The sequence below is a fragment of the Rhizobium sp. BK591 genome (assembly GCF_014195045.1).
Taxonomy (GTDB): Bacteria; Pseudomonadota; Alphaproteobacteria; order Rhizobiales; family Rhizobiaceae; genus Rhizobium; species Rhizobium anhuiense.
This window is the reverse complement of the sequence record NZ_JACIAZ010000002.1, coordinates 55,277-285,962: the sequence shown is the minus strand read 5'-3', so window position 1 is coordinate 285,962 and position 230,686 is coordinate 55,277. Positions and strand designations below refer to the sequence as shown.

General features: G+C 61.0%; 208 protein-coding genes, 3 pseudogenes and 1 riboswitch (2 of these 212 cut by a window edge). Of the genes and pseudogenes, 116 read left to right on the top strand and 95 right to left on the bottom strand.

From position 1 onward, the window contains the following. The 7 genes from FHX10_RS08440 to FHX10_RS08410 form a co-directional block, all read left to right on the top strand. A protein-coding gene (locus FHX10_RS08440) for an ABC transporter substrate-binding protein (protein WP_028759135.1) crosses the window boundary here: on the top strand, positions 1-662 show its 3' end. Its footprint begins 1,243 nt before the window's first position; the window shows 662 of its 1,905 coding nt (coding positions 1,244-1,905); its start codon lies off the left edge, out of view; its stop codon occupies positions 660-662. A gap of 113 nt (positions 663-775) precedes the next feature. Next, a complete protein-coding gene (locus FHX10_RS08435; protein WP_097595657.1) occupies positions 776-1,780 on the top strand; it encodes an ABC transporter permease in 1,005 nt (334 codons plus the stop codon). A gap of 3 nt (positions 1,781-1,783) precedes the next feature. After that, a complete protein-coding gene (locus tag FHX10_RS08430) occupies positions 1,784-2,641 on the top strand; it encodes an ABC transporter permease (protein WP_047612835.1) in 858 nt (285 codons plus the stop codon). Between the two features lies 1 nt (position 2,642). Next, the gene (locus tag FHX10_RS08425; RefSeq protein WP_097543484.1) at positions 2,643-3,632 is read left to right on the top strand and encodes an ABC transporter ATP-binding protein; all 990 of its coding nucleotides are present in this window, start codon (positions 2,643-2,645) and stop codon (positions 3,630-3,632) included. After that, the gene (locus tag FHX10_RS08420; protein ID WP_063476002.1) at positions 3,629-4,441 is read left to right on the top strand and encodes an ABC transporter ATP-binding protein; all 813 of its coding nucleotides are present in this window, start codon (positions 3,629-3,631) and stop codon (positions 4,439-4,441) included. The genes FHX10_RS08425 and FHX10_RS08420 overlap by 4 nt, the downstream gene beginning before the upstream one ends. A 107-nt stretch (positions 4,442-4,548) precedes the next feature. Next, positions 4,549-6,777, top strand: a complete 2,229-nt coding sequence (locus tag FHX10_RS08415) for an EAL domain-containing protein (RefSeq protein ID WP_097595681.1) — start codon at positions 4,549-4,551, stop codon at positions 6,775-6,777. A 235-nt stretch (positions 6,778-7,012) separates the two neighbouring features. Then, positions 7,013-7,291: a hypothetical protein gene (locus tag FHX10_RS08410; RefSeq protein WP_047612826.1), complete on the top strand. Its 279-nt coding sequence runs from the start codon at positions 7,013-7,015 to the stop codon at positions 7,289-7,291. 236 nt (positions 7,292-7,527) lie between these two features. On the opposite strand, the gene FHX10_RS08405 is transcribed toward FHX10_RS08410, so the two are convergent. From FHX10_RS08405 to FHX10_RS08395, 3 genes are all read right to left on the bottom strand, one after another. Next, positions 7,528-9,621 (bottom strand): carboxy terminal-processing peptidase, encoded by a 2,094-nt coding sequence (locus tag FHX10_RS08405; RefSeq protein ID WP_097595656.1) that lies wholly within the window; start codon positions 9,619-9,621, stop codon positions 7,528-7,530. Between the two features lie 256 nt (positions 9,622-9,877). After that, positions 9,878-10,342 (bottom strand): NUDIX domain-containing protein, encoded by a 465-nt coding sequence (locus FHX10_RS08400; RefSeq protein WP_097543546.1) that lies wholly within the window; start codon positions 10,340-10,342, stop codon positions 9,878-9,880. A gap of 101 nt (positions 10,343-10,443) precedes the next feature. Then, entirely contained in the window at positions 10,444-11,661 is a 1,218-nt protein-coding gene (locus tag FHX10_RS08395) for a flavin monoamine oxidase family protein (protein WP_097595680.1), read from the bottom strand. Positions 11,662-11,761: 100 nt separating this feature from the next. On the opposite strand from FHX10_RS08395, the gene FHX10_RS08390 reads away from it, so the two are divergent. Then, on the top strand, positions 11,762-13,303 hold the full coding sequence (locus tag FHX10_RS08390; RefSeq protein ID WP_047612815.1) for a cation:proton antiporter: 1,542 nt from the start codon (positions 11,762-11,764) through the stop codon (positions 13,301-13,303). Between the two features lie 304 nt (positions 13,304-13,607). Beyond that, positions 13,608-13,913, top strand: a complete 306-nt coding sequence (locus FHX10_RS08385; protein ID WP_047612813.1) for a hypothetical protein — start codon at positions 13,608-13,610, stop codon at positions 13,911-13,913. Positions 13,914-14,005: 92 nt separating this feature from the next. On the opposite strand, the gene FHX10_RS08380 is transcribed toward FHX10_RS08385, so the two are convergent. Beyond that, on the bottom strand, positions 14,006-14,902 hold the full coding sequence (locus FHX10_RS08380) for a GGDEF domain-containing protein (RefSeq protein WP_047612810.1): 897 nt from the start codon (positions 14,900-14,902) through the stop codon (positions 14,006-14,008). Positions 14,903-15,106: 204 nt separating this feature from the next. On the opposite strand from FHX10_RS08380, the gene FHX10_RS08375 reads away from it, so the two are divergent. From FHX10_RS08375 to FHX10_RS08345, 7 genes are all read left to right on the top strand, one after another. Beyond that, positions 15,107-15,541 (top strand): hypothetical protein, encoded by a 435-nt coding sequence (locus FHX10_RS08375; protein ID WP_097543488.1) that lies wholly within the window; start codon positions 15,107-15,109, stop codon positions 15,539-15,541. A 511-nt stretch (positions 15,542-16,052) separates the two neighbouring features. Then, positions 16,053-19,043 (top strand): ATP-binding protein, encoded by a 2,991-nt coding sequence (locus tag FHX10_RS08370; protein WP_097595655.1) that lies wholly within the window; start codon positions 16,053-16,055, stop codon positions 19,041-19,043. A gap of 15 nt (positions 19,044-19,058) precedes the next feature. Further along, positions 19,059-20,207, top strand: a complete 1,149-nt coding sequence (locus FHX10_RS08365) for a YcaO-like family protein (protein WP_097543490.1) — start codon at positions 19,059-19,061, stop codon at positions 20,205-20,207. Next, complete coding sequence (locus FHX10_RS08360; protein WP_097595654.1) at positions 20,200-20,964, top strand: TfuA-like protein; 765 nt, start codon at positions 20,200-20,202, stop codon at positions 20,962-20,964. Before FHX10_RS08365 ends, FHX10_RS08360 begins: the two co-directional genes overlap by 8 nt. A gap of 42 nt (positions 20,965-21,006) precedes the next feature. Next, positions 21,007-22,227, top strand: a complete 1,221-nt coding sequence (locus FHX10_RS08355) for a hypothetical protein (RefSeq protein WP_097543492.1) — start codon at positions 21,007-21,009, stop codon at positions 22,225-22,227. 19 nt (positions 22,228-22,246) lie between these two features. Next, the gene (locus tag FHX10_RS08350; RefSeq protein ID WP_097595653.1) at positions 22,247-22,723 is read left to right on the top strand and encodes a hypothetical protein; all 477 of its coding nucleotides are present in this window, start codon (positions 22,247-22,249) and stop codon (positions 22,721-22,723) included. Between the two features lie 23 nt (positions 22,724-22,746). Next, positions 22,747-23,112: a hypothetical protein gene (locus tag FHX10_RS08345; RefSeq protein WP_097595652.1), complete on the top strand. Its 366-nt coding sequence runs from the start codon at positions 22,747-22,749 to the stop codon at positions 23,110-23,112. Positions 23,113-23,209: 97 nt separating this feature from the next. Here FHX10_RS08345 and FHX10_RS08340 read toward each other — a convergent pair whose 3' ends face one another. The 6 genes from FHX10_RS08340 to FHX10_RS08315 form a co-directional block, all read right to left on the bottom strand. Then, entirely contained in the window at positions 23,210-24,580 is a 1,371-nt protein-coding gene (locus FHX10_RS08340) for an alpha-glucosidase/alpha-galactosidase (protein ID WP_047614861.1), read from the bottom strand. A 22-nt stretch (positions 24,581-24,602) separates the two neighbouring features. Next, positions 24,603-26,270 (bottom strand): ABC transporter ATP-binding protein, encoded by a 1,668-nt coding sequence (locus FHX10_RS08335; protein WP_047614859.1) that lies wholly within the window; start codon positions 26,268-26,270, stop codon positions 24,603-24,605. 10 nt (positions 26,271-26,280) lie between these two features. Further along, a complete protein-coding gene (locus FHX10_RS08330) occupies positions 26,281-27,417 on the bottom strand; it encodes an ABC transporter permease (RefSeq protein ID WP_047613456.1) in 1,137 nt (378 codons plus the stop codon). A 1-nt stretch (position 27,418) separates the two neighbouring features. Then, on the bottom strand, positions 27,419-28,426 hold the full coding sequence (locus FHX10_RS08325; RefSeq protein ID WP_047613455.1) for an ABC transporter permease: 1,008 nt from the start codon (positions 28,424-28,426) through the stop codon (positions 27,419-27,421). A gap of 173 nt (positions 28,427-28,599) precedes the next feature. Next, positions 28,600-30,687 carry an ABC transporter substrate-binding protein gene (locus FHX10_RS08320; protein ID WP_047612783.1) on the bottom strand — a complete coding sequence of 696 codons (2,088 nt, stop codon included), beginning with the start codon at positions 30,685-30,687 and terminating at the stop codon, positions 28,600-28,602. 122 nt (positions 30,688-30,809) lie between these two features. Then, the gene (locus FHX10_RS08315) at positions 30,810-32,276 is read right to left on the bottom strand and encodes an alpha-glucosidase/alpha-galactosidase (RefSeq protein ID WP_047612781.1); all 1,467 of its coding nucleotides are present in this window, start codon (positions 32,274-32,276) and stop codon (positions 30,810-30,812) included. A gap of 245 nt (positions 32,277-32,521) precedes the next feature. Between FHX10_RS08315 and FHX10_RS08310 the strand changes: the two genes are divergently transcribed. Continuing rightward, positions 32,522-33,364, top strand: coding sequence for an AraC family transcriptional regulator (locus FHX10_RS08310; protein ID WP_047612778.1), 843 nt, complete (start codon positions 32,522-32,524; stop codon positions 33,362-33,364). A gap of 19 nt (positions 33,365-33,383) precedes the next feature. Here the strand turns inward: FHX10_RS08310 and FHX10_RS08305 are convergent, their stop codons facing one another. Further along, positions 33,384-34,445 carry a class I SAM-dependent methyltransferase gene (locus tag FHX10_RS08305; RefSeq protein ID WP_097630772.1) on the bottom strand — a complete coding sequence of 354 codons (1,062 nt, stop codon included), beginning with the start codon at positions 34,443-34,445 and terminating at the stop codon, positions 33,384-33,386. 329 nt (positions 34,446-34,774) lie between these two features. Here FHX10_RS08305 and FHX10_RS08300 point away from each other — a divergent pair, with 329 nt between their 5' ends. From FHX10_RS08300 to FHX10_RS08275, 6 genes are all read left to right on the top strand, one after another. Further along, on the top strand, positions 34,775-35,095 hold the full coding sequence (locus FHX10_RS08300; RefSeq protein WP_097595650.1) for a helix-turn-helix domain-containing protein: 321 nt from the start codon (positions 34,775-34,777) through the stop codon (positions 35,093-35,095). Between the two features lie 3 nt (positions 35,096-35,098). After that, entirely contained in the window at positions 35,099-35,359 is a 261-nt protein-coding gene (locus FHX10_RS08295; protein ID WP_047613454.1) for a hypothetical protein, read from the top strand. A 9-nt stretch (positions 35,360-35,368) separates the two neighbouring features. Continuing rightward, positions 35,369-35,608 (top strand): hypothetical protein, encoded by a 240-nt coding sequence (locus FHX10_RS08290; RefSeq protein ID WP_047612774.1) that lies wholly within the window; start codon positions 35,369-35,371, stop codon positions 35,606-35,608. Then, complete coding sequence (locus FHX10_RS35555) at positions 35,493-35,837, top strand: hypothetical protein (protein ID WP_080759866.1); 345 nt, start codon at positions 35,493-35,495, stop codon at positions 35,835-35,837. Before FHX10_RS08290 ends, FHX10_RS35555 begins: the two co-directional genes overlap by 116 nt. Positions 35,838-35,962: 125 nt before the next feature. Further along, complete coding sequence (locus FHX10_RS08280; RefSeq protein WP_097595649.1) at positions 35,963-38,524, top strand: FAD-dependent oxidoreductase; 2,562 nt, start codon at positions 35,963-35,965, stop codon at positions 38,522-38,524. A 511-nt stretch (positions 38,525-39,035) separates the two neighbouring features. Then, positions 39,036-40,556 carry a cyclic nucleotide-binding domain-containing protein gene (locus FHX10_RS08275; protein ID WP_097595648.1) on the top strand — a complete coding sequence of 507 codons (1,521 nt, stop codon included), beginning with the start codon at positions 39,036-39,038 and terminating at the stop codon, positions 40,554-40,556. Positions 40,557-40,628: 72 nt separating this feature from the next. Here the strand turns inward: FHX10_RS08275 and FHX10_RS08270 are convergent, their stop codons facing one another. From FHX10_RS08270 to FHX10_RS08260, 3 genes are all read right to left on the bottom strand, one after another. After that, positions 40,629-40,853, bottom strand: a complete 225-nt coding sequence (locus FHX10_RS08270; RefSeq protein WP_063475984.1) for a hypothetical protein — start codon at positions 40,851-40,853, stop codon at positions 40,629-40,631. Next, the gene (locus tag FHX10_RS08265; protein WP_097630774.1) at positions 40,850-41,602 is read right to left on the bottom strand and encodes a COG4280 domain-containing protein; all 753 of its coding nucleotides are present in this window, start codon (positions 41,600-41,602) and stop codon (positions 40,850-40,852) included. Before FHX10_RS08265 ends, FHX10_RS08270 begins: the two co-directional genes overlap by 4 nt. A gap of 159 nt (positions 41,603-41,761) precedes the next feature. After that, entirely contained in the window at positions 41,762-42,499 is a 738-nt protein-coding gene (locus FHX10_RS08260; RefSeq protein WP_097595646.1) for a phosphatase PAP2 family protein, read from the bottom strand. A 191-nt stretch (positions 42,500-42,690) separates the two neighbouring features. Here FHX10_RS08260 and FHX10_RS08255 point away from each other — a divergent pair, with 191 nt between their 5' ends. Then, on the top strand, positions 42,691-43,233 hold the full coding sequence (locus tag FHX10_RS08255; RefSeq protein WP_097595645.1) for a hypothetical protein: 543 nt from the start codon (positions 42,691-42,693) through the stop codon (positions 43,231-43,233). Positions 43,234-43,238: 5 nt separating this feature from the next. Here FHX10_RS08255 and hutH (FHX10_RS08250) read toward each other — a convergent pair whose 3' ends face one another. The 5 genes from hutH (FHX10_RS08250) to FHX10_RS08230 form a co-directional block, all read right to left on the bottom strand. Next, positions 43,239-44,732, bottom strand: coding sequence for a histidine ammonia-lyase (gene hutH / locus FHX10_RS08250; protein ID WP_097595644.1), 1,494 nt, complete (start codon positions 44,730-44,732; stop codon positions 43,239-43,241). Continuing rightward, positions 44,729-45,505, bottom strand: coding sequence for an ABC transporter ATP-binding protein (locus FHX10_RS08245; protein ID WP_047614846.1), 777 nt, complete (start codon positions 45,503-45,505; stop codon positions 44,729-44,731). Before FHX10_RS08245 ends, hutH (FHX10_RS08250) begins: the two co-directional genes overlap by 4 nt. 23 nt (positions 45,506-45,528) lie before the next feature. Further along, entirely contained in the window at positions 45,529-46,233 is a 705-nt protein-coding gene (locus tag FHX10_RS08240; RefSeq protein ID WP_028759049.1) for an ABC transporter permease, read from the bottom strand. 10 nt (positions 46,234-46,243) lie between these two features. Then, positions 46,244-46,969: an ABC transporter permease gene (locus FHX10_RS08235; RefSeq protein WP_028759048.1), complete on the bottom strand. Its 726-nt coding sequence runs from the start codon at positions 46,967-46,969 to the stop codon at positions 46,244-46,246. Positions 46,970-47,075: 106 nt separating this feature from the next. Continuing rightward, a complete protein-coding gene (locus tag FHX10_RS08230; RefSeq protein ID WP_028759047.1) occupies positions 47,076-47,918 on the bottom strand; it encodes a transporter substrate-binding domain-containing protein in 843 nt (280 codons plus the stop codon). A 196-nt stretch (positions 47,919-48,114) separates the two neighbouring features. Between FHX10_RS08230 and hutC (FHX10_RS08225) the strand changes: the two genes are divergently transcribed. Further along, on the top strand, positions 48,115-48,870 hold the full coding sequence (hutC, locus tag FHX10_RS08225; RefSeq protein ID WP_028757215.1) for a histidine utilization repressor: 756 nt from the start codon (positions 48,115-48,117) through the stop codon (positions 48,868-48,870). Positions 48,871-48,904: 34 nt separating this feature from the next. Here the strand turns inward: hutC (FHX10_RS08225) and hutC (FHX10_RS08220) are convergent, their stop codons facing one another. After that, a complete protein-coding gene (hutC, locus tag FHX10_RS08220; RefSeq protein WP_028756042.1) occupies positions 48,905-49,627 on the bottom strand; it encodes a histidine utilization repressor in 723 nt (240 codons plus the stop codon). A 120-nt stretch (positions 49,628-49,747) separates the two neighbouring features. Then, complete coding sequence (locus FHX10_RS08215; RefSeq protein ID WP_184389247.1) at positions 49,748-51,094, bottom strand: formimidoylglutamate deiminase; 1,347 nt, start codon at positions 51,092-51,094, stop codon at positions 49,748-49,750. 122 nt (positions 51,095-51,216) lie between these two features. On the opposite strand from FHX10_RS08215, the gene hutI reads away from it, so the two are divergent. From hutI to FHX10_RS08185, 6 genes are all read left to right on the top strand, one after another. Beyond that, the gene (hutI, locus tag FHX10_RS08210; RefSeq protein WP_028759154.1) at positions 51,217-52,479 is read left to right on the top strand and encodes an imidazolonepropionase; all 1,263 of its coding nucleotides are present in this window, start codon (positions 51,217-51,219) and stop codon (positions 52,477-52,479) included. After that, positions 52,476-54,011: a histidine ammonia-lyase gene (hutH, locus tag FHX10_RS08205; RefSeq protein WP_063475975.1), complete on the top strand. Its 1,536-nt coding sequence runs from the start codon at positions 52,476-52,478 to the stop codon at positions 54,009-54,011. Before hutI ends, hutH (FHX10_RS08205) begins: the two co-directional genes overlap by 4 nt. Before the next feature lie 52 nt (positions 54,012-54,063). Beyond that, positions 54,064-54,867, top strand: a complete 804-nt coding sequence (hutG, locus tag FHX10_RS08200; RefSeq protein WP_097595642.1) for an N-formylglutamate deformylase — start codon at positions 54,064-54,066, stop codon at positions 54,865-54,867. 30 nt (positions 54,868-54,897) lie between these two features. Next, entirely contained in the window at positions 54,898-56,571 is a 1,674-nt protein-coding gene (gene hutU, locus FHX10_RS08195) for a urocanate hydratase (RefSeq protein WP_047612722.1), read from the top strand. 5 nt (positions 56,572-56,576) lie between these two features. Next, positions 56,577-57,152, top strand: coding sequence for a HutD family protein (locus FHX10_RS08190; RefSeq protein ID WP_097595641.1), 576 nt, complete (start codon positions 56,577-56,579; stop codon positions 57,150-57,152). Positions 57,153-57,326: 174 nt separating this feature from the next. Continuing rightward, positions 57,327-57,956, top strand: a complete 630-nt coding sequence (locus FHX10_RS08185; RefSeq protein WP_028756049.1) for a J domain-containing protein — start codon at positions 57,327-57,329, stop codon at positions 57,954-57,956. Positions 57,957-57,974: 18 nt separating this feature from the next. On the opposite strand, the gene FHX10_RS08180 is transcribed toward FHX10_RS08185, so the two are convergent. The 3 genes from FHX10_RS08180 to FHX10_RS08170 all read right to left on the bottom strand — a co-directional run bounded on the left by FHX10_RS08180 (position 57,975) and on the right by FHX10_RS08170 (position 59,228). Further along, positions 57,975-58,676: a DUF899 family protein gene (locus FHX10_RS08180; protein ID WP_097595640.1), complete on the bottom strand. Its 702-nt coding sequence runs from the start codon at positions 58,674-58,676 to the stop codon at positions 57,975-57,977. 80 nt (positions 58,677-58,756) lie between these two features. Beyond that, positions 58,757-58,912: a hypothetical protein gene (locus tag FHX10_RS08175; protein WP_184389244.1), complete on the bottom strand. Its 156-nt coding sequence runs from the start codon at positions 58,910-58,912 to the stop codon at positions 58,757-58,759. 55 nt (positions 58,913-58,967) lie between these two features. Next, positions 58,968-59,228, bottom strand: coding sequence for a DUF982 domain-containing protein (locus tag FHX10_RS08170; protein ID WP_028757206.1), 261 nt, complete (start codon positions 59,226-59,228; stop codon positions 58,968-58,970). A 511-nt stretch (positions 59,229-59,739) separates the two neighbouring features. Between FHX10_RS08170 and FHX10_RS08165 the strand changes: the two genes are divergently transcribed. From FHX10_RS08165 to FHX10_RS08155, 3 genes are read left to right on the top strand one after another with little or no spacing between them, the layout of a single operon-like run. Then, positions 59,740-60,084, top strand: a complete 345-nt coding sequence (locus tag FHX10_RS08165; RefSeq protein ID WP_028756051.1) for an ArsR/SmtB family transcription factor — start codon at positions 59,740-59,742, stop codon at positions 60,082-60,084. Beyond that, the gene (locus tag FHX10_RS08160) at positions 60,065-60,550 is read left to right on the top strand and encodes an SRPBCC domain-containing protein (RefSeq protein WP_080759865.1); all 486 of its coding nucleotides are present in this window, start codon (positions 60,065-60,067) and stop codon (positions 60,548-60,550) included. The genes FHX10_RS08165 and FHX10_RS08160 overlap by 20 nt, the downstream gene beginning before the upstream one ends. After that, positions 60,543-61,163: a glutathione S-transferase family protein gene (locus tag FHX10_RS08155; RefSeq protein ID WP_097595639.1), complete on the top strand. Its 621-nt coding sequence runs from the start codon at positions 60,543-60,545 to the stop codon at positions 61,161-61,163. Before FHX10_RS08160 ends, FHX10_RS08155 begins: the two co-directional genes overlap by 8 nt. Before the next feature lie 317 nt (positions 61,164-61,480). Here the strand turns inward: FHX10_RS08155 and FHX10_RS08150 are convergent, their stop codons facing one another. Further along, positions 61,481-61,663, bottom strand: coding sequence for a hypothetical protein (locus FHX10_RS08150; RefSeq protein WP_047612715.1), 183 nt, complete (start codon positions 61,661-61,663; stop codon positions 61,481-61,483). Positions 61,664-61,733: 70 nt separating this feature from the next. Here FHX10_RS08150 and FHX10_RS08145 point away from each other — a divergent pair, with 70 nt between their 5' ends. Next, the gene (locus tag FHX10_RS08145; RefSeq protein WP_097595638.1) at positions 61,734-62,375 is read left to right on the top strand and encodes an alpha/beta family hydrolase; all 642 of its coding nucleotides are present in this window, start codon (positions 61,734-61,736) and stop codon (positions 62,373-62,375) included. 23 nt (positions 62,376-62,398) lie between these two features. Here FHX10_RS08145 and FHX10_RS08140 read toward each other — a convergent pair whose 3' ends face one another. The 4 genes from FHX10_RS08140 to pcaQ form a co-directional block, all read right to left on the bottom strand. After that, positions 62,399-63,070: an RES family NAD+ phosphorylase gene (locus FHX10_RS08140; RefSeq protein WP_047612710.1), complete on the bottom strand. Its 672-nt coding sequence runs from the start codon at positions 63,068-63,070 to the stop codon at positions 62,399-62,401. Next, the gene (locus FHX10_RS08135) at positions 63,067-63,591 is read right to left on the bottom strand and encodes an MbcA/ParS/Xre antitoxin family protein (protein ID WP_047612708.1); all 525 of its coding nucleotides are present in this window, start codon (positions 63,589-63,591) and stop codon (positions 63,067-63,069) included. Before FHX10_RS08135 ends, FHX10_RS08140 begins: the two co-directional genes overlap by 4 nt. 81 nt (positions 63,592-63,672) lie before the next feature. Beyond that, a complete protein-coding gene (locus FHX10_RS08130) occupies positions 63,673-64,362 on the bottom strand; it encodes a methyltransferase family protein (protein WP_097595637.1) in 690 nt (229 codons plus the stop codon). A 19-nt stretch (positions 64,363-64,381) separates the two neighbouring features. After that, a complete protein-coding gene (pcaQ, locus tag FHX10_RS08125; RefSeq protein ID WP_184389241.1) occupies positions 64,382-65,299 on the bottom strand; it encodes a pca operon transcription factor PcaQ in 918 nt (305 codons plus the stop codon). A 94-nt stretch (positions 65,300-65,393) separates the two neighbouring features. Between pcaQ and pcaD the strand changes: the two genes are divergently transcribed. The 8 genes from pcaD (at position 65,394) to FHX10_RS08085 (ending at position 71,724) form a co-directional block, all read left to right on the top strand. Then, positions 65,394-66,203 carry a 3-oxoadipate enol-lactonase gene (gene pcaD / locus FHX10_RS08120; protein ID WP_047612705.1) on the top strand — a complete coding sequence of 270 codons (810 nt, stop codon included), beginning with the start codon at positions 65,394-65,396 and terminating at the stop codon, positions 66,201-66,203. Next, positions 66,200-66,604, top strand: a complete 405-nt coding sequence (gene pcaC / locus FHX10_RS08115) for a 4-carboxymuconolactone decarboxylase (RefSeq protein WP_047612703.1) — start codon at positions 66,200-66,202, stop codon at positions 66,602-66,604. The genes pcaD and pcaC overlap by 4 nt, the downstream gene beginning before the upstream one ends. A 9-nt stretch (positions 66,605-66,613) precedes the next feature. Continuing rightward, positions 66,614-67,363 (top strand): protocatechuate 3,4-dioxygenase subunit beta, encoded by a 750-nt coding sequence (pcaH, locus tag FHX10_RS08110; protein WP_047612700.1) that lies wholly within the window; start codon positions 66,614-66,616, stop codon positions 67,361-67,363. Between the two features lie 2 nt (positions 67,364-67,365). Continuing rightward, complete coding sequence (gene pcaG, locus FHX10_RS08105; protein WP_028756260.1) at positions 67,366-67,977, top strand: protocatechuate 3,4-dioxygenase subunit alpha; 612 nt, start codon at positions 67,366-67,368, stop codon at positions 67,975-67,977. A 189-nt stretch (positions 67,978-68,166) separates the two neighbouring features. After that, positions 68,167-69,213, top strand: coding sequence for a 3-carboxy-cis,cis-muconate cycloisomerase (locus FHX10_RS08100; protein ID WP_097595679.1), 1,047 nt, complete (start codon positions 68,167-68,169; stop codon positions 69,211-69,213). A gap of 326 nt (positions 69,214-69,539) precedes the next feature. Next, a complete protein-coding gene (locus FHX10_RS08095; RefSeq protein ID WP_028756262.1) occupies positions 69,540-70,370 on the top strand; it encodes an MBL fold metallo-hydrolase in 831 nt (276 codons plus the stop codon). 86 nt (positions 70,371-70,456) lie between these two features. After that, a complete protein-coding gene (locus FHX10_RS08090) occupies positions 70,457-70,831 on the top strand; it encodes a GFA family protein (RefSeq protein ID WP_097595636.1) in 375 nt (124 codons plus the stop codon). A gap of 23 nt (positions 70,832-70,854) precedes the next feature. Further along, the gene (locus tag FHX10_RS08085) at positions 70,855-71,724 is read left to right on the top strand and encodes an alpha/beta fold hydrolase (protein ID WP_097595678.1); all 870 of its coding nucleotides are present in this window, start codon (positions 70,855-70,857) and stop codon (positions 71,722-71,724) included. 41 nt (positions 71,725-71,765) lie between these two features. Here the strand turns inward: FHX10_RS08085 and FHX10_RS08080 are convergent, their stop codons facing one another. Both FHX10_RS08080 and FHX10_RS08075 read right to left on the bottom strand, forming a co-directional pair. Then, a complete protein-coding gene (locus tag FHX10_RS08080) occupies positions 71,766-72,527 on the bottom strand; it encodes a polysaccharide deacetylase family protein (protein ID WP_047614808.1) in 762 nt (253 codons plus the stop codon). Continuing rightward, positions 72,524-73,615: a glycosyltransferase family 4 protein gene (locus tag FHX10_RS08075; RefSeq protein ID WP_047614806.1), complete on the bottom strand. Its 1,092-nt coding sequence runs from the start codon at positions 73,613-73,615 to the stop codon at positions 72,524-72,526. The genes FHX10_RS08080 and FHX10_RS08075 overlap by 4 nt, the downstream gene beginning before the upstream one ends. Before the next feature lie 181 nt (positions 73,616-73,796). Between FHX10_RS08075 and FHX10_RS08070 the strand changes: the two genes are divergently transcribed. The 3 genes from FHX10_RS08070 to FHX10_RS08060 all read left to right on the top strand — a co-directional run bounded on the left by FHX10_RS08070 (position 73,797) and on the right by FHX10_RS08060 (position 77,630). Further along, the gene (locus tag FHX10_RS08070) at positions 73,797-75,515 is read left to right on the top strand and encodes an adenylate/guanylate cyclase domain-containing protein (RefSeq protein ID WP_097595635.1); all 1,719 of its coding nucleotides are present in this window, start codon (positions 73,797-73,799) and stop codon (positions 75,513-75,515) included. Continuing rightward, complete coding sequence (locus FHX10_RS08065) at positions 75,515-76,393, top strand: FkbM family methyltransferase (RefSeq protein ID WP_097595634.1); 879 nt, start codon at positions 75,515-75,517, stop codon at positions 76,391-76,393. Before FHX10_RS08070 ends, FHX10_RS08065 begins: the two co-directional genes overlap by 1 nt. Positions 76,394-76,565: 172 nt before the next feature. Beyond that, complete coding sequence (locus FHX10_RS08060; protein ID WP_165932224.1) at positions 76,566-77,630, top strand: acyltransferase; 1,065 nt, start codon at positions 76,566-76,568, stop codon at positions 77,628-77,630. A gap of 124 nt (positions 77,631-77,754) precedes the next feature. Here FHX10_RS08060 and FHX10_RS08055 read toward each other — a convergent pair whose 3' ends face one another. Next, positions 77,755-78,660: an NAD(P)/FAD-dependent oxidoreductase gene (locus FHX10_RS08055; RefSeq protein WP_097595632.1), complete on the bottom strand. Its 906-nt coding sequence runs from the start codon at positions 78,658-78,660 to the stop codon at positions 77,755-77,757. 132 nt (positions 78,661-78,792) lie between these two features. Here FHX10_RS08055 and FHX10_RS08050 point away from each other — a divergent pair, with 132 nt between their 5' ends. Beyond that, entirely contained in the window at positions 78,793-79,248 is a 456-nt protein-coding gene (locus FHX10_RS08050) for an Rrf2 family transcriptional regulator (RefSeq protein ID WP_097630779.1), read from the top strand. Positions 79,249-79,255: 7 nt separating this feature from the next. Here the strand turns inward: FHX10_RS08050 and FHX10_RS08045 are convergent, their stop codons facing one another. After that, the gene (locus FHX10_RS08045) at positions 79,256-79,735 is read right to left on the bottom strand and encodes a class I SAM-dependent methyltransferase (protein ID WP_028755871.1); all 480 of its coding nucleotides are present in this window, start codon (positions 79,733-79,735) and stop codon (positions 79,256-79,258) included. A gap of 123 nt (positions 79,736-79,858) precedes the next feature. On the opposite strand from FHX10_RS08045, the gene FHX10_RS08040 reads away from it, so the two are divergent. Further along, entirely contained in the window at positions 79,859-81,034 is a 1,176-nt protein-coding gene (locus FHX10_RS08040) for a DUF3095 domain-containing protein (protein ID WP_063475962.1), read from the top strand. Here FHX10_RS08040 and FHX10_RS08035 read toward each other — a convergent pair. Next, on the bottom strand, positions 81,024-82,361 hold the full coding sequence (locus tag FHX10_RS08035; RefSeq protein WP_097595630.1) for a nucleotide sugar dehydrogenase: 1,338 nt from the start codon (positions 82,359-82,361) through the stop codon (positions 81,024-81,026). The genes FHX10_RS08040 and FHX10_RS08035 overlap by 11 nt on opposite strands. Here FHX10_RS08035 and FHX10_RS08030 point away from each other — a divergent pair. The 11 genes from FHX10_RS08030 to FHX10_RS07980 all read left to right on the top strand — a co-directional run bounded on the left by FHX10_RS08030 (position 82,354) and on the right by FHX10_RS07980 (position 97,472). Beyond that, positions 82,354-82,719, top strand: a complete 366-nt coding sequence (locus FHX10_RS08030; RefSeq protein WP_063475960.1) for a hypothetical protein — start codon at positions 82,354-82,356, stop codon at positions 82,717-82,719. The two genes, FHX10_RS08035 and FHX10_RS08030, sit on opposite strands and share 8 nt — an antisense overlap. 114 nt (positions 82,720-82,833) lie before the next feature. Then, positions 82,834-84,177, top strand: coding sequence for an adenylate/guanylate cyclase domain-containing protein (locus FHX10_RS08025; RefSeq protein WP_028755868.1), 1,344 nt, complete (start codon positions 82,834-82,836; stop codon positions 84,175-84,177). A gap of 155 nt (positions 84,178-84,332) precedes the next feature. Continuing rightward, positions 84,333-86,222, top strand: a complete 1,890-nt coding sequence (locus FHX10_RS08020) for an ABC transporter ATP-binding protein (RefSeq protein ID WP_097595629.1) — start codon at positions 84,333-84,335, stop codon at positions 86,220-86,222. Beyond that, positions 86,222-88,129, top strand: coding sequence for an ABC transporter substrate-binding protein (locus FHX10_RS08015; RefSeq protein ID WP_028755866.1), 1,908 nt, complete (start codon positions 86,222-86,224; stop codon positions 88,127-88,129). Before FHX10_RS08020 ends, FHX10_RS08015 begins: the two co-directional genes overlap by 1 nt. A gap of 3 nt (positions 88,130-88,132) precedes the next feature. Further along, positions 88,133-89,131, top strand: a complete 999-nt coding sequence (locus FHX10_RS08010) for an ABC transporter permease (RefSeq protein WP_028755865.1) — start codon at positions 88,133-88,135, stop codon at positions 89,129-89,131. Continuing rightward, on the top strand, positions 89,131-90,303 hold the full coding sequence (locus tag FHX10_RS08005; RefSeq protein ID WP_165932225.1) for an ABC transporter permease: 1,173 nt from the start codon (positions 89,131-89,133) through the stop codon (positions 90,301-90,303). The genes FHX10_RS08010 and FHX10_RS08005 overlap by 1 nt, the downstream gene beginning before the upstream one ends. 96 nt (positions 90,304-90,399) lie before the next feature. Continuing rightward, positions 90,400-91,608, top strand: a complete 1,209-nt coding sequence (locus FHX10_RS08000; RefSeq protein ID WP_097595627.1) for a glycosyltransferase family protein — start codon at positions 90,400-90,402, stop codon at positions 91,606-91,608. Positions 91,609-91,617: 9 nt separating this feature from the next. Next, positions 91,618-92,865 carry a glycosyltransferase gene (locus FHX10_RS07995; protein WP_097595626.1) on the top strand — a complete coding sequence of 416 codons (1,248 nt, stop codon included), beginning with the start codon at positions 91,618-91,620 and terminating at the stop codon, positions 92,863-92,865. Further along, positions 92,862-94,007 (top strand): glycosyltransferase family protein, encoded by a 1,146-nt coding sequence (locus FHX10_RS07990; RefSeq protein WP_097630781.1) that lies wholly within the window; start codon positions 92,862-92,864, stop codon positions 94,005-94,007. The genes FHX10_RS07995 and FHX10_RS07990 overlap by 4 nt, the downstream gene beginning before the upstream one ends. Before the next feature lie 182 nt (positions 94,008-94,189). Then, the gene (locus tag FHX10_RS07985) at positions 94,190-96,904 is read left to right on the top strand and encodes an ABC transporter ATP-binding protein (RefSeq protein ID WP_097630782.1); all 2,715 of its coding nucleotides are present in this window, start codon (positions 94,190-94,192) and stop codon (positions 96,902-96,904) included. 100 nt (positions 96,905-97,004) lie between these two features. Further along, on the top strand, positions 97,005-97,472 hold the full coding sequence (locus FHX10_RS07980; RefSeq protein ID WP_003563501.1) for a cyclic nucleotide-binding domain-containing protein: 468 nt from the start codon (positions 97,005-97,007) through the stop codon (positions 97,470-97,472). Positions 97,473-97,515: 43 nt separating this feature from the next. Here FHX10_RS07980 and FHX10_RS07975 read toward each other — a convergent pair whose 3' ends face one another. From FHX10_RS07975 to FHX10_RS07960, 4 genes are all read right to left on the bottom strand, one after another. Continuing rightward, entirely contained in the window at positions 97,516-98,256 is a 741-nt protein-coding gene (locus FHX10_RS07975) for a metallophosphoesterase (RefSeq protein ID WP_028758801.1), read from the bottom strand. Between the two features lie 142 nt (positions 98,257-98,398). Next, a complete protein-coding gene (locus tag FHX10_RS07970; protein ID WP_028758802.1) occupies positions 98,399-98,689 on the bottom strand; it encodes a type II toxin-antitoxin system RelE/ParE family toxin in 291 nt (96 codons plus the stop codon). Then, positions 98,686-99,144, bottom strand: a complete 459-nt coding sequence (locus FHX10_RS07965; RefSeq protein ID WP_028758803.1) for a hypothetical protein — start codon at positions 99,142-99,144, stop codon at positions 98,686-98,688. The genes FHX10_RS07970 and FHX10_RS07965 overlap by 4 nt, the downstream gene beginning before the upstream one ends. 133 nt (positions 99,145-99,277) lie before the next feature. Further along, positions 99,278-100,609, bottom strand: a complete 1,332-nt coding sequence (locus FHX10_RS07960) for an MFS transporter (RefSeq protein ID WP_028758804.1) — start codon at positions 100,607-100,609, stop codon at positions 99,278-99,280. Positions 100,610-100,988: 379 nt separating this feature from the next. Between FHX10_RS07960 and cyoA the strand changes: the two genes are divergently transcribed. Genes cyoA through FHX10_RS07935 form a run of 5 tightly spaced genes read left to right on the top strand, consistent with a single transcriptional unit; the run spans position 100,989 to position 106,002 of the window. Next, positions 100,989-102,152 (top strand): ubiquinol oxidase subunit II, encoded by a 1,164-nt coding sequence (gene cyoA, locus FHX10_RS07955; RefSeq protein ID WP_028758805.1) that lies wholly within the window; start codon positions 100,989-100,991, stop codon positions 102,150-102,152. 42 nt (positions 102,153-102,194) lie between these two features. Next, positions 102,195-104,198: a cytochrome o ubiquinol oxidase subunit I gene (gene cyoB, locus FHX10_RS07950; RefSeq protein WP_028758834.1), complete on the top strand. Its 2,004-nt coding sequence runs from the start codon at positions 102,195-102,197 to the stop codon at positions 104,196-104,198. A 6-nt stretch (positions 104,199-104,204) separates the two neighbouring features. Then, positions 104,205-104,825 carry a cytochrome o ubiquinol oxidase subunit III gene (cyoC, locus tag FHX10_RS07945; RefSeq protein ID WP_028758835.1) on the top strand — a complete coding sequence of 207 codons (621 nt, stop codon included), beginning with the start codon at positions 104,205-104,207 and terminating at the stop codon, positions 104,823-104,825. After that, positions 104,822-105,223, top strand: coding sequence for a cytochrome o ubiquinol oxidase subunit IV (gene cyoD, locus FHX10_RS07940; RefSeq protein WP_028756182.1), 402 nt, complete (start codon positions 104,822-104,824; stop codon positions 105,221-105,223). Before cyoC ends, cyoD begins: the two co-directional genes overlap by 4 nt. Continuing rightward, entirely contained in the window at positions 105,220-106,002 is a 783-nt protein-coding gene (locus FHX10_RS07935; protein WP_097595623.1) for an SURF1 family protein, read from the top strand. The genes cyoD and FHX10_RS07935 overlap by 4 nt, the downstream gene beginning before the upstream one ends. Here FHX10_RS07935 and FHX10_RS07930 read toward each other — a convergent pair. From FHX10_RS07930 to FHX10_RS07920, 3 genes are all read right to left on the bottom strand, one after another. Next, positions 105,983-107,911, bottom strand: coding sequence for a PAS domain-containing sensor histidine kinase (locus FHX10_RS07930; RefSeq protein WP_028758837.1), 1,929 nt, complete (start codon positions 107,909-107,911; stop codon positions 105,983-105,985). The genes FHX10_RS07935 and FHX10_RS07930 overlap by 20 nt on opposite strands. A gap of 69 nt (positions 107,912-107,980) precedes the next feature. Then, on the bottom strand, positions 107,981-109,387 hold the full coding sequence (locus tag FHX10_RS07925; RefSeq protein ID WP_097595622.1) for an FAD/NAD(P)-binding protein: 1,407 nt from the start codon (positions 109,385-109,387) through the stop codon (positions 107,981-107,983). A 312-nt stretch (positions 109,388-109,699) separates the two neighbouring features. Then, on the bottom strand, positions 109,700-110,317 hold the full coding sequence (locus FHX10_RS07920) for a flavodoxin family protein (RefSeq protein ID WP_097595621.1): 618 nt from the start codon (positions 110,315-110,317) through the stop codon (positions 109,700-109,702). A gap of 124 nt (positions 110,318-110,441) precedes the next feature. On the opposite strand from FHX10_RS07920, the gene FHX10_RS07915 reads away from it, so the two are divergent. From FHX10_RS07915 to FHX10_RS07895, 5 genes are all read left to right on the top strand, one after another. After that, a complete protein-coding gene (locus FHX10_RS07915) occupies positions 110,442-112,403 on the top strand; it encodes an ABC transporter ATP-binding protein (protein WP_179869510.1) in 1,962 nt (653 codons plus the stop codon). Positions 112,404-112,493: 90 nt separating this feature from the next. Then, the gene (locus tag FHX10_RS07910) at positions 112,494-114,392 is read left to right on the top strand and encodes an ABC transporter ATP-binding protein (protein WP_097630783.1); all 1,899 of its coding nucleotides are present in this window, start codon (positions 112,494-112,496) and stop codon (positions 114,390-114,392) included. A gap of 106 nt (positions 114,393-114,498) precedes the next feature. Then, entirely contained in the window at positions 114,499-114,816 is a 318-nt protein-coding gene (locus tag FHX10_RS07905) for a hypothetical protein (RefSeq protein WP_047612619.1), read from the top strand. A 152-nt stretch (positions 114,817-114,968) separates the two neighbouring features. Further along, entirely contained in the window at positions 114,969-116,009 is a 1,041-nt protein-coding gene (locus FHX10_RS07900; RefSeq protein WP_097595619.1) for a LacI family DNA-binding transcriptional regulator, read from the top strand. A gap of 123 nt (positions 116,010-116,132) precedes the next feature. Further along, entirely contained in the window at positions 116,133-117,170 is a 1,038-nt protein-coding gene (locus FHX10_RS07895) for a LacI family DNA-binding transcriptional regulator (protein WP_127430022.1), read from the top strand. 7 nt (positions 117,171-117,177) lie between these two features. On the opposite strand, the gene FHX10_RS07890 is transcribed toward FHX10_RS07895, so the two are convergent. After that, a complete protein-coding gene (locus tag FHX10_RS07890) occupies positions 117,178-118,470 on the bottom strand; it encodes an MFS transporter (protein ID WP_184389238.1) in 1,293 nt (430 codons plus the stop codon). Between the two features lie 141 nt (positions 118,471-118,611). After that, positions 118,612-119,811 (bottom strand): multidrug effflux MFS transporter, encoded by a 1,200-nt coding sequence (locus tag FHX10_RS07885; protein ID WP_184389235.1) that lies wholly within the window; start codon positions 119,809-119,811, stop codon positions 118,612-118,614. A 272-nt stretch (positions 119,812-120,083) separates the two neighbouring features. On the opposite strand from FHX10_RS07885, the gene FHX10_RS07880 reads away from it, so the two are divergent. After that, the gene (locus FHX10_RS07880; protein ID WP_028756284.1) at positions 120,084-120,824 is read left to right on the top strand and encodes a TetR/AcrR family transcriptional regulator; all 741 of its coding nucleotides are present in this window, start codon (positions 120,084-120,086) and stop codon (positions 120,822-120,824) included. A 29-nt stretch (positions 120,825-120,853) separates the two neighbouring features. On the opposite strand, the gene FHX10_RS07875 is transcribed toward FHX10_RS07880, so the two are convergent. Continuing rightward, positions 120,854-121,294, bottom strand: coding sequence for a response regulator (locus FHX10_RS07875; protein ID WP_028756285.1), 441 nt, complete (start codon positions 121,292-121,294; stop codon positions 120,854-120,856). Between the two features lie 280 nt (positions 121,295-121,574). Between FHX10_RS07875 and FHX10_RS07870 the strand changes: the two genes are divergently transcribed. Further along, complete coding sequence (locus tag FHX10_RS07870; RefSeq protein ID WP_028756286.1) at positions 121,575-122,114, top strand: murein L,D-transpeptidase family protein; 540 nt, start codon at positions 121,575-121,577, stop codon at positions 122,112-122,114. A gap of 18 nt (positions 122,115-122,132) precedes the next feature. On the opposite strand, the gene msrA is transcribed toward FHX10_RS07870, so the two are convergent. Further along, the gene (msrA, locus tag FHX10_RS07865; protein WP_184389232.1) at positions 122,133-122,837 is read right to left on the bottom strand and encodes a peptide-methionine (S)-S-oxide reductase MsrA; all 705 of its coding nucleotides are present in this window, start codon (positions 122,835-122,837) and stop codon (positions 122,133-122,135) included. 198 nt (positions 122,838-123,035) lie between these two features. Here msrA and FHX10_RS07860 point away from each other — a divergent pair, with 198 nt between their 5' ends. The 5 genes from FHX10_RS07860 (at position 123,036) to cueR (ending at position 136,331) form a co-directional block, all read left to right on the top strand. Continuing rightward, positions 123,036-128,504: an alpha-2-macroglobulin family protein gene (locus tag FHX10_RS07860; RefSeq protein ID WP_184389229.1), complete on the top strand. Its 5,469-nt coding sequence runs from the start codon at positions 123,036-123,038 to the stop codon at positions 128,502-128,504. Then, positions 128,504-130,585: a penicillin-binding protein 1C gene (gene pbpC / locus FHX10_RS07855; RefSeq protein WP_184389226.1), complete on the top strand. Its 2,082-nt coding sequence runs from the start codon at positions 128,504-128,506 to the stop codon at positions 130,583-130,585. Before FHX10_RS07860 ends, pbpC begins: the two co-directional genes overlap by 1 nt. A 103-nt stretch (positions 130,586-130,688) precedes the next feature. Then, positions 130,689-133,298 carry a malto-oligosyltrehalose synthase gene (gene treY, locus FHX10_RS07850; RefSeq protein ID WP_097630786.1) on the top strand — a complete coding sequence of 870 codons (2,610 nt, stop codon included), beginning with the start codon at positions 130,689-130,691 and terminating at the stop codon, positions 133,296-133,298. Positions 133,299-133,406: 108 nt separating this feature from the next. Further along, complete coding sequence (locus tag FHX10_RS07845; protein ID WP_097595609.1) at positions 133,407-135,932, top strand: heavy metal translocating P-type ATPase; 2,526 nt, start codon at positions 133,407-133,409, stop codon at positions 135,930-135,932. A 9-nt stretch (positions 135,933-135,941) separates the two neighbouring features. Then, on the top strand, positions 135,942-136,331 hold the full coding sequence (cueR, locus tag FHX10_RS07840; protein WP_184389223.1) for a Cu(I)-responsive transcriptional regulator: 390 nt from the start codon (positions 135,942-135,944) through the stop codon (positions 136,329-136,331). 37 nt (positions 136,332-136,368) lie between these two features. Here cueR and FHX10_RS07835 read toward each other — a convergent pair whose 3' ends face one another. Both FHX10_RS07835 and FHX10_RS07830 read right to left on the bottom strand, forming a co-directional pair. Next, positions 136,369-136,677: a hypothetical protein gene (locus FHX10_RS07835; protein WP_097595608.1), complete on the bottom strand. Its 309-nt coding sequence runs from the start codon at positions 136,675-136,677 to the stop codon at positions 136,369-136,371. After that, positions 136,674-136,877 (bottom strand): hypothetical protein, encoded by a 204-nt coding sequence (locus tag FHX10_RS07830; RefSeq protein WP_132573553.1) that lies wholly within the window; start codon positions 136,875-136,877, stop codon positions 136,674-136,676. The genes FHX10_RS07835 and FHX10_RS07830 overlap by 4 nt, the downstream gene beginning before the upstream one ends. Between FHX10_RS07830 and FHX10_RS07825 the strand changes: the two genes are divergently transcribed. From FHX10_RS07825 to FHX10_RS07815, 3 genes are read left to right on the top strand one after another with little or no spacing between them, the layout of a single operon-like run. Beyond that, positions 136,867-137,406, top strand: a complete 540-nt coding sequence (locus FHX10_RS07825; protein ID WP_097595606.1) for a sigma-70 family RNA polymerase sigma factor — start codon at positions 136,867-136,869, stop codon at positions 137,404-137,406. The genes FHX10_RS07830 and FHX10_RS07825 overlap by 11 nt on opposite strands. Then, positions 137,393-138,160: an anti-sigma factor family protein gene (locus FHX10_RS07820; RefSeq protein ID WP_097595605.1), complete on the top strand. Its 768-nt coding sequence runs from the start codon at positions 137,393-137,395 to the stop codon at positions 138,158-138,160. Before FHX10_RS07825 ends, FHX10_RS07820 begins: the two co-directional genes overlap by 14 nt. Before the next feature lie 20 nt (positions 138,161-138,180). After that, positions 138,181-138,891: a Bax inhibitor-1/YccA family protein gene (locus FHX10_RS07815; protein ID WP_063475943.1), complete on the top strand. Its 711-nt coding sequence runs from the start codon at positions 138,181-138,183 to the stop codon at positions 138,889-138,891. A gap of 221 nt (positions 138,892-139,112) precedes the next feature. On the opposite strand, the gene FHX10_RS07810 is transcribed toward FHX10_RS07815, so the two are convergent. The 7 genes from FHX10_RS07810 to FHX10_RS07780 all read right to left on the bottom strand — a co-directional run bounded on the left by FHX10_RS07810 (position 139,113) and on the right by FHX10_RS07780 (position 145,133). Next, the gene (locus FHX10_RS07810; protein ID WP_097595603.1) at positions 139,113-140,243 is read right to left on the bottom strand and encodes an RHE_PE00001 family protein; all 1,131 of its coding nucleotides are present in this window, start codon (positions 140,241-140,243) and stop codon (positions 139,113-139,115) included. Between the two features lie 450 nt (positions 140,244-140,693). Then, entirely contained in the window at positions 140,694-141,365 is a 672-nt protein-coding gene (locus FHX10_RS07805; RefSeq protein ID WP_028758519.1) for a response regulator transcription factor, read from the bottom strand. Between the two features lie 39 nt (positions 141,366-141,404). Continuing rightward, complete coding sequence (fabG, locus tag FHX10_RS07800) at positions 141,405-142,163, bottom strand: 3-oxoacyl-ACP reductase FabG (protein WP_097595601.1); 759 nt, start codon at positions 142,161-142,163, stop codon at positions 141,405-141,407. Then, positions 142,160-143,869 carry an acetolactate synthase catalytic subunit gene (locus tag FHX10_RS07795; protein WP_184389221.1) on the bottom strand — a complete coding sequence of 570 codons (1,710 nt, stop codon included), beginning with the start codon at positions 143,867-143,869 and terminating at the stop codon, positions 142,160-142,162. Before FHX10_RS07795 ends, fabG begins: the two co-directional genes overlap by 4 nt. 2 nt (positions 143,870-143,871) lie before the next feature. Next, a complete protein-coding gene (locus tag FHX10_RS07790) occupies positions 143,872-144,183 on the bottom strand; it encodes a hypothetical protein (RefSeq protein ID WP_028758522.1) in 312 nt (103 codons plus the stop codon). Positions 144,184-144,302: 119 nt separating this feature from the next. After that, positions 144,303-144,470: a hypothetical protein gene (locus tag FHX10_RS07785; protein WP_174824426.1), complete on the bottom strand. Its 168-nt coding sequence runs from the start codon at positions 144,468-144,470 to the stop codon at positions 144,303-144,305. Positions 144,471-144,809: 339 nt separating this feature from the next. Next, the gene (locus FHX10_RS07780; RefSeq protein WP_028758523.1) at positions 144,810-145,133 is read right to left on the bottom strand and encodes a DUF736 domain-containing protein; all 324 of its coding nucleotides are present in this window, start codon (positions 145,131-145,133) and stop codon (positions 144,810-144,812) included. A gap of 625 nt (positions 145,134-145,758) precedes the next feature. On the opposite strand from FHX10_RS07780, the gene FHX10_RS07775 reads away from it, so the two are divergent. After that, complete coding sequence (locus tag FHX10_RS07775) at positions 145,759-146,022, top strand: WGR domain-containing protein (RefSeq protein ID WP_373289065.1); 264 nt, start codon at positions 145,759-145,761, stop codon at positions 146,020-146,022. A 124-nt stretch (positions 146,023-146,146) separates the two neighbouring features. Beyond that, entirely contained in the window at positions 146,147-147,337 is a 1,191-nt protein-coding gene (locus tag FHX10_RS07770; protein WP_097596303.1) for a DUF1173 domain-containing protein, read from the top strand. A gap of 396 nt (positions 147,338-147,733) precedes the next feature. Here the strand turns inward: FHX10_RS07770 and FHX10_RS07765 are convergent, their stop codons facing one another. The 3 genes from FHX10_RS07765 to FHX10_RS07755 form a co-directional block, all read right to left on the bottom strand. Next, positions 147,734-148,759 (bottom strand): ABC transporter permease, encoded by a 1,026-nt coding sequence (locus FHX10_RS07765; RefSeq protein WP_028756398.1) that lies wholly within the window; start codon positions 148,757-148,759, stop codon positions 147,734-147,736. A gap of 36 nt (positions 148,760-148,795) precedes the next feature. Then, a complete protein-coding gene (locus tag FHX10_RS07760) occupies positions 148,796-150,337 on the bottom strand; it encodes a sugar ABC transporter ATP-binding protein (RefSeq protein WP_028756397.1) in 1,542 nt (513 codons plus the stop codon). 78 nt (positions 150,338-150,415) lie between these two features. Beyond that, positions 150,416-151,378, bottom strand: coding sequence for a sugar-binding protein (locus tag FHX10_RS07755; RefSeq protein WP_028756645.1), 963 nt, complete (start codon positions 151,376-151,378; stop codon positions 150,416-150,418). 333 nt (positions 151,379-151,711) lie between these two features. Here FHX10_RS07755 and FHX10_RS07750 point away from each other — a divergent pair, with 333 nt between their 5' ends. Beyond that, a complete protein-coding gene (locus tag FHX10_RS07750; protein ID WP_028756395.1) occupies positions 151,712-152,821 on the top strand; it encodes a LacI family DNA-binding transcriptional regulator in 1,110 nt (369 codons plus the stop codon). A 316-nt stretch (positions 152,822-153,137) separates the two neighbouring features. Here the strand turns inward: FHX10_RS07750 and FHX10_RS07745 are convergent, their stop codons facing one another. The 3 genes from FHX10_RS07745 to FHX10_RS07735 all read right to left on the bottom strand — a co-directional run bounded on the left by FHX10_RS07745 (position 153,138) and on the right by FHX10_RS07735 (position 155,951). Then, positions 153,138-154,055: a sugar ABC transporter substrate-binding protein gene (locus FHX10_RS07745; protein ID WP_184389219.1), complete on the bottom strand. Its 918-nt coding sequence runs from the start codon at positions 154,053-154,055 to the stop codon at positions 153,138-153,140. A 79-nt stretch (positions 154,056-154,134) separates the two neighbouring features. Beyond that, positions 154,135-154,899, bottom strand: a complete 765-nt coding sequence (locus FHX10_RS07740) for an ATP-binding cassette domain-containing protein (protein ID WP_028756648.1) — start codon at positions 154,897-154,899, stop codon at positions 154,135-154,137. Continuing rightward, positions 154,896-155,951: an ABC transporter permease gene (locus FHX10_RS07735; RefSeq protein WP_174824425.1), complete on the bottom strand. Its 1,056-nt coding sequence runs from the start codon at positions 155,949-155,951 to the stop codon at positions 154,896-154,898. The genes FHX10_RS07740 and FHX10_RS07735 overlap by 4 nt, the downstream gene beginning before the upstream one ends. 99 nt (positions 155,952-156,050) lie before the next feature. Here FHX10_RS07735 and FHX10_RS07730 point away from each other — a divergent pair, with 99 nt between their 5' ends. Beyond that, positions 156,051-156,938: a GntR family transcriptional regulator gene (locus tag FHX10_RS07730; RefSeq protein WP_028756358.1), complete on the top strand. Its 888-nt coding sequence runs from the start codon at positions 156,051-156,053 to the stop codon at positions 156,936-156,938. Positions 156,939-157,196: 258 nt separating this feature from the next. Here FHX10_RS07730 and FHX10_RS07725 read toward each other — a convergent pair whose 3' ends face one another. Further along, complete coding sequence (locus FHX10_RS07725) at positions 157,197-157,730, bottom strand: hypothetical protein (RefSeq protein WP_028756359.1); 534 nt, start codon at positions 157,728-157,730, stop codon at positions 157,197-157,199. A 115-nt stretch (positions 157,731-157,845) separates the two neighbouring features. Continuing rightward, a complete protein-coding gene (locus FHX10_RS07720; protein WP_028756649.1) occupies positions 157,846-158,511 on the bottom strand; it encodes a transcriptional regulator in 666 nt (221 codons plus the stop codon). Positions 158,512-159,149: 638 nt separating this feature from the next. Here FHX10_RS07720 and FHX10_RS07715 point away from each other — a divergent pair. Next, complete coding sequence (locus tag FHX10_RS07715) at positions 159,150-159,701, top strand: DUF2087 domain-containing protein (protein ID WP_028756650.1); 552 nt, start codon at positions 159,150-159,152, stop codon at positions 159,699-159,701. Positions 159,702-160,174: 473 nt separating this feature from the next. Here FHX10_RS07715 and FHX10_RS07710 read toward each other — a convergent pair whose 3' ends face one another. From FHX10_RS07710 to FHX10_RS07675, 7 genes are all read right to left on the bottom strand, one after another. Then, positions 160,175-161,095, bottom strand: a complete 921-nt coding sequence (locus FHX10_RS07710; RefSeq protein WP_028756651.1) for an ArdC family protein — start codon at positions 161,093-161,095, stop codon at positions 160,175-160,177. Positions 161,096-161,642: 547 nt separating this feature from the next. After that, complete coding sequence (locus FHX10_RS07700) at positions 161,643-162,437, bottom strand: inositol monophosphatase family protein (RefSeq protein ID WP_028756652.1); 795 nt, start codon at positions 162,435-162,437, stop codon at positions 161,643-161,645. A gap of 163 nt (positions 162,438-162,600) precedes the next feature. Beyond that, positions 162,601-163,242, bottom strand: a complete 642-nt coding sequence (locus tag FHX10_RS07695) for an HAD family hydrolase (protein WP_097545232.1) — start codon at positions 163,240-163,242, stop codon at positions 162,601-162,603. A 112-nt stretch (positions 163,243-163,354) separates the two neighbouring features. After that, positions 163,355-164,416 carry an ABC transporter ATP-binding protein gene (locus FHX10_RS07690; RefSeq protein ID WP_028756654.1) on the bottom strand — a complete coding sequence of 354 codons (1,062 nt, stop codon included), beginning with the start codon at positions 164,414-164,416 and terminating at the stop codon, positions 163,355-163,357. Next, positions 164,413-166,635: an ABC transporter permease gene (locus FHX10_RS07685; RefSeq protein WP_097545233.1), complete on the bottom strand. Its 2,223-nt coding sequence runs from the start codon at positions 166,633-166,635 to the stop codon at positions 164,413-164,415. The genes FHX10_RS07690 and FHX10_RS07685 overlap by 4 nt, the downstream gene beginning before the upstream one ends. A gap of 67 nt (positions 166,636-166,702) precedes the next feature. Next, a complete protein-coding gene (locus FHX10_RS07680; RefSeq protein ID WP_028755971.1) occupies positions 166,703-167,731 on the bottom strand; it encodes an ABC transporter substrate-binding protein in 1,029 nt (342 codons plus the stop codon). A gap of 119 nt (positions 167,732-167,850) precedes the next feature. After that, on the bottom strand, positions 167,851-168,873 hold the full coding sequence (locus tag FHX10_RS07675) for an ABC transporter substrate-binding protein (protein WP_028755972.1): 1,023 nt from the start codon (positions 168,871-168,873) through the stop codon (positions 167,851-167,853). A gap of 216 nt (positions 168,874-169,089) precedes the next feature. Between FHX10_RS07675 and FHX10_RS07670 the strand changes: the two genes are divergently transcribed. From FHX10_RS07670 to ligD (FHX10_RS07660), 4 genes and pseudogenes are all read left to right on the top strand, one after another. After that, complete coding sequence (locus FHX10_RS07670) at positions 169,090-169,830, top strand: response regulator (RefSeq protein ID WP_028755973.1); 741 nt, start codon at positions 169,090-169,092, stop codon at positions 169,828-169,830. Further along, positions 169,827-171,920 (top strand): ATP-binding protein, encoded by a 2,094-nt coding sequence (locus tag FHX10_RS07665; protein WP_028755974.1) that lies wholly within the window; start codon positions 169,827-169,829, stop codon positions 171,918-171,920. The genes FHX10_RS07670 and FHX10_RS07665 overlap by 4 nt, the downstream gene beginning before the upstream one ends. 215 nt (positions 171,921-172,135) lie before the next feature. Beyond that, a pseudogene (locus tag FHX10_RS34970) lies at positions 172,136-172,240 on the top strand (Ku protein); the annotation flags it as partial. A 2-nt stretch (positions 172,241-172,242) separates the two neighbouring features. Beyond that, positions 172,243-173,289 (top strand): non-homologous end-joining DNA ligase, encoded by a 1,047-nt coding sequence (ligD, locus tag FHX10_RS07660; protein ID WP_028755975.1) that lies wholly within the window; start codon positions 172,243-172,245, stop codon positions 173,287-173,289. 109 nt (positions 173,290-173,398) lie between these two features. On the opposite strand, the gene ligD (FHX10_RS07655) is transcribed toward ligD (FHX10_RS07660), so the two are convergent. Then, complete coding sequence (gene ligD, locus FHX10_RS07655) at positions 173,399-176,044, bottom strand: DNA ligase D (protein ID WP_097596306.1); 2,646 nt, start codon at positions 176,042-176,044, stop codon at positions 173,399-173,401. 250 nt (positions 176,045-176,294) lie between these two features. Here ligD (FHX10_RS07655) and FHX10_RS07650 point away from each other — a divergent pair, with 250 nt between their 5' ends. Further along, a complete protein-coding gene (locus FHX10_RS07650) occupies positions 176,295-176,522 on the top strand; it encodes a hypothetical protein (RefSeq protein ID WP_028755977.1) in 228 nt (75 codons plus the stop codon). 89 nt (positions 176,523-176,611) lie between these two features. Here FHX10_RS07650 and FHX10_RS07645 read toward each other — a convergent pair whose 3' ends face one another. Next, positions 176,612-177,016, bottom strand: a complete 405-nt coding sequence (locus FHX10_RS07645; protein ID WP_049810872.1) for a response regulator — start codon at positions 177,014-177,016, stop codon at positions 176,612-176,614. 742 nt (positions 177,017-177,758) lie between these two features. On the opposite strand from FHX10_RS07645, the gene FHX10_RS07640 reads away from it, so the two are divergent. The 3 genes from FHX10_RS07640 (at position 177,759) to FHX10_RS07630 (ending at position 179,374) form a co-directional block, all read left to right on the top strand. Further along, on the top strand, positions 177,759-178,076 hold the full coding sequence (locus FHX10_RS07640) for a PepSY domain-containing protein (protein WP_028755978.1): 318 nt from the start codon (positions 177,759-177,761) through the stop codon (positions 178,074-178,076). Between the two features lie 16 nt (positions 178,077-178,092). Further along, on the top strand, positions 178,093-178,692 hold the full coding sequence (locus tag FHX10_RS07635) for a general stress protein (RefSeq protein ID WP_028755979.1): 600 nt from the start codon (positions 178,093-178,095) through the stop codon (positions 178,690-178,692). 421 nt (positions 178,693-179,113) lie between these two features. Further along, a complete protein-coding gene (locus FHX10_RS07630) occupies positions 179,114-179,374 on the top strand; it encodes a hypothetical protein (protein WP_244604757.1) in 261 nt (86 codons plus the stop codon). A 177-nt stretch (positions 179,375-179,551) separates the two neighbouring features. Here FHX10_RS07630 and FHX10_RS07625 read toward each other — a convergent pair whose 3' ends face one another. Further along, on the bottom strand, positions 179,552-180,169 hold the full coding sequence (locus tag FHX10_RS07625) for a CGNR zinc finger domain-containing protein (RefSeq protein WP_028755980.1): 618 nt from the start codon (positions 180,167-180,169) through the stop codon (positions 179,552-179,554). Between the two features lie 90 nt (positions 180,170-180,259). Here FHX10_RS07625 and FHX10_RS07620 point away from each other — a divergent pair, with 90 nt between their 5' ends. Both FHX10_RS07620 and FHX10_RS07615 read left to right on the top strand, forming a co-directional pair. Further along, positions 180,260-181,198: a DMT family transporter gene (locus FHX10_RS07620; RefSeq protein ID WP_165932226.1), complete on the top strand. Its 939-nt coding sequence runs from the start codon at positions 180,260-180,262 to the stop codon at positions 181,196-181,198. A gap of 170 nt (positions 181,199-181,368) precedes the next feature. Then, positions 181,369-181,567, top strand: a pseudogene (locus FHX10_RS07615) (cold-shock protein). Positions 181,568-181,720: 153 nt separating this feature from the next. Here FHX10_RS07615 and FHX10_RS07610 read toward each other — a convergent pair. Beyond that, a complete protein-coding gene (locus FHX10_RS07610) occupies positions 181,721-182,032 on the bottom strand; it encodes a DUF982 domain-containing protein (RefSeq protein ID WP_028757698.1) in 312 nt (103 codons plus the stop codon). A 191-nt stretch (positions 182,033-182,223) separates the two neighbouring features. Here FHX10_RS07610 and FHX10_RS07605 point away from each other — a divergent pair. From FHX10_RS07605 to FHX10_RS07570, 8 genes and pseudogenes are all read left to right on the top strand, one after another. Continuing rightward, a pseudogene (locus FHX10_RS07605) lies at positions 182,224-183,248 on the top strand (sensor histidine kinase). Between the two features lie 66 nt (positions 183,249-183,314). Then, a complete protein-coding gene (locus tag FHX10_RS07600) occupies positions 183,315-184,526 on the top strand; it encodes an MFS transporter (protein ID WP_132573562.1) in 1,212 nt (403 codons plus the stop codon). Between the two features lie 831 nt (positions 184,527-185,357). Continuing rightward, positions 185,358-185,672 (top strand): co-chaperone GroES, encoded by a 315-nt coding sequence (gene groES, locus FHX10_RS07595; RefSeq protein ID WP_028757336.1) that lies wholly within the window; start codon positions 185,358-185,360, stop codon positions 185,670-185,672. 57 nt (positions 185,673-185,729) lie between these two features. Then, positions 185,730-187,358: a chaperonin GroEL gene (gene groL / locus FHX10_RS07590; protein WP_028756276.1), complete on the top strand. Its 1,629-nt coding sequence runs from the start codon at positions 185,730-185,732 to the stop codon at positions 187,356-187,358. 54 nt (positions 187,359-187,412) lie between these two features. Next, positions 187,413-187,658, top strand: a complete 246-nt coding sequence (locus FHX10_RS07585) for a hypothetical protein (protein WP_028756277.1) — start codon at positions 187,413-187,415, stop codon at positions 187,656-187,658. 50 nt (positions 187,659-187,708) lie between these two features. Next, positions 187,709-188,128 carry a hypothetical protein gene (locus FHX10_RS07580; RefSeq protein ID WP_028756278.1) on the top strand — a complete coding sequence of 140 codons (420 nt, stop codon included), beginning with the start codon at positions 187,709-187,711 and terminating at the stop codon, positions 188,126-188,128. 87 nt (positions 188,129-188,215) lie between these two features. After that, a complete protein-coding gene (locus FHX10_RS07575) occupies positions 188,216-189,310 on the top strand; it encodes a glycosyltransferase family 4 protein (protein ID WP_028756279.1) in 1,095 nt (364 codons plus the stop codon). 16 nt (positions 189,311-189,326) lie between these two features. Further along, on the top strand, positions 189,327-191,531 hold the full coding sequence (locus FHX10_RS07570; RefSeq protein ID WP_028757339.1) for an amylo-alpha-1,6-glucosidase: 2,205 nt from the start codon (positions 189,327-189,329) through the stop codon (positions 191,529-191,531). Positions 191,532-191,571: 40 nt separating this feature from the next. On the opposite strand, the gene FHX10_RS07565 is transcribed toward FHX10_RS07570, so the two are convergent. Next, positions 191,572-191,796: a hypothetical protein gene (locus FHX10_RS07565; protein WP_028756281.1), complete on the bottom strand. Its 225-nt coding sequence runs from the start codon at positions 191,794-191,796 to the stop codon at positions 191,572-191,574. A gap of 217 nt (positions 191,797-192,013) precedes the next feature. Between FHX10_RS07565 and FHX10_RS07560 the strand changes: the two genes are divergently transcribed. Both FHX10_RS07560 and FHX10_RS07555 read left to right on the top strand, forming a co-directional pair. Next, positions 192,014-192,487, top strand: coding sequence for an Hsp20 family protein (locus tag FHX10_RS07560; protein WP_028756366.1), 474 nt, complete (start codon positions 192,014-192,016; stop codon positions 192,485-192,487). Between the two features lie 93 nt (positions 192,488-192,580). After that, positions 192,581-193,090 (top strand): Hsp20/alpha crystallin family protein, encoded by a 510-nt coding sequence (locus tag FHX10_RS07555; RefSeq protein ID WP_028756365.1) that lies wholly within the window; start codon positions 192,581-192,583, stop codon positions 193,088-193,090. A gap of 494 nt (positions 193,091-193,584) precedes the next feature. Here FHX10_RS07555 and FHX10_RS07550 read toward each other — a convergent pair whose 3' ends face one another. Continuing rightward, entirely contained in the window at positions 193,585-195,420 is a 1,836-nt protein-coding gene (locus tag FHX10_RS07550) for a methyl-accepting chemotaxis protein (protein WP_097596435.1), read from the bottom strand. Positions 195,421-196,141: 721 nt separating this feature from the next. After that, positions 196,142-196,336, bottom strand: coding sequence for a hypothetical protein (locus tag FHX10_RS07545; protein ID WP_003577126.1), 195 nt, complete (start codon positions 196,334-196,336; stop codon positions 196,142-196,144). A gap of 1,297 nt (positions 196,337-197,633) precedes the next feature. Here FHX10_RS07545 and FHX10_RS07540 point away from each other — a divergent pair. The 3 genes from FHX10_RS07540 to FHX10_RS07530 all read left to right on the top strand — a co-directional run bounded on the left by FHX10_RS07540 (position 197,634) and on the right by FHX10_RS07530 (position 198,764). Then, the gene (locus FHX10_RS07540) at positions 197,634-197,900 is read left to right on the top strand and encodes a DUF982 domain-containing protein (protein WP_097596434.1); all 267 of its coding nucleotides are present in this window, start codon (positions 197,634-197,636) and stop codon (positions 197,898-197,900) included. Positions 197,901-198,022: 122 nt separating this feature from the next. Next, on the top strand, positions 198,023-198,175 hold the full coding sequence (locus tag FHX10_RS35550) for a diguanylate cyclase domain-containing protein (protein WP_312862844.1): 153 nt from the start codon (positions 198,023-198,025) through the stop codon (positions 198,173-198,175). A gap of 316 nt (positions 198,176-198,491) precedes the next feature. Continuing rightward, positions 198,492-198,764, top strand: a complete 273-nt coding sequence (locus FHX10_RS07530) for a BON domain-containing protein (protein WP_097544234.1) — start codon at positions 198,492-198,494, stop codon at positions 198,762-198,764. 258 nt (positions 198,765-199,022) lie between these two features. Here the strand turns inward: FHX10_RS07530 and FHX10_RS07525 are convergent, their stop codons facing one another. Both FHX10_RS07525 and FHX10_RS07520 read right to left on the bottom strand, forming a co-directional pair. Then, positions 199,023-199,259, bottom strand: coding sequence for a hypothetical protein (locus tag FHX10_RS07525; protein ID WP_097544233.1), 237 nt, complete (start codon positions 199,257-199,259; stop codon positions 199,023-199,025). A gap of 148 nt (positions 199,260-199,407) precedes the next feature. Next, on the bottom strand, positions 199,408-199,590 hold the full coding sequence (locus FHX10_RS07520) for a DUF3606 domain-containing protein (protein ID WP_097596433.1): 183 nt from the start codon (positions 199,588-199,590) through the stop codon (positions 199,408-199,410). Positions 199,591-199,925: 335 nt separating this feature from the next. On the opposite strand from FHX10_RS07520, the gene FHX10_RS07515 reads away from it, so the two are divergent. From FHX10_RS07515 to FHX10_RS07505, 3 genes are read left to right on the top strand one after another with little or no spacing between them, the layout of a single operon-like run. Beyond that, a complete protein-coding gene (locus tag FHX10_RS07515; protein ID WP_097544231.1) occupies positions 199,926-200,834 on the top strand; it encodes a Ku protein in 909 nt (302 codons plus the stop codon). Between the two features lie 12 nt (positions 200,835-200,846). Then, positions 200,847-201,659: a Ku protein gene (locus FHX10_RS07510; RefSeq protein ID WP_097623390.1), complete on the top strand. Its 813-nt coding sequence runs from the start codon at positions 200,847-200,849 to the stop codon at positions 201,657-201,659. Positions 201,660-201,663: 4 nt separating this feature from the next. Beyond that, positions 201,664-201,927, top strand: coding sequence for a hypothetical protein (locus FHX10_RS07505; RefSeq protein WP_097596361.1), 264 nt, complete (start codon positions 201,664-201,666; stop codon positions 201,925-201,927). Between the two features lie 274 nt (positions 201,928-202,201). On the opposite strand, the gene FHX10_RS07500 is transcribed toward FHX10_RS07505, so the two are convergent. Next, positions 202,202-202,402 carry a hypothetical protein gene (locus FHX10_RS07500; protein WP_097623389.1) on the bottom strand — a complete coding sequence of 67 codons (201 nt, stop codon included), beginning with the start codon at positions 202,400-202,402 and terminating at the stop codon, positions 202,202-202,204. A 291-nt stretch (positions 202,403-202,693) separates the two neighbouring features. Here FHX10_RS07500 and FHX10_RS07495 point away from each other — a divergent pair, with 291 nt between their 5' ends. Then, positions 202,694-203,332: a hypothetical protein gene (locus FHX10_RS07495; RefSeq protein WP_097596374.1), complete on the top strand. Its 639-nt coding sequence runs from the start codon at positions 202,694-202,696 to the stop codon at positions 203,330-203,332. A gap of 182 nt (positions 203,333-203,514) precedes the next feature. Here FHX10_RS07495 and FHX10_RS07490 read toward each other — a convergent pair whose 3' ends face one another. From FHX10_RS07490 to FHX10_RS07455, 8 genes are all read right to left on the bottom strand, one after another. Further along, positions 203,515-203,967 (bottom strand): GNAT family N-acetyltransferase, encoded by a 453-nt coding sequence (locus FHX10_RS07490; protein WP_077120320.1) that lies wholly within the window; start codon positions 203,965-203,967, stop codon positions 203,515-203,517. After that, positions 203,964-204,167, bottom strand: a complete 204-nt coding sequence (locus tag FHX10_RS07485; protein WP_184389216.1) for an OB-fold nucleic acid binding domain-containing protein — start codon at positions 204,165-204,167, stop codon at positions 203,964-203,966. The genes FHX10_RS07490 and FHX10_RS07485 overlap by 4 nt, the downstream gene beginning before the upstream one ends. Positions 204,168-204,603: 436 nt before the next feature. Continuing rightward, complete coding sequence (locus FHX10_RS07480) at positions 204,604-205,599, bottom strand: tyrosine-type recombinase/integrase (protein ID WP_184389213.1); 996 nt, start codon at positions 205,597-205,599, stop codon at positions 204,604-204,606. After that, on the bottom strand, positions 205,596-206,516 hold the full coding sequence (locus FHX10_RS07475) for a tyrosine-type recombinase/integrase (RefSeq protein ID WP_184389210.1): 921 nt from the start codon (positions 206,514-206,516) through the stop codon (positions 205,596-205,598). The genes FHX10_RS07480 and FHX10_RS07475 overlap by 4 nt, the downstream gene beginning before the upstream one ends. Continuing rightward, positions 206,513-207,745, bottom strand: a complete 1,233-nt coding sequence (locus tag FHX10_RS07470) for a tyrosine-type recombinase/integrase (RefSeq protein ID WP_184389207.1) — start codon at positions 207,743-207,745, stop codon at positions 206,513-206,515. The genes FHX10_RS07475 and FHX10_RS07470 overlap by 4 nt, the downstream gene beginning before the upstream one ends. A gap of 66 nt (positions 207,746-207,811) precedes the next feature. Beyond that, positions 207,812-211,111, bottom strand: coding sequence for an error-prone DNA polymerase (locus tag FHX10_RS07465; protein ID WP_184389204.1), 3,300 nt, complete (start codon positions 211,109-211,111; stop codon positions 207,812-207,814). Then, positions 211,111-212,622 (bottom strand): Y-family DNA polymerase, encoded by a 1,512-nt coding sequence (locus tag FHX10_RS07460; RefSeq protein ID WP_097596364.1) that lies wholly within the window; start codon positions 212,620-212,622, stop codon positions 211,111-211,113. The genes FHX10_RS07465 and FHX10_RS07460 overlap by 1 nt, the downstream gene beginning before the upstream one ends. Continuing rightward, positions 212,543-213,301 carry an ImuA family protein gene (locus FHX10_RS07455; RefSeq protein WP_097596375.1) on the bottom strand — a complete coding sequence of 253 codons (759 nt, stop codon included), beginning with the start codon at positions 213,299-213,301 and terminating at the stop codon, positions 212,543-212,545. Before FHX10_RS07455 ends, FHX10_RS07460 begins: the two co-directional genes overlap by 80 nt. A 167-nt stretch (positions 213,302-213,468) precedes the next feature. Between FHX10_RS07455 and FHX10_RS34955 the strand changes: the two genes are divergently transcribed. After that, positions 213,469-213,732: a hypothetical protein gene (locus tag FHX10_RS34955; protein WP_097596376.1), complete on the top strand. Its 264-nt coding sequence runs from the start codon at positions 213,469-213,471 to the stop codon at positions 213,730-213,732. A gap of 3 nt (positions 213,733-213,735) precedes the next feature. After that, positions 213,736-214,827 (top strand): DNA polymerase IV, encoded by a 1,092-nt coding sequence (dinB, locus tag FHX10_RS07445; protein ID WP_097544223.1) that lies wholly within the window; start codon positions 213,736-213,738, stop codon positions 214,825-214,827. 181 nt (positions 214,828-215,008) lie between these two features. On the opposite strand, the gene FHX10_RS07440 is transcribed toward dinB, so the two are convergent. After that, on the bottom strand, positions 215,009-215,404 hold the full coding sequence (locus tag FHX10_RS07440) for a response regulator transcription factor (RefSeq protein WP_097544222.1): 396 nt from the start codon (positions 215,402-215,404) through the stop codon (positions 215,009-215,011). A 548-nt stretch (positions 215,405-215,952) separates the two neighbouring features. Between FHX10_RS07440 and FHX10_RS07435 the strand changes: the two genes are divergently transcribed. The 3 genes from FHX10_RS07435 (at position 215,953) to FHX10_RS34950 (ending at position 224,349) form a co-directional block, all read left to right on the top strand. After that, on the top strand, positions 215,953-216,588 hold the full coding sequence (locus FHX10_RS07435) for a response regulator transcription factor (RefSeq protein WP_097596365.1): 636 nt from the start codon (positions 215,953-215,955) through the stop codon (positions 216,586-216,588). Positions 216,589-217,302: 714 nt separating this feature from the next. Beyond that, entirely contained in the window at positions 217,303-222,840 is a 5,538-nt protein-coding gene (locus FHX10_RS07430) for a trifunctional serine/threonine-protein kinase/ATP-binding protein/sensor histidine kinase (RefSeq protein WP_097623387.1), read from the top strand. A 1,293-nt stretch (positions 222,841-224,133) separates the two neighbouring features. After that, a complete protein-coding gene (locus tag FHX10_RS34950; protein WP_097544219.1) occupies positions 224,134-224,349 on the top strand; it encodes a hypothetical protein in 216 nt (71 codons plus the stop codon). 343 nt (positions 224,350-224,692) lie between these two features. Here the strand turns inward: FHX10_RS34950 and FHX10_RS07425 are convergent, their stop codons facing one another. The 7 genes from FHX10_RS07425 to FHX10_RS07395 all read right to left on the bottom strand — a co-directional run. Next, a complete protein-coding gene (locus FHX10_RS07425; RefSeq protein WP_097544218.1) occupies positions 224,693-224,887 on the bottom strand; it encodes a hypothetical protein in 195 nt (64 codons plus the stop codon). 298 nt (positions 224,888-225,185) lie between these two features. After that, positions 225,186-225,791 (bottom strand): thiamine phosphate synthase, encoded by a 606-nt coding sequence (locus tag FHX10_RS07420; protein WP_127430011.1) that lies wholly within the window; start codon positions 225,789-225,791, stop codon positions 225,186-225,188. Next, entirely contained in the window at positions 225,788-226,561 is a 774-nt protein-coding gene (locus FHX10_RS07415; RefSeq protein WP_097544216.1) for a thiazole synthase, read from the bottom strand. Before FHX10_RS07415 ends, FHX10_RS07420 begins: the two co-directional genes overlap by 4 nt. A gap of 3 nt (positions 226,562-226,564) precedes the next feature. Further along, positions 226,565-226,762, bottom strand: coding sequence for a sulfur carrier protein ThiS (gene thiS / locus FHX10_RS07410; RefSeq protein WP_018245349.1), 198 nt, complete (start codon positions 226,760-226,762; stop codon positions 226,565-226,567). A gap of 4 nt (positions 226,763-226,766) precedes the next feature. Next, positions 226,767-227,744: a glycine oxidase ThiO gene (gene thiO, locus FHX10_RS07405; protein ID WP_127430010.1), complete on the bottom strand. Its 978-nt coding sequence runs from the start codon at positions 227,742-227,744 to the stop codon at positions 226,767-226,769. Continuing rightward, on the bottom strand, positions 227,744-229,567 hold the full coding sequence (gene thiC, locus FHX10_RS07400; RefSeq protein WP_097544244.1) for a phosphomethylpyrimidine synthase ThiC: 1,824 nt from the start codon (positions 229,565-229,567) through the stop codon (positions 227,744-227,746). Before thiC ends, thiO begins: the two co-directional genes overlap by 1 nt. Positions 229,568-229,659: 92 nt before the next feature. Beyond that, positions 229,660-229,791, bottom strand: a riboswitch (TPP riboswitch). 262 nt (positions 229,792-230,053) lie between these two features. Next, a protein-coding gene (locus FHX10_RS07395) for a LysR family transcriptional regulator (RefSeq protein ID WP_097544213.1) crosses the window boundary here: on the bottom strand, positions 230,054-230,686 show its 3' portion. Its footprint extends 267 nt past the window's final position; only the last 633 of its 900 coding nucleotides appear in the window; its start codon lies beyond the right edge, outside the window — the gene reads right to left on this strand; its stop codon occupies positions 230,054-230,056.

The window sequence follows — 230,686 nt, the reverse complement described above, 5'->3', positions numbered from 1 at the left end:
TCGGCTATGGCTGGTGGAAGCCGGATCCGAAGGCTGCCGGCGAACTGCTGGAAAAGGCAGGCTTCAAGAAATCCGGCGGCAAATGGCTGACCCCGGATGGACAGCCCTTCAAGATCCGGATGACGGTCGAGGGCGACACCCGCTCCGTCTTCACCCGCGCCGGGACGCTGATTGCGCAGCAATGGGCCGCCTTCGGCATCGACGCCAAAGCCGTGCCGGCCGCGAAACTTTGGCAGACGGCGCTACAGCCCGGCGATTTCCAGGTGGCGATCGCCTGGAGCGTCGAAACCTGGGGCGGCGATCCCGATCTGTCGTTCTTCCTCGACAGCTGGCATTCGCAGTTCGTGGCCAAGAAGGGTGACAATCAGCCGCCGCGCAACTGGCAGCGCTGGAGCAATCCGGATCTCGATAAGATCATCGAAAGCATTCGCGGCATCAGCGCCGATGATCCGAAGGGCGTCGAGCTCGGCAAGGATTATCTGAAGCTGGTGGCCAAGGAAATGCCGACGATCCCGCTGATGTCGTATAACGTCTTCACCTCGATGGATACGACCTATTGGACCGGTTATCCGACGATCGCTGATCCTTATACCGATCCGGTGCCGAATTGGGCCAACTCCAGGCTGATGATGGTCAAGCTGAAGCCGGCACAACCGAAATAATCCTCCCAACGCCGGCGCGAGTGTTGCGCGCCGGCCCCCTAATCGACGGGCATGTGGCATGTCCGTCGATCCTTTCCACTTGATGAAGGGAACCAGAGAGGAACCACCGCCCTATGACGTCCTATCTGATCTTTGTGCTGAAGCGGTTCGGTCAGTTTCTGCTTGTTGTATTTCTTGGCGTGACGATCACATTCTTCGTCACCCACCTGACCCCGATCGACCCGGTCGAAGAAAGCATAGGCGCCATCACCCAGATGGGGCAGTCCGATCCGAATGCGATCGAACTGATGCGCCAGTCGCTTCGCGAGCTTTACGGCATGGAGGGCTCGATCTGGCAGCAATACCTGCATTTCTGGCTGCGGCTTGCGACCGGTGATCTCGGTCCCTCGCTGTCGGCTTTTCCGACGCCCGTTTCCACCATCATAATGCGGTCCCTGCCCTGGACCATCGGGCTGATGTCAGTGTCGACCCTGATCACCTTCGTGCTCGGCAATGCGATCGGCGCGCTCGCCGGTTATTACCGCAAGGACATGGTGCTGAAGGCCGTCAGCCTCGTCTTCATCGCCCTGCTTCCCATTCCCTATTACATCCTGGCCTTCGTGCTTCTGATTGTCTTCGGCTATCTCTGGCCGGTGCTGCCGATCAATGGCGGCTACGAGATGAACGCCAATCTCGACCTCTCCTTTGCCCTCGTCCTCGATATCCTGAAACACTCGATCCTGCCGGCCTTGTCACTGATCATGGTCGGCGCCGGCAGCTGGCTGATCGGCATGCGCGCGCTCGTTTCCAACATCATCACCGAGGATTACGTCGTCTTCGCCGAGCTGGGCGGCGTTCCCAAGCGCAAGATTCTGCGCTCTTATATCGCCCGCAATGCCATGGTGCCGCAGTTCACCGGGCTTGCCATGTCGCTCGGCGCGATCTTCAACGGCACGGTCATTACCGAAATCGTCTTCGGCTATCCGGGCATCGGAAACCTGCTGATCGAAGCGGTGCATGCCGGCGACTACAGTCTGGTGCTCGGCCTCAGCGCATTGTCGATCGTCGGCGTTGCCGCCGCCGTGTTCATCATCGACATTCTGAGCCCGCTGATCGATCCGCGCATCAAGGTGGAATAGAGCATGTTTACGATCGTCCGCGACCTCGCGCGCCAGAATATGGAATTCCTCAGCGGCCTGCTGCTCTTTGCCGTCATCGTCGGGCTGGTCATCATGTCCTACTTCTCGCCGTACGGCGCGACCGACATCTATCTTCTGCCGCCCGATATGCCGCCCGATGGCGAATATTGGCTCGGCACGACATCGCGTGGCCAGGATGTTTTCTGGCAACTGACGACCGCGCTCCGCAACACCCTGTTTTTCGGCATCGGCGTCGCCTTCATTTCACGCATCATTTCGCTGGTCGTCGGCCTCGTCGCCGGCTATGCCGGCGGCGCGGTCGACCGGGTGCTGATGGCCATCAACGACAGCGTCATGGTCATCCCGCAATTTCCGCTGCTGATCCTGTTCTATTTCGTGCTGAAGGACAGCATGACCTGGACGGTGCTGATCGTCATCATGGCCTCGCTCGGCTGGTCCTACGATGCACGCCTCATCCGTTCGGTGGCGATCAGCCTGAAGACGAGATCCTTCACCACCCAGAGCGTCTATTCCGGCATGAGCATGCGCAAGATCCTCGTCGAGGAGCACCTGCCCTATGTTCTGCCGATCGTCTTCGCCACCACGATGAACAACATGATCTGGTCGATCGGCATGGAGATCACCCTGTCGGTGCTGGGCTTCACCGATATCGAGACGCCGACCATGGGCATGATGATCTATTGGGCCAATGCGCATTCGGCGCTGATATCAGGCATATGGTGGTGGGTGGCCGCCCCCGTCGCCGTCATCGTCGTCCTCTTCCTGGCGCTCTTCCTGCTGTCCATGTCGATGAACGAATACAATGATCCGCGCAGCCGGCTCAACCGGATGGGAAGTTAGTATGGATCCTTTGGTCGAAATTGAGAATCTGAAAGCCTATTACCGTGCCTTCCTCTACGGCGTCGATCGCGAGGTGCGCGCCGTCGACGATATCAGCCTGACGATCGCCCGCGGCGAGGTCTATGGCGTTGCCGGCGAATCGAGCAGCGGCAAGACGACCTTGATCAAGACCATCGCCGGCGCGATCCGGCCGCCGCTCCGGGTCGTCTCGGGAAAGGTGACATTCCATTTCGACGGCGGCACCCAGGATATCTACGCGATGAAGCCGGAAGAGCGCCTGGCGCTGCGCTGGCGGCATCTGTCCTATATCATGCAGGGTTCGATGAATGTGCTCAATCCGGTGCGCCGGATCCGTCACTCCTTCACCGATTTCGCCTTTCGCCACATGAAGGTCGGCAGGAATGAGTTTTTCGAAAGGGTCGCCACCCATCTGCAACGGCTGAAGCTGGATCCGCATCTGCTCGACGCCTATCCCCACGAGCTCTCCGGCGGCATGCGCCAGCGCATGACCATTGCGCTGGCCACGATCCTGACGCCGGAATTCATCATCGCCGACGAACCGACGACCGCGCTCGACGTGATCGTTCAGCGCGACGTCCTATCGATGATCCGCGAAATCCAACGCGAGATGGGTTCGTCCTTCCTGTTCGTCACCCATGATATGGGGGTTCATGCGACGGTCTCCGACCGCATCGGCATTGTCTATGCCGGGCGTCTTGTCGAGGAGGCGCCGACCGCCAAACTCTTCAACATGCCGCTCCACCCCTATACGCAGCACCTCGTCGGCAGCCTGCCGCGCATCGGTGATGCGACGGCCCGCCCTTCGCTGGAGGGTCGTCCGCCGAACCTCGCCATGCCGCCGGAAGGCTGCCGGTTTCACCCGCGCTGTCCGAAGCGCATGGAGATCTGCTCGCAGAAGGTTCCGCCGCTGGTCACCGTCGAGCCGCAGCGGCGCGTGGCCTGTTTTGCCGTTACGGGAGATCAGGTTTGAGTGCTCTTCTTCGTCTCTCGCATGTCACGAAAGTCTACCGGCAGGGCGGCATGCTCGGCCGGCGCCTGATCACCGCGGTCAAGGACGTCAGCTTTGAACTTGGAGCGGAGCCGGAGATCCTGTCGATCGTCGGCGAATCCGGCTCGGGAAAATCGACGATCGCGGCAATGATCCTCGGCCAGACCGAACCGACGGAAGGCGAGCTTCAATTCAGCGGCAGGACCGTTGCCATCCATAGCAGATCCGAACGCAAGGCTTTCATGAAAGAGGTCCAGCCGGTTCTGCAAAACCCCTTCGAAGCCTTCAATCCGCTGAAGCGTGTCGACCGTTATCTCTTCGAGACGGCCCTCAATTTTTCATTCTCGGGAAAACGGCCGGACCGGCAGCAGGCGGAGCGGATGGCCGATGCCGCGCTCGTCCATGTCGGCCTGACCCTTGAAGAAGTGAAAGGCCGGTTTCCCCACGAACTATCGGGCGGCCAGCTTCAGCGCGTCGCCATCGCCCGGGCGCTGATCCCGCAACCCCGCCTGCTGGTGGCCGATGAACCGGTCTCCATGGTCGACGCATCACTGCGCATGGCGATCGTCAACCTCTTTGGCCGCCTGAAAAACGAGCTCGGTCTCTCCATCGTCTACATCACCCATGACCTCGCCACCGCCTATTACATCAGCGACAACATCATCATCATGCGCAAAGGCGAAATCGTCGAACGCGGACAGGCCCGCCCCGTCCTGGACAACCCGCAGCATCCCTATTCGCGCGCGCTCAAGGACGCGGTGCTGGCCGCCGATTTTAGCCCAGCGACCTAAGCCTCGCAACGAGCAGGCAGCTTTCCTTCATAGGGCGCCGGCGAGTTTAGCGTTGCCTTAAAGAAACCGTGCAAGGATGAGTGTCTGTCATCCACGCCGGCAACCTGATGAAGTTTCGAAGAAATCTCGCTCGCTCCGCAATAAGCCATACCAGCGCATTCGCTCCCGCAATATTTGCGGCGATTATTGCAGCAACCGTCGTCTGGGTGGCAACGAACTGGCGGCTGGAGCGATCGCTGGCCGAGGAACGTTCGATCGTCGCCGGCGAGCTTGCCACCATATCCTCCCGACTTCAGACGAACCTCAACAGCAATGTGAAACTGTTGCAGGGGTTGGCGGCCGGCATCGCAGTCAATCCGGAGATGGGCCAGAACGGATTTTCCAAACTCGCCGCGCAGATTCTGCAGCCCGATTCACAATTGCGAAGCTTCGCCGCCGCGCCCGACATGGTGGTCCGGTGGGTCTATCCGGAGAAGGGAAACGAAAAGGCCATCGGGCTCGACTACCGCACCAATGAGAAGCAACGGGCTGCCGCGATGCTGGCGCGCAACACCCACAATATCGTTCTCACAGGCCCGGTGGAGCTTGTCCAAGGTGGAACCGCTTTCGTGGTCCGGTACCCAATTTACATCACTGAGGGAAAAAGCCAGATTTTTTGGGGACTGCTTTCCGGCATCATCGACATACCAAGGCTCTACCAGGAAAGCGGTCTTGGTTCGACCGAGCTTGAACTCGCCATCAGCACCGTGCCGGAGCCGAACGAGCCCAAACAGGTCTTTTTCGGTAGCTTGGCAACCTTTTCCAGGAAGCCGGTCCTGGCATCCGTCGATATGACCTACGGCCGTTGGACCCTCGCCGCACTGCCGAAGCGCGGATGGGGCCAAAAGAGCGGGATCGGCATTTTTGAGTTCTACGCGAGCCTGCTGGCACTATGTGTCGTTGCGCCGATCGTCTGGATCGGCTTTCTGACCAGATCGCGCCAAAGAACGATCGAAAAGCTTCGCCTTCACAAGAAGAAGCTCGTTCGGGCCCGGCAGAGGCTGGAGTTCCTGTCCTTGCATGACGCATTGACGGGGCTTCCCAATCGACGATTTGTCGACCGGATGATCGCGCAACCGCCGAGACCCCGTGCACAGGATTGTCTGATCCTCATTCATATCGACCTCGACCGGTTCAAGGAGATCAACGACACGAAAGGCCATGCCGGAGGTGACGCGGTCTTGCAAGGGACGGCTTCGCGCCTTGCCGATTTGGCTGGTCCAGACGACGTTGCGGCTCGGATCGGTGGAGATGAGTTCATCTTCGCCAGCTGGAGCGCCGATCCGGAGCCGAAGGCAAACGCATTGGCCCGGCAGATTGTCGAGACCCTCGAGCAACCTCTCTTCATTGACGGTATGGCCTGCGTTGTCGGGGCAAGCGTCGGCGTCGCCTGGGAGACCGATCTCGGGCGGGACCTCGGCCAATTGCTTCTCGATGCCGATCTGGCCCTGTACGAGGCGAAGAAGGCGGGCCGCGGCCGCGCGGCGGTGTTTACCGAAGAGCTTCGTAGCGCCGCGATCCATTCGAAAGAATTGGTGGACGAATTCAATCACGCGCTCGATCGCGATGAACTCGTTGCATTCTTCCAGCCGCAGTTCGATGCCAACACATTGGCCATTGCCGGCGTCGAGACGCTTGCCCGTTGGGACCACCCGCAAAAGGGCCTGCTCGCCCCGATCAGATTTCTCGACGTCGCGGAAAAGCTGGGGCGCAGCGGCGACATGGACAGGCTGATCCTGCAAAAGGCCCTGTTCGAGCTGACGCGATGGGACAGCCTGGGAATGCAAATCCCCCGTGTCTCGGTCAATATTTCAGCGCGCCGGCTGGCGCAGGCAAATCTGCTTGCCGAGCTGTCCGAGCTTCCCATCGCCAAGGGTCGCCTGTGTTTCGAGCTGCTCGAGACGATCTCCTTCAACGATCTTCAACCTGTTCTCAACGAGATCATTCCAGCGGTTAAAAAGCTCGGCATCGAAATCGAGATCGACGACTTCGGCACCGAACATGCCAGCATCGTCAGTCTGCTTCGATTTGAGCCGCGACGGCTGAAGATCGATCGCGAGATCATCAAGCCGATCATCGCGTCTCCATCGCAGCGCCGTCTGGTCGCCTCGATTATCGAAATCGGCCGATCGCAGAACATCGACATCGTTGCAGAGGGCGTGGAGACGATGGAGCATGCGAAGATCCTGAAAGAGCTCGGTTGCCATATATTGCAAGGTTATGCGCTGGCACGGCCCATGACCTCGGAGCAATTGATTGAATTTTGCCGCGGCTCGCACGCGTTGCAGTCCGGTTGATCAGTTACGGTCGGCCTGCGCGACTATTGCTCTGACGCAGATTCATCAGGTTCCGGAAAGCGTCATCGCGCGGAGATACCGTGGTCGTCGTCGTCCATGAAGGACCATGAGCGTGCCCAACAGAGACATCGTCACCGTCACCGTCACGCAGCCCCGATACGACGGATGGCGACGCTGACGCAGTGGAACCGGCTGTCTCTTGAGGTGTTTCTCCCGATCAACAGGGAGCTTCCAAATGACCTACGTCGCATCGCCAAGCTACGATCGTAACGACGCCAGCCGCGCGTCCAACCTCCGTCAGTGTCTCGAGACTGCCAGACGCCACCTGAATGAGACTTCACACAATTCGGAAACCGAGAAAATCGAGAGGCTCGTGGCTTCGGCCATCGAGGCGGGTTGGGAAGAGGATGAAGTGCGCCAGGCACTGAGCGGCGGCGAGGAGCAAGGAAACAAGACGCCGAAGCAGGAACGACCTGTCCCGACTATGGGCGTGGTTCCATCGTCATCCTTCTAGCGCATCGGCCCGAAAATCCGATTTTCGGAAAGCACGATGCGAGGATTGAAAGTGTTGGAGCGCCGTGCCTCCTTTTGGACGCACGGCGCTCTAACGAGGGGCATCAGCCACAGTTCCAGGCTTGTTCCTGGATTGGGACTGACGCCGTCATCAACAGCAATTGGCTGATGCGGACGTGCTAACCCGGTCCAGGAGGAGGAAGTTCGCAGTGCCTTATGTCTTCCGTCCGCATTCCCTTATTGTTTCGTGGCTGCCTTGAGCACGCCTTGCTGCAAATCCGCCTCGTCGGCAAGAATGGCGGCTGCCTCGTTGAGCAGGACGTCCTTGGCGTTCTTGCGGGCATTCTCGATGGCAATATCGGCGCTCAGGCTGCGCTCGCCTGCCTCCAGGCCATCATCGCCAAGGTCCTCGCCATCCCCTGCTTCGGCTCGATCCTTGAGCCGTTTCTCGCGAGCCGCCGCTTCTTTGCGACGTTCGGCTTCGTTGAGGGAAATGACCCCTTTTTCGCGCTGCGCCTTGAGGTCGGCAATGTCTTTCACCAGGCGCTGGAAGTCCGGATCGGTCTTGACCCGCGCATCATGGCGGTTTTGCAATGCCGGAAGCAATGTCGCGACTGTCTCGGCACGCGGGTATTTCGCGGGCTTGATCTCAGCCCACGGCAGCGCATTGTCATAACTGGTCTCGCCGAAAGCAGTCGGATCGGACAATCCCGGCAGGCTGAGATCAGGCGTCACGCCATGCAACTGCGTCGTGCCACCATTGACCCGGAAGAACTGGGCAATCGTCACTTTCAGCTCGCCGAACTCGGGTTTGCTGTTGTGCACGATCTGGTCGAGATCGACGACCGTCTGAACGGTGCCCTTGCCGAAACTGGGTTCGCCGACGATCACGCCGCGACCATAGTCCTGGATTGCCGCGGCAAAAATCTCCGAAGCCGAGGCCGAGCCGCGATTGATCAGGACACCCATCGGGCCTGTCCAGACAGGCGCTGCAAGATCGGCGCTTTTGACCTCGACCTTGCCGTCGCTGCCGCGTTGCTGAACGACCGGCCCCTTGCCGATGAACAGACCGGTCAAATCGATCGCCTCGTCCAATGAACCGCCGCCATTGTTGCGCAAGTCGATAAGAACGCTGTCGACCTTTTCGTCCTTCAACTCGCCGAGAAGCTTGGCGACATCGCGGCTTGCGCTTTTGTAATCCTTGTCGCCCTTCCGCTTGGCGTCGAAATCCTCATAGAAGACCGGCAGCGTGATAATCCCGATTTTACGCGTGGCGTCGCCCGCCTTGACGGAGAGTACGGTCTTCCTGGCTGCCTGCTTGTCGAGAGTGATTTTATCGCGCACCAGGCTGATGACGCGATGCGTGCCATCGGCTCCGGCATCGGCCGGGAGGATATCCAGCCGCACGACGGAGCCTTTTTTGCCGCGGATCATCTGCACGACTTCATCAAGGCGGGTGCCCACCACTTCCTTGATCGCGCCATCCTTGCCCTGGCCAACGCCGGTAATGCGGTCTCCGACCGCAAGCTTGCCGGAGAGTTGCGCCGGCCCGCCGGGCACGAGTTCACGGATCGTCGTGTAGTCGTCGCGTTCCTGCAGCACGGCGCCGATGCCGAACAGCGAAAGCTTCATCGAGACGTTGAAATCGGCCGAAGCGGCCGCGCCGAAATAATCCGTGTGCGGATCGATCGACGTCGAATAGGCGTCCATGAACGACTGGAACACGTCGTCGCTTTTGAACTTGTAGGCGCGCTCGAGCGTGTTTTCATACCGTTTGTCGAGTGTTTCGCGAATAGCCGCATCGGTTTTGCCGCCGAGCTTCAGCCGCAGCCAATCGCTTTTGACGCGCTTGCGCCAAAGCTCATTGCTCTCGGCATCCGATTGCGGCCACGGCGCTTTATCGCGCAGCACCGAAAAATCTTCCTGCGCACTGAAATCGAAGCCCTGCTTCAGCAGGCCGCGCGCATAGGTCATGCGATCGACGACGCGCTGTTCATAGGCGTTGAAAATCGCAAACGGGATTTTCAGATCCTGCTTTTCTATCGCATCGTCGATCTCGTTGCGATCCGCCATGAACCTGTCGACATCGGCCTGCAGGAACAGCATGCGGTCCGGATCGAGCGACTTGATGAACCCATCCATGACCTTGGCCGACAAAGCATCGTCGAGCGGAACGGGCTTATAGCTATACCGCGAAAGGAATTGCGCGCTCAACTCAGCGGCCTGCGCCTGCCGCTTCAGCGGCTCCAAGACCGGCGGCGACGCGACTTCAGCATAGGCGGCCTGTGCGAGTGCAAGAAATGCACCGAGAAAAACATAGTGTATGCGCATCCAGCGTCGATCCAATTCTTCATGCCTGTGGTCAATGTGTGATCTATGTGAGGCAATCATGGTTTTTTGGCAACCGGGTGGCAAATGGGATGGCTGAAAAGCCGCGGATTGCGGATCGCAGCTCCAATTTTCTCGATCTGATTCAGATGGCGGCGATTGTCGCATGCCGGCGGCCTCCAGAAGCAATTCATGGCTGCCGCGTGATTCACCCATAAGTGCGGCGAGACGGGCCTCTGAAGCTGGAATTTGGGGCCGGTCACTCAAGATGCGTCAGGAGGTCGACGACCATCGGTCGCTGTCCTTTCAACAGTTTAAGCGTTGCGTCGGCTAAGGAAAACCAACCCGCGCGATCAACCTCCGGAAAGCTTCTTACCTGGCCCGACCTTGGCGGCCATTCCATGTGAAATTCGGAACTCCGTATCGCGTTCACATCCAGGACTGGATCAGCTTCGATCGACCACACGACGACAATCTTGCCGCCAGATTGCCGGTATTCGCCAAGCGGTCTGAATATGCCATCGATTGTTACACCAAGCTCTTCGGCAGCTTCCCTTTTCGCAGCCGCGAGTACGTCCTCTCCAGGCTCGACCAATCCTTTAGGGATCGACCAGGCAGCCTCGTCTTTCTTCGCCCAGTAAGGTCCGCCCGGATGGACGAGAAGGACTTCGTAGTTCTCGGAAGCGCGCCGGTATATGAGAAGTCCGGCGCTACGGATTGCCATTGCGTTGTCCTCTCGCGTTGATGGCGCGGCCATTTCGGGTGTAGGGCCGGCTCTCCCATCAATAAAGCGAACGAAGTTCGCCCTTCTATGTCACGAGGGCATTAAACTGCTGCGGCCTGGTCGGCAGCCCGCAATCCGCTTTGCCACGCACCATGGGCTGTCGAGAAGTCGGACTGGTGCGTCGCCTCGCCGGCGAAAAACAGCCGGCCGCCGACGGGACGCGCCAAGACTGCGCGTGCGCCCGCATGGCCGGGCAGCGCATGGCTGTAGGAGCCGCCTATCCAATCGGTATGACACCAGGAAGAGGCTGCCAGGGGCCGCAGGTGGTGACGAATATTGCTCCCGAGCAGCGACGACAGCTGGTCCAGGGCGAAGGCGAATGCTTCCAGTAAACCCGCGCGTTCGATGACGACGGCGCCATTTCCGCCAAAGAAGCCTTCGACGACCGGCCGGCCGAGCGGGCGGATATAATAGCTGCCGGTCTCAGCATTTTGCGGGTCGCCGAGCAGATGGGTTTCCGGCTCCAGACCATGATTGCCATGGAGTTCCAAAAACAGCTTGTCTGCGAGGCCAAGCGGCAGCTGACTTGCGGCGTGGAGGTGATCGTCGGCCTCCGGGTCGAAGATAATGGCTCCGCGGGCTAGAACGTTGGTCGATGACGTGATGATTGCCGCACCGGATGTGACAGGACCGCGGTCGGTCTCCAGTTGGACGCCGTTCGCGGTCAAGGTCACGGCTCGAACAGGCGTCGAAAGGCGCAAGGCCACGTTGGGAACGGCGGCGCTGATCAGACTTCCGTAGCCCTCCAGCACGCGCCAATTGGCATCGGTTGCCGCATTGTCATAGGCAAGAAAGTCAGAGACCGACAGCCGATCGAGTGGTGCGCCGTTCAGATATCCGCTGAGCGACTGGCAGTAGGCGTTCCATTCTCCGCCCGGCTCCAGCGCGTCCGAAGCCCTGTCGCTGGCGGGAGGATTGGCGCGCATCCGCTCCTCAAGCGCGTTCCATGCAGTCGCCGCAGCCGCCCGCTCATCCGGCGTAAAGCCGAGATCGCGCCACTGGCTTTGCCACGCCGTGCGCCCGCGCTCGATAGTGAACCCGGCTGCACGGCCAATGGCGACGAGAGGATTGCGCTCGGCAGAATGCAGCCAGCCGCAACCCATATCCAGCGGCATCCCGGCCAATTCGATTGTCCAGGCGCGTCCACCCACGCGGTTGCTGGCTTCCAGGATGACGACCGAGCGGCCGGCATCGACCAGCCTTTTTGCTGCTGCAATGCCGGCCGCGCCAGCGCCGACAACAGCAACCTCGTAATCCATCATCGCCCTCCGCCGCTGCGTCGCCAGCTTGATACAACACAAGCTTTACATCTAGGGTGCACCCGCTTCAACGGGCCCGAAAGCCTGCTAGTATGCTGACATGACATTCTTCGAAACACTTGTTGCATTGCTGGCGGTTGCCATCCTGCTGCTGCAGGTGACGCGCCGCATGCGGCTGCCCTACCCCGGCATTCTGGCTGCCGCCGGCGTCGCCGTGGCAATGCTGCCTGGCGCGCCGACGATCCCGATTGATCCGCCGACGGCGCTCGCCTTGTTCATCGCCCCCGTCCTTGTCGACTCGGCCTATGACTTCCCGGTGGGTGCGGCGCGGCGCATGCTGCTGCCGCTGTTCTTCTATGCCGTCGTCGCCGTTCTCGTCACGACAGGTGTCGTCGTGTCGATCAGCATGCTGACTGTCGGGCTTCCGATTGCGGTTGCGGTCACGCTGGGCGCAATCGTCGCGCCACCTGATGCGGCAGCCGCCACGGCGGTCCTTTCCAATTTGCCCGTCGCCCGCCGTGTGGATGCCCTGCTCAAGGGAGAAAGCCTGTTCAACGACGCGACCGCGCTGCTGCTTTTCGGGGCCGCGCTCACTGTCCAAGCGCGGGGCGGGCTGGATGCCGGGACGGCGCTTCAGGTGGCTATCGCCGCACCGGGAGGGATCCTATTCGGCATCGCTTTCGGCTTTGTCGTCTCGCGGCTTCGACCGATAACCGAAAACACCGTCGGCGGGACCCTGTTTCAATTCGTCTACGCATTTTCGACCTGGCTGATCGCCGAGCATCTGCACCTGTCGGCCGTCCTTGCCACCGTCGCGAGCGCAATGACCATCGCCACCCTTTCTTCGGTCGAGGATTCGCCACGCATGCGGGTGCATTCCTTCGCGGTCTGGACGACGGTCGTGTTCCTCTTGAACGTGGTGGCTTTCCTGCTGATGGGGCTGCAGGCGCGCCGCATCCTTGAGGCGATGTCGGCTGAAGAGCTTCAGCGGGCGGTGGGATTTGCCGCGATCGTGGTGGTCGGCGTCATCCTGGCGCGCATGGCGATGGCGTTCCTGTTTCACGCCGTCGTCGCGACCCGTCACCGGCGCGGCCGTGAATTGGCGCCTTTCACATCCGGGGAAACCTTGCTGGTGGGTTGGGCCGGTATGCGCGGCCTTGTTACGCTGGCGACGGCATTCGCACTCCCTGCCGACTTTCCCGAGCGAGACCTGGTCGTGCTCACGGCTTTCGCGGTGGTGCTTGCAACCCTGGTCATTCAAGGGGCGACCCTGGCACCGATGATCCATCTCCTGAAACTCGGTCGGCAGGCAGAAGTGCGCGATGAACTCAAGGCGGCCCGCTTGTCGCTCGCCGAGGCCGCCTTTCAGCGGCTTGAGAAGGAAAGCGGTACTGAAGCCGAAGCGATCCGGACGATCTGCAAGGATCATTGGACAGCATCCACCGATGCGGCCAGAACCTCGCCGCTCAATCGGCGCCGTGACCTGACCATCGCAGCCGTTCTCGCCCAGCGCCAGCGCCTCGAGGAATTGCGCGATACAGACCAGATCGGTGCGACGCAATATCTCGAGTTGCAGGAGGACCTTGACTGGAAGCAGCTCTCCATCGGCTCAGATGAGGATCGCCGCATCACAGAAAGCTAGATCTGACCAGGCAGTGGTCGACGCCAGGACAATCAACGGTTCCCTGATAGCGAACGGGGGTCGGATGGTCCCTTGCCGTCCCCTCTATTGGAAAGCGGCGCCATTCTCAAACACAAGCCTCGCAGTCGTTGCTACCGCTGGGCTTCTTGACGGCCTCACCCGGGAGAAGCGCTTGGCTCTTCGTCATCAGCGCCTGCACTGTCAGTTCCTGCAGGCGTCGATGGGGATGGTTCTGCAAAGTTTGAGTTGACCGTTTTCGATCGTGAGGCGACAGTTGCACTTGAGGAAAGCAGGAGGAAAGACGATGGACGAGCCGGATCGCTGGCGCAATATGGCAAACGCTCCGAAAGACGGCAGCCGGATCCTCGTCACGATTCGCTCGTCCGAACAGGGGCCGGCGGAAGTTGACCTTGCCTATTGGACGAATGGCGATCAGTTCGGTGGAGAAGGCTGGCGCGCCTCCGATTCCTCGCCCGGGCACATCATCGAATATGCCGAGCCGGAATTGAAGTGTTGGATGCCGATGCCCTCGGCAAACCTCGCCAGCAGCTCGATGCCCTCACCCTGGGAAGGCGACGATGACCAGGAGCTTTACGGGTCGGGGATCTGAGACATCGCGCCCGATTATATTGGTTCCGGCCGCAGCGAACAGGCCCGGATCGCCGTCCTCCACGGCTGTCGCACACTTCCGGGCGACATGCTTTAGGCTGCGCGCACCCTGTCCCGGCCGCTTAGCTTTGCCGCATAGAGGGCTTGATCGGCGCGTCGATAAAGATCCGACGTGCTATCGGACGGGGCGCAAGCGGCGATACCGGCAGAGCAGGTGTAGCTGAAGTCGGGTGACGCAGGCAGGGGCCGGGAAAACCGGATCACCGTCAGCATGCGCTCGACAATGGCAATGGCGTCTTCCGTCTCGGTTGCCGGCATCACCAGAAGGAATTCTTCTCCGCCGACCCGCCCAAAACAATCGTTGCGGCGAACATTCTGATGAATGCGATGCGCAAAATCACGCAGGACCTCATCCCCGGCGTGGTGGCCAAGGCGATCGTTGATGTATTTGAAATTGTCGATGTCGAATACGGCAAGGCATCCGTTGCTGCCATGCTGGGCGGCCGCCAGCATGTCGTCGACGCGCGCCATCACGAAGCGGCGGTTGGCGACACCCGTGAGTTCGTCGGTGTAAGACGCCTTGATCGCCTGATCGCGATCTTGCCGGACAGTCCTGCCATGCGCGCGCAAACCGGTGATGTCGCTCGCAATGCACAGCATCCAACCGTTCTTCTGCACCGCCTCGGTCATCCAGAACCATCGGCCGTCCCACTGGTCCGTCTCGAAAGCGCGATAGCCGATCTTGCCGCGGCGCGACTGAGTCGAGCGCAGCCACTCTTCGAAATTGCTCGTTCGAATGACCGTGCCCCGCTGCTGTTGGAAATTACGCCGCATGAGATCCGGCCAGAGGGGCGTTTCATCCGGTTCGATGAAATAGGCCGAACGAAAGGCGCTGTTGGCGTATTGCAGCCGGTCATGACCATCATAGACCGCAATCAGCGTTTGCGTGCATGCAGAAAGGTGCAGAAGCTGTTCGAATATCTCGTCCATCCCGAACCCTGTCTGGTTGCCTCGGTATGACATGGCGCAGAGATCCTATGAGAAAAGAGCCTGTCAGCAAGCAAAAGACGCCTCCAGTGATTACGGAAGCGTCAACGAGCTGCCGGTCCCAATCGTGATTGGACATCGGCTGCCACCTGAGCGACGCTATCTTTGGGAGCGGACCATCTATTTTTCCGGAGATAGGAGGCCGAGATGGAACAGTACGCACTCGATCAGTTGAAAACCATTGCCAAGGTCAGCACGACCTGCACGCGCCTTGACATGACGCGGCGCGAACGGCTTGAGCGGTGGGCCGAAAGTCTCGACCGCAGCCCCAGAGCGTTTCTGAACACGCTTCACGAAACAGAATATAAGTCGATGGCAGAACGGCTTGCTCTGCGGGATGACGACACCCCGATCTCCGTTGCATTCGCTGACCCCATTCTGCGGGCGGCAGGAATGGAAAATGACAGCTATGGAGAGGCCAGGCGGTTCTTCGAGCTCAGCGACGAGCAATTGCACGGCCTTGTCTGCTTCTGCCATTTCGGTGAACACGTCAGCGCGGCAGTCATCGCTCGCCGCCTGCGAAAGATGGCGAGTTACAAACCAGGCGGGTTCTTCGCTCAGCTTCGTGCGTTCTTTGCCTGATTGAGGCTGAAGGCCATCTGGCGCTGCAAGGCCGGCAGTCGCCGCGGCGGTGAAAGCGCCGCCACGGCGACCGACAGGCCCCCGTTACTGGCAATCTCCGGTGGCCCGGCGGTGAACGTCGTCGTCGACAAAAACCGGCGCGGTTCTTCGTAACCTGCCTGACGGAATGCCAACGGCTAGGAATAGCGACGCGCGAGCCGTGGCGGCGGGCTTGATTTTGATGTGCCTTCGATCGGGCTGCTGCACGTTCAAGGAAAGGCGATGCAGTGCGGCAGGCCCATCTGGCCATCCCTTGAACGCCAAACGGTCCAATCTCACGCGAAAGGAAAAGATGGCGGGCCCGAAGCGATATGGCCGGGGCACGTGTATGCGTCGCGCTGACAAAAGGGCAGCCCATAATCAAGCCGCAGGCCGCATAACGGATATATTGGCACCGCCGCACGAAAAGCTTGCATGCAAGCTATAAATCGGATGTCCTGAAAAAGGCTTCTGTGGTGTTGGGCGACTCCGAATGAAAACCCTCGACGCGCGAATTCGGTTTACAGGTGAGCGGCGACAGGTCACTGCCCTTTTCTATGACATTGTCGGCTCCACGGAGCTCTTATTGCGGAGCGAGCCGGAGAAATTCTTTCGCTCCGTCTCGGCATTACATCAGAATGCCGAGACGATCATAAAAAAGCATGGAGGTTTTCTTCATCAACGGCTCGGTGATGGGGGATGCTGTTTCTTCGGATATCCCGACCAATCCGAAGATGCGGCTGAAAGTGCGGTGCAGGCTTCTTTGGAATTGTTAGGCATTGCAGCGAGCACCAAGGGCAAGGCGCGCACAGCTTTCAGGCTGCGGATCGGGGTTGCCACCGGTCTTGTCGTCTTCTCCGCGCAAGGAGACGAGATTGTTGGCACAGCACCGGTGCTGGCGGCTCGCTTGCAGGCAGAGGCCGAACCGAATTCCGTTCTGGTCGCAGATTCGACCGTTCAGCTCACCCGACACAATTTCGACTATAGCCTGGTGCGGAAGGCCAAACTCAAAGGCTTCGAAGAGCCGGTTGCGCTCTGGCGTCCGCAGGAACGTGATCGCTCAACGTCTGCGCTGTCGCCATTCAGCGAATGGGATCGGCCGATAAGAGGCAGGGAAAGAGAACTTGCCGCTCTTTCGAGCGCCTGGAATTCAGCTCTCGACGGCAAGGGCAGTTCAATCACCGTGGTCGGAGAGGCGGGCATCGGCAAATCCAGACTGATCGGCGAATTCGCCCGCAGCCTGTCCCATACTTCGCACGAGACCCTGATCTTTCAGTGCGGCAGGCGCTTGGAGAGCCAGCCGCTGCACCCCTTTATGTCGTTTCTCGAGAGGCTTGTGGCCGAACCCTCTGTTCTGAAGAATGGCGACAGCGGGGCTTTCATGCAGGCCCTTCAAACATCCGGCCGAGCCTTAGGGGCAGACATCGTCGACACCATTCTCTCATTTACATCAGACCGATCGCCGGCGACCTCGCGCAATCTTCGCGTGTCGGATCTGTCGGGGCGGGCATTCAGGCGGAAGGTCATCGAAGCCGCTGCCGACATCCTGACCTGCAAGGCGACTGGCGTTCCGACGCTCCTCGTCTTCGAGGATGTCCACTGGGCTGACGGCATGACGTTGGAGCTGATCGATCGGCTTGAATCACTCGCAGGCACGTTGCCGATCCTCGTGGTTCAGACATCGAGGATCAGACGATCCCTGGCACTGGCGACCGAGATAGAATTATCCGGATTAGCCTCTGCGGCGGTTCGCGATCTCGTCGCCTCGGTCTGGCGTGAGCGCCCCCCGCCGGGCCTGTCCGATTTCATTCTGGATCAATGCGATGGCATGCCGCTCTACGCCGAAGAACTGGCCAACTTCTTCCTGGAAAGGCAACCCTTGGGCAAGGCCTTATCCGAATGGAAAGGGCTGCTTCTGGAAGGTGGCGTCAGCTCGCTGAATGATCTGCTTTCCGCCAGACTCGCGGCGACCGGTTCCGCACGACGGGCGGCGCAATTTGCGAGCGTCATCGGCCGCGAATTCAACATCTTACTGCTCGCCTATCTTCTTGAAGGGGTCAGCCGGCAGACGGTGGAGATCGCGGTCGAGCGGCTTGTTTCCCAAGGCATCATCGAGCCTTCTGCCGACACGCCCGGCTCCTTTCAGTTCCGGCACGTACTCACCCAGGAAGCCGCCTATAGCAGCCTTCTCAAAAGCGACAGACGACGCATACACAAGCGGATCGCCGAACTCCTGATCGGAGAAGCAAAGCCCAGTCTGCCGGCTGCCATCGCTGCCTGGCAGTGCGCCGAAGCAGGCTTGCACGACGCCGCGGCCAGGTTTGGCCTGGCGGCGGCGGAGGCGAGCGTTCTGCGCTCCGCCATGCACGAGGCGAACGTATCGCTCGAACTCTGCGCGCAGGAGGTCGACAGGCTTTCCCGGCGCCATCCCGATCGCACCGAACTGGCACTGGGCCTGCTCGAACTTCAGGGGGTCGTTGCGACCGCGCTCGAGGGAGAGGGCTCGGAAAGCGCGCGCCGGGTCTATTCCCGCGCAATGCAGCTTCTGAGGAAACAGGCCTCGGCTGTCCGGTCGAAACATTTCCCGGTCTATTGGGGATGGTGGTTCACGGCACCCAACATTCTGACGCAGCAGTCTCGCGCGCGCATCCTCGTCGGCGACATGCAAACCGTCGAAGATCAGGAGACGCGGCTTCAATCCTATCACTGCGGATGGGCGACGAGCTTTCACGCCGGCGAGCACGAATTCTGCCTCGATTGCGTCGCCAGAGGCCTTGATCTTTACGATCTGGAAAGAGCGGTCAGAAATCGCGCCTTTTTCGGCGGACATGACGCCAAGGTCTGTGGCTTGGGCGAGAGCGCCCTGTCCTACCTGCTTCTCGACAATGCCGATGCCAGTGAACATGCGATCGGACAGTGCCTGGACTGGGCGGCCTCGACCGATCATGCCGGGAGCATGGTTCACGCGCTTTATTACGCCGTCGTCCTGCGCCGCTGCCAAAGCCGATATGACGATGTCCATGACCTCGGCGAACAAATGCTGGCGCTTGCCGAGCGACACGGCCTCGCCGCCAGCCAGGCGCGCGCCAACATGTATTGCGGCTGGGCGGAGCTGATGACGTCGTTTGCCGAACGCGGCGAAGAGCGATTCCAACACGGTCTGCTGCTCCAGCAGCAATTGGGCACCGACGATAATTTTTCCATGCACAGCGACATGCATGCGCAGGTGTTGCAGCGGCTCGGCAAGCCTGCTGAGGCCCTGGCGACCATTCACAATGCGATCAACGTTGGCCGCAACAGCGGTCAACGGTTCTGGCTGGCCGAACTCTACCGCCTCAGCGCAAGACTGAGACGAGATCTAAACGACCCTCCATCCTTGATAAGAAGAGACCTGACGAGGGCGGTGCAGATTGCCGAGGGACAAAAGGCTGCCTGGCTGGCCGAAAGAGCAAAGCGCGCCTTGGACGGACTGCCAAGGTCGTAGGGCCAGGAGGAGGCGATGGAGAACGGGGGGCTCGACAACATCTTTGATGCCCCTACCCTCTCGCCCCCTGATCCCTGGCAGACGGTGCAGCGCATCCTGGCGCGCAAGCACGAATACGGGATCACCAGGCTGGGCTCGGTCACGGAACTCGACCGGATCGGGATCCCCGTCGTCCAGGTTGTCAGGCCGCGCTCCCTTTCCGTCGCCGTCAGCCAAGGCAAGGGCCTGACCTTGCCGCTTGCGGCGATATCGGGCCTGATGGAATCCCTGGAGGGATGGGCCTCGGAGCGGATTTCCCCGGAGCGCGTCTTCGGAGCGGCTTTCCGCGGGATGAACGAGCAGAAATTCTGGTCGCACCTCGGCGTCGGACGAGAGGCGGAGAGGCTTTCCTGGATCGACGGGCTGGATCTCTTTTCAGGCCGGAGAACCCCTGTCCCGCTTGCCCTTGTCGACTCCGCCTACACCCTCCCCTCGCCTCATCCGCATTGGCTGCCCAGAGACACAACGGGTCTGGCAGCCGGCACCAGCCTGCAAAGCGCAACCTTGCATGCCTGCCTGGAGATTCTGGAGCGGCAGGCGCGATGCACGGCGATGAAGACGCCGCATTTCTTCGACCGCTTCCAGATCGACTCCAGGTCGGTCCGCTCAGGCAGCGCCGGGGAGATCATGCAACGGCTGGCCAAGGCGGGGTTTATCGTCGGCATCTGGAAAATCCCGGCGCCGCATGCGCTGCCGATCTACTGGTGCCACGTGATGGAAGATGCCGGCCGCGCGCCCTTTGCGCCCTTGCCGGCCGAAGGCTTCGGCTGCGACTTCAGCCACGATCGGGCGCTGACGAGCGCATTGCTCGAAGCGTGTCAATCGCGGCTGGGAGTGATTTCGGCTGCGCGCGACGATATCAGCAGCGAAGTCTACGCATATGCCGACGCTTCGGAGCTCGCCGCATGGCGCGCGCAACTCGTAAAGGGCGGCAGCTCCTACCGCCCCGATGAAGGTCCTGTCGCCAGCGGCCACTCCATCCTGGCGGTCGTCGAGGCGCTGAGGCTGGCCGGCGCGAAGGCGGCGATCCTTGTGGTTCTTCATTCCGACGATCGCGTCCCTCTTCACGTCGTCCGGGTGGTTGCTCCTCCGCTGGAAACAAATCCGGAGGCGGATCTTGCGTGACGATATCGTGGTCTTTCTCGGCCCCACCCTCTCCGCGACGGCGGCGCGGAAATATTTGGAGGCGATCTATCTGCCCCCCGTCGGCTGCGGCGATGTCGTGCGCGCCGTGGCGGACTACGCGCCATCGGCGGTCGTGCTGATCGACGGCGTCTTCGCGCAGCGTCCCGCCGTTCGCCACCAGGAAATTCTCTGGGCGATGGCCCGAGGGCTCCGCCTCTACGGTGCGGCCAGCATAGGCGCGCTCAGAGCAGCGGAGCTCGCTCCCCAGGGAATGCTCGGGCATGGACTGATCTACCGGTGGTACCGACGGCACTCGCTCGCCGACGATGCCGACGTCACGGTGCCGATGGCTCCCGTCGAACTGGGCTCGCGCGCATTGAGTGATGCTCTCATGAACATCAGGCTCAGCCTGAAAAAAGCGGAACGCGCCGGGGTCATCGAAAGACGACTGAGACATCAGCTTGAGTCACTGGCACGCTCGCTCCACTTCAGCGAAAGGTCGTACGCCAGGCTTTTCGCGGCCGCAGAAAACAATCTCAGCGCTGCGGACCAGATCGCAGTTCTAAAGGCGTGGTTGAAAGCCGGAACCATGAACCAGAAGCGAACCGACGCTGTAAATCTCCTGAGATATCTGGCCGATCACAAGATCAATAGTCTGAACAAGCCTCCTTCGTTCGAATTTGAACTTACGGAATCATTCGCCAATGACATGGAGTACTGTGGAATTCTCGACACGCTATTGTCGAAATGCCCTTAGTACTGGTATAGTCGAAGATCGCTCGGCGTTGGGCAACGAGCGGTGGGGGCAGCTTTGGATGCCATCACACATTCGCGGGGAGCAGGCGACGGGTCGGCTTTGGAGCGGCCGCTCGGAACGCGTTTCCTTGTCTTTCCGCAGCCATCCTTCATTCCCGGCTATGAAAAGCCGGAAGTGGTGTGGATCGGGCCGTCTGCAGGCCCGATTCTCGCAGGGCCGTCGGACAGCCGGATGTACGTCGCAAATCCGATTGAGCCGAAAATCCCTTACGCATCGCCGAATCTGCCCCCATATCGGGGTTTTTTGAGGCCGCCAGCAGAACCCGGCCCCGACGGCCATTTTGACCACATCGGTCCCGACTCACCTGCTTTCCTTTCGACACACAGCTTTGCCTGTGCACGTCGCGTTCTCGACATTTGTGAGAGCTACGTTGGGCGCCCGATCAGCTGGTTCTTCGAACCGACGCTGGAACGGCTGGAAATCGTTCCCCGCATTCCCCATTGGCAGAACGCGCAATCCGGCTTCGGCTTTCTGGAGCTCGGCGAAAGCGAACCGGAAGGCCCGACATCCTGTTTCGCGCTGAATTTCGACGCGGTTGCCCATGAAATGGGACATCTCGTTTTGCTGAGCGAACTTGGGATTCTCGAAGGCGACGGATCCGGCAGCGACTTCTTTTCCTACCACGAAGCGATCGCCGATTTCATATCGCTCCTGGGATTGCTGCAATTCGATACCGCGCTGGACCGGCTGCTTCGCCGCACAAGAGGCAACCTGCTCCTGCACAACGAACTCGACAAATTTGCCGAGCTCAGCGACGAAAAGCAGCTCAGATCGCTCAACAACTCGCTTCGTGTCAGTGATGTCAGCCAGGAAGTGCACGACCAATCGAAGCCCTTTGCGGCGGGCCTCTTCGACTGCCTGATCGAGGTCTACCAATCACTGCTGTTCGAGCGCGGACTGTCGAAGATCAATCCCAGGAAGTTCAGTGACCTTCGCCAGCAGATGGCGCCGGCGCTGATAGAAGAAGGATTTCGGGCATCGGCGACATCCTATGAGCTGACGCATTTCGCCGCGAAAGCCGCCCTGCAGGAGGCGCGCGACGTGATCGGCGAGGCGGTGACGCGCTCCTGGACATATCTCGACCCGGATAGCCTGACCTTCGAGGCTGCGGCTTCGGCCTTTCTCGAGGCCGCCTGGCGGGGGCGCGGGCGCGCTTATATCGACCAGCTCGAAGATTGCATGAGGTGGCGCGGCATCCTTTAACCAAAGACGGGAGGCATCGATGACAGACGACAGCGTTCCAGCACCTTCACTTCCTGGACTCCCCTATGTGGCGGGCCAGATCATACTCTACGGCATAGACTTGAACGACACCAATCGCATTACCCACCTGGATGTCGGGATGGCGGGAAAGGCGGAACTGCAGATAAAACTCGCAAGCGGAGTCGGCATAACGGGATCGACGGTCCTCGCTTACGGCTATGCGTTCGAGGGTCACTGCTACAGGCTGGATTCCAACCGCATTTTCGTTGTCACAGGTCCGCATGCCGAGCCTGCAGCCGGCTGCGGCTTTGACCCCGCGTTGGGGTACAAAATGTGGCGGCTGACGGCATCCACACAAATCCTGGAGATCTCGACGGCTTTCGGCGACGCCAGGACGCTTATTCTGGATGCCCAGTTGCCCGGCAAGAGGTCTCCGAGCTCCTACGCTATCACACTCAGAATGGCCCATCGCAACGGTCGCCTCAGCAACGATTAAACTTCCAACGGGGGAGAACAATCATGCCATGTGACGTGACAATAGATGTGACGGAAGCGCTCACCGCTTTCACAGTGGACGATGGGCTTAGTCCCTACGTGGACAAAAACAATCAAAAGCTTGAGAACTTAGCTGTGGGGGCCGCAACCTTCGACATATCGGTTGCGCTCGATAGCAACAATGAAGCTATGGTCTTCGTCCGGGCGACGGATACCAAATCCACAAAGTGGATCTTCAAATACAGCATTCCCGATGAACTCGATGGCGGGGGTAAGATCTATGTTCCCAAGAGAGTGCCGACATCGCAAGCCGCATCGCAGGCGGACCTCGATAAGCTTGCGCAAGAGGTCGAGAGCTTGAAGGAGAGTATTGCAGGCGGTCCAAGGTAGCGAGTTACACATCCCCGCCGTCCCGCCAATTATACGCAAAAACCCCGCGGTGTGTTGCCACCGCGGGGCTCTTTGACGCCCGACCCGGGAGAGAGGGTCAGGCAGCCTGAACCTTGCGGCTGGTGCGCGCCCATTCGGGCAGCCAGTCGCCGTGGGTGGCGAGCAGATCGTCGACCAGCGACCAGATTTGGTCGAGGTCGAGTTCGGCTGCCGTATGCGGGTCCATCATCGCGGCGTGGTAGATGTGCTCGCGATTTTCCGTCATCAGCGCCTGCACCGTCAGTTCCTGCACGTTGATATTGGTGCGGATCAGCGCGGTCAGCTGCGGCGGCAGGTCGCCGATGAAGGTCGGCTGGATGCCGGAGGCATCGACGAGGCAAGGCACTTCGGCGGCGCAATTGGTCGGCAGCGAGGTGATGCAGCCATTGTTGCGGACATTGCCGTAGATCACCGAGGGTTCGCCGGTCCAGACCGAGTTGATGATCGAGGAGGCATATTCCTTCGACGGCTGAACCTCGATCTTGTCGGCCGAACGATAGGCCTCCGCCTGCCCCTTCCAGCGCTCGATCTGCTCGATGCAGCGTTTGGGATATTCATCGAGCGGGATGCCGAATTTCTCGATCAGGTCCTCGCGGCCCTCCTTGATGAAATAGGGCGTGTATTCGGCGAAATGCTCCGAGCTTTCGGTGACGAAATAGCCGAGCCGGGTCAGCATCTCATAGCGCACCTTGTTCGGGCAGCGCGGGTTCCAGCCGGGCTTCGGCGCCCTGCCCTCGCGATAGCCGCGCAGGAGATCGGGATAGAGGTTGCGATAGGACCCGTCCGGCTGGCGATGCTCGAATTTGAGATAGAAGGCCATGTGGTTGATGCCAGCCGCGCGGTAGCGGATCTCCTCGTAGGGAATGTCGAGGTCGTGGGCCAGCTCCATCGCCGTGCCCTGCACCGAATGGCAGAGACCGACCTGGCGAATGGTCGGGTATTTCTCCGATATCGCCCAGGTGTTGATCGCCATCGGGTTGACATATTGCAGCATGATCGCCTCGGGGCAGACGGCGAGCATGTCCTCGCAGACCTTCCAGAGATGCGGCACGGTGCGAAGCCCGCGCATGATGCCGCCGACGCCGAGCGTATCGGCGATCGTCTGGCGCAGGCCGTATTTCTTCGGCACCTCGAAATCGGTGACCGTGCAGGGCTCATAGCCGCCGATCTGGAAGGCGACGACGACGAAATCGGCGCCGGCAAGCGCCTTGCGCTGGTCGGAATAGGTCTCGGCCTTCGCCTTCACGCCGAGCGTCGAGATCAGCTTGTTGACGACGATGGCGCTTTCTTCCAGCCGCTGCGGGTTGAGATCCATCAAGGCGATCGTCGCGCCCGACAGGGCCGGACGCTGAAGCACGTCGCCGACGATGTTCTTCATGAAGACGGTGGAGCCAGCTCCGATGAACGTGATTTTGGGATTTGCTGCCATTATAACCTCCGGCATTCGGCAATCATGCTACCTCGAAAGCGGCCTTGACGAGCCGTTCGGTGTAGGCGGTCTTGGGATGGGATAGAACTTCGTTGACGGGGCCCTCTTCGACGATCTTGCCATGCTGCATGACGATGACGCGATGGCAAAGAGCCCTGACGACCTTGAGATCGTGGGAAATGAACAGGTAGCTCAGGCCCCGCTCGTCCTGCAGCTTCCGCAGGAGTTCGATGATCTGCGCTTGGACGGAAAGGTCGAGCGCCGATGTCGGCTCGTCGAGCAGAATGAATTCCGGCTCGAGCGCGATGGCGCGGGCAATGGCGATGCGCTGGCGCTGGCCGCCGGAAAATTCGTGCGGGAAGCGCGACAGGATATTGCCGGGCATGCCGGCGGCAATCAGCGCCTCACGCACCCGGTCCTGCCGTTCGGCCTTGGTCGCCCCCAGCTTGTTGACGACAAGCCCTTCCTCGATGATCTGGCCGATCGTCATGCGCGGGTTGAGCGATGAGAACGGATCCTGGAACACCACCTGCATGCGGGCGCGCAACGGCCGCATCTCGGCTCTGGAAAGGCCGTGGATCGGCTGATGGTCGAAATGGATCTCGCCGCTCTCGGGCGTGTTCAACCGCAGGATCGCCTGGCCGAAGGTCGTCTTGCCGGAGCCGGATTCGCCGACGAGGCCGAGCGTCTCGTGACGGCGCAGGGTCAGGTCGAGGCTGTCGACGGCGACAAGCTCGCGCATCGCCGGCTTGAGAAAGGTACCGTGACGCATCATGAAGGAGACGCGCACGCCCTTGGCATCGAGGATGACATCCGATCCCTCCGGCAGCGGATTGGCCTGGCCGCGTGGCTCGGAGGCAAGCAAATGCTTGGTATAGGCGTCCTGCGGATTGGCAAACAGAGCTTCGGTGGTGTTGTGCTCGCGCACTTCGCCAAGCTGCATCACATAGACGTAATCGGAGAACTGCCGCACCACGGTCAGATCGTGGGTGATGAGGATGACGGCCATCCCCAACTCCTTCTGAAGGTTGCGGATCAGGTTCAGGATCTGCGCCTGCACGGTGACGTCGAGCGCCGTCGTCGGCTCGTCGGCAATCAGCACGTCCGGATCATTGGCAAGCGCCATGGCGATCATCACGCGCTGGCGCTGGCCGCCGGAGAGCTGATGCGGATATTGCATGAGCCGCGCGGCAGGATCGGGGATCTGCACATGTTCGAGCAGTTCGAGCGCACGCTTTTGCGCATCCCTTTTGCTGATCCGGCGATGCACACGGATCGCTTCGACGATCTGGCTGCCGATCGTATAGATTGGGTTCAGCGAACTCATCGGTTCCTGGAAGATCATCGAGATGCGATCGCCGCGCAGCTTGCGGCGCGCCCGCTCGGAGAACTTCAGGATATTGCTGCCGTCATAGGCGACCGTCGATGCCTCGGAGACGACGGCGCGCTTCGACAAGAGCCCCATCACCGTTCGCGCCGTCACCGATTTGCCCGAACCGGATTCGCCGACGATCGCGATCGTCTCGCCGCGATAGAGCTGGAAGGAGACGTCCTTGACGGCTTCGACCATGCCGTCTTCGACCTTGAAATTCACCGCCACATTGCGGGCGTCGATGATGGGCGTGTCCGAACGGCCATCATGGTCGTGGCGGACGGGCGGGGCGAAGGAATTGACCAGTGCAAGAGCCATATCAATCACCTCAATAAGGATCGACCGCGTCGCGCAGTCCGTCGCCAAGCGCATTGAATGCGAAGACGGTGACGAGCACGAAGCCGACGGGGGAGAGAATCCAGGGATAGGAGCCGATCACCGAATAGGTCGCCGTATCCTGCAGCATCAGCCCCCAGGAAATCAGTGGCGGCTTGACCGCGAAGCCGAGGAAACCCAGGAAGGATTCCAAGAGCACGACGCTCGGTATGGCGAGTGTCACCGCGACGATGACGTGGCTCATCACGTTCGGGAAGATGTGCTGCATGATGATGCGCATGTCGGTGGCGCCGACGGCCATCGCCGCCCGGACATAGTCGATACGGGCGAGCGCCAGCGTCTTGCCGCGCACCTCGCGCGACATCTGCGCCCAGCCGAGCGCCGACATGACGGCGATGACGAAGGCAAGGAAGACGTTGGTCGGCGCCGTCACCGGGATGAGCGAGGTCAGCGCCAGATAGAGCGGCAGTTGCGGGAAGGCGAGCACCAGTTCGACGAAACGCTGCAACCAGATATCGAATGTGCCGCCGAAATAGCCGGACACCATTCCGACGGTCGTGCCGATGATGGTGACGATGAAGACCACCGTCAGGGCGATCGTCAGCGAAATGCGCGAGCCGATGATGGCGCGCGACAGCACGTCGCGGCCGAACTTGTCGGTGCCAAGAAAATGCACCGGCTGGCCGTCAGTCGAGCCGAAGAAATGCCGGTTGGCCGGGATCAGGCCGAAAAGCCGGTATTCAGCGCCCTTGACGAAGAAGCCGAGCAGCCGCGGGTTGTCGTAATCCACGCCAACGATCGGCTGGAAGGTGACCGGGTCGAGCTCCTCGGAATCCGACAGCGCATAGACACGCGGCTGGAAGACGAAACCTCCGTCCTTGTCGTGGAAGCTGATCATCTGCGGCGGCGCGAAGCCGACATCGGTTGCCTTCGGGTCCATCGGCGCAAAGAAATCGGCAAAGATCGCCATGACGATCAGGAGCACGACGAGCACCAGCCCTGCCATGCCGGTCCAGGAGCGTCTCAGCCGGCGCCAGACAAGTGCGATGTAGCTTTCATGCCCACGCGATGGCTTGTTGATGGAAAGTTCTGTCGTCGGCGGAGGCGGCGCGGAGTCGAAAGCCAGCATCTCAGGCTCCTCCATACTGGCGGACACGGGGATCGAGCAAAGCGAGCAGCATGTCGGCGATGATGTTGCCGACGATCAGCGTCGCCGACAGCACCATCATGAAGGTGGCGGTGACATAGACGTCGCCGACCGCCATCGAGCCGACGATCGCCGGGCCGACGGTGGGCAATGCGAAAATGATCGCGGTTTCGATCTCGCCGGTCAGCATGTAGGGCAGCACGACGCCCTGGTACATCACCAGCGGGTGCAGCGCGTTCGGCACCGCATGGCGCATCACCACGGCGGCGCCGGAAAGCCCCTTGGCCTTGGCCGTCTCGACATATTGGGCATTCAGCGTATCGAGCAGATTGCCGCGCATGACGCGCATATTGTAGGCGAGCCCGCCGAAGGTGGCGATCGCCACGACCGGCCAGACATGGCGAACCAGATCAGCGAATTTCGCCCAGGACCAGGGCGCCCCGCCATATTGCGGCGAGAAGAAGCTGCCGATTTCGGAGACGTTAAGCTGGAAGACCAGCAGATAGACGATGATCAGCGCCATCAGGAAGCGCGGCACCGTCATGCCGAGGAAGGAAATCGCCGAAAGCGTGCTGTCGATCCAGCTATACTGTCGCGTCGCCGCCCAGATGCCGAAGCCGATGCCGAGCACCGAGGCAAAGAGATGGCAGACGAGCGCCAGAAGCAATGTCCGCGGCAGGCGTTCACCGACGACATCGGCGACCGGCTTGTTGTAAAACATGCTGTAGCCGAAATCACCGCGGGTCACTATACCGCCGATCCAGTTGACGTATTGGATGACCAGCGGCTTATCGAGGCCGTGCTCGACCCTGTAGAGCTGTGCCTGCGCTTCGGCCTGGGCATAAGATGCGCCGCCCTGGTTGATCAGCTGGGATCTTATATAATCGGCGTAGTCGCCGGGCGGTGCCTGGATGATCGCGAAAGTCACCACGCTCAGGATGAAGAGAATGGGGATCGCAGAGGCTATGCGCACGAGCAGGAATCGTAACATCGAACGGTTCGCTTCTCCTTGCCGCCAGTCGCTGCTTGTCAGCGCGGCCGGCTTGTTGGTCATATCAGGCCGCGCGCCACGCGCGGCCTGAATCTCACTTCAGCTGGGAGGGAACTCTCCGGCGTCGCATCACACGCGACGCGCTCTAGCTCTTTGTGTCCTGATGACACGCATCAGTTGATCGGGCCCTTGTCGCCGGGCTTGCCGGGCAGCTGCTCGGGGAACAGCTCGTATTTGCCCTGCTTGTCGGCAGCCACCCACACGCGTTCGCGGATGATGGAGTCTTCAGCCCAGTTGAACATGAAGATCGGCGTACCCTGGGGCACGTTGGAGAACCGCTTGTTGATGATCAGCGCGCCCGGATATTCTGTCAGGCCGACGGTGTTGACGTGCTCCGTCGAGATCTTCTGATACTGCTTCATCAGATCGACGCGCTCGTCATTACTCTGGCTCGTCGTGAACTTGTTGACGACATCGACAAGTTCCTTTTCGAACGGCATCAGATCGAGCTGATCGTCCTTGCCGGCACGATGGTGCCAGCTGGTGCGCGGACCGACAGGGGCAAGCTGTTCGGTATTCTGCACCACCGACGACAGTTCCGTCGTATTGCGCTGGATCAGCCAATCAAAGCGGCCGGCATAATGCGCTTCGTCGCGCTTTGCACCGTCGAGCCCATTGAGGATGACCTTCAATCCGAGCTTTTCCATCTGGCCGACGACACCTTCGGCGAGGCTCTTGTCTGTCGTGTAGTCGTTGTTGACGAGCATGACGATTTCGACATTCTTGCCGCCTTGCGTGCCGGACGGGAAGTTCACGATGCCGTCGCCATCCGTATCCTTGAGGCCGGCCTTGGCGAGTTCCGCCTTGGCACCCTTAAGATCATAGGGGTAGTAAACGGTCGAGTTGCGGTCGTAGAAGCTGGTGCCGGAGGAGAGCCCACCGGGATAGATCGCGGTAAACGGTCCCTTGACCAGCGAGTCGCCGATTGCCTTGCGGTCGAGCGCCATGGTGACGGCCTTGCGGAAGTCCTCGTTGCGGTTCAACTCGCGGATCGCCTCACCGCGCTCGTCCGGGTTGCCCCAGCCGTTGGCGGAGAAGTTCATGCGCAGATTGTAGCCGATTAGGCGCGGGCCGAAGGCAAGGCGGGCGGGTGCGGTCTTTTCGGCGGCTCGCTTCAGCGACGCGACGAAGTTTTCCGGCTGCTCGAGGTTCGAGATGTCGGCGGATCCGGCCACGGCCTGAACGTCACGGTCGGCCCAGGTCGAGAGCTTGTAGTGCAGCTCATTCAGATAGGGCAGTTGATCGCCCTTCTCGTCGACCTTCCAGTAATAGGGGTTGCGGCGCATGACGATGATGTCGTCCGGGCGATATTCGACCGGTACCCAGGCGCCCATCACCGGCATGTTCATGAACTCGGGCGGGAAGGCGTTCTTGAACTGGTCGTAGGTGTTCTTCGAATATTTCGGATGCTTCGACTTCAGGATGTGCGACGGACCCGGGCAGAAATTCGGGTAGGACATCGTGTAGAGATATTGCTTCGGGAAGGCCTCCTTGAAGGTCCATTCGACGGTGTAATCGTCGACCTTCTTCAGCGTCGTGCCGACGCCGAAGGCTTCCGGCGAGGCGCCGCCGCCGAGCGGCGAAACGTTCGGGTCGATGACTTCGTCATCCCAGTAGAACATGATGTCGTCGGCATTGAATGGCGCGCCGTCAGACCATTTGGCGCCTTCGATCAGGTGCATGGTCAGCTTATGGCCGTCTTCGGACCAATCCCAGCTCTTGGCGAGGTTCGGCAGCGGCTCGGTGTCTGAGGCCTGTACCTGGAACAGCGGCGCGGTGCGCGTCAGGCATTCGGAAAGGCCGATATCGATGCCGCCCCAGCCCTGCGTCTGGCCGGCGCCGTAGTTCCAGCCTTCCGGCCGGCCGCCGATGACGTGGCGCATCGTATCGCCGTAGACACCGATGCCGTCGGGCATATTGCCCGTCTTGAAGACCAGCGGCTCCTTCGGCAGCCGGTCCTTGACCGGCGGCAGCTTGCCGGTGGCGACGAAATTTTTCGTGACCCAATCCGGCTCATGATATTCGGGCAGCGCCTTGAACTCCAGGATGGAGTCGCGCGCCACATATTTGATCTTGCCTTCGGCCGGAAAGTCCGCCGGCGCCGGCGGGATGGTTGCCTCGGAAGCATATGCATTCAGCGCCGCGGCCGAGACGCTGAGCGCCAGCCCGGCAAGAATGCCCAGATTGCGGAAATTCATCATCGTTTCTCCCTCTGTTCCGGAGCGCGGGTCACACGGCTCCTTTTCCTCGCACGACATGAAAGCGGGCTTGATGTCATGGATTTCCCTCCCGGAAACCCATGACGACCCAACCTTCACAAAACTTAGACGGCCTGCTTCAGCGCCGCCTTTTCGGCGCGCAACTCCTCGATCGAGCGGACGTTGCGGCGCGCAGCCCCCGCCCAGTCGCGGGTCTGCACCTTCGATTTGGACAGCCGCTCCTTGGCGGCCGGCACGGCATCGGCATATTGCGGCAGCCAACGTGCCTGGGCAACGACCATCTCGTCGACCATCTGCCAGACTTCCTCAGGCGTCGAGACGGCGCCGACCAGCGGATCGTGCAGCACGGCGAGCTTCAGGAGATCGATGTCGCCTGAAACAGCCGCATGCACCGACATGCGCTGGACGTTGATCGAGGCAATGCAGGTGGCGGCACAAGCTTCCGGCAGGGTGACGCCGGAAACCATGTTGATGCCGAAGCGGTCGACGAAGCCGGGCGATTCGATGATCGCATCGGACGGCAGGTTGGTGATGACGCCATTGTTCTTGACGTTGAAATGGCCGCGATAGACCCGGTTCGTCTCCAGCGCCTCCAGGATGTGGCTGGCGTGTTCGTTCGAGCGCTTGGCAGGATCGATCGGCTTGGCGGCCGATTCCAGGAATTGCGGATATTCCGTCTCGAACCAGTTACGCGTTTCGGTGGAGTGGCGGAGATAGCCGCCGGTCTCGCCGTGGATCCAGTCGGACATATCGATCCAGCGGGTGATTTCGTCCGGCCGTTTGCGATACCAGGGCAGGTATTCCGAGAGATGGCCGTTGCTTTCCGTGGAATAGACGCCGAAACGCTTCAGCACGTCGATGCGCAGCTTCTCCTGCTGCGAATAGACGGGGTGCGCCTCGAAGGCGGCAACCAGCTCGTCCTTGCCGATCTTGCGGCCGTTGAGGCGCAGGTCGATGAACCAGGTCTGGTGGTTGATGCCGGAGCAGATGTAATCGAGTTCGCTCACCGACTTGGCGCCCAGCACCTCGGCGATCTGTTCGGCGCCGTGCTGGACACCGTGGCAGAGGCCGACCGTGTCGACCTTGCCGTATTCGATCGCCGCCCAGGTGTTCATCGCCATCGGGTTGGCATAGTTCAGGAACTTGGCACCCGGCTCGGCGACTTCCCTGATGTCCTTGCAGAAGTCGAGGATCACAGGGATGTTGCGCTGGCCATAAAGGATGCCGCCGGCGCAGATCGTATCGCCGACGCACTGGTCGATGCCGTATTTCAACGGGATGCGGATATCGTCGGCATAGGCTTCGAGGCCGCCGACCCGGACGCAGCTGATGATGTAACGTGCGCCTTCCAGCGCCTTGCGCCGGTCGGTCGTCGCCGTGACTTTCGTCGGCAGTCCGTTCGCCTCGACGACACGATCGAGGATCGCCTTGATCATTTCGAGATTGTGCTCGCTGAGATCCGTCAGCGCGAATTCGATGTCGCGAAACTCGGGAACGCACAATATGTCGGTAAACAGCTTCTTGGTGAAGCCAACGCTGCCCGCACCGATGATAGCGATTTTGAAACTCATGATCTTCACCTCGACCCAATCGAATGCTAGAGAAAAGATGGCTATGGAGGTTCAGGCCGCATGCCGGCGCATGTGGTTGAAAAAGCCGTAAAACTGCCTGTTTTCCTCCCGGCCGCTCTAATCGGCCGTGGTCTCTTCCTTCTTGTCGACCGGGATTATGCCCGAAATCGTCGGGGCGACCAGAGAAGGATTATGCTTTCAGGGGTAATTTTGTGCTGCAGGATTTAATTGCCAATGGACAGTCGATGAGGACGGTTTCGCTGCCCCGCGGCCGCCAGCGATTGCACGCCATGCCGACCAGTACCGGCTATGAGGTGCGCGAGAACGAGACCTATGACTGGGATGGCCGACGGCGCGGCCAGACGCCCTTCACGGTGCTGCAGCACACGATCAGCGGCAGCGGTCGGCTGCGCTACCAGAACCGCAATTATCGGCTTCAGGGCGGCGATACGCTGCTGGTGCTCGTCCCGCACAATCACCGCTACTGGCTGGAGAAGGGCGACCGCTGGGAATATTTCTGGATCTCGATGAATGGCGAGGAGACGCTGCGCATCCATCAGCTGGTGCTTTCCACGTCAGGCCCGGTGTTGAAGCTGCAGCCCTCGACCATCGATCATCTGGCCGATTGCAGCCTGCGCCTCGTCAGAGGCGCGACGTCGCCAGGTGCTGCCTCGGCGATCGCCTATGAGGCGGCCATGGCGCTCTACGACGATGTCTTCGGCTCGCCGGCCTTTGCCGCCGAGCTCAGCCTGATGCAGCCGGTGATCGACCATATCAACGCCAATCTCGACAAGCCGCTGCCGGTCAGCGAACTCGCCGGCATCGTCGGCCTCAGCCGCGCGCATTTCTCGCGCAGCTTCGCCGAAAGCGAGGGCATGCCGCCCGCCGAATTCGTGCTGCAGCAACGCCTGCAGCGCGCCGTCAAGCTTCTGACCAAGGCCGACTTCCTGCCGGTCAAGGAAGTCGCCATCATGTGCGGCTTCGAGGACGCCAACTATTTCTCGAAAGTCTTCCGCCGCGTCTACGGCACCAATCCCACCGAATTCCGAACGACGGGCATGTATGCCAGCATCGGCAAGCTGAAATAGCGGACCGTCCCAAGTCGCGTCAGGCCCGCACCTCGAACACCATGTTGAACGGGGTTTCGGTCGCGCGGCGGAAATGCGTGAAGCCGGCGTCGAGCGCCACCTTTCGAAGCTTCATTTCTCCCGCCTGTGCGCCGAGCCCGAGCCCGACCTCCTGGGAGAGCGATGCCGGCGTGCAGATCATCGTCGATGCTCCGTAAAAGACGCGGCCGACCGGATTGAGATTGTCCTTGAGATGGTCATGGGCAAAGGGCTCGACGATCAGCCATGTCCCGTTCGGCCCAAGCGTGTCCTTGACATGCCGGCCGGCGCCGACCGGATCGCCCATGTCATGAAGGCAGTCGAACATGGCGACCATATCATAGCCGCCGCCTGGAAATTCCGCCGCCGAGCCCTGCTTGAACGTCACGCGGTCGGCGACACCCGCATCTTCCGCGGCGGCCTTTGCCCTTTCGATCGACGGGCCGTGATAGTCGAAACCGGTGAAGCGGGACGCGGGATAGGCCTGCGCCATCAGAATGGTCGAGGCGCCATGACCGCAGCCGACATCGGCGACGCTGGCACCGGCCTTGAGCTTTGCCTCCACCCCGGCAAGCGCCGGAATCCATTCGTTGACGAGATGGCTGTTGTAGCCCGGGCGGAAGAAGCGCTCGGTGCCTCGGAACAAGCAGGTGCTGTGCTCATGCCAGCCGAGACCCTTGCCGGTGCGGAAGGCATCGGCGACCTTCGGCTCATCCATCCACATGGATTGCACGACCTCGAAGGCCCCCACGAAAAAGGCCGGGCTGTTTTCCTCGGCAAACACCATCGCCTGTTCCGGCGTCAGGCTGAAACGATCGGTTTTTTCATCGTAAGCGACATAGTCCGCAGCCGCCTGAGCGCTCAGCCATTCCCTGAGATACCGCTCCTTCACCCCTGTTTTCGCGGAGAGTTGCTGGACAGTCATCGGCGTTCCGTCGGCCATCGCCTTGAACAACCCCACCTTGTCGCCAAGCACGACCAAGGCCCCTGACATGGCGGCGCCGACGTCCCCAACAAGACGACCGACGAGCGCATCGAGTTTCTGCATATCTGGCTCACGCATTGTTACCTCCCGGGTGCGTGATGAAGGAACAGTTAAATTAGTCTTTAATAATATTCAGTCAATCAACCTTCCCGTTTCACCAGATGAGCGTGGAGTATTGACGGTCGAAAGAATGTAAAAGGCGGGATGAATAGGCCGTTCCATTCCGGCGCAATTTACGCGTGACTACATAATCCGGGGAGATTGCCATTCCACGAGAAGACCAACGTCAACCGCTCAAAACATCTTGTGTCGTCATGCGCTTGCTCTCATCATCGCTTGTATCGAGATTACATTTTTCATATCATCCGCGGGAAGCAGCGCTACACTTTTGATGCAAGGTTATTGTTTTGAGCCTATCTTCCGCCCAATGCCGCGCCGCGCGTGCCCTGCTGGCTTGGTCTCAGGACGACCTCTCATCGGCCTCAAAAGTCGCCAAAGCGACGATTGCCAATTTCGAGGCCGGGAAGCGTTCACCCTATGAGCGCACCCTTCAGGATATGAAGCACGCCCTGGAAGGCGGCGGGGTTGTTTTCATCCCGGAAAACGGCGGCGGCGCCGGTGTCCGCCTGGCAAAACGCGCAAGCCCCTCGATCGACACGAATGAGACCGAAATGGTTCAATATGAAGAATATCTCGAAAACGACGCACCGCCCGGTGCGGGTGGCTGAATGATGGCAAAAAAAGAGAAGCTCGAACATTCCGAACTGGCGGGAGAATTCACCGATGACGGGATCACCGTGCTCGTCGATATCTTCCGCACATCGGGCAGCAATGAAGACTGGACGATGGAAGTGGTCACGCAGGCGGAGGATCTGATCCGTTGGGACGAGCCGTTTGCGACAGACCGGGAGGCTTTCGACGAATTCCTGGCCGTCGTCGCCAAGGACGGCATTCGATCGTTTCTCGAAGATGAAGAGCCATCCGTGCATTGAGGAAGATTCGTGAAGAGCATCAATGATCTAGTCGCATCGGCGAAAACCGTCTGCGATCGATACCGGGCCGGTCGGATGGAGCGCGAGACCGTGCGGGAATGGGTTCTCGGACTCGGCGCCTATCCGCCGCCGCATGGCGAGCGTGTACGGGAAGCGGCGGAATGGTTCCGATTGCACAATCGTGAGCCCGTTTCCGAAGATATCGTGCTCGCGGACATCGACCGGCTCAAGGCGATTTCAGCGCCGTGATCCCGGGGCGTGCGAACGACAGGCGGCCGGCTCAGCTCCTGCTTCGCATTTTCCTGGAATAGCTCCAGCCTCGCGAGCTGGCGCAATCACGCCGGTACTCGGCGGCGTAGGACCAATGACGATCATGAGCATGATGCATAATACCGCCATCGCAGCTTTCATGCGAAGAGGTCTGGAGGTTCCGCAGCAGAGCGGTATGGCGCTTCCGTTGAAAGCTGAGCCACTCTAGCCGCGAAGCGCAGGTCGAGCGCGGCTACTGCAATTCAAGGTGTTGCAGCGTCCTTTGCGCGTCCTATCAGACGCGCGGCGCTGCAGGTAAATTTTAATTCGTCCGATAGGCAGAAGGGACAGTACGTGGCCACATTTCCGGAAAAGGCAAAGGTCGTCATCATCGGGCTCGGCGGTATCGTCGGCGCCTCCATCGCGCATCATCTCGTCGAGCGCGGATGGGACGATATCGTCGGCATCGATAAGTCGGGCATCCCAACCGACATCGGCTCCACAGCCCATGCCTCGGACTTCTGTTACACCACGAGCCACGACTATCTGTCGGTCTGGACCACACAATATTCGATCGATTTCTACGAGAAGATGGGCCACTACGCCCGCATCGGCGGCCTCGAAGTGGCGCGGACCGGCGACGATACCTGGATGGAGGAAATCAAGCGCAAGCTTTCCTCGGCACGCGCTTTCGGCACGCGCGCCCATTATGTCAGCCCTTCCGAGATCAAGGAAAAGTTCCCGCTGATCGAGGAAGATCAGGTAATGGGCGGCCTTTACGATCCGGATGCCGGCCTCGTCATTCCGCGCTCGCAGACCGTTGCCGGCAAGCTGGTCGACGCCGCCGAAAAGGCAGGCAAGCTGCAGGTATTCGGCAACACGCCGGCAAAGTCGCTGATCGTCGAAGGCGGCCGCATCAAGGGCGTCGTCACCCATCGCGGCACGATTATGGCCGACCACGTCATCGTCTGTGCCGGCCTCTGGGGGCGCCTGATCGCGGAGATGGTCGGCGAAGACCTGCCGGTCATGCCGGTCGACCACCCGCTCACCTTCTTCGGTCCCTATAACGAGTTTGAAGGCACAGGCAAGGAAATCGGCTTCCCGCTGCTGCGCGACCAGGGCAACTCCGCCTATATGCGCGATACCGGCGACCCGGCGACGACGGAGGGCGGTCAGATCGAGTGGGGCTATTACGAAGCCACCAATCCGCGCATGTGCCATCCGCGCGATCTTCTCGAAAAACACGAAGCACGCCTTTCGCCTTCGCAGCGCGACCTCGAGATGGAACAGATCATCGAGCCGCTCGAGCGCGCCATGGAACTGACGCCGATCCTCGGCGAACTCGGCTATAACGAAGGTCACTCCTTCAACGGCCTGCTGCAGGTGTCCGCCGGCGGCGGCGCATCCTGCGGCGAGAGCCAGAAGGTGCGTGGTCTCTGGTATTGCGTTGCCATCTGGGTCAAGGACGGCCCGGGCTACGGCAAGCTGATCGCCGACTGGATGACCGATGGCCGGACTGAAATCGATCACAACAGCATCGATTACGCCCGCTTCTATCCGCATCAGTTGACGGAAGAGTTCATCGAAGGCCGCTGCTACGAAGCCGCCCAGAAGATCTATTTCCCGGCCGTTCACACCCGCGAACCCTATGCATCCGGCCGCAACGCCAAGCGCTCGCCCTTCTACGAGCGCGAAAAGGAGCTTGGCGGCTACTTCATGGAACTTGGCGGCTGGGAGCGCGCGCACGGCTACGCCGCCAACGAACACCTGCTGGAGAAATATGCCGACCGCGTCCCGCTTCGCGAGAACGAATGGGACAGCCGCCATTTCTGGCGCGTGTCGAATGCCGAGCATCTGGCGATGAGCGAAGATTGCGGTATCGTCAATCTCAGCCACTTCCACATGGTCGATATCGAAGGACCCGACCATGTCGAGCTGATGGAATGGCTGTGCGCCGCCAAGGTCGGCGGCGATGCAAACATCGGCAAGGGCATTTACACCCACTTCCTCGACGACGAAGGCATGGTGCGCGCCGACTTCACCGTCTTCCGCATGGCCGACCGCTGCCGTCTCGTCAACGGCGCCGATGCCGGCCCGCGCGACCTGCACTACATGAAGCGCGTCGCCCAGGACCGTGGCCTTGACGTCACCATCACGGACGTCTCGGAAAAATTCGTGACGATCGGCATCTGGGGTCCGAACGCGCGCGACACGCTGAAGAAGGCTGTCGCCGATCCGGCCGGGCTCGACCAGGAAAACTTCGCCTTTGCGGCGATCAAGCCGATCGAAATCGCCGGTAAGCCTGTCACCGCCTTTCGCATCTCCTATGTCGGCGAGCAGGGCTGGGAACTGCACATGAAGTATGAAGACGGCCTCGCCGTCTGGGATGCGCTGCGCTCGACCGGCGTGATGGCCTTCGGCGTCGAGACCTATGCAAACTCGCGCCGCATGGAAAAGAGCCTGCGCCTGCAGAATGCCGACCTCCTGACCCAGTACAATCTGATCGAAGCCGATCTCGCCCGTCCGAAGGTCAAGGAAGCCGATTTTCGCGGCAAGGCAAAACATCTGGAATACAAGGCGCGCGAGCACCAGCCGGCCATACTCTGCACGCTTGTCATGACCGAGAATACCGACAAGTCGGGCGTGAAGCGTTATCCCCTCGGCAACCTGCCGGTTATCGATCCCGCCACGGGAGAGGTTCTGGTCGACGAGCTTGGCCGTCGGTCCTACACGACCTCGATCGCCTACGGCCCGACGGTCGGAAAGAACATTGCCTTGGCCTATTTGCCTTGGTCGCATTGCCAGGTCGGACGCAGGCTGAATATCGAGTATTTCGCCGAGAGTTATCCGGTGGAGGTTGTCGGCGTCGGGTACAAGCCGATCTACGACCCAGAAAATCTGAAGCCGCGCAGCTAGAGCAGCTCAGCTTTTAACGGAGCACCGAACCGCTCTATCATTTTGTTCTTACGCAATTCCGGGCAAATCCGCTTCGCGCTTTGCCTGGAATTGCTCAAGGCACCTCAAGCCAGATGTGGCGCCACAACGGCGGCTTGATAAGCTCGCTCGAAACGCAGATCCGTCATCTGTTCCCGGCGCCCGCAAAAACTTGCTTGGAATTTCGCTGAAACACCGTCGCTGTCACCGTTTCCCAACGTCCATCGCATCGTCAGGGGCGGCTCGGAACGCGCCGCTTTGAGACCAGCCAGCAGCCAATCGCCCAGAGCGTGCCGTGCGCCGCCGAGTGACGTCCGCACCCGTTTCCAACGCTGTCGGCGCTGGCGCTATTTTAAGGTTGCCTCGCAGCCGGATTGGAAGTCAGGATGCGGCGAAGCCGTCTAGACGCGCTTTGGAATTCAATAGCGAGCCATGATGTTGCACGAAAACCGCTCACACTCTTCGGCATCATGCTCCGGCAAATGGACGGTCGATGCTTGATACTCTCACTTGGTCCGCAGTGCTTGCCGATCCCATCGTCCAGGCCGGGACCCTGGCAGTGGTCGGCGCGGTCGTTACGCGCATAGCGCTTCGGCCCTTCCCGAGCTGGAAGCTCGCCGGCCAGGTGTTTTTTTTCGCGGTACTGACCGTCCTGCTGCTCTATCACGACATCGTGCCCTACGAAGTTGGGCCGACGCCCGCGTCGACCTTCGAACGCGTCTTCATCGCCCTTGCCAAGGTGGTCTGGTGGATCAATGCCGCCTGGGCACTGATCGCCTTCGTTCGCGTCTTCCTGATCTTCGAGCGGCAACCGCGCGAAGGTCGCCTCGTTCAGGATCTGGTCATCGGCCTGATCTATCTCGGCGCGATCCTCTCGGTGGTCGCTTACGTCTTCAGCTTTCCCGTCGGCACGCTGATCGCCACCTCGGGTGTCTTTGCCATCATCCTCGGCCTTGCGATGCAAAGCACCCTGAGCGACGTCTTTTCCGGCATCGCGCTCAATCTCGGCCGGCCCTATACGATCGGCGACTGGATCGTGCTGAATGATGGCATCGAAGGCCGTGTCGTCGAAACCAACTGGCGTTCCACCCATCTGCTGAACGGCTCGAACGACCTCGTCGTCCTACCCAACAGCTTCCTCGCCAAGGTCGGGCTGACCAATCTCAGCAGTCCCGACCGCAGCCACGGGACGACGCTGATGGTCCGCGTCGTGCCGACGATCGGGCCGTCGGCGATCGTCGACGTCATGCGCACAGTCCTTTTGAGCAGCAACTCGATCCTGACCGAACCGAAACCCGGCGTGCAGATCAAATCGCTTACATCGGATGCAATGGAACTGGAACTCTCCTTCCGCGTCAGGGATATCGGCCAGGTCGGGCCAGCGAAGAACGAGATTTTTGACCTCATCTACCGTCACATCAAGGCCGCAGGCCTCACCTTGGCCCGACCGATCGATGCCGCGGGGCCGCTGCCCGACCGCCTGCAGTCGGAGGAGATGGCGAAGCCGCACCGGCCGACGCCGCTCAAGCTTCTCGACGCCATCCCGCTCTTTTTCTCGCTGACCGAAGACGAGAAGGAAACGCTCGCAGCATCGATGACGCGACGCACCTACAAGAAGGATGCCATCCTCATCGAACAGGGCGATACGGTCGCATCGCTGATGATCGTGCGCAGCGGCGCCCTTGTCGCCACGCGGCGGGAAGGCCACAAGGAAATCGAACTCGGCCGGCTGGCGCCGGGCGACTATTTCGGCGAAAGCGGACTGCTGATCGGCCTCGGCGAAGCCGCCAGCCTGCGGGCGCTGACCTTCGTCGTCGTCTATGAGATCGCCCAAGCAAGCCTGACGCCGCTGTTACACGACCGGCCAGGCATCGCCGAAGAACTTGCCGCCACCCTGTCGCGCCGAATCGAGACGGGCCAGCACTCCTTCGCAACTGAAGGCGCCACGCTGAACGGCGGCTCGGTGAGCTCGCTGGTGACGCGGATCCGCCATCTGTTCAAGGTGCCGCAGTAGCTCCCTAAATCAAAGAAACGGAGCATGACGTCGTCCGAAACCGCTTCACACTTTTCGGTATCATCATCCAGGCTATTTCCGCTGAAACTTCTTCCGCGCCGCGCGCATCACACTCTCGGCGAGGATCAGCAGGCAGCCGAGGAGAAGCAGAGCGGCGGCGAGCAACGCGTCGGTATGGGCGAATTTCACCAGCACGCCGACGACGGCGATCAGCAGCAGCGCCGCCAGCGCCAGCGCGCCGTCGTCGACGAACATGCCGAAGAATTCCTTGAACGCGACTTTAAGAATATTCGTCATGCGGCGACCTCGGCATGGGCGTTGAAATACTGGCGCAGCACCCGGACCGCGGCGAAGGAAAAGACGGCGAGCACGGCAAGGATCGCCAGGAGCGAAAGGTCGGCGCCCGGCCACTCTGCACCGATGCCCTCGCCGACCCAGAATATGCCGAAGGCGCTGAGCAGCAGCCCGACGACGAATTTGAGGCTGTTCTCCGGAACCGCTGAAAGCGGTTTGTGCACGAAGAGGCCGATGATCAGCACCAGCAGGCAAGCCGCGGCAGCCCCAAGGCTGGCATAACCGATCATGCCATGTCCGGCGCCGGTGGCGATGACGATGAACACCACTTCGATCCCCTCGAGCAGCACGGCCTTGAAGGCCGCAATGCCCGCCAGCAAATTCGCGCGACGCTCTGCGGATTGGCGTCTCAGACTATCCGTCTCGGCCGCAAAGGCTTTTTCCTCGTCGTGCAGGGCGATGAAACCAGAAGCCCTGAGGATCGCCTTGCGCAACCAGCGCAGGCCGAAGAGAATGAGCAGCGTTCCGATGACGAACTGCATCAACTCGACCGGAATGAGGCCGAGCAACGGACCGAGCGCCAGCACAAGAATGGCCAGAACGCCGAGTGCAAGACCGGTACCGATGAAGGCCGGACGCCAGCTTTGCGTGACGCCGACGGCAAGGATGATGGTGAAGGCTTCGACGACCTCGACGAAGGAGCCGAGAAATGCGGCCGTGACCGTCGAGGTGATCGTTGTCAGAGTTGCCATGGGTTCTGTCCGTTATGCCGGCGGAGATCAAAGCCTTGTTGATGCCGGCAGCACTGTGCAACAGCTGCGAGAAAGGGAAAAGGCATGCGCTGCCAAAGATTGTGCATGAAGGGCGATCCCTATCTCTCCGCCGCCTGCGCCATGGACGGGACAGGAGAGCTATCTGCTATCACCGTTTTCAGCCTCGGCGCCATCGTCCGGAGCGCGGCTTGGAACGAAGCGTTTCGAGATCAGCCAGCAGCCGAGCGCCCAGAGCGCGCCGGCGCACCATCCGGCGAAGACGTCCGTGGGGTAATGAACGCCGAGATAGATGCGGCTCAAACCGACAATGACGGCGAGGAAGACGCCGGCGCCCATGACGAAGATCCGCGTCGACCGGTAACGCTGTGTCCGCGCCAGCAGCGCCCCGAGCGTCAGATAGGTCACCGCTGAGACCATCGCATGTCCGGAGGGAAAGCTGAGATCGCTCACTTCGACGAGATGCGGCACGATGTCGGGACGTGGCCGGGCAACAAGGATCTTCAGCGTCGTGCTCGCCAGCCAGCCAGTCAGCACCGAGGAAAAGACGAAGATCGCGATCGGCCAGCGCCGGTCGAGCATGAGATAGACGGTGATGAGAACCGTCAGCAGCGAGAGAACGGTGACGCCGCCGAGGCTGGTGATATCGTCGACGGCATGTGTCAGCCAGGCGGGCCCGATCGGCACCGCAAGTTCGCCCGGTCGCCGCAACGCCAGCAGGATCGCTTCGTCGAAGCGGAATGTCTCGCCCTCCAGGACTTCGCTCGTCAATCGCTGGAGCACAAACAGCCCACCTGCAACGGATGCCAGCATAATGAGCGTCAGCGGCTCATAGGCGGTAAGCCGTGCCAAAAATCCGTGTCGTTGAACCTCGGACATACCTGTCATCAAACTCCGTTCACATGTTGTCGTCCCTCGCCAGATTGGCAATGCAGACCCAGGATTCAAGTCCTCGCGGCATTCAAAAACAGTCCTGCGGGCCGCCGGCGCCGGATCTCCGGCACTTGGTAGCAAAAGCTCAACCTTCTTTTGCTATCGCTGGAGTTGATTGCGTTGGAGATGGTTCGGCAATGAAAATTCTCACTGCGATGATCCTGATGGCCGCCGCCCTGCAGCCGGTTTCGGCCTTGGGCGAGACCGAGTGGATGGGCGGCGCAAGACAATGGTCGGTGGGTTTTGCAAGCGAGAAGCCGCCCTATTGTCGCCTGCGGTGGGACAGCGAACTCGGCAAGACCATGGAATTCCGCCAGAGCGCCAGCGAGACCTTCTGGCTGGTGGCAAAGAGCACCTGGGACATTCCAGCCGACACCAAGACCGAAGTGACGCTGACCGATCGCAATTTGACGAAAGTCGTCGCCGCCGAATTCTTCGACAAGACCACGCTTCGCCTCTGGCCTCCGGCCAGCAAAGGAAGCGGCGGACTGAAGAAGATCATCAAGAATTCCTTCGCCGGAACCCCTGACGTGCAGTTGACCTTTGCCGGCGACGAAGGCGACTGGACGCTGCCGCTGTCGCGGGTGGACCAGCTCTACCCGACCTATCTCCAATGCCTCAAACGTCTCGAGGCCGGCGGAAAGCCCAAGCAGGATTCCGAAACCAGCAAGCCGTTCTGACGAGATCAGCCGAGCGGCGGCGGCGCGGTCTCGCGGATCAGGCTGCGCACAGTCTCGATATCGCCGTTGAGCGGCCGCTCGTCGCCATAATGGGAAACATGCTGGCGCACGACCTGGTAGACAAGGCCCGTGCCGGCCGCCCGCGGCGCCTTTGCCGCCAGGAAATCATGTGCCTGGGCCGCCGCCATCAGCTCGATCGCCAGGATATATTCGGCATTGTCGATGATGGCGAGGAGCTTGCCGGCGGCAGCTGTGGGATGCGCCAGGAAGTCCTCCTGCAGGCCGGAAGTCAGCCCACCGTCCATGGCCGCGGGTGCGGCAAGGCGGCGGTTCTCGTTGCTGAGTGCGGCAGCGGTATATTGGGCGATCATGAAGCCGGAATGGCTGCCGGCATCGCTCGCCAAAAAGGGCGGCAGACCACTCACCAGCGGATTGACGAGCCGGTCCATGCGCCGTTCGCTGATCGCGCCGATCTGTGCGAGCGCAATGGCCAGGCTATCGGCCGCCTGCCCGAGCGCCGGGGCAACAGCATGCGCCTCGGAAGAGACGATCGGTTGTTCCGGCGTGCCTGAGACAGCCGGATTGTCGGTCACCGAAGCAAGCTCCTGATCGACGACGCGGGCGGAATTATCGAAGACATCGCGGGCAGCGCCATGGGCATGCGGCACCGAACGAAGGCTGAGCGCATCCTGCGTGCGCCGGCCGAAGGCGGCGGCGACAAGGCCGCTGCCCTGAAGCCGCGCACGCAGCGTCGCTCCCACCTTCTCTATGCCGGCCGATGGGCGCAACGCCAGCACCGCTGCGTCGAAGGCGGCGATCTGGCAGCCTGCCGCTTCCAGCGTCAGCGCCGCGATCGCATCGGCCCAGTCGAGCAGCCGTTCGGCGCGGGAAAGCGCAACGGCCGTCAGGCCAGTGGCACAGGCCGTGCCGTTGACCAGGCTCAAGCCCTCCTTGGCGCCGAGCACCAACGGTTCGAGGCCGATCGCGGCAAGCGCCTCGCGGCCGCTCAGGCGCCGGCCGGCCAACTGAGCGCTGCCTTCGCCAATGAGGACCAGCGCAATATGGGCATTGTGGACGAGGTAACCGGCAGAGCCCTTGGACGGCACGTCGGGAATGCAATCATGTTCCAGCATGGCAGCGAGATGCTCTACGATCTCGCGCCGCACGCCGGAGTGGCCATGGGCAAAATTGGCAATCTGCGCTGCGATGATGGCGCGCACCTCGCGGGCATCAAGCAATGGCCCGACGCCGCAGGCATGGCTGAGCACGATGCTGCGCGACAGCAGGCTCTGCGAGGCACGATCGACCACGGTATCGGCGAGCGCCCCGACGCCGGTGTTGACGCCATAGGCCCGCACCCCCGTCTCGACGATGCGCGCGACGATGCGGCTTGCCTGTTCGACCCGCGCCCAGGCGCCGGGCGACAGCGACAGCGCCTCCCCTGCCCCGACGCGCGCGACATCGCGCCAGGTCAGCAATGCATCGATGGTGATCGTCATTGACCGCTTCCGAAATGGCCGATGAACTGGCGGAAAGCGGGTGTGGCGCCGCCGGTGAACATGTCGTCCGGCTTGCCGCTGCTTTCGATCAACCCTTCGCGCATGAAGACGACGCGGTTCGAGACGTTGCGGGCAAAGCTCATCTCATGGGTGACGACGAGCATGGTCATGCCCTCCTCGGCCAGCGCGCGCATGACACGCAGCACCTCGCCGACAAGCTCGGGGTCCAGCGCCGAGGTCGGCTCGTCGAAGAGCATGACCTTCGGTTTCATCGCCAGCGCCCGGGCGATGGCGGCGCGCTGCTGCTGGCCGCCGGAGAGATGGGCGGGATAGGCATGGCGCTTGTCGGCGATTCCGACCTTTTCAAGCAGTGCCTCGGCCTCGGCGATGCAATCGGCCCGCGGACGCTTCAACACATGGATCGGCCCCTCGATGACATTCTGCAGGATCGTCATGTGGGACCAGAGATTGAAGGACTGGAACACCATGCCGAGTTCGGAGCGGATATGGTCCACCTGCTTCTGGCTGGCGGGTTTGCTCTTCCCGTTCTTGTGAACCATTTGAATATGCTCGCCGTCGACCCAGATCTCGCCGTCGCTGGCGGTTTCAAGCAGGTTGATGCAGCGCAGGAAGGTCGATTTGCCGGAGCCGGAGGCGCCGAGCAGCGAAATCACATCGCCGTCTTCGGCATCGAGGGAAATGCCGCGCAGGACCTCGTGCGTACCGAAGCTCTTGCGGATATTGCGGACCGAAAGTCGGGTGACGCCTGGCATGAGTGCTCCAATGGTTAGGCCGCTTACGCCTTCAGCGCCTGCGGAATGGCGCGGCGATGTCGGGACAGCGAATATTCGAGCAAGGCCATGCCCTGCAGGATGATGAAGTTCAGGACGAGATAGATGATCGCCGCGCAGAGGAAGACTTCCATCGTGCGGTAGGTCTGCGAGATCAGCCGCTGGGCCACACCGGTGACCTCCCAGACGGTGACGAGGCTTGCGAGCGCCGTCGACTTCATCATCAGCACGATCTCGGTGGAATAGGCCGGCAGCGCATGGCGGAAGGCAATCGGCGCCAGGATGCGGCGCACCAGCAGGAAGCCGGACATGCCGATCGAGCGCGCCGCCTCTATCTCCTTCGGCGAGACGGCACGGATGCCGCCGCGGAAGATCTCGGCCGTGTAGCCGGCCGTGCAGAGCGCCAGCGACAGCACGGCGCAGACCATCGGCTCACGCAGGAACGGCCAGAGGAAGGAGTAACGGATGACGCCGAACTGGCCGAGGCCGTAGAACACCAGGAACATCTGGATCAGGAGCGGCGAGCCACGGAAGACGAAGATGTAGCCCTTGGCGAAGCCCGAAAGCACCGGATTGCCGCTGACCCGCATCCAGACGATGACGAGCGCCAGCAGGCCGCCGCAGAGGATCGACAGGGAAAACAGGATGAGCGTTGTCGGTACGGCCTTGAGCAGGGTGACCATGGTCGAGGCGATGAAGGTGAAATCCATCATTCCCTCCTTACGCCTGGCCCATGGCGGATGCCGGCATGCTGCGGTTGGCGCGGCGCTCCGCCCCGTTGAAGATGCGGTCCGAAAGGCTGGTCAGGATCAGATAGAGGCAGCCGCCGGCGATGAAGAACAGGAAATATTGCCGGGTCGAGCCCGCCGCCACTTGGCTGGTGCGCATCAATTCGGCAAGGCCGGTGACGGAGACCAGCGCCGAATCCTTGAGACTGAGCTGCCAGACATTGCCGAGGCCGGGAATGGCCAGGCGCAGCACCTGCGGCATGATGATGCGGCGAAAGCGCAGGCCGCGATGCATGCCGATCGCCGAGGCCGCTTCGAGCTCGCCCTTGGAGATGGCGAGGAAGGCGCCGCGGAACACCTCCGCCTGGTAGGAGCCGGAAATGATGCCGACGGCAAGCGCGCCGGCGATGAATGAAGGCAGACCGAGGAAGCCCTCGTAACCCATCGCCTGGCCGATCGAGGTGACGGCCGAGGAGCCGCCGAAATAGATGAGATAGATGATCAGCAGTTCGGGAACGCCGCGAAATACGGTCGTATAGACGTTGCCGAGCGTGACGAGAACAAGATTGCCGGAGAGTTTTGCCGCCGCGACGGTGGCGCCGAGCACGGCGCCAATCGCCAGCGCCGTCGCCGTCACAGCCAGCGTCATCAAGGCGGCGGCAATGAGCAGCGCGCCCCATCCGGTCGAGCCGAAGCCGAGCAGTTCCAAGCTTGCCATATCGTCCGTTCCCCGTCCGTGGCAGTGTTTTGCGGATTGACAATAACATGCTGTCTCCGGCGATAAAGCCGGAGACAGCATGTTTGCGGCCGAAAGGCCGAAACGCTTATTCCTGCGGGCTGACGTCGACCTGGAACCACTTCATCGACAGGTTCTTGACCGTACCGTCGGCAAGCGTCGACTTGATCGCTTCGTTGAACTTGTCGCGCAGGTCCGTATCGGCCTTGCGGATGCCGAGGCCTTCGCCCTCGCCCCAGATCGAGCCGACGATCTCGGGGCCGGTGAAGGCGAGCGTGTCGTTGGCGGTCTTGAACGCGTTGGCGAAATAGACGGCATCGTCGAAGCCGAGGTCGATGCGGCCGTTCTGCAGGTCGAGGTCGCGGTCGGCGCCGGTCTTGTATTCGCGGATTTCGGCAATATCGCCGAAATTGTCATAGACGAACTTGGCGTAGACGGTCGCCGCCTGGATGCCGATCGTCTTGCCCTTGAAGGCGGCCTTCAGCGCGTCGATCTCCTTCACGCCGGTCTGGCCGGGCGTCATCTTGATCGTGGCGCCGGTGCCGGCGGCCTTTGCCAGCGGGCTGTCCTTGGCGGTCGCGAAGGCGGCAGGGGTGGCGGCATAGGGAATGGTGAAATCGATCACCTGCTTGCGCTCTTCGGTGATCGACAGCGCATCCATGATAACGTCGAACTTGCCGGCGTTGAGCGCCGGGATCATGCCGTCCCAGTCGGAAGCAACCAACGTGCACTCAATCTTGGCGCGCTCGCACAGCACCTTGGCGAGTTCGGGCTCGAAACCGCCGAGCGTGCCGTCGGCATTGGTGAGGTTCCAGGGCGCATAGGCACCTTCGAGCGTGATGGTCGCCTTCGTCCAGTCCTTGGAAAAGGCCGGCGCGGCAAAAGCGGTAAAAGCCGCCACACCGCAAAACAGGATTGCGCTAAATTTCATTTGTGAATTCTCCTCTGGAGTTGAAACAGACCTTGCGGCACCACGGCCGATCTGCGCCGGCTTGCCCTTTCCCGTCCTATTTCTGTTTTAAGGACCGATTGGGAGGTTGTATATGGTACCATATGAGATATTTTGTGATATGCAAGAGGAAAGTCGCTTTATGCGGCGAATTCCCTTCGTGCAAAAGGAATAGGCAATGAAGCGTTCCGGCGAGATGAAGCGCGAACTGGCGGAAAATGACAGCACGCCGCTCTATGCCGGCGTCAAGCAGGTGATCCTCGACCGCATCCACAGCGGCGAGTGGCCGCCGAAATACCGCGTGCCGTCGGAAAACGAGCTGGTCGTCGAGCTGGGCGTCAGCAAAATGACCGCCAACCGGGCGCTGCGCGAACTTGCCAATGAGGGCGAACTCGTCCGCATCCAAGGCGTCGGCTCCTTCGTCGCCGAGCGCAAGGGTTATTCGGCGCTGTTCGAGGTCCGCAACATCGCCGAGGAAATCGCCGAACGCGGTCATGTCCACGAAGCCTCCGTCGTCGTTCTCGCCCAGGAAACAGCCTCTCCCGAGGTTGCCGACGCGCTGGAACTGCCGATTGGCGCTGCGGTTTTCCACTCGCTGATCGTCCACAGCGAAAACGGCGTTCCGGTGCAGATCGAGGACCGCTTCGTTCATCCGGAGGCGGCCCCGGAATATCTCGACCAGGATTTTTCGACGCTGACGCCGAACGCCTATCTGACGGCCGCAGCCCCGCTCAGCGGTTCAGAGCATGTCGTCGAGGCGGCGATGCCGCAGGCCTGGGAATGCAAGTTGCTGACCATCATGAAGAGCGAACCCTGCCTGACGATCCGCCGGCGCACATGGTCGGCAAAACAGGTGGTATCGACCGCCCGCCTCGTCTATCCCGGTCACCGCTACCGGCTGGAAGCGCGCAGCGGCAAGATGTTCGAGGAATGAAAGCATCGGCCATGTTGTATATGGAACATGGCCGTTATTGTGACGCCGGCGTGAACCGTGCCACCAGCGCGTGACGATCGCCCGGATAGGTGAAGCGCACATGCGTCACCGGCCCGGCGCCGCTCCAGGTGCGGCGTTCGACCACGAGACAGGCGGTGTTGCGTGCTATATCGAGCGCTGCGGCCACTTCGGCATTGGCGGAGACGGCATGGATCCGGTGTTCGGCCGTACTCCAGGGCACCTGGTTGAGCAGCCAGGGACCCGGCGCCATCGCCAGGAAATCGGCATTGGCCGCCTCCGGCACCGTCGCAAGGCTGATCAGTCGCTCCTCCAGGCAAAAGGGCCGCGCGCCGGCATTGTGGATGCAGACGACCTCGACGACCGAGGACGCCACAGGCAGTTCCAGCCGGCGGCTGTCGTCCGCCTTGGCCTTGCGGCTCGTCTTCTTCGATACCGCATAGGAGTAGGGCAGGTTCAGCGACTGAACCTCGGCCTTGATATCGTGGATTTCGAGAACGGCCGATTGCGCCTGCGGCTGGGTGACGAAGCTGCCGGACTTCTTGCGCCGCTCGATGAGGCCGGCCTTGGCAAGCTGGGTCAGAACCTTGTTCACCGTCATGCGCGAACAGTCATACTGTGTGGCGAGATCGACCTCGAAGGGAATACGGTGCCCCGGCGGCCATTCGCCTGAGACGATATGGCCCTCGATGTCGCTCAGGATGCGCTGATGCAAGGTGGGATCCCTGCTTTGGTCCATTACCACGCTCCGGTTGGCTCCCCGCTATCTCTTTGTTTTAGCGCAATTCCGGACGCAAACCGCTACGCACTTTTGCTGGAATTGCTCTAATTCGAATATCGGGATGGGAAAAGCTCTTTTTCAGGCGGCAAGCAATTCGCCCATTGCGGCCAGGAACCGCCGGTCGATAGCGTCGCGTTCACGGTGGCGACCGCCCTCCACCTGCTTGCGGCCGCGCGCCCAGACGCAATCGACGGAAACGCCGCGGGCAAACAGCCAGTGGTCGAGGATCTGATCACCCGCGAGATAGGGAACGGCTGAAATATCGAGCGAAACGATATCGGCATGATGGCCCTCGGCGAGACCTGCCGGCGCTTTCAGCGCGGCACCGCCGCCGGCAAGTGCATGCGTGAACAGCGAAAGCGCCGTCGAACCGCCGGGGGTTGCGACGACATTGCGGGCGCGAAGCGCCAGGCGCTGCGAATATTCGAGCTGGCGCAGTTCCTCCGGCACGGAGATCAGCACGTTGGAATCCGAGCCGATGCCGTAACGCCCGCCCTCTTCGAGGAAGAGTGGCGCGGCAAAGGCGCCGTCGCCGAGATTGGCTTCGGTGATCGGGCAGAGGCCGGCGATTGCGCCGCTTTTCGCCATCCGCCGCGTTTCGTCCTCGGTCATGTGCGTTGCATGGATCAGGCACCAGCGTTCATCCACGGACGCATGATCGAGCAGCCATTCCACCGGCCGCGCGCCGGACCAGGCGATGCAATCCTCGACCTCTTTCACCTGTTCGGCGACATGGATATGAATGGGACCGTCGCCGGCCATCGGCACGAGCCTCGTGAGTTCCTCGGGTGTCGCGGCGCGCAGGCTGTGCGGCGCCAGCCCGAGTTCGGCGTCATCGAGCCGGCCGGTCACTGCCCGGCATCCCTCCATCAGTCTTTCGAAGCTTTCGAGCGAATTGATGAAACGCCGCTGGCCGTCGATCGGCGCAGCGCCGCCAAAGCCGGAATGGGCGTAGAAGACCGGCAGCAATGTCAGGCCGATGCCGGTCTCTGCGCTGGCAGCGCCGATGCGTTCGGCAAGCTCGGCGATATTGGCGTAAGCGCTGCCATCCCTGTCATGGTGGAGATAGTGGAACTCGCCGACGCGGGAAAAGCCGGCTTCCAGCATTTCCGCATAAAGCTTGGCCGCGACGGCCTCGACATGCTCGGGCGTCATCGCCAGGGCAAACTTGTACATAACAGTGCGCCAGCTCCAGAAGCTGTCGTTGGCCGGGCCGCGCACTTCCGCAAGGCCGGCCATCGCCCGCTGGAAAGCATGGCTGTGCAGGTTCGCCATGGCGGGAACGAGCAGCGTGTGGCGTTCATCGCCCGGCTCGGGAGAAACGCCGATTTCGACCCGCGCGATGCGCCCGGCCTCGAGCGTCAACCGTACATTCTTCTGCCAGCCTTCCGGCGTCAGCGCCGTGTCTGCGTGAAGCGTGGTCATCGCCTTCCCTCTCCTCTTGCCGCGCCGCCGATCTTTCTTTTCCAGAAAAGCGCGCAAAATTTCACTTGTCACCTGTTGATTATGTATATACATGTTTTGACATAAGGAAAGGCGCAAAGCTGATGACCGGGAACAATTTTTCAGAGGAAGCCTCATCCGCCGACGTCAGGCCGGCGCTTTGGCGCAATGCGCGGCTCGCCACGCTTGCGCCTGGTAAAGAAGGCCTCGGCATCGTCGAAAAGGGCGCCGTGCTGATCGAGAATGGCCGTATCACCTTTGCCGGTGCCGAAAGCGATCTGCCCGCATCGGCCATCGAACATTCCGAGATCGTCGATCTCGAAGGCCGCTGGGTGACGCCCGGCCTCGTCGACTGCCACACCCATATCGTCCACGGCGGCAACCGCGCCCGCGAATTCGAAATGCGCCTTGCAGGCGCCACCTATGAAGAAGTCGCGCGCGCCGGCGGCGGCATCGTCTCCTCGGTGAAGGCGACCAATGCGCTGTCGGTCGAGGAGCTCGTCGCCGAGGCCCTGCCGCGACTCGACACACTGCTTGCCGAAGGCGTGACGACGATCGAGGTCAAGTCCGGTTACGGGCTGAACCGAACCGGCGAAGTGAAGATGCTGCAGAGCGCCCGCCTGCTCGGCCATATCAGACCGGTGCGCGTCGCCACCAGCTATCTCGGCGCCCATGCGACGCCGGTGGAATATAAAGGCCGCAACGGCGATTATCTCGATGATGTCGTCCTGCCCGGTCTCGACGATATGTTCAATCTCGGTCTCGCCGATGCCGTCGACGGCTTCTGCGAGGGCATCGCTTTTTCCACGACGGAGATCGCCCGCGTCTTCGACAAGGCCAAAGCGCTTGGCCTGCCGGTCAAGCTGCATGCCGAGCAGCTCTCCAATCTCGGCGGCGCCAAGCTCGCTGCATCCTACGGCGCACTTTCGGCCGATCACCTCGAATATCTCGACGAAGACGGCGTTGCGGCGATGGCCGCAGCCGGCACCGTCGCCGTGCTGCTGCCCGGCGCCTTCTACGCCATCCATGAGAAGCAGAAGCCGCCGGTCGAAGCATTGCGGCGGGCAGGCGTGCCGATCGCGATCGCCACCGACTGCAATCCCGGCACCTCGCCGCTCACCTCGATGCTACTCACCATGAACATGTCGGCGACGCTGTTCGGCCTGACCGTCGAGGAATGCATCGCCGGCGCCACCCGCGAAGGCGCCCGTGCGCTCGGCCTGCTCGACAAGACAGGAACGATCGAGCCCGGCAAGTCCGCCGATCTCGCCGTCTGGAATATCGAAAGCCTCGCCGAACTCGTCTACCGCATCGGCTTCAACCCGCTTCACGCGCGTATCTTCAAGGGCGAAAGGAACGGTCGATGACCATCACGCTCCATCCAGGCTCCGTCTCGCTCAAGGATTTGGAAATCATCTATTGGACCGGCGAGCCGGCAAGGCTCGATCCCGCCTTCGATGCCGGCATCGCCAAGGCCGCCGCCCGCATCGCCGAGATCGCCGCCGGCAATGCCCCGGTCTACGGCATCAATACCGGCTTCGGCAAACTTGCCTCGATCAAGATCGACAGCGCCGATGTCGCGACGCTGCAGCGCAATCTCATCCTGTCCCACTGCTGCGGCGTCGGCGCGCCGCTGCCCGACAATATCGTCCGGCTGATCATGGCGCTGAAGCTGGTCTCGCTTGGCCGCGGCGCCTCCGGCGTGCGGCTGGAGCTGGTACGGCTGATCGAAGGCATGCTGGAAAAAGGCGTCATCCCGCTGATCCCGGAAAAAGGCTCGGTCGGCGCCTCCGGCGATCTTGCGCCGCTGGCCCATATGGCGGCGGTGATGATGGGCGAGGCCGAAGCCTTCTTCGCCGGCGAACGCCTCCCGGGCGCGCAAGCCCTCGAAAGGGCCGGGCTGAAACCGGTGGTGCTCGCCGCCAAGGAAGGCCTGGCGCTCATCAACGGCACACAGACCTCGACGGCGCTGGCGCTGGCCGGCCTGTTCCGCGCCCATCGCGCCGCACAATCGGCCTTGATCACCGGCGCCATGTCCACCGATGCCGCCATGGGCTCTTCGGCACCCTTCCATCCGGATATTCATACTTTGCGTGGCCACAAGGGCCAGATCGATACGGCCTCCGCCCTTCGCGCCCTGCTCGAAAACTCCATCATTCGCCAGAGCCATATCGAGGGCGACGAGCGCGTGCAGGATCCCTATTGCATCCGCTGCCAGCCACAGGTCGACGGCGCCTGCCTCGATCTGCTGCGCTCGGTCGCCCGCACGCTCGAAATCGAGGCCAACGCGGTCACCGACAATCCGCTGGTGCTGTCGGACAATTCCGTTGTCTCCGGCGGCAACTTCCACGCCGAACCCGTCGCCTTCGCCGCCGACCAGATTGCGCTCGCCGTCTGCGAGATCGGCGCGATTTCGCAGCGCCGCATCGCGCTGCTGGTCGATCCCACCCTCTCCTACGGCCTGCCGGCCTTCCTCGCCAAGAAGCCGGGCTTGAACTCCGGCCTGATGATCGCCGAGGTCACCTCGGCGGCGCTGATGTCTGAGAACAAGCAGATGTCGCACCCGGCCTCAGTCGATTCGACGCCGACCTCGGCCAATCAGGAAGACCATGTCTCCATGGCCTGCCACGGCGCCCGCCGCCTGCTTGGGATGACGGAGAACCTGTTCGCCATCATCGGCATCGAGGCGCTGACCGCCGCCCAAGGCGTCGAACTGCGCGCGCCGCTGTCGACAAGCCCGGAACTGAGCAAGGCGATCGCCGCCATCCGCAGCGAGGTCCCGACCCTCGATACCGACCGCTACATGGCAAACGACCTCGCCGCCGCTGCCGAACTGGTGGCGACGGGCGCGCTGAACGCCTCGGTTTCAACAGGCATATTGCCGGTATTGGAGGGTTGATCGTGATGTATGTGCATTTGGGTATCGCCCGAGACACCGGAGCACTTTGTCCATGACCACACCATACGAAATCCGTCAGGGCACCTCGCCCGTCATCCTCGGCTTCCCCCACACCGGCACGTCAGTGCCGGCTGAGATCGCCGACCGTCTCAACGACAATGGCAGGATTCTCGCCGATACCGACTGGCACATCCACCACCTCTATGACGGGCTGCTCGACGACGTCACGGTCGTGCGCGCCACATTCCACCGCTACGTCATCGATGCCAACCGAGATCCGGCGGGCGTCAGCCTCTATCCCGGCCAGAACACCACCGGCCTCATTCCCGAAACGGATTTTGACGGCAAGGCGATCTGGAAGGATGGACAGGGACCTGACCAGGCCGATATTGCGGCGCGGCTGCGGGATTTTCATGCGCCCTATCATGCAGCCCTTGCCGCCGAGATCGAGCGCGTGAGAGCGATCCATGGCGTCGCGATCCTTTACGATTGCCACTCGATCCGGTCCCACATTCCTTTCCTGTTCGAAGGAAAGCTGCCGGATTTCAATATCGGGACCGATATGGGCAAGACCTGCGACAGCGCCATCGAACAGGCGACGCTCACCGTCGTCGAAGCCGCCGAGGGGTACGACCGCGCGCTCAACGGCCGCTTCAAGGGCGGCTGGACGACACGCCATTACGGAAAGCCGGAAACCGGTGTGCACGCGATCCAGATGGAGCTTGCGCAATCGACGCATCTCCAGACCGAGGCACCGCCCTTTGCCTATGACGCCACCAAGGCGGACAGGCTTCGCGTGCATCTCAAAGACATTCTGGTGCGCCTCGAACAGATCGCACCAGGCCTGAAACGCTGACGCCCGAAACCTGAGAACAGGGGAACCGCCATGACCAATCCACGCCACAATATCCGTGAAATCCGCGCGCCCCGCGGCAACGATCTCAATGCCAAGAGCTGGATGACCGAAGCGCCGCTGCGCATGCTGATGAACAATCTCGATCCCGACGTCGCCGAAAATCCGAACGAACTCGTCGTCTATGGCGGCATCGGCCGCGCCGCCCGCACCTGGGAGGATTTCGACCGGATCGTCGCGACGCTGAAGACGCTGACGGAAGAAGAAACCCTGATCGTGCAATCCGGAAAGCCGGTCGGCGTCTTCCGCACCCACAAGGATGCGCCGCGCGTGCTGATCGCCAACTCCAACCTGGTGCCGCATTGGGCGACCTGGGATCATTTCAACGAGCTGGATAAGAAGGGCCTTGCCATGTACGGCCAGATGACGGCCGGCTCGTGGATCTATATCGGCACGCAGGGCATCGTCCAGGGCACCTACGAAACCTTCGTCGAGGCCGGCCGCCAGCATTACGGCGGCAATCTCAAGGGCAAATGGATCCTGACCGGCGGCCTCGGCGGCATGGGCGGCGCCCAGCCGCTCGCCGCCGTCATGGCCGGCGCCTGCTGCCTTGCCGTCGAATGCAATCCGGATTCGATCGATTTCCGCCTGCGCACCCGCTATGTCGACGCCAAGGCCGAGACGCTCGACGAAGCGCTTGCGATGATCGACCGCTGGACCAAGGCGGGCGAAGCCAAATCCGTCGGCCTGCTCGGCAACGCCGCCGAAATCCTGCCGGAAATGGTCCGCCGCGGCATTCGCCCTGATATCGTCACCGACCAGACCTCGGCGCACGACCCGATCAACGGCTACCTGCCGAAGGGCTGGACGATGGCGGAATGGAAGGCCAAGCGCGAAAGCGATCCGAAGGCTGTCGAAAAGGCAGCGCGCGCCTCGATGCGCGAGCATGTCGAAGCGATGATCGCCTTCTGGAACGCCGGTATTCCCACGCTCGACTACGGCAACAACATCCGCCAGGTCGCCAAGGAAGAAGGCTTGGAAAACGCCTTCGCCTTCCCGGGCTTCGTGCCGGCCTATATAAGACCGCTATTTTGCCGCGGCATCGGTCCCTTCCGCTGGGCAGCCCTGTCAGGCGACCCGGAAGATATCTACAAGACAGATGCCAAGGTAAGGGAGCTGACGCCCGGGAATACCCACCTGCACAACTGGCTCGACATGGCCAGGGAACGCATCGCCTTTCAGGGTCTGCCAGCGCGCATCTGCTGGGTCGGACTCGGCGACCGTCATCGCCTCGCTTTGGCCTTCAATGAAATGGTCAAGAACGGCGAGCTTTCCGCTCCGATCGTCATCGGCCGCGACCACCTCGATTCCGGCTCCGTCGCCTCGCCGAACCGCGAAACCGAAGCCATGAAGGACGGCTCCGACGCCGTCTCCGACTGGCCGCTTTTGAACGCCCTGCTCAACACCGCGTCGGGCGCCACCTGGGTATCGCTACATCACGGCGGCGGCGTCGGCATGGGCTTCTCGCAGCACTCCGGCGTCGTCATCTGCGCGGATGGCACGGATGATGCGGCAAAGCGTCTCGAACGCGTGCTCTGGAACGATCCGGCGACCGGAGTCATGCGCCATGCCGATGCCGGCTACGAGATCGCCCTCGACTGCGCCCGGGAAAAGGGCCTGCGCCTGCCCGGCATTCTCGGGAACTGAACCCGGTGAGAATCCTGCGCGCCGGTGATTGTAAACGCATGCCCTGGAAGAACGGCGGCGGCGAAACGGTGGAAATCGCCGTTTCGCCTGAGAATGCCGGTCTTGCCGGTTTTGACTGGCGCGTCAGTATGGCGACCGTCGCAACCGACGGCCCGTTTTCGATTTTTCCCGGCATCGACCGCACGCTGGCGATCCTCGATGGCAACGGCATGGTGCTCGATATCGAAGGCAGCACGCCGGTGCTGCTGACGACGGCAAGCGATCCCCTGGCCTTCCCGGCGGATATCCCCGTCGCGGCCAGGCTCCAGGACGGTGCGATCACCGATCTCAACATCATGACGCGCCGCGACGGGCTCGCCCACAGGCTGGTCCGGATCGACGTCGATGGCAGCAGCACCCTGCCGCTGCCGCCCTCGACATGCCTGTTCCTCTGCCATGGTGGCGCGCTCTCCTTCCGGCGGGGCGGCGAGACCGGCGCGCTTGCGGCCGGCGATGCGCTGCTGATTGAGGATGCGGCCGCGATCGCGCTTGAGGTCGATGGTAAAGCCAAATGTTATCTCGCATCGATCACCACAGGCTGACTTTCAAATAACGATTTGAAAAGATTGAACAATCGATAATTTGGCTAAGCATGCGCATCGACTATCCTGATCTCGGGCCATGGACGTCATTCCTGCTTTCGGTCTAAACTTTGCCCTTCTGATGCAGAAGAAGACCTAGACTGCCCGCAACATGCGGGGAGCAAGGGAGCAGGCGTGACGGATCCATACGATATTCTCGGCGTTGAACGCGATGCGGACGAGGCGCAGCTGAAGGCCGCCTACCGGCGTCTGGCGAAAGTTGCCCACCCCGATTCGGGCGGTGATTCGGACGCCTTTGCCAATTTGCAGAAAGCCTATGGGCTGCTTCTCGATCCGGTCCGGCGCAAGGTCTACGACGATACCGGTTACGACGTTGAATTCGCCGATGCCGCCGAGCTGCAGGCGCTCGTGATGATCGAGAAGCTCGTCACCGACGCCGTGCTCGACGAGCGCGCGCCGGGAAGTTTCGATCCCGTCGCTGTCATGCAGGAAAGCCTTTCCGAAGAACTGCGCAAGGCCCGTTTCAGCAAGAGCGAATTGGAGCGCCACGCCTCGCGCATCGGCCTGCATCTGGAACGGCTCGAAAAGCAGTCCGGTCGCGATGTGCTTGCCCACATGTTCCGTGCCCGCATCGAAGCCATCGCCAAAGCGGTCGCGGAAACCGAGGCGAAGATCAAGGCGACCGAACGCGCCGCCGATATGCTCAGCGGCTATGTATACGACATCGATCCGCCGCCGCTGCCGGATGCCGCGGTCACCAACATCGAATGGGTCGAGACCTCCAGAAACCGCTCCACCGGCTGACGGACGACGCGGCCGATCTTAATAGGACAGTTTCGGATACCAGTCCGGCGCCCGGCCTTCGGGCGTCGCATCGAGCACGGTCCAGAGCGGCATCAGATCAGGTGCGCCGCGCGGATCCTCGCCGGGATCGGCCGTCGCTTCGCCCATCTCCTCGCTCCAGAAATGGCGGATGGTGCCGTCGCGCCGCGTGAAGACGTTGAAGGCGGCGCCATCGCTGCCGTCGCTGCCGATCGCGCGATAGTCGCGGCTGTAATCGTCCGTCATGTCGGAGTAGAGCGGCAGGTGGTGCCAGCCGCGTTCCTTCTTGAAGGCGAGCAGCCTTTCGATCGGCGAGCGGGCGACGATCGCAAGGGCGGCGCGCTGCTGGATGTCAGGTACCTCGCCGTCCCAGGCCGACAGCAGCGAGGTGCACATTGGGCATGGGCGCTCGCGTTGTGGGCCGAACATGTAGCTGTAGACGATCAGCGTATCCTTGTCGGCGAAGAACTCGGCAAAGGAGATCGGCCCATCGCTGCCTTCGAAGCGGTATTCTTTTGTCACCTCGCCGCCCGGCGGCAGCGCCCGGCGCTGTCTTGCCACGCGCTCGATATGACGGCGCAATTCGATCTCTTCGGCCAGCAGCGCATCGCGGGCGCTGCGATAGGCCTCGCTCTCATTCGGGAAGCGGGCGCCGTTCTTGGCCGCAAGCACTGCGGCGGGTACCAGATGCCGATTATCCATGACGATATCCTCCTTCTGTTGCCGCGCGCCTCAGACGCGCAAAGGACGTGCTGAAGCCACGACCGGGTCGCAGCACATCATTACAAGGACGATCGGCTGATGCGAAAATCGACAGAAGCCGACGGAAAATATTCGCCCCGCGCTTTGGCCGGCCCGGTGCCCGGATCGCCAAAGCCAAGCAGATCAAGATTATGCGTTCCGAAATGCGGATCATCGAACCAGCTCATGATCAGCATTGCGCCCTTCCTAGAGGACGCCGCGCCGAACTCATTTCACCGTCGGCTGCGAAACTCAGTGAACGGTGATCACCGGAATGCCAGCTTCGTCGGCGGCACGGATAAGCGCTGCTCGCGCGTCCTGCGCCGGAATTTCCCCATGAATTGCATGTCGGCACGCGCTAATCGCGATAAGGTACTCTTCTCCGTCGTCGATCGGCCAGCCAACCGTCAGCATCTCGGCAGCCTGGAAAAGGGTTGCGACAAGCTTGTATTTTTCCGACCCACTCACAACGAACATCAGAGGGGCAAACTCTGCGGATGTGCACCACTTCATGACATTAGGTCTCCCCACAGTAAACATATTAGTAACTGTGCAAGAACCGTTCCGTGTTCTTCGCTCGCATGCCGAAGCTCGTTTTGGAGGCCGCATAATGGAAAGGAGAATATTTCTTAAGGGGCGCTTTAGCCTCGGCGTCGCCAGCATAAGCATGGGCACCAGCTGGCAGGGAAACGGTCGCCGGCCTCATTACCCGCCATGCTGAAGCCACCAAGGCCGCCGACATGCTTTTACCAGACGCCCTTCCCGGTCTTCTGCCTCCTCAGCAAACTCAAACTGCTCCGCGGCGGCATCAGCGAGCGCGGTGTGCCTCTGCAACCGGAAACACTTCATCAGCAGAGCGGCAAAAAGAGATCCCGTAGTCGCCTCCTACTCCGGCACGACAGACGCGGGACTTCCCGCTCTGTTGCCAACGCATGATTCTCTGTTGCCAACCTACCGGAAGATTGCCTTTGACACATCGCGATAAGTAATATATCCATTCGGTTATATAGCCATGTGGTGATATATGAAAAGCAGCCTCGATGCGATTTTCTCCGCACTTTCAGATCCAACAAGGAGAGCAATTCTGGGGCGGCTTGCTCACGGCAAGGCGACCGTGGCCGAACTCGCAGATCCCTTCGAGCTGTCTCAGCCTGCCATTTCAAAGCATCTCAAGGTCCTGGAACAGGCCGGTTTGATCCGCTCCGGCCGTGAAGCGACTTCGCGTCCCCGCGAACTTGAGCCGGACGCATTGAAGAAAATCTCTGATTGGATTGGCGATTACAGACGCTTCTGGGATCAGAGCTTTGATCGTCTCGATGGCTATTTGTCCAAGGTACAAGGATACGAAGATGACAAATCCGGAGACTGATACTGACAACGCCCGCGATCTGGTTTTTGTACGAAGGTTCGATGCCCCATGCGATCTCGTTTTCAGAGCATGGACCGACCCCAAAGCGCTAGCGCAATGGAGCGGTCCTCACGGCTTCAAGGCGGTGGGCGACCAGCTTGAAGTCTGGCCCGGCGGTAGACACCGCGCCTGTCTGATAGCGCCAGATGGAGAGGAGCACTGGGTTAGCGGAAAATACCTTGAGGTCAACCCTCCGCACAGGCTTGTCTTCACACATGCCTGGGAGATCGGAACCGGCGAAAAAAGCCCGGAAACAGTCGTCACCATCACGTTAAAGGAAAGCGACGGAGGAACGGAAATGACGTTTCGGCAAAGTGGATTTGAAGACGCATCATCACTTAAGGGTCATGAAGGTGGTTGGTCGCAAAGCTTCGAGCGACTGGGCGTTTTTCTGGGGGCTACGTCCGAAAGGCCGGATCATGAGTAAGGCGGCGATGAAGCTTTACTATTGCGAGACGCTCAATCCTCGGAAGGCCTGCGCCGCTGCCCGTTTTCTTAAAGCCGAGGTGGAGTTCATAAGGATTGACCTAGCCAGCGGAGAGCAGCGTACGACGGAATTCCTAGCTCTCAACCCGAACGGGAAAGTCCCTGTGCTGCAGGATGATGCCGGAACCTTGTGGGAAGCGAATGCCATCATGTGCCGATTGTCTGACAGAGTTGGCTCGGATTTCTGGCCGCATGACCACAGGCAGATCGACGTCCTCCGGTGGCTGAGCTGGGACGCGAGTCATTTCACCCGGCACGCGGCAGCCTTGTGGTTTGAATACTTGATCAAACCTTTGTTCGGCGGGGAGCCTGACGTCGCCGTGATCGAAGATGCGAAGACGAGCTTCCGACTACATGCTCGCGTGCTCGACGACCATTTGGCTACTAACAGCGTCGCGGTCGGGAAGACGCTGACTGTCGCAGATTTCGCATTGGCCGCTGCACTTCCTTATGCGACTTCTGCTGAGATTCCACTTTCCGAGTTTACGCATATTCAGGCGTGGTACGAACGGCTTGAACAACTAGATGCGTGGAGAAACCCTTTCCCGGCGTAACAAGGTGCGGCCGCTGTTCCGTGCTTATTATTTCCGCCCACGTTTCTAAAAGTTTTGCCGGTAATTCGCTCCACAGGGCCTCGCTTCTCCGTCGCTGAAATTCCTTCCGCCATCAGACAAGCGAAAGCGGCGATATGCGCAAGGGCTGTAAAGCAAAAAGGGCGCTCGACCCTTGCGGGGAGCGCCCTTATCCTGTCGGACAACGAACAGTTCGACAACGTCGATACCGCGCGCATCCATTTTTCAGGCAGGGCCGGTATATGGACCCTTTGCGCCCCGGTTTCAAGGGCTATTCGGCAGGACGTTGACAAGGTGCGTCAGATGGCAACTCCACTGACGGGATTGACCACCGGTCGTTCGCTCTTGTCCCCGACCCCGGCCGGCTGCATCGCCGGCGGCGCCATCGATTCTGCGTCTGCGGGCTCCGGCTTGTCGGGAACGGCGCCGACATCTTTGGGACGCCGCTGCTCGGGCTTTACGTTTTGATCATTCGTCGACATTGTCAGTCTCCTTTCAGTGAAGAAGTCACGGCCGTCGACATGGTTCCGACGACGGCATGGAGGATTACCGATGCTTGACAGGTTTCTGCTGCAGGGTCCTCAGGATGCGCGTTTCACCATCCTTCTGGCACATGGCGCCGGCGCGCCGATGGATTCGGCGTCGATGACAGCAGCGGCAAATGCGCTTGCCGGCGTTGGCTTCCGTGTGGCCCGCTTCGAATTCGCCTATATGGCCGCCCGCCGCACCTCGGAAGGCCGCAAGCCGCCGCCGCGCGCCGAATCGCTCAATCCCGAATATGAGGCGGCCATTGCCGCGCTCGGCGCCAGCGGCCCGCTTATCATCGGCGGCAAGTCGATGGGCGGCCGGGTCGCCAGCATGATCGCCGACGATCTCTATCACAGGGGAAAGATCGCCGGCCTGCTCTGCCTCGGCTATCCCTTCCATCCGCCCGGCCAGCCGGAGAAGCTGCGCACCGCCCATCTCGCCGGGCTGAGGACGCCCGCCTTGATCTGCCAGGGAACGCGCGACGAATTCGGCACACGAGACGAGGTGCCGGGCTATGATCTCTCCGACAGGATCGAGATCCTCTGGCTTGAGGATGGCGACCACGACCTCAAGCCGCGCAAGACGATCTCCGGCTTCTCGAGCGCCGATCACCTCGCCACGATGGCCAAGGCGGCAAAGGCCTGGGCCGAACGATTGCCGGTTTGAGGCTCACCTTGCGATTGCCGCTATCAGGCGGCAAGCTTCCTGATATCGATGCGCCGGTCGGTGGCGGAAACGGTGATTTCGAAATGATCGGCCTGCACGACGTCCCGGATGTTGCGTGGCCGATGCGCGACGATGGCCACCCCGCCTCTCAGCCGGACACTGTCGTAGAGGATACCGGCGCCGCCGCTCGAGCGCACCTCTTCCCCCAGCACTTGCGACGCCGCATAGCTGGTGCCGTCATAGACATCGGGCCGCAGCCTCTCTTCGCCGCGAATGTCGAGGTAATCGCCAATCAGGGCGGCCGCATAGCTTCGATAGGTGCGTGCCATCGTTGCTACCCCGCGTGCGACAGCCTCGCGCCGGAGATGATGGCCGACCTCGGCGGCGGCTGTCCTGAGTTCGTCGGCGGCATACCAGGCGCCGAGATCAGGACCGTTGAACCGCATTCCTCCCGGCGCAACATGCAGGAAAGCCGCCATGACGATACTGGCGTTCGGCCTGCCGTAAACCCACTCGTTTTCGGGAAGCCGTTGGATGCGATCGGCGACGAGACGGTCGTTGGTCCAGCCGACGAGTTCCATCACCGCTTCGAGGTCGGCCACCCGCGTCACCGTCTCGAAAAGGCCGATCGGTGGAAATTGCGACGGGATCAGCCGGTGTGACGGACGCGGCGCCTCTGCAAATCGATCCCTCACCGGAAGACGATGTCCGCATCTTCGTAAGGCGCGAAGGCTTCGTCGAGCCTGTTCGGCTGCATGTAGAGACCGCCGCGCGCGCCGTCGAGAAACCGGCGGACGGTCATCAGCCCGTCCTGAGTTCCGCTGGTCACGATATCAAGCGGTGGATGCCCGCCGAAAACCGGCGCCTGATGCGGCGTGCGCAGCCAGGCGACGCCGGCGCGCTCATCGGCAAAAAGCACACCGAGTGCTTGATGGATGCCGAGCACCGCCGAGATCCGGGTCAGCGTATCGACGTCAAGCGTGAAAGCGCCGTGCTCGCGCGCCTGTTTGGCCCAATTGTGGTAGGTCGACCGGGAGGGGTAACCGAGTACGAGCAGACGCTGCTCTTCCGTCAGCCCCCAGAGATCGGCGATCGCCAGGAAGGTCCGCAAGGCCGGTGCGCTTAGCCTCTTGCGATTTGCCGGCGCAAAGCGATCCATGTCCAGCCGCTGTGGCCCCTGGTCTTCCCGGTGCTCGGTGCGTCGCGCATGCTGCATAACAGCCTCCTGTCTTGAATTAGACATAGTCCAAATCTGGGCATTCGGCAACAGATTTCAAGAATTGCTCCAATGGAGCCGTCACCATAGCCCAGGCAGCAGCCGGTAGCGGACCTCGCGGCGGTATTCGGCGTAACCCGGCAGGTCTCTTGTCAGATGTTTCTCCTCGTCCAGCAGTCGCGCGACAAGTCCGGCAAAGGCAGGAGGGATGGCCAGCAGGCCCCAATAGGAGCCGAGCGACAGCGGTATGCCGACGAAGAGCACCAGCGCCGCCGCATACATCGGATGACGCACGACGCTGTAGAGCCCGCTTGAAATGACCCGCTGATCCCGGCGGATCTCGACCGTTGCCGAAGCGAAGCTGTTTTGCCGCAGCACGAGGAAGCAGCCGTAAAAGCCGGCCGCCATCAGAACATTGCCGAAAATCACGATCGGCGCCGGAATGGCCGACCAGCCGAACCGGTAATCGAGCGCCGAACCGATGAAGAGCGCGATCAGCACGATGCCGTTGAAAAGCTGAATGCGCTTCTGGGCCGGTTCCCGCTCCGCAGCCGGCCCGACATGCAGCCGCTGTTCCAGCAAGGCGCGGTCATATTTCAGGAAATAGGCCGTCGTCGCGACAATCCAGCCGCCAAAATTGAAAAGGAACAGCCAGCCCTGCCAATAGGACAGCGAGCCCGCCGCGATGAAGATCATCGCCGCAAGCACTGCGACGAATTTCACCGTCGCTTCCGTCGCCCGCCTGCCGAGACTCCTCTTCTGATCCTCCATCGGTCCGTCCTCCATTACCTCAGGAAACCTCGCCTGCCGCCTCCCGGATCGTCTGCATCAGGATCGATTGCGGCAGCGACGGAACGGCATCGGCGCGCATCGTCAATCCGACCGGCCCCTTGGTCTCGCCGGTATCGATCGGCAGAAGCGCCAGCCGCCCGTCGGCGACATCGTCGGCCACCACGCCGTGGGAAATGATCCAGATCGCGTCGTTTGCCCGGAGGAAAGCGCGGCCGAAGGAATCCGATACCGTCTCGATCTGGTTGGGCAGGCTGGCGACGCCATTGGCGATGAGAAAATTTTCGACCACCGGCCGGATGATCGAACCCCGCGTCGGCATCAGCACCGTGTAGTTGCCGAAACCTGAAAACAGCGATTGCCGGCCGTCGAGCAGCGGATGGCCGGGGCTCACGGCAAACACTACCTGTTCGGAATAAAGATGCTCGAAGGAAAAGCCGGCCATCTTCTCGGCGCCTGCCAGACGCCCGACGACGACATCGAGATCGCCAACACGAAGCTGCTCCAAGAGCACCGCATTCTCGCCGGTGACGATCTTCACCCGACTCCAGGTGTTCTCCTTGAGGAAGAGCTCCATCGCCCGCGGCATGATTCGCGATGACACCGTCGGCAGCGCGCCGATCCGGATCGGCGGCGCTTCGGAAAACTGCTCCTGCGAGACGGAATCGAGACCCTGGCGCAGCGCCGTCAGCGCCGCACCAGCGTGCCGCAGGAAGACCTCGCCGTAACGGGTGATCTTGATGCCGCGGCCGTCGCGCTCGAAGACATCGACACCTAGCACCTGTTCCAGTTCGCGGATTGTCTTGGTGACCGCCGGCTGGCTGACATGCAGCAATTCGGCGGCCTTCATGACGCTCTTCTGCCGCGCCACCTCGACAAAGGTCTGCAGATGGCGAAACTTGACGCGGCTGTCGATCATCGCTCACATAACTCCGAAGTTATCGAAAAGCCTGAAAATATCATTTTACTTAACCGGATCAAACATTCAATTTCGCCTTCAGGAGGAGAATGACGTGCAATTCGCCCGCATAAACGACGTGACGATCCATTATCAGGTCATCGGTGCACCAGCCGACAGGCCGGTGATAGTCTTTACCAATTCGCTCGGGACGGATTTCCGCATCTGGCGCGACGTCGTGGTGCGGCTTGCCGGCGAATTCCCTATCGTGCTTTACGACAAGCGCGGCCACGGCCTGTCCGATGTCGGCCAGCTCCCCTCATCGATTGCAGATCATGCGACGGATCTCGCCGGCCTGCTCGATCTCTTGTCGGTCAAGAAGGCCGTCGTCTGCGGCCTCTCCGTCGGCGGCCTCATCGCCCAGTCGCTCTATCAGCGCCGGCCGGACCTGGTCAGTGCCCTGATCCTGTGCGACACCGCCCATAAGATCGGCACAGCAGAGAGCTGGAACGCCCGCATTGCCGCCGTCGAGAAAAACGGCATCGGCAGCATCGTCGACGCCATCATGGAGCGCTGGTTCACGCCGGCCTTCCGCCGGCCCGAAAACACCGCCTATTCAGGCTATTGCAACATGCTGACGCGTCAGCCGGTCGAAGGTTATGTCGCTGCCTGCGCCGCGATCCGCGACGCCGATTTTACCGAAACTGCAAAGACGATCACTGTCCCGACAATCTGCGTCGTCGGCGACCAGGATGGCTCGACGCCGCCCGATCTGGTGCTCTCGACCGCCAAGCTTATCCCCGACGCGCGTTATGAGGTCATCCCCAATTGCGCGCACATTCCCTGCGTCGAGCAGCCGGAAGCGCTGACGGCGGTCATCCGCGCCTTCCTCACATCCATTACGCCTGGAGAAAACAGCCCATGAACGAAACCGCGTCCTCCTCCGAGCGCTATCGCCAAGGCATGGCGACCCGCCGCGCCGTGCTCGGCGACGCCCATGTCGACCGAGCCGCCGCCGCATCGACGGAGTTCGACCGTCCCTTCCAGGAACTGATCACCGAAGCCGCCTGGGGCCATGTCTGGTCGCGCCCGGCGCTGACGAAGCGCGAGCGCTCGATCGTCACCATCGCTCTGCTCGCGGCGCTCGGCCAGGACGACGAGGTCGCCATGCATGTGCGCGCCACCGTCAATACGGGTGCCTCCCGTGAGGATATCTGCGAGGCGCTGCTGCATGTGGCGATCTATGCCGGCGTTCCCGCCGCCAATCACGCGATCAAGATCGCAAAGCAGACCTTTGCACAGATGGACGCCGACAAGGCGGCCTGAGGGGGAAAAATGTCCGAACGAGCAAATCGCAAACCCGAAACCGGCGCCTTCTTCGGCCGCGACCGTGCCTGGCATGCGCCGGCGCTGACCCCCGGCTACAAGACCTCCGTGCTGCGCGCGCCGCAGCGTGCGCTGCTGTCGCTCGACGGCACGGTTTCCGAAACCACCGGTCCGGTCTTCGGCCATTCGATGATCGGCGAACTCGACAACGACCTGATCCTGAATTATGCGCGCCCCGGCGAAAGCGCTATCGGCGAACGCATCATCGTCCATGGCCGGGTGCTCGACGAACGTGCTAAGCCGGTTGCCGGCGCCCTGGTCGAGTTCTGGCAGGCCAATGCCGGCGGCCGCTATCGCCACAAGAAGGAAACCTATCTTGCGGCGATCGACCCGAATTTCGGCGGCTGCGGCCGCGCCATCACCGACGAGGAAGGCCGTTACTCCTTTCGCACCGTCCGCCCCGGCGCCTATCCCTGGCCGAACGGCGTCAACGATTGGCGGCCGGCCCATATCCATTTCTCGATCTTCGGCCACGGCTTTGCCCAGCGCCTGATCACCCAGATGTATTTCGAGGGCGATCCGATGATCTGGAAATGTCCGATCGTCGGCACGATCCCCGACAAGGCGGCGATCGAGCAGCTGATCGCGCCGCTCGACTGGGGCAACACGATCCCGATGGATTCACGCGCCTATAAATTCGATATCGTGCTGCGCGGCCGCCGCTCGACGATGTTCGAAAACAGGCTGGAGGGCAACTGACCATGCAACAGCTCGGCTATCTCAAGGAAACCCCGTCGCAGACGGCAGGCCCCTATGTCCATATCGGCCTGACGCCGAATTTCTGCGACATAAAGGGCGTCTACGACACCGATCTCGGCATCGAGATGGTCAATGACAAGACGCTCGGCGAACGCATCACCGTCACCGGCCGGATCTTCGATGGCGCCGGCGCATTGGTGCGCGATGCCGTTATCGAGATCTGGCAGGCCGACAGCGCCGGCCTCTACAACAGCCCTTCGGAAATGCGCGGAACCGCCGATCCGAATTTCACCGGCTGGGGCCGCTGCCCGACCCGCGCCGAGGATGGCGTCTACAGCTTCGAGACCGTCAAGCCCGGCCGTGTCCCCTTCAAGGACGGCCGTAGACAAGCCCCGCACATCACCTTCTGGATCGTCGCCCGCGGCATCAATATCGGCCTGCATACGCGTATGTATTTCCCGGAGGAGACGGAGGCCAACGCCGCCGACCCGCTGCTGTCCCGCATCGAACATCGCGAGCGCGTCGCAACGATGGTCGCCACCCGCGACGGCGCGACCTGCCATTTCGACATCCATCTGCAGGGTCCCAAGGAAACGGTATTTCTCGATATCTGAGGGTATGCCGGTGGCTTGTTCGGAAAGCCCTGTGCAAGTAGCCTCCCCCTCACCGTCCCTCTCCCCGAGGGGAGAGGGACGTGCCCACGCGAGATTACCTGCCCATAAAGCGCGGACGCCACCGCAGTCCCGTCCCAATAGGGAGAAGGTGGCGGCAGCCGGATGAGGGGCCAGCAAAGCGAGACAATCATGACCGCATCGCCCTTCGACCACCCCTTCCTTTCCGGCCTGCTCGGCGACGGTGAAATCGCCTCCTATTTTTCCGCCGAGGCCGATATCCGCGCCATGCTCTCCTTCGAGGCCGCGCTCGCCAGGGCCGAAGCCGGCCATGGCCTCATCCCCGCCGAAGCAGCAAGGCGCATCACCGAAATCTGCCCCGCCTTCTCGCCCGATCTGGCCAGCCTTCGATCGGCAACGGCAAGGGACGGTGTCGTCATCCCCGAACTCATCAAGCAGCTGCGCACCGCTGTCGGCGAGGAGGCGGCCAAGAGTCTCCATCTCGGCGCCACCAGCCAGGATGTCATCGATACCAGCCTGATGGTCCGCCTGAAGGCCGTCGTCTTCCTGTTTGCCGGCCGGCTTTCCGCCATCCTCAAAGGGCTCGATGCGCTCGACGGCCAGTTCGGCCAAAACCGGCTGATGGGCCATACCCGCATGCAGGCGGCGATCCCCATCACCGTCACCGATCGCCTCGAAGCCTGGCGCACGCCGCTCGCGACCTATCGCGACCGCCTGACCGAGCAGAGTTTTCCCGTCCAGTTCGGCGGTGCGGCCGGCACGCTTGATAAGCTCGGGTCGCAGGCCGCAGCCGTTCGCGCCTCGCTCGCCCAGGAGCTCGGCCTTACCGACGCAACGCAATGGCAGAGCGGGCGTCTGCCGATCGCCGATATCGCCGGCGTGTTCGCGTCGATATCGGGCAGCCTCGGTAAGATAGGCCAGGATATCGCGCTGCTCGCCCAGGCCGGCGGCGAAATCGAAATTGCCGGCGGCGGCACCTCGTCGGCGATGGCGCACAAGCAGAACCCGGTTTCCGCCGAAGTCCTGATCTCGCTCGCCCGCTTCAATGCCACTGTTCTCTCGGGCATCCACCAGTCCCTCGTCCACGAGCAGGAACGCTCAGGCGCTGCCTGGACGCTCGAATGGCTGCTGCTGCCGCAAATGACCATGGCAACCGCCGCCTCGTTGCGTCTCGCCGCGGACCTCATAGGAAATATCAAAAGGCTTGGAACTGCCTGACGCCGCGCTGGCGTGCCACGATCTTGATAAAGGCATGCGGTGGATCTGGGCCTGAGGAGGCAGCAATTGTTTTTTCAATCGCGCGCAACCATCTAATAGGCATGACTTGCGGAAAACGCCCCGCCCCAGCAGCCCGTTTACCGAAAACCAACCAAACCGGCTTGCTTTCCGAAGCGAAAGCCGATTGCTTAGGAAAATCTACTTCTTCTTCCGCTAGCGGTTAGGAGAATGAAAGGGGGCGCAGGCAAACCCGTGGAATTCTACTGCTTCGCATCGGGATAAACAATGACTACGATGGCGACGCGGGAAGGCCGGTTTGAAGAACGATGACGACAGAACTGTTTCAGGTAAAATTTTGGGGCGTCCGTGGCAGTATTCCAGTGTCGGGCCCCGAGTTCGATCGCTACGGCGGTAACACTTCCTGCATCGAAATTCGCTGCGGAAAACATCGGATGATCTTCGACGCGGGCTCCGGCCTGCGCGAGGCGGGGCTGTCGCTGCTCGCCGACGGCGTCAGCGACGTGGACCTGTTCTTCAGCCACTGCCACTATGACCACATCATCGGCCTGCCCTTCTTCAAGGCGATCTATTACCCCTCGATCAACGTCAACATCTGGTCCGGCCACCTCGACGGCAAGATGAGCACGCGGGAAATGGTCGATCAGTTCATCAGCCCGCCCTGGTTTCCCGTCAAGACCGACATCTGTCAGGCGACGATGAACTTCCGCGACTTCCATCCCGGTCAGGTTCTGACCCCCCACGAAGGCATCGCGATCAAGACCTTCATGCTGAACCATCCGGGCGGCGCCATCGGCTACCGCGTCGAATGGCAGGGCCGTTCGATCGCTCTCGTCTATGACATCGAACATATTCCGGGCGCTTATGATCCGGTCTCACTGGAGATGATGCAGGACGCCGATCTCGTCGTCTACGACTGCACCTACAATGAAGACGAGATGCAGCGTTTCAAGGGCTTCGGCCATTCGACCTGGCAGCACGGCACCGAGCTTGCGAAGATGGCGGGCGCCAAGCGCTTCGCGCTCTTCCACCACGCCCCCTCGCGCACCGACGAACAGCTGGCTGAGATGGAAGCGCAGGCGCAGGCCGCCTTCCCCGAATCCTTTGCCGCCCGCGACAATCAGACCGTGGTGATCTAGCAACCCGCGAAACCTCAGCTTGCTGACGGAACATATGCTGGATCAGGCCGTTTCCCGGCAGGTAAACCATTGCGCGGGGACCAGCTATGACCGTGTTTTCCGGAAAGTGCCTTTGCGGGCAAGTGCAGATCTCTGTTCGAGGCGAACCTTTGCGCGTCGGGATCTGTCATTGCACCGACTGCAGGAAAGAAAGCGGTTCGGCCTTTACCTTTTACGGGATCTGGCCAGCCGACCAATTCGAACATTCTGGGGAAACCGCCGAGTTCCGAGGTCGCCATTTTTGCACCGGCTGTGGTTCGCGGCTGTTTTCCGCCGATGACGAAGAGGCGGAAATCAAGCTCGGTATCCTGTCCGATGCCCCGACGCCGCTTGTGCCGCGCTACGAACTCTGGATCAAGCGCCGCGAGCCCTGGCTGCGGCCGGTAGAGGGCGCCGAGCAGCATGAAGGGGATCGAAAGTGAGCGGCAGCGTCGGAAGCTTCCCGATGTCCGCTCTCGTCCGGCATCGCTCGATCACGGTCGCAGGCATCGAGACTTTTTACCGCGAGGCCGGTCGGCCGGATGCTCCGGTCTTGCTGCTGCCGCACGGTTACCCCTGCTCGTCCTATGAATTTCGCAATCTCATGCCGCGCCTTGCCGACCGCTGGCGCCTGATCGCACCGGATTTCCCTGGCGCGGGCTATAGCGGCACGCCTGACGATTTCGACTACAGCTTCGATGGTTATGCCGCCTGGCTGCAGGCCTTTATCGACGCCGTCAATATCGACCGCTTCGTCCTCTACCTGCACGATTTCGGGTCGCCTATCGGCGCGCGGCTGGCAATCAAAGAGCCTCGGCGCATCGTGGCGCTCATCATCCAGAATGGCGACATCCCCTATGAGGATGCCCTCGGACCCAAGTATGCCGATATCGAGGCGACGTGGACGCTTCCAATTTCGGAGATGAGGACGGCGCTGGCGGAAGCGGTCAGCGAGGACACCTTCAGGGATGAATTCCTCAACGATCTGCCGCCGGCTCAGGCCGGTACCATCCCGCCCGATCTCTGGAAGCTGCATTGGTCGCTGACCACGCCGCGGCGCAAGGAAATCGCCATCGACCTGATCGCCGGATTGAAGGAGAACCGGGCCTGGTTTCCGGAACACCGGAAATACCTGCGGGAATACCAGCCTGCGACCTTGATCGTCTGGGGTCCCAACGACCACTACATGCCGGAAAAATCGGCGCGAGCCTATCTGCGCGATCTGCCGGATGCCGAACTGCATCTGCTGGGCGGCGGCCACTGGCTGCTCGAGACGCATCTCGATGACGTCGTCGCACTCATGCGAGACTTCCTCGGGCGCGTTCACGCCGCCTGATCTTGTTTTTACGCATGTCGTTATCGCAAAACCGCGGCACACTATTGCGCGACATGCTCAAGCAGCTCCGACGCCGATGACCAGCGGACGGCCGCATGCCGGCCCGTCACTGCAAACAAGGCCGACAGGAAGTCCCATGCGGCCGCATCGTGCACCAGATGGTGAATGAGCACGCCGACAGGTTCCTCGCTGCCGGCAAACCGATCGCGGAGCTCCGCTACCAGTTCGGCCACCAATTCCGCCTCGCCCCGTCCGCCGCGCGTGCCGTGCCAGTCGATGATGTCGACATGGGTGTTGAGCAGCGGCACCGGGCCATCCTGCCTTGCCCGCCCATAAACCGAAAGGGCGGTAAATCCGAGGCCCGGCAGCGCCGGGACAAGACTAGCGTCGATCCGGTTCCAAGGCGGCACCAGCATCGGCAGGAAGCGGGCCGGATGCAACAGCTGCAACAGCCGGAAACCTTCCCGCAACTCGCCGAGCACGACATCCGCCGGGCGTTCGCCGCCGAGTTCCTGCTTCTTTTTTTCCGGCCCCGCATGGTTCGTATGAGACCAGCCATGCACCGCAACCGTGATGGCTGTTTCCTCCCCTAGGCGCGCGGCCAAGGCCTCGCCGGTCAGGGCGGGAATAACCGCGAGCGTCAGCGGAACGTTGCTTTCGCCCGCGAGCGCCGTCAGTGTCTCCAGTGCCGGCGTCGGTTCGACGGCATCGTCATCCCGCAGCCAGAACCGCGCCACGCGGCCGGCCGCCTGCCAGCGGTCAAGCTCGCGCCGCAGAGGCTCCCAGGCCATCTTGTCGGTCATCCCGTCGCTCCCATTCCCAGATTGTCCTGCAAAATTCCGTTCAACACACGCGCCGCGTTGGGAAGCGAACGCTCCCTGAGCACGAAGCGCCGTGCCGCCTGCCCCATGGCGTCGCGCCTTTGCCTGTCGTCAAGCAGGGCGGCCACGGCGCCGGCATAGGCCACGACATCGCCATCCGCTGTCAGCAGGCCGGTCACGCCAGCCTCGACCACCGCGGGCACGCCCGCCGTTTCTTGCGCGACGATAGGCAGGCCGGCGGCCTGGGCTTCCAGATAGGCAAGGCCATAGGCCTCGCCGCAACCGGGCCAGACATAGAGGCCGCCGCGTCCGAGCAACTCGGCAATCTCGACGGCATTCCGCTCGCCCAGCCATTCGACGCGGCCGGGAAGATCGGCAAACAGCGCCTGCACCTCGTGGCGGATCGGACCATCGCCGATGACGACAAGCGTCCAGGGCCGGTCTTCGATCAGCCGCAATGCTTTTGCGAGCATCGCATAACTGTCCATCTTGTCGCCGGCCCGCATCATCGCGACCGTCATCAGCCGGCGCCGATCGGGCTCCGGCGAAATCGTTTCAAACAGCGTCGTATCGATGAAGGGTTTCAGACGGGCAAGGCGCGCCTGCGGAAAGGCGGAGGCAAGTCCTGCCTGGTCACGCTCGGTGAAGCTGATATTGACCGCCGCCTGCATGATCGCCGCGCCCACGCACGTCTGCGACGCGGCCCAGCCGCTCGCGTTGCGTTTTGCCGCATAGGAGGCTTCGGCGGTGACATAGGGAATGGCGAATTCGGCAGAGAGGACAGGCCCGAAGGGATCGGGCGATTTGTAATAGGGGTGGTAACAGAACCAGAGATCCGGCCGCGGCGCGGATTTCCATGCCAACCGCAGCCGCTCCAATTCGGTGTGGACGGCGGGTTCGAGCTCCGCTGCGGCTTCCGGTGTAGAGGCATAGGCGCGGAATTCGGAAGCAACCTCGACCTCGTGTCCGGCAAGTTCCAGCGCCCGGATCAACAGCCGTGCCATCAGCCGGTCGCCTGACGGCACCGGATGGTTCGGCGATTTCATCGGCGCGTAGAAAGCCACCCGCATTGACACCTCACATAAGACAGACTGTTTACATCAGGCACTCGTGCTATCACGAAAAATTCCGCTATTGTCCCCTTCATTAAAACTTGCGCATAAGCATATGGAATGTGATCGCGATCGAAGCAATTCCGCCTCTTTCTCAATCTCTATGGGCCTGCGGTTACATCGACAAGAACGGGAATGAATGACGACGGTCTCGGCCACAGGGATTTTTTCGGAGCGTGCGATCAGAAGGGCGAGGCTCGGTTCCGGCCTCGTCATTTTCATCTTCGTCCTGCTGCATTTGTCAAACCATGCGATCGGCCTGATTTCGGTCTCCGCCGCCGATAAAGCCGCCCATCTTTTCCTGATGATCTGGCGCAATCCTCTGGGGACGACCATCTTCTATTCGGCGGTCCTCATCCATATCGCGCTGGTGCTGCGCGCCATCTATGTCAGACGCAGCCTCGTGATGCCGAAGGGGGAAATGGCGCAGATCGTGCTCGGCTTGATGATCCCGCTGCTGCTCCTCGATCATGTCATCGGCACGCGTATCGCCCACGAGTTCTACGGCTACATCGATGACTATGAGGCGGTCGTCAGCATGCTCTGGATCAGGAATCCGGCGAACGGATTGCGGCAGGGCTTCGCTGTCGTCGCCGTCTGGATCCATGGCTGCATCGGCATCCATTTCTGGTTGCGCTATCGGCCCTGGTATCCGGATTTTGCGCCCCTTCTGCTGGCGCTTGCGATCCTCGTGCCGGTGCTTTCGTTGCTCGGCTTCGTCGAAATGGGCCGAACGCTCGCCGACCCATCCTACCAACAGGCAATGACGATCAGCGCCTACAAGGAGGGCGTCAACACCCGTTACATCTCAAACCCGGAAGTTCACCGTCAGGTCGCCATGATCCGTGCCGGGCTCTACGGCGCCTTCTCGGCCTCGCTGCTGATCGTCGTCGTCGCCCGCGCCCGGCGCAAGCTGAAGGAGCGGCTTGACCAGGTCGCCGTGAATTATCCGGGCGGCGAGGTGATCCGTGTGCCGCGCGGCTTCTCGGTGCTGGAAGCAAGCCGGCTCGGCGGCTTGCCGCATTATGCCGTCTGCGGCGGCAAGGGGCAGTGCTCCACCTGCCGGGTGCAGATCCTTGGCGATTACGACAGCCTGCCGGCCCCCGACAAGATGGAACAGACGACATTGAGGCGCATCAATGCCGGCCCGGATGTCCGGCTCGCCTGCCAGCTTCGTCCGAACCACAACGTCGCGGTTGCGCCGCTTCTCGTGCCGGCGACCGAGGCCGCTCTTCCCGCCAACAGTCAGGAAACGAGCCCCGGCCGCGAGCGCGAGATCGCCGTACTCTTCGTCGATATCCGCCATTTCACCACGCTGACGGAAACCCGCCTGCCCTTCGACGTCGTCTTCCTGCTGAACCGCTATTTCGCCATAATCGGCAAGGCAGTGGAGCAGGCGGGCGGACGGCTGGACAAGTTCATCGGCGACGGCGCCATGGCGCTGTTCGGCCTCAGCACCGCGCCGGAGGAAGCCTGCCGCCAGGCGCTCAACGCAGCAGCAGCGATCGTCGCCGAGATCGAGAAACTCGCCGCAGAGCTCGCCGACGAACTGGCGCTGCCGCTGCGCATCGCCATCGGCATTCACACCGGCCCGGCCGTCGTCGGCACGATGGGATATGGGCGGGTGCGCAGCATGACGGCGATCGGCGATACCGTGAATGTGGCGAGCCGGCTCGAGACCGCCGCCAAGGAATTCGAAGCGGCAATCGTCATCTCCGAGCCGGTGGCGAACCTTTCGGGTGCTGATCTCGCCGGCATCGAAAGCCGTGAAATCAGCGTGCGCGGCCGGGCCTTGCCCTTGAAAGTCTACGTCATTCCGAGAGAGAAAGCGGCAGAACCGCTCGAAGGAAAAGACTGATGCCCGGCAAGCCCTGGCTGACCGCCAAATATTGGAGCCGTCGCCTGCGCAAGGCGCGCAATGCCGCCGCTTCGCGCTTCTTCGACACCCGCTTCGGCCGTCGCCTGCTGATCGAGAATATCGGCCCGCGCGTCGTCTCGATGACGGTCGACGCCGGCGACCATCGGATGACCTTCTCGCCCGCCGACTATATCGGCCGCAAGGTCTTCCGGAAGGGCCATTTCGAGCGCGAGGCCGTCGACCGGCTCATCGTCATCCTGCGCGAGCGCGGCCTGCTCAGAAAGGATGCGACGCTGCTGGAGATCGGCGGCAACATCGGCACCCAGACCGTCTATTTCGCATTGAGCGGCACTTACGCCCGGATCGTCAGCATCGAGCCCGACCCGCGCAATTTCCCGCTGCTTGCCCTCAACATTCGCCAGAACCGGCTGGAGGAGAAGGTCCGGCTCGTCAATTGCGCCGCCGGCGAGAGCGAAGGCGAGATCGACTTTTTTCTCAACCTCAACAATCACGGCAAGAGCAGCGCCATCCGCCAGAGCCCGGCGGACAAGAAGATCAGCGTGCCGGTAAAGCCGGTTTCCGAGATCCTTGCCGGCCTTTCGATCGACCCGGCCGCGATCGGCCTCGTCTGGATGGATATCGAGGGTTACGAGCCGGTCGCCTGCCGGTCGATGCAACCGCTGCTTGCCCGCCGCGTTCCGCTCTACATGGAGTTCACGCCGCTCTTCTACGGCCCGGAAGGAACGAAAGCGTTCATATCGATGCTGTCGGGATTCTACGAGGATTGCCTCGTGCTCTTCGAGGACCGTGAGGAGGAGATGAAGGTGCGGGATCTGCCGGGCGAGTTCGATCAGTACAATGTGCTGTTCCTGCCCTAAAGTGGGTCGCAATCTTTCAGAGTCTCTAACCGCGCTTTAGAACGCCGATTTTGCGCATGATATGATCGCGAAACCGCTGCACACTTTTGCGCGACCTACCTAGATCTTCGTCCTCTTGCGCCCCGCCGGGGCATGGCGGAATATGACCATCGGGCGAAGGAACGGGTGGGGAATGGAGGCGGATCGGATACGAGGCCTTGATGGCATCAGGGCTTTTGCCATTCTTGGAGTGTTCTATACGCATTTCGTCGACGAAAATTCCTTGCTCGGCGATCTGGCGGTGCGAACGTTCTTCATTTTGAGTGCCTTCCTGATTACCGGCAAACTGGTCGCGTTGCGCGACGCCGAGGGGTTCACATTTGCGGCGCTGCGATCATTCTACGCGCGAAGGGCGCTCAGGCTCCTGCCGACCTATTACGCCATGGTCCTGGCCCTTGCCGCGATCGGACTCGTCACGATCCGGGATGGGCTTTTTTATCATCTCGCCTTTTTGTCAAACGTCTGGTTCGCGATGGCCATGAATTGGAACCCGTGGGTGCTTGCCCATACCTGGACCCTGTCCGTCGAATGGCAGTTTTATCTCATTTGGCCCCTAGTTGTCCTCAACTGCGCAAACAGATCGGTGGCGCTGGCAGCCGCAGGTGCCATCGCCATTGCGCTGGCATTCTGGCTCGGGTGCTATGTCGCCGGCTATTACCCCGACAACGTGGTCTTATGGTCTCCCTTCTCGCTTGATGCATTCGGCATGGGGGCGTTGACCTTCTTTTATTCGGGCGTGCTGGCACGCACGCTCCGAACTCGCCTCATTGCGGCACTCCTGCCGGCGGCGCTGTGGAGTGCCCTGCAACTCGTTGAGACAGATGGCCGTCCACCGTTCCTAGTGGTCGTCGATTTTCTTCTACAAATTCTTCCGCTGCTGCCAATGGCAATCCTGATTGCCATAACGGCCTCAGGGACAAGCCCGATTCTCAATCGCATTCTTGGAGCCCGGCCCTTGGCCTATCTCGGCCGCATTAGTTACGGATGTTATCTTTACCACTTTCCGATGCTTTGGCTGATGATGCATATTATGTGGCAAGTGTTCGATTATCCGCTGAAGCGGGGGATCGTCGAACTGGTCGTCGTTGCGATCCCGACAATCGCCTTTTCTGCGCTAAGCTGGAAATTCATGGAACGGCCGATCCAGAAATGGGGGGCCGATCGCCAGAAGGCCGCGCAGGCCAAGATCACCGCATGAGCCAATGGATCGATCCCCATCAAACGTCAGGGAATCCGAATCCTTCGGGTAGATCGGCGTCTAACGCGTTGAGATGTTCACTTCGGGAATTGCGAGGTGGACGTGAAGGACCCTGACCGTTGCCTTATGCGACCGACTGCGTGACAAGCGATTGATGGCAGTGCACGCCGGCGAGCACGCCTGAGGCGGAGGCGAGGGTGGCATTGTGCATGGCGCTTGCCGCATCGCCGGCGGCAAAGACACCCTTGACGGTGGTTTCCTTGTTATCGGCGATCCGGATGATGGGTCCGAACGGGCCGTCGTCGAAGGCGCAGCCGAGCTGTTCGGCAATCGGGCTCGCCATCGTCGTTTTCGGCGCGACGAACACCGCGTCCAGCGGCACGACGCGGCCATCGGCGAGGCGAACCGCCTCAAGCTTCGGATTGTCGCCCAACAATTCCACGATAGGGCTGCGTTCGATCCGGACACCCCGGGCAGTCAGCCGCACCAGTTGCTCTTCGTCGGGCTCAAACAGCGCCTGGGTGAAAAAGGTCGTTGCTCCCCAGTCGGGAATCATCATGGCCGAATGGGCCGAATGCGGATGGTTTGCGAGAACGCCGAGCTTGCCGCCGCTGACCTCATAACCGTGGCAATAGGGGCAGTGCAGCGCGGAGCGGCCCCACCGATCCCGCAGTCCGGAGATCTCGGGCAGCGTGTCGCTGACGCCGGTTGCGAGCACGATGCGCGCGGCTCGTTCTTCGCCGCTGTCTTCGGTGCCGACGATGAATGCGTCACCATCCCTCTGTGCCCTTACGACTTTCCCGTCGCGGATGGTGATGGTCGCATAGAGTGAAAGCTGCCGTTTTCCCTCCCGCATGATCGCTGCCGGCGTCTGGCCGTCCTGGCCGAGGAAACCATGCGATGCTTCAGAAAACCGGTTGCGCGGCGCGCCGGCGTCGACGAGCAGCACGCGCCGCCGCGCCCTGGCAAGCTGCATGGCTGCCGACAGGCCGGCAAAATTTCCGCCGATGATGATGACTTCGTAGGACATGAAACTCTCCTTTGGCTCTACCGATCATGAATCATCATAAGTTACATGAAGAGGCGCGGTCAAGTATCACGTCACTTGTCTTGTTACGATTGACTTGTCATAATGCCCCGTCCGATCGACAGGAAGAAAACCATGCGCAATGACAGCCGCCTTTCACGCATGCTGCACGTGCTGATCCACATGGATAGGCACCAGCACTCGGCGACTTCCGAAATGATTGCCAAAATGCTGAACACCAATCCGGTGGTCGTGCGCCGCACTATGGCCGGCCTTCGCGAACAGGGCTACGTCCGCTCCGAAAAGGGCCATGGCGGTGGCTGGACGCTGGTGCGTCCCTTATCGGAAATCACCCTGCTCGACGTCTACCGCGCCATCGGCGAGCCGCATCTCTTCGCCATCGGCCCAGCCGACGATCAGCCGCAATGTCTGGTAGAACAGGCCGTGAATATCGCCCTCGGCGACGCGATGAAGGAAGCCCAGTCCCTGCTCCTGCAGCGGCTGGGCAGCGTGACGCTGGACGAAATCGCTACCGACTTCGAGGCAAAACTCACTGCGCGCTCTGCCGCATCCTATTCCTGCGCTTCATGAGCGGAGATCATGTCCTGCGATAGAGAAAATACCGCCCTTCCTTAATCCCCTCCGGCAGCGGCAGCGCCACCAGCTCGGGATGCTCCAGCGGCAGGCCGCTGACGGCGATGCCGTTTTGGGCGAGCACGCCGGCCATCAGTTGCGGCAGCCAGGTCAGCGTCACGGCGTCGATCTCGTCATGGCCGGTTCCGATATCGGCATGGGCAAGGGCTGCGCCGATGCCGACAAAGGCCTGGCCGGATTCGCGGATATTGCCGGTCACCATGTCTTCGGCCTCCGGTGTCGAGGCCGAATAGGAGCGCACCTCCCAGTCGAAGGCGACGATGCGCCGGCCGGGAAAGTTTTCGCGCAGGTGATCATAGGTGCGGCCGTTGCCGAGGCCGAACTCCAGCACAGGGCCTTCGATTTCCCCGACCAGATCGACGATCGAGTTCAGAATGTCGCGTTGAGCCGTCAACCGGCGAATGAAGCTGTCGAGGCGGCTCATCTAATCCGTATCCGTCATGAAAATCGTGTGGGCGTGCTAACACATGAAACCGCGCCAAGTCGATTGCCGTATATGGGAAATGGCGTTGCAGTGGCAACATGGGTCTGTGCTAAGCTCGATAATATGAAAACAGTGACCGATGAAGATTTCTTTGCCGAAGTGCCGCTCTTCAGCGAATTCGAGGGCGTGACCGACGCCGCCAACTACCGGCCGCTGCCGGACGGATGGGTGCTGGCGCTGGCCGACATCGTCGGCTCGACGCAGGCGATCGCCAGCGGCCGTTACAAGGACGTCAACATGGCGGGCGCCAGCGTCATCTCGGCGGTCTTGAATGGCGTCGGCAAGGGCGATTATCCCTTCGTCTTCGGCGGCGACGGCGCGCTGATCGCGCTGCCCGGCTCGCTGGAGAAGGCGGCGCGCGATGCACTTGCCGCCGTGCAGGTCTGGGTTGAGGAAGATCTGAACCTGATGCTGCGCATCGCCATTGTGCCGGTCGCCGACACTCGCGCCGAGGGCCTCGACGTCCGCGTCGCGCGTTACGCCGCAAGTCCTTACGTGACCTACGCGATGTTCTGGGGCGGCGGCACCAGCTGGGCCGAAAGACAAATGAAGCTCGGCCGTTACGGCGTTGAGCGGGCAACTGCCGGAACGCGCCCGGATCTCACCGGCCTCTCCTGTCGCTGGAGCCCGATCGACGCACGCAACGGCGAGATCGTCTCGATCATCGCGATTCCCGGCGAAGGCCGGCCGGGCGAAGAATTCCGCGATCTTGTCAACGGCATCGTCGCCATTACCACCGAGCAGAACCGGGACAGCCATCCGGTGCCGGCGGATGGCCCGAACCTTGCCTTCTCGCTGCACGGCATCAATCGCGAAGCCAAGGCCACCGCGCCGGCAGGCCGGCGACTGCGGCAGAAACTCATCATCTTCCTGCAACTCGCGATCACGGTCGTGTTCTACAGGCTCGGCATTCCGCTCGGCAGATTCGACGCCCGCCGCTACAAACGCGACGTCGCCGGCAATTCCGATTTCCGCAAGTTCGACGACGGGCTGAAGATGACGGTCGACGTCGATGCCGAACATCTGAAACGGATCGAGACGCTGCTGGAAGGGGCTCGCGCCAAGGGCATTGCCCGCTACGGTCTGCATCGGCAGACGTCGGCGCTGATGACCTGCTTCGTGCCGACGCCGATTTCGCGCGACCATGTGCATTTCATCGACGGGGCGGCGGGCGGTTATGCCGTGGCCGCAAGCCAGATGACCGGCAAGTCTTTTTCAAGTGTTTCCGTCACGCCTTGATGACATGACCGGCCGAGAGGCCGAGCCGGTTGAAGACGTTGCGCGTGTCGACGATCAGGGCCGCGCTTTTCGACAGCGCCGCATAGTCCACTTGGTCGTGGTCGGTCGCGACCAGCACCGCATCGTAGCCGGCGATGGCATCAGGGGTCAGCGTCACCGATTTGCGGCCCTTCAGCGCCTGGTATTCGCGCGTCGGCGGGATCTCGGCGACGAAGGGATCGTGGTAATCCGCCCGTCCGCCACGCTCCTCGATGATCTCGATCAGCCGCAGCGAGGGGCTCTCTCTTATATCGGCGACGTTCTTCTTGTAGGCGAGCCCGAGCACCAGCACCCGGCTGCGGCTCAGCGCCTTGCCGGCGCGGATGTCGAGCGCTTCAGCAAGCTTGCCGACGACATAACGCGGCATTGCCGAATTGATCTCGCCGGCCAGCTCGATGAAGCGGGTCGGCAGCTCGTATTCGCGCGATTTCCAGGTGAGATAGAAGGGGTCGATCGGGATGCAATGGCCGCCAAGGCCGGGGCCGGGATAGAAGGGCATATAGCCGAAGGGCTTGGTCTTGGCCGCGTCGATCACTTCCCAGACGTCGATACCCATGGCCGCATAGACGGTCTTCAGCTCGTTGACGAGGGCGATGTTGACCGACCGGAAGATGTTCTCGGTGAGCTTCACGGCCTCGGCCGTCGCATTCGAGGAGACCGGAACGACGGTCGACACCGCCGCACCGTAGAAGGCCTTCATCAGCGCCAGCGCCTCGGCGCCGTCGCCGGCGACGACCTTCGGGATGGTGGCGGTATGATAATGCTGATTGCCGGGATCCTCGCGCTCCGGCGAGAAGCCGACGAAGAAGTCCGAGCCGGATTTCAGGCCGGCCCTTTCGAGAATGACCTTCACCACGTCATCGGTGGTGCCGGGATAAGTGGTCGATTCCAGCACGACGAGTTGACCGGGGCGCAGATGCGCGGCGATCGAGCGCGACGTCGCCTCGACGAAGGAAAGGTCGGGATCGCGATGCTTCGTCAGCGGCGTCGGCACGCAGATGATGATGACGTCGCAATCGACAAGGCCGGCGAAATCGGTCGTCGCCTTGAATCGGTCCGCATCGATCTCGGCGGACAGCGCCTCGTCGCTGACCGCGTCGATATAGGAATGGCGGGCATCGAGCGCCACCATCTTGCCGGGATCGATGTCGAAGCCGGTGACGGCAAAGCCGCTGCGCGCCACCGCGATCGCCAGCGGCAGGCCGACATAACCGAGCCCGATAATGCCGGCGCGGGCGGTGCGGGTTTCGATCTTCTGCAAAAGCATGTCGAAGGGGGAGATGGCCAAGGCGGGATCTTTCAAACGGGAAATTCAAGACGCTGATCTAATGCATGATCAGGGCAAATTAAACCCGGGCGTGGATCTTCCTCTTATCGCTGGCGATGCTGCTGTCCGTTTTGCCCCCATGGCTACCTCCCTCACCCCGCTGCCGTTACTCACCGTCGCAGCAGGGTGTGGCCGAAATGACTCGCCCAGCCCCTTCGCTGCAACTTGGGCGCACAAAAAATTCCAGATCCCATTGTTTCGCATTTGCAGCATCCCTATTTTGACTTTTGATAATGAACCACCTGGAAAGGACTACCCGTCCGATCCCCGGCATGGGGAGCTGAGGGGCGCTGCTGCCGGGCTTTCGGCAGATCGTTGACACAATAATACCGCTCGTACATCCTGATTTCCCTGTGACCTGCGCATGAAAATGTGCCGGCCGAGGGACTTTTGGCTCTTGGGGATGGCGTGCTTTATGAGGATCATACCGAGAATGAGCACGATCGAATCCAGCGTGTCCTCCATCCTGTTGGACCGGGTCGCTGAATGGCTGACGAACTCTTCGCTGGCCGGAGACGAGCTTGAAAACATCGTGCGCGGTTTCTGCGAAAGGCTCACCGCTGCGGGGCTGCCGCTTGCGCGCGTGCATCTTTCCTTCTCGATGCTGCATCCGCTCTACGATGCGCTGAGCTTCACCTGGCGGCGCGCCAGCGGCGTCACCATCGAGGGCTTCCGCATGCCCGCCGGGCAAAAGCCGGACCGCTTCCTGCAGAGCCCTTATTATTACCTGCTAGACAACAATCTGCAGCACATCCGCCGCCGGCTGATGCAGGATGGGCCGAACGAATTTCCCATTTTCGAGGACCTGCGCAAGGACGCCATCACCGATTACCTGGCCTTCGTGCAGCCCTTCGGCGACGGCTCGGTGCAGGGCATGATGGGCTCCTGGTCGACGGACCATAACACCGGCTTTTCCGACGACATGATCGATGCGCTGCTCAGGATGCAGAACCATCTGGCGGTTGCCGCCAAGATGGCGGTGCTCGGCAAGCTCGCCAACAACATGCTGACCACCTATCTCGGCGGCGACGCCGGCAAGCGGGTGCTGAACGGCCAGATCCGCCGCGGCGATGGTGAGACGATCCGCGCAGCCCTCGTCATGGGCGACATGCGCGAATCCACCATGTATGCCGAAAAGGAAGGCCGGCAGGCCTATATCGACACGCTGAACCAGTTCTTCGATGCCATCGCCGCCCCCTTCAACCGCAATGGCGGCGAAATCCTGAGCTTCCTTGGCGATGGTTTTCTCGCCGTCTATCCCTGCGGGCGCCACAAGGATCCATCGAAAATTGCCTGCGAAGCAGCCCTTTCGGCCGTCCATCAGGCGCAGGCGCGGGTCGCCGAACTCAACCGGGACCGCGAGCAGAAAGGCCTGACCAGGGTCGGCTACGGCATCGGCCTGCATGTCGGCAACGTCATGTTCGGCAATGTTGGCCTCAAGGACCGCCTGACCTTCTCCGCCTTCGGCTCGGCGGTCAACGAGGTTCAGCGTTTGCAGATCCTGACTAAGAAATACGGCCGCGAGGTCGTCGCCAGCCAGGCGTTCGCCGGTTATTGCGGCGGCGAATGGACGACGCTCGGCGAAGAGAAGCTGCGCGGCATCCGCCAGAAAGTGACGGTGCTGCAGCCGCGCGCGCCCGCCCCTGAAATCAATGTCGACGAAAGCTTCCGCGAGGCCGTGCAGAACGGACTTTCCGAGGCCGAGCAGGTCATTCTCCTGCATCGCGACGCCAAGAAACAGGTCAAGCGCACCAGCATGGAGAAATTCATCCAGTAAAACGCCAAGACCCCGCCATGAATCTGCTTGTTTCGCCTCAGGGAACTTTGGCGGGACGCGGCAGTTTTCCTGTGATTGTCATCTGCTAGACACCCCGTTTGCGGTACGATAGTGTGCCTTAACGGGAACACAGAAGACTGGGGAATTTCATTGGTATGGCGTCTGCGGCCGATTTGTTGCGTATTGAAAATCTCGACGTCTCCTTCTCGGTTTTCGGCGACCGACTTCGTGTCGTAAAGGAAGCCAATCTTCGCATCCTTCCGGGCAAGGTCACCGCTCTCGTCGGTGAATCCGGCTCCGGTAAATCGGTGATCAGCCAGTCGATCATGGGCATCCTGCCCAATCCGGCGAAGGCTTCCGGCCGTATCCTGTTCACCGATCCGCTCGACGGCAGCACGACCGATATCCTGTCCTTTCCACGCGACAGCGAGGAAATGCGCGATCTGCGCGGCCGGCGCATGGCGACGATCTTCCAGGAGCCGATGACCTCGCTCTCGCCGCTGCATACGATCGGCAACCAGATCAGCGAGGTGCTGCTGATCCATACCGAGGTCGACAAGCAGGAAGCGCGCGAGAAAACCGAGGAGATGCTCGGCCTGGTCGGTTTTACCAATCCGCATCGCACCTACGACATGTATCCGTTCGAACTGTCCGGCGGCATGCGCCAGCGCGCGATGATCGCCATGGCGCTGATCTGCAAGCCGGCGCTCTTGATCGCCGACGAGCCGACGACGGCGCTCGACGTGACGATCCAGGCGCAGATCCTCGAATTGCTCCGCGAGCTGCAGGCCAAGCTCGGCATGGCGATGCTGCTCATCACCCACGATCTCGGCATCGTCGCCAACATGGCCGACGAGGTGGTCGTCATCTATCATGGCGAGATCATGGAAGCCGGGCCGGTCGAGGATATCTTCCGCAATCCGCAGCATCCCTATCTCAAGGGCCTGATGGCCGCCGTTCCGCATTTCGACATGAAACCCGGCGAGCGGCTGAAAGCGCTGCGCGATGTGACGGTCAATCTCGAAGCCCTCGTCGGCAAGAAGAAGTCGCTCCAGGCAGAGGCGCCGGGCATCCTGCTTTCCGTCGCCAACCTCTCGAAAACCTACAAGACACGCAAGCGCAGTTTCTTCGGCAAGCACGAAGCCACCGTCTTGCGCGCCGTCGACGACGTCAGCTTCGACATTCGCCGCGGCGAATGTCTGGGCCTCGTCGGGGAATCCGGCTGCGGCAAGACGACGCTTAGCAAGATCCTGATGCGCGCCATCACGCCGGACGGCGGCGCGGTGGTGTTCAACGACGGCAAGGAGGTCGTCGACGTCCTCTCCGTCAAGGGCGCCGAACTGCAGGACATGCGCACCAAGATCCAGATGGTGTTCCAGGATCCGGTCTCCTCGCTCTCGCCGCGCATGACGGTGCGCAACATCTTGAGCGAACCCCTCGAGATCCACGACCGCGGCGACAGCGCCGAGCGCAAGCGCAAGGTCGAAGGGCTGATGGCGGCCATCGGCCTCGACAAGCGTTATCTCAGCCGTTATCCGCACAGTTTCTCGGGCGGCCAGCGCCAGCGCATCGGTATCGCGCGCGCTCTCGCGCTCGGCCCGAAGCTCGTCATCCTCGACGAGCCGGTCTCGGCCCTCGACGTCTCCGTGCAAGCGCAGATCCTCAACCTGTTGAAGGATCTGCAGAAGGAGCTGGGGCTGACCTATCTCTTCATCTCGCACAATCTCGCCGTCGTCGATTACATGGCCGACCGCATTGCGGTGATGTGCAAGGGCCGCATCGTCGAGATCGCGCCGCGCGAAATCATCCTGCGCGATCCGGTGCACCCCTATACGAAATCGCTGCTCGCCGCCGTCCCCTTCCCCGATCTTGACCGGCCGCTCGATTTCAAGGCGCTCCGGGAAAACGGCGCCGCCGACAAGCAGAACTGGGGCAAGACCTTCACCGCCGAGCATGACGACGCTTCCGAACTTGCCTATGCCGATCTCGGCGACGGCCATCTGGTGCGCGCCCGCAAGGGCGCCGATGCCAAGGAGTTGCGCTGATGGTAACGCGTCGCACGTTTCTCGGCGGCCTCGTCGGTGCGGCAATCGCGCCAGCGGTGCTTCGGGCCGAACAAGCCGGCGAGCCGGAATTCCTGAAGGAGCGGCTCGCAGCCGGCAGCCTGCCGCCGATGGCAGAGCGCATTCCTGCCCGCCCGCGCATCGTCAATCTGAAGGAGATGGGGCTTCAACCCGGCAGCTACGGCGGCACGGTGCGCACCATCATCGGCAGCCAGCGCGACATCCGCTTCATGACGATCTACGGCTATGCCCGCCTCGTCGGCTACGACAAGCACCTGCAGTTCCAGCCGGATATCCTCGCCGCCTTCCAGTCCGAGGAGGACACAGTCTTCACCTTCACGCTGCGCGAAGGCCATAAATGGTCCGACGGCCAGCCGTTCACCGCCGACGATTTCCGCTACTGGTGGGAAGACGTCATCCTGAACGACAAGCTGACCCCGGGCGGCGGCGCTCTGGAGCTTCGCCCGCACGGCAGCCTGCCGCGCTTCGAAGTGCTCGATCCGCTGACCGTGCGCTACACCTGGGAAAAACCCAACCCGATGTTCCTGCCGACGCTGGCAGGGCCGCTGCCGCTCGTCATCTGCGGTCCCGGTCATTATCTCAAGCAATTCCACAAGAAATTCCAGCCGGACCAGGCGAAGCTGGACGAGCTGATGAAGACCTATCGCGTCAAGAAATGGCAGGATCTGCACATCAAGATGGCGCGCTCCTACCGTCCGGAAAATCCGAACCTGCCGACGCTCGATCCCTGGCGCAATACGACGGCGCTGCCGGCCGAGCAGTTCGTCTTCGAGCGCAACCCGTTCTTCCACCGCGTCGACGAGACCGGCAGGCAGCTTCCCTATCTCGACCGTTTCATCCTCAACGTCTCCTCCTCGTCGATCATCGCCGCCAAGGCCGGAGCCGGCGAAGCCGACCTGCAGGCGACCGGCATCGATTTCAACGACTACACCTTCCTGAAGGAGGCCGAGAAGCGCTTCCCGGTGAAGGTCGATCTGTGGAAGCTGGCGCGCGGCTCGCGCATCACGCTGTTGCCGAACCTCAACTGCGCCGACGAGGTGTGGCGCGGTCTCTTCCGTGACGTGCGCCTGCGCCGGGCGCTGTCGCTGGCGATCAACCGGCACGAGATCAACATGGTCGCCTTCTACGGTCTCGGTACCCCGAGCGCCGATACCGTCCTGCCCGACAGCCCGCTCTTCAAGCAGGAATATGCCGATGCCTATGTGAAATTCGATGCCGACGAGGCCAACCGCCTGCTCGACGAACTCGGCTTGAGCAAGCGTGGCGACGACGGCATCCGGCTGCTGCCGGACGGGCGGCGCGCCGAGATCACCGTCGAGACCGCCGGCGAAAGCAATCTCGACACCGACGTGCTGGAACTGGTGCACGACCACTGGGCCAATATCGGCCTGGCGCTCTATACCCGCACCTCGCAGCGCGACGTCTTCCGTAACCGCGCCATGAGCGGCTCGATCATGATGTCGATCTGGTACGGCCTCGACAATGGCGTGCCGACGGCCGACATGTCGCCTGCGGGACTTGCGCCGACGCTCGACGATCAGCTGCAATGGCCGCTCTGGGGCATGCATTACCTCTCGGCCGGCCAGGAGGGCGTCGCACCCGACCTGCCGGAGGCAGCCGAACTGGTCGACCTGCTCAGCCAATGGGGGGCGGCGCCGAAATTCGAGGAGCGTCAGGTGATCTGGCACAAGATGCTGTCGCTCTATACGCAGCAGGTGTTCTCGATCGGCCTCATCAACAGCACGCCGCAGCCGATCCTTCGCGCCGCCAAGCTGCAGAACCTGCCGGCGAGAGCGCTCTACGGCTTCGATCCCACCTCCTATCTCGGCGTCTACATGCCGGATGCATTCTGGTACAAGGAGGCCTGAGGCGTGCTCAGATACATTCTCTGGCGCATCGCCGCCATGGTGCCGACGCTCTTCGTCATTTCGGCGCTGGTCTTCACCATCATCGAGCTGCCGCCGGGCGACTTCTTCGAGAGCCAGATCGCCGAGCTGCGCGCTTCCGGCGAGACCGCCAATCTCCAGGAAATCGAGGAGATGCGCCAGCAATACGGCTTCGACAAGCCGGAAATCGTGCGCTATTTCTACTGGGTCGGCGGCATGCTGCACGGCGATTTCGGCTATTCCTTCGAGTACCAGCTGCCGGTCTCCGACGTGGTCGGCGAACGGCTCTGGCTGACGATCCTCGTCTCCTTCACGACGATCCTGCTCACCTGGCTGATCGCTTTTCCGATCGGCATCTATTCGGCCACGCATCAGTACAGCTGGGGTGATTACGGGCTGACATTCCTCGGCCTGATGGGCATCGCCATTCCGAATTTCATGCTGGCGCTGATCCTGATGTATTTCGCCAACATCTGGTTCGGCGTCTCGATCGGCCATCTGATGGACCAGCAATATATCTCGGCGCCGATGAGCTGGGAGAAGGCACGATCGATCCTCTCTCACCTCTGGATCCCGGTCATCATCGTCGGCACGGCGGGAACGGCCGGCATGATCCGGCGGCTGCGCGCCAACCTGCTCGACGAGATGCAGAAGCAATATGTCGTCACCGCCCGCGCCAAAGGCCTGCCGCCGCTCAAAGCGCTGGTCAAATATCCGCTGCGCATGGCACTCAATTTCTTCGTCGCCGATATCGGCTCGATCCTGCCGTCGATCATCTCCGGCGCCGAGATCGTCGCCATCGTGCTGTCGCTGGAGACGACCGGGCCGATGCTCATCAAGGCGCTGCAGAGCCAGGACATGTATCTCGCCGGCTCCTTCCTGATGTTCCTGGCCTTCCTCAACGTCATCGGCGTGCTGATCTCCGACATCGCGCTCGGCTTCCTCGATCCCCGCATCCGTCTGCAAGGCAGGAGCACCAAATAATGTCGCCCCTTCCCGCACCCGGCGCGCCGCTGCCGCACTACGTCTCGACCGCGCCCTTCGATCCGCACGCGACCGAAACCATGACGGCAGCGCAATCGCGCATCCATCTCGCCTCGCAGAAAAAGCTGATGTGGTGGAAGTTCAAGCAGCACAGGCTGGCCTTGATCTCCGGCATCTTTCTCGCCGCCATCTACCTGATGATCCTGATCGTCGAGTTCCTGGCGCCCTACGGCCTGCACACGCGCAACGTCGATTTCATCCATGCGCCGCCGCAGACCATCCATTTCTTCGACAAGGGCAGCTTCGTCGGGCCCTTCGTCTATGGCCGCAGCATGACGCTCGATATCGACACTCTGCATCGCGTCTATGCCGACAGGCCGAACGACGTGCAGCCGATCCGTTTCTTCTGCCGCGGCGATGGCTACAAGTTCTGGGGCGTCGTCGCCTCCGACTATCACCTCGTCTGCCCGGCGATCGGTGGCCAGATGTTCCTGCTCGGCACCGACCGGCTCGGCCGCGATGTGCTCTCGCGCATCCTCTACGGAGCGCGGATATCGCTGACGATCGGCCTGATCGGCATTTCGATCAGCTTCGTGCTCGGCATCGTCATCGGCGGGCTTGCCGGTTATAGGGGCGGCGTTTTCGATCTCATCGTCCAGCGCCTGATCGAAGTGCTGCAGTCGCTGCCAAGCCTGCCGCTGTGGATGGCGCTGGCCGCCATCATGCCGGTGACGTGGAGCCCGATCGTCATCTATTTCGGCATCACGGTGATCCTCGGCATCATCGACTGGACCGGGCTAGCGCGCGCCGTGCGCTCCAAACTGCTGGCGCTGCGCGAAGAGGATTACGTGCAGGCCGCACAGCTGATGGGCGCCAGCACGCCGCGCATCATCGGCCGGCATCTGGTGCCGGGTTTCATGTCGCATCTCATCGCCTCGGCGACAATTTCGATCCCCGGCATGATCCTCGGCGAAACCGCGCTCTCCTTCCTCGGCCTCGGCCTTCGTCCGCCGATCACCAGCTGGGGCATTTTGCTCACCGAAGCAAAAAGCGTCAGCGTCATCGCCTTTTATCCTTGGCTGCTCTATCCGATCATTCCTGTTGTTCTTGTCATTTTGGCGTTCAACTTTCTGGGAGACGGCTTGCGTGATGCGGCAGATCCCTACAAATAGCAGAAAGCTCGGCGGCGCCTCACGGCGCCGCCCCCGCCTTGCGGCCTCCGGACGGTGGGGGTGCTAAGTATGTTGCTCACCCCAGAAGGGATGCCCATGTCCAGACGTCTCGAAGATGCGCGCATCCTCATGTACAGCCACGACACATTCGGTCTCGGCCATCTGCGCCGCTGTCGCGCCATTGCCCATGCTCTGGTCGAGGATTATCGCGGCCTCAACATTCTGATCATTTCGGGTGCCACGATCGCCGGCGCCTTCGACTACCGCGCCCGCGTCGACTTCGTGAAGATCCCGAGCGTCATCAAGCTGCGCAACGGCGAATATACGTCGCTCGCCAGCCATATCGACCTGCACGAGACGCTGAAGATGCGCGAATCGAGCATCCGCCACACCGCCGAGACTTTCCAGCCCGATATCTTCATCGTCGACAAGGAGCCGATGGGGCTGAAGGGCGAGGTCGAGGATACGCTCGCCTATCTCAAGGCCCGCGGCACCGTCCTGGTGCTCGGCCTGCGCGAGATCATGGATGCGCCGCATCTGCTCGAGGCCGAGTGGAAGAAGAACAGCATCATGCAGAAGATCGACCAATATTACGACAGCGTCTGGGTCTATGGCCCGCCTGACTTTTACGATCCGCTGATCGGCCTCGACGTGCCGGCGAGCCTGCGCCGGAAGATGGATTTCGTCGGCTTCCTGCAGCGCAGCGTCTCCAAGGGCAAGACCTCGATCAATGCCCGCAAGGATAAATACCTCCTCGTCACCACAGGCGGCGGCGGCGACGGCTCCGATCTCGTCCACGACGTCATGAACGCCTACGAGGCCGATCCGACGCTGACGCAGAAGGCGCTCGTCGTGCTCGGGCCCTATATGCCGGCGGCCGAGCGCGCCAAGCTGGTGCAGAAAGGGGAAGCCATCCCCTATATCGAGGTGATCGAGTTCGACAATCACATGGAAGAGCTGATCGACGGCGCCACCGGCGTCGTCGCCATGGGCGGCTATAACACCTATTGCGAGATCCTCTCCTTCGACAAGCCAGCGCTTATCGTGCCGCGCGTCAAGCCGCGCGAGGAACAGCTCCTGCGCGCCAAGCGCGCCAGCGAACTCGGCCTCGTCGACATGCTGCTGCCGGACCAGTCGGTCAACCCGATCATCATGGCCGAGGCGCTGAAGCGCCTGCCCTCCCGCCAGCCGCCTTCGAAGAGCGGCGGCAATATGCGTCTCGAAGGGCTGGACCACATCTCGCAGACCGTCGCCCGCTGGATTGACGGCCGCGGCAGCCATCTTTCCCTCGTCGGCGCGGAATAGGGCACAGCCTTGCCACCACGCCGCAAGATCCTCGTCGTACTGAAAGGCTATCCCCGCCTTTCGGAAACCTTCATTGCCCAGGAGTTGCTCGGCCTCGAAAAGGCCGGCTTCGACCTCACGCTGATTTCCATGCGCCGGCCGACCGACAGGAAGCGTCATCCCGTGCATGACGAGATCAAGGCGAGGGTCGTCTATCTGCCGGAATATCTGCACGAGGAGCCGATCCGCGTGCTGAAGGGCCTGATCGCCGGCTTCTCCAAACCCGGCTTCACGGCGCTGATCAAACGCTTCCTCGCCGATCTCAAGCGCGACATCTCCCGCAACCGCTTCCGCCGTCTCGGCCAGGCGCTGGTGCTGGGGCGCGAATGGCCGGATGGCGGCGAATGGCTGCATGCGCATTTCATCCACACGCCGGCCTCGGTGACGGAATATGCAAGCATCCTGACGGGTACGCCCTGGACCTGTTCGGCGCACGCAAAGGACATCTGGACGTCGCCGGACTGGGAACTGCACGAAAAACTCGGCAGCGCCCGCTGGGCAGTCACCTGCACCAGGACGGGCTACGAACACATGCGGGAATTGACCGACCGAAAGGATTCGGTGCATCTGAGCTATCACGGTCTGGATCTTGCCCGCTTCGGCCATTTTGCCGGCGAACGGTCGGACCGCACCGGCAGCGACCCCGACGATCCGGCCTTCATCCTCAGCGTCGGCCGCGCCGTCGAGAAGAAGGGCTATGACGTACTGCTGCGGGCCCTGGCCCTGCTGCCCGCCGACATGCACTGGCGCATGGACCATATCGGCGGCGGCGAGGAGCTCGCAAAACTGAAAGTCCTGGCCACCGAACTCGGCATCTCCGGTCGCATCGTCTGGAAAGGCGCTTTGGCGCAGGACGAGGTGCTCGACCATTACCGCCGCGCCGACCTCTTCGCGCTGGCCTGCCGCATCGCCGCCAACGGCGACCGCGACGGCCTGCCGAACGTGCTTGTGGAAGCCTCGAGCCAGCGGCTCGTCTGCCTCTCGACCGACGTATCCGGCGTGCCGGAGCTTTTGAAGGACGGTGAAAACGGCCTCGTCGTGCCGCCCGAGGATCCGGCGAAGCTCGCCGAAGCGCTGGAAGCGGCGATCCGCGACCCGGCGCTGCGCAAGCGGCTCGGCGATGCGGCCGAACGCCAGGTGCGTCAGCATTTCGACTATCACTGCAGCATCAGACAGCTCACCGGCCTGTTCGAGGCCGAATGGCAGAAGGCCTCATGACGGCACCACGCATCTTCTTCTACGTCCAGCACCTGCTCGGCATCGGCCACATCGCCCGCGCCAGCCGTATCGCCAATGCGCTGGTCAAGGACGGCTTCGACGTGACCGTCGTGACCGGCGGCCTGCCGGTGCCGGGTTTTCCCGCCGAGGGCATCAAGACCGTCGCCTTGCCGGCGGTCGTCGCCAGCAATGCTGGCTTCTCCGGCCTCGCCGATGCCGATGGCCGGCCGGCCGGCGAGGAGTTCCTCAATGCCCGCCGCGAGCGGCTGCTCGAGGCCTTTCATGCCGCAAGGCCCGATGTCGTGATCATCGAAGCCTTCCCCTTCGGCCGGCGGCAGATGCGCTTCGAACTGCTGCCGCTGCTTGCCGCGATCGAAAAGGCCGAACCCCGGCCGAAACTTGTAAGCTCGGTGCGCGACATCCTGCAGGAAAACCGCAAGGCCGGCCGCGACGCCGAGACCGTCGCACTGGTCAAGGAGCATTTCGATGCCGTGCTCGTCCATGGCGATCCCGGCTTCGTCAGGCTTGAGGACACCTTCCCGCTGACACCCGAGATCGCCGACAGGCTGCGTTACACCGGCCTCGTCGCACCTCCACCGGCGCCGGAACCGATCGAGACCTTCGACATCATCGCATCGGCGGGCGGCGGCGCGGTCGGCGCCGAACTGATCGGCGCGGCAAAACAGGCGGCAGCGATGCTGCCCGATGATCTTCGCTGGCTGCTGATATCAGGCCCGAACCTGCCGGAGGCCGATTTCGCCGCGCTGTCGCGGGACGCGCCCGCGAATGTGACGCTGGTGCGCTTCCGCAGGGATTTTCCCTCGCTGCTGCGCGGCGCGAAGGTGTCGATCTCGCAAGCGGGCTACAACACGGTCGGCGATCTCCTGCGCACCCAATGCCGGGCGATCCTCATCCCCTTCGTCGCCGACGGCGAGACCGAACAGACGGTGCGCGCCGAACGGCTGCAGGCGCTTGATCTTGCCGATATCCTGCCGGAAAAGGGACTGACGTCGGGCCATCTGAAGGAGGCTGTCGAAAAGGCGCTTGCAGCGCCGCGACGGCGGTCGGCATTGCTCGATCTCGCCGGGGCGGAGAAGACGGCCGGCATCATTCGCTCACTGATTGCCGAATCGCTCGCCTAATCCAAAATTCCTGTGATATAAGCAAAGTTCCGGCGAGAATCGGCGTTTCTGCAGCCGGTCGCTTCGCCTTGTTTTCATTGCGATATCGGCGGTCCGGCTGCATGGTCCTGTTCTCAAGCTTCCTCCCTGTCCCGGCGCCCGGATCGCGCCCCCGGAATATCCCAGCAAGCTGACGGTTAGCCATGGAAAAAAGCCTCGCCCGCTACATCTGGAAGAACACGCGGCTGCAGCAGCTGTGGATTCTGGCTGTCGTCGCCGCCTCGATGGTGCCCTACTTCCTGTCCTTCGACCTACCGAAGCAGATCGTCAACGGACCGATCCAGGGCGACGGTTTCGAAGGTCCCGGGGCAAAGCAGACGTTCATGCACATTGCCTACGACATTCCGCTGATTGGCCATGTCGAATTCTTTCAAGGGTTGCAGCTCAACCGCTTCCAGATGCTGATGGCCCTCAGCCTGGTGTTTCTGGCGCTCGTGGTGCTGAACGGCCTCTTCAAGTTCTACATCAACACCTATAAGGGCCGGCTCGGCGAGCGCATGCTGCGCCGTATCCGCTTCGAGCTGATCGACCGGGTGCTGCGTTTTCCGCCCATTCACTTCAAGCGGGTCAAATCGGCCGAAATCGCTACGATGATCAAGGATGAGGTGGAGCCGATGGGCGGCTTCACCGGCGATGCCTTCGTCTCGCCTGCCCTTCTCGGCGGCCAGGCGATCACGGCGCTCGCCTTCATCATCGTCCAGAATTTCTGGCTCGGCATGATCGCCGCCGGCATCGTCGGCGTGCAGGCCATCGTCATTCCCCGCATGCGCAAGCGTCTGCTGGAGCTCGGCCGCCAGCGGCAGCTGACGGCACGCGAGCTTTCCGGCCGCGTCGGCGAAATCGTCGAGGGCATCGGCACGATCCACGGCAACGACACGTCAAACCTCGAGCGCGCCGACATCGCCTCGCGGCTCGGCCGGATCTTCTCGATCCGCTACGACCTTTACCAGTGGAAGTTCCTGGTGAAGTTCATCAACAACTTCCTCGCCCAGGTGACACCCTTCCTGTTCTACGCGATCGGCGGCTATCTGGCGCTGCAGGGCCGGCTCGACATCGGCCAGCTCGTCGCGGTCATATCGGCCTACAAGGACCTGCCCGGCCCGCTGAAGGAACTGATCGACTGGGACCAGATGCGCCAGGACGTGCAGGTGAAGTACCAGCAGGTCTATGAGCAGTTCAACGTCGAGCCGCTGATCGACAGCCGCATCCAGGAACTCGCCACTGCCCCGGTGGGCGCACTGACGAGCGCGCTCGTCGTTACCAACCTGTCGCTCTCCGACGACAGCGGCGCCCGCCTCGTCGACCACGTCTCCGTCGAGATCAAGCCGAACGAAACGGTGGCGATCGTCGGCCCGAACGGCAGCGGCGCCGAAGCCTTCGCCGAAGCGCTCGGACGCATGGTCTGGCCGGATTCCGGCCGCATCACCATCGACGGCCGCGATCTGCTGGACCTGCCGGAATCGATCACCGGACGGCGCATCTCCTATGCCTCGGCCGACACCTTCTTCTTCCACGGGACGCTCGCCAGCAATCTGCTTTACGGACTCAAGCACGCGCCGATGACCGATCCCGTCTATGACGAGAGGGAAGCGCTGGAATATAAATGGCATTCCGCCGAGGCGGTGAAGGCCGGCAATCCGACGCTCGACCTCAACAGCGACTGGGTGGACTACAAGGCAGCCGGGGCCAGCGGGCCCGAGGACCTGCTGAAAGCGATCCGCCCGGTGCTCGACGCTGTCCTGATCTCACAGGACATCCTCGATCTGGCGCTGCGCTCGACCGTCAACACCGACGTGCATGTCGCCGTCAGCGACCACGTCGTGGCGCTACGCGCCTCGCTGCGGGACCGGCTGCGCGACGAAGGGCTCGACACGATCGTCGTGCCTTTCGATTTCGACGCCTATAACGCCCAGGCGACGGTTGGCGAGAACCTGCTCTTCGGCACGATGAAGCGGCCTTTGATGACCAATCGCCGGCTTGCCGCCCATCCCTATTTCCAACAGCTGTTCCGCGAGACCGGCCTCAGCACCGATCTCTACGCCATGGGCCTCGAAATCGCCGAGAACGCAGTGGAACTCTTCCACGACCTGCCGCCAGACCACCCCTTCTTCCAGCAACTGACCTTCATGACGGCGGACGACATTCCGACCTATCAGGCGCTGCTGCAGAAGCTGCAAAGCCGCCGCTTCGAGGACGCAACGCCTGAGGAACGGTCGGCCATCATCCGGCTGAGCTTTGCCTATATCGAGCCGCGCCACCGCTTCGGCCTGTTGACGGACGAGCTGATGGACAAGATCGTCAGCGCCCGCAAGCAGTTCCACGAGCATATACCGGCCGATCTCGCCGAGCTGATCGAGCGCTACGACGCCGAACGTTTCACCCCTTCGGCAAGCCTGATGGACAATGTGCTCTTCGGCCGCATCGCCTATCAGCAGGCCGATGCCTCCGACCGCATCCGCGGCATCATGGGCGAACTCTTCGACGCGCTCGACCTTTACGACGACGTGCTGTCGATCGGCCTCGAATTCGACGTCGGCTCCGGTGGCAAGCGGCTGACCATGGTGCAGCGGCAGAAGCTGAACCTTGCCCGCGCGCTCCTGAAGCGCTCGGACTATTTCATCTTCAACCGGCCGCTCTCGGCGCTCGACCAGCGCGTTCAGGATCGGATCACCCGTAACATCATCGAGGATCTGCACGAGGAAGGCCAACGGCCGGCGATCATCTGGGTGCTCTCCAATGCCCGGCTGGCGGAGATGTTCGACCGGATCCTGCTCTTCGACCGCGGCGGATTGGCCGAAGCCGGAAACTATCCCGAACTTTCCGAGAAAAACGGGATGTTCAAGGAACTGTTATCGTAATATTCTATAGGGGCGGCGATAATGGGCGTTCCCGGCGGGACGCCTCGGAGTTTGAAGACGCCTGGTCCCGCGGACCCTGCGTTAGGGGGTAAAAACGCTCATGCTGTTGAGAGACGAAGTCGAAATGCTGCGACGGGTGCCGATCTTTTCCAGGATCGCACCAGCAAAGCTCAAGCTTTTGGCCTTCACCTCCGACCGCATGACCTACAAAGCCGGGCAAAACCTCTTCCATCAGGGCGATGTCGGCGACGCTGCCTATGTCATTCTTTCGGGCACCGCCGACATCATCGTCTCCTCACCGGCCGGCGAGATCAAGGTCGCCGACGTCGAACTCAATTCCATCGTCGGCGAAATCGCCATCCTCTGCGACGTCTCGCGCACGGCAACGGTGCGCGCCACCTCTCCACTCGAGGTGCTGCGCATCAGCAAGGAGCACTTCCTGAAGCTGCTCAGCGATTTCCCCGAGATGGCGGTTGAGATCATGCGGGTGCTGGCCGACCGCCTGAACCACACCACGGCGGAACTGACCGCGGCGCGGGCGGCAAAGCAGCCGCAGATGGCGCAGTAAAGGGCCAGACCACCTTACCTATCAGAGATGACGGCGGCAGATCTTAGTCACAGGTCTGCAAAAGCTTCATCCGACCGCCTTGGATGAGAAGCGCGCTCAACACACCTGTTTCGCAAGCCCCGCTGTCCAAGTTGATCCTGTGTTGATCGCTGAGATCGACATGAGCGATGGGCGTGTGACCATGTATGACAGCCAGGCCATTTTCATATGGCCCCTTCGAAGAAAGCCACGGCTCACGAATCCACGCAAGCGTTTCGACGGTCTGATGATCTATCGGAACCTCTACGTCTATGCCCGCGTGGACGAAAAGCAGTTTTCCAAGCTGCAGCTTGAGAGGCAGAGAATGTAGCCATTCAATGGTATCGCCACCTAAGAGGACCGCCACCCTGTCTTCCCATCTGCCTCGTGGATCAACGCCAAGTTCCTCAAAGAATTCGGTACCGCCATTCATCAGCCAACGGTGCATCATCTTGGCGTCAGGCGTGCGAAGCAACTGAAGCAATCGATGTTCATGATTTCCGATGAGGGTGCAGTTGGTCGCGCCGGGAATGCCCTGCATGGCCAATCTGAGCGCCCGTAAGCTTTCCGGGCCACGGTCGATCAGATCGCCCAGATGGATGCAATAGGCAGCGCCCGGAGAGATGAGGTCAAATTCCTGCACAATACCGACGTGCATCTCTTTCAGAAGATCCGCACATCCATGAACGTCGCCTATCGCGCAGATAGCCGTCTCTTCATCGATCTTGCGGATCGAGGGCATCCACTCTGAACGGACTGTGACCATTTAACCTTGCCCAGGATAGATATCCTCTGAGGGATAACGAAGTTCATCCCAAAGGCCAAGGTGACCACGCTATCTTGAGGGCTGGAAGACGGCGGCGCCCATTTTGAAGCCGTTCTTGTTCCGCGCCCAGTCAGATTTCAAATCAAGATTTCGGTGGCCATTTCTGCGCTCCGTGGACGAGGCGCAAAATTTCAACCTGTTTGATTTTTTGGCGAACCCGATAGATCACGATAGAGGATGTACGTGAAACGACCAGTTCGCGCGTTCCTTCAATTCGCCCGGGCCGGCCGATCTCCGGCTGATCGATGAGCAAATCGGTCTGACGCTCGATCTCATCAAGCTGGCTTATCGCGGCGGCGACATTCTGGTCGGCGATAAACTGAATTGCTTTCTTGCGATCTGATGCAGCTTTCGCGCGCCAGACGAGCTTCACTTGGCCTCGCCCTTAAACCGAGCCAGCAGTTCTGCCCGTTCGCGCGCCATCTCTTCCTTGACGACTTCGTGCGGGATCCAGACCGCGTTCGGATCATCGGCCTCCCGGATCGCCTCCTCGACCTGTTCGCGGAACCACTTGTCGTATTCCGCCGCCTCATGGGTGCGACGCAACGCTGCGGCCCGGTCCGGTCGCGCCGCCGTATCCGGAGCGTAATCGGCCGCATCGACATCGAACTGCGAAATGCCGACATCCTTGAGGTAGGAAACCAAGGTATCCATGCGCTTGAACAGGCGCACCTGCCGGCTGCGCTGGGCGGCGAGCGGGCGCTCGGCCTTGCCGTAGCGGATGACGACCGACCAGCCACCGGTTTTGCCGACGACATGCGCGGCATCGACCGCGCCTGCTTCGACAAGGCGGGAAAGGGTCGAATGATCGATGGTTTCCGCGGTCATGGAATATCCTTGTTCGAGCCGATAAGGATATGCATTTAATTATAGATTGCAATGCGTTCAATAATTGGAATCGCACAGTCCGAAAAAGAAAGCCTGCATGGTTTCCCATGCAGACCCATGCATTTAAGTCCGCCTATTCGCGCTGTTCCAGCGCCCTGCTGAAGGCGAGTGCCGCCAGCGTGCAGATGGCGCCGGACAGCAGGTAGTAGCCGACGAAGGTCAGGCCGAAGCGGCTGGAGAGGCTGAGCGCCACCAGCGGCGCAAAACCGGCGCCGACCAGCCAGGCGAGGTCCGAAGTGAAGGCGGCACCCGTGTAGCGGTAGCCGCGGCCGAAGCGCGACGAGATCGAGCCCGTCGCCTGGCCGAAGGACAGGCCGAGCACGCCGAAGCCGATGATGACGAAAGCGTCGTGGCCGCTGTTGCCGGATGCGATCAGGATCGGCCCGACGAAGCTGAAGATGGCGATGATGACGGCGCAGATGGCAAGCTGGGCGCGTCGCCCGATGCGGTCGGCGATCAGGCCCGACGCGATGATGGTGACGATGCCGACCATGGCGCCGACCACCTGCACCACCATGAAGGCGCCGATCGGCTGGTTGCCGTAAAGGCTCATCCAGCCGAGCGGGAAGATGGTGACGAGGTGGAACATGGCGAAGCTTGCGAGCGGCACGAAGGCGCCGATCAGGATGTCGCGGCCATGAACGCGCAGCACGTCGAGGATGGGGGCCGCTTCCAGCTCATGCTGCTCGAGCAGCGTGCCGAATTCCTTGGTCATCACGAGGCGCAACCGCGCAAACAGCGCCACGACGTTGATCGCGAAGGCGACGAAGAAGGGATAGCGCCAGCCCCAGGAGAGAAAATCCTCACTGGAAAGATTGGCGACGAAATAACCGAACAGGGTGCTTGCCAGCGCAAAGCCGATCGGTGCGCCGAGCTGCGGGATCATCGCATACCAGCCGCGATGCTTGGCCGGCGCGTTGAGCGCGAGCAGCGAGGCAAGGCCGTCCCAGGCGCCGCCGAGCGCGAAGCCCTGGCCGAGACGGAAGAGCGCCAGCAGCGCGATCGACCAGACGCCGATCTCCTGGTAACCCGGCAGGAAGGCGATCGAGGCGGTGGAGCCGCCGAGCAGGAAAAGCGCGATCGTCAGCTTGGTGCCGCGGCCGTATAGCCGGTCGATCGTCATGAAGACGACGGAGCCGACGGGGCGGGCCAGGAAGGCGAGCGAGAAGATGGCGAACGAATAGAGCGTTCCCGTCAGCCTGTCCGGCGCGAAGGGGAAGATCAGCTGTGGAAAAACCAGCACCGAGGCGAGGCCGTAGACGAAGAAATCGAAGAATTCCGACATGCGGCCGATCACCACGCCGACGGCGATGCTGCCCGGCGAAACCGGTTTGTCGGCGTGAATGCGCCGCGCGTCGCGTTCCAGCGACGACGATGACGGTCCGTAATGCGATGTTGTAGCCATGAAAACGCCTCCCTCGTTGAAGCGCTTTCGCCAAGGCGCCTCAGCCTGATCTTGATCAAACCTGCAGGCTTATCAAGTCCGTAACACGTAAATAGTTCGTCATGGCGGCTCAAAATGAGGCTTGGATGGGAAAAATAGCGTGATCGGGACCGCGATTTTCCCATGGGAACGCTGGCATGGCCGGCTGTAGCGGATATATTGGTCGAAACATGCGCTCGCGAAAAATCCTTCTTGATTTCATCAGGATTTCGAAGCTGTAGTGCGACCTGATTTGTACCGCAGTGCGGCAAGATTGCTGCACTGCGACATTCCGCCTCATGTCGCGATCGGGTTCAGTGCTTTAGTCGCGGATCAAATGAAACAACAAGAGCTTAGAGACGTGCCAAAACTCATGAAGTTTTCCCGCCTTCTATCCGTCTTGCCGCTGCTTTTCCTGGCAGGATGCAACATGGTGGTCATGGCGCCTTCCGGCGACATCGCCATGCAACAGCGCGATCTCATCGTCATCTCGACGGTGCTGATGCTGTTGATCATCATCCCGGTGATCTTCCTGACGCTGTTCTTCGCCTGGCGCTACCGCCGCGCCAATACAGCCGCAACTTACGCGCCGGAATGGCACCATTCGACCCGCCTCGAAATCGTGATCTGGGCAGCACCGCTGGCGATCATCATCGCGCTTGGCGCCGTGACCTGGATTTCCACCCATAAGCTCGATCCCTACCGCCCGCTCGACCGCCTCGATGCCGAGCGCCCCATTCCCGCCGATACCAAGCCGCTGACCGTCGAGGTCGTGGCGCTCGACTGGAAGTGGCTGTTCTTCTATCCCGAACTCGGTATTGCCACGGTCAACGAGCTCGCGGCTCCTGTGGACATGCCGATCAATTTCAAGATCACCGCCTCCTCGGTGATGAACTCCTTCTACATCCCTGCCCTTGCCGGCCAGATCTACGCCATGCCGGGCATGGAGACGAAGCTGCACGCCGTCATCAACAGAGAAGGCGAGTATGACGGCTTCTCCGCCAACTACAGCGGCGCAGGATTTTCCCACATGCGCTTCAAATTCCATGGCCTGACCAAAGAGGGATTTGACGGCTGGGTGGCGCAGGTCAAGCAGCAGGGCACGATGCTCAATCGCGACGCCTATCTGAAGCTCGAAAAGCCGAGCGAGAAGGAACCGGTGCATTATTATGCCGGCGCCGATGCCGACCTTTACAACGCCATCCTGAACATGTGCGCCGCGCCGGGCAAGATGTGCATGAACGAGATGATGCACATCGACATGATGGGCGGCGGCGGCAAGGAAAGTGCGGAGAACCGCGAGAAGCTGCGATATGACGACCGCCATGCCGACGAGGGCATCGTGACGCCGGCCGCCATGCCGGCAACGGAGGTCCCGGCCGGAAGCGAGCCTGCCGAGCGCACCGACGGCAACAGCATGCAGCACGACATGCCCGGCATGGACATGCAGCATCAGGGCCATTCCATGCCCGGCATGAGCAATGGCGCCGATCCGGCGCCGGCGCAGCTCAACAACAACAATTAACCTGGCGCTTTGCGTCGCAAGACATAATGAACGGGTTGTTCCATGTTTTCCAATCCTGACCTCCTGAAGTTCGTCTTCGGCCGGTTGACCCTCGATGCCATCCCCTATCACGAGCCGATCCTGGTCGTGACCTTCATCGGCGTCGTCATCGGCGCCATCGCGGTGCTGGGCCTTATCACCTATTTCAAGTTCTGGGGTCCGCTCTGGCGCGACTGGATCTGCAGCGTCGATCACAAGAAGATCGGCATCATGTATGTGATCCTGGCCGTCATCATGCTGCTGCGCGGCTTCTCCGACGCGATCCTGATGCGCATCCAGCAGGCGATCGCCTTCAACGGTTCGGAGGGCTATCTGCCGCCGCACCATTACGACCAGGTCTTCACCGCCCACGGCGTCATCATGATCTTCTTCGTGGCGATGCCCTTCGTCACCGGTTTGATGAACTTCGTGGTGCCGCTGCAGATCGGCGCACGCGACGTCTCCTTCCCCTTCCTCAACAACTTCTCTTTCTGGATGACCACCGCCGGCGCGATCATCATCATGCTGTCGCTGTTCATCGGCGAGTTCGCGCAGACCGGCTGGCTCGCCTACCCGCCGCTGTCGGGGGCGGCCTACAGTCCGGGCGTCGGCGTCGACTATTATATCTGGGGGCTGCAGGTGGCCGGCGTCGGAACGACGCTGTCGGGCATCAACCTGATCGCCACCATCGTCAAGATGCGGGCTCCGGGCATGACCTTCATGAAGATGCCGGTCTTCACCTGGACGGCGCTTTGCACCAACGTGCTGATCGTCGCCTCCTTCCCGATCCTGACGGCGACGCTCGCGCTGCTGTCGCTTGACCGCTACGCCGGCACGAACTTCTTTACCAACGACCTCGGCGGCAATCCGATGATGTATATCAACCTCATCTGGATCTGGGGTCATCCGGAGGTCTACATCCTGGTGCTGCCGGCCTTCGGCATCTTCTCGGAAGTCGTCGCCACCTTCTCCGGCAAGCGCCTGTTCGGTTACGCCTCCATGGTCTACGCCACCTGTGTGATCATGATCCTGTCCTACATCGTCTGGCTGCACCACTTCTTCACGATGGGCTCGGGCGCCAGCGTCAACTCCTTCTTCGGCATCACCACGATGATCATTTCGATCCCGACGGGGGCGAAGATGTTCAACTGGCTCTTCACCATGTATCGCGGCCGCATCCGCTATGAGGTGCCGATGCTGTGGACGGTCGGCTTCATGGTCACCTTCGTCATCGGCGGTATGACCGGCGTCATGCTTGCCGTGCCGCCGGCCGATTTCGTGCTGCACAATTCACTGTTCCTGATCGCCCATTTCCACAATGTCATCATCGGCGGCGTTCTCTTCGGCATGTTCGCCGGCGTGAACTACTGGTTCCCGAAGGCCTTCGGTTTCAAGCTCGATCCCTTCTGGGGCAAGCTGAGCTTCTGGTTCTGGCAGATCGGTTTCTGGTTCGCCTTCATGCCGCTCTACGTGCTCGGCCTGATGGGCGTCACCCGCCGGGTCAGCCAGTTCGAGGACCCGTCGCTGCAGATCTGGTTCATCATCGCCGCCTTCGGCGTCGGCCTGGTCGCACTCGGCATCGCCGCCTTCCTGATCCAGATCGTCGTCAGCTTCATGAAGCGCGAGGAATTGCGCGACGACAGCGGCGACCCGTGGGACGGCCGCACGCTGGAATGGTCGACCTCCTCGCCGCCGCCGGATTACAACTTCGCCTTCACGCCCGTCGTGCACGATCATGACGGCTGGTACGACATGAAGAACCGCGGTTATGCGCGTCCGCTGCAAGGCTTCCGGCCGATCCACATGCCAAAGAACACCGGCACCGGCGCAATCCTGTCGGGCATCAGCGTCGCGCTTGCCTTCGGCCTGATCTGGTACATGTGGTGGCTGGTGGTCGTCTCCGCCGTCGCCATGCTGGCTGTGGCGATCGGCCATACCTTCAACTACAGACGCGACTTCTACATCCCCGCCGAAGAGGTAACCGAAACGGAAGGCAAGCGCACCGCGCTGCTTGCCGAGCAGGTGTAAGAGACCATGAGCGATCACACCATCGACACGGCCGAAAAGCCTGAATTCTACCTGACGGAAGATCATCATCCGGAGAACAGCACCAATCTCGGTTTCTGGCTCTATCTGATGAGCGACTGCCTGATCTTCGCGGTGCTGTTTGCCACACACGGCGTGCTCGGCCGCAACTATGCCGCCGGCCCGTCGCCGGCCGATCTCTTCGATCTGCCGATCGTTGCCGTCAACACCTCGATGCTGCTGTTCTCCTCGATCACCTATGGCTTCGCCATGTTGCAGATGGAGCGGAACGCCAAGGCGGAAACGCTGTTCTGGCTTGGTGTGACCGGCCTGTTCGGCGCAGCCTTCATCGGGCTCGAACTCTACGAGTTCATCCACCTGATCCATGAGGGAGCCGGGCCGACGCGCAGCGCCTTCCTCTCCTCCTTCTTCACGCTGGTCGGCACGCACGGGCTGCACGTCACCTTCGGCATCATCTGGCTGATCACGCTGATGGTGCAGGTGTCGATGCACGGGTTGATCGAGGCCAACCGCCGCCGCCTGATGTGCCTTTCGATGTTCTGGCACTTCCTCGACGTCGTCTGGATCGGCGTCTTTTCCTTCGTCTACCTGCTGGGAGTTCTCGGATGAGTTCGCAAGCACCTGCACATGAGGATGCCCACGAGGCTCATCACGGCCACAGCCACGGCCATCAGGCCGGCCACGGCACATTCCGCAGCTATATGGCGGGGTTCGTGCTCTCCGTCATCCTCACCGCCATTCCCTTCTGGCTTGTGATGGCAGGCGTGTTCGAAAGCCCGGCGGTGACGGCGGTGCTGGTGATGGGCCTCGGCGCGATCCAGATCGTCGTCCATATGGTCTTCTTCCTGCACATGAACACCAGGAGCGAGGGCGGCTGGACGATCATGGCGCTGATCTTCACCCTCATCATCGTCGCCATCGCGCTCTCCGGCTCGCTCTGGGTCATGCATCATCTCAACACCAACATGATGCCGATGAGCCCCGAAATGATGAAGAACATGCCGTGACTGCTACGAAGGGGCGGCGGCAGCGTCACCCGCAGGCTCCCTCGGAAAAACGGCGTTGTCAGGTAAAACGCGCGGTCTTCGCCGTCTGCCTGATCCTGCTTGCCGCAGCACTCGCGGCACTCGGCACCTGGCAGGTTGAGCGCCTCGCCTGGAAACGCGACCTCATCGCCCGCGTCGACCAGCGTGTGCATGCCGCACCCGTGCCTGCCCCGACGCGCGCCGAGTGGAGCAAGGTCAATGCCGCCGATGACGAATATCGGCGGGTGACCGCGGTGGGGATGCTGGCGAACGACAAGGAGACGCTGGTCTATGCCTCCACGATACTCGGTCCAGGTTATTGGGTTATGGCGCCGCTCACACTTGCCGACGGCGCATCGATCCTCGTCAATCGCGGTTTCGTGCCGACCGACAGACGCGACTCGGCCTCGCGCCGCGAGGGCGAACTGTCCGGCCCGGTCGAGATCACCGGGCTGATGCGCATGACCGAGCCGAAGGGATCGCTGCTGCAATCCAACGACGTCGCAGCCGACCGGTGGTATTCACGCGATGTCGCGGCGATCGCTGAAAAGCGCGGCATCAGTGCGGTCGCTCCCTATTTCATCGACGCCGATGCCACGGCCAATCCGGGCGGCCTGCCTGTCGGCGGCCTCACGATCATCGCTTTTCCCAACAACCATCTCCTCTATGCGATCACCTGGTACGGGCTGGCGGCGATGGTGTTGGCATTGCTGGTGTTCATTCTTCGCGGCGAGAAAGCCGCTATGAAGCGATCCGGCTGATCGCCTCGGCGAGTTGCGCTTGCGAAAACGGCTTGCCGAGGCGCGGCAGGTCAACGATGCCTGCCCCTTCGGGGATCTCGGCGTAACCGGTTGCGAGGATGATCGGCATATCGGGCCATTCCTTGCGGATCGCCTGGGCGAGCTGTGCCCCAGTCATGCGCGGCATGGCATGGTCTGAGATTACCAAGTCGACTTTCTGCTTGCGCAGGATCTCCAGCGCCTCGGAACCCGCCATCGCCTCGAACACCGTATGGCCGAGATCCTCCAGCATCAGCGTCGTGTTCATCAGCACCAGACCATCGTCATCGACGGCAACGATGCGCAGCCGGCGCGGCGCATTGTCCTCGCCTAGCGGCAGGCCGGCAGCGGCCTCGGTCACCCGCTCGACAGTGACGACCGGGAACCATATTTCAGCCGTCGTGCCTTCGCCGAGGCTGCTCTTCAGCATGAGGCGGCCGCCGGACTGGGACGCAAGGCCCTGCACCATGGAAAGCCCGAGGCCGGTGCCCTTGCCGATACCCTTGGTGGTGAAGAACGGAGTAATTGCCTGCTCCATCGTCTTTGCATCCATGCCCTCGCCTTCATCGATCACCGCGATGCGGACATAGCGGCCGGGCGGCAGCGGACCCTTGCCCGCCGGCACCGATTCCTCGGACGCGCGAAGCACGATCCGGCCCCCGGACGGCATGGCATCGCGGGCGTTGACAACGAGGTTCAGGATCGCCATCTCGAGCTGGTTCGGATCGGTCAGGATCGTCGGCAGCCTGACCGGGAAAGAGGTTTCGATCACGGTCAGTGGTCCGAGCGAACGGCTCAGCATATCCATCATGCCGCGGACCAGGCCGGAAACGTCGATCGGCTCCATCAGCAGTTCCTGCCGGCGGGAAAAGGCCAGCATACGCTGCGTCAAGGCAGCACCCCGCTGAGCACCCTGCATGGCATTGTCGACCAACGACGTCAGGGAGATATCCTGCGGCATGCGCTTCTTGAGGATTTCGAGACTGCCGAGTACAGCCATCAGCAGATTGTTGAAGTCATGGGCGATACCACCGGTCAATTGACCGATGGCTTCCATCTTCTGCGATTGGAAGAGCTCTTCGCGCGCCTGCTCCAGTGCCCGCTGAGTCTCCATCTTCTCGGTGATATCGCGGGTGATCTTGGCGAAACCGAGCACGCCGCCTTCGTCGTCGCGGATGACGTCGATGACGACGCTCGCCCAAAAACGGGTGCCGTCCTTGCGCATGCGCCAGCCTTCCCGCTCGAACCGGCCCTCGGCGCGCGCAATGGCGAGAGCGGCCTCCGGCACGCCGGTGGCGCGATCCTCGGGGGTGTAGAAGGTCGAGAAATGCCGGCCGATGATTTCATCAGGCCGATAGCCCTTGATACGCTCGGCGCCGAAATTCCAGCTGCTGACGTTGCCGTTGGGATCGAGCATGTAGATCGCATAGTCCGAGACGCCCTGGATCAGCCGGCGAAACTGTTCCTCACTCTGGCGGATTGTCTGTTCCGCTGCTCTGCGTTCGGTCAGATCACGAGTGATCTTGGCAAAGCCGATGAGCTCGCCTGAGGGACGGCGGATCGGATCGATGATCACATGCGCCCAGAAGCGGCTGCCATCCTTGCGCTGGCGCCAGCCTTCCCCCTCGAACCGGCCGTGTTCCGCCGCCGTGGCGAGAGCCCTCGCCGGAACTCCCGCTGCGCGGTCCTCTTCCAGATAGAAACGGGAGAAATGCTCGCCGAGAATTTCGGAAGGCTTGTAACCCTTGAAGCGCTGAGCGCCGGTATTCCAGCTGGTGATGATGCCTTCAGGGCTCAGCATATAGATGGCGTAGTCGGTGATGGCATCGACCAGAAGGCGAAAGCGTCCCTCCTCGTTGAGAGACGTATCATGTCGATTCAGCGCTTCCATCGGCCCCTCTTAACCACCAGCGCATTATAACGCAGCGGCGGGCGGATGGTTCCGAAACAGCCTCGAATTTCAGACGGCCTTGACCTGCGGGTAGAACCGCTCACCGACGCGCTCGGCAGCCGCATAGGCCTGCGAGACGATCTCCGGCACGAGATCGATATCGGGCAGGCTGCCAAGGCCGAGCGGGCCGACGGCAAAGAGCCCGGCGACCGTCGAACCGTCCTCGAGGAAGGGCTCGCCACGCGCATTGACCGCCAGCCCCAGCGACAGCTCGTCCGGCATGGCGAGGCCGGCCGAAAGCAGGCTTTGCATCAGCGGCGCGGAAAGATCCGGCGCCTGACAGCGGCAGTCAATGATGCGCTCGGCATGGATGACTTCCTCGGCAGCGGAACCGGCCGGCGTGAAGAACAGGCCGCTCAGGCCCCGCCGACCAGCGCGGCCGCGGCGCAGCACCGTGCGACCCTCGGCGAGCTCGCGTTTCAGCCGCAGGTGCATGGCCTCCGGCAGGCGGTTGCGATGGCTGTCGTAGATCGCCCTGAGGTGCCGGTTGAACTGATGCTTGTCCCGCGCCGGCAGCGAGCGCCAAAGCGAGCGGGCGTGTTTCCTGAGGCCGTTCATCACCGATTGCCAACTCCGGCCCTCCTCCTCCGCCTCGCGACAGGCCTGGCGGATGAAGTGGACGATGTCAGGCAGGCTCTGCGGCAGCGCTTCGGCCGGGAAGACCGGATCGGCGGAATTCGGCGTATGGCTCTGGGGCAGAAAGCCGTGCCGGGAAACGATCGTCACCTGGCCGGCATAACCGGAATCGCGCAGCTGCAGCAGTTGGTCGACGACGCGGATGCCGCTGCCGAGCAGCACGGCATGCGGCCGAGCCACCAGGCGCTGGGCTCTGACCGGCGAAGCCTCCTGCTCGCCGGCATCCGGCGCAGTCAGGCCGTAGCCGGTGGCAAGCATCACGGTATCGAACAGCGGATTGGCGGGATTGGCGCTTTCGAGCAGGAAGCGGTTGCCGTGGCTCCTTCGGATCGCCACGACCGGATCGTTGCAGACCTGGACGGTGATGTCCCTGCGGGCGGCCAGCGCCTCCGAAAAGCGCTGGTAGACATAATCGCTGAAAATTTCCTTCGGCACGAAGATCTGCCGGAATCCGGGGATGGCCGCCGGTACGGCGGCGCGGAAGGCGGCGTTGCTGCAGAGCCAGTCGTTGAAATCGTCATTATCGCCGAGCGAAACCGAAAGATCGCGCACGCGGGTGTTGAGGATCGTCGAGGAGCGGGCTGAAGCCAGCGCCTGCCCGCCGCTGACCGACGAATTCGGATCAAACAGCTGCAGATGGAAGGGCGCGCGCACCGTCTTCATCAGCGCGATCGCCGTCATCATGCCCGAAAAGCCGCGCCCGACGATGGCGATGCGCGGCACGGCCGAGATCTGCGCCGCCGCATTGGCTCTCGCCGAAAAAAGTCCCTGAACCGTCATCGCAACTCCTTTGCGGCTTCATCCGCACTATGGGTCGATCGAGGTTTCAACGCATAAAACAGCGGATCATGCGTTGATGAGGTTCATGCGGCCATTCGCAACATCTGCCGCGGCATCGGGGGTCCGAACCAGCGGCCCCGCAAGGAAACTAGGGGAGCAATCACGCTCGTCCATAGTCTATTAAACTAGTAGTGTATGAAAGCGCTAAATGGCGCATGTGGCAAGAGCTTTATTGCCACATCGTTTCAATCAATTGAAATATAAAGATAATTTACAGATATTTCGGATAAAGTCCGGCCGGGCCGCCCCTCTTCAACTGCCCTCGCCCGGATATTGTTTGGCCTTCAGCAGGGTTGCCAGATGCACCGTGTTGCGCGCCAGCGTCTCGACTGATGTCGTCACGACCTTCGGCACCTTGTCTAGATCGGCGAAATTGGTGGAACCCATCGCCTCGCCGACCCAATAGGCGACCGCATTCGCGGGGATGGTGAAACCGACGTCGTTCAGCGCCTGGAAGAGCTCGGCCGACACGTGATGGGCGCCGTCCTCGTTGCCGACGACGGCGACGGCCGCGACCCGGCCATAGGAGACCATACGGCCCTGATCGTCCGCCTCATCGAGGAAGGCGTCCATGCGCTCCAGCGCCCGCTTGCAGACACTGGATGGCTGGCCGAGCCAGATCGGCGTCGCCATCAGCAGGATGTCGGCGGAGAGCAGCTTTGCGCGAATATCAGGCCAGTCATCGCCGGCGCCTTCGTCCGAGGTGACGCCCGGCTTGATGTTGAAATCGGCAAGGCGCAGCACCTCGGTCACGACACCGTGCGCGGACATTGCCTTGTCTATCAGGCCGATCATCCGGTCGGCCGAGGACGCCTCCTTGGCGTCGCTGGTCTTCAGCGTGGCATTGAGGGCGAGAGCTTTGAGCGGCATGGGTCTCTCCGGTAAAGGCTGGCTGTCGGGCATTCGCCTGCTGCAACCCGTTCGCGTGCAGATTGTTCCCGCCGGGGTGGCGAGGCGACCTCACGTAAAAATAACCAACTGGTGAATTCTTTACTTGAACCCCCAAATGGAATCGGCAAAAGTGAAGATGCTATCAATCCCTTCATGGATTTGCCGTCTTTTCGGGCCAGCGTCCGACCACACATCTATTGGAAAAAATACCGTGAGCAGCGATGCGTTAACACGCGCGACGAAGCCTTCGGCTTCGATGGCGCTTGCAACTGCGGCAGGCTGGGGCCGAGGCCTCTACACATTGGTGCGCATCACCATGATGGCCTTCCGCCACCCCTGGCAATCCGGCTTTGCGATCGGCGCCACGCTTGTCGCCTCTACCTTCCAGCTGATGATCCCGCGCCTTCTCGGCCAGGCCGTCGACCACACGCAGATGGCGATGAGCGGCGGAGCGGCGGGCCAGGTGGCGCAGGACGCGCTTCTGACCACGGCGCTGCTGCTGCTCGGGGCCAGCGTGCTGCGCGGCCTCTTCACCATGGTCCAGAACTATTACAGCGAATCGGTCGGCCATCACATCGGCTACGAGTTGCGGCTGGCCTGCTACGAAAAGATCCAGCGGCTCTCCTTCAGCTTTCATGACACCGTGCATTCCGGCGACCTGATCACCGTCGGCCTGCTCGACCTCGAAGGCGTGCGCATGTATTTTTCCACCGCGCTCGTCCGGATGATCCTGCTGTCGATCCTGATCGGAATCGGCGCCTATATGCTCCTGTCGACCGATATCGTCCTTGGCCTGCTGGCGCTCTCCTTCGTGCCCTTCGTCGGCTGGCGCTCCTCGGTGACGCAGCTCAGGCTGCGCGCCACCTGGCTCGACCTGCAGGAGCGGCTTTCGGTGCTGACCCGCATCATGGAGGAGAATCTTGGCGGCATCCGCGTCGTGCGCGCCTTTGCCGCGCAGGACCACGAAATGTCGAAATTCGAGGCGGCGTCGAAGAATGCGCTGGCGCTCGCGCATCAGCGCGTCGGCATCCGCGTCACCAATACCAGCGCCATGACCTTCTCCTTCTTCGCGGCGATGGGCCTGGTGCTCTGGGTCGGCGGCGGCAAGGTGATGTCGGGCGAGATCACCGTCGGCACGCTGGCCTCGTTCCTGACCTTCATGACCATCCTGCAGATGCCGGTGCGCCAGCTCGGCCTGATGGTCAACGCCTTTGCCCGCGCCTCCACCTGCGGCACGCGCCTCTTTGCCCTGCTCGACCTCGACATTTCAATCAAGGATGCGCCGGATGCGAAGGAATTGAAGCTCACCGATGGCGTGCTGCGCTTCGAGAATGTCAGCTTCGCCTATCCGGGTTCGGAAAAGCGCACTGTGCTCCACGATGTCTCCTTCGAAGCCAGGCGCGGCCAGACGATCGGCATCGTCGGACCTCCGGGCAGCGGCAAGTCGACGATCGCCCATCTCATCCCGCGCTTCTACGACGTCACCGGCGGCAAGATCACCATCGACGGCCAGGACATCCGCAAGGCGACGCTGCAATCGCTGCGCCGGGCGGTGGCCGTCGTGCAGCAGGATTCCTTCCTGTTCACCACGACGATCGAAAACAATATCGCCTATGGCGACCCGTGGGCGAAGGAAGGCCGCATCGAGCGCGCCAGCGAAAGCGCCCAGCTCCACAATTACGTGCTCGGCCTGCCCACCGGTTACGGCACTGTCGTCGGCGAGCGTGGCGTTTCGCTGTCCGGCGGCCAGCGGCAACGTCTTTCGATCGCCCGCGCGCTGATGCTGAAGCCGGCGGTGATGGTGTTCGACGATTCGACGGCGGCAATCGATGCGGCCACGGAGCAGCGCATCCGCGGCGCCATGCGCCGCTATGCCGCTGACCGCGTAACGATCATCGTTGCCCATCGCCTGAGCTCGCTGATGCATGCCGACCAGATCCTGTTCGTCGAAGACGGCCGGATCGTCGAGCGCGGCACGCATGCGGCGCTGCTTTCGCTCGGCGGGCGCTACAAGGCGCTCTACGACCTTCAGGTGCGGCCGGGCGACGAGGCGCTGAGCGCCTAGCAACGGATATGTTCCCCTCTGCTGCCAAGTGGAGAGGAATGTGTAGTGACTATGCAGGCCACCGGAAGTGATGGCCGCGGGAGGAATGTCATGGCCGAGGAACTGGAAACCGAGCGTCCCGACGTTCGCGAGGATGGACGCCGCCCGCCGCGGGCGGTGGTCGGTTCGCATCGCGTCGAGGAGGAGATGTTCGGCAGGGCCTTCGACGGCAACATCATCAAGCGCATCTGGGTTTTCGTTCACCCCTATCGCCGTCAGGTCCTCTGGTCCGTCGTCGCCGTTCTGACCTTCACGATGATGCAGCTCATCATCCCGCTGATCATCCGCTATGCCATCGACCATGGCATGTCGCCGGGCGGCAACCATTCGGCGCTGATCTGGTCGATCGTCGCCTTCACGATGGCCATCCTCATCAACTATGCGGCGAGCTACGCACAGGAGACGCTGGTCGGCGGCGTGGCGGAAGAGGTGCTCTTCGATATCCGCAAGGCAATGTTTTCGCATCTCCAGCGCGTCTCGCTCTCCTTCATGGACAAGACCGAAGTGGGCCGGCTGATGTCGCGCCTGCAGGGCGACGTCAACTCCATGCAGGAATTCCTCGAAACCTCGGTGCTTTCCGTCGGCGACATCGTGCTGCTCTTCGGCATCGTATTCGTGATGCTCTATCTCGATTTCAAGCTGGGACTGCTGACGCTCTCGGTGCTGCCGGTGCTGTTCATCGTCCGGCTGTTCTGGCTGCCGCTCGCCCGCAAATCTTTCATGGCCGCGCACGAGACCAATTCGGTTGCTGCCGGCGCACTCGCCGAAGCGATCCACGGCGTGCGCGCCGTCCAAAGCATGGACAGGCAGGGCGTCAACTTCACGCTCTATGACGACAAGGCGCATGCCAACCTCAAGACGCATCTGACAGCGGCGCGTTATGCGCAGGTGATGGTGCCGATCGTCGACAGCCTGACCGGCGTGGCAATGGCGCTCGTCATCGTCGTCGGCGGCGCCCGCGTGCTCAACCAGGCGCTCGATGTCGGCGTGCTCATCGCCTTCCTGTTCTATATCCAGCGCTTCTTCGACCCGATCCGTTCGCTGACCCTGCAATATTCGGTGATGCAGCGCGCCATGGCGTCAGGCCAGCGGCTGACCGAAGTGCTCGACGTGCCTGTCGACATCAAGGATGCGCCTGGTGCCACGGCGCTGTCGCGCGACATGGACGGCTCGGTCGAATTCAAGGACGTCGTCTTCGGCTACAATCCGAAACATCCGGTGCTCAAGCATGTCAGTTTCAAGGTCAATCCCGGCGAGACGGTGGCGCTGGTCGGGCCGACCGGGTCCGGCAAATCGAGCTGCATGTCGCTGATCCATCGCTTTTACGATGTGCAGCAGGGCCAGGTGCTGGTCGGCGGCCATGATGTGCGTGATCTGACCCAGGATTCGCTCGGGGCGCAGATCGCCATGGTGCTGCAGGAGCCCTTCCTCTTCACCGGCACTGTTTTCGAAAACATCCGCTACCACAAGCTGGAGGCGACGCGTGGAGAGGTGATCGAGGCGGCGAAGGCCGTCGGCGCGCACGACTTCATCCTGCGACTGGCCGATGGTTACGACAGCGTTCTCGGTGAGCGCGGCGGCAATCTTTCGCTCGGTCAGCGCCAGCTTTTGAGCTTTGCCCGCGCCCTGGTGGCGGACGCGAAGATCCTCGTGCTCGACGAAGCAACGGCCAATATCGACAGTTATACCGAGATGCTGATCCAGAAGGCGCTGGTGAAGCTGCTCGAAAACCGCACTGGCCTCGTCATCGCCCACCGGCTGGCGACGATCCGCGAGGCGGACCGCATCATCGTGCTGCAGAACGGCGAAATCATCGAAAACGGCGACCACCGCCAGCTGATGAAGAACGGCAAGCTCTATTCCAAGCTCTATAATCTCAACTACGCCTCCTTCGACGACATTCCCGAAGACGTGCTGGAAGAGACGACGGCGGCGCAATCGGCGACCTGACTCGGGCAGCATGCATTAATGCCTGTTGCAAAGTTTGAACGAACAAACGCCGTGCTGCCCCATTTATCTCCTATCGGGGGACCCAGTTGCCACTGAGGAGAACGTTATGAAGAGAGTTATAAGCAGCCTGTTGATCGCCACGGCCCTTGTTGGATCGGCCATTCAGCCTGCTGCCGCGCGTGATCGCCATCATCACAACGACACCGGTCGTGTCATCGCCGGCGGCGTTGCCGCAGGTGTCGTCGGCGGCCTGATCGGCGGCGCGATCGCCAATAGCGGCCCCCGTTACGTCGATGGCGGTCCCCGCTATGTCGATGGCCCTCGCTATGTCGAACCCGCGCCGCGATGCTGGTATGAGGACCGTGACGTCCGCAACCGCTATGACGGCGGCTATCATACCGAAACCGTGCAGGTCTGCGAGTAGCGGAGCTGAGCGCCTTTTAAGGCGTTGATCTCATTATTTTCGCCCATCCGCCGAGGTTGCGTCCTGCAGCCTCGGCATTCTCATCAAAAATTCTGGCTGCCCATGCGCTTCCTGTCATTCGGCTGTAAGAGACGAGCAGTAGCTGAAAGCCGATGAATGATGGTCCGGGGACCGGCGGCAAGGCGCCGAAGAAAGAACGCATGCGCTTCGTCAGCGCCGAGCAGGTCGCGCAATTGGCAGGCGTTTCGCGCTCGGCCGTGTCGCGCACGTTCACGCCGGGCGCCAGCGTGGCGCCGGCAACGCGGGAAAAGGTGCTGCGGGCAGCGCAAGAACTCGGCTATCACGTCAACGACCTGGCGCGCGGCGTGCTTGCCAACCGGAGCCGTCTCGTCGGCATCGTCGCCACGCGGCCGGAGCTGGGCTTTCGCGCGCATCTCGCCGCAGCACTGGCCAAAAGCCTGATCAAACGCGGCAGCATCCCTATCCTCATCAACACTGGCCAGACGGAAGACGAGCTGCTCGCCGCCCAGAAGATGCTGATCGGCCACCGCGCCGAAGCGATCATCATCCTCTCCGGCTCGCCGCCGGCGAGTTTTTTCGAACTCGCACAGCGAAACGGCCAGCCGCTCGTCGTGATCGGCCGCTCGGAACCCGGCGCCGACCATGTGCGCGCCGGCAATTCCGAAGCCTCCCGCAAGGCGGCGACGGCCTTTTACGAAAGCGGCAGACGGCGGCTGGCGGTCATCGGCTCGAACACGGGAACGCCTGCCATCATCGAGCGCGAAAACGCCTTCCTTTTGGCGGCCGGGTCGCTCGGTGCATCCGTCGTCGTCGGGCGCGGCGGCGATTCCGATTATGATGGCGGCGTCACTGCCGGGCGCGCGCTCTTTTCGGAAAAAATCAAGCCCGACGCCGTCTTCTGCGTCAACGACCAGCTCGCCTTCGGGCTGATGGATGTCGTGCGCCTGGAAGCGCGGCTGCGCATCCCCGAGGATGTCGCCGTCATCGGCTTCGACGACGTGCCGGAATCCGCCTGGCTGAGCTATCAGCTCACCACCTTCCGCCAGGATCCGCTGACCATGGCATTGCGCGCCGTCGAGTTGATGGAGCGGCGGCTTGAAAACCCCGATGCGCCTCCAGGGTACGAGCGCGTCATTCCGGAACTCATCATCCGCCAGAGCTTCGAACCCTAACCTCCCCAACCGCTTTTCGCGGACGCTATCCTGTGGCAAGAAGACACGTAGATCAAAGTGTTACAGCGTCCTTTGTGCGTCCTATATGACGCTGGGCGCTGTAAGGGAGGAAGATCGCCTGAGATGAAGGGAATTCGCCAGCTTGCCAAACATCTCGACATTTCGATCGGAACCGTATCCCGTGCGTTGAACGGCAAGCCCGACGTCAACGACGAAACGCGCCGACGGGTGCTTGCCGCCGCCAAGGAGCTCGGATACGTCGCCAACCAGTCGGGCCGCAGCCTTCGCCAGGGCATGACCAACGTCATCGGGCTGATGCTCGAAGTCAGCCGCGAGACGGTCGAAAACAGCGACGACTTCTTCCTCGGCGTCACCGACGGGCTGCAGAGCGTCTTTTCCCGTCACAAGCTCGATCTCGTCATGCTGCCCTGCCCCGATGACGAGGATCCGCACGAATATCTGAAGCGCATGGTGGCGCGCCGCCTCGTCGATGCGCTGATCATCTCGGCGACGCGACGCACCGACCGGCGCATCGAGCTTCTGGAAAAGGCCCGCATCCCCTTCGTGGCGCTCGGCCGCAGCGCGTCCGGCGGCAGCTATACCTGGATGGATCTCGATTTCGAGGGCGTGGCGGCGCGCGGCGTCGACCGGCTGGTCGCGAAAGGCCACCGGCGGATCGCGGTAGCCGCCCCCTCCTCCGACATCAATCTCGGCTACATCTTCCTCGACAGTTACCGCCAGGCACTGCAACGGCACGGCATTGCCTTCGATCCGGCTCTCGTCATCCGCGTCAAGTCGAGCGAACAGGGCGGCTATCAGGCTGGCCACGAATTGCTGATGATCAAAGAGCGGCCGACCGCGATCATCCTGATCCACGAGCTGATGGCGATCGGGCTTTACCGGCGGCTGGCCGAGGCCGGCATCGTGCCCGGCCGCGACCTCGCCGTCGTCGGTTTCCGCGAGGAGCCGCGCACGCATTTCCTGCAGCCGTCGCTGACCTCCTTCCGCATGTCGCTGCGCGATCTCGGCGCCCAGCTTGGCGAAACCCTGCTCGCCACCATGCCGGCCTATGCCGATCATTATCCGCAGGGCGCCCGCAACCGGATCTGGCCGCTGGAACTCGTTCCGGGTGAAAGCGACGCTTTCACCCTGACGATCTGAACCTCTCTCAGACCCGGCTCGCCGCCGCCGCATGCTCCCGTTGCGACAGCTGATGCGTGACGACGAAGACCAGCAGGGCGCCGGCAGCCAGGCAGGCGGCCAGGAAGAACATCGGCGCGATCGTGCTGCCGCTTGCTTCCTTGATCCAGGGCACGACGTTCTGGGCGACGAAGCCGCCGAGATTTCCGACCGAATTGATGGCGGCAAGGCCCGCTGCAGCACCCGCCCCCTTGAGGAAACGGGAGGGCAGGCTCCAGAAGACAGGCTGGGGTGCGAAGATGCCGGCAGCGGCGACGCAGAGGAAGGCGAATTGCAAAGCGTGGTTCGGGATCAGCGCCGAGAGCAGCAGGCAGGCAGCGCCGATGAAAGCGGGAATGACAATATAGGGCGTCTTCGATGGCGCCTTGTCGGCCATGGCGGGAACGGCATAAAGCGCGACTGCAACCAGCACCCAGGGAATGATGTTGAGGAAACCGTTCACCGTGTTGCTGACGCCGAAGGCCTGGACGATGGTCGGCAGCCAATAGCTGAGCCCATAGGCCGAAAGCGGAAAGGCGATATAGCAGAGCGCCATCAGCAGCACGCGCGGGTCGACGAGCGCCTTGAAGCCGTTTGAGGCATTTTCGCCCATGCCGGCATTTTCCGAGGCAAGCCTGCGTTCGAGCCAGGCCTTCTCCTCACCGCTGAGGAAGCTTGCGCTTTCGGGCCGGCCGGGAAGATAGAAGAAGGTGACGATGCCGGCGATGACGGCCGGAACGCCCGTCGCGAGGAAGACCCACTCCCAGCCGGCAAAGCCGTAGAGACCGTCGAGATCGAGCAGCATACCGCCGAGCGGCGCGCCGACCGCATTGGCGATCGCGCTGAAGATCATGAACAGCCCGACCATCCTGCCGCGATAGGCCGAGGGAAACCAGAGCGTCAGCAGATAGAGGACGCCGGGAAAGAAACCGGCTTCGCACACACCGAGCAGGAAGCGCAGGATATAGAACATCGTTGCGTTCTGCGTGAAGGCGAGCGCGACGGTGACGAGGCCCCAGGAGACCAGGATGCGCGCAAACCAGACGCGGGCGCCGAGCCGGTCGAGGAAGAGATTGCTCGGCACCTCGAAGAGGAAATAACCGATGAAGAACAGCGAAGCGCCGAGGCCATAGGCATATTCGCTCATATCAAGTGCATCGACCATCTGCAGCTTGGCGAAACTGACATTCTGCCGGTCGATATAGGCGATGAGATAGAGGATGCCGAGAAAGGGCATCAGCTTCCAGGTGATTTTCGAGATCAGCCGCTTCTCGTCGACCATGCGTATCCTCCGAAATGACAGTGCTTCGTCACGGCGTAGATAGAGCGGTCAGATGATAATCAATTGCGCGTTGCATTTTCTCACGCAAGTGCGACCAGTCATGTGGCCGCACCCGGGAGACCGGGTGCGGCCTGTCGTCGATCATTCGGCCGCGGCAACGGCGGAGCGGCGGCCGATCGTTGCCTGGGTCAGCACTAAGGCCAAGAAGGCGCAGAGCGCGATACCGGCGGCCATCGGAACGGCGGTGCCGTCGAAGAAGACGCTCGATATGACCATGGCGACGGCGGCGATGACGAAATGCAGCGTGCCCATCAGCGACGAGGCCGTGCCGGCGATCTCGCCGTGATCCTCGAGGGCGAGCACCGCGCTCGTCGGAATGACTAAGCCGAGGAAACCGTAGCCGATGAACAGGAAGGTCGCCATCACAGGCAGCTGGTTGAAGCCGGCGGCCATCACCACCGCCATGACGACCATGGCAAGGGCAAAGGCGCTGACTGCAATCCGCATGACGCGCACGAGGCCGAACCGCTCGCCGAGCCAGCCCGTCGCCTGCGATACCGCGAAGAAGGACACGGCGTTGATCGAGAAAGCGAAACTGTATTGCGTCGGCGTCAGCCCGTAATGCTGGATCAGCACGAAGGGCGAGTTGGCGAGATAGACGAGGAAGCTCGAAATGCCGAGGCCGCCGATGAAGGTCAGCGTCAGGAAGTTGCGGTCGGTGAGCAGCAGGCGATAGGCGGCCATGGCGCTCTTCAGACCGCTGCCGCTGCGCTCGCTGGCCGAACGGGTTTCCTCGAGCTGGGTGGCGAGCAGGACAAGGCCGATGAAGGCGGCGATCGTCACGGCCCAGAACACGCCACGCCAGCCATAGAATTCGATGACGGCGCTGCCCGTCAGCGGCGCCAGGATCGGCGAGATCGAGAAGACCAGCATCAGCAGCGACATCAGGCGCGCGGCCTGGACGCCGGTATGCATGTCGCGGACGATGGCGCGCGGAATGACCATGCCGGCGGCACCGCCGATACCCTGAACGAAACGGAAGGCGATCAGCGTTTCGATATCGGTGGCCAGCGCACAGCCGATCGAAGCGATGGCGAAGAGGCCGATGCCGAGATAGAGCGGCAGCTTGCGACCCCACATATCCGACAGCGGACCGTAGACGAGCTGGGCGAGCGCAAAGGAGATGAAGAAGGCGAGAAGGGTGAGCTGAGTGACGTTGTTATCGGCATGCAGGTCCTGGCCGATGGAGGGCAGCGCAGGCAGATACATGTCGATGGCGAAAGGCCCGATGGCCGACAAAAGGCCGAGAATGAGGGCAATGCGAAAGAAGGAAGCCGTCATAATGGTGATCTTTCTTAAAAGCGCAGCGGAGCTACCGGATCGTCGCTCCGCGACTTTGCTCTTAGAGCGCCATGCGTCCTCTCGGACGCACAAGGGACGCTCTAATCTTTGAATTTACGCATCGTGCTTTCCGAAAATCGAACCGATTTTCGGGCCGATGCGCTAGGGTTCAATGATGATCGTTCGCGCGAAGACGAAGTTGGGAGCTCATATCTCCAGCGGCAAACCAAGAGTGTCAACAAATTTGGACACGGATGTAAAATTAGACGCCATTGTCTAAAACGTCAAGACGTCTTATCTTCGCTCTCATGAAAGATCGCATGACACCGGCAGCCCGGATGGGGGGGCATACGCAGCGCGGCCAATGCGCCAAGCGCATGTCGATCCTCGATGCCGCCGCCGACGTCTTCTGCCGCCAGGGTTTTGCCGGCGCCAGCATCGACGAGATCGCCGCAGTCGCCTGCGTATCCCGCCAAACGATCTACAATCACTATCGCGAGAAGGAAACGCTGTTCGTCGCCGTCGTCGAAGACGTCATGAACCGCGCCAACGCCATGCTCTTCTCGGTGCTGTCATCTTTCCCGGACAACGCCGACGATCTTGAGGGTGAACTGACGGCTTTCGCCGTGCGCCTCAATAAGAACTGCATCTGCAACCACGATGGAAAATTCTTGCGGAAGCTGGTGCAGACCGAAGGCGAGCGGTATCCGCACCTCTTCGAAAGCTGGCGCCAGCAGGGGCCGGGCAAGCTGATCACTGCCCTTTCCGCACTGTTCGCGCGGCTTGCCCACAAGGGAACGCTCGTCATCGACGATTTCGACGTCGCCGCCCGGCAGTTCGTCGCACTCGGCAATGCCGACCTGCAAATGATGATCCTTCTCGGCGCCACACCCACCGATGAAGAGCTGGAAAAGGCGGCGCGCAACGCCGTCCGTACTTTTCTCAAGGCCTATGGCAGGCCGGTGGCCGAAAAGGCCGGCCAGCAGCCGCAACTCGCAGCCATCTCAGGCTGATCAGGCCTCCTCTGATCGGGGCCCTCTGATCAGGCAAAGACCGTCATCTGCGAAGGCACGACCGCGAACATGCCGACGCGGCGCGCGGCGAGATATTTCACCAGCTGTTCGACAACCGAAGGCATGACCGGCTTCTGGACCACGCCGACCGCACCCTTGACCCCATCGGCGACGATTTCTGGATTGCCGGTCATGAAGACGACCGCGATGCCGTGCTCTTGCGCCAGCCGCCGGCCGATCTCAGGCCCGGTCGGGCCGTCGGCGAGATTGACGTCGACGAAAGCGATATCGGCAAGCGGCGCCAGCCGTAACGCCTGTTCGCAATCATTGGCAAGGCCGGCGACCTGCATCCCCATGCCTTCCACCGTCGCCTCGAGATCGAGCGCAATCAGGAATTCATCTTCGACGATCAATACTCTCTGTTTCATCAGATCATCTCGTTGCCAGCGCCGCACGACATTGGTGGCCATGATACGTCCCCTTGTTACGCCTATACTTCGAAAGAGGGATCCGCTCCGCCAGCCTGTCCTTCAAGCGAAACTCATGGCGGTAACGGGCAACTCGAAGATATGTTCCGCGGTGGAACGCGATTTGCCATATTTAAGGCATTGTTAACGTTGATAAATTCTTAATAACAAGGAGATGGAGAAAAAGGCGGAGCCGGATCGCGCTTAAGCTCGAGGCTACATCTTATGGCTGAAGGCGCGATAAGACGGTATAACCCTTGCGTTACCTCAAACGAGAATCATATTGAGAAACACATTTATCGTTCTGGCCGCCGTGATCATCGGCTTGTTCGCTTACACCAAATTGATGGCCGGGGTCGGTTCAGGCTCGCCGCCTGCGGATGCGCCTTTCGAGCAACGGGCTGACCTCATTCGCGTTTATAAATCCGAACGCCGCATGGTCCTTCTCAGAGGCGATGCCGCCCTCTCGACATACCGGATTTCTCTTGGGTGGGCTGCCGACGAGGGTCCCAAGCAGCGAGAAGGTGACGAGAAAACACCCGAAGGACGGTATGAGATAGACTGGCGAAATCCCAATTCCATGGCGCATCTCAGCCTGCACATTTCCTATCCAAATCCTGATGACCAGCGCAACGCTCAATCCGGCGGCTTCCCTCCCGGTGGCGCGATCATGATCCACGGCCTTCCCAATGGCTGGGGCCTGTTCGGAAACATCCATCAACTGTGGGATTGGACGGATGGGTGCATTGCGGTCACCAACGCGGAGATGCGCGAAATCTGGGCTCGCGTACCCGACCATACACCCATCGAGATTATGCCCTGAACTGTTGCCACGGCCTTTTCAGCCCTTGGCCTTCAGGACGAGGACCGGCTGGCTGCGATAGTCGGCGGGAAACAGCGACTTGAGGTTCTCGATTTTCGGCAGGTCGTTATAGACGATATAGGGATAGGTCGGATTGAGCGTCAGGAAATCCTGATGATAGGCTTCGGCGGGATAGAAGCCGATGGCGTCGGACACCTTGGTGACGATCGGCTGGGCGAAGACATGCGCCTTGTCGAGCTGCTCGATATAGCCCTCGGCGACCTTGCGCTGCTCGGGATCGGAGACGAACAGCGCCGAGCGGTATTGCGTTCCCCGATCCGGACCCTGGAAATTCAGCTGCGTCGGGTTGTGCGCCACCGAGAAGAAGATCTGTAGCAACTTGCCATAACTCACCTGATTCGGATCGAACTTGACCTGAACGGATTCGGCGTGACCCGTCGCGCCGGTGCTCACGGTTTCATATTGCGCCGTTTTGGCATCGCCGCCGGCATAGCCGGAGACGGCGCTCTTAACGCCCTTCACATGCTGGAAGACGCCCTGGACGCCCCAGAAACAGCCGCCGGCGAAAATGGCCGTCTCGGTGCCGGATCCGGCGGCCTGGTCAATGGCTGGCGGCGGGATGACGACCGCCTCCTCGGCCGCCGCTACGCCACACGCACTGAGCGAGACGACGGCAGCGGCAAGGAACGCGGCAAGGCGCCGGCGATGGGAAGACGTGGACATTGCGCTACCTCCTGCGACAGCCCAAATTCTTGCGCATCCTTGCAAAACCCGCAAATCACAAGCCGGTCACTCACGCCGATGTGACAGCTGGACGAAAGCCCCTGTGCGAACATGAAACAGCGCTCAACTTGAGTTGACAATCCCGCGAGGAGTGAGGAGAGTGCCGCCGATCAGAGCCTGCATTTCCGGGGGGAACCTATGTCCGTGCGCTCGTTCTTTGCATTCGCGACAATCGCATTTTTTTCCACGATCGCCGTCAGCCTTCCCGCCGCCGCTGCGGACACCAAGCGCGACATCCAGACGATCAAGGACGCCGATTTCTTCGGTTTCGATCTTCGCACCGAGCAGAATGTCTCGCTCGATCAGTGCAAGACCTCCTGCATCGGCGACAAGAGCTGCAAGGCTTTCACCTACAATCCCAAGGTGAAATGGTGTTTCCTGAAATCCGATTTCAAGACGATGAATGCTTTCCCCGGCGCGATCGCCGGCAAGATCGTCGAAACATCAGGCAAGCAGGAGCCCGAAATCGGCGCCGCGCCGCGCCTGACCTTCCTAACCAACGACCTCATCCAGCAGGCCCATGACTTCAAGGACAATCTGGCGCTTACCGACGACCAGCAGGGCCAGGGCGTCGACAGCCTGACGGCCAACGCCCGCATCGACCTCACCGCCAACAATCTGGCCGAGGCGCTGAAGTCCTTCCATGGCGCGCTGTCGATCACGCCTGACGACGCCGATCTCTGGCTCGAAACCGCCCGCGCCGCCGCTTCGCTCGGCAACGCCGAGACCAACACATCCGGCCAGGCCGTGCTCGACGCGCTGAACGGCTACGAGCTGACGCGCACCAAGGCCAAGCGCGCCGAGGCGCTCGCCGTCCTCGCCGACGCCCTGGACCGCAACGCCAATTACCGCCCGGCGCTCGACGCCTACAAGGCGAGCCTGGCGCTGGTTGCCTCCGACGATGTTCAGACCGCCTACCTGCAGCTGAAATCGACGCAGGGCTTCCGCATCACCGAACACACGGTCGATGCCGACAGCGCCACGCCGCGCGCCTGCGTCACCTTCTCCGAGGCGCTGGTCAAGACCACCGACTACACGCCCTTCGTGACGCTGAACGGGGCAGCTCCCAAGGCGCTGGAAACCAAGGACAAGCAGATCTGCGTCGAGGGGCTGACGCATGGCGAGACCTACAAGATCGCTTTCCGCACCGGGCTGCCGTCCTCCGTCGACGAGGCGCTCGAAGCACCCGTCAGCATCGACGTCTATATCAAGGACCGCAGCCAGATGGTGCGTTTCACCGGCGACAGCTTCGTGCTGCCCTCGACGGCGCGCCGCGGCATCCCGCTCGTCTCGGTCAACCTGAACTCGGCCAATCTCAAACTCTACCGCATCGGCGATCGCGCCATTGCGCCGCTCTTGACCAATTCGCAATTCCTGAGCCAGCTCGACGGCTACAGCGCCCAGAACATTCAGGACCAGAATGGCGAACTCGTCTGGCAGGGCTCGATCGACATCGCCAACGAGCTCAACAAGGACATCGTCACCAGCTTCCCGGTCGACGAGGCGCTGCCCGAGCGCAAGCCCGGCATCTACGTGCTGACGGCAACAGGCCCGAACGGCCCGGCGCAGGAGTGGGATTCACAGGCGACCCAATGGTTCCTGGTCTCCGATATCGGCGTCACCACCTATGCCGGCACCGACGGGCTCAACGTCTTCACCCGTTCGCTCGCCTCGGCCAAGCCGATCGCAGGCGTCGAACTGCAGCTTCTCGCCAAGAACAATGAAGTGCTCGGCACCGCGACGACCGACGAAAACGGCCGCGCCACCTTCACCGCCGGCCTGATCCGCGGCACGGCGGCGCTCACACCCGCCGTCATCGCCGCCAGGAACGGGACCTCGGACTACGTCTTCCTCGACATGACACGCGCCGGCTTCGACCTTTCCGACCGCGGCGTGACGGGCCGCGCCGCCCCCGGCGCGATCGACGTGCTGACCTTCACCGAACGCGGCATCTACCGCGCCGGCGAAACGGTGCATGCCCAGGCGCTCGCCCGCGACACCGACGGCAACGCCATCGAGAACCTGCCGCTCACCTTCATCTTCAGCCGCCCCGATGGCGTCGAAGACCGGCGGATCGTCAGCCAGACCAGCAATCTCGGCGGTTATTCCATCGATTTCCCGACCCAGGAAACCGCCATGCGCGGCACCTGGACGATGAACATCTATACCGATCCCAAGGGCAGCGCGATCGCCAGCAAGAGTTTCCTGGTCGACGATTTCGTCCCCGATCGCACCGACATGGAGATCAAAACCGAGGCCAAGGAAGTCGGTCCGGACACGCCGGCGACGATCACCGTTTCGGGCAAATATCTCTACGGCGCCCCGGCCGCCGGGCTGACGCTCGAAGGCGATGTCGTCGTCAAGCCGACGCGTGAGAGTGCTGCCTTTAAGGGCTTTCTGTTCGGCCTCGCCGACGAAGAGGCGAGCGAGGATTCGCGCCTGCCGATCGATGGCCTGCCGGAACTCGACGAGAACGGCGAAGCCTCGACGGATCTCACCATCAGCGACCTGCCGGCCACGACGCAGCTGCTCAACGCCACTGTCTACATACGCATGCAGGAAGCGGGCGGCCGCGCCATCGAGCGCTCTCTGACCATTCCGGTGAAGAACGAGCGGGCGTCTATCGGCATCAAGCCGGAATTTTCCGGCGACCTGCCGGAGAACTCGATCGCCAACTTCACGGTGATCGGCGTCAATGCCGCCGGGCAGAAGCAGGAGGCGAAGAGCCTGCGCTGGAAATTCTACAGCCTCAATCGCGAATACCAATGGTATCGCGAGGGAACGGCGTGGAAATACGAGCCGGTCTACACCGCCGAGCAGGTTTCCAACGGCAGCGTCGACGCGACGATGGATGGCGGCAAGATTTCCGTTCCGGTGACCTGGGGCCGATATCGTCTCGAAGTGGAAAGCCCGGATGCCGACGGCCCGACCTCCAGCGTCGAATTCGACGCCGGCTGGTTCGTCACCTCGACCTCGACCGAAACGCCCGACGGGCTGGAAATCGCCCTCGACAAGGACAGCTACAAGATCGGCGAGACCGCCAGGCTGAAAGTCACCTCGCGTTATGGCGGCGAGCTGATGGTGACGGCCGGCACCGAAAAGCTGGTCGCCGTGCAGAACGCTGCGATCGGCGAGACCGGCGGCGAGGTCGACATCCCCGTGACTGCGGACTGGGGTGCCGGCGCTTATGTCACAGCCACGCTCTTCCGTCCCGGCGATGCCCAGGACAGCCATATGCCGATGCGCTCGATCGGCATCAAATGGCTGAAGGTCGATCCCGAACAGCGTGCGCTGCAGGTGACGCTCGCAACACCCGAAAAAATGCTGCCGCGCGGACCGCTCGATATCGGCCTGCAGGTGGCGGGCGCCGGCGCCAACGAGGACGCCTATGTGACGGTTGCCGCCGTCGATGTCGGCATTCTCAACCTGACGCGCTACGAACCGCCGAACCCGGAAGACTGGTATTTCGGCCAGCGCCAACTCGGCCTTGAAATCCGCGACCTCTATGGCCGGCTGATCGACGGCTCGCTCGGTGCGACCGGCAAGCTCAGGACCGGTGGTGACGGCGGCGCCGTGGCGCTGCAGGCAAGCCCGCCGACGCAGAAGCTCGTCGCCTTCTTCTCCGGGCCGGTGAAGCTCGACGCCGAAGGCAAGGCCCATGTCTCCTTCGACATTCCGCAATTCAACGGCACGGCGCGCGTCATGGCGGTCGCCTGGTCGAAATCAGGTGTCGGCCACGGCGTCAAGGATGTCATCATCCGCGACCCTGTCGTGGTGACCGCAAGCCTGCCGAAATTCCTCGCCCCCGGCGACAAGGCCAATCTGCGCCTCGACATCGCCAACACCGACGCGCCGGCCGGCGACTACAAGCTGCAGCTGACCGGCAATGATGCCGTCGGCATCGAACAGGCTTCCGCCGCGCAGACGATCCGCCTCGAGGCCGGAGCGAAATCCGAGTTGACGCTTTCGCTCGTCGGCAAACAGCCAGGCGCCGGCAGCGTCTCGATCAACCTTTCCGATGCTTCCGGCCTGTCGCTCGACCAAACCGTCGACGTGCCGGTGCGCCCCGCATCGCTGCCGATCACCGAACGGCGGGTGCTGGCGCTGAAGCCGGGAGCAAAGCTCACCGTCGACAAGAACCTGCTGGCCGATAGCGTGCTGCCCGGCGCCTCGATCAGCGTCAACGTCACACGTTCGGCCGCCTTCGATATCCCGGCCTTGCTGATGACGCTCGACCGCTATCCCTTCGGCTGCGCCGAGCAGACCACCAGCCGGGCGCTGCCGCTGCTCTACCTCGCCGAAGTTGCAAAGCAGGCCGGCATGGCAAATGACGAGGACGTGCACCAGCGCGTGCAGGACGCGATCTACCGCGTGCTCTCCTACCAGGCCTCGGCCGGTAGCTTCGGCCTCTGGGGACCGGATTCGGGCGACGTCTGGCTCGATTCCTACGTCACCGATTTCCTGACGCGGGCCCGTGAAATGAAATATGACGTGCCGGAAAGGGCCTTCGTGCAGGCGCTGGAAAACCTGCAGAACACTCTGTCCTACACCACCGACATCAAGGGCCAGGGCGATCAGATCGCCTATGCCATCTACGTCCTTGCCCGCAACAAGAAGGCCGCGATCAGCGATCTGCGCTACTATGCCGATACGATGATCAACGACTTCCCGACGCCGCTCGCCAAGGCGCATATCGCTGCGGCACTGGCCCTCTATGGCGATGCGCAGCGTTCGAAGAATATCTTCCTCGACGCGCTGCAGATGTCGGAGCAATCGATGGTGTCGCGCGTGAACCTGTCGCGCACCGACTACGGCACGATCCTGCGCGATGGTGCTGCGATCCTGGCGCTCGCCGCCGAAAGCCGGCCGGTGCCGCCTGTCATCCCGGAACTCGCCAAGGCCGTCGGCAAGGAATGGGGGCGCAGCAAATATAAGAGCACGCAGGAAGAAACCTGGATGCTGCTTGCCGCGCGCGCCATTCAGGGCGGTGACGATGGACTGAAGGTCGATGTCAATGGCGCGCCGCATACCGGCGCCTACATGGCCCGCATGACCGGCGATGCGCTCGCCGACCATCCGCTGACGCTGACCAACCAGACGAACGACACGGTTTCGGCTGCAGTCACCACCGTTGCCGCCCCCACAGTGCCGCTGCCGGCCGGTGGCGACGGCTTCATCATCGAGCGCAGCTACTACACGCTCGACGGCGAAGAGGCGAATGTCAGCGAGGCGAAGCAGAACGAACGCTACGTCGTCGTCATCCATGTGCGCGAAACCAATGACTGGCCGTCGCGCATCGTCATCACCGATCTCCTGCCCGCCGGTTTCGAGATCGACAATCCGAATCTCGTCGACAGTGCCCAGATGACGAATTTCGATTGGATCGGCGAGATCTCGGCCGCCCATACCGAATTCCGCTATGACCGCTTCGTTGCCGCCTTCAACCGCGCAGCAGGCGACAATCGCGAATTCAACGTCGCCTATGTCGTGCGCGCCGTCACCCCCGGCACCTACGACCATCCGGCGGCAAGCGTCGAGGACATGTACCGGCCGGAGCTTTCGGCCCGCACGGCGACCGGCAAGATGGAGGTCGTGGCAGCGCAATAATGAAGCGGTGGCACAAGATCGCGATCGGATCCGCGGCCGGCATCGTTCTTGCCGGTGCGGCTCTCTTTGCGCTCGACGCTGCCGACAAGGCTTATCCGCCGCCATTGGACAGGGCGAATGCCGTCTCCGCCGAGGTGCTGGATGCCGACGGGCAATTGCTGCGTGCCTTCGCGACCTCGGAAGGCCGCTGGCGGCTGAAGACGGCGGTCTCCGACGTCGATCCGCAATTCCTGCGCATGCTGATCGCCTATGAGGACCAGCGTTTTTATGATCACGGCGGCGTCGATCCCTGGGCGCTCGGGCGTGCCGCCATGCAATTGGTCGGCAATGGCCGCATCGTTTCCGGCGCCTCGACCCTGTCGATGCAGGTAGCGCGGCTGATCGAGCCGCGCGAAGGGCGTTCGCTTTCGGCAAAGCTGCTGCAATTGGTGCGCGCCGTGCAGATCGAGCGGCGGCTGTCGAAAGAACAGATCCTCGATCTCTACCTGACGCATGCGCCTTATGGCGGCAATCTGGAAGGCGTGCGCGCCGCAAGCCTTGCCTATTTCGGCAAGGAACCGCGCCGCCTCACGGTCGCAGAGGCGGCTTTGCTCGTCGCCCTGCCGCAATTGCCGGAACGGCGCCGGCCGGACCGCAATCTCAAGACAGCCGAGGCTGCGCGCAAGCGTGTGCTTGACCGTGTGGCGGTGGCGGAAGCCGTGGGCGATGGCGAAGCGGAGCGTGCCGAGGGTGTCGCGGTCCCATCGCGGCGCATGCAATTGCCCGCACTTGCCGCCCATGTCGCGGAAGCCGCGCTGCGCAAGGAGCCTGATGTCCTCAAGCATCAGACGACCTTGAAGAAGCAGGTGCAGCAGGGGCTGGAATCGGTTGCGCGGGCAGCAGCCATGAAGCTCGGGCCGAAGCTGTCGCTCGCTATGGTGATGGCGGATGCGCAAACCGGCGCGATCGTCGGCGAGGTCGGCTCGGCCGATTATTTCGACGCCAGCCGCTCCGGCTGGATCGACATGACCCGCGTCAACCGCTCGCCGGGCTCGACGCTGAAGCCCTTCATCTATGGGCTCGCCTTCGAACAGGGCTTGGTGTCCCAGGAAACGATCATCGAAGACCGGCCCGCCGATTTCTTCGGCTACAGGCCGCGCAATTTCGACATGAGCTATCAGGGCGACGTCACCGTGCGCGAGGCGCTGCAGCTTTCGCTGAACGTGCCGGCGGTCAAGCTGCTCGATGTGGTCGGGCCGTCGCGGCTGATGGTGCGCTTCCGCCGCGCCGAGGTGCGCCCGGTCCTGCCGCCGAATGAGACGCCGGGGCTGGCGATCGGTCTTGGCGGCGTCGGCATCACCTTGAAGGATCTGGTGCAGCTCTATACGGCGCTCGCCAATCGCGGCCAGCCGGCAAGGCTCGGCGACGGTGTCACCGGCGCACCGGGCAAACTCGACGGCGAACCGCTGCTGGAGCCGGTCGCGGTCTGGAGCGTCGCCGATATTCTCTCCGGCGTCATTCCGCCCGCCGGCGCGCCGCAGCGCGGCATCGCCTACAAGACCGGCACGAGCTATGGCTATCGCGACGCCTGGTCGGTCGGCTATGACGGGCGCTATGTGCTCGGCGTCTGGGTCGGACGGCCCGACAATAGCGCCGTGCCGGGATTGACCGGCTATGGCACCGCAGCACCCATCCTATTCGAGGGCTTCGCCAAGTCCGGCATCGCAACGACGCCGCTGCCCCGCCCGCCGGCCGGCGCCGTGCGCATCGCCCAGTCTGAGCTGCCGATCAGCCAGCGCCGTTTTGCGCTGAATGCCAATGGCCTGCTCGTCGCCTCCGGTCGCGAGGCAGCACCTCAGATCATCTATCCGCCCGAGGGCGCGCATGTGGATCTCGGCGCTGGAGCAGGCAACCTGTCACCCCTGATGCTGAAGCTGCAGGGCGGCCGCGCCCCGTTCCGCTGGCTTGCCAACGGCAAGCCGCTGCCCGACCTCTCGCGTCGGCGCACCCAGCAATGGCTGCCCGATGGCGGCGGCTACTCGAAACTGACCGTCATCGACTCGGCCGGGAGGGCCGCAAGCGTGGGCGTCTTCATCGACTAACGCATCGTGCTTTGCGCGTCTGAAAAGACGCGCGGCGCTGTAAGGGAACAAAAACCCGGGCACAACCGTTGGAGAGGGTCTCCCTCCAACGTCAGACGGCCTCATGACACTTCCGACCGCGACCTACCGGATCCAATTCCGCAACGGCATGACTTTCGATCGCGCCTGCGACCTCGTCCCCTATCTCAAGACGCTTGGCATCAGCCACCTCTATACCTCGCCGATCTTTACCGCCGTCAGCGGCTCGACCCACGGCTATGACGTGACAGACGCCAACGAAATCGACCCGACGCTTGGCGGCCGGGCCGGATTCGAGCGGCTGACGGAAAGTCTCGCCGCCGCCGGCATGGGACTGATCCTCGACATCGTCCCGAACCACATGGCCGCCTCGCCGGAAAACGGCTGGTGGCGCGACGTATTGGCATTCGGCCGGCAGAGCGCTTATGCCAGCCACTTCGACATCGACTGGAGCGAGCCGCTGACCCTGCCACAGCTCGGTCAGGATTTCGATCGCGCTCTGGCTGGCGGCGAGCTGCGCATCGCGCTCGACGAAACGCATGGCAATTTCGCGCTCGGTTACTTCGAGACGCTGTTGCCGCTGAACCCCACGAGTTACGGCGCCCTCGCAAACCGGCTCGACAATCCGGTCGCCACCCGAATGGCGGAGGCTGCGGCCGAGACCTCCGGCGAGGATTTCAACCGCACGATGCGCGATATCCTCTTCGAAGGCGGCGATCGGGCCATCCTCCAGCAAAAGCTCGAAGAGGTCTCGGCCGATCTCGATTTCCTGAGAAACCTGCTTGAGGGACAGCATTGGCGGCTGACCCACTGGAAGGACGCGGCACGGCATCTGAGCTATCGCCGTTTTTTCGAGGTGACCGGCCTGGTCGGAACCCGCGTCGAAGATCCCGCGGTGTTCGAGGACGTGCACCGGCTGGTGATCGAACTGGTGCGCCATGGCAAGGTGCAAGGCCTGCGCATCGACCATGTCGACGGGCTGGCCGAACCCAAGGCCTATCTCGACAGGTTGCGGGAGGCGGTGGGACCAGACACCTATATCGTCGTCGAAAAGATCCTCGGACCCGGTGAGGTCCTGCCGGAGAACTGGCCGGTCGCCGGCACCACGGGATATGAGTTCATCGCCGCGCTCAGCGAGTTGTTCATCGAGAGCAGCGGTCTGCGCATATTGGACGGCGCCTATCGCAGCCTCGCCGGCGAGACCGGCAATCTCGAAGAGAGCCGGCAGATTGCCAAGCGACTGATGGTCGAACGCAATTTCGCCGGCGAGACCGACAGGCTGGTGTCGATCGCGGCAGGCATCTTTCCCGAGCTGAAAAGAGACGAGATCGCCACCGCGCTCTGCGAACTGCTGATCGCCTTTCCCGTCTACCGCACCTATGGCGACGGAGGCCCGCTTTCCTGGCAGGATGCAGCGGTCCTTGCCGGGACCGCGTCGCAGGTTTTGCCAAAGCTCGATGATCGCAGTGCCTGCGACCATGTGCTGAAGCTTCTCGAAGGCAAGATCGAAGGTGATGCGGCCCATGCGTTCCGGATCCGCTTCCAGCAATTGAGCGGGCCAGTGATGGCGAAGGCGACAGAGGATACGCTGTTCTATCGCTACAACAGGCTGCTTGCCGCAAACGAAGTGGGCGGCGAACCGGGCAAGGCGCCCGGCGGCATGGAGGAATTCCACCGTCGCATGGCCGAGCGGGCGCGGCTGCAGCCGCATGGGCTTTCGGCGAGCGCCACCCACGACACCAAACGCGGTGAGGATGCGCGCGCCAGGCTTTACGCGCTGAGCGAGGGCGCGGATGTCTTTGCCCAGGCGGTGGAGCGTTGGCGCGACATGAACCGGCCGTGGCTGCAGGAACTGGCGGATGGCGTTGCGCCGGAGCCGAATGTCGAATGGATGCTCTATCAGGCGCTGGCCGGCATCTGGCCGGAAGACTTCGACAGAGGACGGACGGAAGAACTGCGCGAACGCCTCGCCGACTACGCGGTCAAAGCCGTGCGCGAGGCGAAACTGCGCGGCGATTGGACGGAACAGAATGCCGTTTACGAGGAGGCGGTGACGACCTATGCCACGGCGCTGGTTGCGCCTGAGAATGACGCCTTCCTCGAAGATTTCGAAAGGGTGCTACAGCCCTTCATAGCGGCGGGTTACCTCAACAGCCTGTCGCAGACGCTGCTCAAGCTGACAGCCCCCGGCATTCCCGATATCTACCAGGGTGCGGAGGGTTTCGATTTCAGCCTCGTCGATCCCGACAACCGCCGGCCGGTCGATCATGAACGGCTGGCGGCCTGGCTTGATGAAGCCGGGCCGATCGCCAAGCTGCAGGCGGCGGCGCTGAAACAGCGCATCGTCGCGATCGGCCTGCAGCTGCGCCAACGGTATGTGGACCTCTTTGCCAGAGGCGACTATCTGCCGCTGAAGGTGACGGGCAACCGCCGCGATCATGTGCTCGCCTTTGCCCGGGTGCATAAGAGTGATTTCGCGATCGTCGCCGCGCCGCGGCTGATGTTCGGCTGGCTCGACCCTGGCGTGCTCTTTGCCGGCCCGGAATTTTGGGAGGATACGGCGATCGCCGTCCCCTCCCCGCTTCACCGGCTGAAGGCGGATCTGGTGACCGGAAAGACGATCGAGCCCGGGGGCAGCATCTCGGTCGCCGCCCTGCTCGGGAGCCAGCCGGTCGGGCTGATCACCCCACTCTGAGGTATCCAGCGCCAACGCATCGGACATTCGTCAAAATAGTGCTTGACCTTCCAGTTGCTGGAAGGTTCATAACCCTATTCAGGTGCCGCTCCCGGCGCGGAGAGAGTTATGAATATCAAGCACGAACACGATCACCATCACAGCCACGCCCATGGCGACAATCATTGCCATTGCGGCCATGATCAGGAGAAGGCTGCCGACGCCATTGTCCGTGATCCCATCTGCGGCATGACCGTCGATCCGCAGGCCGGCAAGCCCTCACTCGACCATGGCGGCCGCACCTATCATTTCTGTTCCGAGCATTGCCGAACGAAATTTGCGGCTGCACCCGAGGATTACCTGACGGCGAAGGACCCCGTCTGCGGCATGAGCGTCGATCGCTCGACGGCGAGATATTTCCCGAAAGCCGAGGGCGAGAAATTCTATTTCTGCTCGGCCGCGTGCCAGGCGAAGTTCGAAGCCGACCCTGCAGCCTACCGCGATGGCCAGCGCCCGACGACAAAACCGGCGCCGAAGGGTACGCTCTATACCTGCCCGATGCATCCTGAAGTCGTCAGCGATCGCCCCGGCGACTGCCCGAAATGCGGCATGGCGCTGGAGCCGATGGGCATCCCCCCAGCCGACGAAGGCCCGAACCCGGAACTCGTCGATTTCGTCAGGCGGCTCTGGGTCAGCGCCATCCTTGCCCTGCCGCTGCTGGCGCTCGGCATGGGGCCGATGCTCGGCCTGCCGCTCCGCGAAGCGATCGGCGAGCCGCAGGCGACCTTCATCGAACTGCTGCTGGCAACCCCGGTGGTGCTCTGGGCCGCCCTGCCCTTCTTCCGCCGCGCATGGGCGTCCGTTGTCAACCGCAGCCCGAATATGTGGACGCTGATCGGTCTCGGTGTCGGCACCGCCTATCTCTACAGCGTCGTCGCCACGCTTGCGCCCGGCATCTTCCCGATGAGTTTTCGTGGCCATGGCGCGGCCGTGCCGGTCTATTTCGAGGCAGCGGCCGTCATCGTCGCGCTCGTCTTCGTCGGCCAAGTGCTGGAATTGAAAGCGCGCGAACGCACCGGCTCGGCAATCCGCGCTTTGCTGGACCTTGCGCCGAAGACAGCACGCCGCATCGATGCCGAAGGCAACGAAAGTGACGTGCCGGTGGACGATATCAATGTCGCCGACCGGCTGCGCGTTCGCCCCGGCGAGCGGGTGCCGGTGGACGGTTCCGTCCTCGAGGGCCAGTCGACCGTCGATGAATCGATGATATCGGGCGAGCCCCTGCCCGTAGAGAAATCGAAAGGCGATCCGCTGACCGGCGGCACGATCAACAAGAACGGCACCTTCCTGATGTCCGCCGAGAAGGTCGGCGCAGACACGGTGCTGTCGCGCATCGTCGACATGGTCGCCAAGGCACAGCGCTCGCGGGCGCCGATCCAGGGGGCGGTCGATAGAGTATCGGCCGTCTTCGTGCCGGCGGTCGTCGCCGTCGCCCTTCTTGCCTTCCTCGCCTGGGCCGCGATCGGGCCGGAGCCGCGCATGGCGAACGGCCTGCTTGCCGCCGTCGCCGTTCTGATCATCGCCTGCCCCTGTGCGCTCGGCCTTGCGACGCCGATGTCGATCATGATCGCAACGGGGCGTGGTGCTGGAGAAGGCGTGCTGATCAAAGATGCCGAAGCGCTAGAACGCTTCTCCAAGGTCGATACGCTGATCGTCGACAAGACGGGCACGCTGACCGAAGGAAAGCCGAAGCTTACCGATATCGCAGCCTTCGGCGGGGTCGGGGAAGACCGGCTGCTATCGCTGGCGGCAAGCCTGGAGCGCGGCTCCGAACATCCGCTGGCCGAAGCGATCGTTTCCGGCGCCGAGGAGCGCGGTGTCGCCTTCGTCGAGGTCACCGGCTTCGAGGCAACGACCGGCAAGGGCGTTCAGGGCATTGCCGACGGCACGATGGTCGCGCTCGGCAATGCGGCGATGCTTGCCGATCTCGGCATCGATCCGGCAGCACTTAGCGAGAAGACCGAAGCTCTGCGGGGCGACGGCAAGACGGTGATGTTCGTGGTGTTCGACGGCGCGCTTGCCGGGCTTGTTGCCGTTGCCGACCGGATCAAGCCGACAACGGCTGCCGCCATCCAGGCGCTGCATGACAGTGGGTTGAAGATCATCATGGCGACGGGCGACAATGAGCGCACGGCGCGGGCGGTGGCAAAAAGCCTCGGCATCGACGAGGTGCGCGCCGATGTGCTTCCGGAAGGCAAGAAGGCGCTGATCGATGAACTGCGTAGCAAAGGCGCTATCATCGCCATGGCCGGCGACGGCGTCAATGACGCGCCGGCGCTTGCCGCCGCCGATGTCGGCATCGCCATGGGCACCGGCGCCGACGTCGCGATGGAAAGCGCCGGCATCACTTTGGTGAAGGGCGATCTCACCGGCATCGTCAGGGCGCGGCGGCTGGCGGAGGCGACGATGCGCAACATCCGCCAGAATCTCGGCTTCGCCTTCGGCTATAATGCGCTCGGCGTGCCGGTCGCCGCCGGCGTGCTCTATCCGATCTTCGGGCTGCTGCTTTCGCCGATGATCGCCGCGGCAGCGATGAGCCTCTCCTCCGTCTCGGTGATTTCAAATGCGCTGAGACTGCGCTTTGCAAAACTATAGGAGATAGCGATGAATATCGGCGAAGCATCGGAACGGTCCGGCCTGCCGTCTAAGACCATCCGCTACTACGAGGATATCGGCCTGATCCGCCCCGAAAGGGGTGGAAACGGCTATCGCGACTATGCCGCGACCGACGTCCACAAGCTGCGTTTCCTGCAGCGCTCGCGCGGCCTCGGCTTTTCGGTCGAGGAATGCCGGCAATTGCTGGCGCTCTATGAGGACAAGGATCGGGCGAGCGCCGACGTTAGGGATATCGCTCAGACAAAGCTTACCGAGATCGACCGCAAGATCCGCGAGTTGGCGGAACTGCGCCGGACGCTGGAGCACCTCGTGCTTGCCTGCCACGGCAACGACAGGCCCGACTGTCCGATCCTCGAAAAACTTTCGGACGGCGCCTGACCATTTCGCACGAGCAGGCCGATTCAGGCGGCCTGCATCAGGAAAGCGGCGGCATGTTCTGGTTGGCCGCCTGCGAAGTTTGAGCCCGCTCGTCGGGCTCTTCGTCTTCACCCTCGTCCAGCACGCCGTCATCCAGCCGGTGCTTGATCGCCAGCGCATAGATCACGTCGAGAATATTGCGGTCTCTGAGATGAGGATCGGTGAGCGCGAGAAGCGAAGCCCGGACGATCTTCTTGCTGGTGGCCTTCGGACAACGCGCCTTGACGAAATCATAGAGCGCCTCATCCGTCAGCCCTTCCATGGCGCCGTCCACGAGAGCTTCGTAGACCCGCTTCTTTTCCTTCATTCTTTATTTTTCCCCTGCAAATCAGCGGCGTCATGATCTGTCATGTAATTGTCATACACAATCGCCGATTTGAGGCGCCTGTCCACTGGAGAAGAATGTCCGATCGTGGTCCGGGCAGCATTCTTTTGGCTGATCAACTTTTTTGACCCGGCCGGGAATAAAATCGGCTGCACTTGCGTATACTCAATCATGGAACGCAAAGACCGCCCCTTCGATGTCATCGGACAGCTTGCAGCGCTGAGGCGCTACGCGCGCTCGCTGGTGCGCAATTCGGACGAGGCGGAGGATCTGGTGCACGATGCGCTGGTACGCGCCTTCGAGAAGCGCAAGAGCTTCCGCAGCGGCGGCAACCTGCGCACCTGGCTGCTCTCCATCCTGCACAATGCCCATATCGACCGTCTGCGCCGGAACCGGTCGCTGACGCGCCGCCACGACGAGGCGGCTGTCGAAGCCGAGCAGTCGCTGCCGGCCGGCCAGGAACATGCTGTGCGCCTGCAGCAGGTGCGCGACGCCTTCTTCGACCTGCCGGAGGAACAGCGCGAGGCGCTGCATCTCGTCGCCATCGAAGACCTTTCCTACCAGGAAGCAGCCCGGGCGCTCGGCATTCCCGTGGGGACGCTGATGTCGCGCATCTCGCGGGCTCGTGCGCAGCTGCGCGAATTCGAGGAGAAGACACCACGCGTTTCGCATCTGAGAATTATCGGAGGGAACGGCAATGAAAGCAATTGATCCGATCCTCGATGCCGATCTCGACGCCTACGTCGATGGCGAACTCGATGTCGCCCGTCGCATCCAGGTGGAATCCTATCTTTCCGAGCATCCGGCGATTGCCGCCAAGGTCATGGCCGACCTCAGCGTCAAGGGCGAACTGCGTCTGGCGCTTGCCGGCGAAAGTGCCTTCGGCCGCCCCGAGACCCGCGATGCCGCCCGCCGGCTGGAACGTGGCCTTTCCTATGGCCGCATCTTCCATTCCATGCAGCGCATTGCCGCCGTCGGTATTCTGATCGCCGCCGGCTGGGTGGCGCACAATTCCTTCGGCGCCTTCTCGGCGACGGAGGTGTCGGCTTCCGTTCCGGCGCCCGCCTATGTCGAGGATGCCGTTCGCGCTTATCAGACCGCGGCCCTGCGCCAATCGATGCCTTCGCAGACATCGGCCACCTATAACGCTGACGACATCCGCGCCGCCACCGCGATCGTGATGCCCGAACTGCCTAGGGATTGGAAAGTTGCCGACGTGCAGATCTTCCCGTCCGAATTCGGCCCCAGCGTCGAAATGGCGATCGAGCAGTCCGATGGAAAGCGGCTGTCGCTTTTCGCCGTCCGCCCGGGCGCCTTCGAAGTCAAGCCGGTCAGTCATCTCACGCTTGAGAAAGCAGAAGCCGCCTATTGGCAGATCGGCGAGGTCGCCTATGCACTCATCGCCGACGATAGCGGTCTCAATCTCGACCAGGCGGCCGAACGGCTCGCCCGCTCGCTCTATTAATTCAAACCGAGGAGATCAGCATGAACCCGATCAATCCCCGCTACGGTGCCGTCGCCGGCTCCCAGGCCCTCTTCGACGAAGGCCTGCGCCAGCATATGCTGCGCGTCTACAACTATATGGCTCTCGGCCTCGTCATAACAGGCCTCGTGGCCTTTGTCGTCGGCTCGACGCCGGCACTCTACGTCCCGATCTTCGGCTCGCCGCTGAAGTGGGTGGTGATGCTTGCTCCGCTCGCCTTCGTCTTCTTCTTCTCGTTCAAGATCCAGACGATGTCGGCCAGCACCGCTCAGATCACCTTCTGGGCCTTCTGCGCCGTGATGGGCCTGTCGCTCGCTTCCGTCTTCCTGGTCTTCACCGGGATGAGCATTGCGCGGACCTTCTTCATCACCGCCACGATGTTCGGCGCCACCAGCCTCTACGGCTATGCGACCAAGCGTGACCTCTCGCGCATGGGCTCGTTCCTGATGATGGGCCTGTTCGGCATCATCATCGCCAGCATCGTCAACATCTTCCTGGGTTCGAGCGCACTGCAGTTTGCGATCTCGGTGATCGGCATCGTCGTCTTCGTCGGCCTCACCGCCTACGACACACAGAACATCAAGGAACAATATTCGGAAAACTATGATCAGGAATCGAACCAGAAGCTCGCCGTTTTCGGTGCGCTCTCGCTCTACCTGAACTTCGTCAACATCTTCCAGCTTCTGCTCAACTTCACCGGCGAGCGGGAATAGGACTGCGCTTCTGGGGGCAAAGGAAGCGCAAGAGCGCCTGGTCTGCAGTCTGTGACAGGATGGCTGGCTGGGTGCTCACCTAAAGGAAACGGCCGGGTCAACGCCCGGCCGTTTTCGTTTCAAGCGCATCGCGTCAAATCGGACTCATGCCACGTGCTTTAAGTCTTTGTCTTATGCATGTCGTTGTCCCAAAACCGCTGCACACTTTTGGGCGACATGCATCAGATGATACCCCAGGCGCGATAGCGGCCGCGGCCGGTGATTTCGCGAATGCCGATCTCGTTGACGAGGTTGAGCGCGCCGCGCGGCGTAATGCGCAGATGACGGGCGATCATCGCCGCCGAGACCATCGGCCGCGACAGGATGAAATCGGCAAGCTCCGGCAGGCTGCTGTTCGAACGGCGGCCGCGAAAGCGCAGCTCCATCTGTGTGCGCGCCAGGGACAGGCGGTCGATTTCCTTGAGGCCGGCCGCAGCCCCGAGATGCATCGCCTCCAGAAAGGCTAGCAGCCGTGTCGCCCGATCGCGCGCCCGACGACGCTCATGGCGCACCAGTTTCAGTCCGCCGTAGAAAGAAAAGAGGTGCGAGGCAACCTTGCCGCGGGCGCGCAGCTGGCTTGCGACCAGAAGACCGCCGAGCCAGTGCTGACGCCGCAACGGCTCGATCCTCTCCCAGGCTTCGAAAAGGATGACGGCGCCGAGAACCGGCGGCAAGCTGTCGGCCAATGGCAGTACGCTCCGCCACTCCGCAAGCCGCTGTTCCTCGTCCCATTCGTCGTCACCAAGCAAGCCGAGAGGATCTTCGTTGGGCCTTGCCGGGGCAACGGCCGTCTCGCCTGCCGGCGTTTTCCCGGTATGGATATCGAGCAGCTTCTGCGAGCGCGCAAGCAGCGCATCGATCTCCGCCATTTCGGCCGCGAGCGGCCCGTCCTCATCCTCGCCCTCTTCATCGGCCTCAACCGGAGCTGCGAGGCTCTTGGCGTCCTGCGCTTTCCCCTCCCCTTCCCCGCCGGTCGCGGTCAGCGTTGCGAGGCCCGCGACGCCAAGTGCCCAGCCGGGTTCGCCGGTCCATATGCGCCGACGCGCCCGCAGCACGGAATGGGCGATCGTCAGTTCGTGGGTCGGAGCGCGGCTATCCATATGCGCATCATGCAAAACGAGATCCTCGACATGCACGAGTTCGCCGGCCACCCAAAGCGCGCCGGCGGCATCGAAGAAATGACTACGTTCGGCGAAGCCTTCGCCGACCACCGAACGCAACACCCGCTCGTCCAGCCGCGCCAGCGCATCCTCCGCCGCGGTAAGGGAGGGAAGCAGGGTTTGGAGCATTGCACCGTCAATGTCGTAGCGCATTGTTAAGCTTTACAGTTTTTCACAAATGGAAGCAAAATACGAGTTTCTTTCCGATGTATGCCATGGTTAACGGTGTATTTCAACAAAGGTCTGGGAAGGAGCCGTTAAGATGGCTGATCGAGCGGCTGCATAAGGAAGCACTCTCGGACGCGGCATGGCGTTCAGGCATGCCTGCGATTTCTCTCAGATAGACAATCGCATCCTTCGAAGTACCGCTGCTTGCAATCCCCACCACCTCACGCCGTTCGCGAACGGTAACGATCGCCCGGTTCAAAATGGGTGTCTTCGAAGATTGTCAGCTTGTCGACCTCATTAGCTGCGCCAACCAATTCGAAAACGAAGTCTGTTTTTGCAGGTCGAGGTCAAATTCTGGCTGCGCCGCTTCCCACTGGCACCGATCTCTCAGGCTAGCCAATCCGGACCCACCCCGGCTGAAGCTATGATCGGGCATCAAAGATCGTGACATTCAAGAGCGTAACCCACACCGTATAGCGTGCGAATCTTCAGATTGCGGAGTCCTGCAAATGCTTTTCGCAGCCGGCCGATATGCACGTCAACCGTCCGGCTTTCCACGGCGTGCGGAGCTGGCCAAACGGCCTCGATGAGTTGCATGCGCGTACTGATCTGCCCCTGCCTTTCCAATAGGAATTTAAAGATTCTCATCTCCATTGGCGCAAGTGCTATTCTTGTGCCTGACACCACGACGACGTGCGACCCGAGGACGACCTCGGCGGTGGCAGCAAAATTTAGTTGGGTTAGCGCCTCCGAGCGCGGCCTTATGCCGTGGAGAAAGGCGAGAAGCTTTGAAGGCGACAAAGGACGTGTGATGCCTTCGTCGAGCCCGGCCTTGATCAACTCCAAGTGTTGGGCACGCGTGTCCTCACCGATAAGAGCACCCACTGGAATCCCTGAATTCTTCAAGAGCGCACATAACGGCGCAATATCACTCGACCACCCTGCACAATCCAGTACGATGGCGGAAACCCCTGCAGATGCGCAGGCTACCACGACATCGTCGTCACTTGCAGCAAGACGCGCCTCGAAGCCCTCACAACGCAGGATATGCGCGAGGAGCAGATAAAGCTCAGCGTTCCGTGAGCAAACCAGAATGACAGAAGCCATGTCGATTGCCTCTTTCCTAGCCAGACAAAACGGCAAAACTCAACTCGGCGCGAATTCGCCACCGTTGACATCTATGATGGCTCCATTGACGAACCCGGCATCTTCCGATGCCAGGAATGCAATGACCCCGGCGACGTCGTCCGGAGAACCGAGCCTGCCGGCTGGAATACGAGCCAGCGCGTCGATGTTGGTGTTGTTTTGCGGGGAGCCTGTCAGTGGCGTCAGGATGCGACCTGGCGCCACGACATTTGATGTTATGCCATAGGGGCCATATTGAGACACCAGCGCACGGGACAACCCTGAAAGTGCGGCTTTGGACGTCGCATAAGCGGCGCCTGCGATCCGTGGTCTCGTCCGGCCGGCAAGAGAGCCAACGAATATGACCCGTCCGTAACCCTTTTCCTTCATCACGGGCAAAACGGCTCGACAACACAGCATCGCCCCCGTCAGGTTGACGGAGAGCACGTCGTTCCACTCTTCCAGGGTAAGGTCGGCGGAAAGACCTTTTGGCGAAATCCCCGCGTTGCAAACGAGAATCCCAGGTGCGCCCCAGACACGACCGACTTCGCCGAAAAAGGAATTGATGGCCTCAGGTTCGCGGAGATCGACCTTTTTCGCCAGCCACCGCTCTGGCTCGAAAGCCTCGGCAAGCGCGGCCCCTGCGGCGATGACGCTTGCATCACCATGGCTGAAGACGGCAACCCGATGTCCCGCACTGAGCAGACGAAACGCAGCGGCAAGACCGATTCCGGTCGTGCCACCGCTGACGACCGCAACACGCGGGGTATCCTGGCTCATGCTGCCTGATCCAATGCAGCGAATAGCGAAATCGGGGGATGGGCGTCGGCGTCCGTTATCACCTCGATCAGCAAAGGCCCTTCTTCACGCAGGCCGCGCTCGAGGCAACGAGGAAGATCGGCGGGATCAGAGATTCGAACAGCCGGGCAGCCGCAAGCTTCGGCAATCTGTCGATGATCGACATCCGCGAAGCTGCAGGCGGTGGTGAAGCTGCCGAACTTGACGGTTTCAGCATCACGCTGGAAGCCGAGGATGCCGTTGTTCAAGACGATGATGAGTACGGGTAGCTTGCTCCGCACCATGGTCTCCAGCTCCGCCCAGCTATGCGCGAAGCCGCCGTCCCCTACGATGGCGACCACCGGCTCGTCCGGCCTCGCCGCTTTTGCACCGAGCGCAAGTGGCAAGCCCCACCCGAGTCCAGCAAGACCCCGCGGCGACAGGAAGCGCATACCGGAGGAAAGAGCCCGCAATTGGCCAGCTATCCACATTGAGGAATAGCTCGCATCGGCAACAACGGTCGTCTCTGCCGTCAGCACTTGCTGCAGGTCCGACATGACCCGCTCGGGACGTATCGGACTGTTCTCCGAACCAGCTACGGATTCCCGCTCCGTGTCAAACGCGCGCCAGAAACCGGCGATCCGGGCCGTCATCTTATCGCGCTGCGATGCGCGGTACGAGAGATCGCGTCGGGCAAGCGCGCTTCGAAGTGCGCTAATGGTTTCGGCCGCATCGCCTGCCAATCTGACCGCTTCGTAGTTGCGCCCGATTTCGGTGGGATCGACATCGATGTGGATGACTGATGCGGACCGGGGGATTTGGCGCCAACTGTCAGTGCCGTTCTGATTGGTTCGCGTTCCGACCAGAATGACGAGATCGGCCTCTTCGACAAGGGCAAGCGTGTGCCGCCCAAGCGATCGCGGCCCGACGAGAGCCCCGAGAACGCCAGCTGACAGCGGGTGGTATTCGTCGACGGCGCCTTTTCCCATATTGGTCGTCAGCACGGGAAGCGAGGCTTCGTCCTGTAGCCCCGAAAGCTCGCCAGCGGCATGGCTCGCATGGACGCCTCCTCCGGCTATGATGATGGGTGCCTGGGCCGTGGCGATCATTGAGGCCGCGCGCTCGATGTCACAATCGCGCGGACGTAACCGATCGAGCGGCCAGTGGCCTAGGACAGCCTCACGACGAAAGGGCGAAGGGACTATCTGCTCCCGCAAGAGGTCGGCCGGGAGCAGGAGAGCTGCCGGTCTTGGCCGGCCCGAGGCGGCTGCCGTGAAGGCAGCATCGACATAATCGTCGATCCGCTCCGCTACGAGAACTTTTCGCACCCACTTCGTGCAGGATTGGAATAGGGTAAGATGATCGAGTTCCTGGAATGCATTACGGTCAGCCTGATCGCGTTCGACATCCTGGACGAGAGCAACGACCGGAACGCTCGCCTTCAGCGCCTCGGCCAGCGGCGGAACAAGAAGCGTTGCGGCAGGTCCGTTCTGCGCTGCGACCACGCCGACCTTGCCGGAAAGGCGCGCATAGCCGTCGGCCATGGTCCCTCCCATATTTTCCTGTCGGTAGGCGATTTGACGGATGCCGATTGCTTCGGCCGCAAGGATAACCGCCGAAGGCAGGCTCTGAGCAAAGATATGGGTGACGCCATGCCTCTTCAGGCAAAGAGCGATCCGCTCGGCGACGGTTAGATTATTGGTTGCCATGGTCACATGCCTGCTTCGGTTGGAGTTACTTCGAGGATTGAAAGGAAGTCTGAGAAGGCTGAGATGACTGCGTCACCGTCAGCGGTCGTCATTGCCGTCGAAATGCAGGCCGCAGCGCCATCGGGAAGCAGGATGCCGCAATTGAGGAAATGCTTTGAGAGCCGACCCATCAACTCGGCCTCTTCCGGTGCGAGATACGCCTCGCGAACGATTTTATCGCTTGTGGCAAAATTGGGAGAGACCGCGCCGTCCTTGACGCCGGATTTGCTGGAGTAAATTAGGACGTCAGAGAGAGAACAGACCAGCGGCCCCAAAGGGGTCGCGACCGTTTCCGGCGTCAGCCGGCGGGGAGTGTCGAGGGGCGAAACCCCTGATGGCCTGGCGCCTGGTCGATCCGGCCGCCCAGGGTCACGGACACGGCGATAAGCCTCCGTCAGAACGGAGGCTCGGCGTCGATACGGCCGTCCTGCTCGGCCCAGATCACCTCACGTTCGGCCAGCGCCAGTTCGAGTTCGTTCTCGATCTGGCGACGCTCGGCTGGATCGGCGTTCCGCAGCTCGGCCTGCAGCAGTGCGATGACTTCGTCGATGCAAATGGTCATTGTCGTCTCCTTGACGTTTGTGAAAGACGAGCGCCCCGGCCATGGCGGCATGGAGGGGTCAAGGATTGCGAAGCAACCGGCGGAGCCGGCGAGTGGGGGAGCCGATTTTGTCGACGTGGAGGGGACCGGAGCGGAGGCAAAATTGGGGGCACCGCTCATCCTTGAGGCCTTCATGCCGCCATGACACCCTCGGATCGACTGAGCAGACCTTCCCTCTCGTATGGCACCAGAAGAGCCGTCGACGAGTTCGATGCCCTTGACGGCTCGAATAACAACAAGACTCGCGGCAGAGACATTCCGGAAGTCGGCCTCGATCGCTCGAGGCCGACGGTCTGTCGTTCAGCTCGGATTGTTCCAGAGGATGACCTTGCGGTTGGGCTCGCCACCGGGGGCTGGAGCGACGTTGCCGAAGATCACGCCGATCTCCGGAGCCTCCAGCTTCACCGCGAGATATTCCTCGCCGGTCAGGCGGGCGATGCGGTTCCAGCCCGCGCCGATCTCGAAGCCGGTTTTGCGGTGGATGATGCGGTAGTCGGGAGCTTCCTCGCTCGCCTTGTTGGCATTCGGAACGATGGCGATCGGGGCGTTGACCCGGATGGTGGCGAAGATACCTTCGAGGGTACCGTCGCTCTTTGCGGTGAGGATTGCGATCGTGGTGGCCATGGTATTGTCTCCTTCGGTTGCTCGGGACCATTCCCGATGGCGCCCGAAGAAGGGGCCGAGCCGCAGGCGTCACCGAAGCGCAGCGCAGGGGAACCCCTTGCGGGTTGACGCTGATGGCGGCCGATCCCTTAGAAAGGTGACATGCAGAACGGGAATGGCCTCGTGCGACCGAAGGGCGAGACAAACCATTATGGCGCTCGGTCCAGTGCTTGCGAGAAGGCAGGAGCTTGGAATAACCCGCCGCCATTCCGCACAAAGCCCTCACCGTGACCGCGGCAAGCCAGAAACTCGTACCAGTTGGCCCATCATACGTCGGCGCCCGGCGGGCGGCGCGGTAATCGCATCGGCGCTACAGGTCGTACGGTAATGCCAAGTGTAGATGTTCGCTGCGAGGATCGAATACGTGATCCTTGGCAACACGCCCGGCAGCGCCGGCTCATGGATGGTGTTGCGCCATTAACCCGACGCTGGCGCCCGGGCCACACCGGTAGACCGGCACCGGCTTCGTCAGGCGCTCTTCGCTGCCCTTTGACCCGCCAACACATCACAAAACGGAATCCATCGGATGCAACGGATTCAAAACTCTCGTTGGACATGGCCGGCCCCAGCAGGAATGATTCCCGACATGAACCGAATGTCGTTCCAACTGCATTTCCAGCGCATTGATGCAAGCCGAAATATGGCGCGCTATTACATGCTTGCGATCCAGCCGACCTTGTTCGGCGAAACCGCGGTCGTGCGTAACTGGGGACGGATCGGCAGGCGTGGCGGTGAAAGGACCGACATGTTCGGGACCGAACAGGAAGCTGTCGCGCATTTTCTCGACCTCGCACGCCGGAAACATCGAAAGGGCTATAGACCGAGCGAAGCTGCGATGCCGTCGAACTGATCGCTCACCGCGCTGGTCCAGCAACAACATACTTCCTAATTTGCGCTAGTATAATGGTCGAAGTCCGTGGTACTTTTGCCCGTGGTTTGGTAAGCCGGTCCGGCGAGATGATCATGGGAGCGCTGTGAGACAATTTTTAATCGGCGACCAGACATTCGACGAAGACGCTCCCGAGCTTCAGGCCCGGCTCGAACGTGCTTACGCGCAGAAGCTGCGGCCACTGTGCCGGTGCAAGAACCCGCCGCTTCCCATGTACATCGCACGCGTCGACGACCTCTATTTCATCAAGCGCATGCCGCTTTCGGGGCCTGGCCATGACCCCGCATGTTCGTCCTACCAACCGCCTTACGAATTATCAGGCTTAGGATCCTTGATCGGCAACGCGATCCACATCGACGCGAGTGGGAAGGCAGCCCTAAAGCTCGAATTTGCCCTGACCAAGAAAGGCACTCGCGGCGCACCCGCGTCTTCTTCCGAGGCATCCGAGTCGGCTCTGCGCAATGAGACAAAGAAGCTCTCGTTGCGCGCCGTCCTGCACTATCTCTGGGAGGCGGGAGAGTTGACGGAATGGCGCTCGTCGTGGTCCGGAAAACGCGGCTGGGGCCGGGTTCGGACAAGCCTCATAAATGCCGCCTCACAGATGACCGCTCGCGGCGAACCGTTGAGTGACATTCTGTTCGTACCGGAAGTGTTTCATCAGGAGGACCGCGAGGGAATAGCTTCTCGCCGGGCAAACGCGCTAGCAAATGCTCTTGACGCCGGTCATGGCCCCCGGAAGCTTATGGTAACCGTGGCTGAGGTTAAGGATTTCGCGGTTGCCCGCAGCGGCCAGAAAATCGTCGTTCGCCACCTCCCTTTTCCTTTCATGATCCAGGGCGGGACATGGAGGCGATTGAGCGCCAGATACGAGACGGAACTCGAGCTCTGGCGGTCGAGCGAAGACTTCCATCTGATCATGATCGCCACCTTCGGGATATCCGCCGCGGGGATCGCTTCAATCGAGGAGATCGCCATGATGGTGGTCAACGAGAACTGGATCCCGTTCGAGAGCATCCATGAGCAACATCTCCTGGAACGTCTTTCAAGGCTGAAGCGAAAGAGCGTGAAAGGCCTGCGCTTCAATCTCTCGCGTGAACAACCGGTGGTCTCGATCACCTTGCCGGAACAACGCCCCGCGCCCGTCGCGATGTTCATCGTCCCGATAAGCGCCGGCAAAGACTACGAACTCGCCCTGAATGAGATAATTGCCGCGAGACCGGAGATGACGCCATGGATCTGGCGCATCGCCGAGGGAGAAATGCCGCCACTGCCGTGATCGCCGGCAGGTACTGCGTCGGCGCGCGTATGCTGGCGAATGGTAGGAGGAACAGTTCCACATGGGCTCCGTCCCGTCTGGATGATGCGGCTCTCCCTTTTCCGCATAGCTGCACTGCATAATAAATATTTTACCAGCCGGTCAAAATATGTGCATATTGCCTTCAGTTGATGCAGCTGATGGTTTTCCTCCCAGTGCCATCGCATCAGCTGTTCCCCTCTGGAGGTTCATTGACCTTCACACCTTAAAGGGCCCTGGTTTTCCAGTGGCCCTATTTTTCTGCGTCAGCAGCGAAGCATGAGGGAAGTTTTCTTTCGCGGCAGCCTGTCTTGCCGCACTTGCCCTCTTCGACTGAGGCAAAGAGGAGATCACCTATACCGTGGCCCGTCCCCGGACCTAGTCCTGGTTGGCGACCACCGGCAGGCTGCTTTCGTTTGAAAGACGAGTTTCAGCCTGCCGGGCGGCAGAGACGAGGCGACGCCTTGCGCGGATCGCGTGCCATTGTTGGTCGATCAGGACGCCGATGAGGATCACGCCACCCATGACAGCGAAATTCAACGACGAAGGGATGCCAAGGAGATTCACGAGATTCTGCAACTCCTGGAGCAGGACCGTTCCCAGCACGACGCCGACGATCGATCCCTCGCCACCGCGGAGCGAAAAGCCGCCGAGTACGGCAGCGGCAATCGCGTAGAGTTCATAGAACTGGCCGTGGCTGGCCGGCGAGATCGAGCGCGTGTACATGGCGAAGTAAATCGCCGAAAGCGCCGTCAGCAGTCCGCAAATGACATAGGCCGACATGACCATACGGCCGGTGCGTATACCGGAATAGCGGGCCGCCTCCTCGTTCTTGCCGATCGCGTAAAGATAGCGCCCAAAGACGGAGCGATGGAGCACAACCCACATGGCCACGGCAATGATGACGAGCGCGATGAAAGTGTTGGGAACGCCATAAAACCGCCCAGCGGTCAGGAATTCGAGCTCGGGGAAATTTTGGCCAAAAGCAAAACCCGCCGTTCCGTCGGCGGTATAGAAACGCGCCGCCCCACGATAAATCAGGAGGCCGCAGAGGGTGACGACGAAGGGCTGCAGGTTGAGCCGGGTGATCAGCCAGCCGTGGACGGCACCTATGACCGCACCGAGCACGAGAATGAGCGGCAGCGCCAGCATCCATGACATATCCTGGACCGCGATGAAATCGACGAACAGCACACCGAGAAGCGCGACGAGCGAGCCCACGGAAAGCTCGATACCACCTGTAATGATGACGAAGGCTTGGCCGATCGACAGGATGCCGAACAGGCCGATCAGGTTGGCCGTGTTGGCCAGGTTGATCGGCAGCAGGAAGCGCGGATTGATGATGGCGACGACGATGCCGACGACGACGATCAAAAGCAGCAGTCCGAGATCTTTTTTGATCATCCGAGATCCATCCCCGATACTTATTTGTACAGGCCGCTATTTTACCCGTTTGCCAACAGCAAGCAAAAGGACGCTTTCCTGGCTGATTTCGTCCTCTTCCAATATGCCGGCGATTTGGCCCTCATGCATGACGGCGATGCGGTCCGAAACGCCGATCACCTCTTCCATGTCGCTGGATATCATCAGGATCGCCACTCCCGCATCGGCAAGCGCTCGCATCAGGCCGTAGATCTCGTTCTTCGCGCCGATATCGATGCCGCGTGTCGGCTCGTCGAAGATCATCACCTTGGGGCTCATCGATAGCCATTTGGCAAGCACCACCTTCTGCTGATTGCCGCCGGACAGAGTGCCGGTTCGCGTCGAAACCGAGGGCGCCTTGATACCGAGACGAACGCGCTGCTTTTCGGCCGCCGCCTTCTCCCGTTCAGCGGAGAGCATGAAGCGGCTGGAGAGTTTGGGGAGATCGGCAAGGGTTATGTTCTGGGCGATCGGGAAATCAAGAAGAATGCCGTTGCGCTTGCGGTCCTCCGGCACGAGGAAAATGCCGCGGTCGACGGCGTCCCGGGCAGATTTGACCGCAATTTGCCGCCCGTCCTGCAGGATGGCTCCGCCGTAGCACCGATCAATGCCGAAGAGGACCCTTGCAAGCTCGGTGCGGCCCGAGCCCACGAGCCCTGCAAGCCCCATGATTTCTCCATACCGGATTTCCAGATCAACGGGACGGCCGGGATAGGCCTCGGTGCGCACGCCGATTGCCTTCAGCGCAACCGAGCCGGGCGAGCGCTGCGGTTTTGCGGTTCGCGCCGCAAGCACCCGACCGATCATCAGCTTGACCATCTGATCGTGGCCGATGTCTTGATTGGCGAGTGTGCCCACCAGCGTGCCGTCGCGCAGGACCACGACCCGGTCTGCGACGCGCTCAACCTCGTGGAGGCGATGCGAGATAAAAATGACACTGATGCCATCCGCTTTCAGCAATTTGATAATGCTCAGGAGCCGCTCGGTTTCGGCCAGCGGCAGGCTCGACGTGGGTTCGTCGAAAATGACGAGCCTGGCGTTGATGGATAGCGCCTTGGCGATTTCCACCATCTGCTGCTCGGCCAGGGAAAGCGATGCCACTGGTGTGTCGGCGGAAAAATGCGCCCCAACGCGCTTCAGGAGCGGCTTGACCAGGTCTCGCAGTCGATCTCGATCGACGAGCTTGAAAGGTCCGGCCTTCAGCGGTTCGCGGCCCAGGAAGATATTGGCGGCAACGTCGAGATTCTCAAAGAGATTGAGTTCCTGGTGCACGAAGGCAATGCCGGATGCGATGCTCGATTCCACGGTGAGGGAACGAAGCTCTGCCCCGTCGAGCATGATCGTTCCTCGGTCGGGGGTAATCACGCCGCCGAGAATCTTCATCAGCGTCGATTTTCCAGCCCCGTTCTCGCCAACGAGGCCGATGACCTCGCCAGGCATGATGTCGATCGACAGGCCCTCAAGGGCAACGACACCTGGATAAGTCTTGCCAACGCCGGAAAGCGAAAGGAACGGCGTTGCAAGCGCGTCCGGTGACGGAATGTCGGAACTGTGGTTCATCGCCTGTCCATGGCTGCTAAAGCTGTCGGCATGAGACGTCTTTCGCGGCGGCGGCAAGTGCCCCGCCGCGAAGGAGGGTTATTTACCAGCCATGGCCTTCAGGTTGGCGGCATATTTGTCAACGTCATCTTTACCGATGATCACGGTCGGAATGATGATCAAGCCGTTGCTGGGAACGCCTGATTTGTCGCCCTTGAGATAGGCTGCCATCAGCTTCATGCCCTGATAGGCCCACTCGAACGGCTGCTGCACGACGGTCGCCGCGATGGTGCCTTCCTTGACGCCGCCGAGCGTGATCGGATCGTCATCAAAGCCGACGACGGTAATCTGGCCGAGTTTGCCGGCGTCGCGCAGCGCCTCATAGATGCGTGGCGTGTTGTAGGAGTAGAAGCCGACCATGCAAGTGACGTCAGGGCTGGCCACCAGCGCGTCCTCGACGTTCTTCTTTGCGCGCGTTTGATCGATATCGTCGCCGCGTACATCGGTCAACTCGATCTTCGTGCCCTTCAGGCCATCCTTCATGCCCTGGATGCGTTCCTTGGCGTTGTCGGCGCCGAGCAGGCCGACGAAGCCGATGCACTTGCCGCCGTCCGGCATCGCCTTCTTGGCGATTTCGGCTGCCTGCAGGCCAGCGTCGATGTTGGATGAACCGATATAGGCGACGCGATTGGTCTGCGGGGCGTCACTGTCGGTGGTGAAGAGAGCGGTCTGCGAGCCAATTTTATTCAGGCCGTCCGTCTGCGTCTTTGGATCGACCGCAGAGACCATGATGCCCTTCACGCCAGCACTGACCAAGTCTTCCATCAGGCGTTGCTGAACGGCGACCGATGCCTGCTCAGGGTATTTCAGCTCCATCTGGTAGTCTGGCATTTCGCCCTGCGCCTTCTTCACGCCCGCTTCTGCAGCTTTCCAGAAGTCGGACGCGCCGTTGACGACGAATGCAAGTGTCGGCTTGTCGGCAGCATGGGATACGGCAATCGGCGCCGTGCTCAGCATCAACCCGGCGAAGAACAAGGCTGCATTGCGTTTCAGCTTCTTCATAACATACCTCCCGAGGGCCGCGGTTGCATTGGCCCGTTTGCGATGAGCGGCCGGCCGGATGCACGCCCCCTCCCTGGGGCCGTCGCGCGAGCGACGAGTGGCATATGTTCCGATCGCTCCCCGACGGTATACAATTATCTTAATTAGTAAATAGTATTATCAACCTGCATCAAAACATTTGATCATACTTTATATCATGCGCAATTTTTTTACTGGAAAATGCTAGAATATATAGCGTTACGGCAGTTCACTCCATTGTCAGCGCTTTCGAATGACTGCTAATGTTTATTAGCTGCCGTGCCCATCAATCCCGATCGGAGACAATTTCCAAGAATGCGAAAACCAACGGTCCAAAAGCGGAACAGGCATCCCGCCGAAAAGCCTGCCCGCGTGACGATGACAGACATTGCCGCGGCGGCGGGCTGCTCGCAGGCAGCCGTTTCCTTCGTCCTCAATGATACGCCCGGCACCCGAATCTCGCAGCAGACGCGCGACCGGGTTTGGGAGGCGGCGCGTGCGCTCGGCTATGTGGGACCGACTTACACGACGACGGCCTCCTATTCGGGAACGGACAATGTGATCGGTTTTGCGGTGGATCAGCTTGCCACCAGCCCGGAAGCGATCGTCGCGATCGAAGGCGCACGGCAAGCCTCCTGGAACGCCGGCAATGTCCTGCTGGTAACACAGACGCTCGGCGATCCTGTCATGGAGCCGAAGGCAATCGAGGCGTTGACGAACGGGGGCATATCGGCCCTTATTTATATGACGATCTATACCCGCCAGATCGAGCTCCCTTCTTATATCTACAAGCTGAAAATCCCGACAGTATTGCTGAACTGCTACACGGCGGACCATGCCTTTCCTGCCGTGGTGCCGAGCGAGATCGCCGGAGGCCAAAGCTCGACGCGGCATCTGATCATGCACGGCCATCATCGCATCGCGACGATCACCGGCGAAATCTGGATGCAGGCTGCGCAGGATAGGCTGACGGGATATCGCCGGGCGCTGGCCACCGCCGATATACCCTTCGATCCGGACTTGGTGGTTGAAGGCGACTGGTCGGCTGGCGCCGGCTATGCCGCCACGATGAAACTGCTTGCCCTGGCAGAGCCGCCGACCGCGATCTTCTGCCAGAACGACCGCACGGCCATCGGGTGCTACGAAGCGCTGAAAGACGCAGGGCTCCGCATTCCCCAGGACATGTCGGTGGTGGGTTATGATGACGAAGAGATTTCGCGACATCTCGTACCTCCGCTGACGACTTCGGTTCTTCCACATCTCGCCATGGGGCAATGGGCGATCGAACATCTCAACCCGGAAAGCGTGCCCGGCAAGCGCTATCCGATCGCAAAGCTCGAATGCTCTCTCGTGAAGCGTCATTCCGTCGCCGCGCCGCGAACCGCAGCGCGGCTGATCCACGATGGGGCGCATGCTCAGCCATAGCTCTCGGGTCTGCGCCAACGCCAAACACGGCCGGCTCTGGGCCGGAAAATTGACCGCTCTCCCTGGTTCGCAGCGACCACATGGCCGTGACCGAACCGGTCACGACACCGGTTGAAAAAGCCGAAAGAGACAATAGGTGCTGCGGCGACGAAAAGTCGACGACCGACGAAGGTCGATTGCGGTACGGGGCATCGGCATCCAGCCTGCCAGGGAAATTCAAGCGAACTGAGGAGAGGGCGCAAAGAGTGGTCAAACGTCCGGCCCGCCCGAGAAGGACGGACCGTTTGCTTGATCCAATACCCGCAGGAGCAACGGTTCACTGGAATTTTGCCATATTCTCAGGCGTCACCAGCGCCGCGCCGGAGTCGATCAAAGACTCGACCTTCTCTCCGCGAATCGACTTTACCAGTGCATCCACACCGAGTTCAGCCATCTTGGTGGGGAACTGCGCCACCGACGCATCCTCCACTCCACTCTTTAGCGCCTCCTCTTCACCGCAACAGAAGTCGAAACCGACCAGCACAATCTTGTCGTTGGCAGTGCCGGCGTTCTTGATGGCGCGCGCCGCTCCGGCAGCGGGCGGGCCGCAAGCGGCATAAATGGCCTTCAGGTCTGGGTTCTTCGTCAGCAGATCCTCGGCGACACTGATCCCGAGTTCCTCGCTGCAGTTTGTGGCGCCTTTCCCGACGATCTTGACGTCAAGACCGTTGAGCCCCTCAAGCATACCCTTCACACGGTCATCAAGCGCCGGCACGCCGGGCACGCCCTCAAGAATCCCCATGGTGTCGCCGGCCTTAAGAACAGTTTTGAGATATTCGCCGGCGATTTTGCCTGCAGCGAAATTATCCGTCGTGGCAAGCGCCGTCCTGCCTTTCCAATCCGGAATATTGTTATCCATCAGCACGACCTTGATACCGGCCGCCACTGCCTTGTCCAGGGCTGTCGACACGGTGGGATCGACAGGCGTGAGGGCGATGCCCTGCACCCCTCGAGTCACCATTGATTCGATTTGTGCAATCTGGCCCTCGATGTCGGTTGCGGACGCACCCTGGCCGTAGATGATCTCTACCCCGGGATTTCTCTTTGCATATTCTTTGGCTGCGTTCTCCATTGTTGCAAAGAACGGTACGGGGAATTTCGTTATAAAGCCGAGTTTCACCGGCTCCTGCGCCAAGGACGGGACTGCGGCGACGGCCAGGAGCGCAAGAGCTCCCAGCAGGGATTGCGGTTTCATGATACACCTCCCACGTTTTCGACCGCCCTCCTCTAGAGCGATCTCGTTGTCCGCTGCCCCCACGAAGCAGCGATCTCCCTTAAGCCTCGGCGCCGACAATCATCGCGACAACGTCCTGCTTGTTTGCTTCCGTTGGCTTCAATTCGCCCACCTTCCGACCCTGCCGAAGCACAACCGCCCGATCGGCGATTTCGACCACATGCTCCATGTTGTGCGTGATGATGATCACGGCGTTGCCGTCGGCTTTGAGCTGTTTGATAAGGTCAAGAACCTGGCGAGACTCGCGAAGACCGAGGGCGGCCGTCGGTTCGTCAAGAATCACCAGCTTGCGCGCAAAAACTATGGCGCGCGCGACCGCGATCGCCTGTCGTTGTCCGCCGGACATCAGCGCGACCGGCGCATCGAATCTCGGCAGCTTAACCTTCAGACGATCGATAACACTCGCCGCTTCCTGCCTCATCGCGGCCGTGTTGAGGAAGCGGAGCGGACGCGGCAACCAAGAGGGAAAAGCGACTTCCCGTCCGCAATAGAAATTCTGTACGGGGGTCAGGTTGTCGAAAAGCGCCAGATCCTGATAGACGGTTTCGATGCCGGCGCGGCGGGCGGCTGCCGTCGAATGGAGCGATACGGGAGCACCATCCACGAGGATTTCTCCTTCGTCGAGGCTATGAAGCCCGCTAATGCATTTGACGAGCGTCGACTTGCCGGCGCCGTTGTCACCCAAGAGAGCGGTTACCTCACCTGAATAGGCATCAAAGCTTACATTTTTCAGGGCGTGTATTGCGCCGAAGCGCTTCTGGGCGTTTCGAACCGAAAGTGCCGGTGTGATGGATGTCGGGCTCATCGTGCGCTCGCCGATTGAAGCACGCGGGCGCGTGCTTCAAGATGGTTACGGAGCACGTCAGCCTCCACGGCGATGACGATAACGAGCCCAATCGCGATCATTTGAAAGAACACGTCGACGCCGAGAAGGTTAAGGGCGTTGCGGATGACGCCGATCAGCACGGCGCCGATCAGGGCGTGGCCGAGATGACCTCGTCCGCCCAGGAAGCTAGCGCCACCGATAATCACCGCAGCAATCGTGTCGAGCTCCAAAAGATTGCCGTAGATTGGCGAGGCGGCGGCGGTCCGGCCCGCGAGCAGCACCGAGCCGAGGCCTGCACAAAAGCCGGAAATAATATAGGTCGAAAGCAAAATGCCCCTTACCGGTATGCCCATGCTTCTGGCAGCACTCGGCGAGCCGCCGACCGCATAGATCCATCGGCCACAGACCATCGACTTCGTCAGGATCAGAAAAAGAAGCCCGAACATGCCGACGACAAAGAATGAATTGGGCACGCCAAGCGTCGTACCGCCGCCGATCGCCGTCACAGCGTCGGGCATTCCGCGCATGGTGGTGTGGCCTGGCGCCAATGCAAGTGCCAGGCCGCGGCAGATACTCAAGCTTGCAAGGGTAATGATAAAAGGATGTGGCAGCCGCCCGTAGACAAAGACCACGCCGTTGACCGCACCGACAGCCGTACCCGCAACCAGCATGGCCGTAATGACGACGATTGAGGAATCAACCTGCTGGTAGACGAGTCCGCCGATGACTGTCGCCAGCGCAAGATTCGAGCCGACAGACAGATCGATCCCTCGCGTCAGGATAACGAGCTGCTGCCCCATCGCCACAACGGCAATCACTGCCGTCTGCGCCAAGATGTTCCCCAGGTTAACGGGCTTTAGAAAAGCCGGCGTGATCAAACTGACGACGGCGATGAGCAATATCAGGATCAACAACGGGCCAAGGCTCAACAGCTTCAGTCCCAATGAGATGCCAGATTGTCTCGGGCGGAAGGTTGCTTGCGAACCACCAGGCCGCGACGAATTCTGAGGCAGAATCCCGGAGTCTTCCAATTTCCCCTAGCCTCTCCTGTTTTTTATACATAAGAAACATATGATACACGTACGTCAACTTGTTTTTTATGGATATCAAACCATACCTGGAGTTGCGCCATGAGAACCGATACGACATTCAAGCGGGCATTCAATGATATGATCGAGATCATTCGAACACTCGATCTTGGGGAGGAATTGCCGTCCGAAAACGCACTGCGCGCCCAGCTTGGCGTGAGCAGAACAACGGTGCGAAAGGTGCTGGCAGGGATGGCCGCACGTGGGATCATTATGTCTGAAGCCCACCGACGGATTATACGCAAGCAGCCGCGGCAGAAAGAGCGCTATCCGAAGGAAGAGACCTTGGCAATTTCGGAACAGGTCGAGACGAGCTTCATGGAATGGATGCTGCGCGGTGATGCCTGTCCGGGCACAGAAATCAATGAGACGGAATTGGCCCGGAAATTCGGCGTCGCGACAACGATTATCCGTGAATTTCTCAACCGATTTCAGAAATATGGGCTGATCGAGAAGCGTCAGAATGCCGGCTGGGTTTTTAAAGGGTTCACGGCCAGTTTCGCGCTCGAACTGTTCGAGATCAGAGAGATGTTCGAAATGCGCTCCGCCCGGCTGTTCGCCACCCTGCCCGACGGGTCGCCCGTCTGGAAACAGATCCAGGCCATGCGAGCGGCGCATTTGGAGCTGCTCGCAGATATTGACGCTCGATTTCAGGATTTCTCGGAGCTGGACAGCCGATTTCACCGGCTGATTACGGCAGTCGCGCCAAACCGCTTTATCGAAAGCTTCCAAGACGTTATCGCCATGGTCTTCCACTACCATTATCAGTGGAACAAGCGCGATGAACGCGCGCGGAACGAGGTTGCCATCAGGGAACATCTCGCGTTGATCGAAGCCCTTGAAAGCCGCAACGTCGCCTCGATCGATCGCGCCTGTCGACTGCATCTGACGTCCGCCCGCGAGACTTTGCTTCGTTCGATCATGCAGTAACCTTGAGATGCACGCGGCACTCATGGTCCAATGCGGAAAAGGCTTGATTGGTTTGAAGTGTCTCGTCCGCCGATGTGCCGATCACGGAAAAAGCATAAAAAGACGATCTGCCGCTGCGCAGCAAGGGGGGTCCCGTTGGCGTGCGGATGTATCTCCGACAACAATTAGGTCGTCCAAGCCATCCCCCACAACCGCGCGGCGGAAAATGCTTCCTGCAATGGCGAGCCCCTCTGCTTGGAGCTCGAGCCACCGACAGCTTCAACGTTCAAATCGCGCCAGCATCCGCTTCAGTTGTGCGTTTTGCAGTTGAAGCTTGTTCGCCAGTTGCTCCCGGAGCAAGCTGATCTCTTTATCGAGGCTCATCGCTTCATCAGACAGTGCGGGAACGCCTGGAGACTCATGCCGAACGACCCCAGTCTCGGCTTTCCTGCTGCGGCTGCCCCGTTTTCGGGTTGCGCCTCGGCGGGTCTGCGAGGGTCTCGAAGCGTCGTATGCGAGCACGTCGGTGTCATCAGATACAACCGAATTAGCAGCTTCCAGCGGCTTGGCGCCTTCAATAACCGGCGCGCCCTGTTCCTGCAGCTCACCAGACCTCGCACCAGATTGATCGTGAGGCCGCAGCTCCTCGCCTGCTGGGCGGTCTGTGAATCGCAATCCTTCGTCGTCCGCCGGTGCAGTCGGCCTGTCGACGGTCGACATTTCCGGCGTCACATCACCGGTCGAGTTGTTTTCTTCCTTCGGAAGCCGTCGCGGTGACACCAACCGAGCAAGAAGTTTCCATGGAGACGCCATTCTATTCGACCTCGCGTTACCCCACATGCAGTTGCGAATTCAAGTCTTGGCGGCAACGGGAACTGTCGCCAGACGCACATCTCCATAAACACGGAAATGTGCCGGCAACCGTTGGTCAAACGAGGTTGAGCCGCTTTCGCAATTCGGCATTTTCGGCGCGAAGCTTCTCAGCCAACAGCTTACGCAGTCCTCGATTTTCCTCTTCCAGCTGCAGTAGGTCCGCCATCTCATCGATCACCCCCGTTATAGGTGCGCTCTCGATTTGCACCGCCTTCGGAGTCCGTTTGATTCGCCCACGCTTGGCGCTGTTCACGACGTCATCGGCCTTGACCCTGCGTCCTCTCTTCGGTTTTCCGGCTGCCGTCTTGGCAGCATCCGCGGGCTCTGCCGCAACTTCGGCTGACCGGGTTTCAACGGCCACCTTTTTTGCGCGAGGTTTGCGCTGCTTCTTAATCGTCGCGGGAGCCGTTACCGCTGGGGCGTCAGCAACAATTGTCGTATCTCGTTCGTCGGCCATTATGGTCTCCTGTAAAGCCGCTTCAGTTGTCCGCTGTCGGGCCGGCAGTGTCAACACTCCCGGCTGTCCCCGTTCGGGCAGAGATAGCTCACCGCCTGGTTTGCCAACCTGGAAGCCTACCGGCGGAAAGAGCATTGCCTCTTCCTGCACATCTTGAGCGATGGACTTGAGATCCATGTCTCCCCAGATCGAATTCGATTTGCTCTCGGTTCTTCGCCGACCCGATTTGTGTTCGACAACAAAACTGCGTTGGAGTTTTTTCACTAAGAGGCCTTGGGTGTCTGCGGTGATGTTCCAGCGATGTCTTCAGCACCGCGACGGACTCCGTAGATAACGGCTGTCGCGCTGCCGGTCTAGACCCATGACGCGCCCCGCCATGCACACGGCTCTGACGGATCGTCCTCCGCTCGAAGTCATCACGACGTTGAGGGAGATGTCCTGTCCGTGCTTCAAAACACGACCGAAAGCGTATGATTGTGCTGGGTCGCTCTTGCGAGGCAATCAGCGGGGATCTCCAGTATGCGCGGCCTTGTTCGGGGGTTCAATAAGCAAGCCCTTAGATCAGGACGCATTAGGTTGGTATATCAGATCATTATGAGCCGCTTATCGTCGCGAGGGACAGCATAATGATCCGGGTGACAACTAGAGCCCGTCTACAATCGACAGGATGGACGCGCATCATTCCGCGCTCCGTAGCAGAACCGTCAAGGGTCCTCCGTTCCACTTGAACTCTCTAATACTGGATGCTATGTGCGACGCCGGGTCCGCAGTTCACCCAGGCATCGCCGTTCCCCCGAACACGCTAAACCTGCCTGTCAAGATAGATATGGACACCAATCCGTGCCATGTCGGAAGGGCGATCGCCGATGATCCTTTTGGACGGCACGACCGAAGGATAGGTCATGTCCAGAAAACTGATACCGCTTAATCTGAGCGACGTTTCGACGTTTGCCAAATCGGTGAGATCGCAATTGTCCAACCAAGATGGACTCCCGTCCCACCTCGAATTGTTGAATATCCTCGCCAAAGCTGCTGGGCTCGGCAATTTCCAGAATTTGCGAGCGACGGTGAAAGGTGCGGGGGATCCGGCACCAAGCCCACCCGACGACAAACTGTTTCAGCAACCTTCCGATATCAATCAGAGGCTGGTGGAGAGAATTGCCCGCTGCTTTGACAAGGGCGGCCGATTGCTGCGTTGGCCGGCGCGACGCACTGACCAGATCGTTGCGCTTTGGATATTGTGGGCGCAGATTCCGGCAGCACGCGAGCTCTCCGAGCCAGATGTAAACATCCTGCTCAATGAGCGCCATGACTTCGGCGATTACGCACTTCTGCGCCGCGAGCTCTGTGATCTCGGGCTGATGACCCGGACGCCGAACGGACGAGTCTACAGACGCGTCGAACGACCAATGCCTAGCGACGCGGCAGCGGCGCTCCGTCTTATCTTGCGCTGATCAGTCCAATCGGCACTGATCCCGATCCCATTCTCGTGATCGGCGGTGGCGAGGGCTTTATGATGAAGTCCGACCCAGGCTCGTCTCGCAAAGAATGCAAGCGAAATTTGGCCCATCCGTCAGGCGGATGTAGCTGACATGCTATGTGGGGCTGATTGCTGGAGTTCAGGTCTTTCGACCGGTGACCGGCAGCGTCTTGTGAGGGATCGAACCTGTGCGGCGTGGGGAGTTAAGGAGCTCGCTTCACCTCGGCTTTTCGTCGCTCCTGGTTCAACCTGTTGCTCCGGCTGCCTGTCGAGCTTGGACGTGGTCTGGAGAACTTGGAGGCGACGGGAGCAAGAGGTCAGGAACCCTCTGCTAGCTGCGGCTGTCAGCGCGTCGATATCTACAGCAACGGTGGTTAGCCGCGTTTGTCGCGTGGCTAGCGGACCGTTGCCGTGATGCGCGTCTCTCATGGATGAGGCAGAGGCGGCTCACGCCGCCTCCTCCTCGTCGCGGTTCGGCTGCAAGGAATGCAGGTAATCGACGGCGCGCTGCGCATGTGCTGCCGCTGAAAAGATGGCACGCTTGTCGTTGCCCAGAACCTTGAGCCAGCCGTCGAGGTAGCTTGCGTGGTCGGGTCGTGGTTCGAGCTCGGGGACGATGCCGAGATCGGCGCAGAGAAACGCGCTGCCGAGTTCGGCAATCAGCTCCTCACGGGCACGTTCGCTCCTGCCTTTTGCGTAGCGGCTGAGATCGCGATCAAGCCTTCGTGGTGCGCCGGTCCAGTGCGTCATCTCGTGACTGAGGATGGCGACATAGGAGGCATCGTCCCTGAAGGCATCCAGGCATGGCATCTGGATGTAATCACGCTGAGCGGCATAATAGGCAGCCGTACCTCCGTGCCGGATCAGCGCACCGGTATTGGCAAAGAAGCGGCCGGCATTGCCGATGCGGCTCATTGGATCGACGACAGGTGCGATGTCATCAAAACGCCCGTCGAGACCGGCGATCTGATCGGTGTTGAACACTGTGTAAGCTTTGAGGAATGGAATATCCTGTTCGACCTCAGTGCCAGTCTCCGTCGTTTCAGTGCGGATGAACGAACTGGCGAAGATCACGGTTGTGCCGGTTTCGCCCTTGCGGACGGCGCCGCCGAGCTCGATTGCCTGGCGAAACGTCATCCAGCTTGATGAGGCAAAACCACGGGCGATGGCTTCGGACCAGAGGAGAAGGACGTTGATCCCGGAATAGGGTTGACCGTTATGGCGCAGTGGCCGGCTGACCTCGCCCGTCGCATGTCCCGTCGTCCAGGGCTTGGTCCACGGCCGCACGCCACGTTCGAGATCGGCGATGATTTTGGTGGTGATGCGGCTATAGATATCGGATCGTTGATGGGATGGCTGCCTGCTCATGTCTGAACCTCCGTTTCGAGGTCGCGGCCATCGCGACCTGCTACGGCGGTCCGAAAGCCAGGCTGCAAGCGCAGCCTGCACCCGCAGGGCCGCAACGTAGTGGAGGACGGCAAGGCCGTTGCGGGCGGCGCGAGCCTGGCAGGACCAGAAGCCGAGGCAGGACGCAATGGCCGCAATAGGATCGGCAAGTGTTGATGCAGGCAGACGTGGCAGATCTGCGAGGTGTCAGGCCGTCGCTCACGCCGCAGATGGACCGCGGCAATGAGGCCCACCTGGCCGGCCGCGCCAGTAACCCGGCGATATCGACAACGTCGCCACGCAACGCCGAGACGATCCTGAAGTGGATGCCGCTCACCGCTTCAGCTCGAAGGCCAAGTTTGGCAGGTCCGATCAGGCGCTGATGCCTATAGCGGACGGAGTGCAGCGTCCCATCAAGGTTGGACTGCCAGTCATTGGCCCTGTGCCCAGGCCTCCGGACGGGTTAGCTCATGCGTCTGGCCCGCCTTGGCCGTATCGGCCAGAAAAGTGCACTGAGCGGCCTTGAAGGTCAGCCAGTGTGGATTGCAAGCAAATCGGCATAAACTGTCGGATTGCTCGCCAGCACCGGATGGCCCTGCAGCAAGGCTTCGCCCTCAGCCGGGAAGGCTAGACGGGTTCCACCGGCTTCCTTGACGAGGCAGTAGCCGGCCATGCAGTCCCAGGCACGCATGTGGGGCTCGTAGTAGCCAACAAGCCGCCCCGCGGCCACATAGGCCAGCATCAAGGCGCCCGAGCCATTGCGGATGAAGTTGCCACCCTTGGCAAGCAAAGCAGACACAATTGCGCCTACCCGCTCCGGGGTTACATAGGAATTGCAGCCAATGCCGGTCATTGCATTCTGCAAAGTCCGTGACGGATCGAGGCTGAGTTTCTTGCCGTTCAGGCTCGCGCCCATGCCCGCCGCCGCTGCGTAGAGTTCATCATCGCACGGGACGTGGATCACGCCGATCACGGGCATACCGCGGTGCAGAACGGCAATCGATACACACCATGTCGGCATGCCATTGACGAATGGCGCTGTTCCGTCAATCGGATCGACAACCCATGTCAATCCCGACCCCCCTTCCTGATAACCGTATTCCTCGCCGAGAAATCCGTCTGCCCCAAAAGCTTCCGCCACGCGCTCTCGTATGAATGTCTCGACGTTGCGGTCGGCAATTGACACGACGTCCTGCAGATCCCGCTTCGTTTCGATCACGAGTCTGTCGCGCCCGTTGAAATAGTCGAGCGCCATAGCGCCCGCCTCCCGCGCAACGGCTTTGGCAAAGACAAAGCGTGTATCAAGTTCCGTCTGTTGCGACATAATGCTGGTACTCCTTGCAATAGTTCAGGTCGTTGAGTGGTTTAAGAGGTCGGCGTCGAAGTGGATGGGCGAAGCGGCCGATCAGGGGGGTGATTAGAATCGCTGCTCAGATGTATCGGCAACGGACATCAAGAACCTGCGCAAGAAAAGGCGCAGCCGAATCTCAGGCCTTCATCTTCAAGCTGTCGCGAATGTTCAACTCGCGTTGCTGCTCAGGAAGATCAAGCCGATTCACATCAATGGCGCTCATACCCGCCCGTCGAGCTGCTTCGAGACCTTGTTCGCTATCTTCGAACACGACACACCGGGCTGGTTCTATTCCCAATAGAGCGGCCGCCTGCAGAAACAGGTCTGGGGCCGGCTTTGGATTTGCCACGTCATCGATCGTGACCAACTCGTCGAAATATTCCCGCAGGCCCGTTCCATGCAGGGTCGCAGTGACAATTTCCCGCGAACCGCCGGAGGCAACAGCCATGGGACGCACGCCGGCCAACCGGCGAACCGTCGCAGCAACCACATGCACTTCACGCACTCTGTGTAGATTCTGAAGAAAGTGCGATCGCATGGTGGCGATGACGGATTCGCGATCGAGCACAACGTCGAATTCTCGCTCAAAGGCCTCCATAAGGACCCCTTCAGACATTCCCGCCCGCATCAAATACCAGGCCTGATTCATCGGTTTGCCGGAATGGGCAAAGCCGGCTGCCCATGCGTCCGCATAGACAGGGGGCGTGTGAACAAGTGTGCCGTCGCAATCAAAAATCACGGCCTCGAAATCATTTTCCAGCGATAGAATATCAATCATACCTAATCCTTCCGGCGGGCGAACATCGGTTTAACGCAAGGGCTCCATACAGGCTCGTTCTGTTAGGCGGTCATCGAACGCAGGCTGGCCCAGGATTTTGCCTCAGAGTCTCTCACGTGCTGATAAGGGCGATGCCGCGACTTCGGAAGCCGAGCGTAGCGTCGGACGCGACCGGTAAAATGCGGTCGACGGCGTGGTCGACGATGAAGAGCGTGCCGACGTCGGTTTCGACCTCATACTCGACATGATCTCCGAGATAGGCCGAATGCAGGATGCGGCCGGCAAGCCCGTGCCCCCGCCCCTCGGAAAGCGCGATGGCGCCGGGACGAACGGCAAGGCTCGCCGCACCCGGCGTCGCTCTACCCGCCGGCACACGATGTCGGAAACCACCAATGCGGATGTCAGCATCGGCGCCATCGATACCAACCACCTCGCAGGGGATCACATTCGCCTCTCCCATGAAATCCGCGATGAAGGCGGAAGCCGGCGCTTCATAGAGGTCGCGCGGGGCGCCGGACTGGGCGACTTCGCCATCTTTCATGATGATGATGCGGTCGGACACGGCAAGCGCCTCATCCTGATCGTGCGTGACATAGACGGCGGTGAAGCCGAGGCGCTGCTGGAGTTCGCGGATATCCGTGCGTACCTTGCGGCGCAGGCGCGCATCGAGGTTGGAAAGCGGCTCGTCGAGCAGCAGCACCTGCGGTTCCAGCACCAGCGCGCGGGCGACGGCGACGCGCTGTTGCTGGCCGCCGGAGAGTTCGGCGGGCAGGCGATGGCCCATGCCGGCAAGGCCGACCAGTGCCAGCCCCTCCTCCGCCTTCTCGCGCGCTTCCTTGCGGCTGAAGCCCGAGGATTCCAGGCCATAGGCGACGTTGTCGCGCGCATTCATGTGCGGAAAGAGCGCATAGGACTGGAAGACCATCGAGACATCGCGCTCATTGGCCGGCAGCATGGTGACGTCCTTGCCGCCGATCAGTATTTTTCCGGCCGAAGGATGTTCGAGGCCGGCAAGCATGCGCAGCGTCGTCGTCTTGCCACAGCCGGAGGGGCCAAGCAGGGTGACGAGCGTACCGCGCTCGATGGTGAGCGAGAGGTCGGGAATGGCAGTGAAGGCTCCAAATGTTTTGCGCACGTTCTGGAAGACAACGGAACCGGCTTTGGGATTAATCATGCGATTTTCTCCTGGCGAGAGGAAGCGGATGTGGCAAGGCCGGCGACGCGGTTTTCACGGCGCAGGCGCCGTTCGCCCACGATGAGCTGGAAGCAGGCGATGACGGTGATCATCACGACGATCAGCATGGTGGAATAGGCGATGGCCACGCCATATTCCCCGTTCTCGACGAGGCCGACGATGTAGGAGGTCGCCATGTTGTACTCGGCGCTGACGAGGAAGATGACGGCGCTGATGGAGGTGATTGCGCGCACGAAGGAATAGACGAGCGCGGCGGTGATGGCCGGGCGTAAAAGCGGCAGGATGACCTTGCGGATCGTGCGGAAGCTGTTGGCCCGCAGCGTCAGGGAGGCTTCATCCAGGCTCTTGTCGAGCTGGCTCATCGCCGCGATGCCTCCGCGCACGCCGACCGGCATGTTGCGGAAGACGAAGCAGGCGATCAAGATCAGTGCCGAGCCGGTCATTTCCAAGGGCGGCAGATTGAAGGCCATGATGTAGCTGACGCCGATGACTGTGCCGGGAATAGCAAAGCTCATCATGAGGGCGAATTCGAAGGCATTCTTCCCGACGAATTTTTGACGCACGATAATATAAGCCGTCAGTAGGCCGACGGCGGCAGTCAGCGGAGCAGAGACCAACGCGATCTCGATCGTCGTCCAGAACGAGTTCCAAGCGACGCCCGTCCAGGCGATCCCATTTTCGAAGCTGATCGAGAAGGCCTTGGCGTAGTGGTCGAGCGTCAGCGAGTTGTCGAGACCCCAGGTTTTCACGAAGCCGCCGACCAGGATCATGCCGTAGATGACGAGCGTGAAGAGGATCCACGGGATGACGACGGCGTGAACGCCGATCGACAGCCCTCGCGGCAGAGCGATGTGCGATCCGCTATCGCCCTTGCCGGTGACGGTGGCGTAGTTTTTGCCCGACAGCCAGACGCGTTGGGCGAGGAAGGCGGAGAGCGTGAATAGCAACAGCACCGTGGCGAGTACGGCGGCGCGCGACGGATCGTTCTGCGACCCGACCACGGCGAAGAAGATCTCGGTCGAAAGCACGCCATGGCTGCCGCCGAGCACCAGCGGATTGCCGAAGTCGGCCATGCTTTCGATGAAGCCGATGAGGAAGGCGTTGGCCAGACCGGGCTTCATCAGCGGCAGCGACACCCGCCGGAACGTGCGCCAACGGTCGGCGCGCAGCGTCGTGGACGCCTCCTCCATCGACGGGCTGACGCCCTCGACGACTCCGATCAGCACGAGGAACGAGATCGGCGTGAAAGACAGCACCTGCGCTATCCAGATGCCGGTGAGACCGTAGAGCCAACGGCCGGGCTCGATGCCGAAGAGTCCCGACAGCCCCTGCGTGACGACACCGGCGCGGCCGAAGAGCAGCGTGAGCGCCAGACCGATGACGAAGGGTGGAGTGATGATCGGCAGGATCGTCAGCAGCCGCAGGCCCTTCTTGAAGGGAAACCGCGTGCGGGTGGCGACAAGCGCGAAGGCGAGGCCAAGCAGGGTCGAGCCGAGGCCGGTCATGATGGCGAGCCAGAGCGTACGCCAGGCGACGCCGCAGCGACCGGCGCCGATCACACAGTTGAGGCTCCAGATGCTCGGATCCTGCACGTTCCGGATGAAGTTATCCGCATTGAACGAGCCGTCGAAATCCTGCACCGATCCGATGAACATGCTGCCAATCGGGTAGAAGACGAAGACCGCGACGAGGAAGACGAGCAGCGCGATCGCGCTGACGACAAAGGCATCGCCCTTCATGACACCGCGTTCGGCAAGGCCGAAGGCGAAGAGCAGCACGAAGGTGATCGCAGAGAGCACCGCACCCGCCCCCATCGAAGCCTGACCGTTCGAGAGCGGGCCGAAGAGCATTTCGCTCACCGTCCAGGTCCAACCGGAAAAGCCGACGGCGAGGCCCTGGAGCGACAGGAAGAGGACGCCGATCGCGCCGGTCCAGGCGAGCACGGCGCCGCGGCGCATTGGGTCTGCCGTGCCGCGGGCCACGATAGCCAGGAGAAGGAGCACGAGCGCAGCGGCAAGCCACAGCCGGCCGTGCGCGAAAATCTGCACGACGCCGGGGGCGGCTTCCGGAGAAAGGGGGAAACCGGCCAGCCAACCGAGTCCGAAGAAGCCGTTCTCGATCCGATACCAGGGCAATAGGGTCAATGCGACCACGCCCAGGATCAGGACCACGTCCAGCCTGCGATTGCCATGTCTCATGGCTGACCTCGCTGTCTTGAGTGTGAGGAGGCGGCGCCCGGGGAGACGGGCGCCGCCGGTCTGGACATCAGTTGGCGGCGGCGCCTATTTCCCGATCCCAGCGTTCCAGCAGTGCCTTGCGCTTCGTCGGCTCGCCATAGGTCTTGAAGTCGTAGTCGATCAGCTTGATGTCCTCGAAGCGCGGCGCCTCCTTCGGGATTGCGGCGCTCTTGTTGGACGGCAGCTGGAAGGACTTGGCATCCTTCATGCGCGACTGAACTTCCGCCGTCAGCGCCCAGTCGTACCAGATCCTCGCATTGTCGAGATTGCGGGCGCCCTTGATGATCGACATGGAGCCGATCTCGTAGCCGGTACCTTCGCAAGGCGTAATCGACTTGACCGGGAAGCCTTCGGCCGTCTGCGCCACAGCATCGTGGACGAAGACGATGCCGAGCGCCGTCTCACCGCGTGCTGCGGCCTTGACGGGTGCCGATCCGGACTTGGTATATTGCGATATGTTGCCGTTCAGCTTCTTCAGGTAGTCGAAAGCCTGGTCCTCGCCCATGATCTGCACGAGAGAGGCGAGCGCCGTATAAGCGGTACCAGAAGAATTCGGGTTCGCAATTTGGATTTCGCCCTTCAGTTCCGGTGCCAAAAGGTCGGCCCAGCAGACTGGCTCCTTGTAGCCTTTGGACTTGAAGATTTCCGTGTTGTAGCCCCAGCCCAGCGCGCCGGCATAAACGCCGACGGTCTTGTAACCGGAGCTTTCGGCCTGCTTCTTCGCCCAGTCGTTGAGTTCATCGAGCTTCGGCGACTTGTATTCGAGGGTCAGATTTTCCGAAGCCGCCTGAAGATGCGGATCGCCCGTGCCGGCCCACCATATGTCTGTCTTCGGATTGCGAGCCTCGGCGCGCACCTTGGCATAGGTCTCGCCGGACGAAAGGCGAACCATGTTCACCTTGATGTCGCTATGCGCCTTCTCGAAATCGCCCTTCATCTGCTCGCAGATGACAACGTCTGCCGAGCAGATGAGGTTGAGTTCGCCAGCCGCCTGCGCCGGTAGCGCCCCGAGCGCCGTGCCGGCGAAAAGCACGAGGGAAAGGGTCTTCATTTTCATGGGGCATCCTCCTTGTTGCCTGGGTTAGATTTTCGCACGAACAAGACACAGCAGAGCCATCGGCCTGCCCGCGTCGGCGTGTGCATGTTTCTGGGTTGTGGTTTGTCTGAATGCCTTGATCAGTTCGTCGCGGCGATTTCCGCATCGAACCTGCGGAGCAGTCGACTTCGTTCATCCGGCGAGCCGAAGGTAGCGAAGTCATAGTCGACCATCTTGATCATCGAGATATCCGGGGCTGCAAGCGGCAGGGTGGATTTCGCGTTGGATGGAACTTGGTTCTGGCCGGACGCCGCGCCCGTACCCTGCCCTTCCGGGCTCAGCGCGAAATCGACGAAGCGCTTTGCTTCCTCGATATGCCTTGCGCCTTTGACGATGCTCACGGCGCCGATCTCGTAGCCGGTGCCCTCGCAGGGTGCGACGATGACGAGGGGAAAGCCCGCTTGCTTCTGCGTCACGGCGTCATGCATGAAAGAAATGCCGATGAGCGTTTCTCCTCGCGCCGCCGCCTTGATCGGCGCAGCCCCCGAGGGTGTGTAACGTTCGATATTGCGATTGAGCGCAGCGAGATAACGGAAAGCCTCATCCTCGCCGAAGAGCTGAACCAGCGTCGCAAGCGTCGTGAAGGCGGTGCCAGACGAATTCGGATTACCGCTCTGGATGCGGCCGCGATAGGCGACATCCGTGAGGTCCTTCCAGCAGGTCGGCGCGGGCAGCTTCAGCTCGCGCAGCAGGTCGGCATTGTAGGCAAAGCCGAGCGCCCCCGCATAAATGCCGGCTGAGCGGCCGCCAGACATGGCGAAGAAGTTCTGCGCCCAGGGCAGCATGTCGCGCTCATGGGCCGGCTGGTAGGGTTCGAGCAGATTTTCAGAACCGGCCTGCAGATGAGTATCGCCCGTGCCGCCCCACCAGACATCGACGGTAGGTGCTGTTTTCTCCGCGCGGATCTGATTGAGAATATCGCCGGTGCTCTTGCGTGTCACCGAAATTTCGAGCCCGGTCTTCGCCTCATAGGCCGTCTTCATCGCGGCACACCACGTCTCGTCCACCCCGCACAGAACGGTGAGCGACGGTGCTGCGATGCCGGTGCTGGCGCTCGCCAGCCACAAAGCTGCTACCGCGCTGAAAGCGGTGATGCCTCTCACAACTTCCTCCCATTGGACCTTGCGTCCCAATCTCCGTAATCAGGATGTCACATCTGCTTCCCCGCGCAATCGAAGAATGGTTACGGTTCTTACAGCCGGAGCCGGTATCACCCTCGAAAAAATGACAAAGGTTACAAATGTGACAAACCGCATAACACGAGCTCGCTTTGAAGATCGTGACATCTCTGCCTATAATAGGCACGGGAGGACGTGCATGTGTTGAATGAGAGGATAACCATCCTGATCGTCGAGGACGATCCGGACATGGCGGAGCTTATCTCCGACCTCATAGAGGCGGAAGGTTGGACAGCTCTAACCGCGCCATCCGCGGAAGAGGCCGCGATCGTCCTTTCGCGCGAAACCGTGCATCTCGTGCTCGTCGACCATAACCTGCCCGGCACATCCGGACGCACCTTCGCGCAGCGCCTGCGCGCGCAGGCCAATATCGGCATTGTCATGGTGACCGCTGCAGGCAGCGCCGTGGACCGGGTGCTGGGTCTCGAAACCGCGGCAGACGACTATGTCGTCAAACCCTTCGAGCCCATCGAATTGACGGCCCGTATCAAAGCCGTGCTGCGCCGGACGATTCCCTCGCTGAAGCCGGAGCGCGAAAGCGAGCGGGAGCATGAACCCACATCCCTGAAGCTCGGCGAATGGTCGGTGGATCTCAAGAGCCGCCGCGCCATCTGCCGTACCGACCCCGCCAAGTCGCTCACGAGCGCCGAATTCGCGCTGCTCGAAATCCTCGCCGAAACGCCAAACACACCCGTTAGCCGCGCGCATATCCTCGATCGACTGGGCGCGGAAAGCGAGCGCTATATCGACCGCAATGTCGACGTGCTCGTGCTGCGTCTGCGTCGCAAGATCGAGCGCAATCCAGACCTGCCGCGCCATATCAAGACGCGCCGCGGCAAGGGCTATATTCTCGACACAGACGATAGCGAGACCGCACCGTGATCAGCCGTCCGTTCCTCTCCTCCATCGCCTTTCGGCTGCCCTTCGCCATCGCCTTCATCTGCGTGCTCGTCTTCAGCCTTGCGACCATTGCCGTCTACGGCCTGCAGCGGGCGCGCCAAGAAATGGCCGCCTATGGCTTGCAGGCGTTTTCGGCTCTCGCCAAGGCCTCGCTGGTCTCGCGGCAGGTTTCAGACCTCGTCTCCAGCGCACCCTTCCTCATGAATTCGACCTCACCCTACCGGGTCTCTAGCGAAAGCCGCTCGGTCGTCCTGCAGGTCGATGCGCTTTTGCGCGCGATGCAACCTGAAAACGACCGGGCTGCCGTACGGGGTTTTGCCAGCAGCCGCATCGTAGAGCTGCTGGAAACCATCCGCACGCAGACGACGACGCTTGCGGGCGACGCGGAATCGGCCCAGCAGCACAAGGCGGAGGCCGCGGCAGCACTCGGCGAGATCGCGACCGGCAGCGGCATTGGGGATGCAGGTTTCCGCAGTCGGCTGAACGCCATCGTCCAATCCGCCTCCAATTCGGATAGCCTCTTCCAGCTCGGCGAATTGCGCCGGCGCTACGTCTCGGAGACCGCCCCGCGACTCGAACGCGCCGCGCCGGACACCCGGGTTGCCGCCGCCGAGCTTGCGCCTTACGAACGGATCTTCGAGGCACAGACGCGTTATCTGCTCGAAATGTTCGCCATCCGCGCCGCAGTCTCGCGCCTGCACAGCGTCTCACGCGATCTGTCGCATGCGACGGAAACCCAAAGCGAGGCCGTTGCCCGCAACCTCAGTGACGACCTCGTCTCGACCTCCGATGCATTGAGCCGCATCCTCGTCATCGTCGCTGTTGCCTCGCTGTTGGTCCTGGCAATGGCCGTGGTCTCGATCCGATCGGTCATGCGTGTCTCACGCGGCATCGTCTCCCTTTCGAACGGCATGAACGCACTGGCAGAAGGGCGCAAGGATGTTGATACGCCTCGCTATGACGGCACGGAAACCGAGCTGGTGCGCCTGCTCGAAGCTTTCCGCGCATTCCGGGAGAGCGTCGAGCGCGTGACGCGGCTTCGGCGTACGGCGGAGGCCGCCGCACGCACCATCCGCTCCACCTTCCGCAGTATGAACGAAGGCATCGCGCTATTCGATCCGCGCGGCCGGCCGATCACCATGAACCGGCGTGTCATCGAGCTGGTGGGCTGGTCTGGTTCGGCCAGGAAATTGCCGCTTCGCAGCTTCGTGACGCCGCTGCCGGAGATTGATCGGGCCCTTCTGCCGGCTGAGGATGATGCGGGGCTGCTCACCGACCGCTGTGTGCTGCGCCATCGCTCCGATGTCGGACAGGTAACCGAAGTGTCGGTATCGCGGCAACCGGACGGCGGCGTCGTGCTGCTGGCGCGCGATATCACCGACATGGACCGGCAGGAGGCGGAGGCGGCAAAAATCCAACGGCTCGACGGCATCATGCGTATGACCCATCAGGTGAGCCACGAAGTCGGCAACATGATCGGCATCATCACCGGCAGCCTCGGCCTGCTGGAGCGCGAAACCGGCTTCAATGAGCGGCAAAAGCGACACCTCGCCCGCATCCGTAAGGCTGCCGACCGCGGCAGGTCGCTGGCCGGGAGTATGCTTTCCATCGGCAGCCAGCAGCCGATCCATCCCGGCGCGGTGGAGATCGGCGCGGTGCTGCGCGGCATGGCCGACGTATTGGAAATCGCCATCGGCGAAAAATGCCGGCTCGCCTTCGAAATAGCCGGCGACCTGCCCACCGTCCTCATCGACACGGCGCTCTTCGAACAATCGATCCTCAATCTCTGCCTCAACGCCGCCGCGGCTATGCCGGCAGGTGGAACAATTCTCATACGTTGTTCCCGCAGTGAGGCCGGCGTCAGCGTCAGTGTGACAGACGACGGCATCGGCATGACACCCGAGGCCGTCGACAAAGCCTTCGAACCCTACTTTACCACGCGCGACGCGGAAGGCGGCGTCGGTCTTGGCCTAGCAGTGGTTTATGGATTCGTACGCCAAAGCGGTGGCGACGCTCGCATTGCCTCGGTGCCGGGCAAGGGAACCGTCGTTGAACTTTTGTTTCCGGCATGAATTGTCACTTTCGCCTTTCATCGCACCAGTTCGCATGTGCCGAACGCACAAGAACGCACGCAGCCGCAAAAAAGGCATTGAATCAAGAGCATCTGCCGACTCGCAATACGAGCGAGATATCAGCGTTAAGTCATTGAAACTAGATTCGTTTCGACTTGGAACAAAGCGTCACTGATTCGGTTGAGTCGGGTTGGTTGCGTCAGGAGTCCGCGAAGATGGTTACCCCGCGAGCGAATTGGAAAGGCTATATCAAGTTTGGAGAGGTCGCGTTCCCTGTTGCCTTTTACACAGCGGCATCGTCCTGCGAACGGATAGCCTTTACATGATGCGTCCACGTCGCCCCTCCCTGCCGTTGCTCGACGAGTCACGCTTAACGCTGCTGTCTCGTCCGATCCGCAAGCGCGACCCCGACCAGCCGAGTCTACCCTTCGATCCAATGCCGTCACGCGTCGAGCCATGTCTCGCGCTGCTCAAGCCGACCGTGCCTATCGGATCGGATTGGCTCTATGAGGTGAAGTGGGACGGTTATCGATTGGCAATCCACATCGAGCCAAAGCGCGTGCGGGTCATCACTCGCGGCGGCCATGACTGGACCCACCGCTTCCCCACCATCGCTGCTGCGGCAAAAGACCTTGGGGTAACAACTGCCATCCTCGATGGTGAGGCGGTCGTTCTTGACGAGCGGGGCCGATCTGATTTTGCCGCCCTCCAGCGTTCGCTCGGCGGGCGGGGGGGCAAACGGGTATCGACCGAGTCCAGCCTTTTCGCGTTCGACCTGGTCTATCTCGATGGGCATGATCTGACCCGCACCGAGCTTGCAGTGCGCCGGCACCTGCTTGAAGACCTTGTGCCGGAAGACGGCGACGGCGCGATCCGTCTTTCCGAGGAGATAGAACTGCCCGCCGAAGACCTGCTCGAGCACGCCTGCCATCATCAACTGGAAGGGATCATCGCCAAGCATCGTGACCGACCTTACCGAAGCGGCCGGACCGGTGACTGGCTGAAGATCAAGTGTGTCCAGAGCGAAAGCTTCATGATCGTTGGCTACGAGCAGTCGGCAGTCGCGCGGGGCGGCATCGGCAGCTTGCTGTTGGCCGGTAGGAAGGGATTCGATTGGGCTTTTGTGGGATCAGTCGGGACTGGATTCACTGCGAAGGATGCCGAGCACCTGAAAAAGACGCTCGATCCGTTGAAGACGAACCGGCCGGTCGTTCCGCTGAGGGGCAAGCGCTTCGTCTTCGTGCAGCCGACGCTGATCGCTGAGATCGAGTTTCGGGGCTGGACTGGGGACGGCAACCTCCGTCATGCATCGTACAAGGGGCTTCGGGAGATCCAGGACAACGCGGCAGTGTATGATTTGACGGAATGATCCGACGCCTGGCCAGCTGGTCGTCCTCTGCAGATCTTGGCCGGCCCCGAATTCGCAAAGCAATGCCGGCTACCACCTCGAGCCAGATCCGCGATGAACTACTTCTCAATCAAGCCGCCACCCGGGCCTTTGCGAGGCGCTTCATCGCCTGCTCCAGCGGCCGCTGGCCGTCGCAATAGTCCTCCCAAGCCGACGATTTCGACAGAAGCGCCGGAACAGTGCGGATGGTAAAGCGCTTGGGGTCGAGGCCGGATTTGACCTGCGTCCAGCTCAACGGCATCGAGACAGTGGCGCCCGGTCGAGCCCGCGGCGACAACGGCGCCACCGCGGTTGCCATTCGGTCGTTGCGAAGATAGTCGAGGAAGATGCGGCCGTTCCTCAGGCTCTTCGTCATCTTGATCAGATAGAGTTGCGGATTGTCGCGCGCCATCTGTTGGCAGACGTCATGCGCGAAGCCCTTCGCTTGCGCCCAAGAAAGCGGCTCGCTCTTGTCGACGGCAAGCGGGGTGACGACGTGCAGGCCCTTGCCGCCGGTTGTCTTGCAGAAGCTTATCAGGCCCAGTTCGTCGAGACGGTCGCGCATTTCGCGGGCTGCGGAAACGACCTCGGAGAAGGGCACACCCGGACCTGGATCGAGGTCGAAGACCAGTCGTCCCGGCACCTCAGGCTTATGCGGCTCGCAATTCCAGGGATGCAGTTCGACGGCGCCGATCTGCGCGACGGCAGCCAGACCCTCGACCCGGTCGATCTGCAGATAGGGCTTTTTGTCGCCGAAGACTTTGACCAGTTCGAGCAGGTTGGAGGTGCCGGGCATAGCATGGCGCTGGAAGAACTGCTCGCCGCCGACCCCGTCGGGTGTCCGGATGATGGAACATGGACGTCCCTTGATGTGCTCGATCAGCCAGGAACCGACCGCTTCGTAGTAACGGGCCAGCTCCTCCTTGGTGACGGGTTTGCCGTCATTGGCATCCGGCCACAGCGGCTTGTCAGGGTTGGAGATCAGCACGTCCATGACCTCCGCCTTGGCGCCCTTTCGCCTGACCGGCCTGGCCTTCGTCTCCGCCGCCGGCTGCGGCACGTCCGTCTGCGCGGGTTTCGCCGGCCGTTCGGCCTTGACCTCCTTGGCCGGCTTGTCTGTGCGCAGCCCCTTGAACGCCGCCTGCCGGACAATACCGTCGGCCGTCCAGCCTGCGAATTCAATTTCCGCCACGAGCTCCGGCTTCAGCCACTTGACCTCGGCCTCCTTTTTCGGCGCGCCGATGCCGGTGAAAGGCGATTTCACCGTCTCGAGCGCCTCCAGCTTCGGAAGCAGCGTTTCCACCTTCTTCGCACCATATCCGGTGCCGACGCGGCCGACATAAACGAAGTGGTCGCCCCGGTAGACGCCGACCAGCAGAGATCGGAATTTACCGTTGGTCTTGGCATAGGCGCCGATCACGACTTCGTGGCCAGCGCGGCATTTCGACTTTGCCCAGCTTTCGGTGCGGCCGGATTGATAGGGTGCATCCGCCTGTTTCGAGACGATGCCTTCCAGTGACAGTTTGCAGGCAGACCGAAGGACCGCATCACCGCCCGTTTCGAAATGCTCGACGAAACGGATGCGCGGATCGCTGCCGGCGTCGGACAGAAGGCTTTGAAGCCGCTCCTTACGCTCGACGAGTGGCAAGGATCGCAAATCTTCGCCACCCTCATAGAGAAGATCGAATGCGAAATAGACGAGCTCGCCGGTCCTGCCTTCCGAGAGAGCCGCCTGCAGGGCTGCAAAATCCGGCGCGCCGCTTTCATCGAGTGCGCAGATCTCGCCATCGATGATGGCGTCCGGCAGGGCCGACGCTGCCTGGGCAATCTCGGGATACTTGCCGGTCCAGTCGAGTCCTTTCCTGGTCTTCAGCGTCGTCTCGCCATCCAGCACCCGCATCTGGATCCTGTAGCCGTCGAACTTAATCTCGTGAATCCAGCCGGTGCCGGGGGGCGGGCGCTCCACGGTTTGGCAAAGCTGCGGCGCAATGAAATCAGGCAGATCGACCGTTGTGACCGTCTTCGATTTTCGCCCGGCCCTGTCATCCTCTTTTCGCTCTTCGGCCGCCAGTCCCTGATTGCTGTCCCAGACGGCATCGGCCTGAACGTCGCCGCCCTCGACCATGAAAGGCTTGGGTTTTCGTCCCCTTCCCGTGGCAATCATCTCCATCGTACGTCCGGAGGCAACTGATGTCTGGTTTTCCTCAAGTATGGCCGCGCCGTTCTCGTCGACGGAGAACTCGTCGTGGTGTTTGATCAGCAGCCAGTTTGTCCGCTTGCCGCGGTCGCGATCGTTGCGCATGCGCACCAGCACGAAGCTGCCATGCAGCCGTTTGCCCTCCAGCGTAAACTTGAAATCGCCTTTCGCCAGGGCCTGCTCCGGGCTCATCTTGCCTTCCGGTTCCCAATAGCCCCGATCCCAGAGCATGACCGTGCCGCCGCCATACTGGCCTTTCGGAATGGTGCCTTCGAAATCACCATAGTCGAGCGGGTGGTCTTCGACCTCGACGGCCAGCCGCTTGTCATGCGGATCGAGGGACGGCCCCTTCGTGACGGCCCACGACTTGAAGACGCCATCGAGCTCGAGCCTGAGGTCGTAATGCAGGCGGGTAGCATCATGTTTCTGGATGACGAAGCGACGACGATTGCTGCGCGCGAGGCGCTTTTCACCGCTCGGTTCGGCGGTTTTCTGAAAATCGCGCTTCGACCGATAGGTCGATAGTTTGTCCGTGGCCATGGTCGTTCCCAAAAAGCGGTCCGACAATGAAATGTCAGCAGGTGGCTGGAAGTTCCGTGGCGTTGCCTCAACGCACCTTAGGGCGAGGGCTAGTTCAGCGGCCTGGCCATCCTGGATGCTTCATAGACGCCAATGGGAAGCCGGCCAGCCCACGGGTGACCGTTATCCACCCGATGACGACCTCGACAAGCTGAGGCATTCTCATTTCCAGGATTTCTGCTATCGTTCACTTGTCATGGGAGTTGGCGTCATGGTTGCAGCAAGTTTGGTTCCGGATGCGTTTTACTGGGCGAAGTCCTCGAAGCACTTCGACGGACGAATAACGATCGTTCAGGTCTCCACGGTTTTCGGGGAGGATCCTGCTTACTGGACGCTGGCGCTCGTGGGAACCGATCAGCACGCCATGCCCGCGGACTTCGAGATCATCGCTTCGGCAGAGCTCGCAGACGGATACCCCCTCCGTCATGCCGCCGAGTGAACCACCAATCCGACAAGCTTTCCCTTCGGAGGATCACCGGAACAGGATGATTGGCTTCGCCGCGCTCGGCCTTGCGGAAACTCGGTGCATTAAATTCGCTCGGCGCGTGGGATGCAAACCTGGTAAGTCGCCAGCCGTCGAAGCGTGTAAGCGAGCTCGTCGGCATCATATGGTTTGGAGAAGAACACCCCACGCTCGGGCAGGCCCTCCCTGCCGATCGTCACCCTCCCCGACACGACGACGATCTCGATCAGGGGCCATCTTTCGCGGACCAAGGCGGCCAGCGCCAAGCCATCCATCGTACCCGGCACCTCGACCTCGGTCAGGACGATGGCGATATCGCTCCTGCGTTCCAGGATGAGGACCGCATCATCCGCGTTCGTCGCCTCGAGCGCTTCCAGTCCGACCGCTTCGACAACGTCCACCGCCATCATCATCAGCAGGGGCTCGTCTTCGACGACGAGCACTGCATGCCTTCCGTGAGGATGCGTCATGCCGTATTACCGTGAATCATAACCGCGAACCTCCGCATTTCAATTTGGTTCCCGGACGTCCATTTGATGGTTGGCAGGTTTATGCGCCCGTTTTGCCGGGGGACTTGAATTGAACATAACCCGAAGCTATCTACGGATCATCGGCGTTGCTGGTGAGTGCTCCACGCGAGTGTTCGCGACTGCCGAAGTCGCTTATCTGCTTTTGACCACGGATGTACTGGCACTGGTGTGAAGAGCGATGTTGGAAAGGTCGGTGCGATTTCGCCCCGGCCTTTTTTATTGCCCGCTGCTCGGGGTAGAGAGCTTGGCCCCGCGTTTGACGGCGCTCGCGCACCGAGAATTCGGAAAAAACCGGTGCGTTCACCATCTCCGTAACGTCCGGTTGGCACGCCGCGACCTCGGCGAATAAATCGGCAGCGGTTCGGCCGGGCCGAGACTCTTTGGGCCGGTAAAAAATGTCTCGCCTTAATCTCCTGTGCAAAGGAAAGCACAACTTTAGGAGTTAAAAGTCCCATCGCCTATGTGAGGCTTTTGAATTGCTCATTGGAGGTCGCTCGCTCCACGCCTCATTGTCCGCTCGTTTTGCCGCGGCACCGGGAGGGATAGTATTATTTCGGGGTCTCGTTGCCGTATATTTAAAAAAATCAATTGCATACTTCCCTGCGGCGGCGAGGAACAAAAATCTTCTCTGGCGGTTTTGAGAGCATGGATCTGCCTGATCCGCAAACGGAGGAAACACCATATGAAGAAGATCATGTTGGCAGCGGCAATTTTTGGCGCCTCTGTCGTCGCAACTTTCGCCCAAACACCGCCGGCTCCATCTCCGGATGGAAATACACCAGCAGTTGCAACCCCGGATACCAAAAATCCGACTGCGCCCGTTGAGGGTGCCAACAGCTTTACCGAAGCTCAGGCGAAGGATCGCATTGCGGAAGCCGGCTACACCGACGTCAAGGATCTCAAGCTCGACGACAAGGGGATCTGGATGGCCTCTGGCATGAAGGATGGCAAAGCCGTCTCCATAGCCCTCGATTATCAAGGCAACATCGTCGCCAAGTAACCCAAGGAGAAGCATGATGAGAACTGTAACCGGACTTTTCGATGACTACTCTGACGCTCGCTCCGCCGTCACCAAATTGGAAGCGGCAGGCGTTCCCTCAACCGACATCAGTATCGTCTCCAACAAGGCCGGCCGCATCGATCGCGACTCCGACGTTGGAGAGGATGCCGCGACCGGTGCCGGCATTGGCGCTGCCCTCGGAGGCGCTGGCGGCCTGCTCACCGGACTGGGCCTGATGGCCATTCCCGGTGTCGGACCGGTGGTTGCCGCAGGCTGGCTTGCCGCGACTGCGGCCGGGGCTGTTGCCGGCGCCGTCGCTGGTGGTGCCGCTGGTGGCCTAATCGGCGCCCTCACCGACTCCGGCGTCTCGGAAGATGATGCCCACCTTTATGCCGAAGGCGTCCGCCGTGGTGGCAGCTTGGTTACGGCCCGGGTCGACGACGCCCGCGCTTCCGAGGCGCAGGCCATTCTCCAGGGTTCGAACTGGGTCGACCCGGTTGAACGTCGGCGTGCCTATAACGAGCAGGGATGGACCCGGTTTGACGATACGCTCGATCCATATGCCCCTGAACAGATTGCGCAAGAGCGCGACCGGTACCGGCGGACCGCCATCTAACCGGCTTCGAGTTCAACCCTCCTCGCGCTGCGCAAGGAGGGTTGAAGCGCAGCTGGCGTCTCCCCTATCGAGCACCATCTTGCGATAGCGGCAAAAGCCACACGTCGCTTGATGAGATGGCGTTTCCGCCGCGGGGATCGATGGCCGCGGTGGTATGCCATGGCTGGCAATGAAATCGCGAAGAGCTGCTTCCGCGTGCTTCGCCTTGGAGCAGCAACGCCGATAACGTGCGATCTCCTGAATTTTGAATCATAGCACGTTGCTCTGACCTCAGAGCTGCCGCGGCGAGCTTGTTTTGAAGAGACGGCGTTTCCACTGCCCGTGACGGACATTGGCTTGTGTTTGCCATGGGCTTGTGTTTTTCCGTCGACAACGACGGAGCGGCGCCTGGCCGATAATCGCGATAGAGGAATGGATCACAATGCTCTCCGCCGAACAAAAGAGTGAATTTCATCGAGCCTTCGAACGTCGCCGGCCTTATGCCGATGGTGAAGCGGACGCGTATCTTGAATCTGACAGCGTCACTGCATTTTCTCCTCTAGAAGACAGTGACCTTTCGTTTCGGTTGGCGCTGACCAGCAATGAGACACTCGACCTTGCGACCAACCCGATCTGCGCGGGACGGCTGGCCGCAGCCTTGCTCGACCTGATAGCGAAGAGGGGGACTTTGTCGTCGACCTGACGATCTGGGACGCTGGAAGCGGGGAGCAGCTTGTGATGCTCAAGCCCTGACGAGCCCACGGTTAGGATACCGCGGCGATCTTCGCCGTCAGCGGGTGCATGTAATCCCACTTTCGCGTTTGCGCTAACGAAGACGAAGACGAAGACGAAGACGAATTTGGCCGGTCAGCCTGGGTGATCAACTGGCTTGGATAGCCCGAAACCTGCGCACTCTAGCATGCGATCCGCAGGTTTTGTCCGAGCACCATCGTCTGAGGCCGCCACGAGATTGATCCAGAAAGAGCCAGCCGCAATTTGGACCTTGACACGCACGTACAGGACGGCGTGCGTGTCGCGACGTCAGCAGTTCGGCGGCTGACTGGGCGATACGAGTACTGATTGCATCCAAATCTTTGGCATCCGCCGGACGCCACTGGATCCTGCCTCCAACGCAGCTCAGTGATTGCTGCAGTTGCGCACGCCGGGCCATGCCGGCAACGAGGTCGAGATCGTCCCGGCTGATCGGGCTTGCATCATATTCGGACAGAAACAGGCGGCTAAGAGCCTCCCGCAACTCCTTAGCTTCTCCGAGTTCCTTTTTCGCGTCGGACGGCGACCCGCCGGCCTTAGCTAGTAAGGTATCGCGTTCTTTGTCGTCGATCAGATCGAGACGACGGGCCCAGGCCACGAGGTCATCGTAGCTATTCAGGAAATCCGGGCCCCAACGTTCACCGCGACTATCGACCGTGTTGACGAAGTCGAGCGCTGGATGACCGCCGAGAAGGCTGATGTCATGGATCGTCTTTAGCGTGTTCATAATTTGAATATCGTTTCCGGGAACGATTTGGGCAAGGGCGAGTTGTAACGGTCTAAATGATTTTTACACGTTACACGGATCGGAGCCCCGATGCCCAGCGGTGCCAACAAAAATCATCTGCGCTTTCTGATGTTATGCATAATCTGGGGAAGCACCTGGATCGGAACCAAGGCCGGCATCCAAGCCGTGCCGCCGCTCGTGTTCGCCGGCACGCGGTTCACCGCTGCCGGCATGTTGCTTCTTCTCTACGCTTGGGCGAATGGCAACATAGCGGGGCTGAAGGTGAGAGATGGCATTCGCTTTACCGCCGCCAGTATGCTGATGATTACGCTCTGCTACGGCCCATTGTTCTGGGGCATGCAGTATATCAATTCCGGGACTGCCGCCGTTCTGGAAATGTCGCTCACTCCGATCGCGCTCCTGGTATTTGCTCTCCTGCTAGGCGAAGAGACATTGGATGGCCGGCGGATCTTCGCGATCGCTCTGGGGGTCTGTGGACTGGTCGTCCTGTTCTGGCCGGCTTCCGCCTATGTAAGTCTGCCTGAAGCCTTCCCAGGCGCGAGCCTATGGGGGGGATTGGCGGTTGCATCAGCGGCCTTCACCTATGGTTACGGCTCGGTGTTGGCCCGTCCACTTCTCCGATCCTATCCGGCCTTGTTCGTTTCAGGTGTGACGACCTCGTTCGGAGGCTTCGTGCTGCTGATGGTAGCCCTGGCTTTCGAACCGGGGGCAGTTTCCGCCCTCTCCGGCGACTGGGGCATGATTGCCTGGCTTGGCTGGTTCTTCCTTGTGATCTTTGGCTCGCTAATCGGCTACACGACCTTCATGCGCTTGCTGCGGGATATCGGCGCATCCCGCGCCGGTAGCTATGCCTTCGTTTCGCCGGTCATCGCTGTCGCCCTCGGCGCTGCTGTCTTCGCGGAGCGGATAACAGTGATGGATGTGATCGGCATCATCGTAATGCTGAGTGGCGCCTGTCTCGCCATGTCAGGAGCGCCGGCGACCGAACATACCGCTCTCGAAAGCTGAATCAGATCGAACTGAGTTCCAGTTGTATCAAATGTTGGAGACCAGAGATGGCAACGACACTGATAACGAAAATCCAGCAGGGGCAAACAGGCGCCTGTTCTTGAGGCAGGGCGGATAGTGGAGCCCTTATCGTTCGCATCCTCCGCGAGCTGGAGGCGCATCGGCCGGATGTGCTCGGAAACGTGCCGGCTGAGCGCTGCGACAAGGGCTTCGGCTTCATCACGCCTGAGGGCGGCGGACAGGATGTGTTTGTTCACGTCTCTGCCTTGCAACGCGGCCGTTCGCTGCGCGAAGGCAATAAGGTCAGCTTCGAGGTCGGAGGACCGCAAGACCGGAAAGTCGAAGGCTGAGAACGTTTCGGTCTTCTGATCGGCTGTCGTAGATTTGCCAGGCTGCTTAGATAGGCGAGCCCAGCACCACGATGTCGTCATAGACCGGCGCGACCGTGCCGAAGATAGCGCGGCCGGGGAAGGCGCTATGCCGGACCTCGCCTCCGATGAGGCGAGGTCGTCACTGATACCCCTAGATGATAGCAAGGCGCGCAGGCCGAGCCGGATGCGCGGTCGGCTTTCTCTTCCAAGGAACAAGAACGGACGGCATGCCGGCTTCCAAGCAGGCGGCCACGAAGGCCTCCCGCGCGATAATGCCGGCGGTGGTGTCGTTGAGGGCGCCACGGCACGTCTTGACTGCTCGCTCGTGGCGCTCTCCGTGACGCAACGGCCATTCGTTTTCGAGAAAGTCCAAGGCGTCGTATGCGCCTGTGAAACTGCGCTCCAAACCGCACTGCAGCCGGATTCTTACCGGCTGGGTCCATGGGACATCGTTCTGCGGCATTTTTTCCTCCTTTCATGCCACCAATGGTCCTGTCGAAATGATATTGTTAGGGATAGCCGATCATTCAAGGACCGTCAGAACCGTCGAGTAGCCCATTGCAAACGCCAGCGCCGTCCCCAATGTCAGGCGGCGTCCTAGAAACAGGATGAGGCCCTTTTTCTTGCGGGCCCTGGGAAGGATCGGGCCATCATATGATCATGAAACTCTTTTCCAACTCCAGTCGCTCCCGAGAGCGCTTTCTCGAAGCCATTCTCCAAAGTGCGATCGAATATGCGATCATCTCGACAGATCTGGATGGGCTGGTGACCACCTGGAATGAGGGCGCGCGACGGATCCTCGGATGGGATGAGGCCGAGATGGTCGGCCGGCCTGCGGCCGTGATTTTCACCGAGGAAGACCGGCAGGCGGGGGTTCTTCAACGGAAATGACCGCCGCTTTGACCGAAGGTCATGGCAATGACGAGCGCTGGCACGTTCGCAAGGACGGCTCGTTGTTTTGGGCGTCGGGTCAGATGATGGCATTGACGACGGATGACGGCGAAGTCGAGGGCTTCGTGAAGATTCTCAGAGATCAGACAGAGCAGAGAGAGAACGAGGAACGACAGCGCGTTCTGATGCACGAGCTCTCGCACCGGATGAAGAATACGCTCACCGTCATTCAGGCTATCACCAGCCAATCCTTCCGAAACGCGAGCTCTATAGAGGATGCGGAACAGGCGATCTCGGCACGGATCAATGCATATGCCAAAGCGCACGAAATTTTGCTACAGCGGAATTGGCTGGGCGCTACCCTGACGGCGATTGTCGAGGCGACGGCTATCAATCTCGGACTAGAGACGTCGGAACGGTTCAAAGCAAGCGGTCCTGCTGTTGAATTGGGTCCTCAGGCGGCTCTTTGCTTCTCCCTCGTGCTGCACGAACTTGTCACCAACGCCAACAAGTATGGTGCGCTATCGGGAGAGACCGGGATAGTCGAAATCGATTGGTCTGTGCGCGACGAGGCGGGTGACAAGCGCCTAGACTTCCGTTGGCGGGAGGTCGGTGGCCCTGCGGTAGAAGCGCCGGATAAGAAGGGGTTCGGCTTTCGACTCATCAACTCCAGTCTCTCCGCCTTCGGCGATGTCACTGTTGGCTACGCGCCGACAGGTTTTGTCCTGTCGGTGGACGCATCGCTTCTGAAACTGCAATTCAAAACGTATTCCGACGCTGAGGAATAATTCGAGAGAACGATCTGCAAGAGTTAGGGGCGCTTGGCGTCGTCGGTTCGGAACCATTCGCACCGATTGACATTGCTTCTGGATCTCGCAAACGGCGGACGCTTGATGCACAACAACAGGAAGCAGTTCTTCGTCCTCGCTCTTGCCTTTCTGATGAGCATGTTCTTTCGCAGCTATTTCGGCGTGGTCGGTCCGATGGTCGCTGCCGACATCGATCTCGACCCCAGCCGCTATGGATACGCGGCGTCGGCCTTCTTCATTTCGTTCGGGCTGCTGCAGATGCCACTGGGCTCAGCCTTCGACCGCTTCGGCGCAGGAACGCCTATGACTGTTTTAATGATCGTCGGCGCCATGGGGGCCGCGTTGGTCGCCATGGCACGAACGGCCGGACAGCTTGTTGCCGGTCAGGCGGTCCTGGGCGCGGGATGCGCGCCGATCTTCATGGGAGTGGTCTATCAGTTCGGAAGTCTTGGCGACGGGGTGGCCGCGCGGAGAAAGATCACCGCCGTCAGCGCTGTTGGCACCATCGGCGCCCTTCTATCGGCATCGCCTATGGTTTGGCTTTCTGAAGTCCTCGGGTGGCGCGGGGCGATGCTTGTTGCAGCGTCAGCGATGGCGCTTTGCGCGGTTGGCGTCGCCTTTCAAATGGCACCAACGCCACAAGAAGGACAATCGGAAGAGGCGACTGAGAGCAGGCCAGCGGGCTTAGTCTACCTCTTGCCAATATGCCTAACCCTGTCGCTCGGAGGGACTTTTCGCAATGCTTGGGCGACCCCTTACCTGTCCGGGGTGTTCTCCGCGGATCAGCGTGTCTCAGGTTTCGCGCTGACGATCGTGAGCGCCGTCGGCATAGGGACGTCCTTTGCTATTCCCGCGCTCGTATCCAAAGTGTCACCGCGAAGCATCGTGACGGCTGGGATGGTCGCGGCGACGATCGCCGCTTTCGCAATGGCCGTCTCGCCCGGTTCCAGTATTGTCGCCGCCGTCGCTCTGATCTGCCTGCTTTATTCAATCGGCAACCTCCATCCCCTGGTTATGGCCGAAGCGCAGGAACTCGCACCTTCCAAGCACCGAGGCCTTTTGTTGGGCTTTCTCAACACCCTTGTGTTTTTCGGAGTTGCGATCTCTTCGGCTGTATTTGGATGGATCGCCCAAAGTGCCGGTGGACCCTCCGCCACGTTTGAGATCATCTTGTTCAGTACCGCAGGCTGTCTCGCCATCGGCCTGACAGCGTATTTGGCGAGGCCAGCCTGGCGGAGCATCGCAAACCAACGTTAACCGGTCGCCGAGCGAAAGGTGGATCTGTCGAGCGCCAATTTGCGGCCGATCCGAGCATAGCCAGCGTCAAAGGCAGGTCGTGCCCCTCTGTCGCGCGGAATTTATTTCAGTTCAAATTACTTAGTCACTGCTGGAACTTTTTCTGGAGCGTCGCGTTTTGAGCGCGGATGTGATTGCGATTTTTCGCTAACGTCCGCCTTTCCATGTCCGCTCACCATTGCGCCCCGCGTCTCCGCGGGGCGATTTTTGCGTATATTTGGTGGGGATCAGCTCCCAGTGTTAACCTGGTGCATGGCCACTTCTGATCTTGCCTTGTCGACCAGTCAAAATGCTCGTCAATCGTTGATCTTAGCTGTGTTCTCGGGCCGAATTGGCGGGCCCACCTTCCACTGAACGCTTGGGGTGCCGTTGATCGGCGTCTTCCCCGATCCTAATGCTTGCCGACACTATTCGTATTGTCGGTCAGCAGACGCAACATGCCCCACGCCGTGGCTCGTGACCGCTCTATCGCCGGGAAGCGAAAAGATCTGTCGCCATAGGCCAATCATGCCGATTCATCTCGGTTTCGCGACAGCCTGCAGGGTTCTGTAAATTTTGCGGTCATCACCGATTTTTGAATACCGGAGGCGTTGTTGTTGTGTTTTTCCAGTGTGTTAGCAGCCGGCGATGAAGAGTGCTAATTTTTTTGTTTTGACCTCTTGAAATCAAAAAACCGACAAACCAGATCATTTTGCGCAAAACGCTCGAGTGAGGTTTTGCACCCGCCCGGACTAGTCATCCGGTCCGGGCGGGGGAACAACGTCATCATTGTTTGTCCATCGGAGGGAAAACATGTCGTTCCGACCGCTTCATGATCGCATTCTTGTCCGCCGGGTTGAGTCTGAAGAGAAAACCAAAGGCGGAATCATCATTCCCGATACCGCCAAGGAAAAACCTCAGGAAGGCGAGGTCATCGCCGTCGGCCCCGGCGCGCGCAACGATGCCGGCCAGATCCAGGTGCTTGACGTCAAGGCTGGCGATCGCATCCTGTTCGGCAAATGGTCCGGCACAGAGATCAAGATCAACGGCGAGGACCTGTTGATCATGAAAGAAAGCGATGTCATGGGCGTCATCGAAGCCCCGGCAGAGCAGAAGCAGGCCGCCTGAGCCGTCCACCCCACCAATCTATCAGTCAAATAGCTGCCTATTAGAGGAGTTAGAGAAATGGCTGCAAAAGACGTTAAATTTAACACCGATGCTCGTGAACGCATGCTGCGTGGGGTCGATGTGCTTGCCAACGCAGTGAAGGTGACCCTCGGCCCGAAGGGCCGCAACGTTGTGATCGACAAGTCCTTCGGCGCACCGCGCATCACCAAGGACGGCGTTTCGGTCGCCAAGGAAGTCGAACTCGAAGACAAGTTCGAAAATATGGGCGCCCAGATGCTGCGCGAGGTGGCATCGAAGACCAACGATCTCGCCGGCGACGGCACCACGACCGCAACCGTGCTTGCTCAGGCAATCGTCAAGGAAGGCGCCAAGGCGGTGGCGTCGGGCATGAACCCGATGGACCTGAAGCGCGGCATCGACCTGGCCGTTGACGCCGTGGTCAAGGAACTGAAGACCAACGCGCGCAAGATCTCCAACAATTCGGAAATCGCCCAGGTCGGCACGATATCGGCCAATGGCGACGAAGAGATCGGTCGGTATCTTGCCGAGGCCATGGAAAAGGTTGGCAACGAGGGCGTCATCACCGTTGAAGAAGCCAAGACCGCCGAAACCGAACTCGAAGTCGTCGAAGGTATGCAGTTCGACCGCGGCTATTTGAGCCCTTATTTTGTGACCAACCAAGATAAGATGCGCGTCGAGCTCGAAGATCCCTATATTCTCATCCACGAGAAGAAGCTGTCGAACCTGCAGTCGATGCTGCCGGTTCTCGAAGCCGTCGTCCAGTCCGGCAAGCCGCTCCTCATCATCGCTGAAGACGTCGAAGGCGAAGCTCTTGCAACGCTCGTCGTCAACAAGCTGCGTGGCGGCCTGAAGATCGCTGCCGTCAAGGCGCCTGGCTTCGGCGACCGCCGCAAGGCCATGCTCGAAGACATCGCCATCCTGACCGGCGGCACCGTCATCTCCGAAGACCTCGGCATCAAGCTTGAAAACGTGACGCTGAACATGCTCGGCCGTGCCAAGAAGGTGTCGATCGAAAAGGAGAACACGACCATCATCGACGGCGTCGGCTCGAAAACGGAAATCGATGGCCGGGTCGCGCAAATCCGCGCCCAGATCGAAGAGACCACTTCGGACTACGACCGCGAGAAGCTCCAGGAACGCCTTGCCAAGCTCGCCGGTGGCGTTGCCGTCATCCGCGTCGGCGGCTCGACGGAGGTCGAAGTGAAGGAGAAGAAGGATCGGGTCGACGACGCCCTGCATGCGACCCGGGCAGCGGTCGAAGAGGGTATTCTGCCCGGCGGTGGCGTTGCCCTTCTGCGGTCGGTCAAGGCGCTCGACAATCTCACCACCGCGAACCAGGACCAGCGCGTCGGCATCGAAATCGTGCGACGTGCAATCGAAGCCCCGGTGCGTCAGATCGCCGAAAACGCCGGCGCGGAAGGCTCCGTGATCGTCGGCAAGCTGCGTGAGAAGACTGAGTTCGCCTACGGCTGGAACGCTCAGACTGGCGATTATGGCGATCTCTATGCGCAGGGCGTCATCGACCCGGCCAAGGTCGTTCGCACCGCGCTTCAGGATGCAGCCTCGGTTGCCGGCCTGCTGGTGACGACGGAGGCTATGATCGCTGAAAAGCCCAAGAAGGAAGCCGCTCCGGCGATCCCCGCCGGTGCCGGCATGGATTTCTAAGGCCGCCGGCCCGCCCTGCTCTTGAAGGGCGGGCCTCCAGCAATGGAGGAACAAATGGTTCAAACGATCATCAAGAAGTCGCAAGCGCCGCTTGATTCCCGTGACCTCGAAGTCTGCCGACACGTCTTCGATGACCTCAGAACTGTGGCGGACTTGCCTCGCAATTCTGAAGAAGCTGAACGCATCGCGGCAATCGTCGTGGAGCTTTATCGGCAGGGCGTTCGCAATCCCGAACACCTGAAGACCATGGTTCGGGCCGCGCGCGGACTGTTCGAAAAGCAACCCACCCAGGCCGCGTGACATGGGAGAGTCGACAACGTCCATTGGTCCTATATCCGTGGAGTCAGAACATGAGAAAGGAAACTGATAGCAATTCTGCAGCCAAGCATGCCGCAGCAACAATAAGCGCCGCGCATCTATTGCACCCGGCCATGCATTTCGATCATCCCCGCCACGTGCTGTTGGCGGACAATATCAGCAAGGACGAGAAGCGGGCTATTCTGGCCTCTTGGGCGTCCGACGTATGTGCAATCGAATCCATGCCAGCCTGGCGACGCTATCCCGGGACAGAACGGATTGTCTCCTATGATGAGGTTCTTGCGACCTTGAAGGCTCTCGATGGTGACGATCAAAACACATCAGCGCAAAAGCAGACGGCTTCCGTCAATGACAGCCAAAGCCGCCGCCGTAGATCGCTGTCGCACCGATCCGGCGGCTTCGGTCTGTGCAGCTACTGGAAACGAGGACTCAGACAACCATTCGAGATCTAACCGCTCCCCCTGACCGCCGCGTGCCTGTTTCGGACGCGGAGAAGATTTTTACCGACGACTCTTTGCTCAACTGAGGAGGTTTTGCCGATGAAGATCGCTCAGATCGCGCCGCTCCCCGAAAGCGTTCCGCCGAAGCTCTATGGGGGAACGGAGCGGATTGTATCCTATCTCACCGAAGAACTTGTCTCGCAGGGCCACGACGTCACGCTTTTTGCCAGCGGCGACTCCGTCACCGACGCCCGGCTCGTATCCTGCGCGGACGTTGCGCTGCGGCTTAACCCGGCGGTCAAGGACCAACTGCCGCATCAGATTGTGATGCTGGAGGAAATTCGCTGCCGCGCGCATGAGTTTGATGTCCTGCATTTCCATATCGATCTGTTGCATTTCCCGCTGATCCGAAATTTTGCCGACCGCACGCTGACAACCTTGCACGGCCGTCTGGATCTGCCGGATCTCAAGCCCTTCTACCAGACCTTCGCAGATGTTCCGGTCGTTTCGATCTCCAATGACCAACGTAGGCCTATGCCACCGGTCCATTGGGCGGGAACGGTTTACCACGGTCTGCCCACCGGTCTGCTGCCTTTCACGGAAAAGCCAAAGGGCGATTACCTTGCGTTTCTCGGCCGCATTTCGCCGGAAAAGCGACCCGATCGTGCAATAGAGATCGCGGCAAAAGTCGGCATGCAGCTGAAGATCGCCGCCAAGATCGACAATGCCGACATGGCCTACTGGGAAACGGTCATCGAGCCGATGATGAAACGTCATTCCAATGTCGAGTTCATCGGCGAGATCGATGAGCATCAGAAAGCAACCTTCCTTGGAAATGCAGGAGCCTTGCTTTTCCCGATCGATTGGCCGGAGCCGTTCGGACTGGTGATGATCGAGGCAATGGCCTGCGGCACTCCGGTCGTCGCCTTCGGCTGCGGCTCGGTGCCGGAGGTGATCGACAACGGCGTGTCCGGAATTCTGGTCGACAGCGTCACCGACGCGGCCGAGAACGTCGAATGGGCGCTTCGGATGGATCGCCACAAGGTGCGGGCCACGTTCGAGAAGCGCTTTACCGCGGAAAGGATGGCGTACGACTACCTCGACCTCTACCGTAGCCTACCCGGCGTCCGTTCCAAAGTCGCTCCAGTTCGCCGGTCGAACGGGCAGCCGCTCGACTTGCAGCTCGTCGTCTGAGATTTCAGGAGGAGCAATGTCTTCTATAGACAGCAGCCCAGTGCCAGCATCGTCCGGCCCGATGGCAACGGTCGAGAAATTTTTCATTCCGGCTACCTCATCACTGCAGGAGCGCCGGCCGCTCACTCTAAAGCACGGCGATACTTTCGCCGTCTTTGATCACAATGGCGATGCAGTTTCGGGACCAGACAGCCCGGAAGGCCTGTTTCATCGCGATACCCGATATCTCTCGCATCTCAGCCTGACGATCAACGGCAAGCCCCCAATGCTGCTGTCGTCGATACTGCGCGATGACAACGCGACGCTCACCTGCGACCTCACCAATCCCGACCTCTTCGACGACAAGGGTCGGCTTGTCCTCGGCCACGACGTCATCCACCTGCGCAGGTCTCGCTTCCTCTGGAATGCTCAGTGCTACGAGCGACTGTCGATAAGGAATTTTGATGACCGCCCGCGGCCCATTCGTATCGAGATGACTTTCGGAGCGGATTTCGCCGATCTCTTCGAAGTTCGCGGAACCGTAAGGGCAAAAAGAGGGCGCCATCTTTCTCCTGTCGTTGAGCAGGATTGTGTCTTTCTCTCCTATATCGGCCTCGACAACCAAAATCGATCAACGCAACTTTCCTTCGATCCGAAGCCGACCGAACTCACCACCGGCCATGTCACTTATAATCTCCAGCTGGCGCCGCACGAGAGCCGGTCTCTGTTCATAGAAATCGGCTGTGACCAGAAGGAGACTCGAAAACCCGGCCATCGTTCGTTCTTCCTTGCGCTGCGGGATTCGCGCAGAGCCCTGCGCGCCTCTTCGTCGCGCGCCGCCTCGATCACAACGTCGAACGAAATCTTCAACGAAGTCGCCCAACGCAGCATCTCCGATCTCTACATGCTGATGACCGACAAGCCAGAAGGCCCCTATCCCTACGCCGGGATTCCCTGGTTCAGCACAGTCTTCGGGCGCGATGCTCTGATTACGGCGCTGGAGACGCTCTGGCTCGATCCGGAGATCGCACGCGGAGTTCTTGGCCACTTGGCAACCAACCAGGCAACGGAGATCGATCCAGTCGCAGATGCGGAACCCGGCAAGATCCTGCACGAGGTGCGCTGTGGCGAAATGGCCGAGCTCGGCGAGGTTCCTTTTCGCCGCTATTACGGCAGCATCGATTCGACGCCGTTGTTCGTGATGTTGGCCGGTGAATATCTCGGGCGAACCGGTGATTTTGCGACCATCGACCGTCTCCTGCCGCATATCGAAGCCGCACTGACATGGATTGATGACCATGGCGATCGCGACGGCGACGGCTTCGTCGAATATGGGCGACAGACGGAAGAAGGGTTGGTCAACCAGGCATGGAAGGACAGCCACGACTCCATTTTCCACGCGGACGGGACGCTCGCCAAGGGTCCGATCGCGATCGCCGAAGTTCAGGCCTACGTCTATGGCGCGTGGCAGGCGGCGGCCGAGATCTTTCAGCGCCTCGGCCGGCCGGAACGGGCCGCCGGCTTCTTAGCGCGTGCGGAGGGGCTGCGTAGCACCTTTGATACGAGCTTCTTCGACGAGGAACTTGGCACCTACGTGCTGGCGCTCGATGGCGACAAGCGACCCTGCAGGGTCCGCTCCTCCAATGCCGGCCATGCCCTGTTCACCGGCATCGCCTATCCCGAACGGGCCAGACAGCTCACCCTCACTCTGATGAGTGCCTCGTCCTTCTGTGGCTGGGGCATCCGCACCATTGCCTCCACAGAGGCGCTCTACAATCCCATGAGCTATCACAACGGCTCGATCTGGCCGCACGACAACGCCCTGATCGCCAGGGGGCTTGCTCGCTATGGCTATCGCGCGGAAGCCGCGCGGATCTTTGAGGGACTCTTTGCCGCTTCGACCTATATCGAATTGCGGCGGCTTCCCGAACTTTTCTGCGGCCTGCCGCGCAGGCGCGCGCAGGGACCGACCTTCTATCCGGTCGCCTGCTCGCCGCAGGCATGGGCGGCGGCAACGCCTTTGTCGTTATTGCAGTCGTGTCTCGGTCTTGAGTTCGATCCGAACGCCTTGCAGATCAGCTTGAACGAGCCGCGCCTTCCGAGCTTCCTCGATGAGGTCACGTTGCGACACCTGTTAATCGGCAATGGTTCGGCAGACATCGCCATTCGACGTTCCGGACTCAATGTCGTTGTGGACGTGATCGATCGCAAGGGCAACATCCGCGTGCTCGCGACGGCATGACCGGTTGCGTCGATCGCGCCCGGAGCAGCGGCCAGTGATGTCATCTATCCTGCTCTTCCTCCTCGGCGGAAAGCAGATCAACGAGCGCGGCAACCCTGCCTGTCGGCAGACGGCGACCTTCGCCCATCAAGGCTTCGTCGTTGTTGGCCCACGCAAATGCCTCGGCAAGTTCAGTCTTGGTCGCACCTGTCGCGATGACTTCAGCCACCAGCGTTTCGTCGGCAGGCCCAAGCACGGCGATGACGTCGTCTGCGGTCATTATCATAGCAACTTTCTCCTCTCTCCCGCTCGGCCCAGATATGGTGGCGCCTCGGAAAATTTTCAATTTTTTCCACCGAGAAATTCCACTCCCCTTGAAATTCTAAGACACTGAATTATATCGATATTAGTCGATTGCCCAATGGGGATTGACACAGGTCCAGGAGACGCCGTTGCTCTTGGCGTCTCCTTGTATCCATGTTGCTTATAAGGAGGATATGGCTATGAGGACAAACCTCGATTTCTCACCCCTGTTCCGATCGAGCATAGGCTTCGACCGGATGTTCAACGCGCTCGAGGCTGCAAGCCGCGCCGAGACGAGCGACAGTTGGCCGCCTTACGATATCGTCAAAGCTGGCGAGAATGATTACCGCATTGTCATGGCACTGGCGGGCTTCTCACAGGACGAGCTGGCGATGACTCAAGAGCAGAACATGCTCATCGTCTCGGGACAGAAGGCGAGCGACGATGACCTCCAATATCTGCACCGCGGCATCGCCAGCGGCTCGTTCCAGCGTCGCTTCGAACTAGCCGACCATGTCAGGGTCGTGAGTGCGGGTTTCGTCAACGGTCTGCTGACCGTCGATCTCAAGCGCGAAATCCCTGAAGAGATGAAGCCGCGCCAGATCGAGATCCGAACCGGCCAGATGCCGAAGGCCGAGACCAAGCAGATCGAGGGCAAGCAGCAGGCGGCTTAAGCCTTCCCCAGCAGACCGCAAGCAAGGCGCCGGGCCTGGTCCGGCGCCGGCAGCAAAGTTTCGCCAAGCGAACCAACAGAAAGGAGAAGAAACATGAGTGTTCGTGATCTGATTCCCTGGGGCCGCAACAATGGCAACCAGGTTTCAAGTCTCTTGCGCGATGACGACCGTGATCCCTTCCTGTCGCTTCATCGTGAGGTGAACCGTCTGTTCGATGATGTCTTCCGCGGCTTTGGCTCCGGCCTGCCGTCCTTCGGCAACGCCTCCGCCCTCGGGGGTGGATGGCCAAGCGTCGAGATCTCCGACACCGACAAGGAGATCAAGGTGACGGCCGAAGTCCCCGGTCTTGAGGAGAAGGACATCGAGGTCCTGCTCAATGATGGCGTGCTGACGCTGAAGGGCGAAAAGCACTCCGAGAGCGAGGATAAGGATCGCCGGTTTTCCGAGCGCTACTACGGCCGCTTCGAGCGCCGCATCCCGTTCGGTGTCAAGGTCAAGGAAGACCAGGTCGACGCCACCTTCAAGAACGGAATACTGACGATCACCTTGCCGAAGACCGAGGAGGCGCAGTCGCAGGTCAAGCGCATCGCCATCAAGAGTTGATCGAGACGAACGCGCGGCGGCGGCCATCTGCACCCGCCGCGCATCCTTTGCCACCCTGCGGAGGACAAGTGATGGAGACTGGCAGACACACAGATAACGAGAGAACAGCGACGGCTTCCGGCTTGCGCGTCTTAAGCGACAACCGGTGGAGCTATCCTGTTTCTCGCACTCATTGTTTCCCGAAAATACCGTTGCGAGGATTTTCAAACCGTCGCGCTCGGTGACGACATTAGGGACCGAACAGCCGAAAGGGCTGGCGGCTTGTTTTCGACCGCCGCAGCGCGCCATTCAGCGAACCTTTGATGGGCTATACGGGAAGTGCCGACACGCTCACCCATTCCCCACGCTCGAATCCGCCATCCGCTGTGCCGAGCGGCATGGAGGCGAATGAGGCCTCCACGTCGGATCTTGGAGAGGTTGCAGTCGAAAAGAGGCCAAGATCTGCGCGAGGACAGTCTCAGCAACCGCCGCTCGACGAAACGGCCGGGCCATTATCATGCCGCCCTGATCCTGACATTACTTCTCAACGCGGCCACATGGCCGGCGGCGCTGTCGAGATGAAATTGGTTGACGAGTTCACGCAGTCTGCTCGCCTCACTCGACAAAGACGCCGCCGCTGCGGTCGATTGCTCGACCATCGCCGCGTTCTGCTGGGTGGACTGATCCATTTGATTGACGGCGGTGTTGATTTCGGCGAGCCCCGTGGACTGCTCTCGCGCCGACGTTGCGATGGCTGCCATCAGCTGATTGATCTGAGAGACTTGGTCGCCGATAGACTTAAGCGACTGGCCCGTTTCGAGGACTAATTTCACACCCGTGCCGACTTCGACTGATGACTTTTCGATGAGTCCCTTGATTTCCTTCGCCGCCGTCGCTGCGCGCTGGGCGAGTTCGCGTACCTCCTGTGCGACAACGGCAAAGCCTTTACCGGCTTCTCCGGCGCGGGCTGCCTCGACGCCTGCATTCAGCGCCAGAAGGTTTGTCTGGAAAGCGATTTCGTCGATCACGCCGATGATATTGGAGATTTGCTCCGAGCTGTCCTCAATGCGCCTCATAGCCTGTTCGGCTTGAGACACGACGGCAGCGGAACGTTCCGCACTGACATTAGCCTCCTGCGCGACATTGCGGGCCTCGTCGGTTCGTTTGGACGCGGTGGCAACGTTGGTGGTAATCTCATCGAGAGCTGCCGCCGTCTCTTCCAAAGACGCGGCCTGCTGCTCCGTACGCTTGGAAAGATCTTGCGCACCGGACGCGATTTCGCGCGTTCCATTGTCGATGCTGTGCACCGTTTGCAGGACAGCACCGATTGCCGTCCCGAGTTGCTTGAGGGACGTGTTGAAATCTTCCCGCAGTTGCTCGTATTCCTCAGCGAAGGGCTCCGCCAGCTGGAAAGAGACATCGCCGCCTGCAAGACGTCTCAGTCCGTCACCTAGAGTGGTCGTCGCAAACCGTAATTGTTGCGCCTCATGCTCGGCGCGCTCCTGTGCAGCTGCACGTGCGGCCTCCGACTGGCTTCGCGATGCCGACGCTTCCTGTTCCAGGCGGAGGACATGTATGGCGTTCTGTCGGAACACTTCGACCGCTGCTGCCATTGCGCCAATCTCGTCGGCGCGGCCGGCATAAGGGATCTCGCTTTGCAGATCCCCGTCGGACAAGATCTTCATGGCTGAGGCGATGCGGCGGATCGGGCTCGCGACGCCGAGCACGGCGAATATCGTGCCGGCTAAAGCGACCAGAACGGCAAGAGTTGCAATTATTGCTGTGATTACGAATGCCGTGCGTGCGGCGCCCTCGCTTGCCGCCACATAGGTCTCGGTCTGGCTCAAGATGAAGGCCACGAGATCAGAAATCTTCTGGCCGACCAGATCGGATTGCGGCTCCATACTCTCGCGGAAAAAGCTGACCGCCTCGGCGCCCTTTCCGCCGTCCTGTAATTTAGCCATATGCTCAGCAAGCTCGCCGTACTTCTTGAGTTCCGAGTTGACCTGAGTGATCAGTTCCCGGCCCCGCTCGGTACGCACGCCTTTCACATATTCATCGATCGCGGTCTGGACAGCGGACTTGGCGTCGTCGACCAGTTTAGCTTCAACGGCTTGATTTTCTGGTGAAGACTCCAACAGATAGCGCGCGTAAGCAAGCTTCAAATCGGAGAAATTCCCCTTGATATCCCTCGCGGTAACCAGGCGTTTCATCCAGAAGCCACCAATTTGCTGGGTGTTGTCGTTCAAGGTCGAGATCGTGCTGAGGGAACTGTAGGACAGGACAACGAGGAAGGCACAAATGACGGATAAAACCGCAACAAGGGCCTGCTTGACATTCGGGCGCTTCATTCGGATCTCCAGCTCCTGAGGACGACCGCGCGGGTCACGTAGCTGCGAGAATTCGCCCGATTGGCTAATTTAGAATTAACTTTATTTACTTCGGTCGCCGTGGGCCTGATTATTCTCGTTGCTTACAAACGACACATAGCAAAGCCGTCCGCGCGTACCATCAGGGGGTTGCATCCAGCGCCAATTGCGAATCGTGACAATGCCAACCTGGCGCCGACGGGAGCATTCGCGTCGCTGTGCTGGTTCCGCTTCGTCTGACCGGCGGCAGGCGCAGGAGGCAGTCGGCTCGGTATGGACCGGCTAGAATTCCAAGGATGCGAGTGGCAGCGCATCACGTTCGACAAATCGAAGACAGGTCGGCCGGCCGAGGCTCAAGCTTAGGCACGAACGTTTCTTCGCGGTCCTCTTTTGCGGGCCAACATTCGATCTCGGTGCCGGCTTCATGGCATCATTTTACATCCCCACGGGAGCGTCATACGAGGCGGGGCGATCGGGCGAAATTTCAATGTCGCCAATCGAATTGAACGTGGGATCAACGACACGCGAAATCGCTACAGTGCCGTGACGTCGAAAGTGCCTATCGCATGGCGGCAGACGCAGCTGGCCGGCGTCCGATTGCCCTGCAGCCCTGGGTGGGTAGCGTTGTGAAGCAGATGGGATTGCGTTCATGTCGGCCTCCCATGACGGACGCCGCATGACGTAGAAGAATATCTTCTGCCATTCAGTGCGAGGTTATCGCACGACCGCTGGACGCGAGATGCTCTGTAATGGCGCGCCGGATTTCGGTAACCGTGTCGAAGAGCCTGTTGTCCAGGTCAATGACATTGAAGCGGACAGCGATGAATTTGAGGCGGTTTTCGACTGGGACCGCGATCCCGACTTCCTGACCGTTGAATACGACAGCTTGCTTTTGCATAACAAACCTCGGGCGCACCACACCGGAGCACCATCTTACAAAAGTGGGACAAAGGGTTTCCGACGCGTCAGATTGCCGTCGTAGGTCCGTATCGGATCGAGACGAGATCACGCGCTCGCTGGATCATTGCGAAGAAACGAAGTCGGACAAACAACGTCACGATCCTCCTCAAGCGAGATCAAACGACCGCTGAGTATCGCCGGCGAGGCCGGTTATTTCGGAATTTTTCTGTAAAAAACGTAGTCGAGAAACTTCGAGTAAGCAACTGATTTTTGTTATTTTTTTGCGTTTTGAATCGTATGACAATTACCGCATGTGCGAAGTAACAAATGATGTACGTTCGTCCGATACCCATAGTCGAGGGCGGCCCGCCGACGGCTTTACTGGCGATATTGCGGATCGCCCCTGAGCGCAGGTGCTAGGTTGGCGGGATCAAAGAGTCCGATTTCGCTCCCAGGTAGCTTCCGGACAGACGCGATATCCCTGAGGGCTTCAGAAGTACCTGATCACCGTATAACAAGCGATATATCCGATGGGAACATTGCCGCTACAATGTAGTAAGGTCGATAGTTCGACGCCATATGGAAGTTGCCGCTTGCCCTCGGGTAACCGGGGGTTCACCATCTAACCGAAGTATGTGTGAAGCAGCGTTCCGTTCCAGTTGATTTCAATGAGATTTCAGGCTGATGTAGGCACATCTAAATCTATGGCTTGAGAATGCAGCGCTACCAGATACAAGCACTCGAGAACGGAAGGTGGTCGGTCATAGACCACCAGACCGGCAAGCCAATAGTTGACCAGCAATGGTCAAGCGAGAGAACGAGGCTGGAGGCTCAAGCCTTAGCTGATTTTCGCAATGGAATATCGGCCCCTCCTCCACAGCGGATTTCCTCCCGCCTTCAGAAGTTACGTCGAGCTTGGGCACTCCTCGGTCGGCCACGTTCAACTTGAACCGGCTCTTCTTATTCTGGCAATCGCCGATGCGTTAAACTAATCCGAATTTTGGAGGCCGTCGAAATGATATCGATCGGCCTCATCTTTACCCTCGACATCCCTTGCTCACAGAGTTTCAAAACCTTGGGCGAGTGACCTCGATGCCCTGCCGCTGTCGTCATCTATCGCAACAATAGCCGATGCTGCTCAGCGCGCTCCGATACGAAATCGTAGAGCGCCCAATCCTTTCCAGCGGCATACCTTCACACCCGGTCACTCCGGGTAACCAATCGTCAATTACGATTTTGGAATACACGCGTATATTATCCCGCGAATAGCGATGTCTGACCTGAGGTCGACGACAATGAACTGGGACGCAACGTCTGCATTCACACCCGTCGGGCTGGCTCTGCGCGGTCAGCCAGCTCACAGGATCGTTCGCACCCTCGGCGACGCGGCATATATGCTGCTCAGGGACTGGCCTTCCGATGACGGCGAAGAATATGTCACTGCGGTGAAGGCTTGCGTCGATGCGATCAGCGGTGAGATCGCTCCGGAGCAATTTTGGGACGCGTTCTTGCGTGCGGCCGATGAGGCAGGTATCGCTGCGCTGACCGTCGTTCAGCGATGACAACGAGTAAAAGAAGCGGTGGTTGGTGAGGGTGAGACGTTCAGCACGGCTTGCCTCAACTCGTGAGGAGCTCCAGCATCTCGCCTCGCGCGATCCTCTGACCGGTCTTTCAAACCGAGCTCATTCAGCACCGAACTCGCCGTCCGGCTTGCGGCGGCTCCCAAGGCCAGAGCCACTGCGTACTGTTCATAGACCTCGATCGAGTCAAAGCGGTCAACGATACTTTCGGGCACCCGACGGGGACAAGCTCATCTCGCTCGTGGCCCAGCGCATGAATGAGATCATGCAGACGGTCTTCGGGGGAATATTGTCCTGAATGGCATCCAGGCAGGTTTTCACAGGGCGAATCTTCGCTTTTTATGCGACGCCCGACATGGATCGACAAAGCTTCACCAGGGAGGTTCTGACTGGGAACGGCAACATTGCTAAAACCTCCCTGGTGTCCTTTTAACAAGGATGAGGAAAATCTAAGCTGGATCGCGCCGAGGGGAAGACGGACCTAAGTCGGACTGGCGACTCCATAGCCCGCTTCTCATATTAGGTTCTGAGGTAATATGACGGTTCGTGGAGGGCAACGACCAGGAGGACGATATGAAGTTCGGTTCCGACAATGCCAGCCACCAAGAGTGCTGCTCCCAGGGCCATAGTTCGGCCTCGACCATGGCGACGATCAAAGCGACCCTTTCCGCCGCTCAGGATATCGACAGCAGTGCGATCGAGATCAGGATGCTCGGCCCTGTGGTCCTGCTCGAAGGCTACATAACAAACGTTGCGGACCGTGATAAAGCCATCTCGCTTGCGGCGATGATCGTCGGCGAGGAGAACGTCCAGGACCGGATGCTGAGCCGGTTTCCCGCCCAGTAATGGCATCAATCGGATCAGGACAAAGGTCGGGTGAGGCCCGGTCAGCAGGCAGGTGATAGCCCGGACGTTGGCAATACTCAACAGGAAGACGCGTGAGCAGCGCGGCGATTTTTGCCGCCAGCGCTTCGTTTAAGCGGTGCGACGAAACATGCGCGCGACCGCAATCGACCAGGAGAATATGTCTACGGCTGGAAGAAGACGCGCTCGGATCACATGCAGTGCGAATTCGCCGAGTGCAGCCCGATCTGATTTGGCCTGTCAATGCACTGAGCTCGAAGATGGCGCGTTTACGCGCGTGGCGGCCAGCCCGACGTAAGTGCCGATCAGAACGGTCGCCATCTCCTCTAAAGAGCGACAGCCCTCGTTGTAGAGTTCGATGGCGGCATCACACAAAAAGGAGGACGCTTGATCGTCCCACTCCACCTCGTAGTACCGATACCATTCACGGACGGCCTTCGACATCAGCAGGTGGTCTTCCTGTAAGCACTTGGACATGCGTTACCCCAGACATGGCGGCGGCAGGCGTGCGCGGCTATGACTGCTTCGTTCCGACCACAGCGGGGTCGCCATCATTCAGACTAACAAAGACAGGACTTCACGGGAACCTGCCTCGTCCATGGATAGGGCAACACCGCTTGGCCGTCTAACGGCGACCAATCTCGGCCTCGACCTTCTTCCGTGCGTTTCCAGCGCTCTTCACGGCCTTCTTGACAGCATCTTTCGAGACGCCTTCCTTCGTTGCTTCGTACTTGACCTCGTGATCCTGACCGCCGGCCACGCGAGCTCGATCCTGTGCGCGGCCGCGGGATGTCGGTGTCTGTGCCATCGGGCTTCTCCTTCGAATGAACGTTCGCAGTACAAACTCACAAGGATTCCGGTGGTTCCCGGGAGACAGTGGATGGCGATGCTGCGCTTGAAGCGGCTGCGGAATTCCCTAAGCGGTGCCCGCCATTGTGCTGGGAGGAAGGTGGTTACCGTGGCGCTCGAACTGAACAAATCTCCACCTTTCCACTACTGTCGGGCGCAATTCGGCCAGCGGTGACGGCGGAATCAATTTGAGAGAGAATTTCCGTAAAGTATTGAAAAATGATTCGTTTTGAGTCGGAACGAATCACCCTGACACGTCTTTGAGTCGCGTATTAATGATTCGGAGTATTTGTCATGCCGTCAGGACAGCGTGCGCAGTGGAAAGGCTTTCTGAAGTTCGGCGAGGTAAGCTGCGGCGTCGCTCTCTACACGGCAGCCTCGACTAGCGAGCGCATCACCTTCAACACCATCAACAAGGCCACGGGCAACCGCGTCAACCGCATCTTCATAGACAGCCAGACCGAGGATCCGGTGCCGAAGGAAGCCCAGACCAAGGGCTTCGAGATCGAGAACGGCCAGTACATCATCATCGATCCTGAGGAAGTTTCCGCCGCGATTCCTGAGAGCAACAAGACGCTCGAGATCGAGGCGTTCATCCCCTGCTCCGACGTCGACGACGTCTATTTCGACAAACCGTACTACCTCACGCCCGACAAGATGGGCGGAGACGCGTTCGCGGCTCTCCGCGATGCGATGAAGAAGTCGATGGTCGCAGCCATCGCCCGCACCGTCCTATTCCGTCGAATGCGCACGGTGCTGATACGGCCGCACGGCAAGGGCCTAATCGCCAGCACGCTCAACTACGACTACGAGGTTCGTTCCTCCGAGAAGGCTTTCGAGGAGATGCCCAAGCTCAAGATCCAGGGCGAGATGCTCGAGCTCGCCAAGCACATCATCAGCACCAAGAAGGGCGAGTTCGATCCGGCGACCTTCGACGACCGCTACGAAGCCGCCCTCGCCGATCTGGTGAAGGCGAAGCTGGAAGGCAAGTCGCTTCCAAAGCCGAAGAAGGTGCAGGTCTCGAAGCCCAACGATCTGCTGGCCGCGCTGCGCGAGAGCGCAGGCATCATGAAGGCCGCTGCGGACAAACCGAAACGCACTGCCGCCAACGCCAACACCGGCACTGGGAGGCAGCGCGCCGCGCGCGGGGCGGCAGCGAAGTCCGCCGCTTCAAAGGCTGCCCCGCAGCGCAAAGCCAGCTAGGGAGATTAGACGATGGCTCCGAAATATTACTGGAAAGGCTATCTCAAACTCTCCCTGGTCACCTGCCCCGTGGCCATGACCCCGGCCACGAGCGAAAGCGAGAAGGTTCGCTTCCATACACTTAACAAGGAGACGGGCAACCGCATCGTCTCCCGATACATCGATTCCGTCACGGGCAAGCCCGTCAAGGACGAGAACGAAGCCAAGGGCTACGCTCGCGGAGAGAACGACTACGTTATCCTCACCGAGGACGATCTGGATGCCGTTGCGCTCGACACGGTGAAGACGATCGACATCGACAAGTTCGTCCCGGCCGACAGCATCGAGTGGATCTACCTTGAGAAGCCGCATTACCTGATGCCGGGCGACGCCGTCGGCAACGAGGCATTTGCGGTGATCAGGGATGCCATGAAGGCCGACAAGGTTTTCGGTGTGTCGAAGCTCGTGATAGGCCGCCGAGAGCGGGCGGTCGTCCTGGAACCGCGCGGCGAAGGAATCGTGCTCTGGACGCTGCGTTTCGGCGACGAGGTTCGACCGGAGGAGAATTACTTCGAGCAAATCGACGAGCACGCAGATCCGGATCTCATTCCGCTCGTCCAGAAGCTCATCAAGCAGAAGACCGCGCGCTGGTCGCCGGACATGGTCAGCGATCCCATCCAGACCAGCCTGCTGAAGCTCATCGACGAGAAGAAAAAGGCGTTGAAACCGAAAAAAACGGCGACGGGGAAAGCGGCCGAATCCGCACCGAAGTCGAATGTGGTCAGTATCATGGATGCGCTCCGGAAGAGCGTCGAGGCCGATCTCAAAGGCAGGAAGGCCGGGTAGTCACATGCACTTGCTGGAAACCAAGGTTGCACACGAGAGGACGGGCTGGCGGATAGATTTCGTCGGCGACGACGGTGAAGTGGTGTCGATCAAGGTCGCAGACGGTCACGCTGCAAGCGAAGACGAGGCCATTGAGCGTGCGAAAGAGGTCATGGTTCAGTTGACGGCATATGGCACGCGTGGCGGCGGCCGCAGCATCAACTCGTACGATGCTGCCAGCAATGGAAACTTCGAGGACGACGAGCCGTCGTTGGATACGTGGCACTGATCCGCCCTGAGGACCCCCCCCCCCGGCCTCTCAGGCAACAAAAAAGGCCGGGTAGAAACCGCACCGACCCATCATCGCGTTTTGACCAGTGCCAGTACATCCGCGATCAAAAGCATTTCAGCGATGCGGCGTTGCGAGCAGCGAATTCAGCGCGCATCAGCAAGGCCTGTGGGAGAGTTCTACCTGAAGTGTGTCCGCAACAAGTCTCAACTAGAAAATTTCCCGAAGGATTGCCGGCCGTCTTCCCGCGCGTGGGTCAGGCCTGGGAAGCCGGCTAGTCGTTTGACGGTTCCTCGACAACGTCGTCCGATTGGTCGTCTGCGGGATCCGGGTCCCGGTCGTACGCGACCCTCAGGCGGTCAAGTTCGTTCTGTATGGCATCGTAGACCTCCGTTGCCTTTGCGCCTTTAACCACGAACGTGTCGACGAAATCTTCGAGCTTCAGGCTCAGGTCGTCGCGCCAGTCCTTGGTCATTGCCCGTTCTCCGGCTGAAGACGAATGCCTCTGCAAAGAAGGTCCCACGTCGGGCGATGTACGGAAGCGCGTGTTCTTGGAGAAGCGCCCTCGTCGGGCTCGGGATCGGGAAGCGGTTCCTCGCCGGGTATCCGGTCAGGATCGCGCGGTGGCGTGTCGACGGGCGGTGGCGATGGCGGCGGCACGATGGGTTCGTTTGGCACAGACATGGGGTCCTCCTCGCTGCGAGAACGTGGGAAATCCTCCCGAGTTCCGTTGACGCTTGACCCCTTGGACACCATTTGCTTCGACATGCCCAAGACGAAGACGAAAAGCAAGGAAACCGACGATCCCGAGCTGATCAGGGAGTGGCTACTTCCCGTGGTGGCGACCCTCGGATCTGGTGTCAGGGTGAAGGGAATTCTGCAGGAAATCCGCTCGCGACTACCATCCCCGGTGCGGAAGTCGCTCGATATGCAGGCAGGCACGCTCATCCTCGTCATGCCAGAGACTGCGAAGACAGCATTCAGGGCGACGGCATCGGCCGTTTCCTGCGCACTGGACGGCATCGCAGACCTTCCGATCATCCCTCGTGAGATCGAGGATATCCTGACGATCACGGCATCAGAGCGGAAGCGCTGGCTCGAAGACGGTCGCCTGCCCAGCGCCGGAACGCGAACGGTGAGGCTGCAAGGGCGCGCAAGGAAGATCACCTTTCACGTATTCGACCCCCGAGTCGTCGAAGATCTGCTCGACCGTGGCGCAGTGGATGAATGGCGAGAGGACGACGCAGCGGCGAAAGCGGAAAATCGCAGGCGGGCCGCGTATCAGGCGAAGCTGACGCGTTCGCTGAAGAAAAAGGAAAAAGCCAAACAGAACGAACGAGCCGATGAAGCCGCGATCGGCTTGAGCGGATGGGACGAATTCGGGAGCGACGGTCTCCTTCGGTAGGATTGCCGTTTCAGTTGAAGTTTCGCGCCTTCACTTTCAGCGTATCGATGTGCAGATCTCTGACTTATCCCGAGCCGGATACTATGCCGAGCCCATTCCCCAAAGCCCGAGATTTCCGGTAAACGCGCCTGGCAAGCTCGGCATAATATCTCGCACTGAAAGGCAGGATTCGGCCAAAGCCGTCATTGCTTGCCACGAAAGATATGGGTCGTGTTATCGCGCTCAATTGGGATAAATCCAATCGTTGGCCAGAATGCTTCCGCCTCTGGGCCTGCGGTATAAAGTACGATCGGGCGATCGAAAGCTTTCGCATGTTCAAGAACAAATAACGCGATCTGTCTGCCAACCCCTAGCCTTCGATAGGCTGGCCGAACGTAGAATCGCCTCATACGCAGCCAACCGCTATCCATGAAATCCTGTGTCGTGCCGCCAATACCGGCGACCTCACCATCGATTGTGGCAAGAGCTAGAATTTCCCCTGGGCGCTCAAAGCGATTGGCCCCGCTGCGCCATTCGTCTTGAAGCACAGAAATCATCTCGAAGCCTTCTGCCTCCGCCTCTAGCAGCAATTGATCAAGCTGGTCGGGCAGCTCTACAATCTGCCTAACCACAACAGCATCACGGTCGCCCATCATCCGCATTCCACCTCTGTCAGCGCTGAACCTTCTTTGCTTTGAGCGAGCTGAACCTTTCCTGTCTTGTCGCGCAGAACGATAAAGCGCATCCGCTTTTGGTCGCGAATGGCGTCGACAAATCCATGAATTGTAACGCGATGCCCAATGCAATGGGACAGGTCGGCAATGGCTGGATGGCTTAACGATAAAGTATCAGACATGACTTTCTCCGGAAAAGCCGGGAGGAAAAGCCAAAACCTGAAGCCCTTCCGAAACCGGCAGGGCTGTGATGATCAGTGAGCTACGCTAAAATGCGCACACGCCGTCCACGACCCCAAAGGGGCCATTATTATTGACGGCGATGTTACGCTGCGTGCTCATGTTCGTGATCTATGCATAACGGCAGGCCAATGTAAATTACTGAGCGGCGCAAGTATCCGATTTTCGGAAAGAGAAAAGTTCCCGAACGCCAGAAACGAGGATCAAAACAACCTTTTTCGATGCTCATGAACATGTCGTCTTTTGGCGCATTCTTGCCATTGATGCTGCAGCGGTGTCCTGAAGATCAGTCACATCCTACGTCCTCCAGCCTCGGAAGCGTGCCTGCGGGTTCACTGACATCGCGGCCGTCGCCGCGATGTTGCTGGCCAATAGAGGTCAAAGCTTCTCCAGGAAGGAGAGCAGGTCGTCTCCGGCCCTGAACCGACCTGGTGAACAATCATGGAAAGGCTCGATCTTCGCGAGTGCGGCCTCCTTGATAGCCAGATGCGCGTGTAGATATGGCTGTGTCGACTTGGTGGATTCGTGCCCGAGCCACAAGGAGATAACCGTGCTGGCGACGCCCGCATCGAGCAGTGCCATCGCCGCACTGTGTCGAAGAACATGGGGCGATATTCTCTTTGCGCGAAGCGAGGTGCAGGACTTCGACGCAGCCAGTACGTACTTCGCCAAAAGGTATTGGACTGCATCCGGGCTCATCCGGCCACCGTGAATGGTCGGAAACAGGATCATTCCATTTGCGATGGGCGGCTCATCCAACCACCTTGTGAGTGCGCCATTCAGGACTTTGGTGATCGGGGTGCATCGCTCCTTACGACCCTTCCCAAAGCAACGGATATATCCCGCTGTACCGACCGTGATCGCAGCCCGGTCAAGCCCGACTAGCTCGGACAGGCGCATTCCTGTTTGCACGGCGGTCAGCAGCAGGAGGTGGTCTCTGCGACCGAGCCAGGTCTTCTGGTCTGGGGCGGCGAGAATTGCGTCGATCTCTGTCCTCATGAGAAACTGGACCTCGCGCTTCGCTCCGATCTTGCCTGGTATCGCGAGGACACGCTGGATTTGGCCGCTATAGGCAGGCTCCTCGAACGCCAGGAAGCGGAAGAAGCACCGGATTGCCGTCAGCCGAAGGTTGAAGGTCGCGGGACTGGCATGGCGCTCCAGGTCCAACTCGTCGAGGAACGCTACCACCAGCTCCGCATCGAAGTCATCCAATTGCAGATCGGACGGATACCTGCCGGTTCGACGATGGGCGAACTTCAGGAAGAGTTTGAATGTATCCCGATAGGAGGCGATTGTGTGTGGGCTGACATTACGTTGGCGGGCAAGACGCTGGGTAAAAAAGCGTTCGATCAGCCTTGGGAGAGGATTTGTCATTGGACGGCCTCCCACTTGGCTTCCAGTCGATGCTTTGCTTCATCCAGGAGATCGGGATGGGCGCTCAGATACCAGTAGGTCGCGTCGGAATGATTGTGCCCGAGATAAGTCGATAGCTCCGGCAAGCGTCGGTCGATGTCTTCGGCCGCCTGATACCAGGTGAGCAATGTCCGAACGGCGAAGGTGTGCCGAAGGTCATGTATACGGGGGCCGCTGCGCTCGTCGGCTTGTCGCAGGCCCGCCCGACGCGTCCATAGGATGAAAGAGAAGTGCGGGTTAGCATGGATAAGAGCTTTCCCGCGATCTCCGACGAAAAAGTAGTCGCTCGCCTGTCTGATCGGCTGTTCGTCTCGGATCGACGCATATCGCCGAAGCGCTAACGTCGTGCTCTGGTGCAACGGGACAATACGTGTCTTCCCGAACTTCGTCGCACGGATCGTCAATGTCCCCGTTTCCAGATCGGCGTCCGCCCGGAGCAACCGCGCCGCCTCGGAGAATCGCAGCCCGGTCGATGCCAGCAAGCCGAAGAAATAGTGATAGGTCGGCCCTCGGAAGCTTCCGGGATGAAGGTCGATCATTGACTTCATCAGATCAGCGATCTGTTCGTCAGAATAGACGAATGGGCGAGGCCTTCGTTGTGGGGGAAAGATTTGAGAGGGCGGTATCTCTGTCAGGGGGTCGACCACCTGAACATGGCGGGCAAATGATCGTACGGTCGACAGTCGCGATGACCACGTCGCAGGTCCACACTGGTGGCCTGCCCAATCGACGGCAATCTTTGCGGTGATCCGCTGCTCCCCATGAGCTGCCGCATATCGCACGAAATTGCGAAGTCGGCTTTCCTGGCTCTGGAGCTTGAACCCAAGCGAGCGTCGCAGGGTCAGGTATTGTTCAAGGGCTTCGGCCATCTCCATCATAGGACTTCTCCTACCCATGGCCGTGAAAGAGATCGAAGGCGCTCGATATCGAACTTGGCATATATCCGGGTGGTGCTAGGGTCCCTGTGGCGAAGGAGCTGAGCAAGTTCGGTCATGCCCACGCCCGACCTAACGGCAACCGTTGCAAAGGTGTGCCGGAAGATATGGGCATGGTGAGACCTGGTGCCCGTAATCCCCGCCCTCTTTAGGGACCTGCGAGCAATCAGAATGACCGGCGTCGCTGTCGCGAACGGCGTGCACGGGGTTACAACCCTATGAAATATCGTCCGAGACCCGGATATCGGCCGCCCGTTCAGAATGTAATCCGCGATTGCCGCTCCGACATCACTCGGTAAAGGCATGGTCGCAACCCTGCCGCCCTTGCCGTGAACCCGAAGGAGCCCTGACTGCCAATCGATGTCATCGAGCGACAAGAGGGCCACCTCGCTTGCACGCAAGCCAAGCCTCGATAATAGCAGGAGAACGGCATGGTCTCTGCGTCCAGATACAGTGGAAAGATCGCAGTTCTTCAAAACGGCATCGAGTTGCGCGACGCTCATATATGCAGGCAACGCCGAAAAACGAAGGTTCCTCGGGCTCGGCACTGCTGGAGATAGGTTTTGCTCGATGTATCCTGAAGTGTGCAAGAAGCGAAGCAAAACCCGGATGTGCCCGAACCAAGTTCCGAGGCTGTTGCTTGAGCAGCCCGCGAAGCTTTTGGTCAGATAGGCCCGCACTTCGATATGGGTGAGCCGGGAAATACCCGAATAATCGTCCCAGACACCCAGAAGAAAGCGACGGGCACACCAAATATGTCCGGAAATCGATTGCTTGGAATAGCCTCTTCGACGGAGTTCCGCGCCGTAGAGAGTCAAGACGGCCTCAGCCTGGTGGACTGGCTTAGTCATTGGGCATAGGGCACCAGCAGCGACAAGCTCGACCTGCAGCCGTCGCAGCGTCGCTCGATTGCCATTCTGAAGTTTGCCGTCGGCCGCTCGTCTGGCGATGAAACGCCCGAAGTCGGCAGGCTCGATCCTTCCAGGCTCTGCCTTGTGGTGATCGATCTGGAACTTGATGAAAGCGCCAACAAGCCGGACGGATCGAATGATGGACTGCTGAGTGTAGCCCTTGTCGATCATATATAGAACCAGGGAATCCACACTTTTCCGATGCGGCCAATCCTCGATCAGCTTCCAGCATTGCATCCCCGCGAAAGAAGGTACGGTCATTTTATGTCGTCTCCGCTAAGTTGAAGTTGCGGAGACAAGCTACTATGCCGAGCTTGCCAGGCGCGTTTACCGGAAATCTCGGGCTTTGGGGAATGGGCTCGGCATAGTATCCGGCTCGGTATAAGTGCCCTTATGCCGAGTTCGGCATAATCTGACGAAGATATCCCTCGGCTCGGGCAGAGGCTTCGGTCGATCCCGCGAATCCGAACTTCCGGGAGAGCCATGCGCAAACTCGTCGCCCCTGCCTGTCGGTAGCCTGAAACCTGTGTCGCGATCCGCCAGACCGGATAGATCGCCGGACAGGTCGAAGAGCTGCTGTGCAACAAGATGGACGACGTCACCCTCCCTCTGGATCTTCCCATTGATCGCCATCATTGATGATCCGAGCACCACGCGACGGCGCTTTTCGAACAAGGATGGCCAGACGACCAGGTTGGCAGCACCCGTCTCATCCTCGATGGTGATGAACATCACGCCCTTCGCCGATCCTGGCTTCTGCCTGACGAGGACAAGGCCCGCGGTCATCAGCCAGCGGCCGTCGCGAGCGTTCATCGCTGCCGCGCACGTGACGATGTTCTTCTTCTGCAGATCCTTCCGCAGGAAGGCGAGCGGATGCTCGCGTAGCGTCAGCCCGACGTGGCTGTAGTCGGCGATGACATTGTGCCCGTCGGTCATCTGCCGGAGTGCGACCTCCGGTTCCTGCTGCTCCGCGATCGCTTTCATCTCGCGCTCGGCAGCGGCCGCGAACAGAGGTAGCGGCTCGTCACGGAGGGCCTTGATCGCCCAAATCGCATCACGTCTCTCAAGCCCCAGAGACGGCAGATATGCATCGGCATCGGCGAGTTGCTTCAGAGCCTCGGACGGAACGGCCGAACGCCGCCACATGTCGTCGATGCTCTCGAATACCGTATCCATCCGGGCGGCGACAATCCGAGCGGCATCGGCGGCCGCCAGTCCCTTGACCATCCGCATCCCGAGACGAACGGCATGGCGGTCGCCGTTGCCGACGCGTTCAAGCGTGCAATCCCAGCGAGATCGGTTCACACAGACCGGTAGAATTTGCACACCGTGGTTCTTGGCACATCCGACGATCTGCGCGGGAGCATAGAAGCCCATGGGCTGGGAATTCAGGAGCGCCGCGCAGAAGGCATCCGGAAAATGGCACTTCACGAAGCTGGAGGCGTAGGCGATGAGAGCGAACGAGGCCGCATGGCTTTCGGGGAAACCATAGGATCCGAATCCCTCGAGCTGTGAGAAGGTCTTCTCTGCGAATTCTGCGGTGTAGCCATTCTTGACCATCCCGGATACCAGCTTGTCCTTGAACCTCGATACGCCGCCCGTGAACTTGAAGGTTGCCATGCTCTTCCGGAGCTGGTCGGCTTCCCCGCCCGTGAACCCGGCGCAGACCATAGCCACGCGCATCGCGCTCTCTTGGAAGAGTGGCACTCCGAGGGTCTTCCCGAGAACGGCCTCCAGTTCCGGTGTCGGGTATTCGATCTTTTCCTTGCCTTCACGGCGGCGGAGATAGGGGTGCACCATGTCGCCTTGGATTGGCCCCGGCCTAACGATAGCAACCTGAACCACGAGATCGTAGAACGTCTGCGGCCGGAGCCTTGGGAGCATCGACATCTGCGCGCGGGATTCGATTTGGAAAGTTCCGAGCGTGTCCGCGCGCCTGATCATCGCGTAGGTCTTCGAGTCTTCCTGCTCGATCTTCGCGAGATCGAGGTCGACCTCCTTGTGTTCCCGGATCAGGTCGAAAGCCTTCGACATGCAGGTGAGCATGCCGAGCGCCAGCACATCGACCTTCATGAATTTCAACGCCTCCACGTCATCCTTATCCCACTCGATGATCTGGCGATCCTTCATCGAGGCGGGTTCTATCGGCACAAGGTCGTCCAGTCTGTCATGCGTCAACACAAAGCCGCCTGGATGCTGGCCCAGATGTCGAGGCGCGCCCATAAGCTGCTGCGCTAACCTCAAGGTGAGTGCAAGACGGCGATCATCGGGGTTCAGGCCAAGGTCGCGGATGTTTTGATCAGGAACCTCCTCCGACCATGACCACATGCCAGATGACAGCGCCTTGATCACGTCCTCTGGCAGCCCCAGAGCCCTGCCGACATCGCGGATGGCGCCCTTGGCCCGGTAGCGGGTGACCGTCGCACACAGAGCGGCCTTCTCGCGCGTATAGGTTTTGTAGATCCATTGGATCACCTCCTCGCGACGTTCATGCTCGAAGTCGACGTCGATATCCGGCGGCTCGTCCCGTTCCTGCGAAACGAAGCGCTCGAACAGAAGATCGTTGGTCGAGGGATCAATGCTCGTGATACCGAGGATGTAGCAGACGGCCGAGTTCGCCGCCGATCCGCGTCCCTGACACAGAATACCTTGGCTGCGCGCATATTTGACGATGCTGAAGACCGTCAAAAAATACGGGGCATACTTCATTATCTGGATGAGGGCGAGCTCGTGCCGGACAGTCTTCAGCACCTCCGGCGGCAGGCCTTCCGGATAGCGGTTCGGCACGCATTCCCAGAGATAGTGCTCAAGGGATTCCTGCGCGGTCTTGCCGGGGACGATGGCTTCTTCCGGATACTGGTAGGTAAGCTCTTCGAGGCTGAACTTGCATCGATCGGCGATCTCGATCGTGCGCCTGAGCGCTTCCGGATAGCGCGGGAACAGGCGCTCCATCTCGTCGGGAGGCTTGAGATACCGATCCGCATGGCGCTCGCGCTCGAAACCAACGGCATCGATGGTCGTATTGTGCCGGATGCACGTGACAATATCCTGAAGCTGCCGCCTCCCGGCCTCATGGAAAAGCACGTCATTGGTCACGACGGTCTTCACCTTGAAGCGGATTGCGAGGTTCGACAGCTCATGGAGCCGGAGCTGATCGTTCGGACGTCGTCGAAGGCAGAGCGACAGGTAGGCGCGATCGCCGAATATCTCGGCCAACTTCCGAAGCTGGACGGCACAGGTCTCGTCGGCAAGATCCGGCACGAGGATTCCAATCATGCCATCGGCATATGCGACCACGTCGTTCCAATGCAGAATGCAGTTGTTCTTGCCTCCACGGGACTTCCCAAGCGTGATCAGGCGCGTGAGCCGGGAGTACGCGACGCGGTCGGTGGGATAGACCAGTATCGACATCCCGTCCTGCAGATCGAGCCGACAGCCGACGACGAGCCGGATCCCGGTCGACCGCGACGCCTCCAGTGCGCGGACTATCCCGGCAAGCGAATTCCGGTCAACGACACCAACGGCACCAATTCCCAGTATCTTCGCAGTCTCGAATAGCTCCTGCGCAGAACTCGCTCCCCGGAGAAAGCTGAAATGCGTCGTGACCTGGAGTTCGGCATATCTCATCAGCCAAAGATCCCGTGCATGAACCACCGATGGTTCCCGGTTTCAGGATCCACGCCGTCGCCGGAACGGAAAATCCACAGACGCTCGCCCGCATCATCTTCGATGACGAAGTAGTCGCGGACCGCGGCCATCTCGGAGTTGCGTTCCCACCATTCGCCGAAGATCCGCTCTGGACCATCGGCGTTCTTCACCTTCCGGCGCTTGCCCCGCCACATGATCCAGACGGGCGGATGGTCTGGCAGCAGCGCCATCACGTCGACCTGCTCTGGTCGCGCAAGCAGGCGGACGGGCCGGCGCCAGTGATTGACCCAGGCAGCCTCTATCGGATCGGATGCGGCACTGATCCTCCGGACCGAGCGCTCGGGAACGTCGGAAGCAAAGGGGGCGACGCGATAGACCCGCTGGCCACGGTTGCCGTAGATGTCGATGAGCGGCGTGAGGTCCACACCCTCGTCTTCGACCAGCGACGACGTCTTCTGGGCTTCCTCTAGCGGCTCCGCCATGACCGCCACTAGCGTCATCTTCTCGATACCGAAGCCGGGTTCGATCTTCTCGGTTCTGTCTTTGAACAGTTTCGTCAGCCAGGCGACATCGCGCACGGGTTTGGCGGTCCCGGCGCGGATGGCTTGCCGGGTGCCGTCGACCTTCTCGACAATGAGGTCTGCGCGACGGACGCCGAGCCCCCTTCTCTGCAGCGCATCGACAAGCTGGACGACCAGTCGGGCGACATACTTGTTGATGGTCTCGGCGGCGCCGATAGGTTCGGCGAACGCCCTGCTGACTTCGACAAGTTCGGCTGTTCGAATGGGATCGATCGGCTCAGGCGTGCGGCCGAACATCTGGTCGAAGCGGCGGCCGACCTCCGGCCCGAAGCGGAGCGTAAGCGGTGGGCGAGCAGTATTGGCAAGCTCGCCGATTGTCTTGAAGCCGAGCGTCCGCAGGTCGCCGACGATCTTCTCAGGAAGCCGTAGAAGAGAGATCGGCAGCTTTTCCACTGCCCGGAGGGTCTCGCCCCTCGGAACCATGACGGTCTCGCGGCTGGTCGCTCTGGCGCATGCGTGGGCGGCACCCCACGTGTCGGCGATGGCGACCCGTGTCGTCAGGCCCTTGGCGCGGAAGCGGTTGGCGATGCTCGTCAACATTCGCTCCTCGCCGCCCTGTAGATGGTCCGCGCCCTCCGTGTCCATGACGATGCCGTCCGGCGCGTCGACGGCGACGATCGGCGAATACTGGCTGAGCGCCCACATGGTGATGCGATCGAGCGCCGCTGCATCGGCGGCGGCATCGGCGTCGATCATCCGGAGGCCCTGGAAGAGCGCCTGCGCCTTGGCGGCCGGCATGCCCACGTGAACGCCAGCCTTTCTGGCCGCGGGATCGGCGGCCGACACCCAGCGTTTGGAACCGCTCTTCGAAATGACGGCGATCGCCTCCTCAACGGGAATGGCGGGATCGGCCCGCCTGATCCTGTCCGTCGCCAGATCGGGAAAAAATATCGATACGACCCTCGGCATCGCAGGCTCCTACTTCGAACTCGGCGCACTCACCCGCTTTCACCCTCATCAGTTCCAGAAGCCATCTCGCCCGCCCGACGCCCGGAACCGGCAGTTCCTCGCTCGGGATGACGCTCACCCTCCAGCGCGTGGTCGACGCCGTCGGCTGGCCGAAGTCGCTGGCCTCGGTCTGCCGTCGCCACCGCCGCACTGCAAGCGCCATCGTGCCGCTCTTCTCGGCTGCGAGTTGCAGCCGCCGGGACGCGGCCATCGGCAGCCGGACGATCTCGCCGATCACCGCCCCGAGGCCGCCGTATGAAAGGCCCTCCTCCATATTGGCAAGGACGTCCTCCTCCTTGTCGGACTCGACGAAGACGACCCGGTTCGGATGAAGACCCGCCTGCGCCAAGGCCGGGAAGAACAGGTCAGGACGTGTCAGGCACCAGACGACCTTGCCTTTGGTACGGGCGGCAATCCCGCTCACGAACAGGGCGGCCGCCGCCCCGTCGACGGTGCCGGTCCCGCCGCCGGCGCATTCGTGCAGCGCGCCATAGGCCAATCCACCACCCGGAAGCCGCTCGTCGATCTGCGCGACACCGAAAGGCAAAACGCCTCGGCTGCGCCGACCGGCGCCTTCCAGGTGCGCGATCTGCTCGCGCAGCCCGTCGAGGACGGCGTTTGGGGCGACGGCTGACTTCATGATCTCGGGCAACCCGTTTTCGGCTTGAGTAACAGCAATATGTTCTGTATTTGTTCCGAAGAGATAAATGAGTCAATGCGCATATGACCCGCTGAAGTTGAGCGCCGGTACAAAAGATAAAAATCGCCAGCGGATTCAATCGGATGTTGAGACAGGAATATTTTTGGATGCGCCGAACGCGGCTTGTGGAAGATACGATCCCGAGACTGCAAGATCACCAGGTCCCGGTGGTCGAACTCATATGCCTCCTCTGCGATCGCCATTGTACACATGAGCGCAAACTGTTGGTCAAAGCGTTTGGCGCAAGCGTCACCTTCGCGGAAATCCGCCGGCGCATGGCCATGGGCTGCGAGCGGATGCAGACGCCGCGAGGTGACAAGTGTGGAGCACACTTCCCATGTTTGAGTGATGGTCTTGCTGATGGAAGCTAGATAATGACAGGCGAAGACAACCGCGAACGGCCGCGCAAGATCGTGCATGTCGACATGGATGCCTTCTACGCATCGGTCGAGCAGCGCGACAATCCGGAGCTGCGAGGTGTGCCGGTTGCTGTCGGCAGTCCTGCTGCCCGCGGGGTCGTGGCGGCCGCCAGTTACGAGGCACGCAAATTCGGCGTCCATTCCGCCATGCCTTCGGTGACCGCCCAGCGGAAATGCCCGGACCTTGTCTTCGTCAAGCCGCGCTTTGATGTTTACAAAGCCGTGTCGTTGCAGATCCGCTCGATTTTCGCCGAATACACGCCGATGATCGAGCCACTGTCGCTCGACGAGGCCTATCTCGACGTCACCGAAAACCTGAAGGGCATGGAGATTGCGACCGAGATCGCCGAAGAGATCCGAGCGAGGATCAAGGCGGCGACGGGGCTCAACGCGTCGGCGGGAATTTCTTACAACAAGTTTCTGGCCAAGATGGCAAGCGACCTCAACAAGCCGAACGGCCAGGCCGTCATCACCCCCAAGAACGGCCCCGCCTTCGTCGAACAGCTTCCCGTCAAGAAATTCCATGGCGTGGGACCGGCAACGGCCGAGAAGATGCATCGGCTCGCGATCGAAACGGGAGCGGACCTGAAGGAGAAAACGCTCGACTTCCTCGTCGAACATTTCGGAAAGTCAGGGCCGTATTTTTATGGCATCGCCCGCGGCATCGACAATCGCCAGGTCAGACCGGACCGGGTGCGGAAATCCGTCGGTGCGGAAGACACTTTCTCTGCCGACATCCATTCTTATGAACCCGCGCGCGACGGGCTTCAGTCGCTGATCGAAAAGGTCTGGGGCTATTGCGAGGCCAATGAAATCGGCGCCAAGACGGTGACGCTCAAGGTCAAGTATGCCGACTTCAGCCAGATCACCCGTAGCAAGACAGTTCCGTCAGCACTGCCAGCAATTGCCAATCTTGAGGAGGTGGTCGATATGCTTCTCGCGCCAATCTTCCCGCCGCGAAAAGGCATCCGTCTGCTCGGCGTGTCGCTGTCTTCGCTGGAGCGGCGCAGATCTGAAGCGACGCCGCAGTTGCAGCTCGCGTTTTAGGTCACATTAGATGTGACGCGGTCGGTTTTAGATTGGATGCGCTCCGCACCGGCGTTCCCGCGCCTGCCAGTGGTACCGCCCCTCGCCTAAGTTCCCTTGACCTGCTTGCGGCAGATCGAAGCTGAGAGGTCGGAGTTTCGTCGAAGCCGTCTGATGTGAAATTCCGTTGGAATTTCCGACCTCACGAACCGCTTTCGCCCTCGCTATTGAGAACTAGCGCAGAACGGATGCAATCAAGCAAAATCTGTTCGCCAAACGGTTTTGTCAGGCAGCCGACGACGTCCGCGCCCAACGCAGACGCGCGCACATTCTTTTCCGGAAAGGCGGTGATCAGAACAGTCGGAACGCTCTTGCCCAGCGCGACCAGCCGGTGGTGCAGATCGAGCCCGCTCATTCCGGGCATATTGATGTCAGTCACAAGGCAGGCCGTGCGGCGGATATCAGGGAATCTCAAGAAATCATCCGCGGATGAAAAGGTCTCGGCGTCAAATCCCATCGACCTTATGAGCCCCTTGATAGCCTCCCGCATCGACTCGTCGTCGTCGACGATCGCAATCAGAGGTTTCTTGGTTGGCACCGCCGCCTCCCGACTTCGCCGATGGGCGTCGCGCCTAAATGGCGTTATGGCAAATTGCTGGATGGACTTATTATCGGGCGGCGACAAAGGCACCGCAAGCTATACGCTCGTATACGCTGTCTAAACAGTTCTGCGACGGATTGGGAATGTGAACGCGCGGAACATGGAAATGAGGAGACCGACGCGCGCTGCGAAAACAGAGCCATACGCGTGGCAAGTTCGTTAATGCATAAAATGTGGGTTGGAGGACGGTCATCTCGAATGTGCCCGCGCCGAAAGGGTGGAGAGCCGTCCTGCAGGCTGCCTACTCTACCCGAACCAACCGACGCGCCCCGACAGAAGGTTCGTTCGCCGGCGACGCTGGCCGCTCCACGATGCGCAAAACGCCGTTTGCGGCCGCCGGCATCCACCCTTGTGGCCGGGGTGATTATCGAGCATGGTGGCGTGCGAAAGGAAACCCGATTTCGGCATTCGTTTACTCATCTCGTGGCCAATAGGCGTAGATAGTAAATTATGCCAACGTCGATTCACATTGCGGGTTCTGACGATTGACCGAGGCGCTAGCGACCATCATTGTTATCGATGATGACCCCGAGGTCCGGGAGGCGCTTGGGAGTCTGCTGCGTTCGGTCGGCTTTGCCGTCAACCTCCTCGCTTCCGTGGGCGACTTCCTCACGTCCGGGCGACCCGATGGACCGACCTGTCTCGTACTCGATGTCCGGCTTCCGGGACAAAGCGGTCTTGATTTTCAGCTCGAGCTGTCGAGAGAAAACATTCAGTTGCCGATTGTCTTCATCACCGGGCACGGCGACATCCCCATGTCTGTCAAAGCGATGAAAGGGGGCGCGGTCGAGTTCCTGACGAAACCGTTCCGAGACCAGGACTTGCTCGACGCCATTCACATCGGCCTGGCGCGCGACCGCGAATGGCTTGAAAATGAAAAGGCGCTGGCGACGGTGCGCACTCGTTTCGCTAGCCTGACCCCACGGGAGCGCGAGGTGATGGCTTTGGTGGTGACAGGACGGCTCAACAAGCAGATTGCCAGCGCTCTAGGCGTCAGCGAGATTACCGTGAAGGTTCACCGCAGCCAGGTCATGCAGAAGATGGGCACCAGATCCCTGCCCGAACTCGCGCGTATGGCTGACAAGCTGATGCTCGCGCCAGGAAAGACTCAAACGAACTGATAAAGGTCTTGGCTGCGCGTATAGGTCATCCCCCGCTCATTGGTAATCGATCCTTCCTGGTGGCCAATAGCCCCTGCGGAAGCCCTCCTCTATGGTGCGCGTTCATTTCCCCCTCCTCCCAGGCCGGATCGCTACCGATCGGCCCGCCTTGGCCTCCCACCCGCGGGAGGCTTCTTTTTGGCCTCAGTCCCTGCAAGACACTTTCGACTCCAACACGGAAACCGACACCGAATCGAACTGACGGCACCCATGCGCGGGGTTAGAGGAGCAGACCATCGCCCCAGTCATTGCGGGCCAGGATGACTTCGCCGACATGAGTCGCTGAGCAGAAGTTCTGCTGAGGGGTGTCCGTGCCGGTATTCCAAGGTATCGCAAAGCGAAACCACAGTATAATGTCGCGTCGTCCCTTCCATCGCTAGACTAGTCGTTGCCTCGCGAGACAGGTAGCGAATCCCCCCGTTGCTACCACCAAGCTTCGGCGCTCCCTCCATCCGAAGCTCTACGGGTCCACGACCCGCCCGACCGCCCAGCAGCCGCTGGGCGGTCTTTCCTAGAGGTGGACCACGTATCGACCGGGCGGGTGATGGCCTCGTTGTTGGGACGGGCAGGCGAGATGTGGTAAGAAGTGAGGAAGTGGTTGCGGTTCGTCATATGTGCTCGCTTTGGCCAATTTGACCGGACGGATCTCCGAAACGCGTTGGTGGAGATGGGAGTTTGGAGGTTCTTTGGGAGGACGGTGATCGCGTGTTCCACAGGCAACGGCGCCTGGGTGCCGACGGCACGTGGAACCCGGTTCTGGTCGTGATTTCGGCCCTCGAGTATCCGACGCCTTCAAGCCTCGGCCGCCTCGACCATGAATACGGATTGAAGGATGAGCTCGATAGCGCGTGGGCGGTGCGACCGCTTGAGTTGGTGCGCGAGGGCGGCCGGACCATGCTGGTGCTTGAAGATCCGGGCAGCGAGCCGCTCGCCCGCCGGCTCGGAGCGGCAATGGAAACCGGACTTTTCTTGCGCCTAGCGATCAGCATCGCCGCTGCGCTCGGCAGAGTCCACCAGCGCGGCCTGGTCCATAAGGACATCAAACCGGCCAATATCCTGGTAGCGGGCACGTGCGCCGAGGTGCGGCTAACCGGCTTCGGCATTGCCTCACGCCTATCCCGCGAGCGGCAAGCGCTCGAGCCGCCCGAAGTGGTTGCGGGAACGCTTGCCTATATGGCCCCCGAGCAGACCGGGCGCATGAACCGCTCGATCGACTCCCGCAGCGACCTTTATGCGCTCGGCGTGACACTTTACGAAATGCTGACCGGGAGCCTGCCCTTTGCCGCTTCCGACCCGATGGAATGGGTGCATTGCCACATTGCACGACAGCCGATGTCGCCCAAGGAGCGGACGGCGGACGTTTCACCGGCAGTCTCGGCCATCGTCATGAAGCTGCTCGCCAAGACGGCCGAGGAACGATACCAGACGGCAGGCGGCGTCGAGCACGATCTGAGGCGCTGTCTCAGCCAATGGGAAATGGAATCGCGGATTGAGGCGTTCCCGCTCGGCGAGCGCGATATCGCAGACCGGCTGCTGATCCCCGAAAGGCTATACGGGCGGGAGCATGAGGTCGAAACCTTGCTCGCTGCCTTCGACCGTGTGGTGCTGGGCGGGGCGCCGGAGTTAGTGCTGGTCTCTGGCTATTCCGGCATCGGAAAGTCGGCTGTGGTCAACGAACTCCACAAGGTACTGGTGCCGCCGCGCGGGCTGTTTGCGTCCGGCAAGTTCGACCAGTACAAACGGGACATCCCCTACGCGACCCTGGCGCAGGCCTTTCAGGGTCTGCTGAAAGGGCTCCTCGCCAAGAGCGAGGCGGATTTGGCACCGTGGCGCGAGGCGCTGAGCGAGACGCTGGGACCGAACGCAAAGCTGATGGTCGATTTCGTCCCCGAATTGAAGCTCGTCATCGGCGACCAGCCGCCGGTCCCGGAACTTCCACCACAGGACGCGCAACGACGATTCCAACTGGTATTCCGGCGGTTCATCAGTGTCTTTGCCCGGCCCGAACATCCGCTGGCGCTGTTCCTCGACGATCTCCAATGGCTTGACGGAGCGACGCTCGATCTGCTTAAGGATCTGCTGACCCGGTCGGATCTGCAACACCTCATGCTGATCGGTGCCTATCGCGACAACGAAGTCACTGCCGCCCATCCGCTGATGCGGACGCTTGACGTGATCAAGACCGCGGGCGGCAAGGTCGCGGAGATCACGCTTGCGCCGCTCACTGAGGACTATCTCCAGCAGTTGATCGCGGATACGCTCCACTGTCAGCCTGATCGTGCGGCCCCGCTCACCCGAATGATGCACGACAAGACCGGCGGCAATCCGTTCTTCGTCCGTCAGTTCCTGTTTTCGCTCGCCGAAGAGGGAGTGCTCGCTTTCGACTATCGCGCGGCATGCTGGTCCTGGGATCTCAGCCGCATTCACTCCATGGGATACACCGACAACGTCGTGCATCTCATGGTCGGCAAGCTCGCGCGTCAGCCGCCCGAAACGCGGGAGGCGTTGCAGCAGATCGCCTGTCTTGGAAACACCGCAGATATCAGGGTGCTTTCACTCGTGCTCGGGATCCCGGAGGAGCAAGTCGCCGGGGCCTTGTGGCCTGCCGTCGCTCATGAACTGCTCGAGCGTCTGGCAGGCACGTACCGGTTCGTCCACGATCGCGTTCAGGAAGCCGCCTATTCGCTGATCCCGGAGGATCGACGCGGCGAGTTACACCTTCGCATAGGCAGACGACTTGCGGCGAATACTACGCCGGAGCGGATTGACGATCATGTCTTCGAGATTGTCAGCCAGCTTAATCGCGGAGCCGCACTGATCAACTCGGCTAAGGAGCGCGAGCAACTGTCAGAGTTTAATCTGATGGCCGGCAAGCGCGCCAAGGCCTCGACGGCATACGCTTCCGCTCTGAGCTATTTCGTTGCTGGCACGATGATGCTTTCGAAAGACCGGTGGCAGCGCCAGCACCAACTGGCGTTTGCGCTTGAACTGAACCGGGCCGAATGCGAGTTCCTGCTTGGCGCTCTGCCGGATGCGGAGGGCCGGTTAGCCCAGCTTTCCAGTTGTGCTGTCGGCGCCGACGACCAGGCTGCTGTCGCCTGCCTGCGCATTGATCTCTATGCTGCGCTCGGGCAAACCAGCCGCTCCGCAGACGTCGGTCTCGAATATCTGAGGCGGTATCTCGGCGTCGACTGGTCGCCGCATCCGGCCGACGCGGAGGTGCAACGAGAATACGACCGGATCTGGTTGCAGCTCGGGAGCCGCGCGATCAAGGATCTCATTGATCTGCCATTGATGAGCGACCCAGCATCCTCCGCGACGTTGGATATTCTCGCCCGGCTCGTGGGGGCGGTATGGCATACCGACGCGAACCTAGCATGTATGGCAATCTGCCTGGCTGTGAATCTGAGCCTCGAGCGCGGCAACAGCGACGGCTCCTGCTACCATTACGTGTCGCTTGGCTATATTGCTGGGCCGCGCTTCGGTGACTATGAGGCCGGTTTCCGCTTCGGTCAGCTAGGCTGCCAACTGGTCGAAAAGCGCGACCTGAAACGCTTTCAGGCCAGGACTTACAAAGACTTCGGGGCTCACGTCATTCCGTGGACGAGACATGTCCGAATCGGCCGCGACATGTTGCGGCGAGCCCTTGAAATTGCCGATCAGAGCGGTGACCTGACGTTTGCCGGATACAGCTATGCCAGTTTGAATTCGAATCTGCTGGCAGCAGGAGATCCGCTTATGGAAGTGCAACACCAAGCGGAGACCGGCCTCGCATTTGCGCAAAAGGTGCAGTTCCAGTTCGTCGTAGATCTCACCAGCGCGCAGCTCGGGCTCGTCCGGACGCTGCGCGGGTTGACCCGGAAATTCGGTTCCTTTGACGACGACGGATTTGACGAATTCGAGATCGAACGCCGGTTTTCGGAAAATCCGAATCTTGCGGAAATCTGCTACTTCGTCAGAAAACTCCAGGCCCGGTTCTTCGCCGGCGACTATGAGGCGGCCGTCGATGCGTCGTTGCGGGCGCAGAGGCTGCCATGGTCGTCCGTAGCGCATTTCGAAGAGACGCCGGAGCATCATTTCTACGGTGCCCTGGCCCGCGCCGCGTGCTGCGACGATGCTGTGGCAGACCAGCGGGCGCGGCATACGGAGGCTCTGGTTTTCCACCACCGACAGCTTCAGATCTATGCGAAGAATTGCCCGGAGAACTTCGAGAATCGCGCCGCACTTGTCGGCGCCGAGATAGCGCGCCTTGAAGGCCGCGAAATCGACGCCGTGCGCCTATACGAACAAGCGATCCGCGCAGCGCGCGCCAACGGCTTCCTTCATCATGAAGCCCTCGCATATGAACTCGCCGCCCGCTTTTATGCGCTGGGAGGCTTCGAAGACTTCACTCGTCTCTATCTCCGCAACGCGCGAGGCTGCTATTTACGCTGGGGTGCCGACGGTAAGGTGCGGCAACTCGACCAGCTCTATCCGGACCTGAGAGGGGACGAACGCAGTCCCGCTCCAACAAGCACTATTGGTGCCCCGGTCGAGCAACTCGACCTCGCAACCGTCATCAAAATCTCGCAAGCCGTGTCAGGCGAAATCGTCCTTCAAAAGCTGATCGACACGATCTTGCGCACCGCCGTTGAGCAGGCGGGCGCCGAGCGCGGCCTGCTGATCCTGCCGCGCGGCGGTGAGTCACGGATCGCGGCGGAGGCCACGACTTGCGGTGAAGCGGTCGCGGTGCAGATGCTCGACGCGATCGTCACAGAGTTTACGCTGCCACAATCGCTCCTTCGTTATATCTTGCGCACGAACGAAACCGTGGTCCTCGACGACGCAGCAGCTCAGAATCCATTTGCCGCGGACCCATATATTTGTCGGCACCGTGCTCGTTCTATCGTCTGTGCGCCGTTGCTCAATCAGGGCCAACTGACCGGGGTACTCTATCTTGAAAATAACCTCGCCCCTCGGGTCTTCGCGCCAGCTCGGATCGCGGTGCTGAAGTTGCTCGCCTCGCAGGCAGCAATCTCACTGGAGAATACCCGGTTGTACCGCGATCTCGCTGAACGCGAAGCCAGGTTCCGTCGCCTTGTCAAGGCCAACATCATCGGCATTATCATCTGGGATATCGAAGGTCGCATTTTTGAAGCCAATGACGCGTTTCTCCGCATGTTGGGCTACGACCGAGAGGACCTTGCCTCGGGTCGGCTATCCTGGACGGACCTGACGCCGGTCGAATGGCGCGACCGCGACGCACGGACCGTCGCAGAGCTGAAGATGATGGGGGCCGTCCAGCCGTTCGAAAAGGAGTATTTTCGGAAAGATGGCACCCGCCTGCCCGTGCTGATCGGCGGTGCACTTCTAGAAGAAAGCAGGAACGAAGGTGTCTCTTTCGTCCTCGATCTGACGGAGCGGCGGCAGGCCGAAGAGGCGTTACGGGAGAGCGAGGAAGCCTTGCGCGAGGTACAAGGGCAACTGGCTCATGCAAATCGCGTCGCCACAATGGGCCAGCTCACAGCGTCCATCGCCCATGAAGTCAATCAGCCGCTCGCCGCATCGCTCACCAACGCCCAGGCGGCGTTGCGCTGGCTCGGAACCCATCCGCCCAATTTGGAGGAGACGACACAGGCGCTGGGCCGGATCGTCGAGAACGCCAATCGAGCCAGCGATGTCATCGGCCGGATCCGTGCTTTGATCAAGAAGGAGCCGGCTCGCAAGGAGCGGTTCGACCTCAATGAAGCCATTCGTCACGTGATTGCCTTGACCGGCAGTGAAGTGCTCCGCCACGGCGTCACGCTGCAGACAGAATTCGCGGCGGGCCTCCCGTTGGTGGAAGGAGACCGCGTCCAGCTACAACAGGTGATCCTAAACCTGATCATGAACGCAATCGAGGCGATGAGCAGCATCAACGAGGAAGAGCGCGAACTGCTCATCAGCACCGGGGCAGATGCCTCAGGAACCGTTGTCGTCAGGATACGCGACAAGGGTCCGGGCCTTGACCCGCAGACAGTGGATCGTCTCTTTGAGGCTTTCTACACGACCAAATCGAGCGGCATGGGCATGGGCCTGGCGATCTGCCGTTCGATTATCGAGGCTCACGGCGGTCGAATGTGGGCCACCGCTGGTGAACCACGTGGGGCAGTGTTTCTGTTCACCCTGCCTCTCGAACGAGACGAAACCGCTGGCGCAATGCATGCCGACCAAATGGCAATGTTGGGAAACTGATTGGACCAACAACTGGCTGAAGCTCTCGCAGCCTGGGCAGGTCTCAGGCTGAAGGCCGTCGACCTGGCCCGCTTCTCCGTCACGAGACGATGAGGTACGGCCGAAGCTGAATTCACGTTCACGTCGCAGCCATCGGGCCAACGGGGCGGCAGTGGCGAAAGCAACAAGCGCATCGATCGTGCCGCGAAATCGTGCGCCAGGAAACTGGACGAGGCGACGGAGATGCCTGCACGAGCTAAAAGGTGCTAGGCACCAAGCTCGATGATCCTCAATTCTGGACCCAAACCCGGCTTACGGCATGTCGCGGAAATCACTGAAGGGCAGAGATCCCGAAGCCGTCTAACAGACGGACAAGCCCGACGGAGTAGCACAGAAGACCGAACTGGGTTCCAGTAACATATAGGGTAAAGGCAGATCTCTGGGCGTGCAGCGCTTGTCCCCAGGGAGACTTGATCGTTTCGAATGGCATGACGGAGAACATCATCAAATGGGCCTCCAAGTCCGTAGGCGGCCATGATGAAATATCGGGCGGTGTGTGGAGCGGAGAGCCCGGAGCGCAAGGCCCAGCTTCCCCATATGCGCTGGGAAACAGCGTCAATGGGACCAGTTCGATTTGGATGCGGTGGAGTTCATGTGTCATGGTCTCAATCCTTAGGCAAACGGTCCGACCCATCGGCTCGCCGGCACCTATCGTTGGTGAATGGCCTCAAGTCTGTCATTGATGTAGGCATCAGGAGGCGTGTTGAACGCCTTCGTGAGCTCGATGACATTGCCGCGCGGGAGAAGTACCCTGACCGTAACAGGACGCCGCTCGACCTGCTATTGATCTCGAGGAAGGATCGAGTAGCGAAGAGGAGGAGACGACTTATACGGGGGTTTAGCCGTTCATCGGGGCCGGCTACCAGAAATCAGACCACCACCCGCTCCTCGCGATGAGATGCCTTCGGCGCGCTCCTCTTCCCACGTCGATGACATCAACCAGATAGAACGTCGTCCCGGACTGCGTTACCTTGGAAGCCGTTTGCGCCGCTAGGAGAGCACGGAGCAACGTGGGCACCCTTCATGCTCGAAATGAGTGGCTGAGCCGGGCATAGCTCCCTAGCAGCCCGCCTGTGTGCTGCCTCCGTATAATTTGCGCATACACAAGTATGATGGCGGACCTACACTCTTCGTTTTACCTTTTACTCCTGAGTGCTGGCCCCTCCAAATTGGTCATGTTCGCATCGGCGTCGGCAGCCATTCACTTGGAACCATGGCCAATCAGGTTCCAAAACCGTTAGGAAGGGACGCAGAATGCCAACGGTATCTCCGACTCCTATCACGCCTCCAGACGAGCATCTTGTCACCGCCAGAGAGGCGCTTGAGCCCCTCTATGAGAGACTGGAGCTTCACACCGAGGTCACCCTGCTGTCGGCGGCAATGGGGGCCGGATGGCCCGTCGACGAGGCAACGAGGGCGCTGGCTGCGCTTAGATTGCAAGACGCCCTCAATATTCTTGGCGGGAATTGAGGTCCAGCATATCGACCCCGCCCAAACGACCGAACGAGATGGAAGGCTTCGCAAAGTTCTAACGCGAATCGATCCGACGAGGGATTATCCAGCGGCACGATCATGGCGCAGGAATTTTGGTGTGGAATAGTCTGCACAGCAGAACCCACCGCCACATAGATTTTCCTTTGCGGTTGCGACAAACAACTTCGCCGGCATTCGACGTCGAAGGATTCGATGGTCCGACTGGAACTTCACAACGATATTCCCACCTTGTAAACCATCGCCGTTCCGTATTGATGCTCCGACGAAGTAGCCGCGTTCCAGCGCGAGTTGCACCGCAATGTGCGGCAGCCGGTTGCCTCTAGAACCATTCAGCGTAACACCAGAGGCTCGCTTGGTTGCCGCGATTTAGCAGATCTACCAAGTTATCCGCCTCCTCGGCGGTCAGCATGTCCATGACAAACCCATTGACGACGGCCGGCTGTCCGACGACTTTATCGAACACCGTCCAGTAAATATTGAGGTTCTTGCGACGGCTATATCTTTGCGCTGCCATCGTGTACTGCCTCCGGGTGCGGTAACGACTTTCGTCGATTGTGAGCGGTCTGTCAGATGTGACTGCTCGGCGGCTCTTGGATCTGCGAGGCCCGCGACGCTAGTCAGCAACTCGGCAGAGGAAGAAGGCCCGCATCCCCGCGGCGGCAAAGGAGCCCATGCAGGGTCAGGTGGTTTGCCTTTAAACGGCGCTCACTGTAGAGCATTTTACTACCCGCCAGTGAAGAGATACATTAGCACTAGGGATGCTATCTACTTGTATATCCTTCCAAAAGCTCGCATCGCGTGGCGGCACCTCCCTAACGCCACGGTGCCGTGCGTTCGATCCATTCGCGCGTCCGCGCTTCTGGATCGACGTTCAAGGTAATGTCGGTGACAACGGCCGCGGTGTCGGCGCGCGCGTCGAATACGCCCTGTAGCCTGTCGACATTCAACCCGCCGATCGCCACCAGCGGCAACGGCGCGACACGCCTCTTCCAGTCTGTGATCCGTTCCAGGCCTTGCGGCGCCCATTTCATCTGCTTGAGAATGGTGGGATAGACCGGACCGAGCGCCACATAGTCAGGTTTCGCAGCCAAAGCCGTTTCGAGCTCTGACGCGTTATGTGTGGAAAGGCCGAATTTCAGGCCGGCGCTGCGAATGGCATCAAGGTCGGCTTCCCCAAGATCCTCCTGGCCAAGATGGATGAAATCGCATCCCTCCTCGATCGCCAGTTTCCAGTAGTCGTTGACAACCAGCTGGCACTTCGCCGCTGCGCAAACGGCCTTCGAACGCCGGATTTCCTGGCGCAGGATTTCGTCCGGGCGATCCTTCACCCGCAGTTGCACCAGTTTGACGCCCAGCGGCACGAGACGTTCGATCCATTTGGAACTGTCGACAATGAGATAGAAGGGATCAAGTCTCATGCGAAAACGCCCTTTCCGACAACCGGGGTGGACGGTACCGCCATGTCGCGTGGCTCCAGCATGCCGGAAAGATAAGCGAGCCTTCCGGCCTCGATCGCCTTGCCAAACGCCTCAGCCATGGCAGGCGGATCGCCTGCGACGGCGACCGCCGTGTTGAGCAGCACCGCGTCGTAGCCGAATTCCATCACTGTTGCCGCATGCGACGGTCTCCCGATCCCCGCATCCACGATCAGCGGTATGTCCGGAAAGGCGCTCCGCATGGCGGTGAGCGCGGAAGGGTTGCGCGGACCGGCCGCAGAACCGATCGGCGCGCACCAGGGCATCAAGACCCGGCATCCGACGGAGACCAGCTTTTCACCCACCACCAGATCGTCCGTCGTATAGGGAAATACGCAAAACCCTTCCGCACAAAGAATGCGTGCGGCTTCGACCAGTTCGAATACATCCGGCTGGAGACTGTCGTGGTGGCCGATCACCTCGAGCTTGATCCAGTCGGTACCGAATATCTCGCGCGCCATCTTGGCGGTCAGGATCGCTTCGGACGCGCTGTGACATCCCGCGGTATTTGGCAGGACGCGGACCGCGAGCTGGCGGATGAGTTCGAAGAAGGCTCCACCGGTCTTTCCGCCGGCCGTTTCGCGGCGAAGCGAGACGGTGACAATCTCCGCGCCGGACCGGCTGACCGCCTCGGCAAGGACGGCCGGCGACGGATAACGCGCGGTGCCGAGCAGAAGCCGCGAAGACAGTGCAGCATCATAAAGAGAAAGCATGGATCAACCTCCCTGCATCGGGGACAGGATTTCGATACGGTCACCATCGTCGAGCCGGTGATCGGCTCGGTCCTCGCGATGCACGAGATCTCCGTTGACGGCGGTTGCCAGCCAGTCGCCCTCGTATTCCAGAACATGAAGGAGTTCGGCCAGGGTTACGGCCTCGCAGACCTGGGTTTCGCCATTGATTATCAGTTTCATGAGGTTAGCCTTTCAGAAGTGAATGCCGCTCGAGGAGAATATCGGTGGCCCGCACCGCCATGGCGGGCGCCAGCAGGAAGCCATGCCGATGCATGCCGGCGATCGCGAGCCCCTCCTCCGTCTCGATGACTTGCGGAATGTTGTCGGCAAACGCCGGCCGTATGCCAGTCCCGGTCTCGACAACGCGTGCCTCGCCAAACGCCGGATGCAGCGCATAGGCCGCGTTCAGGAATTCCATGAGCGAACGCGCGGTAATCGGTCCGTCATCGTCAGCCTCGATCATCGTCGCCCCGACCATGAAACGGTGATCGTCGCGGGGCACGATGTAGATAGGATGGCGGGGATGCAGCATCCTAACCGGCCTGGAAAGGGTAATATCCGCAGTTTCCAGATAGAGCATTTCGCCTCGCACGCCGCGCAGGCCGGAAAGTCGCGGTATCGCCGCTGGCCCGGTGCAATCGAGCACGCCGGCAAACCGCCGGTCCTGCGGCTGGCATCCGCCGAAATGGAAGACGACGCCACGCTCGCGGAGCCTGCCGGCTAGTCTGGCCAGTGCGCGGCGTGGATCGAGATGCGCTTCCTGCTCGAAGAAAAGAGCCTTTTCGAAGCGGCCGGCTAGTGCAGGCTCGAGGTCGGCCACACCCTTGCGATCGATCCAGACATGACCGGTGGTGCGCGCGGCAAACCGGACGAGATCGGGGAGGTCGCGCGGCTGCGCCACGACCAGAGTACCGCGGCGACGAACCTCGCCGGGCACGACCTCCTCCCACCATCCGGCCGCGCCCAGGCCCAATGTCAGGACAATCTCTTCGGCCGCTTCCCGTTCGCAATAGGGCGCGAGCATTCCTCCAGCAAAGTGCGAGGCGCCAAGTCCCGCCGCGCCGGCCTTCTCGATCACCTCGACCGAAAAGCCCCGCCTGACGAGCTCATGGGCTGCCGCGAGGCCGGCAACACCAGCCCCTTTGACGAGAAACGTAGGCATTATGCGTTACCCGGAAGGTTTTCGATCGGCATGTACAGGTCGCCACCCTCCCGATATTTCGCCGCCATCGCTTCCAGCCCTTCCTTCTGCGCTTCGGCGCGGATATCGTGCGAAATCCGCATCGAGCAGAATTTCGGACCGCACATGGAGCAGAAATGCGCCACCTTATGCGCCTCCTTCGGCAGCGTTTCGTCGTGGAAGGAGCGGGCGGTTTCCGGATCGAGCGAGAGGTTGAACTGGTCCTCCCATCGGAACTCGAAACGGGCGCGCGACAACGCATCGTCGCGCACCCGCGCCGCCGGATGACCCTTGGCCAGATCGGCGGCATGTGCCGCGATCTTATAGGTGATGACGCCCACCTTGACGTCGTTGCGGTCCGGCAGGCCGAGATGTTCCTTGGGCGTCACGTAGCAGAGCATGGCGGTGCCGAACCAGCCGATCATCGCAGCCCCGATGCCGGACGTGATGTGGTCATAGCCCGGCGCGATATCGGTGGTCAGCGGCCCGAGCGTATAAAAAGGCGCCTCGCCGCAGACCGCGAGTTGCTTGTCCATGTTTTCCTTGATCTTGTGCATCGGCACATGACCGGGACCTTCGATCATCACCTGGCAATCCTTCGCCCAGGCGATTTTCGTTAACGCGCCGAGCGTTTCCAGTTCTGCGAACTGCGCCGCATCGTTGGCATCGGCAATCGAGCCTGGCCGCAGGCCATCACCGAGCGAGAAGGAAACGTCGTAAGCGCGGCAGATGTCGCAGATCTCCTCGAAATGCTCGTAGAGAAAACTCTCCCGGTGGTGGTGCAGACACCACTTGGCCATGATCGAGCCGCCGCGAGAAACGATGCCGGTGACGCGATTGACGGTCAGCGGGATATAGGCAAGCCGCACGCCCGCATGGATGGTGAAGTAATCGACGCCCTGCTCGGCCTGTTCGATCAGCGTATCGCGATAGACCTCCCAGGTGAGGTCCTCGGCAATGCCGTTCACCTTTTCGAGTGCCTGGTAGAGCGGCACGGTGCCGATCGGTACCGGCGAATTGCGGATGATCCATTCGCGGATATTGTGGATGTTGCGGCCGGTCGACAGGTCCATGACCGTGTCGGCACCCCAGCGGATCGCCCAGACCATCTTCTCCACTTCCTCCGCCATGGAGGAGGTGACGGCGGAATTGCCGATATTGGCATTGATCTTCACCAGGAAGTTCCGGCCGATGATCATCGGCTCGCTTTCCGGGTGATTGATGTTGGCGGGAATGATCGCCCGGCCGGCGGCGACCTCCTGGCGGACGAATTCCGGGGTCACATGATCGGGAATATGGGCGCCGAAGCTTTCGCCATCGCGGCTCATGGCCTCCACCTGTGCCTTGCGGCCGAGATTTTCGCGGATAGCGATGAATTCCATTTCCGGGGTGATGATGCCGGCGCGTGCATAGGCGAGTTGGGTCACGGCATTGTCTCCCCTCGCCCGCAGCGGCTGGCGCTTGGCCGGAAATTCCGGTGTCAGCCGTTCGCCGCTGACAAAGCCGTTGTCTTCGGGACGCACATGGCGGCCTTCATAGGCCTCGACATCTCCGCGGGCGAGCACCCAGCCGCGACGGAACTGTGACAGGCCCTGCTCGATGCGGATATCAGCGCCCTCGACAGTGTAAGGGCCGGAGCAATCATAGACGACGACAGGCGGCTCGCCCGATGTCGGATGGACGCTGATCTCGCGCATCGGCACGCGGATGTCGGAGTGCATATCTCCGGGGATGTAGATTTTCCGCGACGCCGGTAGCGGGCCGGTGGTGACGGTGGGTGTGACGTTCTTTGCGGCAATGGTCATGGTTTGAGGCTCCAAGTTGCAATTGGAGACCCAGTCAATCAGCCGGAATGATGGAAAGACGCCGGCATGGAATCCACGCGGGAATCCGAAGCCTTCGAGCGCTTGCACCGTCCCTACGCCAGTATGAACTGGATCAGGTTCAACGGGTCACTGCGCCACAACAGGCAAAGCCAAATTGTCCAGCAGTATCTCAGCCCCTTGCCGGGACCCCCCTGGTGAATGTCGCAAAGACTATGTCCTGGGCCGAGTTCGTGTCAACCACAGACCTTCCGTCGTCCCGCTCTTGGGCGTATTTTGATGTGGAAGCCGGGCAGATCATTGAATGTGGGAGAAGGATGTCGCCGACGTTCCAAATTGTCGCCTTGAACGGGATCGAGCGACCGGCCACCGAGATGGACCGGAGGTTCCTTGTTGCCGCCTAAGATTGTGCAAATTCCTTTTCGAAAGACCTCGTTAGAGCAACCGCACCTGCTTTATCGGCAAAGTTCATTCGATCGCCGAGAGGAACGCCGGGATCTGTTGCTCGAAGAACTTCGAGAAGGAGGCGATGCGCGGCGGCAGCGCCTGGTAAGGGGGGTAGTACAGGGTCAGCCATAAGTCTGGCGGCGACCAGTCCCGCAGGACGTGGACGAGCCGTCCGGTCCGCAGATGCTCGGCGACATGGAACTTGGGCAGCATGGCGACCCCGACGCCGTCGGCCGCCATGCTCGCCAGCACCTCTCCGCTATTGGCGCTGAATGCACGGCCTGCAGAAATCGTGGCGCTGCCACTGCCGTCCGACAGTGACCAGGTCTCCCGTTTGCTTTCGCCGCTATAGGCCAGGCAATCGTCGGGAATGAGCTCGTTCGGGTGCTTCATGTCGCAAAACCGGCTGCCGGGCGCTGCGACGAGGATACGGCGCACGACGCTGATCTTGCGCCAGATCGTGAACTTGTCCGAAGGTGCCGCGGAAATGCGGATCGCCAGATCATAATCGTCGTCGATGATGTCGACGAGTCCATCGGCGAGCGAGATTTCGAAGCTGATCTTGGGATAGCGCTCCCTGAATGCCGAGAGAATGGGCGGCAGGACCTGCTGGCCGAACCAGGTCGGCGCGCTGATGCGCAGGCGGCCATGATC

Bases quoted from the DNA above. Each gene is read 5' to 3' on its own strand.
- FHX10_RS08055 (WP_097595632.1), bottom strand. From the start codon at position 78,660: ATGTCCTACGAAGTCATCATCATCGGCGGAAATTTTGCCGGCCTGTCG.
- pcaC (WP_047612703.1), top strand. From the start codon at position 66,200: ATGAACGAAACCGCGTCCTCCTCCGAGCGCTATCGCCAAGGCATGGCG.
- FHX10_RS07695 (WP_097545232.1), bottom strand. From the start codon at position 163,242: ATGATTGATATTCTATCGCTGGAAAATGATTTCGAGGCCGTGATTTTT.
- cyoC (WP_028758835.1), top strand. From the start codon at position 104,205: ATGAGCGATCACACCATCGACACGGCCGAAAAGCCTGAATTCTACCTG.
- FHX10_RS08390 (WP_047612815.1), top strand. From the start codon at position 11,762: ATGACATTCTTCGAAACACTTGTTGCATTGCTGGCGGTTGCCATCCTG.
- FHX10_RS07540 (WP_097596434.1), top strand. From the start codon at position 197,634: ATGAACTGGGACGCAACGTCTGCATTCACACCCGTCGGGCTGGCTCTG.
- FHX10_RS07420 (WP_127430011.1), bottom strand. From the start codon at position 225,791: ATGAGACTTGATCCCTTCTATCTCATTGTCGACAGTTCCAAATGGATC.
- thiO (WP_127430010.1), bottom strand. From the start codon at position 227,744: ATGCCTACGTTTCTCGTCAAAGGGGCTGGTGTTGCCGGCCTCGCGGCA.
- FHX10_RS07975 (WP_028758801.1), bottom strand. From the start codon at position 98,256: ATGGTCACAGTCCGTTCAGAGTGGATGCCCTCGATCCGCAAGATCGAT.
- FHX10_RS08320 (WP_047612783.1), bottom strand. From the start codon at position 30,687: ATGATGAATTTCCGCAATCTGGGCATTCTTGCCGGGCTGGCGCTCAGC.
- FHX10_RS07550 (WP_097596435.1), bottom strand. From the start codon at position 195,420: ATGAAGCGCCCGAATGTCAAGCAGGCCCTTGTTGCGGTTTTATCCGTC.
- FHX10_RS07545 (WP_003577126.1), bottom strand. From the start codon at position 196,336: ATGCAAAAGCAAGCTGTCGTATTCAACGGTCAGGAAGTCGGGATCGCG.
- FHX10_RS08305 (WP_097630772.1), bottom strand. From the start codon at position 34,445: ATGCGTGAGCCAGATATGCAGAAACTCGATGCGCTCGTCGGTCGTCTT.
- FHX10_RS08005 (WP_165932225.1), top strand. From the start codon at position 89,131: ATGTCGCCCCTTCCCGCACCCGGCGCGCCGCTGCCGCACTACGTCTCG.
- FHX10_RS07610 (WP_028757698.1), bottom strand. From the start codon at position 182,032: ATGCCGCAGAACGATGTCCCATGGACCCAGCCGGTAAGAATCCGGCTG.
- FHX10_RS08015 (WP_028755866.1), top strand. From the start codon at position 86,222: ATGGTAACGCGTCGCACGTTTCTCGGCGGCCTCGTCGGTGCGGCAATC.
- FHX10_RS08070 (WP_097595635.1), top strand. From the start codon at position 73,797: ATGACGACGGTCTCGGCCACAGGGATTTTTTCGGAGCGTGCGATCAGA.
- FHX10_RS08160 (WP_080759865.1), top strand. From the start codon at position 60,065: ATGACAAATCCGGAGACTGATACTGACAACGCCCGCGATCTGGTTTTT.
- FHX10_RS07930 (WP_028758837.1), bottom strand. From the start codon at position 107,911: ATGGAAGCGCTGAATCGACATGATACGTCTCTCAACGAGGAGGGACGC.
- FHX10_RS07620 (WP_165932226.1), top strand. From the start codon at position 180,260: ATGCCCAGCGGTGCCAACAAAAATCATCTGCGCTTTCTGATGTTATGC.
- FHX10_RS07515 (WP_097544231.1), top strand. From the start codon at position 199,926: ATGCCGTCAGGACAGCGTGCGCAGTGGAAAGGCTTTCTGAAGTTCGGC.
- FHX10_RS08050 (WP_097630779.1), top strand. From the start codon at position 78,793: ATGCGCAATGACAGCCGCCTTTCACGCATGCTGCACGTGCTGATCCAC.
- FHX10_RS08410 (WP_047612826.1), top strand. From the start codon at position 7,013: ATGACCTACGTCGCATCGCCAAGCTACGATCGTAACGACGCCAGCCGC.
- FHX10_RS08310 (WP_047612778.1), top strand. From the start codon at position 32,522: ATGAGGACGGTTTCGCTGCCCCGCGGCCGCCAGCGATTGCACGCCATG.
- FHX10_RS07885 (WP_184389235.1), bottom strand. From the start codon at position 119,811: ATGACGGCTTCCTTCTTTCGCATTGCCCTCATTCTCGGCCTTTTGTCG.
- FHX10_RS08145 (WP_097595638.1), top strand. From the start codon at position 61,734: ATGCTTGACAGGTTTCTGCTGCAGGGTCCTCAGGATGCGCGTTTCACC.
- FHX10_RS07530 (WP_097544234.1), top strand. From the start codon at position 198,492: ATGAAGTTCGGTTCCGACAATGCCAGCCACCAAGAGTGCTGCTCCCAG.
- FHX10_RS08325 (WP_047613455.1), bottom strand. From the start codon at position 28,426: ATGTTACGATTCCTGCTCGTGCGCATAGCCTCTGCGATCCCCATTCTC.
- FHX10_RS35555 (WP_080759866.1), top strand. From the start codon at position 35,493: ATGGCGAGCGTGTACGGGAAGCGGCGGAATGGTTCCGATTGCACAATC.
- pcaH (WP_047612700.1), top strand. From the start codon at position 66,614: ATGTCCGAACGAGCAAATCGCAAACCCGAAACCGGCGCCTTCTTCGGC.
- FHX10_RS07785 (WP_174824426.1), bottom strand. From the start codon at position 144,470: ATGACCATTTGCATCGACGAAGTCATCGCACTGCTGCAGGCCGAGCTG.
- FHX10_RS08175 (WP_184389244.1), bottom strand. From the start codon at position 58,912: ATGCTGATCATGAGCTGGTTCGATGATCCGCATTTCGGAACGCATAAT.
- FHX10_RS08350 (WP_097595653.1), top strand. From the start codon at position 22,247: ATGACAGACGACAGCGTTCCAGCACCTTCACTTCCTGGACTCCCCTAT.
- FHX10_RS07845 (WP_097595609.1), top strand. From the start codon at position 133,407: ATGAATATCAAGCACGAACACGATCACCATCACAGCCACGCCCATGGC.
- FHX10_RS08075 (WP_047614806.1), bottom strand. From the start codon at position 73,615: ATGCGGGTGGCTTTCTACGCGCCGATGAAATCGCCGAACCATCCGGTG.
- FHX10_RS08040 (WP_063475962.1), top strand. From the start codon at position 79,859: ATGAAAACAGTGACCGATGAAGATTTCTTTGCCGAAGTGCCGCTCTTC.
- pcaQ (WP_184389241.1), bottom strand. From the start codon at position 65,299: ATGATCGACAGCCGCGTCAAGTTTCGCCATCTGCAGACCTTTGTCGAG.
- FHX10_RS07560 (WP_028756366.1), top strand. From the start codon at position 192,014: ATGAGGACAAACCTCGATTTCTCACCCCTGTTCCGATCGAGCATAGGC.
- FHX10_RS07495 (WP_097596374.1), top strand. From the start codon at position 202,694: ATGCCCAAGACGAAGACGAAAAGCAAGGAAACCGACGATCCCGAGCTG.
- ligD (WP_097596306.1), bottom strand. From the start codon at position 176,044: ATGGCCACGGACAAACTATCGACCTATCGGTCGAAGCGCGATTTTCAG.
- FHX10_RS07630 (WP_244604757.1), top strand. From the start codon at position 179,114: ATGCTCTCCGCCGAACAAAAGAGTGAATTTCATCGAGCCTTCGAACGT.
- FHX10_RS07715 (WP_028756650.1), top strand. From the start codon at position 159,150: ATGTCCAGAAAACTGATACCGCTTAATCTGAGCGACGTTTCGACGTTT.
- cueR (WP_184389223.1), top strand. From the start codon at position 135,942: ATGAATATCGGCGAAGCATCGGAACGGTCCGGCCTGCCGTCTAAGACC.
- FHX10_RS07730 (WP_028756358.1), top strand. From the start codon at position 156,051: ATGAGAACCGATACGACATTCAAGCGGGCATTCAATGATATGATCGAG.
- FHX10_RS07585 (WP_028756277.1), top strand. From the start codon at position 187,413: ATGGTTCAAACGATCATCAAGAAGTCGCAAGCGCCGCTTGATTCCCGT.
- FHX10_RS08025 (WP_028755868.1), top strand. From the start codon at position 82,834: ATGAGCACGATCGAATCCAGCGTGTCCTCCATCCTGTTGGACCGGGTC.
- FHX10_RS08330 (WP_047613456.1), bottom strand. From the start codon at position 27,417: ATGCTGGCTTTCGACTCCGCGCCGCCTCCGCCGACGACAGAACTTTCC.
- FHX10_RS08270 (WP_063475984.1), bottom strand. From the start codon at position 40,853: ATGACGAATATTCTTAAAGTCGCGTTCAAGGAATTCTTCGGCATGTTC.
- FHX10_RS07745 (WP_184389219.1), bottom strand. From the start codon at position 154,055: ATGAAACCGCAATCCCTGCTGGGAGCTCTTGCGCTCCTGGCCGTCGCC.
- FHX10_RS07680 (WP_028755971.1), bottom strand. From the start codon at position 167,731: ATGAAAATGAAGACCCTTTCCCTCGTGCTTTTCGCCGGCACGGCGCTC.
- FHX10_RS07500 (WP_097623389.1), bottom strand. From the start codon at position 202,402: ATGACCAAGGACTGGCGCGACGACCTGAGCCTGAAGCTCGAAGATTTC.
- FHX10_RS08230 (WP_028759047.1), bottom strand. From the start codon at position 47,918: ATGAAATTTAGCGCAATCCTGTTTTGCGGTGTGGCGGCTTTTACCGCT.
- hutU (WP_047612722.1), top strand. From the start codon at position 54,898: ATGACCAATCCACGCCACAATATCCGTGAAATCCGCGCGCCCCGCGGC.
- ligD (WP_028755975.1), top strand. From the start codon at position 172,243: ATGATGCGTCCACGTCGCCCCTCCCTGCCGTTGCTCGACGAGTCACGC.
- FHX10_RS08275 (WP_097595648.1), top strand. From the start codon at position 39,036: ATGCTTGATACTCTCACTTGGTCCGCAGTGCTTGCCGATCCCATCGTC.
- FHX10_RS07710 (WP_028756651.1), bottom strand. From the start codon at position 161,095: ATGAGCAGGCAGCCATCCCATCAACGATCCGATATCTATAGCCGCATC.
- FHX10_RS08365 (WP_097543490.1), top strand. From the start codon at position 19,059: ATGGAGAACGGGGGGCTCGACAACATCTTTGATGCCCCTACCCTCTCG.
- FHX10_RS07820 (WP_097595605.1), top strand. From the start codon at position 137,393: ATGAAAGCAATTGATCCGATCCTCGATGCCGATCTCGACGCCTACGTC.
- FHX10_RS07920 (WP_097595621.1), bottom strand. From the start codon at position 110,317: ATGCCGCTCAAAGCTCTCGCCCTCAATGCCACGCTGAAGACCAGCGAC.
- hutG (WP_097595642.1), top strand. From the start codon at position 54,064: ATGACCACACCATACGAAATCCGTCAGGGCACCTCGCCCGTCATCCTC.
- FHX10_RS08400 (WP_097543546.1), bottom strand. From the start codon at position 10,342: ATGGCAATCCGTAGCGCCGGACTTCTCATATACCGGCGCGCTTCCGAG.
- FHX10_RS08245 (WP_047614846.1), bottom strand. From the start codon at position 45,505: ATGCCAGGCGTCACCCGACTTTCGGTCCGCAATATCCGCAAGAGCTTC.
- FHX10_RS08045 (WP_028755871.1), bottom strand. From the start codon at position 79,735: ATGAGCCGCCTCGACAGCTTCATTCGCCGGTTGACGGCTCAACGCGAC.
- FHX10_RS07960 (WP_028758804.1), bottom strand. From the start codon at position 100,609: ATGGCTACAACATCGCATTACGGACCGTCATCGTCGTCGCTGGAACGC.
- FHX10_RS08395 (WP_097595680.1), bottom strand. From the start codon at position 11,661: ATGGATTACGAGGTTGCTGTTGTCGGCGCTGGCGCGGCCGGCATTGCA.
- FHX10_RS07815 (WP_063475943.1), top strand. From the start codon at position 138,181: ATGAACCCGATCAATCCCCGCTACGGTGCCGTCGCCGGCTCCCAGGCC.
- FHX10_RS07635 (WP_028755979.1), top strand. From the start codon at position 178,093: ATGAGAACTGTAACCGGACTTTTCGATGACTACTCTGACGCTCGCTCC.
- thiS (WP_018245349.1), bottom strand. From the start codon at position 226,762: ATGAAACTGATAATCAATGGCGAAACCCAGGTCTGCGAGGCCGTAACC.
- FHX10_RS07700 (WP_028756652.1), bottom strand. From the start codon at position 162,437: ATGTCGCAACAGACGGAACTTGATACACGCTTTGTCTTTGCCAAAGCC.
- FHX10_RS07690 (WP_028756654.1), bottom strand. From the start codon at position 164,416: ATGATTAATCCCAAAGCCGGTTCCGTTGTCTTCCAGAACGTGCGCAAA.
- FHX10_RS07860 (WP_184389229.1), top strand. From the start codon at position 123,036: ATGTCCGTGCGCTCGTTCTTTGCATTCGCGACAATCGCATTTTTTTCC.
- FHX10_RS08345 (WP_097595652.1), top strand. From the start codon at position 22,747: ATGCCATGTGACGTGACAATAGATGTGACGGAAGCGCTCACCGCTTTC.
- FHX10_RS08370 (WP_097595655.1), top strand. From the start codon at position 16,053: ATGAAAACCCTCGACGCGCGAATTCGGTTTACAGGTGAGCGGCGACAG.
- hutC (WP_028757215.1), top strand. From the start codon at position 48,115: ATGAAGCGTTCCGGCGAGATGAAGCGCGAACTGGCGGAAAATGACAGC.
- groES (WP_028757336.1), top strand. From the start codon at position 185,358: ATGTCGTTCCGACCGCTTCATGATCGCATTCTTGTCCGCCGGGTTGAG.
- FHX10_RS07640 (WP_028755978.1), top strand. From the start codon at position 177,759: ATGAAGAAGATCATGTTGGCAGCGGCAATTTTTGGCGCCTCTGTCGTC.
- FHX10_RS08415 (WP_097595681.1), top strand. From the start codon at position 4,549: ATGAAGTTTCGAAGAAATCTCGCTCGCTCCGCAATAAGCCATACCAGC.
- FHX10_RS08215 (WP_184389247.1), bottom strand. From the start codon at position 51,094: ATGACCACGCTTCACGCAGACACGGCGCTGACGCCGGAAGGCTGGCAG.
- FHX10_RS07480 (WP_184389213.1), bottom strand. From the start codon at position 205,599: ATGACAAATCCTCTCCCAAGGCTGATCGAACGCTTTTTTACCCAGCGT.
- FHX10_RS08130 (WP_097595637.1), bottom strand. From the start codon at position 64,362: ATGGAGGATCAGAAGAGGAGTCTCGGCAGGCGGGCGACGGAAGCGACG.
- FHX10_RS07890 (WP_184389238.1), bottom strand. From the start codon at position 118,470: ATGGTCGACGAGAAGCGGCTGATCTCGAAAATCACCTGGAAGCTGATG.
- FHX10_RS07765 (WP_028756398.1), bottom strand. From the start codon at position 148,759: ATGATCAAAAAAGATCTCGGACTGCTGCTTTTGATCGTCGTCGTCGGC.
- FHX10_RS07650 (WP_028755977.1), top strand. From the start codon at position 176,295: ATGGTTGCAGCAAGTTTGGTTCCGGATGCGTTTTACTGGGCGAAGTCC.
- FHX10_RS07525 (WP_097544233.1), bottom strand. From the start codon at position 199,259: ATGTCCAAGTGCTTACAGGAAGACCACCTGCTGATGTCGAAGGCCGTC.
- FHX10_RS07425 (WP_097544218.1), bottom strand. From the start codon at position 224,887: ATGGCAGCGCAAAGATATAGCCGTCGCAAGAACCTCAATATTTACTGG.
- FHX10_RS07875 (WP_028756285.1), bottom strand. From the start codon at position 121,294: ATGGCCACCAATGTCGTGCGGCGCTGGCAACGAGATGATCTGATGAAA.
- FHX10_RS07925 (WP_097595622.1), bottom strand. From the start codon at position 109,387: ATGACGGTTCAGGGACTTTTTTCGGCGAGAGCCAATGCGGCGGCGCAG.
- FHX10_RS07475 (WP_184389210.1), bottom strand. From the start codon at position 206,516: ATGATGGAGATGGCCGAAGCCCTTGAACAATACCTGACCCTGCGACGC.
- FHX10_RS08135 (WP_047612708.1), bottom strand. From the start codon at position 63,591: ATGCAGCATGCGCGACGCACCGAGCACCGGGAAGACCAGGGGCCACAG.
- FHX10_RS08170 (WP_028757206.1), bottom strand. From the start codon at position 59,228: ATGAAGTGGTGCACATCCGCAGAGTTTGCCCCTCTGATGTTCGTTGTG.
- FHX10_RS07740 (WP_028756648.1), bottom strand. From the start codon at position 154,899: ATGAGCCCGACATCCATCACACCGGCACTTTCGGTTCGAAACGCCCAG.
- FHX10_RS07805 (WP_028758519.1), bottom strand. From the start codon at position 141,365: ATGGCTTCTGTCATTCTGGTTTGCTCACGGAACGCTGAGCTTTATCTG.
- FHX10_RS08180 (WP_097595640.1), bottom strand. From the start codon at position 58,676: ATGGATAATCGGCATCTGGTACCCGCCGCAGTGCTTGCGGCCAAGAAC.
- hutH (WP_063475975.1), top strand. From the start codon at position 52,476: ATGACCATCACGCTCCATCCAGGCTCCGTCTCGCTCAAGGATTTGGAA.
- FHX10_RS34955 (WP_097596376.1), top strand. From the start codon at position 213,469: ATGCGCCGAACGCGGCTTGTGGAAGATACGATCCCGAGACTGCAAGAT.
- FHX10_RS07725 (WP_028756359.1), bottom strand. From the start codon at position 157,730: ATGGCGTCTCCATGGAAACTTCTTGCTCGGTTGGTGTCACCGCGACGG.
- FHX10_RS08340 (WP_047614861.1), bottom strand. From the start codon at position 24,580: ATGGCAGCAAATCCCAAAATCACGTTCATCGGAGCTGGCTCCACCGTC.
- FHX10_RS08080 (WP_047614808.1), bottom strand. From the start codon at position 72,527: ATGACCGACAAGATGGCCTGGGAGCCTCTGCGGCGCGAGCTTGACCGC.
- groL (WP_028756276.1), top strand. From the start codon at position 185,730: ATGGCTGCAAAAGACGTTAAATTTAACACCGATGCTCGTGAACGCATG.
- FHX10_RS07505 (WP_097596361.1), top strand. From the start codon at position 201,664: ATGCACTTGCTGGAAACCAAGGTTGCACACGAGAGGACGGGCTGGCGG.
- FHX10_RS07980 (WP_003563501.1), top strand. From the start codon at position 97,005: ATGCTGTTGAGAGACGAAGTCGAAATGCTGCGACGGGTGCCGATCTTT.
- FHX10_RS07520 (WP_097596433.1), bottom strand. From the start codon at position 199,590: ATGGCACAGACACCGACATCCCGCGGCCGCGCACAGGATCGAGCTCGC.
- FHX10_RS34950 (WP_097544219.1), top strand. From the start codon at position 224,134: ATGCCAACGGTATCTCCGACTCCTATCACGCCTCCAGACGAGCATCTT.
- FHX10_RS08425 (WP_097543484.1), top strand. From the start codon at position 2,643: ATGGATCCTTTGGTCGAAATTGAGAATCTGAAAGCCTATTACCGTGCC.
- FHX10_RS07490 (WP_077120320.1), bottom strand. From the start codon at position 203,967: ATGATGGGCGACCGTGATGCTGTTGTGGTTAGGCAGATTGTAGAGCTG.
- pcaG (WP_028756260.1), top strand. From the start codon at position 67,366: ATGCAACAGCTCGGCTATCTCAAGGAAACCCCGTCGCAGACGGCAGGC.
- FHX10_RS07565 (WP_028756281.1), bottom strand. From the start codon at position 191,796: ATGATAATGACCGCAGACGACGTCATCGCCGTGCTTGGGCCTGCCGAC.
- FHX10_RS07510 (WP_097623390.1), top strand. From the start codon at position 200,847: ATGGCTCCGAAATATTACTGGAAAGGCTATCTCAAACTCTCCCTGGTC.
- fabG (WP_097595601.1), bottom strand. From the start codon at position 142,163: ATGAGCCAGGATACCCCGCGTGTTGCGGTCGTCAGCGGTGGCACGACC.
- cyoB (WP_028758834.1), top strand. From the start codon at position 102,195: ATGTTTTCCAATCCTGACCTCCTGAAGTTCGTCTTCGGCCGGTTGACC.
- FHX10_RS07645 (WP_049810872.1), bottom strand. From the start codon at position 177,016: ATGACGCATCCTCACGGAAGGCATGCAGTGCTCGTCGTCGAAGACGAG.
- hutH (WP_097595644.1), bottom strand. From the start codon at position 44,732: ATGACGATCACCATCGATGCATTGCTGACCTGGCGCGATGTCGCGCGC.
- FHX10_RS07910 (WP_097630783.1), top strand. From the start codon at position 112,494: ATGGCCGAGGAACTGGAAACCGAGCGTCCCGACGTTCGCGAGGATGGA.
- FHX10_RS08235 (WP_028759048.1), bottom strand. From the start codon at position 46,969: ATGGCAAGCTTGGAACTGCTCGGCTTCGGCTCGACCGGATGGGGCGCG.
- treY (WP_097630786.1), top strand. From the start codon at position 130,689: ATGACACTTCCGACCGCGACCTACCGGATCCAATTCCGCAACGGCATG.
- FHX10_RS08030 (WP_063475960.1), top strand. From the start codon at position 82,354: ATGGCCAAGGCGGGATCTTTCAAACGGGAAATTCAAGACGCTGATCTA.
- FHX10_RS08020 (WP_097595629.1), top strand. From the start codon at position 84,333: ATGGCGTCTGCGGCCGATTTGTTGCGTATTGAAAATCTCGACGTCTCC.
- FHX10_RS08375 (WP_097543488.1), top strand. From the start codon at position 15,107: ATGGAACAGTACGCACTCGATCAGTTGAAAACCATTGCCAAGGTCAGC.
- FHX10_RS07760 (WP_028756397.1), bottom strand. From the start codon at position 150,337: ATGAACCACAGTTCCGACATTCCGTCACCGGACGCGCTTGCAACGCCG.
- FHX10_RS07415 (WP_097544216.1), bottom strand. From the start codon at position 226,561: ATGCTTTCTCTTTATGATGCTGCACTGTCTTCGCGGCTTCTGCTCGGC.
- FHX10_RS08095 (WP_028756262.1), top strand. From the start codon at position 69,540: ATGACGACAGAACTGTTTCAGGTAAAATTTTGGGGCGTCCGTGGCAGT.
- FHX10_RS07750 (WP_028756395.1), top strand. From the start codon at position 151,712: ATGCGAAAACCAACGGTCCAAAAGCGGAACAGGCATCCCGCCGAAAAG.
- FHX10_RS07905 (WP_047612619.1), top strand. From the start codon at position 114,499: ATGAAGAGAGTTATAAGCAGCCTGTTGATCGCCACGGCCCTTGTTGGA.
- FHX10_RS08295 (WP_047613454.1), top strand. From the start codon at position 35,099: ATGGCAAAAAAAGAGAAGCTCGAACATTCCGAACTGGCGGGAGAATTC.
- FHX10_RS08430 (WP_047612835.1), top strand. From the start codon at position 1,784: ATGTTTACGATCGTCCGCGACCTCGCGCGCCAGAATATGGAATTCCTC.
- FHX10_RS07460 (WP_097596364.1), bottom strand. From the start codon at position 212,622: ATGCCGAGGGTCGTATCGATATTTTTTCCCGATCTGGCGACGGACAGG.
- FHX10_RS07895 (WP_127430022.1), top strand. From the start codon at position 116,133: ATGAAGGGAATTCGCCAGCTTGCCAAACATCTCGACATTTCGATCGGA.
- FHX10_RS08265 (WP_097630774.1), bottom strand. From the start codon at position 41,602: ATGGCAACTCTGACAACGATCACCTCGACGGTCACGGCCGCATTTCTC.
- FHX10_RS08405 (WP_097595656.1), bottom strand. From the start codon at position 9,621: ATGCGCATACACTATGTTTTTCTCGGTGCATTTCTTGCACTCGCACAG.
- FHX10_RS08240 (WP_028759049.1), bottom strand. From the start codon at position 46,233: ATGGATTTCACCTTCATCGCCTCGACCATGGTCACCCTGCTCAAGGCC.
- thiC (WP_097544244.1), bottom strand. From the start codon at position 229,567: ATGACCATTGCCGCAAAGAACGTCACACCCACCGTCACCACCGGCCCG.
- FHX10_RS08385 (WP_047612813.1), top strand. From the start codon at position 13,608: ATGGACGAGCCGGATCGCTGGCGCAATATGGCAAACGCTCCGAAAGAC.
- FHX10_RS08315 (WP_047612781.1), bottom strand. From the start codon at position 32,276: ATGAGTTTCAAAATCGCTATCATCGGTGCGGGCAGCGTTGGCTTCACC.
- FHX10_RS08380 (WP_047612810.1), bottom strand. From the start codon at position 14,902: ATGGACGAGATATTCGAACAGCTTCTGCACCTTTCTGCATGCACGCAA.
- FHX10_RS07580 (WP_028756278.1), top strand. From the start codon at position 187,709: ATGAGAAAGGAAACTGATAGCAATTCTGCAGCCAAGCATGCCGCAGCA.
- dinB (WP_097544223.1), top strand. From the start codon at position 213,736: ATGACAGGCGAAGACAACCGCGAACGGCCGCGCAAGATCGTGCATGTC.
- hutI (WP_028759154.1), top strand. From the start codon at position 51,217: ATGACCGGGAACAATTTTTCAGAGGAAGCCTCATCCGCCGACGTCAGG.
- FHX10_RS08000 (WP_097595627.1), top strand. From the start codon at position 90,400: ATGTCCAGACGTCTCGAAGATGCGCGCATCCTCATGTACAGCCACGAC.
- FHX10_RS07555 (WP_028756365.1), top strand. From the start codon at position 192,581: ATGAGTGTTCGTGATCTGATTCCCTGGGGCCGCAACAATGGCAACCAG.
- FHX10_RS07570 (WP_028757339.1), top strand. From the start codon at position 189,327: ATGTCTTCTATAGACAGCAGCCCAGTGCCAGCATCGTCCGGCCCGATG.
- FHX10_RS07985 (WP_097630782.1), top strand. From the start codon at position 94,190: ATGGAAAAAAGCCTCGCCCGCTACATCTGGAAGAACACGCGGCTGCAG.
- pbpC (WP_184389226.1), top strand. From the start codon at position 128,504: ATGAAGCGGTGGCACAAGATCGCGATCGGATCCGCGGCCGGCATCGTT.
- cyoD (WP_028756182.1), top strand. From the start codon at position 104,822: ATGAGTTCGCAAGCACCTGCACATGAGGATGCCCACGAGGCTCATCAC.
- FHX10_RS07835 (WP_097595608.1), bottom strand. From the start codon at position 136,677: ATGAAGGAAAAGAAGCGGGTCTACGAAGCTCTCGTGGACGGCGCCATG.
- FHX10_RS07625 (WP_028755980.1), bottom strand. From the start codon at position 180,169: ATGAACACGCTAAAGACGATCCATGACATCAGCCTTCTCGGCGGTCAT.
- FHX10_RS07465 (WP_184389204.1), bottom strand. From the start codon at position 211,111: ATGAGATATGCCGAACTCCAGGTCACGACGCATTTCAGCTTTCTCCGG.
- FHX10_RS07685 (WP_097545233.1), bottom strand. From the start codon at position 166,635: ATGAGACATGGCAATCGCAGGCTGGACGTGGTCCTGATCCTGGGCGTG.
- FHX10_RS08100 (WP_097595679.1), top strand. From the start codon at position 68,167: ATGACCGCATCGCCCTTCGACCACCCCTTCCTTTCCGGCCTGCTCGGC.
- FHX10_RS07470 (WP_184389207.1), bottom strand. From the start codon at position 207,745: ATGACCGTACCTTCTTTCGCGGGGATGCAATGCTGGAAGCTGATCGAG.
- FHX10_RS07825 (WP_097595606.1), top strand. From the start codon at position 136,867: ATGGAACGCAAAGACCGCCCCTTCGATGTCATCGGACAGCTTGCAGCG.
- FHX10_RS08260 (WP_097595646.1), bottom strand. From the start codon at position 42,499: ATGTCCGAGGTTCAACGACACGGATTTTTGGCACGGCTTACCGCCTAT.
- FHX10_RS08065 (WP_097595634.1), top strand. From the start codon at position 75,515: ATGCCCGGCAAGCCCTGGCTGACCGCCAAATATTGGAGCCGTCGCCTG.
- FHX10_RS07780 (WP_028758523.1), bottom strand. From the start codon at position 145,133: ATGGCCACCACGATCGCAATCCTCACCGCAAAGAGCGACGGTACCCTC.
- FHX10_RS08060 (WP_165932224.1), top strand. From the start codon at position 76,566: ATGGAGGCGGATCGGATACGAGGCCTTGATGGCATCAGGGCTTTTGCC.
- FHX10_RS07775 (WP_373289065.1), top strand. From the start codon at position 145,759: ATGAACCGAATGTCGTTCCAACTGCATTTCCAGCGCATTGATGCAAGC.
- FHX10_RS07965 (WP_028758803.1), bottom strand. From the start codon at position 99,144: ATGACCGCGGAAACCATCGATCATTCGACCCTTTCCCGCCTTGTCGAA.
- FHX10_RS07795 (WP_184389221.1), bottom strand. From the start codon at position 143,869: ATGGCAACCAATAATCTAACCGTCGCCGAGCGGATCGCTCTTTGCCTG.
- FHX10_RS08165 (WP_028756051.1), top strand. From the start codon at position 59,740: ATGAAAAGCAGCCTCGATGCGATTTTCTCCGCACTTTCAGATCCAACA.
- FHX10_RS08335 (WP_047614859.1), bottom strand. From the start codon at position 26,270: ATGGCTCTTGCACTGGTCAATTCCTTCGCCCCGCCCGTCCGCCACGAC.
- FHX10_RS07900 (WP_097595619.1), top strand. From the start codon at position 114,969: ATGAATGATGGTCCGGGGACCGGCGGCAAGGCGCCGAAGAAAGAACGC.
- FHX10_RS08150 (WP_047612715.1), bottom strand. From the start codon at position 61,663: ATGTCGACGAATGATCAAAACGTAAAGCCCGAGCAGCGGCGTCCCAAA.
- FHX10_RS07755 (WP_028756645.1), bottom strand. From the start codon at position 151,378: ATGAAGAAGCTGAAACGCAATGCAGCCTTGTTCTTCGCCGGGTTGATG.
- FHX10_RS08090 (WP_097595636.1), top strand. From the start codon at position 70,457: ATGACCGTGTTTTCCGGAAAGTGCCTTTGCGGGCAAGTGCAGATCTCT.
- FHX10_RS07575 (WP_028756279.1), top strand. From the start codon at position 188,216: ATGAAGATCGCTCAGATCGCGCCGCTCCCCGAAAGCGTTCCGCCGAAG.
- FHX10_RS08085 (WP_097595678.1), top strand. From the start codon at position 70,855: ATGTCCGCTCTCGTCCGGCATCGCTCGATCACGGTCGCAGGCATCGAG.
- msrA (WP_184389232.1), bottom strand. From the start codon at position 122,837: ATGTCCACGTCTTCCCATCGCCGGCGCCTTGCCGCGTTCCTTGCCGCT.
- FHX10_RS08255 (WP_097595645.1), top strand. From the start codon at position 42,691: ATGAAAATTCTCACTGCGATGATCCTGATGGCCGCCGCCCTGCAGCCG.
- FHX10_RS08155 (WP_097595639.1), top strand. From the start codon at position 60,543: ATGAGTAAGGCGGCGATGAAGCTTTACTATTGCGAGACGCTCAATCCT.
- FHX10_RS07990 (WP_097630781.1), top strand. From the start codon at position 92,862: ATGACGGCACCACGCATCTTCTTCTACGTCCAGCACCTGCTCGGCATC.
- FHX10_RS07455 (WP_097596375.1), bottom strand. From the start codon at position 213,301: ATGAAGTCAGCCGTCGCCCCAAACGCCGTCCTCGACGGGCTGCGCGAG.
- hutC (WP_028756042.1), bottom strand. From the start codon at position 49,627: ATGGACCAAAGCAGGGATCCCACCTTGCATCAGCGCATCCTGAGCGAC.
- FHX10_RS08435 (WP_097595657.1), top strand. From the start codon at position 776: ATGACGTCCTATCTGATCTTTGTGCTGAAGCGGTTCGGTCAGTTTCTG.
- FHX10_RS07485 (WP_184389216.1), bottom strand. From the start codon at position 204,167: ATGTCTGATACTTTATCGTTAAGCCATCCAGCCATTGCCGACCTGTCC.
- FHX10_RS07810 (WP_097595603.1), bottom strand. From the start codon at position 140,243: ATGCGCTACGACATTGACGGTGCAATGCTCCAAACCCTGCTTCCCTCC.